Source organism: Pseudomonas sp. GM_Psu_1 (assembly GCF_026544185.1).
Classification (GTDB): Bacteria; Pseudomonadota; Gammaproteobacteria; order Pseudomonadales; family Pseudomonadaceae; genus Chryseomonas; species Chryseomonas oryzihabitans.
The window spans coordinates 391,884-567,362 of the sequence record NZ_JALNUX010000001.1 but is presented as its reverse complement, the minus strand read 5'-3'; the positions used below and the strand labels follow the sequence as shown (position 1 = coordinate 567,362).

Genomic DNA, 175,479 nt, shown 5'->3' with positions numbered 1-175,479 from the left:
ACTTCATTTCGTCATCACCCGAGGGTGAGACCCAATGGCAAAGAATCCGTGGACCCCTCGCCCGACTCAGACCTAAGTGCCTGATTTTCAAGCCGCTTCAGCGTCTGCGCCGGAAGTGGGGCGCATTATAGGGGAGATTCAGAGCAGGTCAACAGGTTATTTTCAGAAAGGCCAAAAAAAGAAAGGGGCTGCTCGCGCAGCCCCTTTCTTATAGCCCTCTCGGTGCCGCTAGGCACGGCCGATACGGCGATTGCGCCAGAGGGTGGTGAAGGGTCCGGAGACCGCATAGGCCAGGAAGCCCAGTAGCAGGACGCGCGGCGGGTCGGTAAAGACCACGGCGAAGACCAGCACGGCGATCAGGATGACCACGAAGGGGACGCGTCCTTTCAGGCCCAGGGTCTTGAAGCTCCAGTACTTGAAGTTGCTGACCATGAGCATGCCGGCTGCAGCGACCATCAGGGCGACCAGCAGCGACAGCTTGGAGCCCTGGATGCCGAAGTCACTGAAGCACCAGACGGTACCGGCCACCAGGGCCGCCGCGGAAGGACTGGCCAGGCCGATGAAGTAGCGCTTGTCCACCGAGCCGATCTGGGTGTTGAAGCGGGCCAGACGCAAGGCGGCGCCGGCTACATAGATGAAGGCGACGGCCCAGCCGACATTACCCAGACCACTCAGGGCCCACTGGAAGGCCAGGATCGCCGGTGCGACACCGAAGGCGACCATGTCGGAGAGCGAGTCGTACTGCTCGCCGAAGGCGCTCTGGGTATTGGTCATGCGGGCGACGCGACCATCCAGGCCATCGAGCACCATGGCGATGAAGATGGCGGCGGCCGCGGCCGAGAAGCCGGCGGAGGCGATGTCGTATTGCCCCTGGATGAAGGCGGTCTGAGCCGCGACACCCTTGATGATCGAATAGAGGCCGGCAAAGAGCGCCGCGGTGGTGAAGAGGTTGGGTAGCAGGTACACGCCACGGCGTCTGATCTTGCGCCCCTGGGCGTCCTGCGTCTCCTCGATGTGTTCATCCACGGGGATGAGGCCGTCGGTGGCTGTGTTGGACGGGGTTTCTTCGGGACGCTCGCTCATGGATTTTCCTTGGGCATTACCTGACGGATTGGACTGACCTCTTGAGGATAGGGTTCAGCCTAACCTCCCATGCTAAGGCATTGCCGGGGTCGTGGGCAGTGCAATAAAAAACGCGGCCGAGGCCGCGTCCTTTACCGCTCGTTACAGGGCTGGCGCCCTGTCCGATCAGTTCTTGGTCTTGTCGACGATCTTGTTCGACGCGATCCAGGGCATCATCGCCCGCAGCTTCTCGCCGACCTGCTCGATCGGGTGAGCCGCGTTGTTGCGACGGTAGGCGGTCATGGAGGCGTAGTTGGACGCGCCCTCGGCCACGAACATCTTGGCGTATTCGCCGTTCTGGATGCGCTTGAGCGCATTCTTCATGGCTGCGCGCGACTCGGCGTTGATGACCTCGGGACCGGTCACGTACTCGCCGTACTCGGCGTTGTTGGAGATCGAGTAGTTCATGTTGGCGATACCGCCTTCGTACATGAGGTCGACGATCAGCTTGAGTTCGTGCAGGCACTCGAAGTAGGCCATTTCCGGCGCGTAGCCAGCTTCGACCAGGGTTTCGAAACCGGCCTTGACCAGCTCGACCGCACCACCGCACAGCACGGCCTGCTCGCCGAACAGGTCGGTTTCGGTCTCGTCCTTGAAGGTGGTTTCGATGATGCCGGTACGGCCGCCGCCGACGCCGCAGGCGTAGGACAGGGCGACGTTCTTGGCATTGCCGGAAGCGTCCTGGTGGACGGCGACCAGATCAGGGATGCCGCCGCCCTTGACGAACTCGGAGCGCACGGTGTGACCCGGGGCCTTGGGGGCGATCATGATGACGTCCAGGTCAGCGCGGGGCACGACCTGGTTGTAGTGGATGGCAAAACCGTGGGCGAAGGCCAGGGTGGCGCCCTGCTTCAGGTTCGGCTCGATCTCGTCCTTGTACAGCTTGGACTGGAATTCGTCGGGGGTCAGGATCATGACCACGTCGGCGGAGGCGACGGCGTCCTTGACCGGCTTGACGGTCAGGCCATGGGCCTCGGCCTTGGCCACGGTGGCCGAGCCACTGCGCAGACCGACGACGACGTCGACGCCGGAGTCCTTCAGGTTGCAGGCATGGGCGTGGCCCTGGGAGCCGTAGCCGATGATGGCGACCTTCTTGCCCTGGATGATGGAAAGGTCACAGTCTTTGTCGTAGTAAACGCGCATTGCAGGTTCTCCTGGAAAAGGGGGTATCAGATGCTCAGGGCTTTGTCGCCACGGGAAATTCCGGTCACGCCGCTACGCACCACCTCGAGGATGGACGCGGCGCCGATCGCCTGGATGAAGCTGTCGATCTTCTCGCTGGTGCCCGCCAGCTGAATGGTATACACGCTGCTGCCGACATCGACGATCTGGCCGCGAAAGATATCGGTGGTGCGCTTGACCTCGGCGCGCTGGGCGCCGGTGGCCTTGACCTTGATCAGCAGGAGTTCGCGCTCGATGTGGGCGCTCTCGGACAGGTTGACCAGTTTCACCACCTCGATGAGCTTGTTGAGGTTCTTGGTGATCTGCTCGACCGTCTCTTCCTGGCCGATGGTGGTCAGGGTCAGGCGCGACAGGGTCGGGTCCTCGGTCGCGGCGACCGTGAGGCTTTCGATGTTGTAGTTGCGCTGGGAAAACAGGCCGACCACGCGGGACAGGGCGCCGGGCTCGTTTTCCAGCAGCAGGGAGATGATGTGTCTCATGTTCAGGTCCGCTCCGTCTTGCTCAGCCACATGTCGCGCATCGCGCCATCCTTGATCTGCATCGGGTAGACGTGTTCGGTGTTGTCCACGGCGATGTCGAGGAAGACCAGGCGATTCTTCATGGCGAAGGCCTCGGCCATCATCGGCTTGAGGTCTTCCAGACGCTCGATGCGCATGCCGACGTGGCCATAGGCCTCGGCCAGCTTGACGAAGTCCGGCAGGGATTCCATGTAGGAGTGGGAGTAGCGGCTGCTGTACTGCATGTCCTGCCACTGGCGGACCATGCCCAGGGCACCATTGTTGAGGCAGACGATCTTCACCGGCAGGTCGTACTGCATGCAGGTGGAGAGCTCCTGGATGTTCATCTGCACGCTGCCTTCACCGGTGACGCAGGCGACGTCAGCGTCCGGGAAGTTGAGCTTGACGCCCATGGCCGCCGGGAAGCCGAAGCCCATGGTGCCGAGGCCGCCGGAGTTGATCCAGCGATTGGGCTTGTCGTAGCGGTAGTACTGGGCAGCGAACATCTGGTGCTGACCCACGTCGGAGGTGATGTAGGCATCGCCCGCGGTGACGTCGTACAGGGTCTCGATGACGGTCTGCGGCTTGATGATGCTGCCGTCGCCCTTGTCGTAGGGGAACATCTCGCGACCGCCGCGCCATTCCTCGATCTGCTTCCACCAGGCGGCCTGGTTTTCGGCACGGGGCTTCTCGCTCAGTTCGCGGACCACGGCGACCATCTCGGCGAGGACGCTGTCGACCGGACCGACGATGGGCACGTCGGCCTTGATGGTCTTGGAGATCGAGGCCGGATCGATGTCGACGTGAATGATCTTGGCGTTCGGGCAGAAGCGCGTGGCACCGTTGATGACGCGGTCATCGAAGCGCGCACCCACGGCGAGGATGACGTCGCTGTGGTGCATGGCCAGGTTGGCCTGGTAGCTGCCGTGCATGCCGAGCATGCCGAGGAACTGGCGATCGCTGCCCGGGTAGGCGCCCAGACCCATCAGGGTATTGGTGACCGGCAGGTTGAGCAGGCGCGCCAGCTCGGTGAGGGCCGCGGAGGCACCGCCGAGGATGACGCCACCACCGGCATAGAGGATGGGGCGCTTGGCCGCCACCAGCATCTCGACGGCCTTGCGGATCTGCCCGGAATGACCGCGCTGCGCCGGATTGTAGGAGCGCAGCTTGATCTTCTTCGGATAGACGTATTCGTATTTCTTGGTCGGATCGCCCATGTCCTTGGGGATGTCGACCACCACCGGACCAGGACGCCCGGACTCGGCGAGGTAGAAGGCCTTCTTGAGGACTTCGGGGATCTCGGAGGGGTGCTTGATGATGAAGCTGTGCTTCACGATCGGCCGGGAGATGCCGACCATGTCGGTTTCCTGGAAGGCGTCGGTGCCCACCATGTTGCTCGGCACCTGGCCGGACAGGACCACCATGGGGATGGAGTCCATGTAGGCGGTGGCGATGCCGGTGATGGCATTGGTCGCGCCGGGGCCGGAGGTCACCAGGACCACGCCGGCCTTGCCGGTGGCGCGGGCATAGCCGTCGGCCATGTGGGTGGCGGCCTGCTCGTGACGAACCAGGATGTGGTTGAGCGCCGGTTCCTTGAACAGGGCGTCGTAGATGTGCAGCAGGGCACCGCCCGGGTACCCGTAGATGTGTTTCACGCCCTCGTCGCGCAAGAAGCGGACGACCATCTCAGCGCCAGTTAATAGCTCCACGTATCACCTCATTCCACGCATGGCGAGCGCCCATTGGTGGACGCTCAAGGTTCGGTTGACTGCAAGGCAGAGCATGGGCGACGGTGGTCACCGACGATTCAGCTGCCTAGAAAGCCTTGTTGGAAGATTCCGATGAATGCTGGAGCTTCCACCCGACGCGAGGTAACGCGGTGCAGGGTATTTGACTGTGGCGGCGCGGGTAGGCACCTCATGGTCTGCCGAGCAGTCAGCTTTGGGCCGACTCGCTACAGCGAACTTTGGATTGTTCGCATTCGACCCGTGCAAGTCAAGCCGAAAGGTGCAACCGGGCGCAATCGGTCGTCGGCGATCAGTCGTGATGAAAAGGTCGACGTCTCCTCTTATAGTGAAGTCCTGTCCTCTCCCCTTCCAGGATTCCCATGCGCTCGATCTTCTGGCTTTCCGCCCTGGCTTTCGCCTGCAGCCTGTCCGCCCAGGCCGCGCAGGTCTACAAGTGGACCGATGACAAGGGTGTCACCCACTTCAGTGCCCAGCCGCCCGAGGGCCAGAAGGCCAACGAGGTGGACGTGAAGACGGCGCCGCAGATCAATGGCAGTGGCACTGCACCCACCTACAAGATGCCCAACGGCGCCCAGCAGCCATCGGTGTCCAACGACGCCCAGCAGCAGGAACTGGATCGCCGGGTGAAGGCGCAGGTGCGCGAGGAGCAGAACAAGCTCAAGGAGCAGTGCGATCAGGCGCGCCAGAATCTGGCACAGCTGCGCAACAATCCGCGCATCCTGGTGCAGTCCGGGCGGGGCGAGACGCGGCGGCTGAGTGAAGAGGAACGTCAGCAGCGGCTGGCCGAGACCCAGCTGTCCATCGAGCAGAACTGCGGCAAGTAACTCAGGCGCTTTCGATGATGCGGTCGAATTCGGCCAGGGACGCAAGCAGGGGCAGGACGGGGTCGAGATTGCCCTGGTAGACCATCTCGGCCATCGGCCGGATGCCCGAGCGCGCCGGCAGGGCCGCATCGCTCTCGATGATCAGCTTCATCCGCGGCACGAAGATCCACTGCAGCCACTGGGCGAAACTCAGGGTATCAACGCAGAAGGGCTCCTGGCTGGCCAGGGCTTCGGCGCTGGGCGCCTGCGCCGACCACCAGCCGAGCAGGCGCAATTCACGCTCGATCTGCAGCAGCTGATCGGCCAGGGCGGGCAGGCGCTCGTCCATCAGGTACCCACCTGCGCCTTCTGCCGGGCCAGGGCGGCGCCGGAGGCATCACCCTGGGCCTCGCGGGCCTGGGCGATCAGTTGCCAGAGACTGGCCTGCAAGGCCGGACGGCCATTGGCGTAGGTCAGGGCGCGCCGGGCCAGTTGCTCGCCCTGGGCCGGATCGTTCTGCGCCAGGCGCACCTGGGCCAGGCGATAGAGCACCTGGGGCTCGCGCGGGGCGATGCGCTGGGCGCGTTCCAGGCTCGAAGAGGCACCGTTGAGATCGCCGCCGCTCTGCTGTTGCTGGGCGGTGGTCAACAGGGCCAGCACCGGACCGTCGAGTTGCTCGTCGGCAGCCAGGCCGCCGCCACTGGAATTGCTGGTGGCGGGAATGCCGGTCGGAGCCGTACTGGCGGCCGCGGAGCCGCCCGGGGTGGCGGGCGGATAGACCGGCTGCGAATAGCTCGGCTGCACCGGCGCCTGGGCAGGCGGTGCGCTGGGGCTGGACGAGGTGATCAGCGGCGCCGAGGCCGCCGGTGCGGCATAGGTTTCCAGGGGCGCGGAGCTACCACCCGGCACCATGACGGTCACCCCGGAATCGGCCGGCGCGCTGGGCGCGGCGGCCACGGGGGCCTGACGTTGCGCTGGCAGGGGCCGGTTGTTGCCCTGGCGATAGAGTTCGCCGTTGGACACCGGACCGCCGGAATCGACCACGGGGATGGCGCCACGCTGCGGCGCGGCGCAACCGGCGAGGAGAACACCGGCGATCATCACCGGCCAGACTGCTTTCGTCACCTTGGGACCTCTCAATTCAACCAACCCTTGACCCAATCCATGACCGGATTGCCGCCGTTGCCGTTGCCGCCGGCGGCGGGTGCGGCCGGCGCGCCACAGGAGGCGCCCGGTGGCGGCTCACTGCCGCGAATATAAGGCATCTGCACGGCGTTGGGACACGAGGGATCCGTGCCGCGCCCGGTGGTGGCATCGACCCAGGCCTGGGTGATGTTGTCCGGCACCGGCATGTCCAGGGAGACCGGATCGGCGCGACGCATGAAGTTGCTCCAGACCTGCAGGGCGCCGGTGGCACCGGTCAGGGGCGTCTTGCCGTTGTCGTCGCGACCCAGCCAGACCACCGCCAGCAGATCCTGGCTGAAGCCGGAGAACCAGCTGTCGCGGGAATCGTTGGTGGTGCCGGTCTTGCCCGCCAGGTTCACGCTGGTGGGGATCTGGTTGTAGACCGAGCGCCCGGTGCCTTCGCGCATGACGCGCTGCATGGCGTACTGCACCAGGTAGATGGCGCCGGTATCGAAGCGCTGCTCGATCTGGAAGGGATAGCGCTTGAGCGGCTCGCCATTGGCGTCGAGCACGCTGCGGATGCTGCGCAGCGGCGTGTTGAAGCCACCGTTGGCCAGCGTCTGGTACATGGTCGCCACTTCCATGGGCGTCAGGGCACCGGCGCCGAGCAGGGTCGCCGGATAGGGCGGCAGGGCGCGACTCACGCCCAGGCGCGCGACGGTCTTGAGCACCTCGGGGACCCCGAGGTCCAGGCCCAGGCGCGCGGTGGACAGGTTGTAGGAATGCGCCAGCCCCTGATAGAGGAAGATGGTGCCGTGCGCCTTGTGCTCGTAGTTCTGCGGCCGCCAGACCTGGCCATCGGCGCCTTTCACCGAGAAGGGCTCGTCCTGGATCAGGGTGGTCAGGGTGTACTTGCTGGGGCGCTCGAGGGCGGTGAGATAGACCGCCGGCTTGATCAGCGAGCCGACCTGGCGCACCGCGTCGAGGGCGCGGTTGTAGCCGGCGAAGCGCGGATCGCGGCCACCCAGCAGCGCCTGGACCTCACCGGTTTCCGGATTGGTCACCACCATGGCCGACTCGACGTTTTCCGCACCCTTGCGGCCGTCGATGCGCTTCATGGTCTCGCCCATGGCGGCTTCGGCCTTGGTCTGCAGGATGGGGTCGAAGCTGGTGAAGATGCGCAGCCCTTCTTCGGTGAGGTCTTCGTCGCGGTAGTCCTGCTTGAGCTGGCGCTTGACCAGGTCGACGAAGGCCGGGAAGGAACTGTTGGTCAGGCTGCCGGCCTTGGTGATGCCCAGCGGCCGAGCCTTGGCCGCTTCCGCCTCGGTGGCACTGACCACGCCCTGCTCGGCCATGAGGTCGAGCACCAGGTTGCGGCGGGTCATGGCGCGCTCGGGGTAGCGGCGCGGGTTGTAGTAGGACGGGCCCTTCACCAGACCGACCAGCAGGGCGACCTGATGCAGTTTCAGCTCGCTGAAGGGCTGGCCGAAGAAGTACTGGGCGGCCAGACCGAAGCCGTGGATGGCGCGCGAGCCGTCCTGACCGAGGAACACCTCGTTGAGGTAGGCCTCGAGGATCTCCTGCTTGCTGTAGTGCAGCTCCAGCAGCAGCGCCATCAGGGCTTCGGTGCCCTTGCGGGTGATGCTGCGCTCGTTGGTGAGGTAGAAGTTCTTGACCAGCTGCTGGGTCAGGGTACTGCCGCCCTGGCGCACCTGGCCGCTGGTGGCGTTGACCCAGACCGCCCGGGCGATGGACTTGGGCGAGACACCGTGGTGATGCCAGAACTCGCGGTCCTCGACGGCCACCAGGCCATCGACCAGGTGCGGCGGCGCCTGGTCGAGCTTGATGAGGATGCGATCCTCGTTATGCGCCGGATAGATGCCGCCGATCATCAGCGGCTCCAGGCGGGCCACGGCAAGATTGCTGCCATCCAGGGCGCTGACGCCGGAGACGGTGCCGCCGGCGAAGCGCACGCGGATCGCCCGGGCCGGCTCGACGCCTTCGTAGAACTGGAAGCCGCGGGTGTTCAGCTCGACCGTGGAGGCCCCCACGGAGACGCTGCCGGGGCCGTCCACGGTTTTCTCGCGGCGATAGCCGAGGGCGTCGAGTTCGGTGAGGAAGTCGTCACGGCTGAGCTTGACGCCGTTGAACAATTCCAGCGGCCGGGCATAGACCTTGGCCGGAATGGTCCAGCGCTTGCCGGAGAATTTTTCCTGGACCACGGCATCCAGATAGATGCATAGGCCAGCCAGGGCTACCAGCGCGACCAGACCAAGCTTGACTGCCCAGCCGGACAGGCGGCGCCAGTCAAAGGTCTTGCGCTTGCGGGAACGAGAGGATCGGGGTCGCTTCATGGCGGCGCATTATACGCACTTGCCCGGTGGCCGACAGCGGCCTGCCAGCGCTTCGTCAGCTGGGGTTCAAGGACTCCCCTTCCCGGTGTCGCGGCTTGCGTGGACCGCCCTGGCAGCGATAATGCCGCCATCCATTCCCTACAAGGACCGCCCGTGAGCCAGCTCCTGATTTCCGCCCTGCAGAACCCGGCGCTCTATCCCCATCCCACCTCGGCGTTCCGGGTCATCGAAACCCATATTTCCTGGGTCGTGCTGACTGGCGAGGTCGCCTACAAGATCAAGAAGCCGGTGAATTTCGGTTTCCTCGACTTCACCGACCTGGAAGCCCGTGGCCACTTCTGCCGCGAGGAGCTGCGCCTCAACCAGCGCCTGACCCGCGATCTCTACCAGGACGTGGTGGCCATCACCGGCAGCGAAAGCGCTCCCGAGCTGGGCGGCAGCGGTCCGGTGATCGAATACGCCCTGCGCATGCGCGAATTCCCCCAGAGCCAACTGCTCAGCGAGGTGCAGCAGCGCGGCGAGCTGACCGAGGCGCACATCGACGCCCTGGCTGCACAGATCGCCCGCTTCCACCTGGCCGCACCCCAGGTAGGGACCGAGCATCCGCTGTGCACCCCGGACGCCGCCATGGCGCCGGTGCGGCAGAATTTCGAGCAGATCCGCGCCATGCTCGGCGAAGCGGCCGATCTCCGGCAGCTCGACCAGCTGGAAGCCTGGGCCGAAGCCAGCTACGCGCGCCTGCTGCCGCTGTTCGAGGCGCGTTGCCGTGACGGCTTCATCCGCGAATGCCATGGTGATATCCACCTGGCCAACGCCACCCTGCTCGACGGCGAGGTGGTGCTGTTCGACTGCATCGAATTCAACGAGCCCTTCCGCCTGACCGACACCATGGGCGATGCCGGCTTCCTGGCCATGGACCTGGAAGACCGCGGCCTCAAGGCCCTGAGCAACAGATTCGTCAATGCCTACTTCGAGGCGACCGGCGACTACAGCGGCCTCGCCCTGCTCGACTTCTACAAGGCCTATCGCGCCATGGTGCGCGCCAAGATCGCCCTCTTCCGCCTCGGCCAGGCCGAGGAGCCGGCGCTGCGGGCCGAGATCCTTGCCAGCTATCGCAGCTACACCGCGCTGGCCGAAGGCTATACCCAGGTGCCCCAGCCCTTCGCGGCGGTGATGCACGGGGTGTCGGGGATCGGCAAGAGCACCGTGGCCCTGGCCCTGGTCGAGGCGCTCGGCGCCATTCGCCTGAGATCCGATGTCGAGCGCCAGCGCCTCTATGCCGACAGCGACGAGGCCACCCGCTACAGCGCCGCAGCCGGCGAAGCCACCTATGCGCGCCTGCACGAGATCGGCGCCCAGGTACTGGCGGCCGGTTATCCGCTGGTGCTCGACGCCACCTACCTCAAGCAGGCCCAGCGCGCCGCGGCCCAGGCCCTGGCCGAAGCCCAGGCCGCGCCCCTGCTGATCATCGACTGCCAGGCGGACGACGAACTCATCGCCCGCTGGCTGCAGGAGCGCCAGGCCGAGGGGACCGATCCTTCCGAGGCCACCCTCGCGGTGGTGGCAGCCCAGCGCCAGGCCCAGGATCCGCTCGAACCCGCCGAGCAGGATCGGGCGCTGGTGGTGGAGCTGGGTCGCGCCGGACAGCTGGAGGCCCTGCCGGCTCGCCTGCTGCGCCGCCTGGGTCGCGCCCCGGCCTGACCACGACCTCCTGGGGGGCAGAACAAGCGTTCCGTCACAGCTCGTGGAGTTGTGGATTTACGGTCGCCGACGAGCGGCTTATCGTGCGACCCACGTCACAACCTCTGCGTAACAAGAAGGAATTGGCACCATGTACCTCATCGGCGATCAGCCTCCCTATGTCGATCAGTTGCGTCAGGCGCTGCAGGCCATTCCGGCGCGACTGGTCAGTGGTGTGGCGCCGAGTCGGCAGCCCCTGCAGCTGAGTCCCGCCGCCCTGCTGCAGGACTGGATGCGCAATGACGAGGTCTATCTGATCCAGCGTGGCCCGCTGCGGGTGGTCCTGGATCAGCGGGCGCTGTTCCAGCTCGGCGAGGGCGACCTGATCGGCCTGGGGCGCACTCTGGATCTGCCGACCCTCAACTACGAGAGCGAGGCCGACGTGCGGGTGCTGCCCTACGACCGCGAGACCTTTCTCGCGGCGGCCACCGCCACGCCGGTCCAGCGCGATGCCCTGCTGAGGTACATGCTGGGTCAACAATCGCTGCTGGCCCAGGCGCTGATCCGGCTCAAGCCGCCGGTCACCCAGCCGGCCACCGGCTTTCGTCGCTATGCCGCCGGCGAGGTCATCATCCGTCAGGGCGATTCCGCCGAGCATGTCTTCGTCATCACCGAAGGCCATGCCGAGGCCTGGGTCGATGGCTGCAAGGTCGGCGAGGTCTGCCAGGACGAGATCGTCGGCGCCCTGGCGGTGTTCACCCATACGCCTCGTACCGCCAGCGTCATCGCCAAGACCGTCTGCACCGTGCTGGTGATCCCCCAGGATCAGTTCGTTTCCCTGATGGAGACCACCCCGCGCATCGCCCACAGCCTGATCGAGAACATGGCGCGCCATATCGACACCCTGAACAAGGAGGTCACCCGCCTGCGCGGTGCCCAAGAGCGACCTTCCAGCGGTAATTAAGAAATATTCTCGAATACGCTTGACGATGGAATGAGAATTGTTATTATTCAACTCAGCCGGTCGCGAGACCGGTCGATAACTGAAGGTCCAGCAGTTGGTCTTTCGGGTTATCTCCTCATCAGGCTAATCACGGTTTTGGACCCGGCTCTGCCGGGTCTTTTTTTGTCTGGAATCCGGCGCTAGCGCCGATCCAGCACGACGGGCACGGCATCGGCCGGCCGCTCCTCCCCCAGGCCATAGGCCAGCTGCAGGTGTTGGGCAGCCCGCGCGGCGCTCTGGGCGTCGCCGGCATGGATCACCCCCAGGGGCCGGTGCTCGTCGACCCACTCGCCGGGCAGTGCCAGGCCGGCCAGACCCACCGCCGGATCCACTTCATCCTCCGGACGTTGCCGCCCGCCGCCCAGTTCAACCACCAGCAGACCGAGGGCGCGGGTATCCACCTGCCGCACCCAGCCCGGGCGGGCCGGATGGACGGCGCGCACCACCGGAGCCCGGGGCAGATGCTGCCAGGGCCGCTCGGTCAGGTCGGACGGGCCGCCCAGAGCCAGGCTCATCGCCGCGAAACGCGCCAGGGCGGCGCCGCTCTGCCAGGCCTCCAGCACCAGGCGCTCGGCGGTGGCGGCGTCCCTGGCCAGTCCGGCCAGTTGCAGCGTTTCCTCGGCCAGCGCCCGGATCACCTGCCAGAGGCGCTCGCTGCGTACCTCGCCCGCCAGCAGGGCGATGGCCTCCTCCACCTCCAGGGCGTTGCCGGCGCTGCGCGCCAGGGGCTGGCCCATGTCGGTGACCAGGGCGCGGGTCCGGACCCCGGCGGCTTCGGCGACCTCGACGATACTGTCGGCCAGGCGCAGAGCCGCGTCGCGCTCGGCCATGAAGGCGCCGCCGCCGGTCTTGACGTCCATGACCAGCACGTCCAGGCCGGCGGCCAGTTTCTTGGCCAGGATGGAGGCGGTGATCAGGTCCACCGATTCCACCGTGGCGGTGACATCGCGGATGGCATAGAGGCGGCGATCGGCCGGGGCCAGATCGGCGTCCGGACCGACGATGGCGCACCCCACCTCGGCCACCACCTGGCGAAAGCGCGCCAGGCCAGGCCGGATGCGATAGCCGGGGATGCTCTCCAGCTTGTCGAGTGTGCCGCCGGTATGGCCCAGGCCGCGCCCGGAGATCATCGGCACATGGCAGCCGCAGGCGGCGAGCAGCGGTGCCAGCACCAAGCTGGTGAGATCGCCCACGCCGCCGGTGGAATGCTTGTCCACCACCGGCCCCGGCAGGTCCCAGCGCAGCACCTGGCCGCTGTCGCGCATGGCCAGGGTCAGGGCGGTGCGCTCGGCGGCGGTCATGCCGCGCAGCAGGGTGGCCATGGCGAAGGCGGCGATCTGGCCTTCGCTGAGGCTGTCGTCGACGATGCCGCGGACCAGCCGCTGGAGATCCTCAGCCGAGAGTTCCAGGCCATCGCGCTTCTGGCGGATAACCTCCTGGGCAAGCCACATGGGCGGACTCCTTAGAAGTCGTCGAAGGCGCCGGGCAGCAGCTCGGCCAGGGTCCAGGTGCGGGTACGGCCGGGTTCGCTGCCGCTGCAGACGATGGTCGCGTCGGGCGCCATCAACTCCAGCAGCACCTGGCGACAGGCACCGCAGGGACTGATCAGGGGAACGCCCGGCGCATGGATGGCCATGGCGGTGAAACTGCGCGGCGGCAGGCCCCGGCTGATGGCGGCGAACAGGGCGCTGCGCTCGGCGCAGTTGGTCAGGCCATAGGAGATGTTTTCCACGTTGCAGCCATGGATGACTTCGCCCTCGGCGGTCAGCAGGGCGGCGCCCACGGGAAATTCCGAATGCGGACAGTAGGCGCGCTCGGCCGCAGCGACCGCTTGCGGAAGCAGTGCGGCCAGGTGCGCAGGCAGGTTGGTGCTCATGACAGTCTCCAGATCAGAATTGATAACCCACCCCCGCATAGTAGCCCCAGCCGTTGGAGCGGCCCTCGAAATCGCCCTCGCCAAAGTTCAGCTCGGTGCCGTCGCGCCAGTTGCCGCCATTGTGGAAATGCCGCGCAGCGAACATGAAGCGCAGGTGGGTGAAGGCATAGAGCAGCACATTGGTGGATACGGTGGCATTGGCCGTACGACCTGGCTCGTCGCCCAGCTTCGAGCCGAAATCGAAGTTGGTGAAGCCGACATAGGTCAGGGAGGCACCGTTGTCGAACTTGGCCAGCGGCCAGATGTACTTGAGCTGGGCCCGATAGCCGTCCCAGGAATTCTCGTTGGCGGCGCCATAGTTTTCCCACTGGCGGCGGCCGTAGAGGTTGGCGGACAGCAGCACCGGGGTATGGGTCTCGATATCGGTACCGAAGCCTGCGTAGAGGGTGTTCTGTCGACTGGCCTGGCTGCTGCCGTGGTCGTAGATCCAGTCGAAGGCCAGGTACCACTCCTTGAACGGCCCGAAGGCCAGCGAGCGACCACTGAGCTGATCGATGGAGATACGCGGTTCGTGCTCCATGAACAGGGGCGAGCCGCGGTCCCAGACGCCGGAGTCATGGCTGTTGCCGATACCCAGTACCCTGGGCACGTCGATGTAGCCATAGAGTTCGAAGGGCCCCTTGCGGCCGAAGTACTCGTACTCCAGATAGACGTCGTCCACGGGCTGCGGGCCGAAGCTGATGTCCTTGCTGCCGATCAGAGTCAGATCCTGGTTGTACCAGGACGATAGATAGGGCGAGCGACTGTCCGTCTGTTGCGCGGCGGGACTGGCGGTCTCGCCCTGGGCGCTGTCGGTGGCGACGGCGGGAGCGGCCAACAGCTGGGCGCTGCAGCAGAACAGGAGCGGTAGCGCGCCGAAGCGCACGCGACGGAGGCGGGAAAACGTCATGAGGAGGGTTCCTGAGCGAAAGCCTTGAGAAGCCGCGGACAACCCGTGGCGGCGAAGCAGGCGCACGCCACGGTCATCCGCTGTTACGTTTTGGCGCACCCAGGCCAGCGGTGCACCATAAAGTGGACCGGATGGTCCAATCGACATCGACCTAGAGGCCGATGAAGAAGCCGGCCAGGGCCGCGCTCATCAGGTTGGCCAGGGTGCCGCCGAGCATGGCGCGCAGGCCCAGCTGAGCCAGTTCGTGACGCCGCTGGGGCGCGATGCCGCCCAGGCCGCCGAGCTGGATGGCGATGGAAGAGAGATTGGCGAAGCCGCAGAGGGCGAAGGTGACGATGACCTGGGTATGCGCCGAGAGCGGCTGGACGCCCGCCGCCGCCGACTTGACCGGATCCAGGTAGGTCGAGAGGTCGGCATAGGCGACGAATTCGTTGAGCACCAGCTTCTGGCCGATGAAGCCACCGGCCTGCACCGCCTCGTTCCAGGGCACCCCGATGAGGAAGGCCACCGGCGCCAGCAGATAGCCCAGCACCAGCTGCATGCTCAGTTGCGGCACGCCGAACCAGGCGCCGCACCAGCCGAGGATGCCGTTGAGCAGGGCGATCAGGGCGATGAAGGCCAGCAGCATGGCACCGACCGCCAGGGCGATGCGCAGCCCGACCTGGGCGCCTTCGGCGGCTGCGTCTATGACGTTGGCTGGGCGCTCCTCCCCTTCCCCCAGGGTCTTCATGGCCTGGTCGCGCGGCTGTTCGGTCTCCGGCTCCATCAGCTTGGCCATCAGCAGGCCGCCCGGAGCGGCCATGAAGCTGGCGGCGATCAGGTACTTGAGTTCCACGCCCATGCCGGCGTAGCCCAGCAGCACCGAACCGGCCACCGCGGCGAAACCGCCAACCATGATGGCGAACAGCTCCGAGCGGGTGAGATCGGCGATGAAGGGCCGCACCACCAGCGGCATTTCCGACTGGCCGAGAAACAGGGTCGCGGTAACCGTGGTGGATTCCACCCGACTGGTGCCGAGCAGGGCGTGCAGCGCGCCGCCCACCAGGCGGATGATCCAGCCCATGATGCCCAGGTAGTAGAGCACCGCGATCAGGCTGCCGAAGAAGACGATCAGGGGCAGCACCCGCACGGCGAAGACGAAGCCACCGTTACCGAAGTACTCGAACATCTTCGGTCCGGCGAGACCGCCGAAGAGAAACTCGATGCCCTTGTCGGCATAGAGCTGCAGCGAAGAGACGGCGCCGGAGACGCTGCCAAGCACCTGCTGGCCCCAGGGAATGTAGAGGACGAACAGGCCGAGCCCCGCCTGCAACAGAAAGGCCGCGAGCACGGTACGCACGCGAATGGCGCGCCGCTGGCGGGAAAAGAGGATGGCGATGGCCACCAGCAACAGCATGCCCAACACAGAGATCATCAAAGGACTCCTGACAGGATCGCCCGATAGCGGCGATCGATGGGCGATATCCGTAAGCAAGGCGCCTGCCAGATCCTGTCCGGGCGATCAGCTTTTTGTGACTGCCTGGTCAGCGAGGCGCAACGGTCGGTCCAACTCCAGGCCCGCAGGCGAGAGCCGTGCCCCATAAGCCAGCACCTGCACACCCTGGCGACGGGCTTCGCCCAGGGCCAGGGCATAGGCGGCATCGATTTCCGCGGCCGGGCGTACCGCCTCGATGCCGTCGAGCAATACGCAATAGAGCAGCACGGCCCGCTCACCGGCCGCGGCCAGGGCCGCCAGCTCGCGCAGATGGCGGGCCCCACGGGTGGTCACGGCGTCGGGAAAGGCGGCGATCGCGGTGTCGGCAAAGCCCAGGGTGACGCTCTTGACCTCCAGGTACAGCGGCCCCGCGGGATACTCCAGGCGAAAATCAGCGCGACTGTTCTCCAGCCCGTAGGCCACCTCCCGGCGCAGGGCGGTGAAGCCGGCCAGTTCGGGAATGCCACCGGCCAGCAAGGCCTCCTCCACCAGGCGATTGGCACGGGCGGTATTGATGCAGGCCAGGCGGCCATGGTCCGTCTCGACCAGCTCCCAGGTGCCGGGCAGCTTGCGCTTGGGACCACTGGCGCGGCTGAACCAGACGCGGGCGCCCGCCGGCTGGCAGTGGAGCATGGAGCCGGTATTGGGGCAGTGCAGGGTCAGCACCTCGCCGCTGGCGGTCTCGATGTCGGCGAGAAAACGCTTGTAGCGGCGCAGCAGGCGACCCTCTTCCAGGGGTGGCTCGAATCTCACCGGGCGCTCCAGCGCTGCAATCCCTGGGCGATGCGGGCGACGGCCTCTTCCAGGCGCGGCAGCGACTGGGTGTAGGCGAAGCGCACATGGGTGTCGGCACGGTGGCGACCGAAATCCAGGCCGGGGGTGATGGCCACGTGCTCGGTCTCCAGCAGGAATTGGCAGAAGGCATAGGCGTCGCCGCCAAAGGCGGCGATGTCGGCATAGAGATAGAAGGCGCCCTGGGGCTCGACGGCGATCTCAAAGCCCAGGTTGCGCAACGCCGGCAGCAGGTAGTCGCGACGGCGGGCAAATTCGGCGCGACGCTCCTCGAAGATGGCCATGGCCTCGGGGGTGAAACAGGCCAGGGCCGCCTGCTGGGCCACGGTGGAGGCGCTGATGTAGAGATTCTGCGCCAGCTTTTCCAGCTCCGGCACCGCGGCGCGCGGCGCCACCAGCCAGCCGAGGCGCCAGCCGGTCATGCCGAAATACTTGGAGAAGCTGTTGAGCACGAAGGCCGAGTCGTCCACCTCCAGCACGCTGGGGGCGTCCAGGCCGTAGGTCAGGCCGTGGTAGATCTCGTCCACCACCAGGTGACCACCACGTGCCCTGAGGGCGGCCGACAGCCCGGCGAGTTCGTCGCGATCCAGCAGGGTGCCGGTCGGATTGGCCGGCGAGGCCACCAGGGCGCCGACGCTGTCCGCCTGCCAGTGCCGCGCGACCAGTTCGGGGGTGAGCTGGTAGCGGGTCTCGGCGCCGACCGGAATCAGCTGGGCCGCGCCTTCCACCAGGCGCAGGAAGTGTCGATTGCAGGGATAGCCGGGATCGGCCAGCAGCCAGTGACGCCCGGGATCGACCAGCAGGGCGCTGGCCAGCAGCAGGGCACCCGAACCGCCGGGGGTGATCAGCACCCGTTCCGGATCCAGGTCGACGCCGTAGCGCTCGCCATAGAAGGCGGCGATGGCGCGGCGCAACTCCGGCAGGCCGCGGGCCGCGGTGTAGCGGGTCTGACCGGCCGCCAGCGCGGCCTGGCCGGCCGCGACCACCGGGGCGGCGGTGGTGAAATCGGGCTCGCCGATTTCCAGGTGGATGACGTCATGCCCGGCGGCCTGGAGCTGGTTGGCGCGCTCCAGCAGGGCCATCACATGGAAGGGCTCGATGGCCTGGCTGCGCGCGCTGTAGGAATTGGACATGGAGGGGGTCCGAACTTGTGGCGAAGGCGGGATTCTAACCAAGGCTTCGCAGACCGGCATCCGCCGCGTCGGCAAGGAGCGGGAGGCCAGTAGTAGCGCCCCCTGGAAGCTTCTGGTAAGTTCGCCGGCTTGCATCCGCAGGGCGACTGGCCAGTCGAGAACATATTCAGCCTGGCGTCGGCATTGCGCGGGACGCCATCGGCAGCCACAGACCCCGGGCGTTCCAACATGGAGAGGCCTGGAAACGCATCCAGCCTGTGGACAGGATCAGCGAAAGTGAGAGGGTCAATCATGCCCAGCGAAGCAAATCAGCAGAACAATCATCTGGCCCGTGGCTACGAACCCTACCAGCCTGCCAAGGGTGAGGAATACATGAGTGAGCGCATGCGCGCCCACTTCACCGGCATCCTGAACAAGTGGAAGCAGGAACTGCGCGAAGAAGTCGATCGCACCGTGCACCACATGAAGGAAGAAGCGGCCAACTTCGCCGACCCGGCCGACCGCGCGACCCAGGAAGAGGAATTCAGCCTGGAACTGCGTGCCCGCGACCGCGAGCGCAAGCTGATCAAGAAGATCGACGAGACGCTGCAGCTGATCGAAGACAACGAATACGGCTGGTGCGACTCCTGCGGCGTGGAAATCGGTATCCGTCGCCTGGAAGCCCGTCCGACCGCCAGCCTGTGCATCGACTGCAAGACCCTGGCCGAGATCCGCGAGAAGCAGACCGGGACCTGAGTCCTGCTGCCTCACCGACGAGGGCGCTACGGCGCCCTTTGTTCTTTCCAGACTTCGGTTTTTCCGGCATTCACAGGATGAGCTATGTCCAGGCGCCCCTATGTCGGCCGTTTCGCCCCCACGCCCAGCGGCTATCTGCACTTCGGCTCGCTGGTTGCCGCCCTCGCCTCCTACCTGGATGCCCGCGCCGCGGGCGGGCAGTGGCTGGTGCGCATGGAAGACCTGGACCCCCCGCGCGAGGTCCCCGGCGCCCAGGCGGCCATCCTCACCACTCTGGAGGCCTACGGCTTCGAATGGGACGGCCCGGTGCTGCGCCAGAGCGAGCGCCTGGACGCCTATCGCGCGGTCATCGCGCAGTGGCTGGCCAGCGGCCTGGCCTATGCCTGCGACTGCTCGCGCAAGCAGCTCGAAGGCAGTGGCGGCCTCTACCCCGGATACTGCCGCAATCGCGGCCTGCCGGCGACGGACGCCGCCATCCGCATCCGTGTCCCTGAGCTGGACTACCGCTTCGTCGACCGGGTGCAGGGCGAATTCCGCCAGCACCTGGGCCGCGAGGTGGGCGACTTCGTCATCCAGCGCCGCGACGGCCTGATCGCCTATCAACTGGCGGTGGTGATGGACGATGCCCTGCAGGGCATGACCGACGTGGTGCGGGGCGCCGACCTGCTGGACTCGACGCCCCGCCAGCTCTATCTGCAGGAATTGCTCGGTCATCCGGCGCCGCGCTATCTGCACGTGCCGCTGCTGATCCAGCCCGATGGCCACAAGCTGGGCAAGAGCTACCGCTCGCCGCCGTTGCCACCCGAGCAGGCCGGCGCCCTGCTGGTGCGCGCCCTGCGCACCCTGGGCCAGCCGACGCATGCGGAGCTGGCCCGGGAAACCCCGGCCGGGGTGCTGGCCTGGGGTGTCGCCCACTGGGATGCCGCGCTGATCCCGCGGGTGCCGCACCTGGCCGAAGCCCGATTGCCGGACTAGTAGTTGGGCCAGAGGCCAGGCGTGGCCAGTTCCAGCAGATGGCCATCCGGATCGCGGAAATACAGGCTGATCGCGCCACGCGGCCAGCGGGTGCGTTCTTCGATGGCGACCCCGGCAGCCACCAGCTGTGCGGCCCAGGCTTCCAGTTCATCCGCTGCGACGGCCAGGGCCAGGTGCTGAAAGCCCTGGGCGCCATGGGGCGGAATGCAGCCGCCCGGCAGCCTGACGGGCTGTTCGGTAGTGCCCCGCTGGAACAGCAACAGGACGCTGGCGCCCACCGCATAGGCGGCCAGGCGCTCGTCGGCGAACATCGGCGTGAGCCCCAGCAGCTCTTCATAGAAGCGCCGGGCCCGGGGCAGATCGGCGACATAGAGCGCGGTTTCCAGCACGGCGGCGAGACGGGGCCTGGTCATCGACGAACTCCGGCGGGGAAAGAAGCCTTCACGGTAGAGGCCTCCCTCTCCGGGGTACAGCGCTTTTGCATTACCATGGCGCCATCGCCGTTCGGGAACCGCGCATGTACATCTACCGGCTGGTCCTGCTCCTCGTGGTAGGCATCTATCTGTTCTCCCCCGCCATCATGGATTGGTGGATCGCTCCCAGCGGCGCCTGGTATCGCCCCTACCTGCTGTGGCTCATCCTCATCGTGGTGACCTTTATCCTGCAGAGCCAGCGCGATGCCGACGAGCTTTAGTCTGTCCCAACTGGTGCTGATCAGCGCCGGTTACCTGCTGATCTTCTTTGGCGTCGCCTGGATGACCGAGAAGGGCTGGGTGCCGCGCCGGCTGGTGCGCCATCCGCTGATCTACACCCTGTCGCTGGGCGTCTACGCCAGCGCCTGGGCCTTCTATGGCACCGTGGGCCTGGCCTACGACTACGGCTACGGGTTTCTCGCCTACTACCTGGGCCTGTGCGGCGCCTTCCTGCTGGCGCCGGTGCTGCTCTATCCCATCCTGCGCCTGACCCGTGCCTACCAGCTGGCGTCCCTGGCCGATCTTTTCGCCTTCCGTTTCCGCAGCACCTGGGCCGGCGCCCTCACCAGCCTGGGCATGCTGATCGCCGTGCTGCCGCTGCTGGCGCTGCAGATCCAGGCGGTGGCCACCAGCACCGGCATCCTGGTGCAGGCCCGCGCCCAGGACGCCCCGGCGCTGGGCTTCTGCCTGCTGATCACCCTGTTCGCCATGCTCTTCGGCGCACGCCAGATCAATTCCAAGGAGCGCCATGAAGGCCTGGTGGTGGCCATCGCTTTCGAGTCCCTGGTCAAGTTGCTGGCCCTGGGCATCGTCGGCGGCGTCACCCTCTATACCGTGTTCGGCGGACCCAACGGCCTGGAGACCTGGCTGCAGCAGAACCAGAGCGCCCTCTCCACCCTGCACACCCCGCTGCAGGAAGGTCCCTGGCGGATCCTGCTGCTGGTGTTCTTTGCCGCGGCCATCGTCACCCCGCACATGTACCACATGGCCTTCACCGAGAATCTCAGTCCCCAGGCGCTGGTCAGTGCCAGCTGGGGCCTGCCGCTGTTCCTACTGCTGATCAGCCTGGCGGTGCCGCCGATTCTCTGGGGTGGCCTGGCGCTGGGTTCGCCGACGCCGCCGGAGTACTTCACCCTGGGCGTGGGCCTGGCGCTGGACAATCCGCTGCTGGCGCTGGTGGCCTTCGTCGGCGGGCTGTCGGCGGCCAGCGGCCTGATCATCGTGGTGACCATGGCGCTGTCGGGCATGCTGCTCAACCACATCGTGCTGCCGCTCTACCAGCCGCCCACCGACGGCAACATCTATCGCTGGCTGCGCATGACCCGGCGCATGCTGATCGCCGCCATCATCCTCGGCAGCTATGGCTTCTATCGCCTGCTGCAGGGCCATGGCGATCTCTCCAGCCTGGGCATCGTCTCCTTTGTCGCCACCGTGCAATTCCTGCCCGGCGCGCTGTCGGTGCTCTACTGGCAGACGGCCAATCGCAAGGGGTTCATCGCCGGCCTGCTGTGCGGCCTGGGCCTGTGGTTCCTGAGCATGCTCATGCCGCTGGTGGCCGACATCAATCCGCTGCACATCGGCGTCTTCAGCTATCGCATCAGCGCCAGCAACTGGCACCTCGCCGCCGTGGCCTCGCTGACCGTCAACGTGCTGGTGTTCGCCCTGGTCTCGCTCTTCACCGAGGCCAGCGAAGAAGAGAAGAGCGCCGCCGAGGCCTGCGCGGTGGACAACGTCCGCCGTCCGCAGCGCCGCGAACTGGCGGCCAGCTCGCCCCAGGACTTCGCCGCCCAGCTGGCCAAGCCCCTGGGCGCCAAGACCGCGCAGAAGGAAGTCGAGCGCGCCCTGGCCGATCTGCTGCTGCCCTATGACGAGCGCCGCCCCTATGCCCTGCGCCGGTTGCGCGATCGCATCGAGGCCAATCTCTCCGGCCTGATGGGCCCGCGGGTCGCCCAGGACATCGTCGAGACCTTTCTGCCGTTCAAGGCGGAAAGCGAGGCCTATGCCACCGAAGACATCCACTTCATCGAGAATCGCCTGGAAGACTACCAGTCGCGCCTGACCGGCCTGGCCGCCGAGCTGGACGCCCTGCGCCGCTATCACCGCCAGACCCTGCAGGAGTTGCCCATGGGCGTCTGCTCCCTGGCGCGTGACCGCGAGATCCTCATGTGGAACCGCGCCATGGAAGAACTCACCGGCATCGACGGCGCCCGGGTGGTGGGTTCGCGCCTGAGCGCCCTGCCCGATCCCTGGCAGGACCTGTTCGAGCGCTTTCTCGCCGAACCGGCGCAGCAGCACCTCTACAAGCAGCGGCTGCCCCAGGAACACGAGCAGCGCTGGCTCAACCTGCACAAGGCGACCATCGACGAACCCCTGGCGGTGGGCAGCAACGGCACGGTGCTGGTGGTGGAAGACATCAGCGAGACCCAGCTGCTGGAAGACCGCCTGATCCACTCCGAGCGCCTGGCCTCCATCGGCCGGCTGGCCGCGGGCGTCGCCCACGAGATCGGCAATCCGGTCACCGGCATCGCCTGCCTGGCGCAGAACCTGCGCGAGGAGCGCGAGGCGGACGAAGAGATCGACGAGATCAGCAGCCAGATCATCGAGCAGACCCGGCGCATCACCCGCATCGTCCAGTCGCTGATGAGTTTCGCCCATGCCGGCGGTCGCCAGCAGGCCCACGAACCGGTGTGCGTGGCCGAGGCGGCCCAGGAGGCCATCGCCCTGCTCTCCCTCAACCGCCAGAGCGTGGACGTCGACTTCTTCAATCTCTGCGATCCCGAACACCTGGTGCAGGGCGATCCCCAGCGGCTGGTGCAGGTGATGATCAACCTGCTGTCCAACGCCCGGGACGCCTCGCCGCCCGGTGCGCCGATCCGGGTGCGCAGCGAGGCCCAGGGCCAGACCGTGACCCTGAGCGTCGAGGACGAGGGCAGCGGCATTCCCAAGGCCATCGTCAGCCGGCTGTTCGAACCCTTCTTCACCACCAAGGATCCGGGCAAGGGGACGGGGCTTGGCTTGGCGCTGGTCTATTCCATCGTAGAAGAGCATTATGGTCAGATAATGATCGATAGTCCTACCGACCCCGTGACCGGCCAGGGCACCCGCATCCGGGTACTGCTGCCGCGCTATCTCGGGTTGCCGGAGGCGCCGTGACGGACCCATCCGCCTGCTGGATGGATCTGCTAAAGCATTCGGAAGTCCAGACGACCGCGACAAGACACGCTGCCTGGCGTGGGTCGTCTTGCCTTCCCGTAAGAGAGCGCACTTGATGGCCCATATCCTGATTGTCGAAGACGAGAAGATCATCCGTTCGGCGCTGCGCCGTCTGCTGGAGCGCAACCAGTTCCGCGTCAGCGAAGCCGGCTCCGTGCAGGAAGCCCAGGATCTCTACGATGTCTCGAGCTTCGATCTCGTCATCAGCGATCTGCGTCTGCCCGGCGCCCCCGGTACCGAGATGATCGATCTCGCCAAGGGCAAGCCGGTGCTGATCATGACCAGCTACGCCAGCCTGAGATCGGCTGTCGACTCCATGAAGCAGGGCGCGGTGGACTACATCGCCAAGCCCTTCGATCACGACGAGATGCTGCAGGCCGTGGCACGCATCCTGGTCGAGCGTGAACAGCGCCAGCCGGCTGCCGCCGTCGAGGAAAGCGTCGCGCCGCCGCCGGCCACCGGCGAGATCGGCATCATCGGCAACTGCGCGCCGATGCAGGACCTCTTCGGCAAGATCCGCAAGGTCGCCCCCACCGATTCCACTGTGCTCATCCAGGGCGAGTCGGGCACCGGCAAGGAACTGGTGGCGCGGGCGCTGCACAACCTGTCGCGCCGGGCCAAGGCACCGCTGATCTCGGTCAACTGCGCGGCCATTCCCGAAACCCTGATCGAATCCGAACTCTTCGGCCACGAGAAGGGCGCCTTCACCGGCGCCAGCGCCAGCCGTACCGGCCTGGTGGAAGCGGCCGACGGCGGCACCCTGTTTCTCGACGAGATCGGCGAATTGCCGCTGGAAGCCCAGGCGCGCCTCTTGCGCGTGCTGCAGGAGGGCGAGATCCGCCGGGTCGGCTCGGTGCAGTCGCAAAAGGTCGATGTGCGCCTGATCGCCGCGACCCACCGGGATCTCAAGGGCCTGGCCAAGATCGGTCAGTTCCGCGAAGACCTCTTCTATCGCCTCAACGTCATCTCCCTGCGCCTGCCGGCCCTGCGCGAGCGCGGTGGCGACGTCATGGAGATCGCCCGGGTATTTCTCGCCCGTCAGTCCGCGCGCATGAGTCGCCCGGGGCTCAAGTTCGGCGCCGAAGCCGAGGCCGCCATCCGCCACTACAGCTGGCCGGGTAACGTGCGCGAGCTGGAGAACGCCATCGAGCGCTCGGTGATCCTCAGCGAAGGCCAGGAGATCAATGCCGACCAGCTGGGCATCGACGTCGAGCTCGGCGAGCTGGAGCTGGCCGACAGCTACCTGGATCCGCTGCCCAGCGCGGGCCTGGGGAACGGCAACGGCGCCCACGAGCCCACCGAGGACCTCTCGCTGGAGGACTACTTCCAGCACTTCGTGCTCGAGCACCAGGATCACATGACCGAGACCGAACTGGCCCGCAAGCTCGGCGTCAGCCGCAAGTGCCTGTGGGAACGTCGCCAGCGCCTGGGCATTCCACGGCGCAAGGCCAGCGCCAGCAGCGACGCCAGCTGATCCACGCCGGGACGTGGCAGCCCTGCACGTCCCGCGGTAACACCCTCCCGCCTCGCCTCCCCATCCTTTGCAATGTGTTACCGCCGTAACAGGAGGCGGGTTCAGCGGTAACGAAAATCCCCCTGTAGCCACCAGGCAAAAAGGCTACATTTTTCGTAAGCCCCTGAAATAAAAGGATTTTCTAAAACTGGCACGGCATCTGCTTTATGTTCTGGCACAAGAACAATAAAAACGTACCCCCTCCATAACAAAAACAAGACGTAGCGACTCCAGCACAACAAGAACAAGCAGGCGGAGGCGTAGCTAACTGATCATTTTGGAGAAGAGTCGTCTTGCGGGATGGTCCCGCGATGTCAGGCCAGAGAACAATAAAACTGCCCCGAGGCAGCACCCGTACCAGGCAGAGCAGGAATGATCCTGACGACATCAGCTTCCAAAGTAATCCGTTTGCTCTTGGCTCTAGACTTCAGAGCCTTTCCGGCGGCCGGTATCCGCACGGGACAGACCACACAAGAAAAACAAGAGGTCTGGATAGACAATAAAAACAAAGCACGTACCACTTTGGGGGGGAGCTTCGGCTCCCCCAGTGCCTTTGACAGCCTCCCCTCCCTCGTTCAAGATCCCCTCCTTATCTATTGCGCAACGGCTCCCGCTGTGGTCCAGATTGCGTATAGCCGTCTCTCCGAACAGAAACTCGCATGCTGAAGAAGCTGATCCAGACTCTGCGCTCGCCCCTGCGGCGTACTCCGCCCGCGCCTGCCTTGCCCATCGAACTGCCCCGCAGTCAGCATGCTCTGGAACGAGAGCGCATCAGTCGCTACGCCCTGAGTGTCGTCGACCGGCTGGAAAAGGCGGGTTATCAGGCCTACCTGGTGGGCGGTTGCGTCCGGGACCTGCTGCTGGGCTTCGAGCCCAAGGACTTCGACGTCGCCACCAGCGCCACGCCCGAGCAGGTGCGGGCCGAATTCCGCAATGCGCGGGTCATCGGGCGGCGCTTCAAGCTGGTCCACGTGCATTTCGGCCGCGAGATCATCGAGGTCGCGACCTTCCGCGCCAATCACCCCACCGGGGATGCCGAGGACGAGACCCAGGGCTCGCGCCATGAAAGCGGCCGGATCCTGCGCGACAACATCTATGGCAACCAGGAACAGGATGCCCAGCGGCGCGACTTCACCATCAACGCGCTCTACTACGACGCCAGCGGCGAACGCATCCTCGACTACGCCAACGGCACCCAGGACATCCGCCTGCGGCAGATCCGGCTGATCGGCGATCCGGAGCAGCGCTACCTGGAAGATCCGGTGCGGATGCTGCGCGCCGTGCGCTTCGCCGCCAAGCTGGATTTCGAGATCGAGGCCGCCACCGCCGAACCCATCAGCCGCCTGGCGCCGCTGCTGCGGGACATTCCGGCACCGCGGCTGTTCGACGAGGTCATCAAGCTGCTGCTGGGTGGCAAGGCCGAGCGCACCTTCGAGCTGCTCTGCCAGTACGGGCTGTTCGCCCCGCTGTTTCCGGCCAGTGGCGAAGCCCTGGAGCGTGACCCGGAATACGCCGGCAGCCTGATCCGCCAGGCCCTGGCCAATACCGACGCCCGCATCCGCGAAGGCAAGCCGGTCACCCCGGCCTTCCTCTTCGCGGCCCTGCTCTGGCCGGCCTTGCCCGAGCGCGTCCGTCATCATCAGGACCTCGGCCTGCCGCCGATTCCGGCCATGCAGGAAGCCGCCCACGACCTCACCCAGCAGCAGTGCCAGCGCACCGCCGTCCCCAAGCGTTTCACCATGCCCATGCGCGAGATCTGGGACATGCAGGAACGCCTGCCGCGCCGCCAGGGCAAGCGCGCCGATCAGTTGCTGGAGAATCCGCGCTTTCGCGCCGGCTACGACTTCCTGCTGCTGCGCGAGAGCGCCGGCGAGGAAACCGGTGGCCTGGGCGACTGGTGGACCCGCTACCAAGAGGTCGGCGACAGCCAGCGGCGCGAGATGATCAAGAACCTCAGCCGCGACGAAGGCGCACCGGCCAAGCGGCGCCGCCGTGGCGGCAGCAATCGCAAGCGGCGCACTTCGGATGCGCCCACCGCCGGCGACGAATGATGGAAAGGGTCTATCTCGGTCTGGGCAGCAACCTGGCCGAGCCGCAGCGCCAGCTGGAGGCGGCCCTCGAGGCCCTGGCCCGATTGCCTCACAGTGAGCTGGTGGCGGTCTCCGCCTTCTATGCCAGCGATCCCCTGGGACCACCCGATCAGCCGCGCTACGTCAACGCCGTCGCCGCCCTGGAAACCGGGCTCGAGCCCCTGGCGCTGCTCGACGCCACCCAGGCCATCGAGCAGCAGCAGGGCCGCGTGCGTAAGGATGAACGCTGGGGTCCGCGGACCCTGGACATCGACATCCTGCTATTCGGCGAGCGACTGATCGACGAGCCACGCCTGCAGGTGCCGCACTACCACCTCCAGGCCCGTGCCTTCGTCCTCTATCCGCTGGCCGATCTCGCCCCCGCGCTGCACCTGCCCGATGGCCGCCGCTTGCCGGACCTGCTGTCCGCCTGCCCTTTCGAAGGCCTGGAGCGGCTGCTACCGTCGTCATCCACGCGGTAACACAGCCGTAACACCGAGCATTGACTTGCGCCGGATGCGCCGGGACTATAGCAGCCGTTTGCGCGCGGCCACCCGCGCCCGCGGCGCCCAGACAATAACCATAGCGCCGTCCCACGAGGACCCCTTGCATGCCTGATATCAGCCTCACGACCCTTCAGGGGCTCAAGCAGCGCGGCGAAAAGATCGCCATGCTGACCGCCTACGATGCCACCTTCGCCCAGGCCGCCAGTCAGGCCGGCGTCGAGATGCTGCTCATCGGCGATTCCCTCGGCATGGTGCTGCAGGGTCACGACAGCACCCTGCCGGTGACCCTCGACGACATGGTCTACCACACCGCCTGCGTCAAGCGCGGCCACGCGGGTGCCTTCATCGTCGCCGACCTGTCGTTCATGACCTATGCCACCCTGGAGCAGACCCTGACCAGCGCCGGTCGCCTGATGCAGGCGGGCGCGCAGATGGTCAAGCTTGAGGGCGATGCCTGGCTGGCCGAACCCATTCGCCGCCTGGCCGCCAATGGCGTGCCGGTCTGCGCCCACCTGGGCCTGACGCCCCAGTCGGTCAACGTCTTCGGCGGCTTCAAGGTACAGGGGCGCGATCCGGCCCGGGCGCAGCAGTTGCGCGAGGCGGCGCGTGAGCTGGAGGAAGCCGGCGCGGCCATGCTGCTGCTGGAATGCGTGCCTTCGGCGCTGGCCGAGGAAATCACCCGGGCCGCCCGGGTGCCGGTGATCGGCATCGGCGCCGGGGCGGCCACCGATGGCCAGGTACTGGTGCTGCACGACATGCTCGGCCTGGCCCTGCGCGGGCGCACGCCTAAATTCGTGCGCAACTTCATGGCCGGTCAGGACAGCATCCAGGCTGCCCTGGCGGCCTATGTCGCTGCCGTCAAGGACGGCAGCTTTCCCGCTCCCGAACACGGATTCTCCGCATGAAAACGGTCCATAGCGTCCGCGAACTGCGCGCCGCCGTCGCCGCCGCGCGCCGCCAGGGCCTGCGCATCGGCCTGGTGCCCACCATGGGCAATCTGCACGCCGGGCATATCGCCCTGGTCGACACCGCGCGGCGTCACGCCGACTTCGTGGTGGCGAGCATCTTCGTCAATCCGCTGCAATTCGGTCCCACCGAGGATCTGGACACCTATCCGCGCACCCTGGCGGAAGACAGTCGCCAGCTGAACGAGGCCCACTGCGACCTGCTGTTCGCGCCGGCGGTGGCCGAGATGTATCCCAATGGCATGGACGGCCTGACCCGGGTGAATGTCCCCGTGGTGTCCGAAGGCCTGTGCGGTGCGCGCCGGCCCGGGCATTTCGAAGGCGTGGCGACGGTGGTCACCAAGCTGTTCCAGATGGCGCAACCGGACGTGGCGGTGTTTGGCGAAAAGGACTATCAGCAGCTGGCGGTGATCCGCAAGCTGGTCCAGGACCTGGACATGCCCATCGAGATCGTCGCCCAGCCCACGGTACGGGCCACCGACGGCCTGGCGCTGTCGTCGCGCAATGGCTATCTCGATGACCACCAGCGGGCCAGTGCGCCCTGCCTGTACAGCCTGCTCAGGCGCCTCGCCGATCAGCTCGCCGCCGGCGCCGCGGTCGAGCCGACCCTCGCCGCCGGTGTCGCCGAATTGCACGCTCAGGGGCTCAAGGTCGACTATCTGGAATTGCGCGAGCAGCTGAGTCTGCAACCGGCCGGGCCGGACACCACCGCGCTGGTCCTGCTGGTGGCGGCCTACCTCGGCCAGACCCGCCTGATCGACAATCTGAGCTTTCGCCGCAGGGCCCGAGTGTGACGCAACCGAAGGTTAGCTCACCCGACCCTGCCTGAACCCTGGAAGCCCGGAACATACCGGGCTTTTTCATGCTCGAAGCGCGGCGCCACGACCGGCGTCTCGCGGTCACCGACTTTCTCTTGCAAGCCAGCGGCTTGTGGGGCACAACAGCAAACAAGAGCCACCAAGGAAAAGCCTAGCCATGGAGTACTATCAACACCCCCTCGACGTGACCCAGCTCGCCTCCTGGAAAGCCCTGCAGGAACACCGCAAGGCCATGCAGAACTTCCGCATGCGCGATGCCTTCGCCGCCGATCCGCAGCGCTTCTCGCAGTTCTCCCTGAGCAGCAGTGGTCTGTTCCTCGACTACTCCAAGAACCTCATCACCGAGCAGACCCGTGACCTGCTGGTGAATCTGGCCCGGGAAGCGGGCCTGGAAGGGGCCATCCGCACCCTGTTCGATGGCGCCTACGTCAACTCCTCCGAACACCGCCCCGCCCTGCACACCGCGCTGCGCCGCCCGGTGGGCGACAGCGTCCGGATCGACGGCCAGGACATCATGCCCGAGGTGCACCGGGTCCTGAACCAGATGACCCAGCTGGTCACCCGCATCCACAACGGCCTCTGGCGCGGCTACACCGAGAAGCCGATCACCGACGTGGTCAACATCGGCATCGGTGGCTCCTTCCTCGGCCCGCAGCTGGTCTCAGAGGCGCTGGTGCCCTTCACCCAGCGCGGCGTGCGCTGCCACTACCTGGCCAACATCGACGGCAGCGAATTCCGCGAGGTGACCTCCAAGCTCGCCGCCGACACCACCCTGTTCATCGTCTCCTCAAAGTCCTTCGGCACCCTGGAGACCTTGAAGAACGCCCAGGCCGCCCGCGCCTGGTGCCTGGCCCAGGGCTGCCCGGAGCCGGAGCTGCACAAGCACTTCATCGCCGTCTCCAGCAACGTCAAGGTGGCGGTGGAATTCGGCATCGCCGAAGAGAACATCTTCCCGATGTGGGACTGGGTCGGCGGTCGCTATTCGCTGTGGTCGGCCATCGGCCTGCCCATCGCCCTGGCCATCGGCATGTCCAACTTCAAGGACCTGCTGGCCGGCGCCTATGCCATGGACCAGCACTTCACCAGCGCTCCCTTCGAAGAGAACATGCCGGTGCTGCTGGGCCTGCTCGGGGTCTGGTACGGCAACTTCTGGGGCGCGACCAGTCACGCCATCCTGCCCTACGACCACCACCTGCGAAACTTCGTGAAGCACCTGCAGCAGCTGGACATGGAGTCCAACGGCAAGAGCGTGCGCCAGGACGGCTCGCCGGTGAGCCTGGAGACCGGTCCGGTGATCTGGGGCGGCGTCGGCTGCAACGGTCAGCACGCCTACCACCAGCTGCTGCACCAGGGCACCCAGCTGATCCCCGGCGACTTCATCGTGCCGGTGGTGAGCCACAACCCGGTGGCCGATCACCAGCAGTGGCTGTATGCCAACTGCCTGTCGCAGAGCCAGGCACTGATGCTGGGCAAGACCCGCGAGGAAGCCGAGGCCGAGCTGCGCGAGAAGGGCCTGGGCGAAGCCGAGATCGCCAAGCTGGCGCCGCACAAGGTGATCCCGGGCAACCGCCCGAGCAACACCCTGGTGCTGGAGCGCATCTCGCCGCGGCGCCTGGGTGCGCTGGTGGCCCTGTACGAGCACAAGGTGTTCGTGCAGAGCGTCATCTGGGGCATCAACTGCTTCGACCAGTGGGGCGTCGAGCTGGGCAAGGAGCTGGGCAAGGACGTCTACCAGCACATCATCGGCCGCAGCGAAGGCAAGGCCGACGACGGTTCCACCCAGGGCCTGATCGACTACTTCCGCGGTCGTCATCGCGGCTGATCGTCTCCGGTCCGTTCCGAAAGGCGCCGCTCTGCGGCGCTTTTTCGTTTTGTCGCCTCGCTGAACCCCGGCAGGGCATCCGCGGCCTAAACTAGGAGCACAACAACACCAAGAAGGAGCCGGCCATGAGCCAACGCTACCCCGTGCCCGAGAGCCTGAGTGCCCGTACCCACCTCGACGAAGCCCGCTATCGCGAGCTCTACCAGCGCTCGGTGGAGCAGCCGGAACGCTTCTGGAGCGAACAGGCCAGCGCCCTGCTCGACTGGTCGCGCACCTGGGACGAAGTCCATAGCGGCGATATGCGCCAGGGCCAGACCCGCTGGTTCAGCGGCGGCCAGCTCAACGTCGCCTACAACTGCATCGATCGCCACCTGGGTGCCCGGGCCGAGCAGACCGCCATCCTCTGGGAGGGCGACGATCCCGCCGACAGCCAGGCCATCAGCTATCGCCAGTTGCACGAGCACGTCAGCCGCCTGGCCAACGTGCTCAAGGAGCGTGGGGTCAATAAGGGCGACCGTGTCTGCCTCTATATGCCGATGATCCCCGAGGCGGCCTACGCCATGCTCGCCTGCGCTCGCATCGGCGCGGTGCATTCGGTGGTGTTCGGCGGCTTCTCGCCCGAGGCGCTGCGCGACCGCATCCTCGATTCCGACTGCCGGGTGGTGATCACCGCCGACGAAGGCGTGCGCGGTGGCAAGCGCGTCCCGCTCAAGGCCAATGTCGACAAGGCCCTGGCCAAGTGCCCGGAGGTCCATACCGTGGTCATGGTCGAGCGCACCGGCGCCGCCGTGGCCCGCCAGGAGGGGCGCGACCTGCCCTATGCCCAGGCGGTGGCCGCGGCTTCGCCCGACTGCCCGCCGGAGCCCATGGACGCCGAGGATCCGCTGTTCATCCTCTACACCTCCGGCTCCACCGGCAAGCCCAAGGGCGTGCTGCACACCACCGGCGGCTACCTGCTGGGCGCCACCCTGAGCTTCAAGTATCTGTTCGACTATCACGAGGGCCAGGTCTTCTGGTGCACCGCCGATGTCGGCTGGGTCACCGGCCACAGCTACATCGTCTACGGCCCCCTGGCCAATGGCGCCACCACCCTGATGTTCGAAGGGGTACCGAGCTATCCCGATGCCAGTCGCTTCTGGCAGGTGGTGGACAAGCACCAGGTCAACATCTTCTATACCGCCCCCACCGCCCTGCGCGCCCTGATGCGCGAAGGCGACGGCCCGGTACAGCGCACCTCGCGCAAGAGTCTGCAACTGCTGGGCAGCGTCGGCGAGCCGATCAATCCCGAGGCCTGGGAGTGGTATCACCGGGTGGTGGGCGAAGGGCGCTGCCCCATCGTCGACACCTGGTGGCAGACCGAGACCGGCAGCATCCTCATCGCCCCGCCACCCGGCGCCCTGGCGCTGAAGCCGGGTTCGGCCACCCTGCCCTTCTTTGGCGTGCAGCCGGTGCTGCTGGACGAGCAGGGCCAGGAAATCGACGGGCCCGGCAGCGGCGTGCTGGCGATCAAATCCAGCTGGCCAAGCCAGATCCGCACCGTCTATGGCGATCACCAGCGCCTGATCGACACCTATTTCAGCGCCTACCCGGGTTACTACTTCACCGGTGACGGGGCGCGCCGGGACGAAGACGGCTACTACTGGATCACCGGGCGGGTGGATGACGTGCTCAACGTCTCCGGTCACCGCATCGGTACCGCCGAGGTGGAAAGCGTGCTCACCGAGCATGCGGACGTGGCCGAGGCGGCGGTGGTGGGCTGCCCCCACGAGGTCAAGGGCCAGGCGGTCTATGCCTTCGTCACCACCAAGGGCGGGGTGACGCCGAGCGACGAACTCAAGGCGCAACTGCGCCAGCAGGTGGCCGACCAGATCGGCAGCTTCGCCAAGCCGGAATTCCTGCAATGGGCGCCGGCGCTGCCCAAGACCCGCTCCGGCAAGATCATGAGACGGATCCTGCGCAAGATCGCCTGCGACGAGCTGGACAGCCTGGGCGATACCTCGACCCTGGCCGATCCGTCGGTGGTCGACAGCCTGATCGACGCCCGCCTCAATCGCGCCCCGCAAGGCTAGCCGGAGACCCAAAGAAAAGCCCCGCCTAGGCGGGGCTTTTTGCTGCTGCCGACCTTAGTGGGCGGCTTGCATGCGGTGCTTCAGGTCACGCATGCGATCGTGGGTCGCACGGGCCTTTTCCAGCTGGCTGCGCAGGTTGGCCTGGGCATCCGGGGTGGCGTGTTCGTTGACGGCACGCTCCAGCGCGTGCAGCAGGCGGTCTTCCTGCTCTTCCAGTTCGCTGACGTAGGTGACCTCTTCCTTTTCCTTGCTGGCAAAGGAGGTTTTGACGTCGGTGTAGTACTTGCGGAAGCTGCCGGCAAAGGTGCCTTGCTCGGCGGGCTTCTCACCGGCAGCCGACACCTGGCTGCTCAGGGCGCTGATGATCTCGGCCTTGCTCTGGGCGATCTCGGTGAACAGGGCCTTCAATTCGGGGTTCTTCACTTCGGTGAGGGCGTGCTCGTAGAAATTCTTGCCGTCACGGGCGATCTCGATCAGATCGTTGAGGGTTTCGGTCGTGCTGGTCATGGCAGTTCTCCGGGGCGAAGGGCAAGGGGTGATGGCGGCGTCGGGCGCCGCCATCGTGCCGGGTATTAGCGGGCGTCGTTACTGAGCCGCTTTCAGGGCGTCAGCCGATACGGCCTTCACGCCCTTGATGGCCTTGGCTTCTTTGATCGCCAGGTCGCGCTGGGCTTCGGTCGCCACGGTGCCGGACAGGGACACGACGCCCTTGTTGGTCTCGACCTTGATGGCGGTGCCCTTGATGTGTTCGTCGGCCAGGAACGACGCCTTCACCTTGCTGGTGATCCAGGTGTCGGACGCGGCTTCTTCGGTCTTGTCCACGGTGTTGTTGGCGGCCAGGGTCATGTTCTGGCTGGTGGCAGCAAAGGCACCGCCGGCCAGCGGCAGGCTCAGTACGGAAGCGGTGACGGCAGCGAGGGCAAAGGTACCGAAAGTCTTTTTCATGAGATGACTCCTGTTTTCCTTGGTTGTACTGCGCCCAGGTCCTGGCAGCAGCGACCTAGATGTAGAGCGCAACGGCTGCGCCGAATTCCAAGACTTGTTAAAGACGTTAAAAATCAATGACTTATTTCAATTAGACGTGGATGACAGGCGGGCAAAATGCAACTTCCTGGCGAATAGGCCTGGTAATTTGCACGAGGTCAGACGACTCTTGAGCCCGAGCCTGGACGCGTTGTCGTCGAAGGTGACAAAGCCGATAAAGGCGGACGAAAGAAGTAGGTTTCCAGGTGACCCGACCCGAACTGCCGTACCTTTATCCGGTCAATGCTGAATTGAACCCGACACCTGCGATCGGGCCTTGAGGATCCGGGATGCGGCCTCTTTCTCCCGCGCGCATTGCCCTGGTTTATCTGTTGCTGAGCGCCCTCTGGGTGATCGGCAGCGATGGGCTGCTGTATCTGCTGCTCAGCGATCGGGACAATGCCTATCTGTGGCACACCCTGAAGGGCCTGGCCTTCATGAGCCTGCTGTCGCTGGTGCTCTATGGCCTGCTGCGGCGCGAGGCCAGCTATCGCGAAGGCTTCATCGGCGAGCTGCAGAACCAGCGCGCCACTCAGGATTTCGTCCAGCGGCTGACCAATACCGGTGACTGGCAGTTGTTGGACGATGGCCGTCTGCTCTGCTCCGAACGCACCCTGGTGATGCTGCACCAGCCCAAGGGCAGCGATCCGCTGGATTTCGCCACCATCGCCGCCTGCGCTCGCGTCGACGACCGTGACCATGTGCGCAGCATGCTGGAGCGTCTGCAGCACATGCAGGGCCCGCTGAATTTCTCCGCGCACTTCGACGACGGCCAGGGCAACTGGCGCTGGCTCAACTGGCAGAGCGACTTCGACGAAGCCGGCATCACTCGCGGCGCCCTGGTCGACATCACCAGCTACAAGCTGGCCGAACAGGCACTGCAGGACAGCCAGCGACGCTATCGCGAGCTGGTCCAGCACCTGCCACTGGTGGTGTTCGCCAGCGACCACCGTGGTCGCTGGCAATTTCTCAATCCGGCCTGGGAAGCCCTGACCGGCCAACCCGCCACCCAACCCCTAAACCATCCCCTGGATCAGGCTTTCCATCCCCAGGACGGCGCCCGACTGCGCCAGCTGGTGGCGGAATTCGCCGCGGGTCAGCGCCTGCACTGGAACGGCGTGGTGCGGTTGCGGCTGTCGGTGGAGAGTCATCGCTGGATGCAGATGGAGCTGCGCGCCGGCCTCGATGGCGAGATCCAGGGTACCCTGACCGACATCCACCACGACTACCAGGCGCAGCAACTGCAGCAGGCCCGCAGCGATGTCCTCGACGACCTGCTCACCGGCCTGCCGCTGGCGGAAATCCAGCAGGGCATCGCCCTGCGGCTGGAGCGTATCTACCCGGAGATGCGCGTCGCCCTGCTGCTGGACGACCAGGGCGAGCATCTGCGGGTCGCCGCGGCGCCCAGTCTGCCACCCGCCTTCCAGGCAGCACTGGAAAGCGTGCCGCGCAGTCGCCACGACCAGGGCTGCTGCAGCGCCGTCGCCGCCAATGCCCCGGTGTTCACCATCGATGTCGAACTGGATCCGGCCTGGCAGCCGCTGTTGCCGGTCGCCCAGGCAGCCGGCATTCGCGGCGCCTGGGCCCTGCCGCTGCAGGACGAGCAGCAGCGCGCCGTGGGCGCCCTGGGCATCTACTACGGCGAGGCGCGACTGCCCGAAGCGGAGACCCAGGCGCTGATCACCGAATTCACCCGCCTGGCGGTGCTGGCCATCCGGCAACAGCGCGTGGTCCAGGCGCAACGCGCCAGCGAGGCGCGCTACCGCGGCATCTTCGAGCAGGCCTATACCGGCATCATGCTCAGCGATCTGGAGGGCCGCTGGCTGAGCGTCAACCACCACTTCTGCCAGATGCTCGGCTACTCGCAACCGGAGTTGCTGCAGAAGGACACCGCCTCGGTGACGCATCCGGAAGAGCGGGCCCTGGGCGCCGCCCTGCGCAAGCAGCTGGTCGACACCGGCCAGGACCGCTACACCCTGGAAAAACGCTATCTGCACCGCAACGGCACGCCGGTGTGGACCAACGTCACCACCCGCCTGATCCGCGACGATCAAGGCATGCCCCAGTACTTCATCAGCACCGCCCAGGACATCACCCTGCGCAAGCAGCAGGAGGCAAGCCTGCGCCAGGCCGCGGCCATGTTCCAGAACAGTCGCGACGGCCTGCTGCTGCTCGACGAGCGCCGCTGGATCCTGGCGGTGAATCCGGCCTTCGCCCGCCTGCTGGGCACCCAGGAAGGCATCCTGCTCGGCCAGCGCCTGGGACTGCCCGGTGGCGGTCGCCAGGACCAGCGCTTTTATCGCGATCTCTGGCGCACCGTGCGCCGCGAGGGCCGCTGGGAAGGCGAATTGCTCTGGCCGCGCCTCGACGGCAGCACCTTTCCGGCCTGGACCGCCATCGACACCCTCTACCCCCGGGAGACCCGGCAGTACACGGTCACCGTCAGCGACACCACCCGCCTGCGCGAGAGCGAGGCGCGCCTGAGTCATCTGGCGCATCATGATCCGCTGACCGACCTGCCCAATCGCCTGCTGGCGCGCACCCATCTGGAACACGCCCTGGCCCTGGCCGAGCCCCAGGAATACCTGGTCGCCGTGCTGATCCTCGACTTCGATTACTTCCGCACGGTCAACGAAAGCCATGGCCACGCCCTGGGCGATGAACTGCTGGTGGAATTCGCCGCCCGGCTGCGCGCCCTGCTCAGCGAGGACATCACCCTGGCGCGCATCGGTGGCGACGAGTACCTGGTCATCATCGAGCGGCTGGATCGACCCGAATTCGCCGCCCAGATCGCCCAGGCCATGCTCGGCAAGCTGGAACAGCCCTTCCACCTCGGCGAACACGACATCTATCTCAACGCCAGCATCGGCATCAGTCTCTTTCCCGACGATGGCGCCACCGCCGATGACCTCATTCGCAATGCCGACACGGCCATGCACCAGGCCAAGGATCAGGGCCGCGACACCTTCCGCTTCTATACCCAGGCCCTTACCGAGCAGTCGCGCCGGCGGCTGAATCTGGAGTCGCGGCTGCGTACTGCGCTCAAGCGCGGCGACTTCGTCCTCTACTACCAGCCGCTGATGAGCGTCAGCACCGCCCAGACCATTGGCGTGGAAGCCCTGGTGCGCTGGCAGGATCCGGAGCTGGGTCTCATCCCGCCCACCGAATTCATTCCGCTGGCCGAGGAAACCGGGCTCATCGTGCCCCTGGGCGACTGGATCATCGAGAGCGCCTGCCAGCAGATGCACAGCTGGCTGGCCCAGGGACTGGAACTGGAAACCCTGGCGATCAACATCTCGCCCCGGCAATTCGCCAAGCGCGACCTGGCCAGCACCATTTCCCGCGCCCTGGCGCGCAGTCGCCTGCCGGCCGAGCACCTGGAACTGGAGATCACCGAAGGCACCCTGATGGGCAATGTCGAGGAGGCGCTGCTGTCCCTGGCGACCCTCAAGACCCTGGGGGTGCGCATCGCCGTGGACGACTTCGGCACCGGCTATTCCTCGCTGGCCTATCTGCGCCGCTTTCCGCTGGACAAGCTCAAGATCGACCAGAGCTTCATGCACGAATTGCGCAGTGACAGCGGTACCCACAGCAGCCAGGCCATCGCCGCGGCCATAGTCGCCCTGGGCCAGGGTCTGGACCTGGACGTCCTGGCCGAAGGGGTGGAGACCACCGAACAGTGGGACATCCTGCGCAAGCTGGGCTGTCAGCAATGCCAGGGCTTCCTGTTCAGCCCACCGCTGCCGCCGGAGGAGTTCGAGGTCTGGTACGCCGAACGGCAGAAGGCGCGCGCCTAGCGCCCTGACCGACGAATGTCACTGTACTGTAATCAAAACCGCTCTAGACTCGGGCTTCCACTTTTCGTCTGTCCCCGAGGGTATCAGCATGAAGATCGTGGTTCGTCCCCTGCGCAAGTCCACCACCAGTGCCTGGCAGGTCTGCATCGACAAGCAGGCCATCACCTTTCTCAGCGAAGCCGATGCCCGCAGCTATGTCGCGACGCTGGAGGCGCGCATCGCCGCACCCCATCCATTGCCCCTGCGCGAAGCTGCAACAGGCCTGGCCGCGCCGCTCTAGGCCTCACGCCGCCCTGACCGCTGGTCTTGCGGATCGCCCTGGCACCGCCCGTTCAGCGGTGGGCCAGGGCGATTCACGGCGCTGCTTGCGCGAACAATTGGCTAGGCAGCTATCGAACATGTAACTTTTGCGGCGTCCGCCCCATCCTACCTCTAGGCCCTGCGTTCGCAGGGACTCGCTGTCTGATGGATCTGGAACGCCCATGCTTGAACTCGCTGCTGCCTTTATCTGCTTCACCTCCCTGCTCACCTACCTCAATTACCGCTTCGTCGGCCTGCCGCCGACCATCGGCGTCATGGTCATCGCCCTGATCTTTTCGGTCGGTCTGCAGAGTCTGTCCTGGCTGGGCTTTCCCGGTCTGGAACACCGCATCGGCGAACTCCTCGGGCAGATCGACTTCAACGATCTGCTGATGAACTGGATGCTCGGCTTCCTGCTGTTCGCCGGCGCCCTGCACGTCAATCTCAAGGACCTGCGCGACTACAAGTGGGCCATCGGCGGTCTGGCCACCCTCGGGGTGATCATCTCGACGGTGCTGATCGGCTATCTCAGCCACTGGATCTTCGGCTGGCTGGGCTGGCACGTCGACCTCCTCTACTGCCTGATCTTCGGCGCCCTGATCTCCCCGACCGACCCCATCGCCGTGCTCGGCATCCTGCGCTCGGCCGGGGCGCCCAAGTCGCTGGAGACCACCATCGTCGGCGAGGCGCTGTTCAATGACGGCGTGGCCGTGGTGGTCTATTCGGTGCTGCTGGGGGTGATCCAGCTGGGCGAGACGCCTACGGTCAACGCGGCGCTCTGGCTGTTTGTTGAGGAAGCCGGCGGCGGCATCCTGTTCGGCCTGCTGATCGGCTTCGTCTGCTACTGGCTGATGCTGAGCATCGAGCAGCACCAGATCGAGGTGATGCTATCCCTGGCCCTGGTGATCGGCGGCTCGACCCTGGCCAGCCACCTGCACGTCTCGGGTCCCATCGCCATGGTGGTGGCCGGTCTGATCATCGGCAACCTGGGCCGGACCAAGGCCATGAACGACTTCACCCGGCGCTACCTGGACGGCTTCTGGGAGTTGATCGACGAGATCCTCAACGCTCTGCTGTTCGCCCTGATCGGCATGGAGCTGCTGGTGTTGCCCTTCAGCTGGACCCACCTGGGCGCGGCGCTGCTGGTGACCCTGGCGATCCTCTTCGCCCGCTGGATCAGCGTGGCGCCGGTGGTGCTGCTCAGCCCGCACTGGCGCAACATGACCCGGGGCACGGCGCGCATCCTCACCTGGGGCGCGCTGCGCGGCGGTGTCTCGGTCGCCCTGGCGCTGAGTCTGCCGGCCGGTCCGGAGCGGGATCTGATCCTGGCTCTCACCTACATCGTGGTGCTGGTCTCCATCCTCGGCCAGGGCCTGACCATCGGCCGGGTGGTCAAGAGCGTCACCGGTGGCGCCCCGGTCGCGCGCGACGACCACCACTGACTCCAAAACGAGAGAACCCCGCCGTGGCGGGGTTCTCTGGGCAACAGCCGAGCGATCAGCGCGGCAGGTTGCGGCCGGAGAAGATCTCGCGCATCTCGTGCTTGAGACGCTGGGTGATCTGCTGACGCTGCTCGGACGAGAGGCTGCGGGAGGCGTCGCCGAACAGGTAGTTGTCCAGTTCGAATTCCTTGAGCAGCATCTTGGTGTGGAACAGGTTGTCCTGGTACACGTTCACGTCGGTCATCTGGTAGGCCGCGCGGGTGTCTTCGGACAGGTAGTTCTGGATCGAATTGATCTCGTGGTCGATGAAGTGCTTGCGCCCTTCGATGTCGCGGGTGAAGCCGCGCACCCGGTAGTCCACGGTGACGATGTCCGAGTCGAACTGGTGGATCAGGTAGTTCAGGGCCTTGAGCGGAGAGATCACGCCACAGGTGGAGACGTCGATATCGACGCGGAAGGTGGCGATGCCGTCGTCCGGATGGATCTCCGGATAGGTATGCACCGTGATATGGCTCTTGTCCAGGTGGCCGAGAATGGTCTCGCGCAGCGGACCGGGCGACTCCTCGATCTGGCTCTCGGTCGGCTCGACCGGTTGCTCGGAGATCAGGATGGTCACGCTGGCACCCTGGGGATCGTAATCCTGGCGGGCGATGTTGAGGATGTTGGCCCCGATGATGTCGACCACGTCGGTCAGGATCTGGGTCAGACGCTCGGCGTCGTATTCCTCGTCGATGTACTGGACATAGGCCTGTTGATCTTCCGACGTCTCGGCGTAGCAGATGTCGTAGATGTTGAAGCTCAAGGTCTTGGTCAGGTTATTGAAACCATGGAGCCTGAGTTTGCTTTTCACGGTGGTAAAGCTCCCGTCGTGCGGTCTCTGACCGCGGTCCTGAATGCCCGTCAGTTGCGGATTGCGCAAGCTGCGTAGGGCGGCGAACACCTCTTCGCGATGGCGATTGGCTGTGCTTTCGGGGCCCTTGCCCCTTAAGAGCGGCGCATTATGCAGATCGGCAGCGGTTGGGGCCAGAGTCTGCCGGGCCCAGGTGATGAATTGATGTCGGCAGGAGGGAGACGAGGCGGACAGCGACGCCCGGGCGGGCGTCGCGGGCGGGGGTCAGGCGAGGTCGACGAGTTCGTAGCTGTGGCTGATCTCGACGCCGGCGCGGCCGAGCATGATGGAGGCCGAGCAGTACTTTTCCGCCGACAGCTCGATGGCGCGCTTGACCTGGGCTTCCTTGAGGCCGCGGCCCTTGACCACGAACTTCAGGTGGATGCGGGTGAACACCTTGGGCTCGGTGTCGGCGCGGTCGGCCTCGAGGAAGGCCTCGCAGCTTTCCACCGGCTGCCGCGCCTTGCGCAGGATGCTGACCACGTCGTAGCTGGCGCAACCGCCCAGGCCGATCAGCACGGTTTCCATCGGCCGTACGCCGAGGTTGCGCCCGCCGCTTTCCGGCGGGCCATCCATGACCACCACATGGCCGCTGCCGGATTCACCGAGGAACATGGCCTCGCCTGCCCACTGGATGCGCGCTTTCATCGCTTTCGTCCTACTTATATATACAAATGGTGATCAGCTTAACATGCTGGATGGCGTAAACTGGTAAGCAGTGAAGGGTTATTCAGCTCGCATTTAAGCTGCGCATGTTCTTATCCGGTCTTTGAATTGGAACCGGCGCAGCCTGTGCATGCACCGGTTCGGACATCGGTGCCCCCGACTCAGGTTAGCTTTCAACCTCAGGAATCAGCATGGCCGCTATCATCCCACCCGCGAAGTTACAGCACATCGACAAGCTGCTAGCGCATTGCTCGCGTCGCCGTTACACGGCAAAAACCACCATCATCTACGCTGGCGACAACAGCGAAAGCCTGTTCTTCATCCTCAAGGGTTCGGTGACCATCCTCATCGAAGACGATGAAGGCCGCGAAATGATCATCGCCTATCTCAACGCCGGAGACTTCTTCGGCGAGATGGGGCTGTTCTCCAAGGAAGGCAGCGAGCCCGAGCGCAGCGCCTGGGTCCGCGCACGCACCGAGTGCGAAGTCGCCGAGATCAGCTACAGTCAGTTCCGCGAACTGAGTCAGCAGGATCCGGACATGCTGTTCTCCCTGGGTCGCCAGATGGCCGAGCGCCTGCGCCAGACCACCCGCAAGGTCGGCGACCTGGCCTTCCTCGACGTCACCGGTCGCGTGGCCCGCACCCTGCTCGACCTGTGCAAGCAGCCCGACGCCATGACCCACCCGGACGGCATGCAGATCAAGATCACCCGCCAGGAGATCGGCCGCATCGTCGGTTGCTCCCGCGAGATGGTCGGTCGGGTCCTGAAGTCCCTCGAAGAACAGGGTCTGGTCCACGTCAAGGGCAAGACCATGGTGGTGTTCGGCACCCGCTGAGCCCGTCCGCTAGCCCCTGCCTGCAGGCGGGGGCCACGCCCCCGCCCGTCCAGGGCTTCAGCTCTCGACCTTGCGCGACACCTTTTCCACCCGCACCGTGGCCTTCCCGTCGACGGTCTTCTCTTCGCTCCCCTTGGCCTTGGGCTCACCCACGACGAAGTGGAATTCTTCGCCGTGCTTGACCGCGCCATAGAGCACCGCCTTCTCGATCAGCTCGGTACCGCGCAGATGCCGCAGCATCAGCGGATCGCTGCGCAGATCGCGATAGAGCGCCAGGCACAGCAGCGCCATCACCACCACGAAGGGCAGCGAGACCACAATAGTCAGATTCTGCAGGCCGTTGAGCGCCGCGCCCGGATTGCCCGGGTCGCCGATGGCCAGCATGATCGCCGCCACCGCGCCGGTGAGGGCGCCCCAGAAGATCACCGTGCGCCGCGAGGGCTCGGTGGTACCGCGCTCGGACAGGGTCCCCATCACCAGGGAGGCGGCGTCGGCGCCGGAGACGAAGAAGATCGCCACCAGCACCATGACCAGCACCGAGGTCACCGAGACCCAGGGATAGCTGGCCAGCAGGTCGTAGAGGGCGAAGTTGCTGTTCACCGCGCCGTCGACCAGGGTGAAGGCGCCCTGGCGCATGGCATCGATGGCCGCGCCGCCAAAGATGACGAACCAGACCACGCTGACCAGACTCGGCACCAGCAGGACCCCGGTGACGAACTGGCGGATGGTGCGGCCGCGACTGATGCGGGCGATGAACATGCCGACGAAGGGTGTCCAGGAGATCCACCAGGCCCAGTAGAACACCGTCCAGCTGGACAGCCAGTTGCCCATGGCCTCGCCTCCACTGGCGCTGGTGCGCGCCATCATCTCCGGCAGCAGGTCGATGTAGTCGCCGATGGCGGTGGGCAGCAGGTTGAGCATCAGCAGGGTCGGACCGACGACGAAGACGAACACCGCCAGGGCCACCGCCAGCACCATGTTGGTGTTGGACAGCCACTGGATGCCCTTCTCGACCCCGGACACGGCGGAGATGACGAAGGCCACCGTCAGCACCGTGATGATGCTGATGTAGAGCATCTTTCCCGGTTGCTCGATCCAGCCGTTGTGCTCCAGGCCGCCGGCGATCTGCAGGGCGCCCAGGCCCAGGGAAGCGGCCGAGCCGAACAGGGTGGCGAAGATCGCCATCATGTCGATGACGCGGCCGAGGGGGCCGTTGGCGTGCTCGCCGATCAGCGGGCGGAAGGCCACCGAGATCAGCTGGCAGCGGCCGCGGCGATAGGTGCCATAGGCGATGGCCAGGCCGACCACGGCGTAGATGGCCCAGGGGTGCAGGGTCCAGTGGAACAGCGTGGTCGCCATGGCCACCTGCAGGGCGGCGCTGCTCTGTCCCGCGGCGCCGCCGGGTGGCGGATTGAGATAGTGCGACAGCGGCTCGGCGACGCCAAAGAACATCAGACCGATGCCCATGCCGGCGCTGAACATCATCGCCACCCAGGAGAGGGTGCGGAATTCCGGTTGCTCGTCGTCGCGCCCCAGGGGGATCCGCCCATAGCGACTGGCGGCCAGCCAGATGACGAAGACCACGAAGCCGGTGGAGGTAAGCACGAACAGCCAGCCGAAATGGGTGATCACCCAGCCCTGGGCGGTCGAGGCGCTGCTGGCCAGACTGGCCTGGCTGACGAAGCCCCAGATCACGAAGGCCAGCGCGGCGATGCTGGTGACGCCGAAGACCACCCAGTCGGTGGTGCCGGCGAGTCGCCGATCCCGTCGCGCCTCCTCGGTCCGGGAAGGATCGGTGACGCTGATATCAAGTGTTTCGCTTTTTTCTTCCGTTGCCATGGTTCTCGCATGCCCTGGTTATGGATGGCCTGGTGCGGCGGAGTCCTGGCTCGTCCTGCGACGGCCAGCCGCCTCCGCGACTCGCCACGGTGCAACGAGTCGGAGGCCATTAACCGGGTTTATCCCTACAGAAACAAAGCCCTGCGTCGGCAGCGGGCACACGGAGGTCGTTCCCGCCGCCCGGGGTGGGCGCGAGTCGACCTGGATCACCCTGTGGAAAGAAAAAGGCCCCGGGGTGGTCCCCGGGGCCTCGTGCGGACGACCTTGGTCTCAGGCGTCTCTGAGCGGGAAGCGGCGATCCGGGAAGAACAGACGCTGCAGCTCCTGGCCTGGTTCGTCGGCGCGCATGAAGGCTTCGCCGACCAGGAAGGCGCGCACCTCGTTGGTTTCCATCAGCTCCACGTCGGCGCGATTGAGAATGCCGCTCTCGGTGATCACCAGGCGATCCTGGGGGATGCGCGGCAAGAGATCGAGGGTGGCTTCCAGGCTGACCTCGAAGGTGTGCAGGTTGCGGTTGTTGACCCCCACAAGCGGGGTATCCAGCACCGTCAGGGCGCGTTCCAGCTCGGTGCCGTCATGCACCTCGACCAGCACGTCCAGACCGACGTCCTTGGCCGTGGCGGCCAGTTCGCCCATCAGGCCGTCGTCCAGCGCCGCGACGATCAGCAGGATGCAGTCGGCGCCGATGGCCCGGGCTTCCACCACCTGGATGGGATCGACGAGGAAGTCCTTGCGGATCACCGGCAGCTGGCAGGCGGCACGCGCCTGTTGCAGATAGGCGTTGCCACCCTGGAAGAAGTCCACGTCGGTGAGCACGCTCAGGCAGGTGGCCCCGCCCAGGGCGTAGCTGTGGGCGATCTCGGCCGGCACGAAGTGTTCACGGATCACGCCCTTGCTCGGCGAGGCCTTCTTCACCTCGGCGATGATCGCCGCTTCCTTGCGCGCCACCTGGGCCTGCAGGGCGCGGGCGAAGCCGCGCGGGGCGTCGGCGGCACGGGCCTGGGCCTCGAGTTCGGCCAGGCTGGTCCGGGCCTTGAGCTGGGCGATTTCCTCGGCCTTGCGGGCCAGGATCTTCTGCAACACGGTTGGCACACTCACGGGCGACCCTCCTCGCGATAGACGGATGTGAAATGGGCGAGCTCGTCCAGCTTTTCCCGGGCCAGGCCGCTGTAGAGCGCGTCGTGGGCCAAGAGTACCCCTTCATGCAGGCTGTGGGCGAGATCCGCGGCGTAGAGCGCCGCGCCGGCGTTGAGCACGATCATGTCGGCGGCCTTTTGCCCGGCTTCGGTCTTGCGCCGGCCGAGGGCATCGCGGATCAGCGCCAGGGAGGCCTCGGGGCCGTCCACGGTGAGGCCGACCAGGGTCTGGCTCTTGATGCCCAGATCCTCCGGCAGCACCTGGTATTCGCTGATGCTGCCGTCCTTGAGTTCGGCCACCTGGGTCGCCGCGGCCAGGCTGAATTCGTCCAGGCCGTCGCGGGAGTGCACCACCAGCACGTGGTGGCTGCCCAGGCGCTGCAGCACCTCGGCCAGCGGCCGGCACAGCGCGGCGCTGAACACCCCGACCACCTGGTGGCGCACGCCGGCCGGGTTGGTCAGAGGGCCGAGCATGTTGAACAGGGTGCGCAGCCCCAGGGAGCGACGCGGCCCGGCGGCGTGACGCATGGCGCTGTGGTGTGACTGGGCGAACATGAAGCCGACGCCCACCTGCTCGACGCAGCGAGCGATCTGCTCGGGCGTCAGCTCCAGGTAGATGCCCGCGGCCTCCAGCAGATCGGCGCTGCCGCTCTTGCCGGACACCGCGCGATTGCCGTGCTTGGCCACCTTGCCGCCGGCCGCCGCGACCACGAACACCGAGGCCGAGGAGACGTTGAAAATGTTGGCGCCATCGCCACCGGTGCCCACCACGTCGACCACGTGATCGAGGCTCGGCAGCACCACCGGGGTGGCCAGTTCGCGCATCACGCTGACCGCGCCACAGATCTCGTCGATGGTCTCGCTCTTGATGCGCATGCCCATGAGGAAGGCACCGATCTGCGCCTCGTCGGCGCCACCGGTCATGATCTGGCGCATCACCGCCTGCATCTCGGCCACATTGAGGTCGAGTTGTCCGCTGATGCGATTCAGGGCCTGCTTGATGTCCATCTAGCGCCGTCCTCCCTGCTGCTGGAGAAAGTTGGCCAGCAGGTCGTGCCCATGCTCGGTGAGGATGGACTCGGGGTGGAACTGCACCCCCTCGATCATGAACTCGCGGTGCCGCAGGCCCATGATCTCGTCCATGCTGCCGTCCGGATGCTGGGTCCAGGCGGTGATCTCCAGGCACTCGGGCAGGGTCTCGCGCTTGACCACCAGCGAGTGGTAGCGGGTCACGGTGAAGGGATTGGGCAGGCCGGCGAAGACGCCTTCGCCGTTGTGGTAGACCGGGCTGGTCTTGCCGTGCATCGGCTCGCGCGCCCGCACCACCTCGCCGCCAAAGGCCTGGCCCAGGCTCTGATGGCCCAGGCAGACGCCCAGCACCGGCAGCTTGCCGGCGAAGCGCTCCAGGGTGGCCAGGGAGATGCCCGCCTCGTTGGGCGTGCAGGGACCGGGGGAGACGACGATGCGCTCCGGCGCCAGGTCGTCCAGCGCCTCGACCGGCACCTCGTCGTTGCGCACCACCTTGACCTCGGCGCCCAGCTCGCCCAGGTACTGCACCAGGTTGTAGGTAAAGGAATCGTAGTTATCGAGCATCAGCAGCATGGTGGATTCCTCAGACGGACTGTTCGGCAAGGGTGACGGCGCGGAACATCGCGCGACGCTTGTTGAGGGTCTCTTCCCACTCCGCCGCCGGCTGGGAGTCGGCGACGATGCCGCCGCCCGCCTGCACGTGCAGTTCGCCGTCCTTGATCACCGCGGTGCGGATGGCGATGGCGGTGTCCATGTTGCCGTTCCAGGCCAGGTAACCCACGGCGCCGCCGTAGATGCCGCGCTTGACCGGTTCCAGTTCGTCGATGATCTCCATGGCGCGGATCTTCGGCGCCCCGGACAGGGTGCCGGCCGGCAGGATGGCGCGCAGGGCGTCCATGGCGGAGAGCTCGGGCTTGAGCCGGCCGGTGACGTTGCTGACGATGTGCATCACGTTGGAATAACGCTCGATGACCATCTTCTCGGTCAGGGTCACGCTGCCGGTGGTGGAGACCCGGCCCACGTCGTTGCGGCCCAGGTCGATCAGCATCAGGTGCTCAGCCAGCTCCTTGGCATCGGCCAGCAGGTCGCGCTCGAGCGCCAGATCGGCTTCTTCGGTGGCACCACGTGGACGGGTCCCGGCGATGGGGCGCACGGTGATCTCGCCGTCTTCCACCCGCACCAGAACCTCGGGCGAACTGCCCACCACATGGAAGTCGCCGAAGTTGAAGAAATACATGTAGGGCGTGGGGTTGAAGCAGCGCAGCGCCCGATAGAGGTCGATGGGCGCAGCCTGGAAATCGATGGTCATGCGCTGCGAGGGCACCACCTGCATGCAGTCGCCGGCCAGGATGTAGTCCTTGATCCGCTCCACGGCGTTTTCATAGTCGGCACGGCTGTAGCTGGAGCGGAAGGCCGGTTCGCTGCCGCTGCCTACCGCGGCGAAGTCCAGGCCCAGGCGCGGGGCGATGGGCTGGCGAATGCGCTCGCGCAGCGCCGCGAGTCGGGCCTGGCCCTGCTCATAGGCGTTCGGCTGGCTCGGATCGACGAGCACGATGCAGTGCAGCTTGCCGGCCAGGTTGTCGAAGACCACAACTTCGTCCGAGACCATCAGCAGGATGTCCGGGGTGCCCAGCGGATCGGGATTGGGACTGGCGCCCAGGCGCTTCTCGACATAGCGCACGCAGTCATAGCCGAAGTAGCCCACCAAGCCGCCATCGAACTTGGGCAGATTGGGCACCACCGGCACGCGATAGCGGGCCTTGAAGGCCTCGACGAAGGCCAGCGGATCCTCGACGGTGGCCGCCTCGAGCTCTCGCTCGCCCTCGTGCACCGTGACCTCGTACCCGCGGGCACGCAGCAGGGTCCGGCAGGGCAAGCCGATGATCGAATAGCGGCCCCATTTCTCACCGCCCTGCACCGACTCCAGCAGATAGGAGTTGGGCGCATCGGCCAGCTTGAGATAGAGGGACAGCGGGGTGTCGAAGTCGGCCAGGGTTTCGAAGGCCAGGGGAATGCGGTTATAGCCTTGAGCGGCCAGGCGCAGGAAGTCGTCGCGGGTCATGATCAGCCTCGTGGCGAGGAAAACGAAAGGTCGGGTGCACAGCGTGCCGGTCTGATACCGGCAGGGACGAAATCAGGCGCGCCAGCGCCAACGGGCCAGGGCCTTGATGACTTTCATCCATGCTCGCGAGGAGCCTGTGCGGGTGACCACCACGATGCGATCTCTTGCTCTTGGGGCGGGGGTTGAAGGGCCACGTTAGCCTAGCCGGCGCGGCATGGCAACCGGCCGGCCACCTCGGCGTGCTAGATGAACAGTTCGCGCAGATCGTCGACGACCAGATCCGGCTGCTCGCTGGCGATGGGCTCGCCATGGTTGTAGCCGTAGCTCAGGGCCACGCAGCGCACCCCGGCGGCCCGGGCGGCGCGGATGTCGTTGCGCGAATCGCCGATGAACAGGGCCTGGCCGGCCGCCACCCCCGCCTGCTGCATGACCCACAGCAAGCCCGCCGGATCGGGCTTCTGCTGCGGCAGGGTATCGCCGCCGACGATCCAGTCGAAGTCGCCCAGGCCCATGTCGGCCAAGAGCGGCGCGACGAAGCGCTCCGGCTTGTTGGTGATCACCGCCAGGCGCACGCCCAGGGTGCGCAGCAGCGCCAGGCTGTCCAGCACGCCGGGATAGACGCGGGTCAGGGCGTGACTGCCGCCATAGAGCGCCATGAACAGCGCCAGGGCCTCGTCGGCGGCGGCATCGTCCACCGCGTCATGCCGCATGTCATCCGCCAGTGCCCGGCGTACCAGTACCCGGGCGCCATTGCCGATCCACAGCCGCACCTTGTCCAGCCCCGCCGGCGCGCGGCCCAGGCGTTCGAGCATGGCATCCACCGCGGCGGCCAGGTCCGGCGCCGAATCCAGCAGGGTGCCGTCGAGGTCGAACATCACCAGGGCGGGCGGATGCCCGCCACCGAGGCGTACCAGGGCGCTCATACCGAGCGGGCCTTGGCCAGTTCGGCACGCATCGCCTGGATCACCGCGGCATAGTCGGGCTGGCCGAAGATGGCCGAGCCGGCGACGAAGGTGTCGGCCCCGGCGCGGGCGATCTCGCCGATGTTCTTGACGTTGACCCCGCCATCGATCTCCAGGCGGATCGGCCGACCCGAGGCGTCGATCAGGGCGCGCGCCTCGCGCAGCTTGTCGAGGGTGCCGGGAATGAATTTCTGGCCGCCGAAGCCGGGGTTGACGCTCATCATCAGCACCATGTCGATCTTGTCCATGACGTACTTCAGGGCATCCAGCGAGGTGGCCGGATTGAACACCAGGCCGGCCCGGCAACCGCCGTCCTTAATCAGCTGCAGCGAGCGATCGATGTGCTCGGAGGCCTCGGGGTGGAAGGTGATGTCGGTGGCGCCGGCCTCGATGAAATCGCCGATGATGCGATCCACCGGCTTGACCATCAGGTGCACGTCGATGGGCGCGGTCACCCCGTAGTTGCGCAGCGCCTTGCAGACCATCGGGCCGATGGTGAGATTGGGCACATAGTGGTTGTCCATCACGTCGAAATGGACCATGTCGGCACCGGCGGCGAGGACCTTGTCGACCTCCTCGCCCAGGCGGGCGAAATCGGCGGACAGGATCGAGGGGGCGATGGCGAAGGGTTGCATGGGATAGCCTCGGCGAAGGTTAAGTGGCGGCATTGTAACGGAGATCCGTCTGCGACTCGGGCGTTCCCGCTGCCCCGACGGGGCGAACGGCGGTAGGCTCGCCAGGGTCAACCGTCCCCCTGTCGAGGATTCCCGTCGATGTCGTCGCCCGCCCTGCTGCCGCTCTGCCTCCTCCTGCTCGGCCTTGCCGCCCCGGTGCTTGCCGAAGAAGCGCCCACCCCGGCACCGGAAACGCCGGCGGCGCCGGCCGCCGTGACCCCGGCGCTGGAGCGCAGCCAGGAGCAGCAGCAGGCGCTGATGCGGCAACTGCCCGCCGAGCAGCAGAAGACCCTGCAGGCCGGCGACGAATCCTTTCTCGCCCTGCTAGTGCCCGCCGCCCGGGCCAAGGCCGCCGGAACGGTAGTGCTGGTGCCGGGCGATGGCGAATCGGCCGACTGGCCCAATGTGGTGGCGCCCGTGCGCCAGCAGTTGCCCACCTTCGGCTGGCAGACCATCAGCCTGAGCCTGCCCGATCCCTATGACCCCGTGGTGGCGATCGAGCGGGACACCGCGCCGGCGGACACCGACGCCCAGGCCAACAGCGAGCAGGCGGCACCGCCGGTGACCGGCGGCAGCGGTACGGCGCCCGCCGCCCCGACCCAGGCCGAAGCCGGCAGCGGCGAACCGGCCCAGGCGGCGGTCGCACCGGTGGATCCCGAAGCCGCGGCCAATGCCCAGGCCACCCGGGTACTGGCGCGCATCGCCGCCGGCATCGACCTGGCGCTGCAACAGGGCGCCAGCCCCATCGTGCTGGTCGGTCACGGCACCGGCGCCTACTGGGCGGCGCGCTATCTGGCGGAAAAGGAACCGGCCGAGGTCAAGCAACTGGTGCTCATCGACGCCCGCGAACCCCAGGGCATGCCGCCGCGGCTGGACGCCACCATGGGCAAGACCGACCTGCAGATCGCCGACCTGGTGCACGCCCCCGGAGCGGCCGCCCAGCGGCGCAAGGAACGCGCGGCGCAAAAGGCCAACAAGGGCTATCGGCAGATCGATCTGCCGGTGATTCCCGGCGACCGGGCCGCCGAGCAGGAACAGACCGTCCGTCGCCTGCGCGCCTGGCTGGATCGGCTGCCACCGGCCGCTAGCGGAAGCCCCGCCGCGTCTTGATCACCTGGTAGGCGGCATGCAGCTCGGCGGTGCGCTGGGCAGCGGCATAGACCGCCGACTGGCCGGCCCCGGCGCCGGCCTTCTTGTCGGGGTGATGGCGCGAGAGCAGCCGCCGATAGGCCTGCTTGACCGTGGCGGCGTCGGCGTCATCGGTGACGCCGAGCAACTGCAGCGCCTTGCGATACTTCTCTTCGTTGCTGGGCTGGCGTGGCGCCGTCTGTACCGGCGGCTGCAAGGCAAGCACCTGGGCTTCGGCCAGGCCCATCGCCTGGCCCCAGCCGAGGATCTCGTCGCGATCGCCGGGGCGCACGCTGCCGCTGATCCAGACCATGCGCCAGCAGGCGCGCAGGATGCCTTCGCTGCGCTCGCTGAGGCGCTGCAGATCGGCCGTCGACGGCAGGGTGCCGCCCTTGCCCTGCTCGAAGGCGGCGATGGCCTTCTTGCGGTCGTCGGCGCCCAGGCCCAGACGCTCGATCTCGCCTTCGGCCTGGCGGATGTGGGCGGTCAGCACCCGCCCGCCGCGCTTGGCCAGCCGGCCGAGCATCTGGAATTGCGCCTGGTGCTCGAAGCGCCCGGGACGCCCCTGCCAGCGCGCCTTCCAGCCCGCCAGGGAGGTCAGTCCCAGTTGCCGCTCGCCGGCATGGGCGAGCAGCGCCACCAGCAGCGCACCGGGAATACTGGCCACCGCCCAGCCGGCCAGGAAGCCCAGCAGCGTCAGCGGCCAGAACCAGATCTTCAAGAAGCCGCCTCGAACAGCCGCTCCGCTTCCGCCAGCCGCTCCAGGGTGCCGACGTCCACCCAGCGACCGTCCAGTCGCTGGCCCGAGACCTGCCCGGCGGCAATGGCCGGCCGCAGCACGTCCACCAGCTTGAAGGCCCCGGCCGTGCAACCGGCGAACAGTTGCGGATGGAGCACGGCGATGCCGCTGTAGGTGAGCTTCTCCGGGGCGTCCAGGGTGATCCGCCCGTCCACCAGGCCGAAGTCGCCGCTCGGGTGATGCAGCGGATTGTCGACCAGCACCAGGTGCGCCAGGCAACCGGCCGGCAGGGCCAGAGTGCCAAAGGCGAAGTCGGTACGGATGTCGCCGTTGACCAGCACGAAAGGCGCGCTGCCCAGCAGCGGCAGCGCGCGAAAGATGCCGCCCCCGGTTTCCAGCGGCTCACCCTCGGGGGAGAAGCGGATGGCGACCCCCAGCGGACTGCCATCGCCCAGGGCGGCTTCCAGCTGGGCGCCCAGCCAGGCGTGATTGATCACCAGCTCGGTGATGCCCGCCGCCGCCAGGGCCCGGATGTGGTGCTCGATCAGCGGCCGGCCGTTCACCTCGATCAGCGGCTTGGGCAGGCTCAGCGTCAGGGGTCGCATCCGCTCGCCCTTGCCCGCCGCCAGGATCATGGCCTTCATGCCTCGGCCCGCTCGGCATGCAGCTCGTCGAGCAAGGCGCCGAGGTCGGCCAGCTCGGGGCGGCGTGCCACCACGGTACGGATATAGGCGAGAAAGCGCGGGGTGTCGGCGACATAGCGCGGCTTGCCGTCGCGGTGCCAGATGCGGGCGAAGATGCCCATCACCTTGAGATGGCGCTGCACGCCCATCAGATCCGAGGCCCGCTGGAAATCGGCGAACTCGGCCTGCACCGGAATGCCGGCGGCGCGGGCCTGCTCCCAGTAGCCCAGCAGCCAGCGCTGCACCAGCGGCTCCGGCCAGCTGAGGAAGGCGTCCTTGAACAGGCTGGTGATGTCATAGGTCACCGGGCCGATGACCGCATCCTGGAAGTCCAGCACCCCCGGATTGGGCGTGCTGAGCATCAGGTTGCGCGGCATGAAGTCCCGATGGACCTGCACCTGGGGTTGCGCCAGGGCGCTGTCGATCAGCACCTCGCAGATGGCATGCCAGCGCTCGAGCTGGCTGGCGCTCAAGGTCGTGTCCAGCTCGCGGCCCACGTACCACTCCGGAAACAGACTCAACTCGCGGGCGAGCAGAGCCCTGTCGTAGAGCGGCAGGCTGCCGTTCGTCGGCTGCTTGCCCTGAAAAGCCAGCAAGGCGTTGATGGCCGCCTGGAAATAATCGTCGGCATTGGCCGCATTGATCACCTCCAGGTAGGTCAGGGTGCCGAGGTCGCTCAGCAGCAGGAATCCCCGCTCCAGATCCTGGGCCAGGATGCGCGGCACATGGACCCCGGCGGCGGCCAGCAGCGCGGCCACCTGGACGAACGGACGGCAGTCCTCCTGCGGTGGCGGCGCATCCATCACGATCAGGCTGCGGCCCTCGCCCGCCCAGCGGAAATAACGGCGAAAGCTGGCATCGCTGCTGGCCGCGGTCAGGCTGCCCACGGGCACCTCACCCCAGGCCTGCTCCCGGAAAATTTCCGGTAGAACGGTGGTCAGCCAGTCTTCTATCTGGTTTAAGCGAACATCTTCAGTCATTTACAGCGGATCCCCCGGCCCTAGCCGATGCGCAGGTCATGTTTTATTATCCGCTATCTTTTTGAGCCCATCGAGAGGCCGCGGCCCCTTAATGGCCGGCGTGCAGGACGACTTTAAGGATGGCCGTGAAAACCCCCGCGTTTCGCAGAAAATTCCCCCTCTTGGTAACCGGCAGCCTGCTCGCCATGCAGCCCGTCACCGCCCTTATCGCCGCACCCGCCGAGCAGTTCAGCTGCAGTGCCGGCGCCGGTGGTGGCTGGTCGTGCAACACCCAGGCACCGACCGCGGCCATCCCGCCCCGTCCCAGCAAGGGCGAGACCCAGGGCGTCGCCGCCGAGCCGGCCGCCCGCAAGGGCGACAATGCCGTGCTGGTGACCGAGAGCAAGGGTCGTGCCCTCAAGTCCCGCAGCGCCGACTACAGTCACCTGGACTGGGTCCCGCGCGATCAGCTGACCCCGGCCCAGCTGGCCGAGACCGGCCCCTACTGCAGTGGCGCCTATGTCGAGCCGCAGCGCCCGGGCATGTACGACGACACCCCGACGTCCAAGGCCCCGACCTACGTCTCGGCCAAGGCCTCGCGCTACGAGCAGGAGCAGCAGGTCGCCACCCTGGCCGGCGACGTGGTACTGCGGCAGGGCGGCATGCAGGTGGAATCCCAGGAAGCCAACCTGCACCAGCTGGAGAATCGCGGCGAGCTCAAGGGCAACGTCAAATTCCGCGACAATGGCCTGCTGATGGTCGGCGACAAGGCCGATCTGCAGCTGGACAACGGCCAGGTCCAGGTCGACAACGCCGAATTCGTCATGCACCAGAGCCGCGCCCGCGGCAGCGCGCTCTATGCCAAGCGTGGCGACGACGCCATCATCCGCCTCAAGGATGGCACCTACACCACCTGCGAACCGGGCAGCAACGCCTGGCAGGTCAAGGGCAACACCGTGACCCTGAACCCGGCCACCGGCCTGGGTTATGCGACCAACGCGACGCTACGGGTCAAGGACATTCCGGTCCTCTATACGCCCTTCATCTACTTCCCGATCGACGACCGTCGGCAGTCCGGCTTCCTGGCGCCCTCGATCAGCACCTCCAGCGACACCGGCTTCGCGATCACCACGCCCTACTACTTCAACCTGGCGCCCAACTATGACGCCACCCTCTATCCGCGCTACATGGCCAAGCATGGCCTGCAGACCGAGGGTGACTTCCGCTACCTGACCCGCAGCAGCGAAGGCGAGGTCTACGGTTCCTACCTCAAGGACACCGATCCGGAGCACGAGGGCGAACCGGAAGCCACCGACAACCGCTGGCTGTACGGCTGGAAGAACCGCAGCGGCCTGGATTCGCGCCTGATGGCCGAGGTCGACTACACCCGCATCAGCGATCCCTACTACTTCCAGGACCTGGACACCGACCTCGGCATCAACAAGCCGACCTACGTCAACCAGCAGGGCCGCCTGACCTACCGTGGCGACACCTTTGTCGCCGGCCTCAACGCCCAGGCCTACCAGTTGGCCACGGTCTCCGACGTGACGCCCTACAACCGCCTGCCGCAGCTGACCCTGACCGGCGCCCTGCCCTACAACCCGGGCGGCCTGGACTTCACCTACGACACCGAGGCGGTGCGCTTCACCCGCAGCTTCGACGACAACACCTACTTCGACCTGGACGACAACGGCAATCGCACCAACGTGCGCAACCGCCCGGACGTCAATCTCTTCGGCCTGACCCGCGCCGAAGGCAATCGCTACCATGTCGAGCCGGGCATCGCCCGCCCGATGACCGCGTCCTGGGGCTTCCTGACGCCGTCGGTGCGCTATGCCTACACGCGCTACGACCTCGACCTGGACAGCACCGGTCAGAACGACCTGAATTCGCCGCTGGTCGGCGGTGGTCGTCGCGCCTCGGCCGGTTCCAGCGTGACCAGCTTCAACGACAGCCCGACCCGTTCGGTGCCGATCTTCAGTCTCGACAGCGGCCTCTACTTCGACCGCACCTCGAATCTGTTCGGCGAAGGCGGCAAGCAGACCCTGGAACCCCGCGCCAAGTACCTCTATGTACCCTATCGCGACCAGGACGATCTGCCAGTGTTCGATACCGGCGAATACACCTTCAGCTACAGCTCGCTGTGGCGCGACAACCGCTTCACCGGTCGCGACCGCATCGGCGACGCCAACCAGCTGGCCCTGGGTGCCACCAGCCGCTTCATCGAGCCCAACGGCTTCGAGCGCGCCAACGTCAGCTTCGGCCAGCTGTTCTACTTCCGCGACCGCGATGTCCAGCTGCCCGGCCTGACCAAGGACGACCTGGCCTATGCCCGCAGCCTGGGTCAGAACATCGACAATCCCCAGGCCACCACCTCGCGTTCGCCCTATGCCCTGGCTGGCATGTATCGCTTCAACCGCGACTGGCGCGTGAACGGCGAATTCAACTGGGATCCGACCCTGCACCAGACCGACTCCGGCAGCGTCATGTTCCACTACCAGCCGGAAGCCGAGCCGGGCAAGATCCTCAACGTCGGCTATCGCTATCGTGACAACGTCCGGGTGTTCGATCCGAACTTCGGCCGCTTCACCTACAACAGCGACGACTACAAGGTCGACCAGCACGACATCTCCTTCATCTGGCCGATCGTGCCCCAGTGGTCCGCCATCGCCCGCTGGCAGTTCGACTACAACAAGAGCCGTACCCTAGAAGCCTTCGGTGGCTTCGAGTACGACAACTGCTGCTGGAAGCTGCGCCTGATCAGCCGCTACTGGCTCAAGAGCGAAGACGACGTCTTCTACACCGCCCAGAGCTCCGAAGCCGATCGCGGGATCTTCCTGCAGATCGTGCTCAAGGGACTCGGCAACGTCTTCGGCGGCAAGACCGAAGGCTTCCTGGACAGAGGCATTCAAGGCTATCGTGAACGTGAAGACCAAGCTATGTAACGCCCTGCGCCCGCTCGCCCTGGGCGCGGCGCTCGCCCTCACCCCCCTGGCTCAGGCTGCCGTGGTACCGCTGGACAAGGTCGTGGCCATCGTCGACAACGACGTGGTCATGCAGAGCCAGCTCGATCAGCGACTCAACGAGGTCAAGCAGAACATCACCCGCCGCGGCGCCGCGGCGCCGCCGGAAAGCGAATTGCGCCAGCAGGTGCTCGAGCGGCTGATCCTGGAAGACATCCAGATGCAGCTGGCCGGCCGCATGGGCGTGAAGATCTCCGACGAGGAACTCAATCAGGCCGTCGCCACCATCGCCCAGCGCAATGGCCTGAGCGTGGCCGAATTCCGTCAGGCCCTGGCCCGCGACGGTCTCTCCTACGATGCCGCGCGCGAGCAGGTCCGTCGCGAGATGATGATCAGCCGGGTGCGCCAGCGCCAGGTCGGTCAGCGCGTGCAGGTCACCCAGCAGGAGGTGCAGAACTTCCTCGCCTCGGACCTGGGCAAGCTGCAGCTGTCCGAAGAATACCGGCTGGCCAACATCCTGATCCCGGTGGCCGACAACGCCGGCAATGCCGGTCTCGACGCCGCCGCGCGCCAGGCCCAGGACACCTACAACCAGCTGCGTCAGGGCGCCGACTTCAACCAGCTGGCCATCGCCCGCTCGGCCGGGGACAACGCCCTCGACGGCGGCGAGATCGGCTGGCGCAAGGCTGCCCAGCTGCCCCCGCCCTTCGACCGCCTGATCGGCAGTGTCGGCGTCGGTGGCATCACCCAGCCCGTGCGCGTACCTGGCGGCTTCGTGATCCTCAAGGTGGAAGAGAAGCGCGGAGGCGAGGCCAGCATCGTCGACGAGGTGCACGTCCGGCACATCCTGCTCAAGCCCAATGCCGTGCGCAGCGATGCCGAGACCCAGCGTCTGGCCGCGCGCCTGCGCGAGCGCATCCAGAACGGCGAGAGCTTCGCCACCCTGGCCAAGAGCTTCTCGGAAGATCCGGGCTCGGCGCTCAATGGCGGCGACCTGGGCTGGATCAATCCGGAATCCCTGGTCCCGGAATTCCGCGAGGTCATGAACAACTCGCCGGTCAACCAGCTGTCGCAGCCGTTCCGCACCGCCTTCGGCTGGCACATCCTGGAAGTCCTGGGTCGTCGGGCCACCGACAATACCCAGCAGGCCCGCGAGCAGCAGGCGTTGAATCTCCTGCGTAGCCGCAAGTACGACCAGGAGCTGCAGACCTGGTTGCGGCAGATCCGCGACGAAGCCTACGTCGAGATCAAGCAGTAACCCCGAGGCCGCAGGCACCCCTGCGGCCTTCTTGTTTCCGGAGCCCGCCATGGCCCTGCGCTTCGCCCTGACCCCCGGTGAGCCCGCCGGTATCGGTCCCGACCTTTGTCTGCTGCTGGCCCGCGTGGCCCAGCCCCACGTCCTGATCGCCATCGCCAGCCGCGACCTCCTGGCCGCCCGCGCGCTCGAACTGGGACTCGCCATCGAGCTCATCAAGGTCGCCCCCGCGGCCTGGCCCGACCGCCCGGCACCCGCCGGTGCCCTCTATGTCTGGGACACCCCGCTGGGTGCGCCGGTGGTGACCGGCCAGCTCGACACCGCCAACGCCGCCTATGTCCTGGACACCCTGACGCGCGCCGGCCAGGGCTGCCTCGACGGCACCTTCGCCGGCATGATCACCGCGCCCGTGCACAAGGGCGTGATCAACGACGGGGGCGTGGCCTTTTCCGGCCATACCGAATTCCTCGCCGAACTGACCCACACCCCGCAGGTGGTGATGCTGCTGGCGACCGCCGGCCTGAGAGTGGCCCTGGTCACCACCCACCTGCCGCTGCGCGAAGTGGCCGATGCCATCGACCACCAGACGCTGCTGGACGTGACCCGCATCCTGCATGGCGATCTGCAGCGCTATTTCGGCGTGGCCCGGCCGCGCATCCTGGTCTGCGGTCTCAATCCCCATGCCGGCGAGGGCGGTCATCTGGGCCGGGAAGAGATCGAGATCATCGAGCCGGCGCTGGACAGCCTGCGCGCCGAAGGCCTTGATCTCGTCGGACCGCTGCCCGCCGACACCCTCTTCACCCCCAAGCACCTCGAGCACTGCGATGCCGTCCTGGCCATGTACCACGACCAGGGCCTGCCGGTGCTCAAGCACAAGGGTTTCGGCGCGGCGGTCAACGTGACCCTGGGCCTGCCGATCATCCGCACCTCGGTCGACCATGGCACCGCCCTCGATCTGGCCGGCAGCGGACGCATCGACACCGGCAGTCTGAAGGTGGCCCTGGAGACCGCCTACAGCATGGCGGCCCATCGCCGTTCGGTGACCTGAGCGCTCCGGTGACGGCCAAGGGTCTGCTAAACTGGTGGGTCTTTGCCGTCTTGAAATCGCAGGCCCGCTGCCTGCGCCGGAGCACCTGATGACCGAGCTCTACCAACACCGCGCCCGCAAGAGGTTCGGCCAGAATTTCCTGCACGACGCCGGGGTGATCCATCGCATCCTGCGCGCCATCCACGGGCGACCCGGCGAGCGCCTGCTGGAAATCGGCCCGGGGCAGGGCGCCCTGACCGAGGGCCTGCTCGGCAGCGGTGCCCGGCTCGACGTCATCGAGCTGGACCAGGACCTGATTCCCCTGCTCCGACTCAAGTTCGGCCTCAATCCGCTGTTCACCCTGCACCAGGGTGACGCCATGAAATACGACCTCTCCAGCATCGCCGCCGGCGATCGACTGCGGGTGGTGGGCAATCTGCCCTACAACACCTCCACGCCGCTGATCTTCCACCTGCTCAGCTTCGCCGACATCATCGCCGACATGCACTTCATGCTGCAGAAGGAAGTGGTGGAACGCCTGGCCGCGGTGCCGGGCAATGGCGACTGGGGCCGGTTGTCGATCATGGTGCAATACCACTGCCGCGTGGAGCACCTGTTCAATGTCGGCCCGGGCGCCTTCAATCCGCCGCCCAAGGTGGATTCGGCCATCGTGCGCCTGGTGCCCCATACCGAGCGGCCCCACGTGGCCCGCGATCCGGTCCTGCTCGAGCGCGTCGTCCGCGAGGCCTTCGGCCAGCGCCGCAAGACCCTCAGGAACACCCTCAAGGGCACCCTGGACAGCGCCGCCATCGAGGCCGCCGACGTCGATCCGGGGCTGCGCCCCGAGCAGCTGGACCTGGCCGCCTATGTGCGCCTGGCCAACCAGCTGGCGTCCAGCTGAAGCCTTTCCACCCGCCTCCGCAGAGAATTCTCCCGTGACCGAGCCCGATCCGCGCTATCTCATCACCGTGCAGGTCACCACCCGCTACCTGCCCGAGCAATCCAGTGCCAGCCAGGAGCGCTACGCCTTCGCCTACGACGTGAGCATCCGCAACGACGGCCAGCTGCCGGCGCAGCTGCTCAGCCGCCACTGGATCATCACCGATGGCAATGGCGAGGCGCAGGAAGTGCGCGGGTCGGGCGTGGTGGGCGAGCAGCCGCTGATCGCCCCGGGCGCAACCCACAGCTACTCCAGCGGCACCCTGATGCCGACCCAGGTCGGCAGCATGAGGGGCAGCTACCAGATGGTCGCCAGCGATGGCCATCTCTTCGAAGCCGCCATCCCCACCTTCCGCCTGGCCGTACCCGGCTCGCTGCACTAGGAGTCCCGATGACGCTGTACGCCGTTGGCGATCTGCAAGGTTGCCTCGACCCGCTCAAATGCCTCCTCGACGAGGTCCGCTTCGATCCTGCGCAGGACCGTCTCTGGCTGGTAGGGGATCTGGTCAACCGCGGACCTCAGTCCCTGGAAACCCTGAGATACCTGTACGCGATGCGCGATTCGCTGGTCAGCGTCCTGGGCAACCACGACCTGCACCTGCTGGCGGTGGCCCTGGGCGGCGCCCGGCTGAAGAAACAGGACACCCTGAGCGACATCCTCGCCGCCCCCGATCGCGACGAATTGCTGCACTGGCTGCGCCACCTGCCGCTGATCCAGCACGATGCCGCGCGCAATTGCGTGCTGGTCCATGCCGGCCTGCCGCCGCAGTGGACCCTGGACCAGGCCATCAGCCTGGCCGGCGAAGTGGAAGCCGTGCTGCGCGATGACCAGGCCCACGTGCCCTTTCTCGAGCAGATGTATGGCAACGAGCCGGCGCTCTGGCAAGATGATCTCCAAGGCCAGGAACGCCTGCGCCTGATCACCAACTACCTGACGCGCATGAGATTCTGCAGCCCCGAAGGTCGTCTGGAATTCAAGAGCAAGGAAGGCCTGGACAGCGCACCGGCCGGCTTCGCCCCCTGGTTCAGCCATGAGCACCGGCTGACCCGCGACGTGCGCATCCTGTTCGGCCACTGGGCCGCGCTCAAGGGTCGCTGCGCGGCGCCCAATGTCGAGGCCCTCGACAGCGGCTGCGTCTGGGGCGGCGACATGACCCTGCTCGACGTCGACGGCAATCGCCGTCATCTCTGCAGTTGCAAGGAGAAGAAATGAGCGAATTCACCTGTATCTCCCCCGAGCGGGCCCTGGAGCTGCGCAGCCAGGGCGCCCAGATCGTCGACATCCGCGATCCGCACAGCTACGCCTCCCTGCACGTCGCCGGGGCGCAGCGGCTCGACAACCAGAACATCCACGACTTCATCGCCGCCGCCGATCTGGACGCGCCGCTGCTGGTGTTCTGCTACCACGGCCACTCCAGCCAGAGTGCGGCCGCCTTCCTCGCCGGCCAGGGCTTCAGCCAGGTCTACAGCGTCGACGGCGGCTTCGAAGACTGGCGCTCCCGCTATCCCGACGAGACCGCCAGCGGCCAGGCCTGAGCGGGCCTCTAGCACAGCCGATTGACGCTGTCGTTACAAGAATAAACCGAATTGGCTCTTCCACATCTCGCAGATAGGACTATTCTGGAATCAGGCCCTCCGGAAACGGCGGGCTCGATAACCGGCTTTGGACCATCGGTGTAACCACTGGAGATTCGGGGGAATTCCAGGGGGACCGTTTCCATCGGTCTCCTTCGTGCGTCTCTCGAAACCCGACCCTAATTCTGCAGGCGTGTAAGGATCGATTAGGCAAGACGACCGCGAAGGTATTAGAGACGTTATCTTTCGTCGCCCGGCATGACCGCTCCCCACCGGCAGCAAGGCAAGGCTCCAGGCATCGATTCCAAGCTGGTCCAGGGTATCCAGCGAGGAGACGTCATGAGCATTTTCAGTCACTTCCAGGGGCGTTTTGAAGCGACTCGCCAGGAAGAGTATTCCCTTCAGGAATACCTTGAGATCTGCAAGAAGGATCGTACCGCCTTTGCCAGTGCCGCCGAGCGTATGCTCATGGCCATCGGCGAACCCGAACTGGTGGACACCACCAGTGATTCACGCCTGTCGCGCATCTTTTCCAACAAGGTCATCCGCCGCTATCCGGCCTTTGCCGACTTCCATGGCATGGAAGACTGCATCGAACAGATCGTGTCCTACTTCCGCCATGCGGCGCAGGGGTTGGAAGAGAAGAAGCAGATCCTCTATCTGCTCGGCCCGGTGGGCGGCGGCAAGTCGTCCCTCGCGGAGAAACTCAAGCACCTGATCGAGAAGATCCCCTTCTACGCCATCAAGGGCTCGCCGGTATTCGAATCGCCCCTCGGGCTGTTCAATCCCGACGAAGACGGCCAGATCCTCGAAGAGGACTACGGCATCCCCCGTCACTACCTGCGCAGCATCATGTCGCCCTGGGCGGCCAAGCGCCTGCAGGAATTCGGCGGCGACATCAGCAAGTTCCGGGTGGTCAAGCTCTACCCCTCCATCCTCAACCAGATCGCCATCGCCAAGACCGAACCGGGCGACGAGAACAACCAGGACATCTCCGCGCTGGTGGGCAAGGTGGACATCCGCAAGCTGGAGGAATACCCGCAGAACGATGCGGACGCCTACAGCTATTCCGGCGCCCTATGCCGGGCCAACCAGGGCCTGATGGAATTCGTGGAGATGTTCAAGGCCCCGATCAAGGTCCTGCACCCTCTGCTGACCGCGACCCAGGAAGGCAACTACAACAGCACCGAAGGCCTCGGCGCCCTGCCCTACAGCGGCATCATCCTGGCCCACTCCAACGAATCCGAGTGGCACACCTTCCGCAACAACAAGAACAACGAGGCCTTCATCGACCGGATCTACATCGTCAAGGTGCCCTACTGCCTGCGCGTCTCCGACGAGATCCACATCTACGACAAGCTCTTGGTCAACAGCTCCCTGGCCAGCGCCCATTGCGCGCCGGATACCCTGAAGATGCTGGCCCAGTTCTCGGTGCTCTCGCGCCTCAAGGAACCGGAAAACTCCAACATCTATTCGAAGATGCGCGTCTATGACGGCGAGAATCTCAAGGACACCGATCCCAAGGCCAAGTCGATCCAGGAATACCGCGACAGCGCCGGGGTCGACGAGGGCATGAACGGCCTCTCGACCCGCTTCGCCTTCAAGATCCTCTCGCGGGTGTTCAACTTCGACGCCAACGAGATCGCGGCCAACCCGGTGCACCTGCTCTATGTGCTGGAGCAGCAGATCGAAGCCGAGCAATTCCCGGCCGAGACCCGCGAGCGCTACATGAGATTCATCAAGGAATACCTGGCGCCGCGCTACGTGGAATTCATCGGCAAGGAGATCCAGACCGCCTACCTCGAGTCCTACAGCGAATACGGCCAGAACATCTTCGACCGCTATGTGCTCTATGCCGACTTCTGGATCCAGGACCAGGAATACCGCGATCCGGAAACCGGCGAGATCCTCAATCGCGCCTCCCTCAACGAGGAACTGGAAAAGATCGAAAAACCGGCCGGCATCAGCAATCCGAAGGATTTCCGCAACGAGATCGTCAACTTCGTGTTGCGCGCCCGTGCCAACAATAACGGCAAGAATCCGAGCTGGCTGTCCTACGAGAAGCTGCGTGCGGTGATCGAGAAGAAGATGTTCTCCAACACCGAGGAGTTGCTGCCGGTCATCAGCTTCAATGCCAAGGCCAGCAAGGAAGACCAGCAGAAGCACAGCGACTTCGTGACCCGCATGGTCCAGCGCGGGTACACCGAGAAGCAGGTGCGACTGCTGTCCGAGTGGTATTCACGGGTGCGCAAGTCGCAGTAAGGCAGCCTGAGGCTGAACCCGCGACGACGCGCCTGCCGCGTCGTCGTGGCGTCCTGCAATAGCCCGGAGGGCCTGTATGAGTTATGTCATCGACCGGCGTCTAAACGGCAAGAACAAGAGCACGGTGAACCGCACGCGTTTCCTGCGGCGTTATCGTGAGCACATCAAGAAGGCGGTCGAGGAAGCCGTGAGTCGGCGCTCCATCACCGACATGGAGCACGGCGAGCAGATCAGCATTCCTGCCCGCGACATCGACGAACCCGCGCTGTACCAGGGCAAGGGCGGACGCCAGACCATCGTCCACCCCGGCAACAAGGAATTCGTCAGCGGCGAACGCATCCCGCGCCCCCAGGGCGGCGGCGGTGGTCAGGGCCAGGGCAAGGCCAGCAACAGCGGCGAAGGCATGGACGAATTCGCCTTCCAGATCACCCAGGACGAATTCCTCGACTTCATGTTCGAGGATCTGGAGCTGCCCAACCTGGTCAAGAAGCAGCTGACCGGCACCGACACCTTCAAGACGGTCCGCGCCGGCATCAGCAACGAGGGCAACCCTGCCCGCATCAACATCATCCGCACCCTGCGTGCCTCCCATGCCCGGCGCATCGCCCTCTCCGGCGGCAGCCGCAACAAGCTGCGCGAAGCCAAGGCCGAACTGGCGCGGCTGCGGGTGGAAGAGCCCGACAACCTCGGTGACATCCAGGCGCTGGAAGCCGAGATCGAACGGCTGCGCGCGCGTATCGACAAGGTGCCCTTCCTCGACACCTTCGACCTCAAGTACAACCTGCTCTCCAAGCAGCCCAGCCCCAGCTCCAAGGCGGTGATGTTCTGCCTGATGGACGTCTCCGGCTCCATGACCCAGGCGACCAAGGACATCGCCAAGCGCTTCTACATCCTGCTCTACCTCTTTCTCAAGAGAAACTACGAGCGTATCGAGGTGGTGTTCATCCGCCACCACACCAGTGCCAAGGAAGTGGACGAGGAAGAGTTCTTCTACTCCCGCGAAACCGGCGGCACCATCGTCTCCAGCGCCCTCAAGCTGATGCAGGAAGTCATGGCCGCGCGCTATCCGGTCAACGAATGGAATCTCTATGCCGCCCAGGCCTCCGACGGCGACAACTGGAACGACGACTCGCCCATCTGCCGGGAGATCCTGACCAAGCAGATCCTGCCGTTCATGCAGTACTACACCTATGTGGAAATCACCCCGCGCGAGCACCAGGCGCTGTGGTACGAATACGAGAACGTCCGGGGCAGCTTCCCGGATTCCTTCTCGCAGCAGCAGATCGTCTCGGCGGGGGATATCTATCCCGTGTTCCGCGAACTGTTCCAGCGGAGACTCGTGTCATGAAACGTGAGCCCATTTCCACTGGCTCGGAATGGACCTTCGAGCTGATCCAGACCTATGACCGGGAGATCGCCCGGATCGCCAAGCGCTATGCGCTGGACACCTATCCCAACCAGATCGAGGTGATCACCGCCGAGCAGATGATGGACGCCTACGCTTCCGTCGGCATGCCCATCGGCTACAACCACTGGTCCTATGGCAAGCACTTCCTCCATACCGAGAAGCACTACAGCCGCGGCCAGATGGGGCTGGCCTACGAGATCGTGATCAATTCCGATCCCTGCATCGCCTACCTCATGGAAGAGAACACCATGACCATGCAGGCACTGGTGATCGCCCACGCCTGCTACGGCCACAACAGCTTCTTCAAGGGCAACTACCTGTTCCGCACCTGGACCGATGCCAGCTCAATCATCGACTACCTGGTGTTCGCCAAGCAGTACATCACCCAGTGCGAGGAACGCCATGGCATCGATGCCGTGGAAGAACTGCTCGATTCCTGCCATGCGCTGATGAACTACGGGGTGGACCGCTACAAGCGGCCCTATCCCATTTCCGCCGCCGAGGAACGCCAGCGGCAGAAGGAGCGCGAGGAGCAGCTGCAGCGTCAGGTCAACGACCTCTGGCGGACCATTCCCAAGATGGCCGGCAAGGAAGCCCACGACGAAGGGGCGCGCTTCCCCAGCGAACCCCAGGAAAACATCCTCTATTTCGTGGAAAAGCACGCGCCACTGCTGGAGCCCTGGCAGCGCGAGGTGATCCGCATCGTGCGCAAGATCGCCCAGTACTTCTATCCCCAGCGCCAGACCCAGGTGATGAACGAGGGCTGGGCCACCTTCTGGCACTACACCCTGCTCAACGATCTCTACGACGAGGGCCTGGTCACCGAAGGCTTCATGTTCGAATTCCTGCAATCCCACGCCGGGGTGATCTACCAGCCGGGCTTCGACAGCCCCTACTACAGCGGCATCAACCCCTACACCCTGGGCTTCGCCATGTTCCGCGACATCCGCCGCATCTGCGAGGACCCCACGGACGAAGATCGCCGCTGGTTCCCCGAGATCGCCGGCAGCGACTGGCTGGCCACCGTCACCTTCGCCATGAAGAGCTTCAAGGACGAGAGCTTCATCCTGCAGTATCTCTCGCCCAAGGTGATCCGCGACCTCAAGCTGTTCAGCATCCTCGATGACGACCAGCGCGACGAACTGGAAGTGGCGGCCATCCACGACGACGGCGGTTATCGGCTGATCCGCGAGCAACTCGCCGCCCAGTACAACCTGGGCAATCGCGAGCCCAATGTGCAGATCTGGAATGTCGATCGGCGTGGCGATCGTTCGCTCACCCTTCGCCACTTCCAGCATGACCGCAAGCCGCTGGGCAACTCCACGGACGAGGTGCTCAAGCACCTGCACCGACTCTGGGGTTTCGATATCCGCCTGGAAAGCATGAGGGGCGACGACGTGGCCCAGAGCTTCCAGGTTCCACCCCGCCACGAGAGCCGCGATCACGACCGGCGTCTGGATCTGGCTTCGCCGATCTGAGCCGAGCCGGTCTTTCGGGCTATCCTAGACCTCCGCAAGGAGGTCTCTTTCTATGCAAATCTACAAGGTGGGCGGTGCCGTACGGGATCGCCTGCTCGGTCGCCCGGTAACGGAGGTCGACTGGGTCGTGGTGGGTGCCACCGCCGAAGCCCTCGCTGCCCAGGGCTATCGCCCGGTGGGCGCCGACTTCCCGGTTTTTCTGCATCCCCAGACCGGCGAGGAATACGCCCTGGCCCGCACCGAACGCAAGAGCGGGCGTGGCTATGGCGGTTTCACCTTTCACGCCGCGCCCGATGTCACCCTGGAGCAGGATCTGATCCGCCGTGACCTGACCGTTAACGCCATGGCCGAAGACGACCACGGCCAGGTCATAGATCCCTATGGCGGGCGCGCGGATCTCCAGGCGCGCCTGTTGCGCCACGTCTCTCCCGCCTTCGCCGAGGATCCGCTGCGCGTGCTACGGGTCGCCCGCTTCGCCGCCCGTTATTGCAGCCTGGGTTTCCAGGTGGCGCCCGAGACGCTGCTGCTGATGCAGGACATGGTCGCCAGTGGCGAGCTGGATGCCCTGACCGCCGAGCGACTGTGGAAGGAAATCTCCCGCGCCCTGCTCGAAGAGCGACCCGATGTCTTCATTCGGGTGCTGCACGACTGCGGCGCCCTGGCCGCGCTGCTGCCGGAGGTGGCTGCCGGCTTCGCCGGCGAGCAGCCCGAGCCGGGTGCCCGGGTCTATGCCATCCTGCGCCAGAGCGCCGAGGTCCAGGCCTCGCTGAACGTGCGCTGGGCCTGCCTGCTGCTGGACGTACCGGAAGAGCAGCACGCCGCCCTCAACGCCCGCCTCAAGGTACCGCGCGATCCCGCCGAGCTGGCCTTGCTGCTGGCGCGCCATTGGCCCACGGCGCTGCAGGCCCGACAGCTGACCCCGGAGGCCTGGTTCGAGCTGCTGCAGGGCTTCGACGTGCTGCGCCGCCCGGCGCGCTTCGAGGAGCTCCTCCAGGCCTGCGCCTGTGCCGCAGCGGTCAGGCCCGCCGAGGGCGAGCCACCGCTGGCGCTGCTGCGTCAGGCGGCCGAGGTAGTGCGCGGGGTCGCGGTCCAGCCGCTGGTCGCCCAGGGCTTCAAGGGTGCCGCCCTGGGCGAGGCCCTCAAGCAAGCCCGCATCGAGGCCCTGGCGCAGCTTTCGTAGGTTGGCGCTGAGCACAGCGCAGCTCTTCCCCAGCGACCCTCACCCCAACCCTCTCCCTGAGGGAGAGGGGGTTGTTCGAGCGAAGCGAAGCCTGTGCTAGAGCCGTAGCGTGGAAAACGGCGCAGCCTTTTCCACTGGGGAGCCTTCGCGAGGCGTGCCCTCACCCCAGCCCTCTCCCAAAGGGAGAGGGAGAAGAGTTCCCACAGGTTGGGTTGAGCGCAGCGAAGCCCAACGACCGTCGCGCTACACTCGATCGGCGCCCAGCAACGCGTCTGGCGTCAGTTCCATACCCTTCCAGCGGAACGCCACCGGCCGCAGCACCTGGGTGGTCTGGCCACGCATCTCCTGCCACAGCTCGTCAAAGCGCCTACCGTTGTCCGGATGCCGTCGTTCGCCGGCCAGCAGGGCCAGTGGCCAGAGCACGAAGGCGTTGCGCAGGATCTCGACGCGCGGCAGGGTCAGGCCGGCGAACTCGCCGGTCAGGTCGCCGTGCAGCAGGATGTCGATGTCCAGTGGCAGACCCTGGCGATCCGGTGCATAGCGCCCGCTGCGGGTTTCGATGGCCTTGAGTCTCTGACTCAAGGTGGCGGGATCGAGGTCGGTGTCGCCGGCTACGACGAGATTGAAGAAGGGCGCACTGCGGATGCCTACTGCCTCGCTTTCGAACACTGGCGAGCAGTGCAGATCGGTCAGCAGCTCGGCGAGTTCGTCCAGGGCCATGCCCAGGTGCTGCTCGCGCTGGATGTTGCTGCCCAGCCCCAGATAGACCCGGGTCACGCCTGCCCCCGCTCGATCTCCACGCCCACGCCACGAGCGGTCGGCACCGCGCCGGGCTTGGTGATGCGCAGGCGCAGCCAGGGCAGCTTGAATTCCGCCTGCAGCAGGGCGGCCAGGCGCTCGGCGAAGGTCTCGACCAATTCGAAGGTGGTCTCGTGGGCGAAGGCGGTGATGCGCTCGGCCACTGCCGCGTAGTTCAGGGTGTGCTCGAGTTCGTCGTTCGCCGCCGCCGCGCGGATGTCCCAGCCCATGGTGAGATCGATGCGCAGGCACTGGCGGATGTCACGCTCCCAGTCGTACACCCCTATCACGGTGTCGACCTCGAGTCCCTCGATGAAAACCTTGTCCACTGCCTTTGCCTCGCACCTTTGTCGTGCTCTGTGTGATCGTCACCGCCGGCCTATCGTCGGGCGGCGGGCTGTCGGTAGAATCGAGCCTTCTCCTGGCGCGGAACCCTACCATGTTCTGGCTGCTGCTCCTGCTGGCCTATCTGCTGGGCTCGCTGTCCTTCGCCGTGCTGCTCAGTCGCCTGTTCGGCACCCGCGACCCGCGTCACGACGGCTCCGGCAATCCCGGCGCCAGCAACATGCTGCGTCTGGCCGGACGCAAGCTGGCCCTGCTGACCCTCGCCGGCGACCTGAGCAAGAGCCTGATCCCCGTACTGATCGCCCAGCAACTGGGGCTTGCGCCCTTGCAGCAGGCCTGGATCGGGCTGGCCGCCGTGGTCGGCCATCTCTATCCGCTGTACTTCCATTTCCGCGGTGGCAAGGGCGTCGCCACGGCGGCCGGGCTGCTGCTCGGCCTTTATCCGCCAGCGGCGCTACTGGGGCTGGTGCTCTGGGCCGCGGTGTTCGCCAGCCTGCGGATCGCTTCCCTGGCGTCCCTGGTCGCAGTGCTCGGCATCCTGCCGCTGTTCGCCTGGCAACGTCCGGACCTGCTGGCGCCGATGCTGCTGCTCGCCCTGCTCATCCTGATCCGCCACCGCCACAATCTGCGCGCCCTGCGCCAGGGGACCGAGCGTCATTTTTGACCCTGGCGCCGTCCGGGGATTGCCCGCTGGCGCCCTCCGCCCGTCTCAGAGCGCCGCCAGCTGCTCCATGGGCCAGCGCGCCTTGACGGCGATTGCCGGGCCTTCCTGCTGGCCGGCCAGCAGCCGCTGGCAACCGGCATAGGCGATCATGGCGCCGTTGTCGGTGCAGAAGCGCGGCCGCGCATAGAAGACCTGGCCGCCCAGTTCGCCGAGCATCTGCTCCAGGTTCTCGCGCAGCGCGCGGTTGGCGCTGACGCCACCGGCGATCACCAGCGACTTGAGCCCGGTCTGCTTCAGCGCGCGCTTGCACTTGATCGCCAGGGTCTCGACCACCGCCGTCTGGAAGGCCAGGGCGATGTCGCAGCGGGTCTGCTCGCTGTCGTCACCGACCGCCCGGCAGCGCTGCCAGGTGGTGAGGGTAAAGGTCTTGAGGCCGCTGAAGCTGAATTCCAGGCCGGGCCGATCGGTCATGGGGCGCGGAAAGACGAAGCGCCCCGCCACGCCGCGCTCCGCCAGGCGGGCGATCTCCGGTCCACCGGGATAGCTCAGGCCTAGTAGCTTGGCGGTCTTGTCGAAGGCTTCGCCGGCGGCATCGTCCAGGGACTCGCCCAGCACGCTGTAGCGGCCGATGCCATCGACCTGCACCAGCTGGGTGTGGCCACCAGAGACCAGCAGGGCGACGAAGGGAAATTGCGGGGGCTGCTCTTCGAGCATGGGCGCCAGCAGATGACCTTCCATATGGTGGACGCCCAGGGCGGGCACGCCCCAGGCCAGCGCCAGCGCCTGGGCACAGGCCGCGCCCACCAGCAGGGCGCCGACCAGGCCGGGGCCGGCAGTGTAGGCGATGGCATCCACGTCTTCAGGACGGCTGCCCGCCGCGTCCAGCACTTCGCGGATCAGCGGCAGCATGCGCTTGACGTGATCGCGCGAGGCCAGCTCCGGTACCACGCCACCGTAGACGCGGTGCAGATCGATCTGGCTGAACAGCGCATCGGCCAGCAGGCCGCGCTCGCTGTCGTAGAGGGCGACGCCGGTTTCATCGCAGGACGTTTCCAGTCCCAGAACACGCATGGAGATAAGCCTTCGAGGGTATAGAATGTCAGGCTGCGCATGATAAGCGCCGCTTCCAGCACCGGCCAGCGCTTTTCGTCCGCCGGGGCTTGGCAGCGGGGCAGTTGAAGCGTTACTATCCGCAACCCTTAAAAACCGACGCTTCCCGTGCCCTTTTGCCGCTAGCGTTGGATTAAACCTCGGTAAATTTGAAGGTACGACCTGGATGCCCAACGTCAAAGTCAAAGAAAACGAACCCTTCGACGTAGCGCTGCGTCGTTTCAAGCGTTCCTGCGAGAAGGCCGGTGTACTGGCCGAAGTGCGTAGCCGCGAGTTCTACGAAAAGCCCACCGCCGAGCGCAAGCGTAAAGCTGCCGCTGCGGTCAAGCGCCACGCCAAGAAAGTACAGCGCGAGCAGCGCCGTCGCGAGCGTCTGTACTGAGTTACAGCGCTCCTCTGGCGTCATCAAACAACCCGACCTCTGGTCGGGTTGTCTGTTTCTGGCCTTCCCGCTTCGCCCTGGCGCACTCGGGCGCTAGACTGCCCTCCTCGCTTCATCCTCCGCTCTTCGCCCCTCTATCCAGACGCTGACCATGGCCGGACTCATCCCGCAAGGCTTCATCGACGACCTGCTCAATCGCACCGACATCGTCGAGGTGGTGGGCGCACGGGTGAAGCTCAAGAAGGCCGGCAAGAACTGGATGGCCTGCTGCCCCTTCCATAACGAGAAGACGCCCTCCTTCAGCGTCAGCCCCGACAAGCAGTTCTACTACTGCTTCGGCTGCGGTGCCGGCGGCAACGCCCTGGGCTTCATCATGGACCACGACAACCTCGAATTCCCCGAGGCGGTCGAGGAACTGGCCAAAAAGGCCGGCGTGGACGTGCCGCGCGAAGAGAGCGGCGGTCGACGCAAGCCGCGGCAACCCACGGATTCCCCGCTCTACCCGCTATTGGCCGCTGCCGCCGAATACTATCGCCTGGCGCTGCGCAACCACCCCAAGCGCCAGGCAGCGGTCGACTACCTGAAGAAGCGCGGCCTCACTGGCGAGATCGCCCGGGACTTCGGCCTGGGCTTCGCCCCGCCGGGCTGGGACAACCTGAGCAAGCACCTGGGCGGCGACGACCTGCAGCAGAAGGCCATGCTCGACGCTGGCCTGCTGGTGGAGAACGCCGAGAGCGGCAAGCGTTACGATCGCTTTCGCGACCGGGTGATCTTTCCGATCCGCGACAGCCGGGGCCGGGTCATCGCCTTTGGCGGCCGGGTACTGGGCGACGACAAGCCCAAGTACCTCAACTCGCCGGAGACCCCGGTGTTCCACAAGGGCCAGGAACTCTACGGCCTGTTCGAGGCGCGCAAGCACAACCGCGACCTGGACGAGATCCTTGTCGTGGAAGGCTACATGGACGTCATCGCCCTGGCCCAGCAAGGCATCCGCAATGCCGTGGCCACCCTGGGCACCGCCACCAGCGAAGAGCACATCAAGCGGCTGTTCCGCATCGTGCCGAGCATCCTGTTCTGCTTCGACGGCGACCAGGCCGGTCGCAGCGCCGCCTGGCGCGCCCTGGAATCGGCCCTGCCGGTGCTCAAGGACGGCTTCCGGGTGCGCTTCCTGTTCCTGCCCGAGGGCGAGGACCCGGATACCCTGGTGCGCGCCGAGGGCGCCGACGCCTTCCAGGCGCGCTTCGTCCAGCAGGCCCAGCCGTTAGCCGAGTATTTCTTCCAGCAACTGATGATCGAAGCCGATCCGGCGACCCTGGAAGGCAAGGCGCACCTGGCCACCCTGGCGGCGCCGCTAATCGAGAAGATTCCTGGCAACAACCTGCGCCTGCTGATGCGCCAGCGCCTGAGCGAACTCACCGGCCTCGGCAACGATGCGCTGAGCCAGCTGGCGCCGTCCGCCCCGCCGCAGGATGCCCCGCCCCCGGACTATGGCGACTACACCTATGCCCAGGCCGAGGAAGCCCCGGCACAGCAGCAGTGGACGCCCCGCCGCGAAGGCAAGGGCGGGCGCGACGGCAAGGGCTGGAAAAAGGATTTCAACGGCAAGGGTGGCGGCGAGCGCCCTCCCCGTCAGCCACCGGTCAAGGTGGAGACCCCGGTGCTGGCCGCGCTGCGCAGTCTGCTGCACCACCCGACCCTGGCCCAGGCGGTGCAGGACGCCCGCAACCTGGCCGAGGAAAGCGATCAGTACGCCCAGTTGCTGGTTGCCCTGGTCGAGGCGCTGCAGAAGAAGCCTGGGCAGAGCACCCTGGCGCTCATCGCCCGCTGGCACGGCACCGAACAGGGTCGACTGCTGCGCGCTCTGGCGGAAAAAGAATGGCTGATTGCCGGGGACAACCTTGAACAACAGTTTTTCGACACCATAACGAGGTTAGCCGCCAGCCAGCGTGATCGCCTGCTGGAGCAACTCCTACGCAAGGCGCGACAGAGCGAACTGAGCTCCGAAGACAAGGACCGCCTACGTGAACTCCTCAGCCGTCCGGCGGGGTCCGTGACCTAACTGGCACGACAACCGTCTAACCGGCTATAATGTTCAGCTATTTTTGCCCGCCTAAGCCTTCAGTGGAAGGGTACCTATGTCCGGAAAAGCGCAACAGCAATCCCGTCTGAAAGAATTGATCGCCCGCGGTCGTGAGCAGGGTTACCTGACTTACGCGGAGGTCAATGACCACCTGCCGGAGGATATTTCAGATCCGGAACAGGTGGAAGACATCATCCGCATGATCAATGACATGGGGATCAACGTATTCGAGACCGCGCCGGACGCCGATGCCCTGCTGCTGGCCGAGACGGATACCGACGAAGCCGCCGCCGAAGAAGCCGCTGCCGCCCTGGCCGCAGTGGAGAGCGATGTCGGCCGCACCACCGACCCGGTGCGCATGTACATGCGTGAAATGGGTACCGTGGAACTGCTGACCCGCGAAGGCGAGATCGAGATCGCCAAGCGCATCGAGGAAGGCATCCGCGAAGTCATGGGCGCCATCGCCCAGTTCCCGGGCACCGTCGACTACATCCTCAGCGAATACACCCGCGTCACCACCGAAGGTGGTCGCCTGTCCGACGTCCTCGCCGGCTACATCGATCCCGACGACGGCAGCCTGCCGAACGAGAGCGATGAGCTGCCCGTCCCGAACAAGGCCGCCGATGCCAAGGCCGTGGACGACGAGAAGGACGACGAGGAAGAGAGCGACGACGACGCCGAGGAAGAAGGCGACGGCGGTCCGGATCCGGAAGAGGCTCGCCTGCGTTTCGGCGCGGTCGCCGAGCAGCTGGAAAAGACCCAGAAGGTGCTGAAGAAGCACGGCCGCGACGACGATCGCGCCGTGGAGGAATTCGTCGCCCTGGCGCTGCTGTTCTCGCCGATCAAGCTGGTACCCAAGCAGTACGAAGCCCTGGTGACCCGCGTGCGCGAGTCCCTGGAGCGCGTGCGTGGCCTCGAGCGCGCCATCATGCAGCTGGCCGTGCGCGATGCGCGCATGCCGCGTGCCGACTTCCTGCGCCACTTCCCCGGCAACGAGACCAACACCGAGTGGACCGCCGGCCTGCTCAAGGGCAAGCCCAAGTACGCCGAAGGTCTCGAGCGCTTCCAGGCCGACATCCAGGCCAAGCAGGCCCAGCTGGCCGAGCTGGAGCGCGACTACGAGCTGAAGGTCTCGCAGATCAAGGACATCAACCGCGCCATGTCCATCGGCGAGGCCAAGGCCCGCCGTGCCAAGAAGGAAATGGTCGAGGCGAACCTGCGTCTGGTGATCTCCATCGCCAAGAAGTACACCAACCGCGGTCTGCAATTCCTCGACCTGATCCAGGAAGGCAACATCGGCCTGATGAAGGCGGTGGACAAGTTCGAATACCGCCGTGGCTACAAGTTCTCCACCTATGCCACCTGGTGGATTCGCCAGGCCATCACCCGCTCCATCGCCGACCAGGCGCGCACCATCCGGATTCCGGTGCACATGATCGAGACGATCAACAAGCTGAACCGGATCTCCCGCCAGATGTTGCAGGAGATGGGCCGCGAGCCGACCCCGGAAGAGCTGGGCGAGCGCATGGAGATGCCCGAGGACAAGATTCGCAAGGTGCTCAAGATCGCCAAGGAACCGATCTCCATGGAGACGCCCATCGGCGACGACGAGGATTCGCACCTGGGCGATTTCATCGAGGACAGCACCATGCAGTCCCCGATCGAAGTGGCCACCAGCGAAAGCCTCAAGGAAGCCACCCGCGACGTGCTCTCCGGCCTCACCGCCCGTGAAGCCAAGGTCCTGCGCATGCGTTTCGGCATCGACATGAACACCGACCACACCCTCGAGGAAGTGGGCAAGCAGTTCGACGTCACCCGCGAGCGTATCCGCCAGATCGAAGCCAAGGCCCTGCGCAAGCTGCGCCACCCGTCCCGCAGCGAACACCTGCGCTCCTTCCTCGACGAGTAAGGCGCCAGCGCAGTACAGAAAACCGGAGCCCAGGCTCCGGTTTTTTTATGCCCGACAAGGGTTTGGCGATCCCTGCCACCCCCGGTATACTCCACCGCGCTATAGGGCCTATAGCTCAGTCGGTTAGAGCAGAGGACTCATAATCCTTTGGTCCACGGTTCGAGTCCGTGTGGGCCCACCACCTTCAAAGCCGCGCGCTGCGAGGCTTTAAGCCTTCCAAGGTTGTGGCATCTGGATCAGTCCTATGGTCCAAAGGTACAAAATCGGTACAGTGCTGGTACGCCAGCCTGCCTTTGGAGTCCCTTTCAGATGGCCACAATCGTCAAAACCCCTGCCGGCACATGGAAGGCAGTAGTCCGAAAAACGGGCTGGCCGACCAACACCAAAACCTTCCGAACCAAGCGCGACGCCGAAGACTGGGCACGCCGCACCGAAGATGAGATGGTGCGCGGCGTGTATATCCAGCGAAGCGGCTCCGAACGCCTAACGCTGGAGAAGGCCCTTGAGCGCTATCTGGCCGAGGTGACGCCAAGCAAAAAGCCAGCTACACGCAAGGCGGAGGCCACCAAGGCCAAGCAGCTCTTCCAGCACCTGGGCAAATATTCCTTGGCCGCTCTCTCCGCCGAGATCATCGCCAACTACCGCGACACCCGGCTCGGCACCCTGAGCAAGCGCGGCGCGCCCACCAGCAACAATACCGTGCGGCTTGAGCTGGCCCTGCTCAGCCACCTCTACACCGTGGCAATCCAGGAATGGGGCCTGGGACTGACCTTCAATCCAGTGCTGAATATCCGCAAACCAAGCCCTGGTGATGGCCGCGACCGCAGACTGAGCGCCGATGAGGAAAGACGCCTGCTCGCTGCCGTGAACAACCACAGCAACCCAATGCTTGGCTGGATCGTCCGCATCGCCCTGGAAACAGGCATGCGCTCGTCAGAGATCACCGGACTACGCTGCCACCAGGTCGACCTGAAAAAGCGCGTGGTGCGCCTTGCTGACACCAAGAACGACAGCGCACGAACAGTACCCCTCACCAAGCTGGCCACCGAGACCTTCAAGGCCGCCTTGGAAAACCCTGTTCGACCCAAAGATTGCAACCTGGTGTTCTTTGGCGAACCGGGAAAGGACGATAAACGTCGCCCCTATGCCTTCACGAAGACCTGGGGACTGCTGAAGAAAAAACTCGGCATGCCCGACCTGCGCTTTCACGATCTGCGCCATGAGGCTGTCAGCCGGCTGGTCGAGGGCGGCCTATCCGACCAGGAGGTCTCGACCATCAGCGGACACAAGTCCATGCAGATGCTCAAGCGCTACACTCACCTGCGGGCCGAGGACCTCGTCGGCAAGCTAGACAAGCTGAAACGCCAGCGCAAGGCGCCTTGATCATAAAGCAGCACAGCACACAACTTAGTTAGTGCCGGACCAATAGAAATCAGTTACATCAGATTCGTTCAAGTGCGAGGCTAACCTATGGCTCTCTCAGTCCCGGTAATTGTGAAATGCCAAGATCCCGGCGATAGCAGCGGTGACGTCATAATCGACCTTCCTACGGAAATGCTTGCGGCAATGAACGTTGGCATCGGAGATCTAATGAGTATTGAATTGATTGATGGTTCAATAGTGCTGAAACCGATACGCGAAGCTGACACGAAACCGCAAAGGCTTCTCAGCTAGAAACCATACCTTGGGGGTGGCTGTTGTTGGCCTGTCGCCTAGTTGGCTTCTGGCCGCTCGTGAGAGGCCGCTTCCGATTCTTTGAAATTTCATTATCTCTGTCGAGAGCTTCATTTTTCAACGGAAAGGAAAGCCTGCACAGGTCGAATGCTAGCGATGGTCGCGACCAATGCAGCTGACCGATCAGGTGGACATAACTGATAGCGAATACAAAGCACATAATTAGAGGCGCGCGATACTAAGATTCGCTAAAAAGGGGGCTTTTCACTTGCGACTAACCACGGAGCCTCGAGAAATCCAATCTGCCCCAATTGCGCCGCCAAGCCATAGCCCAAAAATTTAGCGGCTAAAAAATCCCTAAAGCCTAACCTCCTACGAAAACATCGAGCGTATCGATGCCTTGACGAAAAATCTGCGCGCTTGGGCGCATACCCAGAGAAAATTAGGACATTATGTCCTAATTTCTCGAGAAACACCCTAAACAAACTACCAACCCCAAATATAGTTTAGATAAACAATTGAAAATAAACGCAATTTTTTGATGATGTATTGACCAAAAAACAATTGCAAACAAAATAGTCTCGCATACGCAAACAGTCGCGAGACATATCATGACAACCGAAGAATTAATATTAACTCGCTACAACGGCGCCCCACTTCTTTCACTTGACCAGCTTGCCGAGCTGCTACATCGCAGCAAGCAAGGCCTGCGAATTAGCCTCTGCAGCAATAACGATTTCTCGCGCAAGATTCTTCCGTGCCGAGTGAAAATTGGACGCCGCGTTTATTTCAAGACAGCAGAAGTGGCTCGGCTCATTGATACCATTGGGAAGGACCAATGAGTATCAGGGCCATGAACTGGGCATGGGAGCAACAGCTTCCGCCAGTACCAAAGCTGACGCTTCTAGCACTGGCGGATAATGCCGACGATCACGGGTATTGCTGGCCCAAGATGCGCACAATTGCGGCCAAATGCTGCACGTCTGAACGCACAATCCAGAGGACGATCAAGTCCCTGTTGAATAACGGCTTGCTGAACAAGGAAGCCCGATTCGACGGAGCTGGCAGGCAAGTATCTAACAGCTACACGCTCGCACTCGCCTACCCCGACAAATTGTCACCCCCCATCAAAAAGCGCGGAAACCATGATGGGGAGGGTGGCCCTGGTGGCACCCATGGGATGACAAAGTTGTGTCAGGGGGGGAGTGACGAAGCTATGTCACCCCTAGAACCACCATATGAACCATCAAAAGAACCATCAGGGCCCAGCCGAGAAAAATTTCCTCAGCTAAATGCACTCGAGAGCCAAAAAGTCTCTCGCCTGCTCGGCGAGTTGCCGACTGATGAACAAGGGACAGTGACCGCTCTGCTTTTCGATGCACTGACGAAGGGATCAATCCAAACCTCTCCCTCACGCTGGCTGCGCGCTGTGATTCGCCGTCAAGGTCATCAGCAGCATCCACAGGCAGCACTGCCACTCTCGGAGACGGCCTACGTCGAGCGCCTGGTTCAGGGCGGTATTGCCGCTGAGGATGCCTGTCGCATTGCCAAGCAGACATTCCGCAATCGCGAAGCCAGCAGCATTGGTTCATGTCGTGTCACCGCCATCCCTCAACGAGCAATGAAATCTGGAGGAAGCAAGCACACAGCAACGGAGTCAAGCAAATCCCGCGAAAAAAACCTTGTTCGTTGAAACTTGAGGGACAACGCATGGACGACATCGACACTCATCAGCGGAAAACAGCAAAGCCGGCCCCTACATCGCTCTCGCAACGCATTGCTGCCCGAGTTCAGCAGAAGCCTAACGCAAGCGTCGCCGCCCGCAACCGGAGCGTGTTCCTCGCCCTCCGCGAGGAGATTCAGCAAGCCTACTGTGACGGCTGGTCACTGCTATCCATTTGGAAACAGCTGCACGAAGAGCAGCGGATTCCATTCACCTATCAGGCGTTTCGTCGGTACGCACGGCAACTAATCGGCACATCGGTGCCATCAAATGGCCCCTATCAGCAGAACAAGGAACGCCCTGAGTTCAGACCGCAGCCTAAAGCTGCCGCAGACGCCTTTGTGTTCAAGACAAAACCCGCCAAGCAGCCTCTGCAATGAACAATAACCCTCACTCAGTCGTTCAAGTATCAACGGAACCGTTCAATTTCCATTCACTTGGCGTTCACCCGTCGCTGAACGCCAGAGGGGCGATCCATTGGCGACTAAAGGCGGCCTTTGATCGGCATGAAATGCCGGGCAAGACAGGTGAAGTAGGCCCACCCGCAAGCGGATCGGCCCTCTTCGCTCCCCTACATTCGCGCTACGCGCTCAAGGGGTGTCTTACTCTGCGAGGCGCCAGCTACCGCCAGCAGAAGCGAGAAGCTAAGAGTATGAAAAGAGTTCAAAGCGAAGCGACGAGAAAAAGCAGTCCATCCATCAAGGTTTACTGCATTCCAGATAAGAAAGCGCACGTAGGGGCCGTCGCCAGAAACGCAGGAAAAACGGCGTCTTCCTACTTGCCCTTACTAGGGATGGGATACGAGGTCGGAAGCGTTATTGACGCCTATTTGGCGGGGGAGCTAGTGAAAATCAACGCCGACCGGGCGCTTGGGCGGACTGCTGAAAATGTGGCTAACCAATGACGAGCGCTTCGCTGGCTTCGCAGCAGTGCGCTACAGCAAGCCGCCAAACTGGCCGTAGGCACCACTGCTGAGCTTGCCAAAGGTGCAGGTGCGGTTAGCGGGAAGAAAGCTGCCAAGCTCAGCAGCAACTTTATGGAGCAAGCCCAGCAGACCCTCGGCGGCCAGGTGGCAGCAGCCATTCGGGGCCAAGAAGATGATCAGCCCAGCAGCATCGGGCCAGGAAGCGAAAGCGGTGACTCGCCAGAAGACGAAATTACCGATTTCGTTAATCACAGCCGCAGAGACTAGAAACTTTAGCGACCAAAACTCAGGTAGCCCCGCAGGGGGCTACCGCTATGCCATAGGAATAAATTTCCAACGAGAGAAGTCCAGCGCAGCAATCTCTGCCGCAGTCGGCGGTTCTGCCTCACCCAGACCAAGCCGCTTGTTCTCGCGAGGCGCGCGAGCCACTACAGTTTTCCCTAGGACATAACGCTCACGACACCATCCAGCTCATCTTGACTCGGCATAGCGGCACCTCTCAGGTCATAGCCAGAATTTTAGCAGCTAAAGTGCCCGGTCCTTTTTAGCCGCTAAAATTCGTACAAGCGCAGTACCACGACTGACCATCCGCCAAAGGAACAGGCATGAACGACACCCCACGTATTGATGAGCCCATGTTCATCACCGACGAAATCGAAGCCGAGCTGCTCAAACATATGTCTACTGGGCGCCTTTACGAGCTCCTAGGCTTTGAATATCTGCGCCATCGCGATGGAAAGCTGGAGGCCATGACAGGGTCAACGAGCAATTACGCTCGGCAATCTCACATTGGTAAAGGTATTCGAGCCAAACAGCTACTGCGTGGCCAAATCACATTATTCTTGAGTAAACTCCCCGTAATCCTGCGTACTAAGAAGCAATTTGGCGCAGTTATAGGATAAAAGCCAAAAGGATCGATCATGGCAGCCAGCAGTAACTTCGCCTTTCTCCAGGAACACGACCCGGTTTTCCTGCAGCTTGCCATCACAGCCGAGCAGGTCTTCGCCAGCGATCCCAACACCACACTGATCAAGCTACGCCAACTCGGCGAGGCACTGGCTCAGGACTTGGCCAGCCGTGCCGGTATCGAGTTTGATGCCACCACCACGCAGTCAGACCTGCTCTACAAGCTCAGCCGCGAGATCCAGCTGGATCAGAACATCCGCTGCCTGTTCCATACCCTGCGCGTCGAAGGCAACCGTGCCACTCACGAGTTCCGCACTCAGCACCGCGAGGCCATGGATGGACTGAGGGTCGCCCGCGCACTGGCCATCTGGTATCACCAGTCGTTCGCCAAGAATGCTCATGCGTTCAAACCCGGCCCCTTCGTCACTCCCGCAGACCCCAGCGCCCCGCTGCGCGATCTGCAAAGCCAGATCGAACAGCTCAAGACGCAGCTCAGCGAGTCCAGTCAGCAACTGGAGAGCAACCAGAAGTTGACTGACCTGCTCAAGCAGGAAGCCGAAGAATACGCCGTGCTTGCCGAGCAGATGGATGCCGAGTCACGCAGCCATAAGCAGCTAGCCGCCGAACACGAAGCCGCATTGCAAAAGCTGCGCAGTGAGCACGAACAAAGCCTCAAAGCCCTGCAGCAGCAACTGGCAGTACAGCCACAAGCCAGCCAACAGGTCGCCAAGCGGACTCAGCAGGCCAGCAGCAACTTCGATCTATCCGAAGACCTGACTCGCATCATCATCGACCAACAGTTGATCGACGCTGGCTGGGAAGCCGACTCCCTCGACCTCACCTACGGCAAGGGGGCACGCCCGGAGAAGGGCAAGAACAAGGCCATCGCCGAGTGGCCCACCAGCAGCCTCAAAGCCTGCGCTGACTACGTGCTGTTCGCCGGCCTCACACCCATTGCCATCGTTGAAGCCAAGCGTAAGCGCATCAATATCGCCGACCGCATCCCGCAAGCCGAGCGCTACGCCCGCGAGTTCAACTTGGCGGTTGAGCATCAGCAGCCCTGGCTACTGGCCGGCCAAGCTCAGCCCTGGAACGATGGCCAGGGTGGTCACTTCCGCGTGCCCTTTGCCTTTGCCTGCAACGGCCGGCCCTTTATCAAGCAACTCGCCGAACAGTCCGGCACCTGGTTCCGTGACCTGCGCAGCCCGGCTAACACACGCCGTCCGCTGCAAGACTTCCATAAACCCGATGATCTGCTCGATCTGCTCAAGCGCAGCCAGGCAGACGCCGAGGCCAAGCTCAAAGCCGAAGGTTTCACTTACCTCAAGCTGCGCGACTACCAGGAGAAAGCCATCCAAGCTGTCGAGCAGGCCCTGGCCAATAATCAGCGTGACTGCCTACTAGCCATGGCCACCGGCACCGGTAAAACCCGCACCATCATTGGCCTGATGTACAGATTCCTGAAAACTGAGCGCTTCAAGCGCATTCTGTTTCTGGTTGACCGCAGCGCCCTCGGCCAGCAAGCCATCGACTCGTTCAACGACACCACGCTTGAGCAGAATCACACCCTGGCGCAGATCTACGACATCAAAGAGCTGGGCGACATGGCCGCTGAAGCGGAGACCCGCGTCCAGGTCGCTACCGTGCAGGCGATGGTCAGCCGCATTTTCCGCTCGGATAACCCTCCGCCCGTGGGTGAGTTCGATTGCATCATCGTCGACGAAGCTCACCGGGGTTATACCCTAGACCAGGAAATGACCGAAGGTGAGTTGGCCGTGCGCGATCACAGCCAGTACCTCTCACAATACCGCCGCGTGCTCGACCACTTTGACGCCTGCCGCATCGGCCTCACCGCTACCCCAGCCAAGCACACCAGTGAAATCTTCGGCAAACCGGTATTCACCTACAGCTACCGCGAAGCCGTGGCCGACGACTGGCTGGTGGATCACGAACCACCGATCCGCTACGAAACCCAGCTCAGCAAGCACGGTATCCGCTTCGATAAAGGCGAGTCGGTTAGCGTCATCAACACTCAGACCGGCGAAGTCGACGTGGCCGAACTGGAAGATGAACTCACCTTCAACATCGAGGCGTTCAACCGCCGCGTGATCACTCCGGCCTTCGACAAAGTCATCTGTAAAGAACTGGCCAAGGAGCTAGACCCGTTTGGCGAAGAGAAGACCATGATCTTCTGCGTCAACCAGGCCCATGCCGAGCGGGTCAAAAACCTACTCGATGAAGCGTTCAAAGAAGCCTACGGCGAGCAGTACAACCAGGCCGCCGTGGAAATCATCACCGGCCAGAGCGACAAGGTTGAAACGCTGATTCGTCGCTACAAGAACGAGCCCACCCCCAATATCGCCATCACCGTCGACCTACTCACCACCGGTATCGACGTGCCGAGAATCTGCAATCTGGTATTCATGCGCCGGGTGCGCTCGCGCATCCTCTACGAGCAGATGAAAGGCCGCGCTACCCGCCGCTGCGACGACATAGGCAAAACCGTATTCCGCATCTATGACCCCGTCGATCTCTACGCCAGCCTGGAAGCGGTCGACACCATGAAGCCCCTGGTGAAGAACCCTAACATCAGCCTGGAGCAACTGGTCAGCGAACTCACCAGCGGCGCCAGCCATGACGCACCCGGCAGCCAAAGCGACAGCAGCCACGCCCATGACGTGCTCGACCAACTGAGCCAGCGCGTCATGCGTATTCTGCGTAAGGCCCAGCACAAGGCCGAGGACAAACCCACGCTGAAGAAAAAGCTCGATGAGCTGCAAGACGTGTGGGGCGTTGAGCCGGCCCAACTGCACAAACATCTGCACGACCTTGGCCCGCAGCAAGCGGCCAACTTCGTCCGCCAACACAGCCAGTTGCTCAACCAGCTCGCCGCCGTTAGCACCCTGGTCGGCTCGGAGAACTACCCGGTTATTTCCACCCACAGCGATGAACTGCTGGTGCGTGAGCAGAACTACGGGCAAAACCAGAAACCAGCCGACTACCTTGAAAGCTTCAACGACTTTATTCGCAACCAACTCAACCAGTCCGCCGCCCTTGGCGTGGTGGTCAACCGCCCCAAGGATCTGACCCGCGAGCAACTGCGCGAAGTCCGCCTGCTGCTCGACCAGCACGGTTTCAGCGAAGCCAGCCTGAAAAGCGCTTGGCGCAACCAGGCCAACCAGGAAATCGCCGCCAGCATCATTGGCTACATTCGCCAGGCTGCCATCGGCGAAGCCCTACTGCCCTTCGACCAACGCGTGGCCAAGGCCATGCAAACCATCTACGCCCAGCAACCCTGGACGCCCGTGCAACGCAAATGGCTGGATCGCCTGGCCAAGCAACTGGTGCATGAAGTGGTCATCGACCCGCAGCAGGTCAACGATGCCTTCCGTAACGATGGCGGCCTCAAAGCGCTGGATCGCAACCTGGGCGGTAACCTGGATAGGGTATTGGAAGCCTTGAACGAGAACCTGTGGCAAGCGGCTAGCTGAGTGATTGACAGCTACTATAGATGGACGCTTAAACTGTCCTCAGTCCTAGGACAAAGGACAGTCTTTAGCTGAGGCCGCCATGAAGAGTCAAGACGTTCTGTTGCTGATCAAATTGATCTGCCTTGAGCAGCGCGAGCGCCTGCAGCAAAGGCTCGACAGCGAAACTGCAGAGCTGATTAAACTCGGCGACATCTACGCAGCCGACCAATGGCAAGGTTGGGAAGATCATTCAGAGCAAGATCCACCCGTCCACCACGACAGCTACTCCGTTCGCGCACTGCAAGCATCACTCGGTATCAGCAAAACCGAAATTGCCTCAGCGCTAAAGCGCTGCCAGCAGATCGGGCTATTGCGGGTAGACCCAAACACCCAGCTGCCTCGGGTCAACAGCAAGGCACTACTGGGCTTTATCGAGTACGGCTTGCGCTATGTATTTCCAGTCAAACCAGCAGAAATTGTCCGAGGTATTCCCACCAGCTTTTCCGCGCCCGTGCTGCAGGACAAGCTAATGAGCGGCGGCGACCTTATCCATGTTTGGCCAGACGCTTACGGCAATCGCAAGGGGCAATCCATTACCCCCTTATTCAAAACAGTGCCCGGAGCGGTCAAGAAAGACCCTCGCCTGTATGAATATCTGGCCCTGATAGATGCAATTCGCCTGGGTAATGCCAGGGAGGCCAATCTCGCCAACGAAATCCTGCGTGAGAAGGTTCTGCAAGCATGAGCCACACACACAACATTCAAATGCTCGAAGTGGTCGCCCAGGCGCTCGGCCCAAACCTTTGCCAAGAGGTTGCATTCGTCGGCGGCTGCACCACAGCCCTACTGTTGACTGATGAATTCAGCCGTGAAGAAGTGCGTTACACCGACGATGTCGATTTGGTTGTTCATCTCACCGGCTACACCCAATGGCAAAAGCTGGTCGAGCAACTGCAACAAAAAGGCTTCAAACAATCACCGCAGGATGACGTCATCTGTCGCCTGCGCCTCGGTGAGTTGAAGGTTGACTTCATGCCCGAAGATACCGAAACCGCCGATCTACTGGGCTGTAATAACCGCTGGTTCAAGGACGGCCTGGCCAACGCACAGTGGCACGCGTTACCCAGCGGTTGTCGTATTCGCCTATTCACCCCGCCCTACTTTCTTGGCAGCAAACTGGAAGCCTATGCCGGGCGCGGAATGCAGAACCCATTGGCTAGCCAGGATCTTGAGGACATTCTCAACCTGGTCAACGGTCGCGAAGAACTGCTGCAGGAAGTCGACGCTGCAGCCCCCGAACTACGCGCCTACCTGGCAGAAAAGCTCACCGCACTGCTAGGCACTAACGACTTCGGCTACCTGGTGCAGGACGCCGCTCGTGGCGATAACGAGCGTGAGCAAATTATCTGGCAGCGCTTGCACCATATCGCCCAGGTAGCGACCTGAATGCGCGCAACCCTGCAATGGCACACCCAGGCCGGCACCATCACAGCCGACAACCGGGATACCTGCGCCCATATCGAGCCGGCCCATGCCAGCCTCTACCTGATCGCTGATGGCAGTAGCAGCCACCCTGGCAGCGGCGAACTGGCCGAAGCCCTGCTTGCAAACCTCACCCATGACTTCAGCCTCTTGCCTGCAGCTGAGCGGAACCCAGAGCAACTGGCCGAAGCGCTACTGCAGATAATCGCCAGCAGCCATCAGACACTGCGTGATGAGCACCCACAGGCAGCCTGCAGCTACTTGGTGCTGTGCCTGCTCGCCGATGCCGCGTTCAGCATTCACGAAGGCGACTGCTGCCTTGGGCTGATCGAACAAAGCGGCACGATCAACTGGCTGAGCAACGCGCACTGCGCCCTCAACTGGCAAGGCAACCTCACTCACGCAGAAATTGCGCAAGAGCCATCACGCCACAGCCTGACTCGCTGCTTTAGCCCCAGGCGTGCAAGCGATCCTGAGATAAACCACTGGCCTCTTGAGCCAAACCAGCATTGGCTGCTGGCCACTGACGGTTTCTGGGCAGGCCTTAGCTCCCAGGAACAACAGAATTTTTTACGCAACGGCAACCTGCCCGCGCCGCCCACCGATGACGACATCAGCTGCCTGAGCATCATCACACCGCCTACTTGATGAGCCGAATAACACCCCCTATTCGGCTCACGACCCTATAAATCAGTTTGAGACCCCACCATGACCAACTCCGACATCGTCCAGAAGCTCTGGAACCTCTGCGACGTGCTGCGCGACGACGGCATCAACTACAGCGACTACGTCACCGAACTGGTGCTCCTGTTGTTTATCAAGATGGAATACGAACAGGCCCAAAGCGGCAACCAGTTCGAGCACAAGCTGCCCGCAGGCGCACGCTGGCCGGATCTCACCGAAAAATCCGGTCTCAACCTGCTCAACCATTACCGGCAGATGCTGCTCGACCTGGGCAAGAACGAAGATCCGCTGATTGCAGCCATCTACGCCGACGCCCAGACCCGCCTGAAAGAACCGCGCCACCTGGAACAACTGATCAAGAGCCTGGATGGCATCGACTGGTTCAGCGCCCGCCAGGACGGCCTCGGTGATTTGTATGAAGGCCTGCTGGAGAAGAACGCCAGCGAAACCAAATCCGGCGCCGGCCAGTACTTCACCCCCCGCCCGCTGATCGACAGCATTATCCGCTGCATCAAGCCGCAGCCCGGCGAAGTAATTCAGGACCCGGCCGCTGGCACCGCAGGCTTTCTGATTGCCGCCGACGCCTATATCAAGCAACACACCGACGACCTCTACGACCTCGACGAAAAAGCCCGCAGCTTCCAGCGCAACAGGGCCTTCATCGGCATCGAACTGGTGCCCGGCACGCGCCGCCTGGCCCTGATGAACACCCTGCTGCATGGCATGGAAGGCGATGAGGAAGGCGTAGTGCACCTGGGCAACGCCTTGGGCCAGGTTGGCGCCAGCCTGCCCAAGGTCGAGGTGATTCTCTCCAACCCTCCGTTCGGCACCGCCAAGGGAGGCGGCGGCCCCACCCGCGACGACCTCACCTACAAGACCAGCAACAAGCAGCTGGCCTTCTTGCAGCACATCTATCGAGGCCTGAAACCCGGTGGCCGCGCCGCCGTGGTACTGCCGGACAACGTCCTGTTCGAGGCCGGCGTCGGCACCGACGTGCGCCGCGACCTGATGGACAAGTGCAACCTGCACACCCTCCTGCGCCTGCCCACCGGCATTTTTTATGCGCAAGGCGTCAAGACCAATGTGTTGTTCTTCCAGAAAGGCACCCAGGCCAACCCGCGTCAGGAACAAGGCTGCACCCAGCGCGTATGGGTCTATGACCTGCGCAGCAATATGCCCAGCTTTGGCAAGCGCACGCCCTTTGGTGCGCAGCACCTCAAGCCCTTCGAGGACGCCTATGGCGATGATCCCAACGGCAATAGCCCACGCGCCGAAAATGTTGAGGGTATCGGCGAGCTCAGCCGCTTCCGTGTATTCACCCGCGAGCAGATCCGCGAGCGTGGCGACTCCCTGGATATCAGCTGGCTAAAGGATGCCGATAGCCTGGACGCCGCCGACCTCCCCGCCCCGGAAGTGCTGGCCGGCGAAGCCATGGCCGAACTGACCGAAGCCCTGCATGAGCTGGAAGAGTTGATGAAGGCGCTTGGGGCAGGCGATGAAGTGGCGGCGCAGAAGCAGCTGATGGCGGAGGTGATGGGGTTGGCGGTGACTGAAGAGGCTGACGCGGAGTTCAAGTCGTGAGCTGGAATATTCCGGAAACTTGGCAGATGGCAACGCTTGCAGATGTTTGCTATCGAATCGTCGATGGCTCTCATAACCCGCCTTCTGGCCAAGCAAGTGGCAAACCGATGCTAAGTGCCAAGAATATTCAGAACGGCAAAATACATTTTGATGAGTCACGTCTACTCAGCGACGAAGACTTTGAAGTCGAGAACAAGAGAACCAGCATCTCTGCTGGAGATGTGCTGCTAACAATTGTTGGAGCCTTAGGCCGTACCGCTGTCGTTCCTGAGGTACACAAAGAGTTCACGTTGCAGCGAAGCGTTGCCGTTCTCAAGCCAGAAACCATTAACTCAAGCTATCTCCGCTACTTATTAGATTCACCCGTAGCGCAAAATTTCTTCTTGGAAAATGCCAAAGGGACTGCGCAGAAAGGGATTTATCTAAAGGCACTTGGGACAATGCCGGCCCCGATTGCACCACTTGCCGAACAAACCCGCATCGCCCAAAAACTCGATGAACTGCTGGCCCAGGTCGACACCCTCAAAGCCCGCATCGACGCCATCCCCGCGCTACTCAAACGCTTCCGCCAATCCGTCCTCGCCGCAGCGGTTTCCGGGCGGTTAACAGAGGAGTGGCGTGCGCGCTCAATGCGCGCAGAGGCAAAAAATGGCTTGCACAGTCCGGAACAGACCGCTGTGTCAGCATCATGGTTTAGCTTTATTCATGATGAAATTGCAGACGTAATTGATCCACACCCGAGCCATAGGACGCCAAGCGAAGATCTTAATGGAGTTCCTTATATCGGGATTGGTGATATCAACAAACTTGGTTTAATTGACTTCGAGAATTCCCGCAAAGTCTCAAGATCAGTTTTGGATGAGCACAGAGATAGGTACTCCATCAATGATGGCGATTTCATTTTTGGGAAAATTGGCACAATTGGCTCTGCCACTAAAGTTCCAGCAGGCGGTGAATACACCATTTCTGCAAATGTAATTTTGGTAAAGCCTATTCGCGAGAAAGTCGTTCCAAGCTATCACTTTTTGTTTTGGTGCTCGCCGTTAGCTCTTGAGATTTCGGCCAAGGGAAGTAAAGCGACCTCGCAAGCGGCATTTGGCATTAAGAAGATGCGAAAGACCGAGTTGCTGTACCCCCCACTGGACGAGCAAACCGAAATAGTCCACCGCGTAGAACAACTCTTCGCCTTCGCCGACCAGCTGGAAGCCAAAGTCGCCTCAGCCAAAAGCCGTATCGACCATCTGACCCAAAGCATCTTGGCCAAGGCCTTCCGTGGCGAACTGGTGCCCCAAGACCCGAACGACGAACCCGCCAGCCTGCTGCTCGAACGCATCCAAGCCCAACGCGCCGCCGCGCCCAAGGCCAAGGCCAAGCGCACCAGAAAGGCTTCGGCCTGAGCAGACCATCAACTCGCTGAAGGAGCAGCCCCATGAACCCCAAGGATTGGATTGACCTGCTGCAACGCCTGCTCGGCTGGATCAGTGATCGACGCAATCCGGTTCGGCGACAGGCCGCGCGCGTCCTGGCAACCTTCGAGGCCCACGGCGTGGCCTGCACCGAGATCAACGCACTGCTGCCGGCCTCGCTGCAGCTGACGGCGTACCAGTGGTCCAACCCCGATCAGCTCAAGCTGGTATTGCAGCAAGCGCATCTCGATTGGATCAACCAGCATTTTGCCCTGGAGCCGGGCTGGCTGAGTGGCCTGAGCAATGCCGCTCACCAGCAGATTTTCAGTTACAAGACTCCGGCTGAACTGCATCAGTGGTTTATGCAGCACAGCCATGTCGCCGAAGGCATCGAGTTTCGCCTCTATCTGATCACCCCGGACACTCGTGTAATCAGCCCTGACAGTGAGGGCTACTACGCCTTGGTATTGGAGCAGTTGGGCGATGATCTTTCTGCCTGCAGCCGTTTCTTCCACCTGACCGAAAGTGGTCATTTCGAGCACCCTCCCAGTCTGGTGCACCTACTGCAGGTTCTGGCCATTGCCTACCACCATGGCACCATCTTCCAACGCTCACAGCTGGACACTGCCTCCCTGTATCAACTGAGCCATCATCGGGGCTTGATCCCGTCTTGGCTGGATCGCTGCAGGCCTCACCCGCTGGAGGCCGACCACGAGCTATGGCCGCACCTCTCCGGACACTCGCCCTGGCTTGATGCATTACGCGCTGAGGCCGAGGAGGGCCTGCTTCGCGCCGGGCTGACCGAAGTGGTCGCACGGCTGCACACCGATAACCAACGCTTTTCCCGCCAGCTGAGCAGCGCCCCATCGCCGACTGCTCTATCCCGCTGACAGCAAGGAGACCTATGCCCATTCCAGATTTCCAGAGCGTCATGCGCCCGGTGCTCAACGCAGTCGCCGACGGCACGCCGCTAGGCCTGAGTACACTGCGTGCACGCATTGCCGACGAATTCTTGCTCAGCGAAGAAGAACGCCATGAACGCTTGCCCTCTGGGCGCCAGACCGTGATCAACAACCGTGTGGGCTGGGCGCGCACCTACCTGAACAAGGCCGGACTGCTGAGCATTCCGGCCAAAGGCCTGGTGCAGATCACCCCGCGCGGGCTAGAAGCACTGGCCGCAGGCCCAGAGCGAATCACCGTCGGCTGGCTCAAACGCTACCCGGAGTTCGCCGAGTTCCACTCGGCCCGGCCCAGCAGGGCCGACAGTGAAGCTCTGCAAGCCGCTGTCGATGAAGACATTACTCCCGACGAGCAATTGAGCCAGGCGCACCAGGCCCTGATGAAGTCGCTGGCGGATGACTTGTTGGCCCAAGTGCGCGCCGCAACGCCCAATTTCTTCGAGCAATTAGTGGTCGACCTGATGATTGCCATGGGCTACGGCGGCTCGCGCAAGGAAGCCGGACGCGCCACCCAGCAAACCAACGATGACGGCATCGACGGCATTATCAAGGAAGACAAGCTCGGGCTGGACGTGATCTACCTGCAGGCCAAGCGCTGGACCAACACCGTGCACCGCCCAGAAATCGACAAATTTATCGGCGCCCTCACCCGTCAACGCGCGCGCAAAGGTGTGTTCATCACCACCTCGGAGTTCTCCGCCGGCGCACGAGAAGCAGCCATGGGCCTGGATATCAAAGTGGTGCTGATCGACGGCGTGGAACTGGCCCGACTGATGGTTGAAAACAGCTTGGGCTGCAGCGTTAAGCAGATATACGAAGTGAAGGAGCTGGACAACGACTATTTCATTGAGGACTGACTCATTGACCCGGTATCACTTCCCATAGCCTAGCGATGGGAATCTCTAGAAAGCCAGAGGCCGATCTGCAGTACAAAAAGCGGTACGCTGGCAGTACAGTGCCCAGCTTTTACAGATTTCGCCAAATTACGCTTGACCCGCTCTACGACGATACTTTCAGCTAACTGTACCTACGCCAGGCTACGCCCGATTTTACTGGGCTTGCAGCGTTTCTAGGCAACTCATAATCCTTTGGTCCACGGTTCGAGTCCGTGTGGGCCCACCAGCTTTCAGGAGCCGCGCGTTGCGCGGCTTTTTTGTGCCTGGATTTTGGGCTTGTGCCCTGCCTTTTCCGAGTCCTCGTGCTTTAGCCGAACGTCTGCACGAAGGGCGCAGCGCTGTGCTGGATGGCAGCGACGATCTGTGGCGCCTGCTCGCCAAGGTCAGTTGCACGCATTAGGACCAGCTCCAGCGCCTCCAACTGGGAGCGAATCACCTCGGTTGGTCGCTCCACATCGCAGACTTCCGCAAAATCCAGCAAACCCTGGCGCGAGGCAAACAGCGACTTGTTGCCCATCAACTCCAGCGCCAGAACATCCTCGGGAAGGTAGGCGGTGGTGTTGACGATGTCGTAGGCGGGCGCCAGCCGCGCATCACGCTGGGTAGGGTCGGCATAGAGCAAGCCGAAGTTCTTCAGATGCGCATCGCCATTGCCGAGGATGCAGCTCAGGCTCACCGTGGCGAAGAGTTGCGCCAGCGAAGAGCGGACATGTTCGGGCGCACAGAACAGGCGGATGGCCTTGGCGATCGCCGAGTAGCTCCTGCTGTACTTCTGCTCCGCTGCCAGCCCCATCAGGGCAGCCATATCTTCGAAGCCGAGAGGTTCAAGATGTTCGTCGCGGTCGAACCGGCGCATGACGAATAGCTTGGCGTTGCTGGAAAGGTGAAATTCCGGCACCGGAATGCCTGACTCGTGGGCCACGGACATGCAGAGGTATTCGTTGATCGCCAGGCCCGGAAATTCGTCTCGACCGCTCTTGATGATCAACTCGGCGGTTTTCGAGGTGAAGCGGGCATCCTCCCGTTCGGGCACCAGGACCTTGGGCTGTACGCCGGAGATACCGGCGCGCAGGATGTAGCGATCCACCAACTCGACGAACAGGTCTTCCGTGCCATCCCAGGCGAGAATCTCGCTGAGCCGTTCGCCTGGAAAGCGCTGGCGCTCCAGCAGTGTATCGATCTCAGGCGATGTCACCGTCACGCGACCGATGGGCGAACTACTGCCTGTCAGGGCCAGCAGAGCCATGGGATCCAGAGGTACCAGCTTGGCCAACCTGTTGCGTAGCTGCTCCAGTACATAGCCTTCTGGCAAATTCATCTGGAAGATCGGATGCAGTTCGCGGCGGCGATAGTCATCCAGGCGCACCGGCATCAGCAGACTGATGGCAGCCCTTGCCGAAGCATCGTCCTGGTAGCGGAACAGGTAGTCACCATCCTGAGCCATGAGCGCTCCGCTCCCGCCTGCCGGGGTTGCGACGCGCAGTCGGGTCTTCATCAGTCGAATACCCCCTGAATCTCGTCCAGGGTCGGCAAGGCGGCAGGGATTATCGCCAGCTCGCAATCCAAGGCTGCGAGCGCTCGTGCGTAGGCTGCCATACCGACACGGGAGTCTCCTCGCTCCACGGCGATGATCTTTTGCCGAGTAAGGCCTGCCAGCTCGGCGAGGCTCGCTTGCGTAAGGCCTCGATTAAGACGCCGCTGGCGGAGTTGGCTGCCGAGACGTTGACTGATCAGCTCGCTATCCATGTTCTGCATACGTAACAAAGTCGGTGATTTGTAACGTATACGGAACCTGAAGCTTCCAGTAAAGCCAATTCTATCGTTGTGGCAAGACGTGCCTTTTGCGTGCCTGGTGGTCGCTCTCTGGCATCACCTAAATGGCTAGACGTGCAGCAACGCCAACACCCCAACCGCCACTCCTCCCCCCGCCACCCCATACACCGCCGCCTGCAACCAGCGCCGCCGGGTCAGCAGGGTGATGGCGGCCAGGGAGATGGCGACCTGCATCAGCATGGTGGCCTGCGCCCAGCGGTGGTGGCGGTGGAGCTGGGTTTCGCTCAGGGCTTCGTTGGCATTGACCTTGGCTTCCAGGGCTTCGGCCTTGGTACGGATCTCGGCCTTTTGCTGGGCGTAGCGTTGGCTGTCCTGGGTGAAACGCTGGGCGGTGTCGGGGTTGGTCGCGAGGGCAGCGCCCAAATCGGCAAGGTTCTGTTTTTCGCCCTTGGCCTGGTAGTAGCCCCACTGGTTGGCGGCTTCGGTCTTGGCGATGGCTTCTTCGTTCTTGTAGTAGAGCGCCAGGCTCTCGGCGTTGCCGCCCTGGTAGGCGCAGAGCGCGCCGAGGGTCGCCAGGATGGCGGTGGTGACGGCGATGCGGCCGGTGAGGCTGTCACGGCGATGGGCGCCGTGGGCGGCGTGTTCCACCTCGTGGTCGTGGGGGCCGTGGACTTCGTATTCGCTGGACAAGGCTCAGCTCCGCTGCGGATTCCTGCGGCGAGGCTAGCCGGGTCTACTTAACGCCTCCTTAAGACCGGGGCAAGCGCGCCTGCAGCCAGCGGCGCAGTGGACCGGCCACCCAGCGCTGCATGGCCAGGCCGAGCAGGACGATGAGCACCAGGTGCAGCGGCAGCATCCAGCCGGGAATGGGGATGGGCAGCGCCAGTGCCTCGCCGACGTCTTCGGCCAGGTCTTCGAGGCTGTCGCCGGCCAGGTGCATCCAGCCCAGCAGGGTGCGGGTCCAGGGTTCGAGCACGCCGATCAGCGGGGTGTGGACGGCGAAGATGCACAGCGAGGCCTCGCCAAGACGCTGGGCCAGGCGGCGCACGCCGGCGCGACCGGGTTCGCCGAAGGTGGCGCAGGCCAGCAGCACCGCGGCCTGGAAGGGTGTCAGCAGGCCGTTGTGGACCAGGTAGAACCAGCGGCGGCCATCGCCTTCCAGCAGCAGGGCGCCCAGCCACAGGCCGGTCAGGCCGAACAGCAGCAGCGGCAGGCGCAGGCGCTGGGTCGTCTCGGCCACCCAGGGCTCTTGAACGGCGCGATAGAGCAGGATGCCGAGCAGGAATTCCGGCAGGCGGATCAGCGGATTGCGGTGGATGACGCCCACCGTCACGGTATCGAAGGCCTGGGCCCAGGTGGCCACCAGCGGACCGAGCAGATAGAGCCCCCAGAGCGCGGCGGCGGCCAGGGCCCAGCGGCGCAGGCGCATCAGCCGCGGACCGAGCAGCGGAAACAGCAGGTAGAAGAACAGCAGCGCCGAGATCGACCAGGCGGCGCCGTTGAGCCAGAGGAAGCGTGGCTCCCAGGATTGCAACAGCAGCAGTTGCAGGAGCACGTGGGTGGTGGCGGCCAGCCAGGACAGCGGCAGCATCTCGTCCAGCTCGCTGCCCTCTTCCAGCTGCAGATAGGGGTGCTGGTTGTAGTAGACCGGCACCCCGTGTTCCAGCCAGGAATCCTGGGACAGCCAGTAGGACAGCCCCAGCGCGACCAGCAGGGTCAGCAGGTGGATGGGATAGAGATTGCACAGCCGCCGCAGGACGAAGCCACGGGAGCTGCCCTTGAGCGCGCCCTGGCGATCCAGGCTGACATGGGCCAGCAGGAAGCCCGACAGCAGGAAGAAGGTGCTGGTGGCGAAGAAGCCCATGCCGGCCAGCCGGCGAAAGGCGTCCGGCAGATCGCTGTAGAGCCCGCCCAGGTGGTAGACGACCATGTACAGCGCCATGAGGAATCTCAGCCATTCCAGGCCGTAGTAACGGGCGGTGGGGCGGCTTGCGGTTGAAGAGGTCATGGCGGCGAATTACGGCGGATAGAATCTGATTATAAGCCGCCCGGGCAGGACCCCTGCCGATCTTCATGACAAAAGCATGACAACTGGTTTCCCAAGGTTGCCATGCACCGCTCAGGACTCCGCAGCCTGGAAGCCCTGCGGTCCCTGAACCGGGATTGATTCACCCGGCGAACGCAGGCTCCGGCAACCCCTGAACCCCGGGATCCAGGGCGAAGAGTCCACCCGCCAGCGGTTGATCGCTGAGATCGCCCCCCGGACGGATGGAGGTCACGAACAGGGTATCCAGATTGCGCCCGCCAAAGGCGCACATGGCCGGCTTCTTGACCGGTACGCTCAGGGAGCGATCCAGGCGGCCATCGGGGGTGAAGCGGTGGATCAGGCCGGCATCGTTGCCGCAGATCCAGTAGCAGCCGTCGACATCCACCGCGGCGCCATCGGGTCGGCCGGGATGGGCGTTCATGTCGACGAACAGCCGCCGGTTGCTGGGTGTGCCGGTATCCGGATCGTAGTCGAAGGCCCAGATCAGCTGACGGCTGGGATGGGAGTCGGACAGATAGAGGGTGCGGCCATCGGGGCTCAGGGCCAGGCCATTGGGCACGATGAGGTCGTCCAGCAGCAGCCGAGCGCCCTCGCCCGCCGCATGACTGTAGAGGCGTCCAGCCGGCGCGCCCTGGGCCATGTCCTGCACCATGGTGCCCACCAGGAAGCGGCCCTGGCGATCGCAGCGACCGTCGTTGCATCGCATGGCCGGCTGGGCATGGTCGAGAGCGACCAGGCGTTCGCCGCTCAGCTGGCCGGAAGCCTCGGCCTGCAGGGCGAAGAGGCCGCTTTCCAGACCGGCGAGCCAGCCGCCACCCTCGCGGGCAGCGATGCAGGCGAGCATTTCCAGTGCACTCCAGCTGTCCAGGGCACCAGCCGCGGTCCAGCGGTGCAGCCGTTTGGCCGGGATATCGACCCAGTAGAGCGCCTGTTCGGCGACCTGCCAGACCGGGCACTCACCGGTGGCGTTGCGGGCATCGACGAGCAATTCGGCAGTCATGGCGGCCCTCCTCAGTCGTCGAAGGGACCGGTGGCGACGAAGGCACCACCCTGGTAGACCATCGACGGATCGTCCGCTGCCGGCATGGGCTGGGCTTCGACCTTGGCGCGGAATGGCTCGGAGCTGTCCTTGGGCTGGAAGCCCAGGTGCGCGGCCAGGCGGTTGTCCCACCAGCTGTCGCGGTTGGCGGAGGCGCCGTAGACGATGGTATGGCCGACGTCCGGGGTGGTCAGGCTGCGCAGGATGAGATCGGTCAGGTCCTCGTAGCTCAGCCAGGTGGCGAGCATGCGGCGATTCTGCGCCTCGGGGAAGGAGGAGCCAATGCGGATGCTCACCGTCTCGATGCCATAGCGATCGAAATAGAAGCTGGCCAGGTCCTCGCCAAAGGCCTTGGACAGGCCGTAGTAGCTGTCCGGACGCTGGGGCACGCTGGCGTCGATGCGCTGATCCTGGCGATAGAAGCCGATCACATGGTTGGAGCTGGCGAAGACGATGCGCTTCACCCCGTGGCGCCGCGCGGCCTCATAGAGGTTGAAGGTGCCACGGATGTTGGCTTCGAGGATGGGCTCGAAGGCGTGCTCGGTGGAAATCCCGCCGAAGTGCAGGATGGCGTCGACGCCTTCCACCAGCGCATGAACGCCGGCCTTGTCCGCCAGGTCGCAGGTCACCACCTCTTCCGCCGGGCCTTCGGCCGCAGCCATCGGCGCGATGTCGGACAGCCGCAGGATCTCGGCATGGGGCTTGAGCCGCTGGCGCAGCTCCTTGCCCAGGCCACCGGCAGCACCGGTGAGCAGGAGTCGATGGAAGGGTGACGAGGAGACTTCGGACATGAGCGGGCGCCTTCTTATGGAGTTATTTGGCAAGAGGTACGACATCTCACCTCTTTTTGCGATTCTCGCGGGCGCCCGGGGTCCTGTCAATGCTACCTAGGCCGGCAGACAGGGTAGCCGCAGGCGGAAGGTCGCACCCTGCCCGGCGATGCTTTCCACGTGCAGGCTGCCGTGGTGTGCCTTGACGATCTGGTCGGCGATATAGAGGCCCAGGCCCAGGCCGGCGATGTTCTCGGTGCCACTGGCGCGCTCGAACTGGCGGAAAATCAGGGCCTGGTGCTCCACCGGGATGCCGATACCGTGGTCCTTGACGCTCAGCTCCACGTCGGCGCCGTCGCTGCGCAGGGAGATCTCCACCGGACGTCCGGCGCCGTATCTCATGGCATTGGTCAGCAGGTTGGTGATCACCTGCTCGATGCGGAATTCGTCCCAGTAGCCGGGCGCCGGGCCTTCGGCGTGCAACTCCACCGGGCAGCCGGCCGCGGCGAATTGCGAGGCGAAGCTGTCGACCACGGTGTTGACCAGGGCCGCGAGATCGCACTGCGAGGGGCGGATCGACAGCTTGCCGGTGCGGATGCGCGAGATGTCGAGCATGTCGTCGATCAGGTGCACCAGGCGCTGGATCTGCCGTTCGTCGCGCTCGGCCATGCCAGCCAGCTTGTCGGGGGTGAAGGCTTCCAGCTTGCCCTTGTCCAGGTACATGCGGCGCAACTGGGCCTCGAGCATCAGGGTGTTGAGCGGCGTCTTGAGTTCGTGGGAGACCATGGACATGAAGTCGTCGCGGGTACGCACCGCCTGCTGCAGCTCGACCTGCGTCTGGCGCAGTTCCGCCAGCAGGATCTCCTGCTCCTGGCGACTCTGCTCCAGGGCCACCAGCTGCTCGGCCAGGCGCTTGCGGTGCCAGTAAAGGTCGACGAACACCCGGGTCTTGCTCTTCACCGCATGGACATCGAGGGGCTTGTGCAGGAAATCCACCGCACCGCTCTCGTAGCCCTTGAAGGCATAGTTGAGGTCGCGGCCGGCGGCGCTGACGAAGACGATGGGGATGTGCCGGGTCTTTTCCAGGCCGCGCATCATCTCCGCCAGTTCGAAGCCGTTCATGCCCGGCATCTGCACATCGAGGATCGCCAGGGCGAATTCGTGCATCAGCAGCAGCTCCAGCGCGGCCTCGGCGGAGCTGGCCTGGAAGATCTCCAGCGCCTCGCTGCGCAGCAGGGCTTCCAGCGCCAGGAGATTTTCCGGCAGGTCGTCTACGAGCAGGAGCTTCGCCTGTTCGACGGGTACTTCAGCCATGGTCGCGTTCCAGCTCGATGAGCAATAGATGGATGCCCGGCACATCCAGCACGAAATCCGGGTGGAATCTCTTCAAGGCCGCCTCGGGCATGGTCGGCACCTCGGCCGATTGCGGCGACTGGACGACGGTGACCCCGCCGTTCTGCGCCAGGGCGTGCAGGCCGCTGGCCCCGTCATGGTTGGCACCGGTCAGCAGGATGCCGCAGACCTGCTCGCCCAGGGCGTCGGTCGCGCTTTCGAACAGCACATCGATGGACGGCCGGGAGAACTGCACCGGCTCGTCGCGGGACAGCGACAGGGTGAAGTCGTCCTCCACCAGCAGGTGATAACCCGGCGGCGCGAAATACAGGGTGCCCGGCAGTATAGCGTCCTTGTCCTCGGCCTCGCGCACCCGCAGGGCCAGCCGCTGCTGAAACAGCTCGGCCAGGCGCGAGGTGCGATCGTCCGGCAGGTGCAGCACCACGGCCAGCGGCAGGCGGTAACTGGCCGGCAGGGTCGAGAGCAGGCGCAGCAGGACCTGCAGCCCGCCGGCAGAGGCTCCGATGACAATGAGGCGCAACGGCTTGCGGGGCGGGAACATGCTAGAGCCTGCGGAACAGCCGTTCCTGCTTCACCACCGGCTCGAAGTGGTTGGCATAGGCGGAGAAGTCCAGCGACTCCTTGCTGCCCAGGCCGAGAAAGCCGCGGTGGCTCAGGGACTCGTGGAACAGCCCGAGCGCCCGATTCTGCAGATTCTTGTTGAAGTAGATGAGCACGTTGCGGCAGGACACCAGCTGGGTCTCGGAAAAGACGCTGTCGGTGGCCAGGCTGTGATCGGCGAAGGTCACGTTGGCGATCAGCGACTTGTCGAACAGCGCGCCGTCGTAGGCTGCGGTGTAGTAGTCGGAAAACGCGCGGGTGCCGCCGGCCTTCTGGTAACTGGCGGTGTAGGCGCGCATCCGCTCCAGCGGAAAGATGCCCTGGCGGGCCTTTTCCATGGAGCGCGGATTGATGTCGGTGGCATAGAACAAGGTGCGGTCGAGCAGCCCTTCCTCCTGGAACAGGATGGCCATCGAGAAGACCTCCTCGCCGGTGCTGCAGCCGGCGATCCACACCTTGAGCGAGGGATAGGTGCGCAGGACCGGTACCACCTGCTGGCGCAGGGCAAGGAAGTAGCCCGGATCGCGAAACATCTCGCTGACCGGGATGGTGATGAATTGCAGCAACTCGGCGAACAGCGCCGGATCGCGCAATACCCGCTCCTGCAGCGCCGAGATGCTCGGACAGTCGAAGCGCGTCAGCGCCTGCAGCACCCGGCGCTTGAGCGAGGCCTTGGAGTAGTTGCGGAAGTCGTGGCTGTACCTCAGGAAGATGCCTTCCAGCAGCAACCTTAGCTCGATGTCCTGCAGCCGTTCGCTCATGACCTACAGCCGCTCCAGCGACGGCATCCAGACGCGGATCAGCGAGAACAGCCGGTCCAGGTCGATGGGCTTGGCCAGGTAGTCGCTGGCGCCGGCGGCGAGGCAGCGCTCTTGGTCGTCCTTCATGGCCTTGGCGGTGATGGCGATGATCGGCAGCTTCTTCATGTGCGGTCGCTTGCGGATCTCGCGCATGGCTTCGTAGCCATCCATCATCGGCATCATGATGTCCATCAGCACCAGGTCGATGGTGTCGCTGTTGTCGAGCTTTTCCAGCGCCTCCAGGCCGTTGCGGGCGATCTCCACCTTGGCGCCCTTCTGCTCCAGGGCGCTGGTGAGGGCGAAGATGTTGCGCACGTCGTCGTCCACCAGCAGCAGGGTGCGGCCGTCGAAGGCCTTCTCGCGGCTGCGGGCGCTTTCCAGCATGCGCTGGCGATCGAGCGGCATGTCGGCCTCGATCTTGTGCAGGAACAGGGTCACCTCGTCGAGCAGCCGCTCGGGCGAGCGCGCGCCCTTGATGATGATGGAGCGCGAATACTTGAGCAGCGCCGCCTCTTCGTCGCGGGTCAGGCTGCGCCCGGTGTAGACGATCACCGGCGGGAAGGAGCAGATGTCTTCGCTGGCCATGCGCTGGAGCAGTTCGCCGCCTTCCATGTCGGGCAGCTTGAGGTCGATGACCATGCAGTCGTAGACCTCGTCGCGCAGCAGTTCCAGGGCCTGGCTGCCCATCTCCACCGCGGTGATCTCCACGTCCACGTCGCCGATCAGCTTGGCGATGCTGTCGCGCTGCAGGGCGTCGTCTTCCACCAGCAGCACCCGCTTGATGCCGGCGGCGAACTTGGCTTCCAGGCGAGTGAAGGCCTCGCGGAGTTCGTCGCGGGTGGTGGGCTTGATGGCGTAGCCGACCGCGCCCATGTGCATGGCCGTCTCGATGCGATCCGAGGCCGAGACCACGTGCACCGGGATGTGGCGGGTCAGCGGATTTTCCTTGAGCCGTTCCAGCACCGTGAGACCGGAATGATCGGGCAGGCCCATGTCCAGCAGGATGGCATCCGGACGGTATTCCAGGGCCGCGGCGAAGCCTTCCTCGGCGCGATGGGCCACCAGGCAGCTGTATTTCAGCTCGTGGGCCAGATCAAAGAGGATCTGCGCGAAGGGCACCTCGTCTTCGATCACCAGCACCCGGCGATCCGGATAGGGCCAGTCGTCCCGGTCGTCGGCGAAGGCCGCTCCCACGGGAGCCGCCGCCTCGGTGATCGGCGGTGCAGCCGGCGGACGCGGGGTGGCGGCCAGGGCCGGCAGGGGCGCGGATGCCGCAGCCGGCGCGGTGTTCGCGGCAGGGGCGGTAACCGGGGTGATGGGTAGAGCAGGCGCAGCGGCTTCCTGATACTCCAGCGGCAGGCGCAGGGTGAAGGTGCTGCCCTCCCCCGGCTGGCTGGTGACGCTCAGGGTGCCGCCTAGCAGCAGTGCCAGGTCACGGGAGATCGACAGCCCCAGGCCGGTGCCGCCATAGCGCCGGGTGATGGCGCCATCCGCCTGGCGGAAGGCCTCGAAGATCAGCTCCTGCTGCTCGGCGGCGATGCCGATACCGGTATCGCTCACCGCGAAGCTGGGCTGGCCGTCTTCCAGCGAAAGGCGCAGGGTCACCTGGCCGTGCTCGGTGAACTTGAAGGCGTTGGACAGCAGATTCTTGAGGATCTGCTCGACCCGCTGGCGATCGCTGAAGAAGGCCGGCGGCATCCGCGCGTCCAGCTCCACCACGAAGGCGACACCCTTGTTCTGGGCCACCGGCTCGAAGGCGGTCTTCAGGGCTTCCACCAGGCGGCGCACGGACAGCTGCTCCGGGCGGATCTCCAGCATGCCGGCCTCGACCTTAGAGATGTCGAGGATGTCGTTGATCAGGGTCAGCAGGTCATTGCCCGCCGAATAGATGGATTCGGCGTAGCGCACCTGCTCGCCGCTCAGGTTACCGGCCGGGTTGTCGGCCAGCAGCTTGGACAGGATCAGCGAGCTGTTCAGCGGTGTGCGCAATTCGTGGGACATGTTCGCCAGGAATTCGGACTTGTACTGACTGGCCCGTTCCAGCTCGCGCGCCCGGTCTTCCAGCATCTGCTGGGCTTCGTTGAGGCGATTGTTGCGGTCGTCCAGCACATCGCGCTGCTGCAGCAGTTCCTGGGCCTGTTCGGAGAGCTGCTCGTTGGTCTGCTCCAGCTCCGCCTGCTGCTGCTCCAGATGGACCTGGGACTCCTTGAGCGCCTGGGACTGCTCTTCCAGCTCTTCGTTGGCGGTGCGCAGTGCTTCCTGCTGAACCTGGAGTTCTTCGTTGAGTTGCTGGGTTTCCGCCAGGACCTGCTGCAGGCGCTGGCGATAGCGCGCAGCTTCCACCGAGGAGCCGATGGAATCGGCGATCAGGGTCAGCAGCTCCTCATCCTGCGGGCGCAGGGCACGCAGGAAGCCCAGCTCGACCACGCCATTCACCCGGCCGTCGTTCTCGATGGGCACGATGAGCGCTGCGCTGGCCTGGCGTTCACCCAGGGCCGAGTTGACCTTGAGGTAGTCGGCGGGCAACTGCTCCAGCGCCATGACGCGACCGTCCAGCACCGCCTGACCGGCCAGACCCTCGCCCGGCGCCAGGCGCTGGCGCCGACGACGGCCCTCGTCGTCCAGGGCGTAGTCGGCGACGCGCTCCAGACTGCCGTCGTCGAGTCGCACATAGAGGGCGCCGGCCGCAGCGCCGAGATAGCGCGCCAGGAATTGCAGGATGCTCTGGCCCAGCGGCGCCAGTGACGCCTGGCCGATGACGGCTTCCGACAGCTGATTCTGGCCCGAACGGAACCAGCTCTGCCGTTCCAGATTGTCGGTGTGCTCGGCCTGCTGATCGAGCAGCCGGGTATAGGTCGCGGAGAGTCGCATGAGCTCGCGGCGCCCGAAGAAGGCCATGATGCCCGACAGCAGCAGGCTGACGATCAGGAAGGCGGCGACGAAGATCACCGTCATGCGACTGGCCGTCTCGGTGCGCTCGGCGCGCATCTGCTCTTCGTAGGCGATGAAATCGGTGTAGTCGCGGCGGATGCTGTCGATGCGGTTCTTGCCCTGGCCATCGTTCAGCGGCGTCTGGAAATCGCCACCCAACCGCCGCGCATCGATCACCCGGCTCGCATAGTCGCGCCACTCGCGATGCACCGCTTCGATCCGTTCCAGGCGCCGGATCTGCACGGCACTGTCGCTGACCAGATTCTTCAATTCATCGAGCTGCGGCTCGACATTGGGCAGCGCGCGTTCATAGGGCTGCAGGAAGGCAGTATTGCCGCTCAGCAGATAGCCGCGCATCCCGGTTTCCAGGTCGACCACCAGGCGGAAGTTGGCATTGGCCTCGCTGATGACGCGGTCGGTATGCTCGACCCACTGGGTGACCTTCAGCAGGTAATAGATGATGGCGATAAAGAAGATCGCGCTGAAGACACCGATGCTCAGAGGCAGGGAGAGATTGCGCTTGAGGATCTGGCTGAAATGCTTCTGATCGAGGGGCGACTCGCGATTCATGGGGTCTGAAAGCCTTGTACGGGACAAAACGGTCGGCGACGGCAAAGCCTCGGCCTGCGGAGGGGTGTCGTCACTGACCGTGGCACCACCGGCGGTCGATCAAGGATACCGGTGTGGTGGGCCGGCAGGCCTCGAACAGGGCTGCAGGAAGCGCCCTCGCCTAGCGCGGACCTCTTGCCCTCAAGCCCCTGCCGCTTCGGTTGCGCTGACCCCTAGGTCAGCCAGTCGATTGCGGCACCGGGGCCGCGATCCGGCCGTGGGTTCAGCGACGAGCAATCACCCAGACGGCATGGATGATACCCGGAATGTAACCCAGCAGCGTCAGCAGGATGTTCAGCCAGAAGGCGCCGCCGAAGCCGACCTGGAGAAAGACGCCCACGGGCGGCAGGATGATGGCGAAGATGAGGCGGATGAGGTCCATTTCAGGCTCCAGTAGCAGGCAGGCAAGAAGATGCCTCTAAGACTGGCAGGGCCTGAATCAGGTTCCGGCAGGCAATAAAAAACCCCGCCGAAGCGGGGTTTCGCAGACCTAACCCAACATCCTTGTCGGGCCGCCAATCCTTGGCCATCTATCCCTGTAAGTCTCTGCCCGACATCCTTGCCGGGGGGCCATCCTGGCCACATTTCCTTGAAGTCATCTGGAGCGCTGGGCACATCCTGTACCGCGATCCGATGGGTGTAGATTACGCAGCTACCCGGGTGTAGGCGATGGCTTATCGCGGCGACGTCATGTAAGCCAAAGCTTACACGACATGGCTTTTCACCTTTTCCGTCAACAGCTTAGAAGGCCTCCTCGGCCAGGGCGTAGAGCGGCTGGGCGCCGCTGCGCACGGCGGCCGCCAGGCTCAGGGTGCGCGGCAGCAGGCGGGCGAAATAGAAGCGTGCGGTGGCCAGCTTGGCTTCGGCGAAGGCCGCGTCCTGCTCCGCCGCGGCAGCCGCGGCCCGTGCCCAGAGATAGGCATAGGCGACATAGCCGAACAGGTGCAGGTAGTCCACCGAGGCGGCGCCGAGCTCATGGGGGTCGCTGGCGCCGGCCTGCAGCAGCCACTCGGTCGCGCCGTCCAGCTGATCCAGGGCCTGGCGCAGGGGCGCGGCGAATTCGTTGTCCGCCGGCAGGCTGGCGAGATAGCCATGGACCTCTTCGCTGAAGGGCCGGTAGAGGGCGCCGCGACTGCCGGCCAGCTTGCGGCCGACCAGGTCGAGGGCCTGGATGCCGTTGGTGCCTTCGTAGATCTGGGTGATGCGCACGTCGCGCACCAGCTGTTCCTGACCCCATTCGCGGATGTAGCCATGGCCGCCGAACACCTGCTGGCCGGCGACGCAGAGTTCCAGGCCGAGATCGGTGAGGAATCCCTTGGCCACCGGGGTGAGCAGCGCCACCAGGGCTTCGGCGCGTTCGCGCTCGGCCGGCTCGGGGCTGTACTTGGCGGTGTCGAGTTGCAGGGCCACATAGCTGGAGAACAGCCGGCCGCCTTCGTTCAGCGCCTTCATGGTCAGCAGCATGCGCCGCACATCGGGGTGGACGATGATGGGATCGGCGTTCTTGGCGGCCTGCTGGATACCGGCCGGGGAGCGGCTCTGCAGGCGTTCGCGGGCATAGGCCAGGGCGTTCTGGTAGGAGCGTTCGCTCGAGCCCAGGCCCTGGATGCCGACGCCCAGGCGCTCGTAGTTCATCATGGTGAACATAGCGGCCAGGCCCTTGTTGACCTCGCCCACCAGGTAGCCGACCGCGCCATCGAAGTTCATCACGCAGGTGGCGGCGCCCTTGATGCCCATCTTGTGTTCCAGGGAGCCACAGGCCACGGCGTTACGCGCGCCCAGAGCGCCCGCCTCGTCCACCAGGATCTTGGGCACCAGGAACAGCGAGATGCCCCGGGAACCGGCCGGCGCATCGGGCAGCTTGGCCAGCACCAGGTGGATGATGTTCTCGGTGAGGTCGTGCTCCCCGGCGGTGATGAAGATCTTGGTACCGGTGACCCGGTAGCTGCCGTCGGCCTGGGGCTCGGCGCGGGTGCGGATCAGGCCCAGGTCGGTACCGGCATGGGGCTCGGTCAGGCACATGGAGCCGGCCCACTGGCCACTGTAGAGATTGGGCAGGTAGGCCTGCTTCAGGGCTTCGCTGCCATGGGCGTGCAGGGCCAGGCAGGCGCCGGCGCTAAGCATCGGATAGAGACCGAAGGCCAGGCAGCTGGCGTGCATCATTTCCTCGACCTGGGCGGTGAGCACCTTGGGCATGCCCATGCCGCCGTATTCGGGATCCCCACCAACCCCCACCCAGCCGCCTTCGGCAAAGGCCTGGTAGGCCTGGCGGAAGCCCTGGGGCGTGGTCACTTCACCGGCTTGCCAGTGGCAGCCTTCTTCATCGGAATTGCGATTGAGCGGCGCCAGTTCCTGGGCGCACAGCTTGCCGGCTTCTTCGAGGATGGCATCGGCGGTCTCGCCGTCCACCACCTCGGCCAGGGCGGGCCACTGACTCCAGCGGTCCTTGACCTTGAGGACGGCATCCAGCACGAAACGGATATCGCGAAGCGGCGGGGTGTAGTCGGCCATGTCGAGTCTCCTCGGAAGGTGTTCTTGTCGGTATGACCCGAGTGTAAGACCGAACCGGAAGGGAGACATAGGTTCATGATCTGACCTGATGGTCAGCCGATCGGAGGTCTGCAGTAGGTGTTTTTTTCGCGGACGCGAAAAGACGAAAACCCCGCCGGAGCGGGGTTTTCAGTGGAGCGACGACGCCTCAGTAGCCGAGGGCGAAGTCTTCCTCGGCCAGGGCCATCAGGCTGCCGGCGCCGGCCAGCAGCGCCTCGGCATGGGCGCGGGTACGGGGCAGCAGGCGCTCATAGTAGAAGCGCGCGGTGGCCAGCTTGGCCTGGTAGAAGGCGGCCTCCTCGGTACCGGCGGCCAGCTTCTCGGCGGCGACCCGGGCCATGTCGGCCCAGAAGTACGCCAGGCAGCAGTAGCCGGAGTACATCAGGTAGTCGACGGCGGCGGCGCCCACCTCTTCGCGATCCTTCATGGCGGCCATGCCGACCTTGAGGGTGATCTCGCCCCACTCCTTGTTCAGCTTGGCCAGCGGCTCGACGAAGGCCTTGAGCTGGGCATTCTCGGCGTTGGCCTGGCAGAACTTGTGCACCACCTTGGTGAAGGCCTTGAGGGATTCACCCTGGGTCATCAGCACCTTGCGACCCAGCAGGTCGATGGCCTGGATGCCAGTGGTGCCCTCGTAGAGCATGGCGATGCGGGCATCGCGCAGATTCTGCTCCATGCCCCACTCGGCGATGTAGCCGTGGCCGCCGTAGATCTGCACGCCGTGGCTCGCCGCCTCGAAACCCACCTCGGTCATGAAGGCCTTGGCGATGGGGGTGAGGAAGGCCAGCTGGGTCTCGACCTGCTGCTTCTGCTCTTCGTCCTGGCTGTACTTGAGGATGTCCACCAGCTTGGCGGTGTAGTAGATCATCGCCCGGCTGCCTTCGGCGAAGGCCTTCATGGTCAGCAGCATGCGGCGCACGTCGGGGTGCACGATGATGGGATCGGCGGGCTTCTCGGGCGCCTTGGGACCGGTCAGGGACCTCATCTGCAGCCGCTCGCGGGCGTACTTCAGACCGCCCTGGAAGGCCACCTCGGCATGGGCCAGGCCCTGCAGGGCGGTGCCGATGCGGGCGAAGTTCATGAAGGTGAACATGCAGTTCAGACCGCGATTCGGCGGACCGATCAGGAAGCCGGTGGCGCCGTCGAAGTTCATCACGCAGGTGGCGTTGCCGTGGATACCCATCTTGTGTTCCAGGGAACCGCAGTGCACGGCGTTGCGCTCGCCGGCCGCGCCGCTGGCGTCGGGCAGGCGCTTGGGCACGATGAACAGCGAGATGCCCTTGGTGCCGGCGGGGGCGTCGGGCAGGCGGGCCAGCACGATGTGGACGATGTTCTCGGCCATGTCGTGTTCACCGGCGGAGATGAAGATCTTGGTGCCGGTGATGGCGTAGCTGCCGTCAGCACGCGGCTCGGCCTTGGTGCGCAGCATGCCCAGGTCGGAACCGCAGTGGGGTTCGGTCAGGCACATGGTGCCGGTCCACTCGCCGGTCACCAGCTTTTCCAGGTAGGTGTGCTTCTGCTCGTCGGTGCCGTGCTGCTCCAGGGTGTTCATGGCGCCGTGGGACAGGCCGGGGTACATGCCCCAGGACCAGTTGGCCTGGCCGACCATTTCCGACAGGGAGATGCCGAGGGATTCGGGCAGGCCCTGGCCACCGTGGGCCGGGTTGTGCGCCAGGCTCGGCCAGCCGCCTTCGACGAACTGGGCATAGGCTTCCTTGAAGCCATCGGGGGTCTTCACCCCGTCTTCGCTCCAGGTGCAGCCCTGCTGATCGCCGATGCGATTGAGCGGCGCCAGGACCTGTTCGCAGAACTTGGCGCCTTCTTCGAGGATGGCGGAGACCATGTCGGGAGTGGCGTCGCCGCACCCGGGCAGGCTCTGGTAGTGCGCGTCATAGCCCAGGAGTTCGTCGCGGACGAAGCGGATGTCCCGCAGGGGGGCTTTGTAATCGGGCATGACTGTTACCTCTTTGCGAATGCTTGTTGTCGAGGGTGGCGGCAGCGTCGCTGCAGACCTGCCGCCAGGGCGTTTAAACAGTCGTTTGAAACTAATGTTCCAGGCCTGGCCTTGTCAAGCGTGGCGAGGACGAGCGGAACGACCGGTCAGTCCGCCAGGGCCAGGGCTTCGTCCAGGGCCGCCGCCGTCGCCGGACGTACCAGCCGCGCCAGTTCCTGGCCGTCCTTGAAGACGATCAGCGTGGGCCAGAGCTTGACGCGAAAGGAGCGTCCCAGGCGGCGGCCGGGGCCATCCTCGATCTTGAGATGGCGCACGCCGGGGTAGTCCGCGAGCGCCGTGGCCAGCAGCGGCTGGGCGGCGCGGCAGTGTCCGCACCAGGGTGCGCCGAACTCCAGCAGGGTGACACCCGGCAGGGCGTCGACATCAGCGCGGGCGGGCTCCTTTTCCGCATAGGTGGTCGTCATGGTCATGGCGGGGGCTCCTGAAGTCGGTTCCAACGGTGGACAAGTCGCTGGCGGGACTGCTCGGTCACGGGAAAAGGACTAGGGTCGATCCTGCGGTACGCCCCGATGTCATGACAATAAAACAAGGCGCTCCATTTCTGCCTCCGTCTCCGCCCTTTCCCGAGGCCCGCCATGAGCCAGACAGCGACTTCCGTTTCACCCGCCACCCTGCGCAAGGTCATCTCCGCCGCGTCCATCGGCAACTTCGTCGAATGGTTCGATTTCGCCCTCTATGGCTTTCTCGCCACCCTGCTCGCGGCGCACTTCTTTCCCAGTGGCGACGCCACCGCCGGCCTGCTCAAGACCTTTGCCGTCTTTGCGGTGGCCTTCGCCTTCCGGCCACTGGGCGGCATCGTCTTCGGCCTGCTGGGCGACCGCATCGGCCGCAAGCGCACCCTGGCGCTTACCATCCTGATCATGGCCGGCGCCACCGCCCTGATCGGCATCCTGCCCAGCTACGCCACCATCGGCATCTGGGCGCCGATCCTGCTGACACTGATCCGCTGCGCCCAGGGCTTTTCCGCCGGCGGCGAATACGCCGGGGCCTGCGCCTATGTGATGGAGCATTCACCGCGCGATCGCCGCGGGCGCTACGGCAGCTTCGTACCGGTCTCGACCTTTCTCGCCTTTGCCAGCGCGGCCCTGACCGCCTGGGGCCTGGAGCGACTGCTGGGCGCCGCCGCCATGGCCGACTGGGGCTGGCGCGTCCCCTTCCTGGCCGCCGCGCCGCTGGGTCTGATCGGTCTCTATCTGCGGCTGAAGCTGGACGAGACTCCGGCCTTCCAGGCGTTGGAAGCGGACCATGAGGTCAGCCATTCGCCGCTGGGCGAGACGCTCAGGCTGCAGGGTCGCTCGATCCTGCGCCTGGGCGCCTTCATCTCGCTGACGGCGCTGTCCTTCTATATGTTCACCACCTACTTCTCCACCTACCTGCAACTGGCCGGCGGCTTCGACCGGGCCGCGGCCCTGGCCATCAGCCTGATCACCCTGTTCGCGGCGGCGGCGGCCTGTCCGGTGCTGGGACGCGTCACCGACCGCATCGGCCGGCGCATGACCACGGTGCTGGCCAGTCTGGTGCTGGCGGTGGGCGTCTATCCGGCGCTGCTGCTGGCCAGCAGCGGCCAGTTCGGCAGCGCCCTGTTGGGCTCGCTGCTGCTGGGCGCCGGGGCGGTGCTGTGCAACGTGGTGACCGCACCGCTGCTCAGCGAGGTCTTCCCCACCCGCACGCGCTACACCGCCGGGGCCATCACCTACAACCTGGCCTACACCATCTTCGGCGGCACCGCGCCGCTGATGGCGACCTGGCTGATCGGCGCCACCGGCAGCAATCTCTCGCCGGCGCTCTACCTGATCCTGATCGCCCTGCTCGGCCTGATCGGCGGCCTGAGTCTGCCCGAGACTTCGCGCATCGATCTGGACGAGGTCAGCGAAGGCGGTGAAACGACCTATCGCGCGGTGCGCGGCTAGACCGCTCGTCCCTTGACCGGCACTTCCTCCGGGTCCATCTGCCGATAGGCAAAAGGCCCGGAGTTTCGACATGCCCGCCGCTCACGATCTGCAACGCTTCCTCGACGCCCAGGCCGACACCTATGCCACCGCCCTGGCGGAGATTCGCGCCGGGCGCAAGCGCAGCCACTGGATGTGGTTCATCTTTCCGCAGATCCAGGGGCTGGGCCGCAGCGAGACGGCGCAGCGCTACGCCATCGCCTCCCGCGACGAGGCCAGTGCCTACTTGGCGCATCCGCTGCTGGGACCCCGCCTGCGGGAGATCACCGCCGCCGCGCTGGAGCATCCGCAGCTGTCGGCCACGGCGCTGTTCGGCCAGCCGGACGATCTCAAATTCCATTCCTGCCTGACCCTCTTCGCCGCCGTGGCCGAAGACCCCGAACCCTTTCGCCAGGCGCTGAAGACCTTTTTCGCCGGCCAGCCGGACGAAGCCACCCTGACGCGACTCTGCTAGCGCCAGAGCTCGGGTAGCGCCCCTTCCCGTCCGGTCACCGGATCAGTCAGTGGCACAGGCACTTGGGCGATCAATTCGACTGAACGGGCATGGGCGGCCGGATCGGCGCGCTGGGTGATGAAGTCCTGCCGATCGGGCGGATAGGCGCCCACCACCAGGAAATCCGCGCTGGATTCCAGGTTGCGGTGCCCGGTCCCTGCCGGCAGCACCACCACGTCGCCCGCGGTCACCTCCACATCCCGCCCCTGCTCGCCACCCAGCCGCAGCCGCGCCTGGCCGCGCGCCACGCCAAGGACTTCATGGGCATTGGGGTGATAGTGATGATAATCGTAGACGCCATAGCGCCATTGCGGCGGCCAGGCGTTGTCGGCGAACAGCCGCTCCAGGGCGGCGGCGCGGTCTGAGCCGGCCAGGGGAACCTGGCGATAGAGCAATACGGGCAGGCGACTGTTGGGGATGACGCCATCGTCGGCGAAATGCAGTTGTTCGGGCTGACCGGCACCCACCGGCGCGGCCAGGGCCAGGGCGGCGGGCGCCAGGCCCAGCATCAGGGAAAGGACGGACAGAGACGGACGATGCGGCATGCGGGACTCCCTCGGGGCTTTGCCAATGGAGGCCGGCCTGGTGCCCGGGTTCAGCGCCCGCGACGAGGGGTCAGGCCAGCCATTCCCGCAGCAGCGCCGAGGTGCGCTCCGGCAGTTCCAGCGGCGGCAGGTGACCGCAGTCGTCCAGCACCACCAGGTGCGAATCCTGGATGCCGGCGTGCATCAGCTCGGCTTCGGCCGGCGGGGTCAGCTGGTCCTGGGCGCCCACCACGATCAGGGTCGGGATGCGGATCCCTGCCAGGGTCGGGCGTGAGTCGGGGCGGTCGATGATCGACTGCTGTTGGCGCAGGAAGGCCTCCTTGCCCACCGCCTTGCCCATGGCCAGCACGGTATCGGCCACCGGCGTGCCCAGGCGCGAGGGGTGGATCAGCCGCGGCAAGAGTTGCGGACTGATACCGAGGAAACGCCCGCGCTCGGCCAGTTCGAGCATGGCGCGGCGCTGGGCGGCGCGCTCCGGGGCGTCCGGGCTGGCCATGGTGTCGAACAGTGCCAGCCGCGCTACCCGTTCCGGCGCCTGGCGCAAGATCTCGAAGGCCACGTAGCCACCCATGGACAGGGCGCCCAGGGCGAAGCGCGGCGGCGCCTCGGCCAGCACCCGGCGCGCCAGGGCAGGGATGCCCAGGTCGCGGGTGAGGTCGGGAATGAGCACCGGACAGACGTCGGCCAGGTCGGCGGCCTGAGCGGCCCAGAGACGGCTGTCGCAGAGCAGGCCGGGAAGCAGGATCAGCGGAAGGGTATCGGTAGCGGTCATCACTAAGGACTTGAGAGACACTGCGGAAAACGCGCAGTGTAGCGCGGATCACCAGCGAACCCCGTGGGCTTCGCGGGTTCCAAGGGACATTGCCAAGGATCCGGAAACATCCATGCGTACTGAAGGCTTCTTCGACTGGCTCGGCGCCGCGCTCGGCCAGGTCATCCGTTTCATCATCGATCTGTTCGGCTCGGTGCTCGGCGGCCTCGCCGACGCCGTGCACGACTTTCTCCATGGCATGGCCCGCTCCATCGGCATGGACGACTCCTATATCAGCTTCGTCGTCCTGGCCATCGGCCTGCTGCTGCTCTACGCCGCGGTACGCGCCTTCATGGCGCGCTCGGTGGTGGGCGGCGTCATCTGGCTGATTCTCGGCCTGATGGTGATGAGCTGGCTGATCCGCGGCTGACTGGTCGCCAGGCGCTCCGCCTGGCACAGTAGGGCTCTCGCTCGGCACGGACGCCGTCATGACCCCACCCCTTTCCCAGGCCTTGAAGCGCCACTGGCAACGCCTGCGGCCCGGGACCAGCTGCGCCCTCTGCGCCGCCTGGCTGCCGGCCGGACTGCCCCTGTGCGAAGGCTGCGACAGCGAATTGCCCTGGCTCGGCCCCCATTGCCAGGGCTGCGCCCTGCCGCTGCCGGTGGACGGCCTGTTCTGCGGCGGCTGCCTGGCCAAGCCGCCGGCCTTCGACCAGGTGCTGGCGCCCTGGCGCTATGCCTTTCCGGTCGACACCCTGATCAACAGATTCAAGCACCGCGATCACGGGAGTCTCGGCCGTCTGGCCGGGGCGCTGCTGGCGCGGCATCTGCAGCACCTGTTCGACGAAGGTCAGCTGCGCCCGGAGTGCCTGCTGCCCGTTCCTCTCTCGCCCCTGCGCCTGCGCCAGCGCGGCTTCAACCAGGCCGCACTGCTGGCCGGCTGGCTCGGCAAGTCCTTGAAGCTACCGGTGGATGGCGGACTATTGCAGCGAGTGGAGGAGCAGCACAGCCAGCAGGGCCTGAGCGCCAGCGAGCGGCGGCGCAATCTCCGGCAGGCCTTCGCCCTGGTGCAGGACGCCGGGTTGGAGGGTCGCCATCTGGCCTTGGTGGACGACGTCCTCACCACCGGCGCCACCGCCGACAGCCTGGCGCGCCTGCTCAAGCGCGCGGGCGCCCGGCGGGTGGATGTCTATTGCCTGGCGCGGACGCCGCCACCCGGCGAGTAGCGCTGTCACCAAACCGTCATTTAGTCTGACTAGCCTCGCCTGCACACCGTGAGGGAGCCATCAGCATGCATAACGAGCAGACCGATCTCGAACGCCTCGTCCAACTGAGCCGCCGGCGCTTCATCGGTGCCGGCGCCCTGGCCGGTGCCGCCCTGTTCCTGGGCGGCGGCCTGCTCGGTCGCAGCGCCCTGGCCGACGCCGTCGGCGAAGCCGCGGGCAATCCGCTGATCGGCTTCGCCAACATCCCCGCCTCCACCGCCGACACCCTGGTGGTGCCGCCCGGCTATCGCGCCAGCGTGCTCATCAGCTGGGGTCAGCCGCTGCACGCCGACGGTCCGGCCTTCCGCCCCGATGGCAGCCCGAGCGCCGCCGACCAGGCCGTGCAATTCGGCGACAACAACGACGGCATGGCCTTCTATCCCTTTCCGGACGATCCGGATCGGGCGCTGATGGCGATCAACAACGAATACACCAACTACCGCTATCTGCTCAGCCACGGCACGCCGCCCAAGTCCCTGGAAGACACCCGCAAGGCCCAGGCCGCCGAGGGCGTCTCGGTGATCGAGGTGAAGCGCGTGGACGGCCAGTGGCATTTCGTCCAGGGCTCGCCCTACAACCGCCGCGTGCATGGCAACACGCCCATCGCCGTCAGCGGTCCGGCTGCCGGCCATGACCTGCTCAAGACCGCCGCCGACCCAGCCGGACGCGAGGTGCTGGGTACCTTCCAGAACTGCTCCAGCGGCGCCACCCCCTGGCACACCTACCTGACCTGCGAAGAGAACTTCACCGACGTCTTCGGCAGTCGCGATGCCAACCTGAAGTTCGACGCCGCCCAGAAGCGCTACAGCGTCAAGCACGCCAGCGTGGAGAACGACTGGCACCTGCACGACGATCGCTTCGACCTGGCGCAGAATCCCAACGAACTCAATCGCCACGGCTGGATCACCGAAATCGATCCCTTCGATCCCCAGGCCAAGCCGGTCAAGCGCACCGCCCTAGGGCGCTTCAAGCACGAGAACGCCGCCCTCGCCCGCACCCGCGATGGCCGCGTGGTGGTCTACATGGGCGACGACGAGCGCGGCGAGTTCATCTACAAGTTCGTCAGCCGCGAGCCCCTGCAGGACGATCCCAAGGCCAATCGCGACCTGCTCGACCACGGCACCCTCTATGTCGCTCGCTTCGACGAGGGCGATCATGATCCGAACCGCCCCAAGGGCCGCGGTCAGTGGCTGCCGCTGGTGCATGGCGAGAACGGCCTGACCGCCGCCAACGGCTTCGCCAGCCAGGCCGAGGTGCTCATCCACGCCCGCCAGGCCGGCACCCAGGTCGGCGCCACGCGCATGGACAGACCCGAGTGGATCGCCGTCAGCCCCAAGGACGGCCAGGTCTATTGCACCCTGACCAACAACACCAAGCGCGGCGAGGACGGCATGCCGGTGGGCGGCCCCAATCCCCGCGCCAACAACCTCTACGGCCAGATCGTGCGCTGGCGCGAGAGCGGTGACGATGCCGCGGCCCTGAGCTTCGACTGGGACCTCTTCGTCATCGCCGGCAATCCCAAGGTGCACCCGGGCAAGCCGGAAGCGGGCTCTCAGCAGATCAATGCCGAGAACATGTTCAACAGTCCCGATGGCCTGGGCTTCGACGCCGCCGGCCGGCTGTGGGTGCTCACCGACGGCAAGTACAGCAACAAGGGTGACTACGAGGGCATGGGCAACAACCAGATGCTCTGCGCCGATCCGCGCAGCGGCGAGATGCGCCGCTTCCTGGTCGGTCCGGTCGGCTGCGAGGTCACCGGCCTGGCCTTTTCGCCGGACTACAAGACGATGTTCGTCGGCATCCAGCACCCGGGCGAGGAAGGCGGTTCGAGCTTTCCCGAGGCCCAGCCGAACGGCCAGCCACGCTCTTCGGTAATGGTCATCAGCCGCGAAGACGGTGGTGTGATCGGCGCCTGACCGGCGAGCGGATAGCGCTCGAGCCTTCGCCATGGGGCTCGGGCATGCGCTAGCATCTCCCGGATGCAGGGTGGCAATCGCCATCGTCCCCCGTGACCGAGGAGCGCGCCATGTCTCATCCGTTCGAAAATCTGAGTCCCGACCTCGTCATCGACGCCATCGAAAGCCTGGGCTATCTCAGCGATGCCCGGGTACTGGCCCTCAACAGCTACGAGAACCGCGTCTACCAGATCGGCATCGAAGGCGAGACCCCGCTGATCGCCAAGTTCTATCGCCCGGATCGCTGGACCGACGCGGCCATCCTGGAAGAGCACGCCTTTTCCGCCGAGCTGGAAGAGCGCGAGGTGCCGGTGGTCGCGCCCCTGCAGCGCGACGGCCAGACGCTGTTCAATCATGCCGGCTTTCGCTTCGCGCTCTTTCCCCGCCGCGGCGGCCGGGCGCCGGAGCCGGGTGATCTCAATCAGCTGCATCGCCTCGGCCAACTGCTGGGTCGCCTGCACGCGGTGGGCGCCAGCCGCCCCTTCCAGCACCGCGAGACGCTGGACGTCCAGGGCTATGGGCATGCCTCGCTGGACACGCTGCTGACCGGCAACTTCATTCCCCAGAGCCTGCTGCCAGCCTATGAATCGGTGGCGCGCGACCTGCTGCAGCGTCTCGACGAACGCTTCGAAAGCGTCAGCTACGACGTCATCCGCCTGCACGGCGACTGCCATCCGGGCAACCTGCTCTGCCGCGATGACGCCTACCATATCGTCGACCTCGACGACTGCCGCCACGGTCCGGCCATGCAGGATCTCTGGATGCTGCTGGCTGGCGATCGCCAGGAGCGGCTGACGCAGCTGTCCGAGCTGATGGACGGCTACGAGGAATTCCACGACTTCCAGCCGCGCGAGCTGGCGCTTATCGAGGGGCTGCGCACCCTGCGGCTGATGCACTACAGCGCCTGGCTGGCACGTCGCTGGGACGATCCGGCCTTTCCCAAGAGCTTTCCCTGGTTCGGCAGCGAACGCTACTGGGGCGACCAGATCCTCACCCTGCGCGAACAACGCGCCGCCTTGGACGAGGCGCCGCTGCGGCTGTTCTAGGCTTGCTGCGACGCAGTGGAAAAGGCTGCGCCGTTTTCCACGCTACAGGCCCGGATACCCCCCTCTCCCTCCGGGAGAGGGCTGGGGTGAGGGTAAGCCGTGCGATGAACTCTTCAGTGGAAAAGGCTGCGCCGTTTTCCACGCTATGGCCTCGGATACCCCCTCTCCCTCCGGGAGAGGGCTGGGGTGAGGGTAAGCCGTGCGACAAACTCTTCAGTTGAAAAGGCTGCGCCGTTTTCCACGCTACGGGCTCGGATACCCCCTCTCCCTCCGGGAGAGGGCTGGGGTGAGGGTAAGCCGTGCGATGAACTCTTCAGTGGAAAAGGCTGCGCCGTTTTCCACGCTACGGGCTCGGATACCCCCTCTCCCTCCGGGAGAGGGCTGGGGTGAGGGTAGGACCCGCGATGAACTCTTCAGTGGAAAAGGCTGCGTCGTTTTTCACGCTACAGCACTGATCGCGGCCATGGGCCGCTCCTACAGAGGCGCGATGTATCGGGAGGAGCGGCCGCATCGGCGGGCCGCCATGGCCGCGATAGCGCAGTGGCGCAGCAGGCAAACGCTTGCTGTCGTCACTCCCACATCACACCGCCCCTTAGGCTATCCTGCCCGGACAAGAACGTTGCCTGCCTAAGGACCTCTCATGTCTGCCTTGCGCCAGGGTTATGCCCTGGGCCTCACCGCCTATGGGCTGTGGGGCTTGTTTCCGCTGTTCTTCAAGCTGCTGGCGGCCCTGCCGGCGACCGAAATCCTGTTCCAGCGCATCCTCTGGTCCGCCCTGTTCAGCGCCTTGCTGCTGCTGGTCTGGCGCCATCGCGGCTGGTGGGCGGAGTTGCGCGCCCACCCGCGACGGCTGCTCTGGCTGGCGCTGTCCGGCGCCCTGGTGGCCTGCAACTGGCTGGTCTACATCTGGGCGGTCAACAACGCCCATGTGGTCGAGGCCAGCCTGGGCTACTACATTAATCCGCTGGTCAACATCCTGCTCGCCCTGGTGATCCTCGGTGAACGCCTGCGGCCGCTGCAGTGGATCGCCGTGGGCCTGGCGGTGCTGGGCGTCGCCCAGCAATTGTGGACCCTGGGGCAACTGCCTTGGGTCTCCCTGGCGCTGGCGCTGACTTTCGCCTTCTATGGCCTGGTGCGGCGGCAGACGCCGGTAGCCGCGCTGCCGGGCATGGTGGTGGAGAGCTGGATGCTGGTGCCGATCGCCCTGGTCGCGCTGCCGCTGCTGACCCCGGGGGTGAGTCTGCAGGCGGAGACCTGGCAATCCTCGCTGGGCCTGCTGATCGTGCTGGCCGGGCCGGTCACCCTGATCCCGTTGCTGTGCTTCAACGCCGCGGCGCGCAAGCTGCCCTATTCGACCCTGGGCTTCCTGCAGTACCTGGCGCCGACCCTGGTGCTGATCCAGGCGGTCTGGCTCTACGACGAACCCTTCCCCCGCGAGCGGCTGTTCGCCTTCATCTGCATCTGGACGGGCCTTGCCGTGTTCAGCTTCGATCTCTGGCGCGCCAGTCGCAAGCTGAAGGCCGGATAGCAGAACGCCCCTCGCAAGGGGCGTTCGTCACCGCTGCGGCGCCGATCAGGCTTCGCCGGCGGTCTGCATGCGCGCCAGTTCCTGGGCGTAGAGGGCGTCGAAGTTCACCGGCTGCAGCATCAGCGCGGGGAAGGAGCCACGCACCACCATGTTGTCCAGCGCTTCACGGGCGTAGGGGAACAGGATGTTGGGGCAGAAGGCGCCCAGGGCATGGGCCATGGAGGCGGCGTCCAGGCCCTTGATCAGGAAGATGCCACCCTGCTGCACTTCGGCGATGAAGGCGGTCTCTTCGTTGTTCTTGACGGTCACGGTCAGGGTCAGCACCACTTCGTGGAAGTCGTCGCCCAGGGTCTTCTGGCGGGTGGCCAGGTCCAGGTTGACGTTGGGCTGCCAGTCCTGACGGAAGATCTCGGGGCTCTTGGGCGCTTCGAAGGACAGGTCGCGGATGTAGATGCGTTGCAGGGAGAACTGAGCGCCGTCTTCCTGGGCGCCATTGGCTTGGTCGGTCATGGTAGGGCCTTGAGTGATGAGTGTTGGTCAGGCGGACAGCAGCGGATCGAGACGTCCGCTTCGGTCTAGGGCATAGAGATCGTCGCAACCGCCGACGTGGGTGCTGCCGACCCAGATCTGCGGCACGCTGGTGCGACCGGCCTTGCGGGCCATCTCGCTGCGCAGCGCCGGCTGGCCGTCGACGGAGACTTCCCGGTAGGCCACGTTCTTGCGATCGAGCAGGTGCTTGGCACGATGGCAATAGGGACACCAGGCACTGGTATAGATGACGACGTCAGACATGCGCGGTCTCCAGTGGCCGATGAGGCGGCCACGCTAGGGGTTCACTTCACCAGGGGCAGATTCTCTGCACGCCAGGTGGCGATGCCGCCGTTCAGCCGAGCGGCGGTGAAGCCGGCCTTCTGCAGATCGCCGCACACGGCGCCGGCCTGCTGGCCGGCGCTGTCCACCACGATCAGGGTCTTGGCCTTGTGCTTCTCCAGTAGAGACAGGCTGCTGGCGACTTTCTCCTGGGCGATGTTCAACGCGCCGACGATATGCCCGGCGGCGAAGTCCTTGCTCGGGCGGATGTCGAGCACCACGCCCTCTTCGCGATTGACCAGGTTGGTGAGTTCGCCGGTGGACAGGCTGCGCCCGCCCCGACGGGTCTCGTTGAACAGCATCAGGGCGACGATGGCGAGGAAGGCGGCGACGAGCAGCGGATGATGGGTGGCGAATTCGACCACCCGACCGAGAAATTCCATAATGAAAGAACTATCCAAGGAGGGCTAAAAATGCTGGCCAGTATACACAGCCCCCCGATGGCGCCATACCCTCGCCGCCCCCGGGTTATCCGCAGGTAACCAGCTCATCCCGAACTGCCTCCTTGGCGGCTTCCGTCGCTCTGCCTAGGCTTGGCTTCCCTTCATTTCCGAGGAATCCAGCCATGACTTCCATCGCCCTGCTCGGCGCCACCGGCAACGTCGGCAGCCGTCTGCTCGACGAAGCCCTCTCCCGCGGCCACCGGGTCACCGCCCTGGTGCGGGAACCCGCGCGCCTGGCGTCCCGTGCCGACCTGAACGTGGTTGCCGGCGACGCCAAGGATCCGCAGGCGGCCAAGGTGCTGTCCGGCCATGACGTGCTGGTCAGCAGCCTGAGATTCGCCGACATCGCACCGGATACGCTGATCGACTTCGCCAGAGCCACTGGCATCCCGCGCCTGCTGATCGTTGGCGGCGCCGCCAGCCTGAAGCTGCCGGACGGCTCGCGACTGTTCGATGCGCCGGCCTTTCCCGCGGAATACCGCAGCGAAGCCGGGGCCGGGATCGCTACCCTGGACGCCCTGCGCGGGGTCAGCGACCTCGACTGGGTCTTCGTCAGTCCGCAGATGGTCTTCGCCCCGGGCACCCGCACGGGCCGCTTCCGCCTGGGCGACGATACCCTGCTGTTCGATGCGGCCGGGGACAGCCACATCTCCTACGAAGACTTTGCCGTGGCCCTGCTCGACGAGGTCGAACGTCCCGTTCATCACCGTACCCGTTTCACCGTCGGCTACTGAAACGGAAATGCCCCCTCGTTCGCAGCCTGGCCGCCTGGTCGGGCCGTGAACGCTGAACGGCGTGCCTTGCCGTTTTTTTTGCCGGATGTGACGGGCATACTAGGCGCTTCGCCCTAGAAACGTACGACCTCGCATGCGCCGTGTTCTCGCCCTTCTCCTGCTTGCCAGCGTTCTCGCTCCCGCCCTGGCCGACGATCGCGCCGATACCCAGCGGCAGATCGAGCAGACCCGCCGGGAAATCCAGGAGATGCAGAAGGTCCTCAAGCAGGTGCAGGCCGAGAAGTCCGGCGTGCAGAAGCAGCTGCAGGGCACCGAGACCCAGATGGGCGAGCTGGAAAAGCAGGTGGACTCGCTGCAGAAGCAGCTGGAGAACGGCGAAAAAAAGCTGCAAGAGCTGGACGGGCGCAAGAAGAAGCTCGACCAGTCTCGCGCTGAGCAACAACAGCTGATCGCCGTGCAGGTGCGCGCCGCCTACCAGAGCGGCCGTCAGGAATACCTCAAGCTGCTGCTCAATCAGGAGCATCCGGAAAAGGTCAGCCGCACCCTCACCTACTACAACTACCTGAATCGCACCCGGCTGGATCAGCTCGCCACCTTCAACGACACCCTGCGCGAGTTGCGCGAGGTGGAACAGGGCATCCAGCAGGAACAGGGCGCACTGGTCGCCCGCCGCGAAGACCTGGAGAAGCGTCAGGCGGAGCTGGCCGAGGTGCGCAAGGAGCGCCAGGCGGCGCTGGCCAAGATCAACGCGGACTACCGCGACAAGAGTCGCGAGATCGAGAACCGCGAGCAGGATCAGGCCGCGCTGAACAAGGTGCTCAAGACCATCGAGGAAACCCTCGCGCGCCAGGCCCGCGAAGCGGAGGAAGCCCGTCAGCGGCAACTGGCCGAAGCCCGCGCCGCCGAGGCACGGGAAGCGGCACGGCGCCAGGCGCAAAGCGAGCCGAAAGCCCCGCGCCCCTCGAACGCCCCGGAACTGGCGGTGTCTAGTGCAGCACCTGCCTATGGCGGCGCCTTCGCCAATGCCCGCGGCAAGCTGCCCTGGCCGGTCGATGGCCGTCTGGTGGCGCGTTTCGGCAGTGCCCGCGGCGACGACCCCCGCGCGAAATGGGACGGCGTCCTGATCGCAGCCGGGGCCGGTACCCGGGTCAAGGCGGTGCACGACGGCCGGGTGGTCTTCGCCGACTGGCTAAGAGGCGCTGGCCAACTGGTTATCATCGATCATGGGAATGGCTATCTCAGCCTGTACGGACATAATCAGAGCCTGCTCAAGTCTGCGGGTGACGTGGTCAAGGCCGGGGATGCCATCGCGACCGTCGGCGCCAGCGGCGGTCAGGAAGCCTCCGCCTTGTACTTCGCCATCCGCCAACAGGGCCGCCCGACGGACCCGGTCATCTGGTGCCGTGCTCAGGGATAGTGCGACACACCTCGGTTTAGGAGCTGCACATGCCGCATCGCTTTCGTCCCACCGTCCTGGTCCTCGCCCTGCTGTTCAGCGGCGTCGGAGTCGTCCAGGCGCAATCGTCGCAGAGCACGCCGGCTGCGGTGACGCCGGTCGCACCGGGCGCCGCGCCCGCGGCACCGGCCAGTGCTCCGCTGCCGCTGGACGAGCTGCGCACCTTCGCCGAGGTGTTCGACCGCATCAAGGCCGCCTATGTGGAGCCGGTGTCGGACAAGGTCCTGCTGGAGAACGCCATCAAGGGCATGCTCAGCAACCTGGATCCGCATTCCGCCTATCTGGAACCCAAGGACTTCGCCGAACTGCAGGAAACCACCAGCGGTGAATTCGGCGGCCTGGGCCTGGAAGTCGGCCAGGAGAACGGCTTCATCAAGGTGGTCTCGCCCATCGACGACACCCCGGCGGCCAAGGCGCGCCTGCAACCGGGCGACCTGATCGTCAAGATCGACGGCCAGCCCACCAAGGGCCAGGCCATCAACGAAGCCGTCGACAAGATGCGCGGCAAGCCGGGCAGCCCCATCGTGCTGACCATCGTCCGCGGTGGCGGCCAGCCGTTCGACGTCAAGCTGGCGCGGGCGGTGATCAAGGTCAACAGCGTCAAGAGTCAGCTGCTCGAATCCGGCTACGGCCTGCTGCGCATCTCGCAGTTCCAGGTCAATACCGGCGAAGAGACGGTAAAGGCGCTCGGCAAGCTGCGTCAGGAGAACAAGGGCAAGCTCAAGGGCCTGATCCTCGACCTGAGAAACAACCCGGGCGGGGTCCTGCAGTCGGCGGTCGAGGTGGCGGATGCCTTCATGACCCACGGTCTGATCGTCTACACCAAGGGCCGCCTGCCCAACTCCGAGCTGCGCTTCTCGGCCGATGCCGCCGATCCCAGCGAGAAGGTGCCCCTGGTGGTGCTGATCAATGGCGGCAGCGCCTCGGCCGCGGAAATCGTCGCCGGCGCCCTGCAGGATTCCAAGCGCGGCATCCTCATGGGCACCGACAGCTTCGGCAAGGGTTCGGTGCAGACGGTGCTGCCGCTCAACAACGACCGCGCGCTCAAGCTCACCACGGCGCTTTACTACACGCCGAGCAAGCGCTCCATCCAGGCCCAGGGCATCACCCCGGACATCGCCGTGGCGCCGGCCAAGGTCACCCCGCAGAGCGGCGGCGACGAATACTTCCGCGAAGCGGACCTGGCCGGTCACCTGGGCAATGGCAATGGCGGCGCCGATCGGCCCACCGGCAGCAAGGCGCCCAACCAGAGTCCGCGGCCGCAGGATGACGACTTCCAGCTCTCCCAGGCGCTGTCGCTGCTCAAGGGACTCAACGTCACCCATACTCCGTGAGGGCGGGACGCTGGCTACTGGCCGGGGCGCTCGCCCTGGTCGGCACCCTCGCCCAGGCCGCCACCGCGCAGCTGACCATCGTCATCGACGACCTCGGGCAGAATCCGGCGCGGGATCGGCAGGTCCTGGCCCTGCCCGCGCCGGTGGTCCTGGCGATCATCCCCGAGACCCGCTACGCCGCCGAACTGGCCACCGTGGCCCACCGCGCCGGACGCACCGTGCTGCTGCACCTGCCCATGGACCCGGCCGGCGGTCCCTATGCCTGGCATCCGGAGATGTCCTCGGCCGAGCGCCTGCAACGCCTGGACCGGGCGCTGGAACGGGTACCCGAGGCGGATGGGGTGAACAATCATGAAGGTAGTCGCATGACCGCGGACCGCCCCGCCATGGCCGAGTTGATGCAGGTCCTGCAGGAGCGTCACCTGCTGTTTCTCGACAGCCGCACCAGCGCGGCCACCGTGGCCGCGGCGGAAGCCCAGAAGATCGGCCTGGCCAGCGTCTCGCGCGATGTCTTTCTCGACAACGATGCCACCCCGGCGGCGGTGGCGGCCCAGCTGGCCGAAGGCGTGCGCTTGGCCCAGCGCCAGGGCAGCGCGGTGCTGATCGGCCATCCGCACCCGGCGACCCTGGCGGTGCTGGCCCAGCAGTTGCCGCTGCTCAAGGCCCAGGGCGTGGAGGTCATCGACCTGCCGCAGATGATCGCCCTGCGGGCCAACCAGGCCATGCCAGGGCACGGCCGCGCCGGTCGCTATCGCTAGCGAGCGGCCTCCAGGCGTCAGAGGTAATTGTTGGTGATGCTGTCGATCACTCCTTCCTTGCGCATCTGCTCCAGCGCCGCCCTGAGGCGTATCACCACCTCGTCAGGGGTGTCCTTGTTCAACGCCAGATACTGATCCACCTCGTTGAAGCGCAGCAGCGTCTGCAAGCCGGTCACCCCCTGCTGCTTGGCGAGATAGCGGCCGACAGGATCGGCGGTAGCCCAGATGTCGATCTGGCCTTTCACCAGTTTGTCGACGTTCTCCTGATCGCGCAGGGCGTCGATGACCGGAATGCCCTGGGCGGTCAGCGTCTTGCTGATCACATCGTTGCGATAGGTACCGATGCGATAGCGGGCGGCGTCCTTGAGTGTCTTGACGTCCAGCTTGCTGCCAGGCAGCGCCTGCAGGGTCCAGCTCGAGCGGCCGAAAGGGCCCACCCATTTGAACTGATCCTTGCGCGCCTCGGTGTAGGCCACGGAGAAGAGGCCGTAGTTGGGCGTCTCCTGGGTCAGCCGATAGATGCGGTCCCAGGGGAAGCGCAGCGAAAGGCTGTACTTGATGCCGGCCCGCTTGAACATCTCGCGGACGATATCGGTGGCGATACCATCGATGGCGTCATCGCGGGCGAAGTTCTTGTCATCGACCGACATGTTGAAGGGAGGATAATTCTCGGTCAGGAGCACGACCTGGTAGTAATCCGGCAACTCGGCACGGGCCTGGGTCAAACCCAGGGTGCAACCCAAGACTACACCTGCAAGACGCAACCACAGCTTTTGCATTGCAACTCCCTGGCGACGCACGGCCGCATTTTCGAGGTTTCGTCGAATTTCCCTTTACAACATTCAGCGCTCACTGCCGCTGGCTGCGCCGCGGTCGTCAGTCCTGCGTCGATCCCGGTCTAGCCGCCTGGCCGATCCGGAATTCCTGGCCTCTCGCGTCCACGCCACCGCCGGGCGACGCACTAGAGATAGTTGTTGGTGATGCTGTCGACCAGACCTTCCTGGCGCATGGCATCCAGCGCCTGCTGCAGGCGGGTCACCACCTCGTCGGGGGTGTCCTTGTTCAAGGCCAGGTAGAGGTCGGATTCCTGGAAGCTGAGCAGGGTCTGCAGATTGCTGACGCCCTGCTGCTTGGCCAGGTAGCGGGCGACCACGTCGGTGGTGGCCCAGACGTCGATCTCGCCCTTCTGCAACTTGGCGATGTTCTCCTGATCACGCAGGGCATCGATGGGAACGATGCCCTTCTCCTGGATCATCAGGCTCACCGCGGAATTCTTGTAGGCACCGACGCGCAGCCGGGCCGCCGTGGCCAGGTCCGGCACCTTGAGGGTGCTGCCGGACAGCGCCATGAACACCTTGCGGGTCTTGCCCAGCGGCCCGACCCACTTGAACAGCGGCAGCCTCGATTCGGTGCGCGACACGGAGAACAGCGCGTAGTTGGGGCTCTCCAGGGTCAGGTTGTAGATGCGATCCCAGGGAAAGCGCAGCGAGAGGTTGTAGTCGATCCCGGCGCGCTTGAACATTTCGCGCACCAGATCGGCGCTGATGCCGTCGATGGCATCGTCACGCGCGAAATTCTTGTCGTCCACCGCCATGTTGAAGGGCGGGAAGTTCTCGGTCAGCAGCACCACGCGATAGCCCGCTGGCAATTCCGCCCGGGCCGTCCCCAGGCCCAGGGTGCAACTCAACAGTACGGCGGCGATGGCCAACCAGGACTTGCGCATAGCTCTCTCCTCAGGCGACCGTCCGCGCCGATCGCTCGGCCCGCCGGGATCACAGATAACGATTGAAAATGGTCTGAACCGCGCCGCTCTGGCGCATCTCGTCGAGGGCCTTTTGCAGCTTCTGTACCACCTCGTCGGGGGTCTGCTTGTTCAGCGCCAGGAACAGCTCGCCGCTGTTGAAGCGCAGCAGCATCTTGAGTCCGGTCACGTCTTCCTGGCGGGCCAGGTAGCGGCCGGCGGGGTCACCGGTGGCCCAGACATCGATCTGTCCCTTGACCAGGCGCTGTACGTTTTCCTGATCGCGCAGCGCGAGATCCGGCTGGAAGCCCTGCTGGGCGAGACTCTCGGCGATGGCGTCGCCCTTGTAGGCGCCGATCTTGAGCTGCTGCTTGCGGACGTCGTCCAGGCTGCGCAGCTGCAGGTGGCTGTCGGCGCGCCCGAGCAGCACCCAGTCGTCCGGGCCGATGGGACCGACCCACTTGAACAGCCCCTCGCGCTCGGGCAGCCGCGCGGTGACGAAGACCCCGTGGTCGGGCTGATCCAGGGCCATGCCGTAGATCCGCTCCCAGGGAAATCTCAGGGTGAGGTTGTAGGAGATGCCGGCGCGCTGGCACATCTCGCGGACCATGTCGACGGCGATGCCCTTGAGCTCGCCCTCGCGAGCGAAGTTCTTGCCATCCACGGAGAAGTTGTAGGGCGGGAAGTTTTCCGTCAGCAGCGTCAGCTGATAACCCGCCGGTAGCTCCGCCCTGACCGCAGTCGTCGATACCAGCAGCAAACCGGCCAAGCAGGCCCAGATTCCCTTGCGCACGCCCCTCTCCCTGCCGGCACCGCCGGTGCTTAAGATTTTGTGGAGCGTATCACAATCCCTTTTTCGGCCAGGTACCGTTTAGCCTCGGGAATGGTGCATTCGCCGAAATGGAAGATGCTCGCCGCCAGCACCGCAGAGGCCTTGCCTTCGAGGATGCCGTCGGCCAGGTGCTGCAGATTGCCGACGCCGCCGGAGGCGATCACCGGGATGCCCACCGCCTCGCTGACGGCGCGGGTCACGCCCAGGTCGAAGCCGTTCTTCATGCCGTCCTGATCCATGCTGGTGAGCAGGATCTCGCCGGCGCCCAGGCCTTCCATCTTCTGCGCCCAGGCCACGGCATCCAGCCCGGTGGGCTTGCGTCCGCCATGGGTGAAGATCTCCCAGCGCGGCGTCTCGCCCGGGCCGCTGACGCGCTTGGCATCGATGGCGACCACGATGCACTGGGAGCCGAAGCGCGCCGCGGCTTCACCGACGAATTCCGGGGTGAAGACCGCCGCGGTGTTGATGGAGACCTTGTCGGCCCCGGCATTGAGCAGGTTGCGGATGTCCTGCACGGTGCGCACGCCGCCGCCCACGGTCAGCGGGATGAACACCTGACTGGCCATGCGCTCCACGGTGTGCAGGGTGGTATCACGACCCTGGTGGCTGGCGGTGATGTCGAGAAAGGTGATCTCGTCGGCGCCCTGCTCGTTGTAGCGGCGGGCGATCTCCACCGGATCACCGGCATCGCGGATGTTCTCGAACTTGACGCCCTTGACCACGCGGCCATTGTCCACGTCCAGGCAGGGGATGATGCGTTTCGCCAGCGCCATGACTGAGTCCTCAGACCTTGAAGTTGTCGCACAGCGCCTGGGCCTCGGCGACGTCGAGGGTGCCCTCGTAGATCGCACGGCCGGTGATGGCGCCGATGATGCCCGGGCTACGGGCGTCGAGCAGGTTCTGGATGTCACCCAGGTTGTGGATGCCGCCGGAGGCGATCACCGGGATGCTGGTGGCTTCGGCCAGGGCGCGGGTGGCCGGCACGTTGCAGCCCTGCATCATGCCGTCGCGGGCGATGTCGGTGTAGACGATGGCGCTGACGCCGTCGGCTTCGAAGCGGCGGGCCAGGTCGGTGACCTGCAATTCGCTGACCTCGGCCCAGCCGTCGGTGGCGACGAAGCCGTCCTTGGCGTCCAGGCCGACGATGACCTTGCCGGGGAAGGCGCGGCAGGCTTCAGCGACGAATTCCGGCTGCTTGACCGCCTTGGTGCCGATGATCACGTAGCTGACGCCGGCGCGGACATAGTGCTCGATGGTCTCCAGCGAGCGGATGCCGCCGCCGATCTGGATCGGCAGGCCGGGATAGCGCCTGGCGATGGCGGTCACCACCTCGCCGTTGACCGGCTGGCCTTCGAAGGCGCCGTTGAGATCCACCAGGTGCAGCCGGCGGCAGCCACCGTCGACCCACTGGGCGGCCATGGCCACGGGATCGTCGGAGAACACGGTGGAATCTTCCATGCGCCCCTGGCGCAGGCGGACGCAGGCACCGTCCTTGAGGTCGATGGCGGGGATGATCAGCATGGCAATACCTTGGCTCGGGGGTGAGGGCGATCTAGGGCTTTTCCAGCGCCCAGATGTCGCTTTCCAGGCTGTCGACACGCTCCCTGAGCAGGGTCTGCACGTCGGCAACCGCCTTGTTGTAGTACAGCGGCCCGCACTCGCGGGCGAAGAAATCCAGCAGTTCCTCGACTTCGAACCGCCCCAGGCGGACCTCGAAGCGGTCGTCCAGCAGGGTCTGCAAGGCCGTGACCAGGCGCTGGCTCTGCTCGGGATCGAGCGTCACCAGCGGCGCGGGCGGCTTGCGCGCCATTACCAGCGGCCGTCCCAGGCGAGGAAGTTGGCATAGAGCTGCAGGCCGCAGTCGGCGCTCTTCTCGGGGTGGAACTGGGTGGCGAAGCGCGAGCCGTCGGCCAGCGCCGCGGCGAAGTCCAGGCCATAGTGGCCGCGCCCGACCACCTGGCGCGGATTGCCGGCCTCGACATAGAAGCTGTGCACGAAATAGAAGCGGGCGCGATCGGGGATGCCGTGCCAGAGCGGATGGTCGAGCACATGGCTGACCTCGTTCCAGCCCATGTGCGGTACCTTGAGGGTCTCGCCCTCTTCCTGCATGCCGCCCGGGAAACGCCGTACGGCGCCGGGGAACAGGCCGATGCAATCCACGCCGCCGTTCTCTTCGCTGCGCTGCATCAGCGCCTGCATGCCGACGCAGACGCCGAGGAAGGGGCGGTCCTGGCTGACTTCACGGACCAGCTCATCGATGCCCTGGCGGCGGATCTCGGCCATGCAGTCGCGGATGGCGCCGACGCCGGGCAGGACGATGCGGTCCGCCTCGCGGATCACCGCGGGATCGCCGGTCACCAGCACCTGGTGGCTACCGGCATGCTCCAGGGCCTTGGCCACGGAGTGCAGGTTGCCCATGCCATAGTCGATGACGGCTACCGTCTGCATCACAGGCACCCCTTGGTGGAGGGCATGACGCCGGCCATGCGCGGGTCTTCGGCAAGGGCCATGCGCAGGGCGCGGCCAAAGGCCTTGAACACCGTCTCGATCTGGTGGTGGCTGTTGACGCCGCGCAGGTTGTCGACGTGCAGGGTCACCTGGGCGTGATTGGTGAAGCCCTGGAAGAATTCGAGGAACAGGTCGACGTCCATGCGGCCCACGGTGGCGCGGGTGAAGGGCACGTTCCAGTGCAGCCCGGGCCGGCCGGAGAAGTCGATGACCACCCGCGACAGGGCTTCGTCCAGGGGCACATAGGCATGGCCATAGCGCTGAATGCCCTTCTTGTCGCCGACCGCCTTGGCGAAGGCCTGGCCGAGGGTGATGCCGATGTCTTCCACCGTGTGGTGGTCGTCGATGTGCAGGTCGCCGCGGCAGTGGATATCGAGGTCGATCAGCCCGTGGCGGGCGATCTGGTCGAGCATGTGCTCGAGGAAGGGGACCCCGGTGTCGAAGCGCGCTGCGCCCGTGCCGTCCAGATCCAGGGATACCTTGACCTGGGTCTCCAGGGTGTTGCGCTCGACGGTTGCCTTGCGTTCGGCCATAGCCTGCTCCGCGAAAATCGGTGGGCGAAAGGGCCGATATTATAGGGGCGCGGGGGCTGGATCGAAAGCGCGGCGGGACGAGGCGTCCCACCGCGAGAGGCGCCCGCGTGGGGACGCCCCGTTACCGTCCGGTTCGGCTGTGACTCAGCTGAACAGGGCGGCGGTCTTTTGCAGGGTGATCCAGATGCCCCAGGCCAGCGGGATGCCCACGGCCAGCCAGGCGGCGATGGCCAGCGGCTTGGTCTTGGGATCGGCGCTCCACTCCAGCACCTGGGCGCTGCCGGCGTTGCTGTCGTGGCCATTGGCGCGCTCGACGGCGAGTTCGGCCTCGGTCATGAAGTGCTTGTCGGCCACCGGACGCACCATCAGGTTGCAGATGAAGCCCAGCACCAGCAGACCGGCCAGGATGTACAGGGTGATGTCGTACACCTGGGCGCGGGGGATGCCCATGCCGAGCTGATACTCGCGCAGGTAGTTGACCAGCACCGGACCGAAGACGCCGGCGGCGGCCCAGGCGGTAAGCAGGCGACCGTGGATGGCGCCGACCATCTGAGTACCGAACAGGTCGGCGAGGTAGGCCGGCACGGTGGCGAAACCACCGCCGTACATGGACAGGATCAGGCAGAAGGCGAAGACGAACAGCGCCACGCTGCCCAGGTGACCGGTCCAGGGCACGATGGCATAGAGCACGAAACCCAGGGTGAAGAAGACGAAGTAGGTCATCTTGCGGCCGATGTAATCGGAGAAGGATGCCCAGAAGAAGCGACCGCCGATGTTGAACAGGCTCAGCAGACCGGTGAAGCCGGCGGCGATGGCGGCGATCTGCTTGAGCTGATCGGCGCTGAGTTCACCGTAGGCCAGGCCGTTGCCCAGCAGACGACCACCGAAGACTTCCTGCAGCAGCGGCGACGCCATGCCGAGGATGCCGATGCCGGCGGTCACGTTCAGGCAGAGCACGGCCCAGACCAGCCAGAACTGCGGGATGCCCCAGATCTTGCTCACGTGGACGTGGCGATTGGTGATCATGGCGTTCTGCGCCTTCTTGGTCGAAGGCGTCCAGCCGGCGGGTTTCCAGCCGGTCGGCGGTACGCGATAGCCCAGGGCACCGCTCATCATGAACACGAAGTAGACCACCGCCATGACCAGGAAGGCCTGCCAGACGCCGACCTCGGTCGCCGAGGCGAAGTGGCGCATCAGGAGGTCGGCCAGGGGGGCACCCACCATGGCGCCGCCACCGAAGCCCATGATGGCCATGCCGGTGGCCATGCCGCGCTTGTCCGGGAACCACTTGATCAGGGTCGACACCGGCGAGATGTAGCCCAGGCCCAGACCGATACCGCCGATCACGCCCGAACCCAGCCACAGCATCCAGATCTGGTGGGTATAGATGCCCAGGGCGGAGATCAGCAGACCACCGCACCAGCACAGGGCCGAGACGACCCCGGCCTTGCGCGGACCGGCGTGTTCCAGCCAGCCACCGAACAGGGCGGCGGAGCAGCCGAGGAAGATGAAGAACAGGGTGTAGATCCAGCCGAGCTGCGAGATCTTCCAGTCACAGGTGGCACTGAAGATCTGCTCGAAGAAGCCCATCTCGACCGGGCAGGCCACGGCGGCGGTGATGCCGATCGCCTTGGACAGCGGCAGCCAGAAGACCGAGAAGCCGTAGGCCATGCCGATGCACAGGTGGATGGCCAGGGCGGCCGGCGGGACCAGCCAGCGGTTGAAACCGGGCCGGGCGACGATGCGCTCCTTGGAAAGGAAAGCCGGACGTGCCGAAGCGACACCGCCAGCAGTGAGAGTAGTGCTCATGGGTTCAGCCCTTTTCTAGTGTATAGCGTCCAGGCCGGTGGACATTCCCTGCACGCTTCCCCTTAAACGAGTCAAAGAAACGGCGCCAACCGACCAGAGGTGCGCGACATTAAAGCGCACCCTGGCCAACTGCCAGCCCTGCTGATTTACCAGGGTACGGGCGGCATCAGTCATCCGACGAAACGGGCGAGTACCACTGCTGTCACAGCGCCGACACCTCGATGTCATCGGGGCCGGCCGAGCCCCTATACTGGCCAGTCGCGCCATCGCCCGCCGGAACAGGAATTTCCTCGTCATGAAAGCTTTCGCCAAAGTGCTGGGTATCGTCCTCGTCGGCCTGCTGCTCCTGCTGGTCGCCGTAGGCTTCGCCCTCACCCACCTGGTCGATCCCAACGACTACAAGGACGAGATCCGCCAACTGGCGCGCGACAAGGCCAACGTCGACCTGCAACTCAAGGGCGACATCGGCTGGAGTCTGTTTCCCTGGCTGGGCGTCGAACTGCACGACGCCACCCTGGCCAGCGCCGCCACCCCGGATCGCCAGTTGGCCCAGGTGCAGCGGCTGATCCTCTCGGTCCGCCTGCTGCCGCTGCTGCTGCGGCGCGACCTGGAGATGAGCGACATCAAGATCGACGGCCTGGACCTCACCGCCAGTCGCGATGAGCAGGGCCGCACCAACTGGGCCGAGATCGGCCGCCCGGCACCCAAGGCGGACACGGGCGCCGCGCCTACCGATACCTCCGGCGGCGCCTCCGCGCCAGGCGAGCCGAGCGCGGGTCGCCAGCCGCTCAAGCTCAATGTCGAGAGCCTGACCGTGCGCAATTCGCGGGTCGAATACAGCGACGCCCGCAGCGGCGCGCGCTATGCCTTCGACGGCATCGACCTGGAGACCGGTGCCATCTACGCCGGCACGTCCATTCCCATCAAGCTCGCAGGCACCGCCAGCACCACCCAGCCGCCGGTCAACGCCACCGTGCTGCTCAACGGCAAATTCCGCTTCGATCCCGCCAGCCAGCAGTACGCCCTGGACGACCTCCAGCTGACCGGCGACGCCAGCGGCGAGCCCTTCAACGGCAAGCTGGTCAACTATTCCGCCAGCGGCCAACTGGCCGTCGACCGCCGCGCCCAGACCGCCGAGTGGACCAGCCTCAAGCTCACCGCCAACGACCTCAAGGCCCTGGGCGATCTCAAGCTCACCGGCCTGGAAAGCGATCCGCAGCTGGCCGGGCGCGTCTCCATCGCTCGCCTCGACCTGCGCGCCTTCCTCGACAGTATCGGCGTCGAATTGCCAGCCATGGCCGATGCCAAGACCCTGCAGCGCTTCGAGATGAATGCCCAGGTGCAGGCCAGCCGCAACGCCCTGGCGCTGGACGATTTCAATTTCCAGCTGGACGACAGCACCCTCAAGGGCCGGGTCGCGGTAGCCGACATCGCCCGCCGCGCCCTGCGCGTCCAGCTCAGCGGCGACCGCCTGGACCTGGATCGCTACCTGCCGGCCAAGGCCGCCGCGGCGCGCCAGGCCAATGGCGCACGCCAGGAAGAGGTCGCCCAGGTCGATGCCATCGCCACCCAGGGCAATTCGCCGCTGCCGGAGGCCCCGACCCAGCACGCCTGGAGCCAGGAGACCCTGCTGCCGGTGGAGCGCCTGCGCAGCCTGGACGCCGAGGTCGATCTCGGCCTGCAGCACCTGACCCTCAATCGCCTGCCCTTCGAAGGCGCCAGCCTCAAGGCCAGGGCCGCCGATGGCCAGTTGCAGCTCAGCGCCCTGGAAGGCGAGTTGTTCGGCGGCCGCTTCGCAGCCGAGGGCGCCCTCGACGTGCGGGGCGTCCAGCCGCAACTGACCGCCCGCGAGCGCATCAAGGGCGTACCGGTGGAGCGCATCCTCCAGGCCCAGGGCCAGAAGCCGCCGGTGGAAGGGCTGCTCGACCTGGACGCCGATCTGCGCAGTTCGGGCGCCAGCCAGCGCAGCCTGATCGACAACCTGGGCGGTACCGCGCGCTTCGCCCTGCGCAACGGCCAGCTGATCGACGCCAATGTCGAAAGCCAGCTGTGCCAGGGCATCGCCCTGCTCAATCGCAAGCCGCTGGAGCTGCCCCATGGCGGCCAGAACACCCCCTTCCGCCAGTTGAGCGGCAGCCTCAGCATCGTCAACGGCGTGGCCCGCAACCAGGACCTCAGCGTCAGCGTGCCCGGCCTGGCGGTAAAGGGCGCGGGCGACATCGACCTGCGCACCCTCGGTCTCGACTACCGCCTGGGCATCACCGTGCAGGGCGACACCAATGCCGCCGCCGACCCCGGTTGCCAGGTCGGCGAGCGCTATGCCGACATCGAGTGGCCCCTGCAGTGCCGCGGCCCCCTGGAACTGGGCGCCAAGGCCTGTCGCCTGGATCGCGAAGCGATGGGCCAGATCGTCGCCCGCGCCGCCGGCAATCGTCTGAACGAAAAAATCGAAGAGAAGCTCGGTGATAAGATCAGTCCCGACATCCAGAACGCCATCCGAGGGCTGTTGCAACGTCGATGACTGATGACGACTTTGGTACCGCCGTGCTGGCCTGGTACGACCTGCACGGTCGCAAGGATCTGCCCTGGCAACAGGCCGTGACGCCCTATCGGGTCTGGGTCTCGGAGATCATGCTCCAGCAGACCCAGGTCGCCACCGTGCTGGGCTATTTCGATCGCTTCATGCAGGCGCTGCCCACCGTCGAGGCGCTGGCCGCCGCCCCGGAAGACGAGGTCCTGCACCTCTGGACCGGTCTTGGCTACTACAGCCGCGCGCGCAACCTGCACAAGGCCGCCAAGACCGTGGTCGAGCGCCATGGCGGCGAATTTCCCCGTAGCGTCGAGGCCCTGGCCGAGCTGCCCGGCATCGGTCGCTCCACCGCCGGCGCCATCGCCAGCCTGAGCATGGGCATCCGCGCGCCGATTCTCGACGGCAACGTCAAGCGCGTCCTGGCCCGCTACACCGCCACCGTCGGCTATCCCGGCGAACCCGCCGTGGCCCGCCGCCTCTGGGACGTGGCCGACCGGCTGATGCCCCGCGAGCGGGTCGGCCCCTACACCCAGGCGATGATGGACCTGGGCGCCACCCTCTGCACCCGCAGCAAGCCCAGTTGCCTGCTGTGTCCGGTCAAGCTGGGCTGCCGCGCCCACCTGCTGGGCCAGGAAACCGAGTTTCCCACGCCCAAGCCGCGCAAGACGCTGCCCCAGCGGCAGACGCTGATGCCGCTGTTCGTCAACGACGCCAACGCCGTGCTGCTGCAGCGCCGCCCCTCGACCGGTCTCTGGGGCGGTCTCTGGGGCCCGCCGGAGGTGGCCGACGTGGCCGAGCTCGAAGCCCTCGCCGAACGCCAGGGCCTGGTCATCGACGAACGCCAGGCGCTGCCCGGCCTGGTGCACACCTTCAGTCACTTCCAGCTGGCCATCGAACCCTGGCTGGTCCAGGTGGACCACCGCCAGCACCGCGTGGCCGAGGGCGACTGGCTTTGGTATAACCTCGCCTCCCCGCCGCGCCTGGGCCTTGCCGCCCCGGTGCAGAAACTGCTCAAGCGCGCCGAGCAGGCGCTCAAAGGAGAACCCGCATGACCCGCACCGTGATGTGCCGCAAGCACAAGCAGGAGCTGCCTGGCCTCGATCGTCCGCCCTATCCTGGCGCCAAGGGCGAAGACATCTATCAGCACGTCTCCAAGCAGGCCTGGGAAGAGTGGCAGAAGCACCAGACCATGCTCATCAACGAGCGTCGGCTGAACATGATGAACACCGAGGATCGCAAGTTCCTGCAGGCCGAGATGGACAAGTTCCTGTCCGGTGAAGACTACGCCCAGGCCGAGGGCTACGTACCCCCCAGCGCCTGAGTCGACGGCTAAGCGCCCGAAAAATCTAAATTTTTTTGGGCTCACTGTTGACACAAGGTCGAGAAACGCTTTTAATGCGCCCCGTTGCCCAGGTAGCTCAGTTGGTAGAGCAGGGGATTGAAAATCCCCGTGTCGGCGGTTCGATTCCGTCCCTGGGCACCAAGACAAGCTTCCGGATCCTGCGGGATCTGGAAATCAGAGAAACCGGCCTAGCGCCGGTTTTTTTGTGCCTGCGATTCCTACCCGCTCGCGTCCAAACCCCGGGCGCGTCCCTTCCCTGCCGCCCAGAACGTCTTTGCAACGACCCGCGCTGCGGGCGCCTGGCCTGAAGAGTTCGGTGCCGCCCTGCTCACGCGGGTGCTGGAGCCCCGTCCACCGCACCGAGATGGATCGCCAGCCACACCGTGGCGACCGCGGGATCGGTGTAGGTCACCCAGTGCTCGACATCAGCCGGGATGAACAGCGTATCGCCCGGTTCGAGTGCCACCTCCCGCCCCTCCAGGGCGATCCGCGCGGCGCCCTTCAGCAGCAGCACCCATTCCTCATGGGCCTGCCGCCAGGGCGCCGCTGCCGGCGTCGTCTGGCCCTGGGAGACGATCCGCTCTATACGACAGCCAGGCCGCTCCAGCAGGGCCGTGAACACCTCGGCCGCGGAGGCATCGGGCAGGTCGCGAAACAGATTGCTCATGACGTTTTCCCTACGGGGCTGGCGCCAGGGCGCCGAGGTCATCCAGCCTGCACCGGTCCGCACGGGCGCTCAAGCCGCGCAGGGCTCCTCCGCACTCGGAGCCCGCGGCCAGGCCACCGGGTCCGCGGCTATTTGCGGTCAGGAGTGCGATCCGCCCGACGGTTTCAGGAGGTCGTTTCCCGGCTGTAGGTGATTTCGGCGATGATCGATCGCAGCAGTGGCAGCCTGTCCAGGGCGCCGCTCGACCTTGGCTGACCGCTGTGGTCAGCTGGACTCCGCACCAGGCGCACGGAGGCGCTCGCTGCATGCCCATTCCCTCGCTTCCCCTCGTCGCTCCCGCTCTGCCCGGCGCTCTCCCCCAGGACGCCGTCGCTCAACCCGGCCCGCTCGCCGTCGAGCCCGCCGCACCCTTCTGGCTCAGACTCCTGAGTGGCGTCAGCCTCTGGTTGAACCGGTTGTTTCTCAGCCTGGTCATGGCGCTGATCGGCTTTACCCTATGGCACTGGTGGCAGGGATGAAGCGGCGCCTGGATCAACTGGAGTTGACCATCCTGATGTGCGGCATCGGCCTGCTGGCCATGGCGCTCATCGTCGCCGTGGGCATGCAGGGCCTGGACTGGGCCTGAGCCCACGGGCGGCCTTACCAGACCTTTACCTGGCCTGACGTCCGCTGACCGCCAAAGGTGTTTCATGGTGACGCGGCCCATCGAGCGCCGCGAGGAGAGCACCATGGCATCGCGAGCGTCGTTGATTCTGTTGTTGACCGCCACCCTGACCGCCAGCGGCCTGGCCGCCGCCTACGAGGGCCCCGAGCGTGGGCAACCCTGGGCAGGCGGCCCCGCAGCCGTCGCCGAGGGCGGCGAATTCCTGCCGGCGGGCGAATTTCGACGGCATCACCGGCACCACCCCTATTACCGCAGGGATCGCTATCCCTATAGCTATTACCAGCCCTATCCGCAGCCCGGCTATGCCGCGCCCCATTGGCGGCCGGCGCCACCGGGCTACTACCCCTACCAGCCGGCCTATGAACCCCGTCCCTATTACGGCCCCCCGCGCCATTGGTGAACTGCTTGGCATCACGACGGCGAGATGATGGCCTTTTGCGATGAGCCACACAGGGAGATGTTTGCCAGAGGAGCAGAATGCCATCACCCATTAGGCTTTAGGGCGCTGCCAACATGTATGAGAGAGATGATGTAATCTGCATGGCTTGCCTTGCGACCATGGCTGCAGCCTTCACCGGCTTCATCATGGTGATGGCGCTGTTGTGATCGCCAGATAGACGAAACCCCGCCGAGGCGGGGTTTCGAAGGCGGTATGGCACGGTCCTAGATGGGACGACTGCCATATTTGCTGTCGGGCTTCTTCGGCGGATCGGCGACCACATTGGCGTCGATTTCCTGCACCTTGCCACCGCGGGCCAGAAAGTCCTGCATGGCCTTTTCCAATGCATCCCGCTCGCGCTGCTTGGCTTCCACCGAAGGCAATTCCTCGGGCTCGGCTTCACGCTTCTTCTTGGCCTTGCTCCCGGACGCGGGCGCTTCGCTGTCCCCGCTTTCCTCTTGCTCGGCGTCGTCGGTTGCGGCAGCGAAGTCTTCGTTATCGCCCTCTTCTTCCGCGCCTGTCTCCAGGTCGTCCTGCTCCAGATCTTCGTCGCTCATAAACCGCCTCCACACACTTTGGCAAAATCGGACCGCGCGTTTTGACGCGGCCTCCTAAAAAAAATTCCTGGCTATTCGCCCTGCAGCGTCGCGATCAGTCGCCGTGCGCCACCCTGGTCGCGATGCTCGCCCAGGTAGATGCCCTGCCAGGTTCCCAGGGCCAGGCGACCCGCCTGGACCGGCAAACTCAGGCTGCAGCCGAGCAGACTGCTCTTGAAATGCGCAGGCAGGTCGTCCGGCCCTTCGTAGTCATGCTCGTAACCGGCCTGCCCCTGGGGCACCAACTGGTTGAAGAACCGCTCGAAGTCGCGGCGTACCGCCCCATCGGCATTCTCGTTGATGGTCAGCGAGGCCGAGGTGTGCTGCAGCCAGAGGTGCAGCAGGCCGATCCGGCACTCGCCAAGCTCGGGCAGCTGCTCCAGCACCTCAGCGGTGACGAGATGGAAACCACGCGCCCGCGCGCGCAGGGAAAAGCTCCGCTGCAGCCACATGAACAACCCCCGCCGACTGACTGGGCGCGCATTCTAGCGCGACGATCGGAAAAGCAAAGCGGTGATTGCACACCGCTTGCGTGCAGTCTAGACACAGCAGGATGGCGGTTGTTCCAGCCGTATGGCGGACATGAAAAAGGCGCCTCGCGGCGCCTTTTTCCAGAGTGGTGGCTTACAGGTTGTAGCCACGCTCGTTGTGCAGGGTGAGGTCCAGACCTACGGTTTCCTCTTCTTCGTTGACTCTCAGACCCATGACCACGTCCAGTACCTTGAGGATCACGAAGGTGACGATGCCGGTGTAGACGATGGTGAAGGCCACGCCCTTGAACTGGATGAACAGCTGGGCGCCGATGTCGGTGACGGTGCCGAAGCCACCCAGGGACGGAGCGGCGAAGACACCGGTCAGCAGGGCGCCGACGATGCCGCCGATGCCGTGCACGCCAAAGGCGTCCAGGGAGTCGTCGTAGCCGAGCTTGCGCTTGAGGCTGGTGGCGGTGAAGAAGCAGATCACGCCAGCGGCCAGGCCGATGATCAGGGCGCCCATGGGGCCGGCGGTACCGGCGGCCGGGGTGATGGCGACCAGACCGGCGACCACGCCGGAAGCGATGCCCAGGGCGCTCGGCTTACCGTGGGTGATCCACTCGGCGAACATCCAGCCCAGGGCGGCAGCGGCGGTGGCGATCTGGGTGGTCAGCATGGCCATGCCGGCGGTGCCGTTGGCGGCGGCGGCGGAACCGGCGTTAAAGCCGAACCAGCCGACCCACAGCATGGCGGCACCGACCAGGGTGTAGCCCAGGTTGTGCGGCGCCATGGGAGTGGTGGGATAGCCCTTGCGCTTGCCCAGGACCAGGGCCGCGACCAGACCGGCCACACCGGCGTTGATGTGCACGACGGTGCCGCCGGCGAAGTCCAGCACGCCCCAGTCCCACATCAGGCCGCCGTCGCCGCTCCAGACCATGTGGGCGATGGGGGCGTAGACGAAGGTGAACCACAGGCCGGTGAAGACCAGCATGGCGGAGAACTTCATGCGCTCGGCGAAGGCACCGACGATCAGCGCCGGGGTGATGATGGCGAAGGTCATCTGGAAGGTGACGAAGACGCTTTCTGGGAACAGGGCGGTGGCCGAGGTCACGGCATCATGCTGCAGGCTGGACAGGAAGGCCTTGCCCAGACCGCCGATGAAGGAATTGAAGTTGGTGACGCCCTTCTCCATGCCGGTGGTGTCGAAGGCCAGGCTGTAGCCGTAGACCATCCACAGGATGCTGACGAGACCGGTGATGGCGAAGCACTGCATCATCACCGAGAGGACGTTCTTGGCACGCACCATGCCGCCGTAGAACAGCGCGAGACCCGGGATGGTCATGAACAGCACCAGGGCCGTCGAGACCAGCATCCAGGCCGTATCCCCGCTGTTGATGGCTGGTGCCGCAGCCGCTTCCTGGGCCATGGCCAGGCCCGGCAGCGCTACGAAAGACATGAGGGCTCCTAGCCCTGCGTAGGTGCGCAGAGTCATCGTTGTTTCTCCTGGGGCTCGTGTGGGGTTGGGCGGTCGGTTAAGGCGTCAGATGGCGTCTGTGTCGGTTTCGCCGGTGCGGATGCGGATGGCCTGCTCGAGATTCACCACGAAGATCTTGCCGTCACCGATCTTGCCGGTGTTGGCGGCCTTGGTGATGGCCTCGATGACGCGGTCGAGCTGATCGTCGGCGATGGCGACGTCGATCTTGACCTTGGGCAGGAAGTCGACGACGTATTCGGCGCCGCGATAGAGCTCGGTATGGCCCTTCTGACGGCCGAAGCCCTTGACCTCGGTAACGGTGATGCCTTGCACACCGATCTCGGACAGCGACTCACGCACGTCGTCGAGCTTGAACGGCTTGATGATGGCGGTGACTAGTTTCATGAACTTCTCCCGATTGAGTTGACTGGCCCCAGGAAAACAAACCCCGGTCCAAGTCTAGCGCAGTGACCGTCTGTTTAACCGTTGGCGTGGTAATCGCCGCGGTCACGGCAGAAGCGGCCAGAGCGCGCCTCCACCCCAGGCGCCCTCTGACGCCCGTCTCTGCATCGGCAGTAGCAGAAAGCTTGCCAGGTTTGTGAAGGCGTACGGATTTCGAGCGCCAGCCCGGCTGGCGCGCCTCCTGAAGGGGCAGGACTTGGCCCTGCGGGCAGGACTTTGCACCAACAGCGAACAGCTCTGGGCCGGGGTTGGCACCAAAGCGGTGCAAGGCCGCTGCCGGAGGGCCGGAAGCCCGCTGTGCTACACTCGAGCTTTGATCCATTGCAGGGGATAACCATGTCCACGACCCGTTCGCTGTTCGATTCCCTGACTCAGCAGGCCAGCCGGCTGTTCGGTCAGGACTCGCCGCTGCCCAAGGCCGAGATCGAAAGCCAGTTCAAGGCACTGCTGCAAGGCGCCCTGAGCAAGCTCGATGTGGTCAGCCGCGACGAATTCGATGCCCAGATGGCCGTGCTGGCCCGCACCCGTGCGCGCCTGGAAGCCCTCGAAGCGCGCCTCACCGAGCTGGAAAAGCCGCAAACCGCCGAGGTCAAGCCGCCGGTTACCCCGGCCACGGACGTCGCGCCCGCCGACTGATCCCCAAGGGCGCGCCAGGATGGTGCAGCCCTGAGTCTGGCGAATCACGATCAAGGAGAGATCATGTCGCTTGCCCTCGTTCATACCCGCGCCCAGGTGGGCGTGGAAGCGCCGCCGGTGGTCGTCGAGGCGCACCTGGCCAACGGCCTGCCCGCCCTCACCCTGGTCGGGCTGCCGGAAACCGCCGTTCGCGAAGCCAAGGATCGGGTGCGCAGCGCCATCCTTAATGCCGGCTTCGAATTCCCCAGTCGCCGCATCACCCTCAATCTCGCGCCCGCCGACCTGCCCAAGGACGGCGGGCGTTTCGATCTGGCCCTGGCCATCGGCATTCTCGCCGCCAGCGGGCAGTTGCCGGCACAGGGCCTCGACGGCTACGAGTGCCTGGGTGAACTGGCCCTGTCGGGCGCGGTGCGGGCGGTGCGCGGCGTGCTGCCCGCAGCGCTGGCGGCCCGGGCCGCCGGGCGGATCCTGGTGGTGCCCCGCGCCAATGCCGAGGAAGCCTGCCTGGCCAGTGGCCTCAGGGTGCTGGCGGTCGATCACCTGCTGGAATTCGCCGGTCACCTGAGTGGCCAGGCCGTACTGGCCCCCTATCAGCCCAGCGGCCTGCTGCGCACCCCGCTGCCCTATCCCGATCTCGCCGAGGTCCAGGGCCAGCAGGCGGCCAAGCGCGCCCTGGTGGTGGCCGCGGCCGGTGCCCACAACCTGCTGCTGGCCGGCCCACCGGGAACCGGCAAGACGCTGCTCGCCAGTCGCCTGCCGGGACTGCTGCCGCCCCTGGACGAAGAAGAGGCGCTGCAGGTGGCCGCCATCCATTCGGTGGCCGGCCCCGAGCCGCTTGAACACTGGCCGCAGCGACCCTTTCGCCAGCCGCATCATTCGGCGTCCGGTCCGGCGCTGGTGGGCGGTGGCAGCCGTCCCGGTCCCGGCGAGATCACCCTGGCCCACCGCGGGGTGCTGTTTCTCGACGAGTTGCCGGAATTCGATCGCAAGGTGCTGGAGGTGCTGCGCGAGCCCCTGGAGAGTGGCGAGATCGTCATCGCCCGGGCGCGGGAGCGGGTGCGCTTTCCGGCGCGCTTCCAGCTGGTGGCGGCGATGAATCCCTGCCCCTGCGGCTATCTGGGCGATCCCAGCGGCCGCTGCCGCTGCAGCCCGGAGCAGATCCAGCGCTATCGCGGCAAGCTCTCCGGTCCGTTGCTGGACCGTATCGACCTGCACCTGACCGTGGCCCGCGAGCACCTGCGCCTGGGCGCTTCAATGGTCAGCGAACTCACCACGGCGGAGGCCGCACGCCAGGTGGCCGACGCCCGCGCCCTCCAGCTGGCGCGCCAGGGTCGCCCCAACGCCCTGCTCGGTCTCGATCAGCTGCACCAGGTCTGTGCCCTTGGCGAGGCCGATCAGCGCTGGCTGGAAGGTGCGGGGGAACGCCTGAATCTGTCCCTGCGCGCCCTGCACCGGGTGGTCAAGGTGGCCCGTACCCTGGCCGATCTCGCCGGCGAGGACGAGATCCAGCGACCGCAGCTGGCGGAAGCCCTGCAGTATCGGGCGAGTCACTAGGCGCCGGCAGGCGGGCCGTAGTGGCGTGGCGGCTCCTGCAGGCGATCGCGCAACGCCTGGTTTTCCTGCGCCAGCTCGAAGCACATGGCCCGCCACTGGTGGGCCAGCTCGCGATAGTCGTCCCGCTCCGCCCGCAGCGTGGTCAGCATGCGTTCGACGGCCTGCACCGCCTCGTTGGATACGCCCATGACACCCCTCCTCTTATACTGTATTTGCATACAGTAGTCAGAGTATTGCGGCCAGGCAAGGGCCAAGGTGCGCAGGAATGAAAAAGGGAGGCCTGAGCCTCCCTTTCGCTGCTGCCGGAAAGGTCCGGTCAGCTGAAGCGCCCAACTTCGGCGCTCAGGTCTTCCGCCAGATGACGCAGCTCGCCCGCGGTACCGGCCAGCACCTCGGCGGCATCGCGCTGAGCGGCGTTGTCCACGGCGATCGCCTGGATGTTGCGGCTCAGGGCGGTGGCGGTGGTGCTCTGCTCGGCGGTGGCCTGGGCGATGCCGGAGAATTGCTCCACCGCCTCGGCGACCTGCTGGTCGATGCTGCGCAGCGCCTGGGCCACGTCGGCGTTGCGCGCCAGGCCCTGCTCCATGAGGCGATTGCCTTCATCGATGGCGCCCATGGCGCGCTGGGTCTCGCCCTGCACCGCGCCGATCATCTGCGAGATCTCGCGGGTGGCTTCGCTGGTGCGACCGGCCAACTGCCGGACTTCGTCGGCGACCACGGCAAAGCCGCGGCCCTGCTCACCGGCCCGCGCGGCTTCGATGGCGGCGTTGAGCGCCAGCAGGTTGGTCTGCTCGGCGATCCCGCTGATAACGCCGATGATGCCGCCAATCTGCTGGGAGCGGCCGTCCAGGCCCTTGATGAGTTCGGCGGTGCTGGCCAGGGAATCGGCGATCTGCTCCAGGGCGCCCGAGGCGCCCTGCATGGCCTGGGTACCGGTGCGGGTCTGCTGGGCGTTTTCCTGCACCAGACGCTCGGTGCGCTGCATGCCGTCGGCGATGTTCTGGGCGGTGGCGCTGAATTCCTCCACGGCGCTGGCCATGCTGTCGATCTGGCTGGACTGCTCGGCGGAGCGTCTCAGGGTCTGGTCGGACAGCTGGCTCAGTTGCTGGGAGCGCTCGGTGACCGCGCGCGAAGAGCCACGGACCTGCTCGACGGTGGAGGCCAGGGCATCGGCCATCTGGTTGAAGCTCCGGGCGAGTTCGCCGATCTCGTCGTGGCTGCGCGCCTCGACCCGCACGCTGAGTTGACCGCGACCCAGTGCCTGGGCCCGCTCCACCAACTGGCCCAGCGGCTTCAGCTTGTGGCGCAACAGGACGACCGAGGCGAGTACCGCCAGCACCAGGGCGATCAGGCTGCCGATGGCCAGGCGCAGGCCCACGGCGTGCACCGGCGCGTCCAGCTCGGCCTTGGGCAGGGTGGCGACCACGGTCCAGCCTTCGCCGGCGACCGGCGCGCTGACGCTGAGGAAGTCCTCGTTGCCGTCCTGCCAGGTGTGTTCGTGCTGCTTGGGATCGTTCTTGAGGGCGGCGAGGAGCTCGTTGGCCTGCTTGGCATTGGCCGGCGGCACCAGCCAGTTGCCCTGCTCGTCGAGCAGGGCCAAGGAGCCGGTCTCGCCGATGCGCAGCTGGGTCAGCTGGGCCATTTGCTGGGCCTGGGCGTCGGTGTAGTCGAAGCCGACGAAGAGCACGGCGATGACCTTGCCGGCGCCGTCGCGGACCGGGGTGTACTGGGTCATGTAGGAGCGCCCGAACAACTGGGCGCGCCCGACGTAGTTCTGGCCCTGCAGCAGACCGGCATAGGCCGGGTGCTTGCGATCGAGCTGGGTACCGATGGCGCGGCTGCCGTCCTGCTTCTTCAGCGAGGTGGTGATACGGGTGAAGTCGTCGCCATCGCGCACGAAGATGGTAGCGACGCCACCGGTCAGCCGGGTGAAGTCGTCGACCTGGCTGAAGTCGCTGTTCAGCGCCTGACCGGCGAACAGCAGCGCGGGGGCCGTGGCGCTGCCCAGGGGCAGTCGCTCGCCGGCCAGGCTCAGGCCGCCATCGAAGCGGCGCTCGAACAGGTTGGCCAGGCGCTGGGTGCTGATCTTCAGGGTGCTGAGAAAGGTCTGCTGCTGATCGGAGAGCAGTCGGGCCTCGCTGCCCAGGTGCTTGCGCTGGGTGCCTTCGATGGACACGCTCAGGGCATGGAGGGCGAACAGACAGCTGCCGGCGATCACGACAATCAGTACCAGACTGAGGGCCAAGGCAAGTTGTCGGGCGATACTACGACGCGGGGAAATGACCATAGGGGGCTCCAAAGCGCCTACATCCCTGTAGGGCAGTACGAATTTGAGGGCAAGGGCTATATCAGGCGACCGACCGCTCTAGGGCGGTCTTCTTAGGGGTTAACTGTTATCTTATCGGCAGAGGTACGATGAACTAAAGCCAATGACAGCAGTCTGGCGCCTTATTTATGGCGAATGACCTCCGGAAGGCTCTGGGACGCCACTTCGCGCTGCAAGAAGTCAGCCAGCTGGCGAAAGCGCGCCTGCCCCCGGCGATTGCGCGGCCAGACCAGGTAATAGGCATCGCCGCTGGCCACCGCCTCGGGACAGGGCAAGGCGATGAGTCCGGCCGCCACGTCTTCGGCCAGCATCACCAGATCGCCGATGGACACCCCGTAGCCCCGCGCGGCAGCGGCCATGCCCAGCTCCAGGGTGTCGAACACCTGGCCACCCGTCAGGGGCACCGCCTGGGTCAGGCCCATGGCCTGCAGCCAGCGGCGCCAGTCGCGGCGGTCGAAGGTGGGATGCAGCAGCTCTTCGCGCTGCAGGCGCGCCGGGTCCCAGACGCCTTCACGCGCGGCGGCCGGCGAGCAGACCGGCACCAGCCACTCCTCGAACAGCGGCACCACCTCCCAGTCCGCCGGGAAGCGGCCATCACCGAGCAGCACCGCGCAATCGAAGGGCTCGTGGACGAAGTCGACCCGGTCGCTGGCCATCCAGACGCTGGTGAGCTGGATGTCCAGTTGCGGACTGAGCTGGCGAAAGCGCGCCAGCCGCGCCAGCAGCCAGCGCAGCGACAGGGTGGTGGGCGCCTTGAGTCTCAGGGTGCCCTCGGCCACGGCGAGATTGCCGCAGGCCCGCGCCAGCGCCTCGAAGCCCTCGCTCAGGCCCGGCAGGAGCAGCTTGCCGGGCTCGGTCAGCGCCAGCTGACGGCCGGCGCGCTCGAACAGGCGGCAGCCAAAGGTCTCTTCCAGCGTCCGCACATGGCGACTGACCGCACTCTGGGTCAGCGACAACTCCTGAGCCGCGCGGGTAAAGGAGCCATGGCGAGCGGCGGCCTCGAAGGCGCGCAGGGCATACAGCGGCGGCAGCCGCGAGGGGACGTCGGGCATGACTCTGACTCATGGATGGCATGGCTATTTTCCGATTGTGGAAGGCGCGACCGCATCCAACAATGAGTTCTTGTCAAAGTCGGCCCTGCTCAGCGAGATCCACCCATGTCTCTGCCGCGTCACGAGTTGCTCGCGCTGTTGCGCCTCGCCCTGCCCCTGATCGGTGCGCAGCTGGCCTATGTGGCCATGGTCTTCACCGACACCCTGATGATGGGACGCCTGGGCCCGGCCGCCCTGGCCGGTGGCGGCCTGGGGGCGGCGGTCTATTCCTTCGTCTCGGTGATCTGCGTGGGGGTGATCACCGCAGTGGCCAACCTGGCGGCCTTGCGCCGGGGCGCGGGCGATACCGAGGGCGTGGCGGCGGTGACGGCGGCCGGGATCTGGATCGCCGCGGTGCTGGCACTGCTGGCCGGCACCCTGCTGTGGCATATCGAGCCATTGCTGGCCCTGGCCGGCCAGCCGGAAGAGAGTCGCCAGGCGGCCGGGGTATTCCTGCGCTGCCTGGCCTTCGCCCTGCCCGGCCATCTGCTGTTCATGACCCTGCGGGGTTTCACCAGCGCCCTGGAGCGCCCCGGACCGGTACTGACCATCGTGCTCGGCGCGGCGGTGCTCAATGCCCTGTTCAACCTGGCGCTGCTGCACGGCTGGGGCGGCCTGCCGCAACCCGGGCTGCCGGGCATCGGCGCGGTGACCGCGGTGGTGATGAATGGCGCGGCCCTGGGCCTGGCGCTGTATATCTCCCGCCATCCGGCCTATGCCGCCTATCCCCTGCGCCGCTATCTGCGCCGCCCGGATCGTCGTGCCCTCGCCGACACCCTCGGCCAGGGCCTGGCGATCAGCGGTACCTATGCGGTGGAAGCCTGCCTGTTCCTCTCCGCGGCGCTGTGCATGGGCGCCCTCGGCGCCACCGCCCTGGCGGCCCACCAGATCGCCAATCAGCTGGTGTATCTGGTGTTCATGTTGCCAGCCGGCCTCTCCTACGCCACCAGCATCCGTATCGGCCAGCACCAGGGCGCCGGGCGGCCGCGCGAAGCCCTGCTGGTGGGGCGGCTGGCCATCGGCGGCGGCGCGCTGGTGATGCTGGGCATCGCCCTGCTGTTCTGGAGCTTTCCCACCTGGCTGGTGGGGTTGTTTCTGCCGGATGGCCACAGCCCGGTCAGTGAGCTGGCGCGGCAGCTGGTGCTGATCGCGGCGGTGTTCGTCATCTTCGATGGCACCCAGAGCATCGCCCAAGGGGCACTGCGCGGCATCCGCCAGGCGCGCCTGGGTTTCTACGGCGGCTTGCTCTGCTACTGCCTGATCGGCGCCAGTGGCGCCTGGCTGCTGGGCGTCCGGTTGGGTATCGGCCCCCATGGCGTCTGGTGGGGCCTGGCATTCGGCCTGGCCTGTGCGGCGCTGCTGCTGACCGGCGCCTTCGAGTGGCTGATGCGGCGGCAGCTGGGCGCAGGTGCCGTGCAGGACCTGTCGGAGCCGCTGGCCGCGCCGCGTGGCCTGGCGCAAGACGGCTGAGCGCTGCGGCAGCCCAAGCGTTTTACCAAGTGGTCCACCCTTGGGGCCTGCGCTAGACTAGCCATTTTGGGCCACCCCGGCGTAACGCCCGGTGTCCAGGGCCCCCAGGATAGCCAGAGATGCAACGTTTCATCGTCGCCGACGACCATCCGCTGTTTCGTGAAGGCCTGGTGCGCATCCTGCGCCAGCTGCAGCCGCAGGCGCAGGTGGAGCAGGCCGATAGTCTGCAACAGGTCCTGGAACTGGCACGCCAGGGCGAGCCGCCCAGTGGGCTGCTGCTGGACCTGCTCTATCCTGGCCAGGACCTGAGCTTTTCGCTGCGCGCCCTGCGCCAGGAATTCAGGCGCAGCACCCTGATCGTGGTCTCGATGCTGGAAGACGCCACGGTGATCGAGCATATCCTGGCGGCGGGTGTGGATGGCTTCATCGGCAAGGCGCTGCCGCCAGCGGCCATGGCCGAGGCGATCGCCGACTGCCTCGCCGGGCAACCGGTGGTGCGCTATGCCATGCCGAATCTGGCTCCGGCCAGTCTGGCGCCCGACCACCGGCTGCAGGCGCTGACGCCGCGGCAGCTGGAGGTGCTCGGCCTGATCACCCAGGGCCTGAGCAACAAGGAGATCGCCCGGATCCTGGCCATCTCGCCCTTTACCGTGCGCATCCATGTTTCCGCGCTGCTGCGCACCCTGGGCGTCGGCACCCGCGCGGCGGCGGCCGCCTTTGGCGCCAAGGCCGGGCTCGGCGCCCAGCGCTCGCTCAGCTAGCCGCGACGCGAAAGGCCAGCAGCAGGGCGCGCAATTCCGCCGGTCGCACCGGCTTGGCCAGCACCGGGATCTCGGCGTCGCCCAGCGCCTGCTGGACCTGGGGAATGTCGTGCCCGGTCACCACGATGGCCGGGATGCGCCGGCCCTGCAGCCGATTGAGATAGGCGATGCAGTCGGCGCCCGAGGCACTGCGATCCAGATCGAAATCGGTGATCACCAGGTCGCAACTCACGGCGCCGGCGGGGATGCTGGTGGCGGTGGTGACCTCGCAACCCCAGCTGCGCAGCAGGGTCGCGGTGGCCAGCAACACGTTGGCATCGTCCTCGATGAGCAGCACCCGCCAACCGGCGAGCAGGTGCTGGGGACCGTTCACCGGCCGTGGCCGCGCTTCCAGCGGCAAGGTGGCCAGCGGCAGGCCCTGGAGCCTGACCGCGGTACCGCGGCCGGGGCGCGAACGGATGGTCAGCTGCAGATCGAGCAGGGTGGCGATGCGCTGCACGATGGACAGCCCCAGGCCGACGCCCTCGATGTCGCGATCGCGCGTCTCCCGCACCCGGTAGAACTCCTCGCACAGGTGCGGCAGGTGCTCGGCGGCGATGCCCGGTCCCTGGTCGTAGACAACCAGGGCGAGCTGGCCCTGGCGCCGGCGCACCGCCAGCAGCAGAGGTTTGCCCGGGGCGTACTTGAGGGCGTTGGACAGCAGATTCTGCAGCGAGGTGAGCAGCAGCGCCGGGTCGCTGTAGACCTGCAGCCCACAGGCGCGCCAGCGGATCTCCACCCCGGCCCAGCGCGCCGCCTCGGCATTCTGCCGCACCAGGTCGCCGAACAGGGTATCCAGGTCGACCACCGTGCGCCGCGGACTGACCTGCTGCTGATCGAGGGTGTAGATGTCCAGCAGCGAGCGGAACAGCTGCTCGACGCCGAGCAGGGAGCGGTCGATGTTGTCGACCAGCCGGCCCTGATCGGCGCTCAGCTGGCCGTCGCGCAGGCAGGCGGTGAACAGGCCGATGGAATGGATCGGCTGGCGCAGGTCATGGCTGGCCTGCGCCAGGAAGCGCGCCTTGGCCAGGTTGGCCGCCTGGGTTTCGCGCAGCGAATCCTGGATGCGGGTCAGCAGGAAATGCACGTAGCCGGGCACCAGCAGCGCGGTCACCAGCATCATCAGGGCCACCGTGGGATAGCGCTGCAGGAAGGGCATCCCGGCAATGATGGCGGCGAGGGCGGTCAGCGACAGTCCGGTGGCCAGCAGCAGGTAGCCACGTCCATAGCGCAGGCCATTGCCCACCGTGACCCAGAGCAGCACGCCGAAAAGCGGCAGCAGAGCCTCGCCGCTGGTGATGGAGGAAAAGGTGATGGCGCTGAAGTCCAGGCTCATGGCCAGCAGCCGTCGCCAGGGCTTGACCCCCGGCCGCCGCCGGACCTCGACGAACAGGCCGACGGCCGCCACGGCGAACAGGGCGTAACAGAGCAGGTTGGCCAGCAGGATGGACGTGTCGAACAGCCCCCAGGCCCAGGCGCCGATGATGTAGGTCGAGGCCGGCAGGATGAAGGCCAACCGAACCTTGGCCTGGCCCAGTTCGGGATCGCGGGCGCTGACCCCCAGGGTCTGGGTCGCGGCGCTCATGACGCCAGATAGCCCAGTTGCCAGGCCCGCGGGATCAGGCGAAAGATCACCGCCAGGATCGCGGCCAGGGCTGCGCTGGCGTACCAGGCCGCCAGGCCCAGTCCCGCTTCCAGCGCAGCGCCGAGCACCCCGCCGAGCAGCATGCCCAGCCAGGGCACCAGCTGGATGCGCCAGCCGCGTCGCCGCTCGCCCAGCAGCCAGTGACCCAGACCGCGCCCGAAGCGCGACAGGGCGCCGGTGACGTAGGTGAGGCCGATGGGCAGGCCATAGACCTGCTCCACCACCGCATTGACCATGCCCATGGCGAACACTCCGATCAGCAGCGCCAGCGGGCCCAGGGGCAGACTGGCCGCCAGCGCCAACAGCAGGGCCAGCAGGCCGAGCAGCAGGCAGGCGCGCTGGCGGGTCAGCCGTTGCAGCAGTACGCCGCCGGCATTGCCCAGCACGAAGGTGCCGATGGCCAGCGCCAGGTGCCCCGCCGCAGCCCAGCGGCCTGCCGCCACCTCGGCTGCTAGACGGGTGGTATTACCGCTCATGAAGGAGACGAAATCGCCGGTGGCGAGAAAGCCGATGGCATCGGTCATGCCGGCCAGCAGCGACAGGCCGGCGACCAGCGCCAGGCCGACCGCGCCGTGGCGCGGCGCGACCGGCAGAGCGGCGGGTGGAAGGGGGGAAGAGGTGTGCATGGCAGCCATCCTGGCTGAGCGAAAAAAGACGGCCATCAGTGTGCGACGTGACGCGCCCGGACGCCATGGGCGACGCTCCGGAAGGCGCCCTGGGCTAGACTGATGGACCCGCCTGGCCGGAGGCCTCGTGACCACGCCCCTGTTCGCCCTGGTACTGCTCGCCGCCCTGCTGCACGCCGGCTGGAACGCCCTGCTCAAGATCGGCCTCGATCGCTTTCTCACCGCCAGCCTGATCCAAATCGGCGCCGGCGTCGCCGCCCTGCTGGCCCTGCCCTTCGTGGCCCTGCCCGCGGCCGCGGCCTGGCCCTGGATCGCCCTCTCCGCCCTGCTGCACATCGGCTACAACGCCTTTCTCGCCCGCGCCTATCGCTATGGCGACCTGGGCCAGGTCTATCCGCTCTCCCGCGGCAGCGCCCCGCTGCTGGTCAGCGGGGTGGCCTTTCTCGCCCTCGGCGAAGTGCTGTCGCCGCCCGCCCTGCTCGGCCTCGGCCTGCTGGTGACCGGTCTCGCCCTGATGGCGCTGCTCGGGGCCCGGCGCGGCACGCCGCCCAGCCTGGCGTTGCTGGTCTGCGCCTTCACCACCGGCAGCTTCATCGCCGCCTACACCCTGGCCGATGCCCTGGGCGCGCGCGCCAGCGGTGATGCGGTGGCCTATGCCCTCTGGCTGTTCGCGGTGAACGGCGTGGTGGCCGCGCTGGTGCTGCGCCTGAGTCGTGGCGGCTCGGCCTTTGCCGGCCTCGGTCCGCACTGGCGCGCCGGGCTGGCTGGCGGGGTCATGTCGATGCTGGCCTACAGCCTGGTGATCGTTGCCACCACCCAGGCGCCCATCGGCCTGGTCTCGGCGCTGCGCGAGACCAGCGTGCTGTTCGCCCTGCTGATCGGGGTCTTCTGGCTGCACGAGAGTCTGCCGCTGGGGCGCGTCTGCGCCGGCCTGGCCATCGTCGCCGGGGTGGTGGCGATCAAGCTGGCCTGAGCGGGGCGCCCGGGGAGCGGCTAAGCTGTGCCTTCTTTCGACCTGGAGGGACCCATGGGCAAATCGCTGCGACTCTCGGAAAAGTGGTTCAATCGCGGCCTCTGGCTGCTGGCGCTGGTGTTCGCCGGCTTTCTCATCGGCCTGGGCGGCACCCTGGTCGGCGATCTGCCCCAGGTGGAGCGCCAGCAGGGTCTGGAAGACTTCATGGATCCGGCGGCCACCGCCACGGCGCGAGCGGACCAGCGCCAGGCGAACCAGGCCCGGCGCGCGGCCCAGGACGCCCTTGAGCAGGCCCAGCTGCAGCAGGCCGCCGCCGCGCGTAGCTACACGGCCAATCGCGAGACCTTCGACAACTGGCTGGCGACCCGCCAGACCACCCAGCGCCCCGAGCAGGACGCCGAGCTGATCGCTCGCAGCCGCGCCCTGGACGCGCTCAAGGCCGGCGAGCGCGCCGCCGAGCAGGAGGTCGAACGCCAGGAGCAGGCGCTACTGGATGCCGAGCAGCACGCAGCCGCCGCCGCGCGCAGCCTGGCCGAGCTGAGCGACGCGGCCCAGCAGGCCTGGCTCGACGCCCGCCAACAGGCCGAACTGCGGGTCTTCCTCTATCGCCTGGCGCTGACGCTTCCCCTGCTCGCCGTTGCCGCCTGGCTATTCGTCCGCCAGCGCAAGAGCACCTGGTGGCCTTTCGTCTGGGGCTTCATCTTCTTCGCGCTGTTCGCCTTCTTTGTCGAACTGGTGCCCTATCTGCCCAGCTATGGCGGCTATGTGCGCTATCTGGTGGGCATCCTGCTGACGGTCCTGGGCGGGCGCTACGCCATCCGCGCCCTGCAGGACTATCGCGCCCGCCTGGCGCTCAAGGAAGCCCAGCCGGACACCGTCCGACGCGAAGAACTGCACTACGACACCGCCCTGGCGCGGCTGGCCAAGGGCGTCTGCCCGGGCTGCGAGCGGCCGGTGGACCTCAAGGACCCGGGGATCGACTTCTGCCCCCATTGCGGCATCGGCCTGCACGACCACTGCGGCGCCTGCCAGACGCGCAAGAGCGCCTTCGCGCACTTCTGCCACGCCTGTGGGACAGCGGCACGTGGGTCCGGGACTATCCCTGCTGCGCCAACCACTGCGTCCGGGTGAGCGCCCAGCACTCCGCCGGTAGCCGTCCGCTCACGCTGTCCATCTCCAGGCAGGAGACAGGCTGCATGCCTTCGCGCTGCGACAGCCGGCGGGAGCCTTCATTGGCAATCACCTTGGTCACCCTCAAACTCGGCCGTCCAAGTGCCTGGAACCAGTAGCGATTGAGTTCGACGCAGGCTTCGCTCATGAGCCCTTGGCGCCAGTACCCGGGATCGAGCCAGAAGCCTCGCTGGTTATCTGGCTCCTCCTGCAGACTGGCCAGGCCGATCAGCTCGTCAGGTTGCGCCTGCAGCCGCAGCGTCCAACACCAATGGGTACCGGCAGCCATGCCGGGCAGAACCAGATCACGGACGAAACTCAGGGCACCGTCCGCAGGATAGGGCCAGGGCACCCTGGCCGAGAGGTAGCGTACGATCTCCCACTGCGGAAAGATTCGCTGGATCGCCTGGGCATCCTCCAGTTGAAGAGGCCGCAGCACCAGCCGAGGCGTATATAGCGTGGGCAAGGACATGGGTCGACTCCAGACGGCTACCTGCCTGGAGCCTAACCCAACTCTCAGGGCTTGTTCGAACTGGTATTGACGCCCTTTTCGGTGTGCTCGCCGTCGTGCTTGTGCAACTGGCCGGTGGGGTCCTGCAGCTGGATGACCTGGCCCTGCTGCCAGGCGTTGGCGCCGGGGGCGACCGCGGGGGTCGGCAGGTCGGCACGGGCGGCCTTGGTCTCGCTGGACGAGATACCCAGGCGGCGATCACGCTCGGCGAGCAGCTTGGGATCGAGCTGGCCGTCGGCGGTGAAGCCCATCATCAGCTGGGGCACGCCCAGGGGCAGCTCCAGGTCCTGATCGGTATGCCAGGTGTGCCAGGTCTTGCCGTAGGTGTGCACCAGCTTGTCCATCAGCCGGTGCTCGGCCACCTGGGGTACGCCGGGCGCGACCAGCTGGCCCGACTTCACCTCGTGCACATGGCTGTGCCAGAGCGCCTTCTCGGCCTCGGGCAGAGTCTTGAACAGCCGTTCGCTAATGATGTACTCGACGCCCATCAGCTTGGCATCGGCGACATTGCCGTCGTAGATCACGCACTGGAACATCTCTTCGCCCAGGACGCTGCAATAGTGATGGGCCTCCATCTGGCTGTGGGGATGGCCGTTGTAGAAGTGGAAGCCGTCCAGGTAGGTGTTGAGGGCGGCGATGGGCGGTTTGCGCTGCAGGACATCGGCCCCGGCTTCGAGGACGCGGGTATCGGTCTGGGCGGGGGCACCCGGCACCGGGACCGGCGATTGGGTGTCGTTGGCGGCCTGGGCCAGCGGAGCGCAGGCGAGCAGCAGCAAGGCGGGGAATCGGCGGAGGGTCATGGCGCATTCTCGACGGGAGCTTGCCGAGTTCGAAGCCCGGGCGGACGCCTAGGTTCCACCGCTGCGCTAGGCTCGTCATACGAATGTCATGCAACGGCCATAAATTCGTCATCGTCCGCGCCTGGCCTTTCGGTATAAGCGAAACGCCACAGCCACACCTTTGCACCCAGGCTCCTCTCACTGTCGGGACGACTCAATGAACGCACACAGCTCTCCCTCCGGTCATGCCCTGCGCCGCGTGGTCTTCAACAAGAAGGGCGGTGTCGGCAAGTCCAGCATCGCCTGCAACCTGGCGGCCATCAGCGCCCACGAGGGCTATCGCACCCTGCTGGTGGACCTCGATCCCCAGGCCAACTCCAGCCAGTACCTCACCGGCGAGGTGGGCGACGACCTGCCCCACGGCATCGCCGATTTCTTCAAGCAGACCCTGAGCGGCGGCAAGAAGGCCCAGGCCAACATCCACGCCACCGCCTGGCCGAATCTGGATCTGATCGCCGCCTCGGGCGAGCTGACCGAGCTGCAGTTCAAGCTCGAATCCAAGTACAAGATCCAGAAGCTCGCCAAGTACCTCGACAAGCTTGGCGAAGACTATGACCGCATCTACCTGGACACCCCGCCGGCGCTGAATTTCTACAGCATCTCGGCGCTGATCGCCGCCGATCGTTGCCTGATCCCCTTCGACTGCGATGTCTTCGCCCAGCAGGCGCTCTACGACCTGATCGAGGAGCTGGAGGAGATCCGCGAGGACTACAACGAAAAGCTCGCCGTCGAGGGCATCGTCATCAACCAGTACCACGCCCAGGCCAGCACCCCGCGGCAGCTGATCGAGGAACTCCAGGCGCGCGACCTGCCGGTGCTGGCGGCGCCGCTGATGGCCTCGGTGAAGATGCGCGAATCGCACCAGCAGCATCGTCCGCTGATCCACCTGGACCCGAGCCACAAGTTGACCAAGCAGTATCTGGAGCTGTTCGCGCTGCTGGAAGGCTGAGGGCGCAAGAACGTTCAAGACGAGCCAGGGATAGGCGCGGCATCCTGGGCATCCCTTGCCCGCAGGAGCCCTGCCGATGCCCCCTTCCCGCCGCCGCGCTTTTGCCCAGGGCGCCTGGCAGATCCTGCCGCTGTCGCTGGCCTGCGCGCCCTGGGGCCTGCTGGTCGGCGCCCTGGCCATCGAGACCGGACTCAGTGTCCTGGAAGGCCAGGCCTTTTCCCTGCTGGTGTTCGCCGGCGCGGCGCAACTGGTGGCCCTGGGCATGCTCAAGGCCGGTGCGGGCCTCGCCGCCATCCTGCTGACCACCCTGCTGCTGACCTCCCAGCACCTGCTCTATGGCCTGCACATGAGACGGGTGCTGGCGCCTCAGTCACTTCCCTGGCGGCTGGGCTTCGGCTTCCTGCTCACCGATGAATTCTTCGCCCTGAACCATGCCGAGCAACCGGCCAGCTTCGATCGCTGGCGCGCCCTGGGCATGGGCCTGAGCTTCTATCTGTTGTGGAATCTGTTCACCCTCGCCGGCCTGCTGCTGGGACGGGTGCTGCCGAACCTCGGTGCCCTGGGCCTGGACTTTTCCATCGCCGCCACCTTCATCGCCCTGGTGGTACCGCTGGTACGCGACCTGGCCACCGTCGCCTGCGTGCTCACCGCCTTGCTGGTCTCGGTCTGGCTGCATCAGCTGCAGTGGCAGGGCGCCCTGGTACTGGGCGGGCTGGCCGGGATGAGCGTGGGCTTCGTCGTGCGCCGGCTGCGGGAATCCTGGGCATGATCATTGCCACCCTGCTCGGCATGGCCGCCCTGGTGCTCTTCAATCGCTATGTCTTCCTCGAACCGCGCCTGCCGTTGCGCCTGGGACGTAACCTGCGCACCTTCCTGGAATTCGCCGTGCCGGGGATGCTCACCGCCATCTGCGGGCCCATCCTGATCTCGGGCGACGCCTCCCTGACCGCCACCCTGCTCAATCCCTACCTGCTGGCCGGCCTGGCGGCCGTGGGGCTGATGCTCTGGACGCGGCGGGTGCTGACCACGGTGGTCCTGAGCATGGGGGTGTTCTATCTGCTGCGCTGGCTGTTGTAGCGCGCTAAGGTGGAGTCAGGCCCGCGCGAGAACGTGATGAAAGAACGACAAGAAAACGCCCGCCTCTGGTCCGCCCACGGACTGGGCGGGGTCGAATTGCTGCACGCCCAGTATCGGCGGCAGCGCTTCGCGCCCCATGTGCACGAGGGCTACGTCTTCACCGTGATCGAGCGCGGCGCCCAGCGCTTTCGCCACCGCGGCGCCGAGCACCTGGCCGCGGCCGGCAGCATGGTGCTGATCAATCCGGACGAGTTGCACACCGGGGCCACGGCGGTCGAGGAAGGCTGGCAGTACCGCGGCTTCTATCCGACGCTGGCGCAGCTGGGCCCCGTGTTCGCCGAGCTGGGACGCCCGCCGGACGCCACCCCGGCCTTCGCCACCAGCGTGCTGCACGACCCTCAGGTGAGCGCGGCCTTCGGCCAGCTGCATCGGCTGGCCGATGGCGGCGCCGAGGCGCTGGAGCAGCAGACCGCCTGGCGCGAGGCGCTGCTCCTGCTGTTCGGCCGCCATGCCCGCCTGGGCGCCCTGGCGGAACCGGGCCGCGAACCCCTGGCGGTGCAGCGCGCCCGCGAACTGCTCGGCCAGCAGTTGCAGCAACCGCCCAGCCTCGAAGAACTGGCCCAGGCGGTAGGGCTGTCGCCCTTTCATTTCCTGCGGGTGTTCCGCCGGGCGACGGGCCTGCCGCCCCACGCCTGGCTCAAGCAGCAGCGCCTGACCCGCGCCCAGGGCCTGCTGCGCGCCGGCTGGGCGCCCCTGGAGGTAGCCCTGCAGCTGGGCTTTGCCGACCAGAGCCATCTCACTCGCCAGTTCAAGCAGGCCTACGGCGTGGCGCCAGGCGCCTATCGCCGCGCCTGGCAGGGCTAGCCAGGGCCCGACGAACGGTCCTGGCCGCAAAAGCGGCCTGCCAGAGCCCGGCAAGCGGCAACGGCGCCTGACTCACCGCAAGCCTCGGAGAAACTTTTCCCGGTCGCCTCGGGCCTAGTCAGGAAGAGCGCCGGCGCTGCCGGCCGCTCTCCCCTGCCCCTTTGGAGTTACCGGTATGACCCTCGAAGAACGCATCCGCCAGCGCGCCTATGAAATCTGGGAACGCGAAGGTCGTCCCCATGGCCAGGATTTCGAGCACTGGTTCCAGGCCAATCGCGAACTGGAAGACCAGCCCGACGACAACCTGACCCAGGTCGGCGGCATCCAGAGCAGCGTCGCTCCGCCGGCACCCAAGCCGCGCAGCCGCTCGCGCAAGAAGAATCCTGAAGACAGCACCCAGGCCTAGCGCCAGTCGTCCAGCAGCCAGACCTCGGGGTGATCGTAATGGGCGTCGCCCCGGTGCAGGGTGATGCCCAGGATCTCGCTGCGAAAGCCTTGAGCCAGCAGCCATTGGTAGGCGCCCCGGCGAGCGGTATTGACGCCGGCCAGCAGTCGCTGCTGACCGTGGTCCCGGGCCAGGCCGTCGCAGGCGGCGATCAGCCGGGCGAAGCGCGCCTCCGCGCCCGCGCCGGGCAGCACCGCCGCGCACTTCACATAGCAGACCCCGGTACCCGCCTCGCTGTGGGGCCCGAAGTGGCAGACGGCGAAGCCCTCCGCCCGGCCCTGCGCATCCTGCAGCAGCAGACTCTCGCCGAGCCCCTGCGCGCGCACCGCGGCCATCTCGGCGGAGACATCCAGCCCCGGCGCATTGGCCCGACCCACGTCGGCGCAGGCCGCCAGCAGCCGGTCGGGTTCGGCCGCCAGGGAAAAGCGCAGCGCCGGCGGCGCGGCCTGCGCCTGCACCGGCCGCGCCATCACCGCGGTCAGGGTCTGCGGCCAGAAGCCGAAGCCCTGGTAGAGCCCCAGGTGACGCGGACTGTCGGGAAAGGTGAAGAGTCCGGCATGGACCAGCTGCCAGGCATCGAGCTGCGCGACCGCGGCGCCCATGAGCGCCTTGGCCACCTTGGCGTCCCAGTAGTCCGGATGCACCGCCAGCGGGCCGAGGATGCCGTGGCGCCCCCAGCGGGTGACGCAGATGGCGCCGACCAGCCGCGCGCCGTCGAGGGCCTTGAACCAGGCGGTGTGGGGTGCGGCGAAGCGACTGCGCACATAGTCGCGGTCGTTCCAGAATTCGCCCGGTTCGGCGGCGCCCATCCAGGTGGCGAAGGCCAGGCGCACCACCTCGGTGGTGGCCGGCAGGTCGGCGGCGGTCAGGGGTTCGACACTGAAGGCGGGGGTGGACATGGGGCGACTCCTTGGCTGTAGGCCTTGGACCCGCCCGGCCGGGGCTTTGCGCCCGGGCGGCAATCGCCGGTTACAGCAGCAGCACCGCGGCCCAGCCGAACAGCAGCATCGGCAGGCTGAAGTGCAGGAAGGACGGCACCACGGTATCCCAGATATGGCTGTGCTGGCCGTCCACGTTGAGGCCGGAAGTGGGGCCCAGGGTGGAATCCGAAGCCGGCGAACCCGAGTCACCGAGGGCTCCGGCGGTGCCGATCAGGCAGACGATGGCCAGCGGCGAAAAGCCGAGGTGCAGACATAGCGGGCCGAGGATAGCGGCGAGGATGGGCACGCTGGAAAAGGATGAGCCGATGCCCAGGGTCACCAGCATGCCCAGCAGCAGGAGCAGCAGCGCGCCCAGGGCGCGATTGTCGCCGATCAGGCCGGCGGCGGTGGCGGCCAGGTCCTTGATCTGGCCGGTGGCGGTCAGCACCTCGGCGAAGCCGCCGGCGGTGAGCATGATGAAGCCGATCACCGCCATCATCTTCGCCCCCTCGCTGAACAGGTCGTCCGCCTCGCGCCAGCGCACCACGCCGGTGGCGGTAAAGACCACGAAGCCGACCAGAGCGCCGAGGATCATGGAGTCCAGCCAGAGCTGCACGCCAAAGGCGGCGATCACCGCGATCAGCGCCACCAGCAGGGTGCGGCCGTTATAGGGACGGTCGGCCCGCTCGGTGCGCGCCACCAGGTTGAGATCGTACTGTCGCGGCCGGCGATAGCTGACGAAGACCGCCAGCAGCAGGCCGACCACCATGCCCAGGGCCGGCAGCAGCATGGCGCGACTGGGATCCACGCCGCTGACGTCCACCCCGGCACGGGACACGCTGGCCAGCAGGATGTCGTGCAGATAGAGACTGCCGAAGCCCACCGGCAGGAACATGTAGGGGGCGATCACGCCGAAGGTCATGACGCAGGACAGCCGCCGGCGATCCAGCTCCAGGCGCGTCAGCACATAGAGCAGCGGCGGCACCAGCAGCGGGATGAAGGCGATGTGGATGGGCAGGATGTTCTGCGAGGCGATGGACACCGCCAGCAGCAGGCCGAGCAGCGCCCAGCGCAGCGAGCGTCCGCCCTGGGCCGCCTGGCGTTCCATCAGCGCCAGGGCGCGATCGGCCAGCATGTGCGCCAGCCCCGACTGGCTGATGGCCACGGCGAAGGCGCCCAGCAGCGCATAGGAGAGCGCCACCTTGGCGCCATTGCCCAGGCCGGCGTTGAAGGCCAGCAGGGTGCCTTCCAGCCCGAGGCCGCCCACCAGACCACCGGCCACGGCGCCAGCGATCATCGCCACCACCACGTGCACCCGCGCCAGACTCAGGACCAGCATCAGTCCTACCGCCACCACCACCGCATTCATCGCCGACTCCGCACCACCAAAGGGGCGCGCACTCTGCCGCAGCCCGGCGCGGGCGTCAAAGGCCGGGGATGGATGGCGGGGCGTGCGACTTATCCACCATGGCCGCTGCCGCGGGCGGGTGGAAAAGCCCTGGCGGCGCCTGGCGCGAGTCGCTTGCAGCCGGGCGAGCCGACGTGCCGTACGCCTTGGCATGACCCCACCTTAATGCAGGCGCTCTGGAATGAACCTTTCATGGACGGAAGGCGTCTGACGCGGACGCTTTCACGGTCACGCCAAGGACGAACTGCCCATGCAAGACGCCATCGACATGCTGATCACCGCCTTCAGTCCGCACTCCTGCCTGGCGGTCCCCCGTCGCGCCGATCGTACTCTGCTGTTCACCGTCACCGACACCGCCCGCGCGGTCACGGTCACCAAGGCCATTCCCCTGTGCAGCCTGGAATGCACCGCCACCCTGGCCACCGTAATCAAGGACCTGCAGCGCGACCTCGATCGGGCGATCGGCACCCTGAGCCCGGAAAGCCTCGCCGACCTGCGCCAGCGCGGCCCGCGGGTGCAGCGGTTCGAGAGTTGAGCGGGGTGGTTGGGGGAAGTGAGGGTTGGCTGAGTCTTCCCTCACCCCGGCCCTCTCCCTGAGGGAGAGGGGGTCGTTCGGAGTGAGATGGGGGCTTTGTCTTAGGGTGGATGACGGCGCCGCCTCATCCACCCTTGGCCATCCCGCTCAGCGCCGGCTGGTGCGGGTGCTGACGTCGACCCAGACGGCCAGGACCAGGATGCCGCCCTTGACGATCATCTGCCAGTAGCTGTCCACGTCGAGCATGGACATGCCGTTGTCCAGGCTGGCGATCACCAGGGCGCCGAGCAGGGCGCCGTAGACGGTGCCCGAGCCACCGCGCATCGAGGTGCCGCCGATGAAGCAGGCGGCGATGGCGTCCAGTTCGCCCATGGTGCCGGCCGACGGCGAGCCGGCGGCCAGGCGGGCGGTGTTGACCAGACCGGCCAGGGCGCACATCACGCCCATCAGACCAAAGATGCCGAGCTTGATCGCCTGGACGTTGATGCCCGACAGCCGCGTGGCTTCCAGGTTGCTGCCCACCGCATAGATGCGCCGGCCAAATACCGTCTGGCTGGTGATGTAGCTGAACACCCCGAGCAGCACCAGCAGGATCAGCACCGGCACCGGGATGCCGTCGTAGCGGTTGAGGGTCTGGATGAAGGCCGCCAGCACCACGCCGATCACCACCACCCGCAAGACGTCGCGCCACAGCGGCGCGAGGGTCAGGCCGAGGGTCTTGCGCTTGCTGCGCTGGCGCCAGGTGAGCACCACGGCCACGGCGAACAGCAGCACGCCCAGGGCGCTACCCACGGCCGGCGGCAGATAGCCCTGGCCGAGGTAGACCAGTTCCGGCGACACCGGGGCGACGGTGACGCCGCCGGTAAGACCGAGCAGCACGCCGCGAAAGGCCAGCATGCCGCCGAGGCCGACGATGAAGGACGGTATCCCGCGATAGGCACTCAGGTAGCCGTTGATCAGGCCGATCAGCAGGCCACCGGCGGCCACCGCCAGCAGGGTGATCGGCAGGGGCACGTGGTAGGTGACGTCGAGTATCGCCGCCACCCCGCCGAGCAGGCCGAGTTGCGAACCCACCGAGAGGTCGATCTCGCCGGCGATGATCACCAGCACCATGCCGCAGGCGAGGATGCCGGTGATGGACATCTGCCGCAGCAGGTTGGAGAGGTTGCGCGGGGTGACGAAGCCGCCTTCGGTCTGCCAGCTGAAGAACAGCCAGATCAGGGCCACGGCGATCAGCAGGGCGAGCATCTTGTAACGGGTGAACAGCTGTTTCACGGCGTGCATCAGAAGTGCTCCCGGGCTTGGGCGACCGCCCGTTCGGTGGTGCCCAGGGCCGCGGCCAGTACCCGCTCCTGGGTCAGATTCTCATTGGGGAAATCGCCGCGCAGCCGGCCTTCGCCGAGCACCAGCACCCGGTCGGAGACGCCGAGGACCTCGGCCAGCTCCGAGGAGACCATGACGATGGCCACGCCCTCCGCCGCGAGCAGGCCGATCAGCCGGTAGATCTCGAACTTGGCGCCGACGTCGACGCCGCGGGTGGGCTCGTCGAGGATCAGCACCTTGGGCCGCGCCAGCAGCATCTTGGAGAGCACCGCCTTCTGCTGGTTGCCGCCGGAGAGGCCGGTGATGGGCAGGAAGGGGCTGCTGGTCTTGAGTTGCAGCCGGGCGATCTCGGTGTCGATGCAGGACAGTTCCGCTTCGCTGTCGATGCGACTCAGGTGGGCGAATCGGTCCAGCACCGTGAGGGTGATGTTCGAGCCCACGCCCAGGTCGGGAATGATGCCCTGGCGCTTGCGATCCTCCGGTACCAGGCAGAGGCCGGCGCGAATGGATTTCAGCGGGGTGCGGGTGTCGATGCGCTGGCCATTGAGCCAGACCTCGCCTTCGTAGCGGCCGTCGTAGGCGCCGAAGATGGCCGAGACCAGTTCGGTGCGCCCGGCGCCCACCAGCCCGGCGATGCCGAGGATCTCGCCGGCGCGCACGGCGAAGGAGACGTCGTCGACGCGCTTGCGCTGGGGATTGTCGACGTCCAGACAGGTGAAGTGACGCGCCTCGAAGATCACCTCGCCGATCTCATGGGGGATCTGCGGATAGAGGTTGGTCATGGCGCGGCCGACCATCTGGGTGATGATGCGGTCGATGTCCATCTCGGCCATGGGCGTGGTGGCGATGTGCTTGCCGTCGCGGATCACCGTGATGGTGTCGCAGATGGCCGCCACCTCGTCGAGCTTGTGCGAGATGTAGACGCAGGCGACGCCCTGCGCCTTGAGGTCGCGGATGATGTCCAGCAGCACGGCGATCTCGGAGGTGGTGAGCGCCGAGGTCGGTTCGTCGAGGATCAGCAGCCGGGCGTTCTTGTTCAGCGCCTTGGCGATTTCCACCAGTTGCTGCAGGCCGCCGCCGTACTGGGACACCGGCAGGGCCACGTTCATGTCCGGCACCTTGAGCTGGCGCATCAGCTCGGCCGAGCGCTGCAGCATGGTCGGATAGTCCAGCCGCCCGCCGAAGCGGCGCGGTTCGTGGCCCATGAAGATGTTCTCGGCCACGGACAGATCGGGCACCAGGGTCAGTTCCTGGTGGATGATGACGATGCCGGCCGCCTCGGATTCGGCGATGGACTGGGCCTCCAGGGGTCGCCCGTCCCAGCGGATCTCGCCTTCCCAGGTGCCGTGGGGATAGACCGCCGAGAGGACCTTCATCAGGGTGGACTTGCCGGCGCCGTTCTCGCCGCACAGCCCTACGCATTCGCCCGGACGCACCTTGAGATCGATGCCGTCCAGCGCCCGCACCCCGCCAAAGCTCTTGGCGATGCCGTGCATTTCCAGCAGATAGTCGGCCATGGCCGCTCCTTGCCCAGGGGCCGCCCGACGCCAGGCGTCAGACGGCCAGCCGGTGGCCAGTGGTTATTTGCCGTCGATCTGGGCTTGGGTGTAGAAGCCGTCCTTGACCAGCAGGTCGACGTTGGCCTTGGTCAGCTCGGTGGGGGTGAGCAGCAGGGTGTCGACCTTCTTGGTGCCGTTGTCGTAGCTGGAGTTGAAGCCCGGCTTCTCGTTGCGCACCAGTTGCACCGACAGCTTGGCCGCCTCGGAGGCGATCAGCTTGAGCGGCTTGTAGACGGTCATGGTCTGGGTGCCGGCGATCACCCGCTTGATGGCGGCGAGGTCGGCGTCCTGACCGGACACGGCGACCTTGCCGGCCAGCTTCTGCGCGGCCAGGGCCTGGATGGCGCCGCCGGCGGTGGCGTCGTTGGAGGCGACGATGCCGTCGATCTTGTTGTCGTTGGCGGTCAGGGCGTTCTCGACGATGGCCAGGGCCTCGGTCGGGTTCCACTCCTTCACCCACTGCTGGCCGACGATCTTGACGTCGCCCTTGTCGATGGCCGGCTGCAGGACCTTCATCTGGCCCTGGCGGAGGATCTTGGCGTTGTTGTCGGTGGGTGCGCCGCCGAGCAGGAAGAAGTTGCCCTTGGGCTGGGCCTTGAGCACGCCACCGGCCTGCATCTCGCCGACCTTCTCGTTATCGAAGGAGATGTAGGCGTCGATGTCGGCGTTGAGGATCAGGCGGTCATAGGAGATCACCTTGACCCCGGCCTTCTTGGCCTCGGCCACCACGTTGTTCAGCACCGTGGCGTTGAAGGGCACGATGACGATGGCGTCCACGCCGCGGGAAATCAGGTTCTCGATCTGCGACAGCTGGCGCTGCTCGTTGGCGTCGGCGGATTGCACATAGACCTTGGCGCCGAGTTGCTCGGCGGCGGCGACGAAGTAGTCGCGGTCACGGGCCCAGCGCTCCAGGCGCAGGTCGTCGATGGAGAAACCGATCTTGGGATGCTGGGCGTCGGCCTGGGCGAAACCGGTGGTGCACAGGGCGAGCAGACCGGCGAGCAGGGTCGTCTTGAAAGTCATGGTGGCGTCCTTGGTTATTGTTGTTGTGGAGCGAGAGAACGAATTTGAGTGTAACGATTCAGCGCGCTTGCACAAGCGGGTCAGCCAGGCTTTTCTGCCGACCCGCTCGCGGTCGCTAGCGATACAGGTAACGGTTGACCACGCCTTCGAGCAGCTCCTGGCGACCACTCACCGGCTGGGGCGCCAGGCCCTGGCTGAAGGTGTGCTCGGCCAGTTGTTCCAGACTCAGCTGGCCCCCGAGGATGCGCTGACCTAGGGACTGATCCCAGCCGGCATAGCGCTCGGCCTTGAACTTGCCCAGGGGGTCGTCCTGCAACAGCGCCGCGGCGCGCTCCAGCGACAGCGCCAGGGTGTCCATGGCCGCCACGTGGCCGTGGAACAGGTCGACGTCGTCCAGGCTCTGGCGGCGCACCTTGGCGTCGAAGTTGAAGCCGCCGCGGGTGAAGCCGCCGCCCTTGAGGATCTCGTAGATCGCCAGGGTCATTTCCTCGACGCTGTTGGGGAACTGGTCGGTGTCCCAGCCGTTCTGCGGATCGCCGCGGTTGGCGTCGATGCTGCCGAACACGCCGAGGGCCACGGCGCTGGCGATCTCGTGCTGGAAGCTGTGCCCGGCCAGGGTCGCGTGGTTGGCCTCGATGTTGACCTTGATCTCCTTCTCCAGCCCGAATTGCTGCAGGAAGCCGAAGACGGTGGCCACGTCATAGTCGTACTGGTGCTTGGTCGGCTCCTGGGGCTTGGGCTCGATCAGCAGATCGCCCTGGAAGCCGATGCGGTGCTTGTGCTCCACCACCATCTGCATGAAGCGGCCGAGTTGCTCGCGCTCGCGCGCAAGGTCGGTGTTGAGCAGGGTCTCGTAGCCTTCGCGGCCGCCCCAGAGCACATAGTTCTCGCCGCCCAGGCGGTGAGTGGCGTTCATCGCCGTGCAGACCTGGGTGGCGGCGCAGGCGAAGACTTCCGGATCGGGATTGCTGGCGGCGCCGGCGGCATAGCGCGGGTGGCTGAAGCAGTTGGCGGTGCCCCACAGCAGCTTGAGGCCGGTGTCGCTCTGGTGGCGCTCCAGCTCGTCCACCAGACGGGCGAAGTTCTCGCGGTACTCGGCGAAACTGGCGCCTTCCGGGGAGACGTCGGTGTCGTGGAAGCAGTAGTAGTCCACGCCCAGCTTGCTGAAGAATTCGAAGGCGGCGGCGGCCTTGGCGCGGGCCTGCTCCAGGGGCGAACCCGCTGCCTGCCAGGGCCGCTGGAAGGTGCCCTGACCAAAGACATCGCTACCTGGCCAAACGAAGGTGTGCCAGTAGCAGACGGCCATGCGCAGGTGCTCGCGCATGGGCTTGCCCATGACCAGGCGGTCGGCTTCGTAGTGGCGGAAGGCAAGCGGGGAATCGCTGTCGGGACCGGCGTAGCGGACCTTTTCGACATTGGGGAAATAAGCCATGGCGTTGTCCTTGTTCTTATCTGTCGCACCCGATACGGCGTACCGGTTTGCGTCGATGGTAGCGCCGCTGCCCGGGCTGCCTATTGTGAAAATCACCAGAGCCAGGTGCGATTTTGCCGCTTGAGGCGCGCAGGCGGCGGTCGTAGTCTGGAGCCCCGCCCGCGCCTCCTGCCGGAAACGCCGCCATGCCCAGCCAGCCGCCCGTCCACCGCGTCGCCCTGCTGTTCAACGGCAGCAAGATCTACGACAGAGGCATCCTCGCCGGCATCGGCAACTACCTGAGCGGCACCCGGGCGCGCTGGGATCTGTTCCTGGAAGAGGATTTCCTCTGTCGGCTCAAGGGCATCGAGCGCTGGCAGGGCGACGGCATCATCGCCGACTTCGACGACCCGGCGGTGAGCGCCGCCCTGGCTCACAGCGCGCTGCCGGTGGTTGCCGTCGGCGGCTCCTACGCGACCCCTGGCGACTACCCGCCCGGCATTCCCTATGTGGCCACCGACAACGCCGCCCTGGTACGCCTGGCCTACGACCACCTGATCGAATCCGGGCTGACCCGCTTCGCCTGCTTCAGCCTACCCGCCGCCGACACCAATCGCTGGGCCGGCGAGCGCGAGGCGGCCTTTGCCGCCCTGCTCCGCCGCGACGGCCTGCCGGTGGAGATCTATCGCGGCCTGGAGACCAGCGCACCGCTGTGGGACACGGCGGTGGAACAGCTGATCGCCTGGCTGGAGGCCCTGCCCAAGCCGGTGGGCATCCTCGCCGTGACCGACGCCCGGGCGCGGCAACTCCTGCAGGCCTGCCTCACCGCCGGCATCCCGGTGCCGGAACAGGTGGCGCTGGTGGGCATCGACAACGATCCCCTGGCGCGCACCCTGACCCGGGTGCCCCTGACCTCGGTGATCCAGGGCACCGAGGCCATCGGCCGCGAGGCGGCGCGCCTGCTGCACCAGCGGCTGCACGGCGTCGAACTGAGGGCGCCACGGGTGCTGATTCCGCCGGAGGGGATCAATGTCCAGGCTTCCAGTCGTCACCAGCCGGTGCGCCATCCCCAGGTAATGCGCGCCCTGCACTTCATCCGCCAGTACGCCTGCCAGGGCATCAAGACCGAGCAGGTGGCCAGCTATGTCGGCATCTCCCGCTCCGCGCTGGAAACGTCCTTTCGCCGCGAGCTGGGGCGCAGCGTCCACGACGAGATCCTCGGCTTCAAGCTGGCCGCCGCGGCCGTGGCGCTGCAGGAAGAGGCGCCGAGCCTGGCCGAGGTCGCCCGGCGCTGCGGCTTCACCTCGGCCCAGTACCTGCACGCGGTGTTTCGCCGGGAATTCGGCTGCACCCCGCGGCAGTACCAGTCGAATCCCAGACCCCTGGCGAGCGCCCATGAAAAAGCCCGTCCGGAGACGGGCTTTCAGGTCGCTACCGCGGCTTATTTGCCGACGGTCTGACCCAGGAACCAGGCACGCTCTTCGGCCTGGTCGATCCACTCTTCCAGCAGGCTGGTGGTGGAGACGTCGTTGGCGTCGTCGGTCAGGGTGTGGGTGGTGCGCATGTAGGCCGCCAGCGACTGGTTGTCGTCATGCAGCTCGGTCAGCATCTGATCCGCCGACAGATCGGTGGCATCGCTGCTGGCCAGGCGCTTGAGTTGCACCATCTGCTCCAGGGAGCGCACGGTCGGCTGGCCGATCTTGCGCGCCCGCTCGGCGATCAGGTCGGTGATGCCGTACAGCTGGGTAGCCTGCTCTTCCAGCAGCAGGTGGTAGTCGCGGAAGTGCGAGCCCTTCATGTGCCAGTGGTAGTTCTTGGTCTTGATGTACAGCGCGAAGACATCGGAGAGCAGCACGGCCAGGGCTTCGCCGACGGCCTGCTGGTTCTGCAGGGTGGCGTCTTCGCCCTGATGGGCCTTCTGCTTGACGCTGGAAACGGTCTTGAGTTCTTGCTTGGCATTGGCAACGGCCATGAGAGATCTCCTGTCAGGACGTGAAGAGGAAAAGGGGTTCGCTTGCATTGGCGCGAACATCAACGTCTGGAGAAATCGACCGCACCGGACGAAAAATCGTTCATCGAATTTGCATATCGCCACCATGGGCATGACGAATGGTTGCCTATGTTGCGACTGCGTTTCATTGCCCGTCCCAGAGGCCCTCTTTCGCCACGGCCGCTGCGCTTGTAGCTAGATGTGTAGGTAAAACCGTTTGTCAGCTTTGCCAGCAAACCGACGCCGCGTAAGAACCCCTGCTCGTTCCGCCCGGTCACCTAAAAGGCAAGGCACACGAACGGTCGCCGAGAGCTCTCTGCCGGCCACGACAAGGTTCTGCACACAGGTAACAGCGTATGACGACGCCCCTCAATCCCGCCCAGGGACAACCCTCGCAGACCAAGGACGGTTCTACGGCAGAGGCCCATCTGCATGACCTGAAAGAGGTCGCCAAGGACACGGTGCAAGACGCCAAGCAGGAAGGTGCCGCGCACTTCGAGCACTACCGCGACACCGCGGCCGACCAGCTGGGTGCCATTGCCCAGAGCGCCCAGGCGGCGGCCGACGAACTGGAAGACAAGGACACCCTGGGCCTGGCGCACTATGTCAGCGACATGGCCCGGAGCCTGACCGGTCTGGCCGAGGATCTGCGCGGCAAGAACGCCGAGCAGCTGCTGCAGCAGGCCGGCACCCTGGCCCGCGACAACCCGGCGCTGTTCCTGACCGGCAGCATCGCCATCGGCTTCGGCCTGTCGCGCTTTCTCAAGGCCTCCAGCCAGCCGGATACCGGCAGCAGCTCGCGCGTCGGCGGCGCGGACGCGGTGCCCTCGCTGACCACCCCCTCGGTCGCGGCGGAAAACGAATTGGTGGAGCCGGCGGCGGGTGCCGACGTCATCCACACCAACAACATTCCCAAGGGTCCCGACCTCCATACCCCGACCACCACCCGTGGTGGCGATCCCATCGGTGGCGCGGCGATCAACCCGGCCCGCAGCGACAGCAACCTGAACACCGGCACCTCATCCAGCCCGCTGGATCGACCCACCCTGAGCGGAGGCAAGCAGCCATGATCAACGACAACCCCACTCCGCGCCCCACCGAGGGCGACACCTCGGTCGTTGGCCTGGTCAAGCAGCTGGTCCAGGAAGTGCCGGCGCTGTTCACCAAGGAACTGGCCTTGGCCAAGGCCGAACTGGGCGAATCCCTGCGCACCACCAAGGCCGGCGTAGCCGGCGTCGCCGCAGGCGCCATCGTACTGCTGGCCGGCTTCATCGTGCTGCTGATGGGCGTCGTCTATTTCCTCTCCCAGTACCTCACGCCCTGGGCCGCCGCCCTGCTGGTGGGCGCCGTGGTCATGGTGATCGGTTTCATCATGGTGCAGTCGGGCAAGAAGCAGTTCGAGCCGTCCCACTTCACCCCTGATCGCACCGTCAACAGCCTGCAGAAGGACAAGGACGCCGTACGGAGGGCCGCACAATGAGCATCACCGATCAGATCGATCAGGAATCCCGCAAGAATCCCGACGAGCTCGAGCGCGAGATCGACCAGAAGCGCGAGCGTATCGAAGACCTGGTGGGCGCCCTGGAAAGCCGCCTGTCGCCCGGCCAGCTGTTCGATCAGGCACTGTCCTACACCAAGGGCCACAGCGGCGAATTCGCCCACAACCTGGGCAATACCCTCAAGGCCAATCCGGTGCCGGCGGTGCTGACTTCGGTGGGCCTGCTGTGGCTGGCGCTGGGACAGAATCGCACGCCGGCTCCGGCCACCACGGGCACTCCGCTCAAGGACAAGCTGTCCGGTGCGCTGGACTCGGTCGCCAACAGCGCCGGCCATACCCGCGATTCCCTGAACCGTGGCAGTCACGATGTGCGCGACAAGGTGACCGGCCTGGGCGAGAGCGTTTCGGCCAAGGCCTCCCAGACCGGGGAGCGGCTGAGCGATACCGCGGCGCAGGCCAAGGACACCCTGGCTGACCAGGCGCAACAGCTCAAGGGCACCTTCGAGACCCTGCTGCGTGAACAGCCGCTGGTGGTGGGTGCGCTGGGCATCGCCCTCGGCGCCCTGCTGGGCGCTGCCCTGCCACGCACCGAGACCGAGGACCGCGCCCTGGGCAAGCACAGCGACAAGCTGACCGCCAAGGCCAAGCAGGCCGCCAGCAGTGGCTACGAACAGGTCAAGGCGGCAGGCCAGGACGTGGCGAAAGAGGCGCGCCAGGCCAGCCAGGACCACCGCAGCCAGCCGGCGGACGCAGGTACTCCTGCGCCGAAAAATCTGGGCAACGATCCCGACGCCGGGGTCGAGTCCATGGCGGGCTCGCCGAGGGCAGGCACCGGCAGCACCCTCGGCGCCACCCAGGCGACCGCGGGCATGAATGTCGGCCGTACCGCGGCCAACGGCAATACCCCGGGCGCGGTCGGCGACGAGAGCGGCATGGCCACCCCGCCACGCAGCTTCTGACCGGCAGGATGGCCGGGGTCAGCCGCTGACCTCGGCCTGAAAAACGAAGGCGCCCGGGTCTGCACCCGGGCGCCTTCGTTTTCCGTGCCCCTATCAGTAACCCGGATCCGGATTCTCCTTGGGCTGCTCGGGTCGCTTGCTGTCCTGTGGGCGCTGTTCTTCACCGCCCTGGTTGAGTTCCTTGTGGGTCTCGCCGACCTTGCCGGCGTTTTCCGGCTTGTGATCGAGATCGTCGCGCTTGGCCATGATCCTCACCTCTTGTGGCTGAGTAGCTTAGGCAACGCGGCGGGGCCAGGGTGCCCTGGCCGCGCCGATCAACGCAGGGGCGGCGCCATGAACTCCGGCCCCACCGGATCCTTGACGTGTTCGGCGAGGATGGCGTCGATGGCCGCCAGGTCCTCGGCGGACAGCCGCCAGCCGAAGGCCTCGTCCAGGCCCTGCAACTGCTCGGGCTTGCGCGCGCCCCAGAGGGCGATGGTCGGCCCCTGGTCGAGGATCCAGCGCACCGCCAGGGCCAGCACCGACTTGCCATGTCGCTCGCGGGCAAAGGCGCTCAGGGCCTCCACCGCGGCCAGGTACTGGGCGAAGCGTGGCGCCTGGAACTTGGGATCGCCCTGCCGCAGGTCATCGCCGTCGAATTGCGTCTGCGCATTCATACGCCCGGACAGCAGGCCGCGGCAGAGCGCGCCATAGGCGAGCACCACCAGACCGTGACGCTGGGCATAGGGCAGCACATCGGCCTCGATGGCGCGCTCGAAGAGGTTGTAGGGCGGCTGCACGGTGGACAGATTGGCGAACTGGCGGAAGGCCTCCAGTTGCTCGGGCGAGTAGTTGCTCACGCCGATGGCGAGGATCTTGCCCTCCTGCCGCAAGCGCTCCAGCTCACCCGCGGTTTCTTCGTGGGCCACCTGGGGATCGGGCCAGTGCACCTGATAGAGATCGATGCGATCGGTGCGCAGGCGCCGCAGGGAATCCTCCACCTCCTGGCGAATGCGGGCCGCGCTGGCGTTGCGGCGCACCTCTTCGTTGGGCCACTCCAGGGCTACCTTGGTGGCGATCACCGCCTGGTCGCGGATGCCTTCCAGGGCCTTGCCGACGATCTCCTCGGACCGACCGAAGCCGTACACCGGCGCGGTATCGATCAGGTTGATGCCGCCGTGCACGGCGCCGCGGATGGTCTCGATGGAACGGGCTTCGTCGGTACCGCCCCACATCCAGCCACCGATGGCCCAGGTACCGAGGCCGATGCGGGAAACGGGGGTATCGATACCCGGGATACGCAGGGTTTCACTCATAGGATCTCCAGGCGAAGACGCCAGTCGGAAGGGTTAGCCTTGTGAGGCTAATTCAAAAGGCGTTGAATAGGGCTCAACGAACGCTTGACCTTTAGAGCCTGTTCAAAGGCTCGCGAGTTAGAGACAAACAAGGCGAAAATGCCTGAGGAAGCGGAGTTTACGAATGGTAAATGAGCATTCCGACGGGGCTGGCCTTCCAGGGCATTTTCAACGCCGTTTGGCCGACGCGCAGCAGACTTTGGACAGGCTCTTATCGCGCGAGGACTGTACATGCCGACCCTCAACCGCGGCGAACTGGCCGATCTCAACGTCTTCGTCGCCCTGGTCCGGCGGCGCAGCTTTCGCCAGGCCGCCATCGAACTGGGCGTCACCACCTCGGCGCTGAGCCACGCCCTGCGCCAGCTGGAGACGCGCCTGGGGGTCAAGCTGCTCAATCGCACCAGTCGCTCGGTGGTACCGACCCTGGCCGGCGCGGCGCTGGCGGAAAAACTTGAACAGGGCTTTGCCTTGATTGGCGAGGCGCTGGGCGAACTGGACCAGCACCGCGACGCCCCGGTCGGCCGCCTGCGCCTGAGCGTGCCGCGGGATGCGGCGCGGCTGCTGGTGACCCCGACCCTACCCCGGCTGCTGGCGGCCTATCCGCAGTTGCAACTGGACATCAGCGTCGAGGATCGCCCGGTGGACATCGTCGCCGACGGCCTCGATGCCGGCATCCGCTATGGCGATACCGTGCCCCAGGATATGGTCGCCCTGCCGCTGACCGACGAATTGCGCTGGATCGTGGTGGGCGCCCCCGCCTATCTGGCGCGCCACGGCCGGCCGCAGCAGCCGGAGGAGCTTGCCGACCACCAGTGCGTACGCCTGCGGCTGGGCAGCGGCGCCCTCTATCGCTGGGAGCTGGGCAGTGGCGCCAGCACCCGGACGATCGACGTGCCGGGTCCGCTCACGGTCAACGAGACCGAGACCTCGATCCAGGCCGCCCTCGACGGCCTGGCCCTGGCCTATTGCCTGGAATGGCGGGTGGCCGACGAACTGCGCGACGGTCGCCTGGAGCAGGTGCTGCCGGACTGGGCCTCGCCCGGCGCGCCGCTGTGCATCTACTACCCGAGTCGGCGCCAGCCACCACCCGGCCTGCGCCAGCTGATCGAGGCCCTGCGCCAGACCTGGACCGGTCGCCACCCCGAGGGCGCGAACCAACCGCCGCGCCCGGGGGTCCCCTGACCACGCCATGATCGCCTGACCGAGGAGGCCCTCTTGCCCGCAGCCAACGCCGCCGCATCCGACCTGCCGCTGCCCGTGGAGCGCGAACTCAGCCCCCGGGCGCTGCTCACCGGGGCGCTGCTGGGCATCCTGCTGACCCCGGCCAATGTCTATGCCGGCCTCAAGATCGGCTGGTCGTTCAACATGTCGATCATCGCCCTGCTGGTGAGCTACGGTCTCTGGCACCGCCTGGGGCGCCGCCTGCAGCAACCGGGCTGGACGCTGCACGAGAGCAACATCAACCAGACCGTGGCCTCGGCGGCGGCCAGCATCGTCTCCGGCGGCCTGGTCGCGCCCATCCCGGCCTACACCCTGCTGACCGGCCAGGAATTGCCGACTCTGCCGCTGATGGGCTGGGTGTTCGCGGTGAGCTTTCTCGGCATCTGGGTGGCCTGGTACCTCCGGCCCCTGCTGCTGGCCGATGCCAGCCTGAAATTCCCCGAGGGCCTGGCCACCCTGGAAGCCCTGCGTCAGGTCTATGCCAGTGGCGCCGAAGCCCTGGCCCGCCTGCGGGTGCTGCTGGGCGCCCTGGCGCTGTCGGCGGCGGTCAAGCTGGTGGACACCTTCGCCTGGACGCTGCCGCGAGTCGCGCCCTCGCCAGCCCTGGAACGCCTGACCTTCAGCTTCGATCCCTCGCTGCTGCTGCTCGGCTTTGGCGGCATCATCGGCCTGAGGGTCGGGTTGTCACTGCTGCTCGGCACCCTGCTGGCCTGGGGCGGTGTCGCGCCCTGGCTGCTGGCCGGTGGTGTCGCCGCACTGCCGGCGGAGGCCAGCGGTCCGCAATACGCCTTCCTGGTGCAATGGCTACTCTGGCCCGGGGTGAGTCTGATGGTCAGCGCCACCCTGGCTGCGCTGGCCGTGCGGCTGATCACCCTGCCCCGCGCCGAACGCCGTCGCCAGGGCTGGCAGCGGCCGCGCGCCTGGCCGCTGGCGCTGCTGCTGGCGGCGGCTCTGCTGGTGGTGCTGCTGCAGGTGCGGCTGTTCGGCATAGATCCCTGGCTGGCCCTGCTGGCCCTGCCCCTGGCGCTGTTTCTCGCCGCCATGGCCGCGCGGGTGGTCGGCGCCACCGGCATTCCCCCCATCGGCGCCATCGGCCAGCTGTCGCAGCTGACCTTTGGCCTGGCCGCCCCCGGGCAGGTCAACATCAACCTCATGGGCGCCAACACCGCCGGTGGCGCGGCGGGCCAGAGCACCGACCTGATGAACGACTTCAAGGTCGGCCAGGCCATTGGCGCCACCCCCGCCAAGCAGGTGGTCGCCCAGTGCCTGGGCATCGCCCTCGGTGCGGTAACCGGGGTGCTTACCTATCGGCTACTGATTCCCGATCCCCAGGCACTGCTGCTCAGCGCCGCCTGGCCGGCGCCGGCGGTGGCCCAGTGGAAGGCGGTGGCGGAAACCCTGACCCAGGGCCTGGGTGCCCTCGACGGGGCCATGCGCCTGGGCATCGTCCTGGGCGCCCTGGCCGGCTTGCTGCTGGGCCTGGCCGAAGCCTTGCTGCCGACCCGCCGCGCGCACTGGCTGCCCAGCTCGGCGGCACTGGGTCTGGCCTTCATCCTGCCGGCCTCGGTGTCGCTGATGATGACCCTGGGCGCACTGCTCACCGCCCTGGTGCGCTGGCGGGCACCGGGGCTGGCCGAACGCTTCGCCCTGGCCGCCGCGGCCGGCCTCATCGCCGGGGAAAGTCTGGCCGGGGTGGGAGCGGCTTTCTGGCAAATGCTCTCGACGTGAGCTGCGACATCTTGTCAACTGGACAATAATTTCCAGACGTAATGTCGCGAAGCTTTCAATAACCTTTCAAACCCATGAAATTCGGGGGTTCTGGTCCGATTCAGCTTGCCAGCGCGCTTTTGCAACACATAAGGTTACAAATAGCGCGACCCACCCGCGAGAGGTCTGGGCGCCCTGCGCGAGCTGTCTCCATAACAAACCCAATCCGAGCTAGCAGTCATGGCCACCACCTCGAAAGCCAAATCCATCTTCCGCGTCGTCAGCGGAAACTTCCTCGAAATGTACGACTTCATGGTCTATGGCTTCTATGCCACGGCCATCGCCAAGACGTTCTTTCCCGGCGATAACGAACTCGCCTCCCTGATGCTGTCGCTGGCCACCTTCGGCGCCGGCTTCCTGATGCGCCCCCTGGGGGCGATCTTCCTCGGCGCCTACATCGACAAGCACGGCCGTCGCCACGGCCTGATCGTCACCCTGGCGCTGATGGCCCTGGGTACCCTGCTGATCGCCGTGGTGCCGGGCTATGCCACCCTGGGTGTCGCCGCACCGCTGCTGGTGCTGCTCGGCCGCCTGCTGCAGGGCTTCTCCGCCGGTGTCGAACTGGGCGGCGTGTCCGTCTACCTGTCGGAGATCGCCACCCCCGGCCGCAAGGGCTTCTTCGTTTCCTGGCAGTCCGCCAGCCAGCAGGTGGCGGTGGTCTTCGCCGGCGTGCTGGGCGCGCTGCTCAACCACTGGTTGTCGCCCGCCGAAATGGGTGAATGGGGCTGGCGCATCCCCTTCCTGATCGGCTGCCTGATCGTGCCCTTCCTGTTCATCATCCGTCGTTCCCTGGAAGAGAGCCCGGAATTCGAGGCGCGCAAGCATCGCCCGACCTTCGGCGAAACCATGACCTCCATCCGCCAGAACTTCGGCGTGGTGCTGGCGGGCGTAGCCATGGTCTCCATGACCACCGCCTCCTTCTACCTGATCACCGCCTACACCCCGACCTTCGGCAAGCACGAGCTGAACCTGACCGCGCTGGACAGCCTGATCGTCACCGCCTGCGTGGGTGTTTCCAACTTCATCTGGCTGCCGGTGATGGGCGCCCTGAGCGATCGCATCGGCCGCCGTCCGCTGCTGATCTTCGCCACCGTACTGGCCATCCTCACCGCCTACCCGGCGATGATCTGGCTGACCCACGCCCCGGGCTTCTCGCGCCTGCTGATGGTCGAGCTGTGGCTGTCCTTCCTCTATGGCACCTATAACGGTGGCATGGTGGTAGCCCTGACCGAGGTGATGCCGGCCCATGTGCGCACCACCGGCTTCTCCCTGGCCTACAGCCTGGCCACCGCGACCTTTGGCGGCTTCACCCCGATGGTCTGCACCTGGCTGATCCAGGAGACCGGCAACAAGGCCGCCCCGGGCATGTGGCTGACCGTAGCGGCCGTCCTCGGCCTGGTCGCGACCCTGACCCTGTTCAAGGGCAACACCGAGCCGCGCTTCAAGACCGTCACGGCCTGACAGCCCTGTCGCAGAGCGGCAGGTGCTGCCGCTCTCGCGTCCACCCAGGTCGCTCCGCGCATCGAACTGTCATGACCTTTTGTTATGGTCTAGACCAGATGACCGCATACCGCGGTCGCCGTGCCGGAGTCCGCCGATGTCCACCCTTCCCCGCCTTCTCGCCGGCCTGACCGGCGGTCTGCTCAGCCTCACCGCTGCCGCCACCGAGCTGACCCACTGGCCGGCCGATGCCGCCCGCCAGCTCGACGCCCTGATCGCCGCCAATGCCAACCAGGGCAACTACGCGGTGTTCGACATGGACAACACCAGCTATCGCTACGACCTGGAAGAGGCCCTGCTGCCCTTCCTGGAGATGAAGGGCGTGCTGACCCGCGACACTCTGGATCCTTCGCTCAAGCTGATTCCCTTCAAGGATGTCGGTGGCCACAAGGAAAGTCTCAACAGCTACTACTACCGGCTGTGCGAGGTCGACGACCTGGTCTGCTACCCCTGGGTCGCCCAGGTGTTTTCCGGCTTCACCCTGCAGCAGCTCAAGGGCTACGTCGACGAGCTGATGGCCTACGGCAAGCCGATCCCCGCCACCTACTACGGCAAGGACGACAAGGTGGAGACGGTGGAGATCAATCCGCCCAAGCCCTTCACCGGCCAGCAGGAGCTCTATCACAAGCTGATGGAGAACGGCATCGAGGTCTATGTGATCAGTGCCGCCCATGAGGAGCTGGTGCGCATGGTGGCGTCCGATCCGCGCTACGGCTACGGCGTGAAACCGGAAAACGTCATTGGCGTCACCACCCTGCTCAAGGACCCGGCCACCGGCGCCCTGACCACCGCCCGCAAGCAGATCGCCGAAGGCAAGTACGATCCCCAGGCCAACCTCAAGCTGCAGGTCACGTCCTACCTCTGGACCCCGGCCACCTGGTTCGCCGGCAAGTACGCGGCCATCCTCACCTACATAGATCCCTGGAAGAAGCCCATCCTGGTCGGCGGCGACACCCCGGTCAGCGACGGCCCCATGCTGTTCCAGGGCGTGGACGCCGCCAAGAACGGCATCCACCTGTGGATCGACCGCAAGTCCAAGTACCGCACCCAGATCGAGGCGATGATGAAGAGCAACGCCGAGGGTCAGGCCAAGGCCGGGGTGGCGGTGAACGCGGACAAGCACTGGGTGATCGTCAAGCCCGAAGACATCCAGTAGGCCGCCGGCGATCGGGCGGGCTAGACTGGGACTCCCTCAGCCCGCCCTGGAGCCCGCCATGGAACACCTGGTCCTGACCGTCATCGCCCCCGATCGCCCCGGTCTGGTGGAAGCCCTGGCCGACTGCGTGGCCGCCCAGGGCGGCAACTGGCTGGAAAGCCGCATGGCCCACCTGGCCGGCCAGTTCGCCGGCATCCTTTCGGTGGAAGTGGAACCGGAATTGCGCAACGGCCTGGTGGAGACGCTGCAGCAGCTGGCCATTCCCGGCCTGCGCATCCTGGTCGGCGAACCTGGCCAGCCGGCGCCGGTGGGTGCGCCTCTGGTGCAGCTGGACCTCCTGGGCAACGACCGGGTCGGCATCGTCCGCGACATCACCCGGGCGCTGCATCAGGTCGGGGTCAACGTCGAACGCCTGTCCACCGAGACCCGCCCGGCGCCCATGAGCAGCGAGGTGCTGTTCCACGCCACCGCCCTGCTGGCGCTCCCGGCCGATCTCGAACTCGAGGCGCTGCAGGCCCACCTGGAAACCCTCACCGACGACCTGATGGTGGAGCTCAAGCTCTATCGGCACGGGCACGATTAGCGCTGCGCCGGCGCCGGCGCCGGCGCCGGGGCGATGATCTATAAAGATCTTTAATCGACTGTAAGAGCGCGTTTCGGTGATCTCGCACCGGGGGTGCGGCTCAGTGCCCCTGCCCCTTCTCCAGCCGTCGCCGGATGCCCTCAGGGACATCGTCCGGCAGCGGCATCCGCCCGTCCGCCGGCAGGGCTTCCAGGCCGGCTTCGTCCAGCAGCACCAGCACCTCCTCCTTGAGGCGACTCAGGGCGAAGGCCTGCCAGGCCTCGCGCACCGAGGGGAAGAGCTCCAGTTCGTAGTCGAAGGTGCGGATCGGTCGCCGACTCTCCAGGGCCGCGCGCAGCAAGGGCTGGGCGTGGGGATGGCGCAACTGGTGCAGAAAGGCTTCGCGCAGTTCCAGGCGATCGTCCTGGGTCAGGCGCGGCAGCGGCAGGTAGCGTTCGGGATCTTCCAGCTCCTCGCGTTCTTCCAGACTGAGATCGTCCGGATCGAGCAGGC

The 175,479-nt window shown here is 65.7% G+C and carries 168 protein-coding genes and 2 tRNA genes (1 of these 170 cut by a window edge); 88 read left to right on the top strand and 82 right to left on the bottom strand.

The features are described from left to right. Positions 1-228 precede the first annotated feature (228 nt). The 4 genes from pssA to OXS31_RS02650 form a co-directional block, all read right to left on the bottom strand. The gene (gene pssA, locus OXS31_RS02665) at positions 229-1,083 is read right to left on the bottom strand and encodes a CDP-diacylglycerol--serine O-phosphatidyltransferase (protein WP_007159688.1); all 855 of its coding nucleotides are present in this window, start codon (positions 1,081-1,083) and stop codon (positions 229-231) included. Positions 1,084-1,248: 165 nt separating this feature from the next. Then, the gene (gene ilvC / locus OXS31_RS02660) at positions 1,249-2,265 is read right to left on the bottom strand and encodes a ketol-acid reductoisomerase (protein WP_007159689.1); all 1,017 of its coding nucleotides are present in this window, start codon (positions 2,263-2,265) and stop codon (positions 1,249-1,251) included. 26 nt (positions 2,266-2,291) lie between these two features. Then, on the bottom strand, positions 2,292-2,783 hold the full coding sequence (gene ilvN, locus OXS31_RS02655) for an acetolactate synthase small subunit (RefSeq protein ID WP_007159690.1): 492 nt from the start codon (positions 2,781-2,783) through the stop codon (positions 2,292-2,294). 2 nt (positions 2,784-2,785) lie between these two features. Beyond that, positions 2,786-4,510 carry an acetolactate synthase 3 large subunit gene (locus OXS31_RS02650; RefSeq protein ID WP_027597553.1) on the bottom strand — a complete coding sequence of 575 codons (1,725 nt, stop codon included), beginning with the start codon at positions 4,508-4,510 and terminating at the stop codon, positions 2,786-2,788. 398 nt (positions 4,511-4,908) lie between these two features. Here OXS31_RS02650 and OXS31_RS02645 point away from each other — a divergent pair, with 398 nt between their 5' ends. Then, positions 4,909-5,373, top strand: a complete 465-nt coding sequence (locus OXS31_RS02645; protein ID WP_007159692.1) for a DUF4124 domain-containing protein — start codon at positions 4,909-4,911, stop codon at positions 5,371-5,373. A gap of 1 nt (position 5,374) precedes the next feature. On the opposite strand, the gene OXS31_RS02640 is transcribed toward OXS31_RS02645, so the two are convergent. The 3 genes from OXS31_RS02640 to mrcB are packed head-to-tail and all read right to left on the bottom strand — an operon-like array spanning position 5,375 to position 8,831. Next, a complete protein-coding gene (locus OXS31_RS02640) occupies positions 5,375-5,701 on the bottom strand; it encodes a YqcC family protein (RefSeq protein ID WP_027597552.1) in 327 nt (108 codons plus the stop codon). Next, entirely contained in the window at positions 5,701-6,453 is a 753-nt protein-coding gene (locus OXS31_RS02635) for a hypothetical protein (protein ID WP_037007511.1), read from the bottom strand. Before OXS31_RS02635 ends, OXS31_RS02640 begins: the two co-directional genes overlap by 1 nt. Positions 6,454-6,488: 35 nt before the next feature. After that, positions 6,489-8,831, bottom strand: a complete 2,343-nt coding sequence (mrcB, locus tag OXS31_RS02630) for a penicillin-binding protein 1B (RefSeq protein WP_027600755.1) — start codon at positions 8,829-8,831, stop codon at positions 6,489-6,491. 153 nt (positions 8,832-8,984) lie between these two features. Between mrcB and OXS31_RS02625 the strand changes: the two genes are divergently transcribed. Next, a complete protein-coding gene (locus OXS31_RS02625; RefSeq protein ID WP_027600754.1) occupies positions 8,985-10,532 on the top strand; it encodes a bifunctional aminoglycoside phosphotransferase/ATP-binding protein in 1,548 nt (515 codons plus the stop codon). 130 nt (positions 10,533-10,662) lie between these two features. Beyond that, complete coding sequence (locus OXS31_RS02620; protein ID WP_058792011.1) at positions 10,663-11,475, top strand: cyclic nucleotide-binding domain-containing protein; 813 nt, start codon at positions 10,663-10,665, stop codon at positions 11,473-11,475. Between the two features lie 179 nt (positions 11,476-11,654). On the opposite strand, the gene deoA is transcribed toward OXS31_RS02620, so the two are convergent. The 6 genes from deoA to OXS31_RS02590 form a co-directional block, all read right to left on the bottom strand. Further along, on the bottom strand, positions 11,655-12,965 hold the full coding sequence (deoA, locus tag OXS31_RS02615; protein WP_144960759.1) for a thymidine phosphorylase: 1,311 nt from the start codon (positions 12,963-12,965) through the stop codon (positions 11,655-11,657). Between the two features lie 11 nt (positions 12,966-12,976). Then, the gene (locus tag OXS31_RS02610) at positions 12,977-13,390 is read right to left on the bottom strand and encodes a cytidine deaminase (RefSeq protein ID WP_007159699.1); all 414 of its coding nucleotides are present in this window, start codon (positions 13,388-13,390) and stop codon (positions 12,977-12,979) included. 13 nt (positions 13,391-13,403) lie between these two features. Continuing rightward, complete coding sequence (locus OXS31_RS02605; protein ID WP_081398790.1) at positions 13,404-14,339, bottom strand: nucleoside-specific channel-forming protein Tsx; 936 nt, start codon at positions 14,337-14,339, stop codon at positions 13,404-13,406. Positions 14,340-14,490: 151 nt separating this feature from the next. Further along, complete coding sequence (locus OXS31_RS02600) at positions 14,491-15,753, bottom strand: NupC/NupG family nucleoside CNT transporter (RefSeq protein WP_007159701.1); 1,263 nt, start codon at positions 15,751-15,753, stop codon at positions 14,491-14,493. Between the two features lie 87 nt (positions 15,754-15,840). After that, complete coding sequence (gene sfsA / locus OXS31_RS02595) at positions 15,841-16,566, bottom strand: DNA/RNA nuclease SfsA (RefSeq protein WP_027597544.1); 726 nt, start codon at positions 16,564-16,566, stop codon at positions 15,841-15,843. Next, positions 16,563-17,738, bottom strand: a complete 1,176-nt coding sequence (locus OXS31_RS02590; protein WP_042138296.1) for a pyridoxal phosphate-dependent aminotransferase — start codon at positions 17,736-17,738, stop codon at positions 16,563-16,565. The genes sfsA and OXS31_RS02590 overlap by 4 nt, the downstream gene beginning before the upstream one ends. Positions 17,739-18,029: 291 nt before the next feature. On the opposite strand from OXS31_RS02590, the gene dksA reads away from it, so the two are divergent. Next, complete coding sequence (gene dksA, locus OXS31_RS02585) at positions 18,030-18,473, top strand: RNA polymerase-binding protein DksA (protein WP_007159704.1); 444 nt, start codon at positions 18,030-18,032, stop codon at positions 18,471-18,473. An 84-nt stretch (positions 18,474-18,557) separates the two neighbouring features. Continuing rightward, a complete protein-coding gene (gene gluQRS, locus OXS31_RS02580; RefSeq protein ID WP_027597542.1) occupies positions 18,558-19,448 on the top strand; it encodes a tRNA glutamyl-Q(34) synthetase GluQRS in 891 nt (296 codons plus the stop codon). On the opposite strand, the gene OXS31_RS02575 is transcribed toward gluQRS, so the two are convergent. Then, positions 19,445-19,861: a VOC family protein gene (locus OXS31_RS02575; RefSeq protein ID WP_058792016.1), complete on the bottom strand. Its 417-nt coding sequence runs from the start codon at positions 19,859-19,861 to the stop codon at positions 19,445-19,447. The two genes, gluQRS and OXS31_RS02575, sit on opposite strands and share 4 nt — an antisense overlap. Before the next feature lie 104 nt (positions 19,862-19,965). On the opposite strand from OXS31_RS02575, the gene OXS31_RS02570 reads away from it, so the two are divergent. The 9 genes from OXS31_RS02570 (at position 19,966) to acs (ending at position 32,896) form a co-directional block, all read left to right on the top strand. Beyond that, a complete protein-coding gene (locus OXS31_RS02570; RefSeq protein WP_007159707.1) occupies positions 19,966-20,142 on the top strand; it encodes a hypothetical protein in 177 nt (58 codons plus the stop codon). Continuing rightward, positions 20,126-23,074: a sensor histidine kinase gene (locus OXS31_RS02565; protein ID WP_027597540.1), complete on the top strand. Its 2,949-nt coding sequence runs from the start codon at positions 20,126-20,128 to the stop codon at positions 23,072-23,074. The genes OXS31_RS02570 and OXS31_RS02565 overlap by 17 nt, the downstream gene beginning before the upstream one ends. 115 nt (positions 23,075-23,189) lie before the next feature. Continuing rightward, on the top strand, positions 23,190-24,608 hold the full coding sequence (locus tag OXS31_RS02560; RefSeq protein ID WP_007159709.1) for a sigma-54 dependent transcriptional regulator: 1,419 nt from the start codon (positions 23,190-23,192) through the stop codon (positions 24,606-24,608). A gap of 698 nt (positions 24,609-25,306) precedes the next feature. Next, a complete protein-coding gene (locus OXS31_RS02555) occupies positions 25,307-26,698 on the top strand; it encodes a polynucleotide adenylyltransferase PcnB (RefSeq protein WP_007159710.1) in 1,392 nt (463 codons plus the stop codon). Next, entirely contained in the window at positions 26,698-27,198 is a 501-nt protein-coding gene (gene folK, locus OXS31_RS02550; protein WP_267397841.1) for a 2-amino-4-hydroxy-6-hydroxymethyldihydropteridine diphosphokinase, read from the top strand. Before OXS31_RS02555 ends, folK (OXS31_RS02550) begins: the two co-directional genes overlap by 1 nt. A gap of 128 nt (positions 27,199-27,326) precedes the next feature. Next, positions 27,327-28,127 (top strand): 3-methyl-2-oxobutanoate hydroxymethyltransferase, encoded by an 801-nt coding sequence (panB, locus tag OXS31_RS02545; RefSeq protein WP_007159712.1) that lies wholly within the window; start codon positions 27,327-27,329, stop codon positions 28,125-28,127. After that, positions 28,124-28,981: a pantoate--beta-alanine ligase gene (gene panC / locus OXS31_RS02540; protein ID WP_042138306.1), complete on the top strand. Its 858-nt coding sequence runs from the start codon at positions 28,124-28,126 to the stop codon at positions 28,979-28,981. Before panB ends, panC begins: the two co-directional genes overlap by 4 nt. 181 nt (positions 28,982-29,162) lie before the next feature. After that, positions 29,163-30,827: a glucose-6-phosphate isomerase gene (pgi, locus tag OXS31_RS02535; protein WP_042138308.1), complete on the top strand. Its 1,665-nt coding sequence runs from the start codon at positions 29,163-29,165 to the stop codon at positions 30,825-30,827. 125 nt (positions 30,828-30,952) lie between these two features. Beyond that, positions 30,953-32,896: an acetate--CoA ligase gene (gene acs / locus OXS31_RS02530; RefSeq protein ID WP_267397840.1), complete on the top strand. Its 1,944-nt coding sequence runs from the start codon at positions 30,953-30,955 to the stop codon at positions 32,894-32,896. Positions 32,897-32,950: 54 nt separating this feature from the next. Here acs and OXS31_RS02525 read toward each other — a convergent pair whose 3' ends face one another. Continuing rightward, the gene (locus tag OXS31_RS02525; protein WP_007159716.1) at positions 32,951-33,403 is read right to left on the bottom strand and encodes a PA2169 family four-helix-bundle protein; all 453 of its coding nucleotides are present in this window, start codon (positions 33,401-33,403) and stop codon (positions 32,951-32,953) included. Between the two features lie 78 nt (positions 33,404-33,481). Beyond that, positions 33,482-33,841 (bottom strand): BON domain-containing protein, encoded by a 360-nt coding sequence (locus OXS31_RS02520; RefSeq protein WP_007159717.1) that lies wholly within the window; start codon positions 33,839-33,841, stop codon positions 33,482-33,484. 368 nt (positions 33,842-34,209) lie between these two features. On the opposite strand from OXS31_RS02520, the gene OXS31_RS02515 reads away from it, so the two are divergent. The 3 genes from OXS31_RS02515 (at position 34,210) to OXS31_RS02505 (ending at position 39,458) form a co-directional block, all read left to right on the top strand. Beyond that, entirely contained in the window at positions 34,210-37,716 is a 3,507-nt protein-coding gene (locus OXS31_RS02515) for an EAL domain-containing protein (protein ID WP_267397839.1), read from the top strand. A gap of 88 nt (positions 37,717-37,804) precedes the next feature. After that, positions 37,805-37,996, top strand: coding sequence for a hypothetical protein (locus tag OXS31_RS02510; RefSeq protein ID WP_027597532.1), 192 nt, complete (start codon positions 37,805-37,807; stop codon positions 37,994-37,996). A 202-nt stretch (positions 37,997-38,198) separates the two neighbouring features. Next, on the top strand, positions 38,199-39,458 hold the full coding sequence (locus OXS31_RS02505) for a sodium:proton antiporter (RefSeq protein WP_027597531.1): 1,260 nt from the start codon (positions 38,199-38,201) through the stop codon (positions 39,456-39,458). Positions 39,459-39,513: 55 nt separating this feature from the next. Here OXS31_RS02505 and speD read toward each other — a convergent pair whose 3' ends face one another. Then, positions 39,514-40,308 carry an adenosylmethionine decarboxylase gene (speD, locus tag OXS31_RS02500; protein WP_007159721.1) on the bottom strand — a complete coding sequence of 265 codons (795 nt, stop codon included), beginning with the start codon at positions 40,306-40,308 and terminating at the stop codon, positions 39,514-39,516. Positions 40,309-40,572: 264 nt separating this feature from the next. Then, positions 40,573-40,995, bottom strand: a complete 423-nt coding sequence (locus OXS31_RS02495; RefSeq protein WP_007159722.1) for an OsmC family protein — start codon at positions 40,993-40,995, stop codon at positions 40,573-40,575. A gap of 209 nt (positions 40,996-41,204) precedes the next feature. Between OXS31_RS02495 and crp the strand changes: the two genes are divergently transcribed. Continuing rightward, positions 41,205-41,849 (top strand): cAMP-activated global transcriptional regulator CRP, encoded by a 645-nt coding sequence (gene crp, locus OXS31_RS02490; RefSeq protein ID WP_027597530.1) that lies wholly within the window; start codon positions 41,205-41,207, stop codon positions 41,847-41,849. A 57-nt stretch (positions 41,850-41,906) separates the two neighbouring features. On the opposite strand, the gene OXS31_RS02485 is transcribed toward crp, so the two are convergent. The 7 genes from OXS31_RS02485 to rpe all read right to left on the bottom strand — a co-directional run bounded on the left by OXS31_RS02485 (position 41,907) and on the right by rpe (position 49,512). Then, the gene (locus tag OXS31_RS02485; protein ID WP_042138315.1) at positions 41,907-43,688 is read right to left on the bottom strand and encodes a BCCT family transporter; all 1,782 of its coding nucleotides are present in this window, start codon (positions 43,686-43,688) and stop codon (positions 41,907-41,909) included. 270 nt (positions 43,689-43,958) lie between these two features. Further along, entirely contained in the window at positions 43,959-44,786 is an 828-nt protein-coding gene (gene trpC / locus OXS31_RS02480) for an indole-3-glycerol phosphate synthase TrpC (RefSeq protein ID WP_267397838.1), read from the bottom strand. After that, positions 44,783-45,832 (bottom strand): anthranilate phosphoribosyltransferase, encoded by a 1,050-nt coding sequence (gene trpD, locus OXS31_RS02475; protein ID WP_027600737.1) that lies wholly within the window; start codon positions 45,830-45,832, stop codon positions 44,783-44,785. Before trpD ends, trpC begins: the two co-directional genes overlap by 4 nt. Next, a complete protein-coding gene (locus tag OXS31_RS02470; protein WP_027597527.1) occupies positions 45,833-46,426 on the bottom strand; it encodes an aminodeoxychorismate/anthranilate synthase component II in 594 nt (197 codons plus the stop codon). Between the two features lie 10 nt (positions 46,427-46,436). Next, entirely contained in the window at positions 46,437-47,915 is a 1,479-nt protein-coding gene (gene trpE, locus OXS31_RS02465) for an anthranilate synthase component I (protein ID WP_027600736.1), read from the bottom strand. 242 nt (positions 47,916-48,157) lie between these two features. Further along, positions 48,158-48,838 carry a phosphoglycolate phosphatase gene (locus tag OXS31_RS02460; RefSeq protein WP_027597525.1) on the bottom strand — a complete coding sequence of 227 codons (681 nt, stop codon included), beginning with the start codon at positions 48,836-48,838 and terminating at the stop codon, positions 48,158-48,160. Continuing rightward, positions 48,835-49,512, bottom strand: a complete 678-nt coding sequence (gene rpe, locus OXS31_RS02455; protein ID WP_267397837.1) for a ribulose-phosphate 3-epimerase — start codon at positions 49,510-49,512, stop codon at positions 48,835-48,837. The genes OXS31_RS02460 and rpe overlap by 4 nt, the downstream gene beginning before the upstream one ends. A 138-nt stretch (positions 49,513-49,650) precedes the next feature. Between rpe and OXS31_RS02450 the strand changes: the two genes are divergently transcribed. Further along, positions 49,651-50,661, top strand: coding sequence for a DUF3530 family protein (locus OXS31_RS02450; protein ID WP_144954299.1), 1,011 nt, complete (start codon positions 49,651-49,653; stop codon positions 50,659-50,661). Here OXS31_RS02450 and OXS31_RS02445 read toward each other — a convergent pair. The 3 genes from OXS31_RS02445 to OXS31_RS02435 are packed head-to-tail and all read right to left on the bottom strand — an operon-like array spanning position 50,636 to position 53,081. Further along, positions 50,636-51,400 (bottom strand): DnaJ domain-containing protein, encoded by a 765-nt coding sequence (locus OXS31_RS02445; RefSeq protein WP_027600733.1) that lies wholly within the window; start codon positions 51,398-51,400, stop codon positions 50,636-50,638. The two genes, OXS31_RS02450 and OXS31_RS02445, sit on opposite strands and share 26 nt — an antisense overlap. Continuing rightward, the gene (gene murU / locus OXS31_RS02440) at positions 51,397-52,062 is read right to left on the bottom strand and encodes an N-acetylmuramate alpha-1-phosphate uridylyltransferase MurU (protein WP_144954303.1); all 666 of its coding nucleotides are present in this window, start codon (positions 52,060-52,062) and stop codon (positions 51,397-51,399) included. The genes OXS31_RS02445 and murU overlap by 4 nt, the downstream gene beginning before the upstream one ends. Next, positions 52,059-53,081: a phosphotransferase gene (locus OXS31_RS02435; protein ID WP_144954306.1), complete on the bottom strand. Its 1,023-nt coding sequence runs from the start codon at positions 53,079-53,081 to the stop codon at positions 52,059-52,061. Before OXS31_RS02435 ends, murU begins: the two co-directional genes overlap by 4 nt. A 119-nt stretch (positions 53,082-53,200) precedes the next feature. On the opposite strand from OXS31_RS02435, the gene OXS31_RS02430 reads away from it, so the two are divergent. The 11 genes from OXS31_RS02430 to OXS31_RS02380 all read left to right on the top strand — a co-directional run bounded on the left by OXS31_RS02430 (position 53,201) and on the right by OXS31_RS02380 (position 67,147). Next, complete coding sequence (locus OXS31_RS02430; protein WP_144954309.1) at positions 53,201-56,005, top strand: LPS-assembly protein LptD; 2,805 nt, start codon at positions 53,201-53,203, stop codon at positions 56,003-56,005. Further along, entirely contained in the window at positions 55,986-57,281 is a 1,296-nt protein-coding gene (locus tag OXS31_RS02425) for a peptidylprolyl isomerase (protein ID WP_027597518.1), read from the top strand. Before OXS31_RS02430 ends, OXS31_RS02425 begins: the two co-directional genes overlap by 20 nt. Positions 57,282-57,330: 49 nt before the next feature. Further along, positions 57,331-58,326 (top strand): 4-hydroxythreonine-4-phosphate dehydrogenase PdxA, encoded by a 996-nt coding sequence (pdxA, locus tag OXS31_RS02420; protein WP_144954312.1) that lies wholly within the window; start codon positions 57,331-57,333, stop codon positions 58,324-58,326. 88 nt (positions 58,327-58,414) lie between these two features. Continuing rightward, the gene (rsmA, locus tag OXS31_RS02415) at positions 58,415-59,206 is read left to right on the top strand and encodes a 16S rRNA (adenine(1518)-N(6)/adenine(1519)-N(6))-dimethyltransferase RsmA (protein ID WP_267397836.1); all 792 of its coding nucleotides are present in this window, start codon (positions 58,415-58,417) and stop codon (positions 59,204-59,206) included. A gap of 34 nt (positions 59,207-59,240) precedes the next feature. Beyond that, positions 59,241-59,627 (top strand): Co2+/Mg2+ efflux protein ApaG, encoded by a 387-nt coding sequence (apaG, locus tag OXS31_RS02410; protein WP_267397835.1) that lies wholly within the window; start codon positions 59,241-59,243, stop codon positions 59,625-59,627. A gap of 8 nt (positions 59,628-59,635) precedes the next feature. Next, a complete protein-coding gene (locus tag OXS31_RS02405) occupies positions 59,636-60,457 on the top strand; it encodes a symmetrical bis(5'-nucleosyl)-tetraphosphatase (RefSeq protein ID WP_144954315.1) in 822 nt (273 codons plus the stop codon). Beyond that, complete coding sequence (gene glpE / locus OXS31_RS02400; RefSeq protein WP_144954318.1) at positions 60,454-60,780, top strand: thiosulfate sulfurtransferase GlpE; 327 nt, start codon at positions 60,454-60,456, stop codon at positions 60,778-60,780. Before OXS31_RS02405 ends, glpE begins: the two co-directional genes overlap by 4 nt. A gap of 378 nt (positions 60,781-61,158) precedes the next feature. After that, positions 61,159-63,081 carry a PrkA family serine protein kinase gene (locus tag OXS31_RS02395; protein WP_007159742.1) on the top strand — a complete coding sequence of 641 codons (1,923 nt, stop codon included), beginning with the start codon at positions 61,159-61,161 and terminating at the stop codon, positions 63,079-63,081. 76 nt (positions 63,082-63,157) lie between these two features. Next, a complete protein-coding gene (locus tag OXS31_RS02390; protein ID WP_007159743.1) occupies positions 63,158-64,429 on the top strand; it encodes a YeaH/YhbH family protein in 1,272 nt (423 codons plus the stop codon). Continuing rightward, on the top strand, positions 64,426-65,967 hold the full coding sequence (locus tag OXS31_RS02385) for a SpoVR family protein (protein WP_027597513.1): 1,542 nt from the start codon (positions 64,426-64,428) through the stop codon (positions 65,965-65,967). The genes OXS31_RS02390 and OXS31_RS02385 overlap by 4 nt, the downstream gene beginning before the upstream one ends. A gap of 52 nt (positions 65,968-66,019) precedes the next feature. Continuing rightward, on the top strand, positions 66,020-67,147 hold the full coding sequence (locus OXS31_RS02380) for a multifunctional CCA addition/repair protein (protein WP_267397834.1): 1,128 nt from the start codon (positions 66,020-66,022) through the stop codon (positions 67,145-67,147). A gap of 243 nt (positions 67,148-67,390) precedes the next feature. On the opposite strand, the gene folK (OXS31_RS02375) is transcribed toward OXS31_RS02380, so the two are convergent. Together folK (OXS31_RS02375) and folB are read right to left on the bottom strand one after the other, a co-directional pair. Next, a complete protein-coding gene (gene folK / locus OXS31_RS02375; protein WP_144954324.1) occupies positions 67,391-67,924 on the bottom strand; it encodes a 2-amino-4-hydroxy-6-hydroxymethyldihydropteridine diphosphokinase in 534 nt (177 codons plus the stop codon). Then, the gene (folB, locus tag OXS31_RS02370; protein ID WP_027600726.1) at positions 67,921-68,274 is read right to left on the bottom strand and encodes a dihydroneopterin aldolase; all 354 of its coding nucleotides are present in this window, start codon (positions 68,272-68,274) and stop codon (positions 67,921-67,923) included. The genes folK (OXS31_RS02375) and folB overlap by 4 nt, the downstream gene beginning before the upstream one ends. 110 nt (positions 68,275-68,384) lie before the next feature. On the opposite strand from folB, the gene plsY reads away from it, so the two are divergent. Continuing rightward, the gene (plsY, locus tag OXS31_RS02365; protein ID WP_007159748.1) at positions 68,385-68,954 is read left to right on the top strand and encodes a glycerol-3-phosphate 1-O-acyltransferase PlsY; all 570 of its coding nucleotides are present in this window, start codon (positions 68,385-68,387) and stop codon (positions 68,952-68,954) included. A 45-nt stretch (positions 68,955-68,999) separates the two neighbouring features. Here plsY and tsaD read toward each other — a convergent pair whose 3' ends face one another. Continuing rightward, the gene (tsaD, locus tag OXS31_RS02360) at positions 69,000-70,025 is read right to left on the bottom strand and encodes a tRNA (adenosine(37)-N6)-threonylcarbamoyltransferase complex transferase subunit TsaD (RefSeq protein WP_027600725.1); all 1,026 of its coding nucleotides are present in this window, start codon (positions 70,023-70,025) and stop codon (positions 69,000-69,002) included. A 205-nt stretch (positions 70,026-70,230) separates the two neighbouring features. On the opposite strand from tsaD, the gene rpsU reads away from it, so the two are divergent. From rpsU to OXS31_RS02310, 10 genes are all read left to right on the top strand, one after another. Further along, positions 70,231-70,446: a 30S ribosomal protein S21 gene (gene rpsU, locus OXS31_RS02355; RefSeq protein WP_007159750.1), complete on the top strand. Its 216-nt coding sequence runs from the start codon at positions 70,231-70,233 to the stop codon at positions 70,444-70,446. Positions 70,447-70,597: 151 nt separating this feature from the next. Continuing rightward, positions 70,598-72,505 carry a DNA primase gene (dnaG, locus tag OXS31_RS02350; RefSeq protein ID WP_108581593.1) on the top strand — a complete coding sequence of 636 codons (1,908 nt, stop codon included), beginning with the start codon at positions 70,598-70,600 and terminating at the stop codon, positions 72,503-72,505. A 76-nt stretch (positions 72,506-72,581) separates the two neighbouring features. Continuing rightward, positions 72,582-74,435, top strand: coding sequence for an RNA polymerase sigma factor RpoD (gene rpoD, locus OXS31_RS02345; protein WP_027597508.1), 1,854 nt, complete (start codon positions 72,582-72,584; stop codon positions 74,433-74,435). Between the two features lie 104 nt (positions 74,436-74,539). Beyond that, positions 74,540-74,616 (top strand) — tRNA-Ile (locus tag OXS31_RS02340). Between the two features lie 128 nt (positions 74,617-74,744). Beyond that, positions 74,745-75,818 (top strand): site-specific integrase, encoded by a 1,074-nt coding sequence (locus tag OXS31_RS02335; protein WP_267397833.1) that lies wholly within the window; start codon positions 74,745-74,747, stop codon positions 75,816-75,818. Between the two features lie 87 nt (positions 75,819-75,905). Beyond that, the gene (locus OXS31_RS02330; protein ID WP_241807792.1) at positions 75,906-76,109 is read left to right on the top strand and encodes an AbrB/MazE/SpoVT family DNA-binding domain-containing protein; all 204 of its coding nucleotides are present in this window, start codon (positions 75,906-75,908) and stop codon (positions 76,107-76,109) included. 611 nt (positions 76,110-76,720) lie between these two features. Next, entirely contained in the window at positions 76,721-76,951 is a 231-nt protein-coding gene (locus tag OXS31_RS02325; protein WP_267397830.1) for a helix-turn-helix domain-containing protein, read from the top strand. Next, positions 76,948-77,802 carry a helix-turn-helix domain-containing protein gene (locus OXS31_RS02320; RefSeq protein WP_267397829.1) on the top strand — a complete coding sequence of 285 codons (855 nt, stop codon included), beginning with the start codon at positions 76,948-76,950 and terminating at the stop codon, positions 77,800-77,802. The genes OXS31_RS02325 and OXS31_RS02320 overlap by 4 nt, the downstream gene beginning before the upstream one ends. A gap of 17 nt (positions 77,803-77,819) precedes the next feature. Then, the gene (locus OXS31_RS02315; RefSeq protein ID WP_267397828.1) at positions 77,820-78,212 is read left to right on the top strand and encodes a TraK family protein; all 393 of its coding nucleotides are present in this window, start codon (positions 77,820-77,822) and stop codon (positions 78,210-78,212) included. Beyond that, the gene (locus OXS31_RS02310) at positions 78,209-78,736 is read left to right on the top strand and encodes a hypothetical protein (protein ID WP_267397827.1); all 528 of its coding nucleotides are present in this window, start codon (positions 78,209-78,211) and stop codon (positions 78,734-78,736) included. Before OXS31_RS02315 ends, OXS31_RS02310 begins: the two co-directional genes overlap by 4 nt. Before the next feature lie 30 nt (positions 78,737-78,766). Here the strand turns inward: OXS31_RS02310 and OXS31_RS02305 are convergent, their stop codons facing one another. Continuing rightward, positions 78,767-79,009, bottom strand: a complete 243-nt coding sequence (locus OXS31_RS02305) for a hypothetical protein (protein ID WP_267397826.1) — start codon at positions 79,007-79,009, stop codon at positions 78,767-78,769. Between the two features lie 353 nt (positions 79,010-79,362). On the opposite strand from OXS31_RS02305, the gene OXS31_RS02300 reads away from it, so the two are divergent. The 9 genes from OXS31_RS02300 to OXS31_RS02260 all read left to right on the top strand — a co-directional run bounded on the left by OXS31_RS02300 (position 79,363) and on the right by OXS31_RS02260 (position 90,102). Then, complete coding sequence (locus tag OXS31_RS02300) at positions 79,363-79,659, top strand: hypothetical protein (RefSeq protein WP_267397825.1); 297 nt, start codon at positions 79,363-79,365, stop codon at positions 79,657-79,659. Positions 79,660-79,677: 18 nt separating this feature from the next. Beyond that, positions 79,678-83,154, top strand: a complete 3,477-nt coding sequence (gene hsdR / locus OXS31_RS02295; RefSeq protein ID WP_267397824.1) for a type I restriction-modification system endonuclease — start codon at positions 79,678-79,680, stop codon at positions 83,152-83,154. Positions 83,155-83,233: 79 nt separating this feature from the next. Continuing rightward, complete coding sequence (locus OXS31_RS02290; protein ID WP_058073991.1) at positions 83,234-83,878, top strand: hypothetical protein; 645 nt, start codon at positions 83,234-83,236, stop codon at positions 83,876-83,878. Further along, positions 83,875-84,579 carry a hypothetical protein gene (locus OXS31_RS02285; protein ID WP_267397821.1) on the top strand — a complete coding sequence of 235 codons (705 nt, stop codon included), beginning with the start codon at positions 83,875-83,877 and terminating at the stop codon, positions 84,577-84,579. The genes OXS31_RS02290 and OXS31_RS02285 overlap by 4 nt, the downstream gene beginning before the upstream one ends. Then, a complete protein-coding gene (locus OXS31_RS02280) occupies positions 84,580-85,263 on the top strand; it encodes a protein phosphatase 2C domain-containing protein (protein WP_267397820.1) in 684 nt (227 codons plus the stop codon). It begins immediately after the preceding gene. 60 nt (positions 85,264-85,323) lie between these two features. Then, the gene (locus OXS31_RS02275) at positions 85,324-86,880 is read left to right on the top strand and encodes an N-6 DNA methylase (protein WP_267397819.1); all 1,557 of its coding nucleotides are present in this window, start codon (positions 85,324-85,326) and stop codon (positions 86,878-86,880) included. Then, positions 86,877-88,277 carry a restriction endonuclease subunit S gene (locus OXS31_RS23425; RefSeq protein ID WP_267397818.1) on the top strand — a complete coding sequence of 467 codons (1,401 nt, stop codon included), beginning with the start codon at positions 86,877-86,879 and terminating at the stop codon, positions 88,275-88,277. The genes OXS31_RS02275 and OXS31_RS23425 overlap by 4 nt, the downstream gene beginning before the upstream one ends. Positions 88,278-88,309: 32 nt before the next feature. Continuing rightward, entirely contained in the window at positions 88,310-89,176 is an 867-nt protein-coding gene (locus OXS31_RS02265) for a hypothetical protein (protein WP_267397817.1), read from the top strand. Positions 89,177-89,190: 14 nt separating this feature from the next. Continuing rightward, complete coding sequence (locus OXS31_RS02260; protein ID WP_267397816.1) at positions 89,191-90,102, top strand: restriction endonuclease; 912 nt, start codon at positions 89,191-89,193, stop codon at positions 90,100-90,102. 346 nt (positions 90,103-90,448) lie between these two features. On the opposite strand, the gene OXS31_RS02255 is transcribed toward OXS31_RS02260, so the two are convergent. From OXS31_RS02255 to OXS31_RS02190, 14 genes are all read right to left on the bottom strand, one after another. After that, complete coding sequence (locus OXS31_RS02255; RefSeq protein ID WP_144954328.1) at positions 90,449-91,636, bottom strand: type II toxin-antitoxin system HipA family toxin; 1,188 nt, start codon at positions 91,634-91,636, stop codon at positions 90,449-90,451. Further along, a complete protein-coding gene (locus tag OXS31_RS02250) occupies positions 91,636-91,887 on the bottom strand; it encodes a helix-turn-helix domain-containing protein (protein ID WP_026083668.1) in 252 nt (83 codons plus the stop codon). The genes OXS31_RS02255 and OXS31_RS02250 overlap by 1 nt, the downstream gene beginning before the upstream one ends. 135 nt (positions 91,888-92,022) lie before the next feature. Next, a complete protein-coding gene (locus OXS31_RS02245; protein WP_027597506.1) occupies positions 92,023-92,604 on the bottom strand; it encodes a DUF4337 domain-containing protein in 582 nt (193 codons plus the stop codon). A gap of 58 nt (positions 92,605-92,662) precedes the next feature. Then, positions 92,663-93,922, bottom strand: coding sequence for an acyltransferase family protein (locus OXS31_RS02240; RefSeq protein WP_186381119.1), 1,260 nt, complete (start codon positions 93,920-93,922; stop codon positions 92,663-92,665). Positions 93,923-94,082: 160 nt separating this feature from the next. Further along, positions 94,083-94,961: an SMP-30/gluconolactonase/LRE family protein gene (locus OXS31_RS02235; protein WP_077171065.1), complete on the bottom strand. Its 879-nt coding sequence runs from the start codon at positions 94,959-94,961 to the stop codon at positions 94,083-94,085. 11 nt (positions 94,962-94,972) lie between these two features. Beyond that, entirely contained in the window at positions 94,973-95,791 is an 819-nt protein-coding gene (locus OXS31_RS02230) for an NAD(P)-dependent oxidoreductase (protein ID WP_027597503.1), read from the bottom strand. A 96-nt stretch (positions 95,792-95,887) separates the two neighbouring features. After that, entirely contained in the window at positions 95,888-97,084 is a 1,197-nt protein-coding gene (locus OXS31_RS02225; protein WP_027600709.1) for a hybrid sensor histidine kinase/response regulator, read from the bottom strand. Then, a complete protein-coding gene (locus tag OXS31_RS02220) occupies positions 97,077-97,664 on the bottom strand; it encodes a chemotaxis protein CheB (RefSeq protein WP_044342245.1) in 588 nt (195 codons plus the stop codon). Before OXS31_RS02220 ends, OXS31_RS02225 begins: the two co-directional genes overlap by 8 nt. Before the next feature lies 1 nt (position 97,665). After that, positions 97,666-98,484 carry a protein-glutamate O-methyltransferase CheR gene (locus OXS31_RS02215; RefSeq protein WP_027597501.1) on the bottom strand — a complete coding sequence of 273 codons (819 nt, stop codon included), beginning with the start codon at positions 98,482-98,484 and terminating at the stop codon, positions 97,666-97,668. Positions 98,485-98,487: 3 nt separating this feature from the next. After that, the gene (locus OXS31_RS02210; RefSeq protein ID WP_267397810.1) at positions 98,488-102,024 is read right to left on the bottom strand and encodes a response regulator; all 3,537 of its coding nucleotides are present in this window, start codon (positions 102,022-102,024) and stop codon (positions 98,488-98,490) included. Between the two features lie 262 nt (positions 102,025-102,286). After that, positions 102,287-102,445: a YqaE/Pmp3 family membrane protein gene (locus tag OXS31_RS02205; protein WP_007159763.1), complete on the bottom strand. Its 159-nt coding sequence runs from the start codon at positions 102,443-102,445 to the stop codon at positions 102,287-102,289. Between the two features lie 359 nt (positions 102,446-102,804). Beyond that, positions 102,805-104,574, bottom strand: coding sequence for an acyl-CoA dehydrogenase C-terminal domain-containing protein (locus tag OXS31_RS02200; RefSeq protein ID WP_267397808.1), 1,770 nt, complete (start codon positions 104,572-104,574; stop codon positions 102,805-102,807). Positions 104,575-104,761: 187 nt separating this feature from the next. After that, positions 104,762-106,567 (bottom strand): phenylacyl-CoA dehydrogenase, encoded by a 1,806-nt coding sequence (locus tag OXS31_RS02195; protein ID WP_027600706.1) that lies wholly within the window; start codon positions 106,565-106,567, stop codon positions 104,762-104,764. Positions 106,568-106,713: 146 nt separating this feature from the next. Next, the gene (locus OXS31_RS02190) at positions 106,714-107,037 is read right to left on the bottom strand and encodes a thioredoxin family protein (RefSeq protein WP_027600705.1); all 324 of its coding nucleotides are present in this window, start codon (positions 107,035-107,037) and stop codon (positions 106,714-106,716) included. Between the two features lie 165 nt (positions 107,038-107,202). On the opposite strand from OXS31_RS02190, the gene OXS31_RS02185 reads away from it, so the two are divergent. After that, the gene (locus tag OXS31_RS02185) at positions 107,203-108,537 is read left to right on the top strand and encodes an MFS transporter (protein ID WP_267397804.1); all 1,335 of its coding nucleotides are present in this window, start codon (positions 107,203-107,205) and stop codon (positions 108,535-108,537) included. Between the two features lie 70 nt (positions 108,538-108,607). Beyond that, entirely contained in the window at positions 108,608-109,030 is a 423-nt protein-coding gene (locus tag OXS31_RS02180) for a DUF1810 domain-containing protein (protein ID WP_027600703.1), read from the top strand. On the opposite strand, the gene OXS31_RS02175 is transcribed toward OXS31_RS02180, so the two are convergent. Further along, on the bottom strand, positions 109,027-109,614 hold the full coding sequence (locus OXS31_RS02175; protein WP_267397803.1) for a cupin domain-containing protein: 588 nt from the start codon (positions 109,612-109,614) through the stop codon (positions 109,027-109,029). The genes OXS31_RS02180 and OXS31_RS02175 overlap by 4 nt on opposite strands. A gap of 70 nt (positions 109,615-109,684) precedes the next feature. Then, entirely contained in the window at positions 109,685-110,386 is a 702-nt protein-coding gene (locus OXS31_RS02170; protein ID WP_267397802.1) for an alpha/beta fold hydrolase, read from the bottom strand. A gap of 112 nt (positions 110,387-110,498) precedes the next feature. Between OXS31_RS02170 and OXS31_RS02165 the strand changes: the two genes are divergently transcribed. The 5 genes from OXS31_RS02165 (at position 110,499) to rarD (ending at position 116,159) form a co-directional block, all read left to right on the top strand. Next, positions 110,499-110,795, top strand: a complete 297-nt coding sequence (locus OXS31_RS02165; protein WP_007159771.1) for a hypothetical protein — start codon at positions 110,499-110,501, stop codon at positions 110,793-110,795. A 58-nt stretch (positions 110,796-110,853) separates the two neighbouring features. After that, complete coding sequence (locus OXS31_RS02160) at positions 110,854-111,591, top strand: ComF family protein (RefSeq protein WP_260984933.1); 738 nt, start codon at positions 110,854-110,856, stop codon at positions 111,589-111,591. 65 nt (positions 111,592-111,656) lie between these two features. Next, positions 111,657-113,546 carry a PhoX family phosphatase gene (locus OXS31_RS02155; RefSeq protein WP_267397801.1) on the top strand — a complete coding sequence of 630 codons (1,890 nt, stop codon included), beginning with the start codon at positions 111,657-111,659 and terminating at the stop codon, positions 113,544-113,546. A 110-nt stretch (positions 113,547-113,656) separates the two neighbouring features. Beyond that, complete coding sequence (locus tag OXS31_RS02150) at positions 113,657-114,631, top strand: serine/threonine protein kinase (protein ID WP_267397800.1); 975 nt, start codon at positions 113,657-113,659, stop codon at positions 114,629-114,631. Between the two features lie 640 nt (positions 114,632-115,271). Next, a complete protein-coding gene (gene rarD / locus OXS31_RS02145) occupies positions 115,272-116,159 on the top strand; it encodes an EamA family transporter RarD (RefSeq protein ID WP_042134534.1) in 888 nt (295 codons plus the stop codon). A 45-nt stretch (positions 116,160-116,204) separates the two neighbouring features. Here rarD and secB read toward each other — a convergent pair whose 3' ends face one another. The 3 genes from secB to OXS31_RS02130 are packed head-to-tail and all read right to left on the bottom strand — an operon-like array spanning position 116,205 to position 117,412. Beyond that, entirely contained in the window at positions 116,205-116,669 is a 465-nt protein-coding gene (secB, locus tag OXS31_RS02140) for a protein-export chaperone SecB (RefSeq protein WP_007159775.1), read from the bottom strand. A 27-nt stretch (positions 116,670-116,696) separates the two neighbouring features. Further along, positions 116,697-116,951, bottom strand: coding sequence for a glutaredoxin 3 (gene grxC / locus OXS31_RS02135; RefSeq protein ID WP_007159776.1), 255 nt, complete (start codon positions 116,949-116,951; stop codon positions 116,697-116,699). Positions 116,952-116,992: 41 nt separating this feature from the next. Further along, a complete protein-coding gene (locus tag OXS31_RS02130) occupies positions 116,993-117,412 on the bottom strand; it encodes a rhodanese-like domain-containing protein (RefSeq protein ID WP_007159777.1) in 420 nt (139 codons plus the stop codon). A 182-nt stretch (positions 117,413-117,594) separates the two neighbouring features. On the opposite strand from OXS31_RS02130, the gene OXS31_RS02125 reads away from it, so the two are divergent. From OXS31_RS02125 to OXS31_RS02110, 4 genes are all read left to right on the top strand, one after another. Next, the gene (locus OXS31_RS02125; RefSeq protein ID WP_267397799.1) at positions 117,595-118,206 is read left to right on the top strand and encodes an NAD(P)-dependent oxidoreductase; all 612 of its coding nucleotides are present in this window, start codon (positions 117,595-117,597) and stop codon (positions 118,204-118,206) included. A gap of 133 nt (positions 118,207-118,339) precedes the next feature. Continuing rightward, positions 118,340-119,623 (top strand): peptidoglycan DD-metalloendopeptidase family protein, encoded by a 1,284-nt coding sequence (locus OXS31_RS02120; RefSeq protein WP_267397798.1) that lies wholly within the window; start codon positions 118,340-118,342, stop codon positions 119,621-119,623. Between the two features lie 29 nt (positions 119,624-119,652). Next, complete coding sequence (locus OXS31_RS02115; RefSeq protein ID WP_267397797.1) at positions 119,653-120,996, top strand: S41 family peptidase; 1,344 nt, start codon at positions 119,653-119,655, stop codon at positions 120,994-120,996. Continuing rightward, a complete protein-coding gene (locus OXS31_RS02110) occupies positions 120,993-121,754 on the top strand; it encodes a divergent polysaccharide deacetylase family protein (RefSeq protein WP_027597485.1) in 762 nt (253 codons plus the stop codon). The genes OXS31_RS02115 and OXS31_RS02110 overlap by 4 nt, the downstream gene beginning before the upstream one ends. Before the next feature lie 17 nt (positions 121,755-121,771). On the opposite strand, the gene OXS31_RS02105 is transcribed toward OXS31_RS02110, so the two are convergent. From OXS31_RS02105 to OXS31_RS02065, 9 genes are all read right to left on the bottom strand, one after another. Continuing rightward, positions 121,772-122,533: an ABC transporter substrate-binding protein gene (locus OXS31_RS02105; RefSeq protein ID WP_027597484.1), complete on the bottom strand. Its 762-nt coding sequence runs from the start codon at positions 122,531-122,533 to the stop codon at positions 121,772-121,774. A 182-nt stretch (positions 122,534-122,715) separates the two neighbouring features. Further along, positions 122,716-123,477: a transporter substrate-binding domain-containing protein gene (locus OXS31_RS02100; RefSeq protein ID WP_027597483.1), complete on the bottom strand. Its 762-nt coding sequence runs from the start codon at positions 123,475-123,477 to the stop codon at positions 122,716-122,718. 49 nt (positions 123,478-123,526) lie between these two features. Next, the gene (locus OXS31_RS02095; RefSeq protein WP_027600694.1) at positions 123,527-124,288 is read right to left on the bottom strand and encodes an ABC transporter substrate-binding protein; all 762 of its coding nucleotides are present in this window, start codon (positions 124,286-124,288) and stop codon (positions 123,527-123,529) included. A gap of 29 nt (positions 124,289-124,317) precedes the next feature. Then, complete coding sequence (gene hisF / locus OXS31_RS02090; RefSeq protein ID WP_007159785.1) at positions 124,318-125,100, bottom strand: imidazole glycerol phosphate synthase subunit HisF; 783 nt, start codon at positions 125,098-125,100, stop codon at positions 124,318-124,320. 10 nt (positions 125,101-125,110) lie between these two features. Next, complete coding sequence (hisA, locus tag OXS31_RS02085; RefSeq protein WP_007159787.1) at positions 125,111-125,848, bottom strand: 1-(5-phosphoribosyl)-5-[(5-phosphoribosylamino)methylideneamino]imidazole-4-carboxamide isomerase; 738 nt, start codon at positions 125,846-125,848, stop codon at positions 125,111-125,113. 31 nt (positions 125,849-125,879) lie between these two features. Next, positions 125,880-126,137 (bottom strand): DUF2164 domain-containing protein, encoded by a 258-nt coding sequence (locus OXS31_RS02080; protein ID WP_027600693.1) that lies wholly within the window; start codon positions 126,135-126,137, stop codon positions 125,880-125,882. Next, positions 126,137-126,775: an imidazole glycerol phosphate synthase subunit HisH gene (gene hisH / locus OXS31_RS02075; RefSeq protein ID WP_007159789.1), complete on the bottom strand. Its 639-nt coding sequence runs from the start codon at positions 126,773-126,775 to the stop codon at positions 126,137-126,139. The genes OXS31_RS02080 and hisH overlap by 1 nt, the downstream gene beginning before the upstream one ends. Continuing rightward, entirely contained in the window at positions 126,775-127,368 is a 594-nt protein-coding gene (gene hisB / locus OXS31_RS02070) for an imidazoleglycerol-phosphate dehydratase HisB (protein WP_007159790.1), read from the bottom strand. The genes hisH and hisB overlap by 1 nt, the downstream gene beginning before the upstream one ends. Positions 127,369-127,512: 144 nt before the next feature. Then, positions 127,513-129,177 carry an OFA family MFS transporter gene (locus tag OXS31_RS02065; protein WP_144949090.1) on the bottom strand — a complete coding sequence of 555 codons (1,665 nt, stop codon included), beginning with the start codon at positions 129,175-129,177 and terminating at the stop codon, positions 127,513-127,515. A 295-nt stretch (positions 129,178-129,472) separates the two neighbouring features. Between OXS31_RS02065 and OXS31_RS02060 the strand changes: the two genes are divergently transcribed. From OXS31_RS02060 to OXS31_RS02045, 4 genes are all read left to right on the top strand, one after another. After that, positions 129,473-131,698, top strand: coding sequence for an AsmA family protein (locus OXS31_RS02060; RefSeq protein ID WP_027600690.1), 2,226 nt, complete (start codon positions 129,473-129,475; stop codon positions 131,696-131,698). After that, positions 131,695-132,759, top strand: coding sequence for an A/G-specific adenine glycosylase (mutY, locus tag OXS31_RS02055; protein ID WP_267397790.1), 1,065 nt, complete (start codon positions 131,695-131,697; stop codon positions 132,757-132,759). The genes OXS31_RS02060 and mutY overlap by 4 nt, the downstream gene beginning before the upstream one ends. After that, positions 132,756-133,028 carry an oxidative damage protection protein gene (locus OXS31_RS02050; protein WP_027597475.1) on the top strand — a complete coding sequence of 91 codons (273 nt, stop codon included), beginning with the start codon at positions 132,756-132,758 and terminating at the stop codon, positions 133,026-133,028. Before mutY ends, OXS31_RS02050 begins: the two co-directional genes overlap by 4 nt. Positions 133,029-133,114: 86 nt before the next feature. Next, positions 133,115-133,190: transfer RNA gene (locus tag OXS31_RS02045), tRNA-Phe, on the top strand. Between the two features lie 187 nt (positions 133,191-133,377). Here the strand turns inward: OXS31_RS02045 and OXS31_RS02040 are convergent. Next, entirely contained in the window at positions 133,378-133,716 is a 339-nt protein-coding gene (locus OXS31_RS02040; protein WP_108581609.1) for a cupin domain-containing protein, read from the bottom strand. A gap of 305 nt (positions 133,717-134,021) precedes the next feature. On the opposite strand from OXS31_RS02040, the gene OXS31_RS02035 reads away from it, so the two are divergent. Further along, positions 134,022-134,234, top strand: a complete 213-nt coding sequence (locus OXS31_RS02035; protein WP_267397789.1) for a hypothetical protein — start codon at positions 134,022-134,024, stop codon at positions 134,232-134,234. A 210-nt stretch (positions 134,235-134,444) separates the two neighbouring features. After that, entirely contained in the window at positions 134,445-134,780 is a 336-nt protein-coding gene (locus OXS31_RS02030; protein WP_007159803.1) for a hypothetical protein, read from the top strand. Positions 134,781-135,043: 263 nt separating this feature from the next. Here OXS31_RS02030 and sutA read toward each other — a convergent pair whose 3' ends face one another. The 4 genes from sutA to glnK form a co-directional block, all read right to left on the bottom strand. Beyond that, positions 135,044-135,376, bottom strand: coding sequence for a transcriptional regulator SutA (sutA, locus tag OXS31_RS02025; RefSeq protein WP_007159805.1), 333 nt, complete (start codon positions 135,374-135,376; stop codon positions 135,044-135,046). 71 nt (positions 135,377-135,447) lie between these two features. Further along, positions 135,448-135,867, bottom strand: coding sequence for a secondary thiamine-phosphate synthase enzyme YjbQ (locus OXS31_RS02020; RefSeq protein WP_007159806.1), 420 nt, complete (start codon positions 135,865-135,867; stop codon positions 135,448-135,450). Positions 135,868-136,039: 172 nt separating this feature from the next. Beyond that, complete coding sequence (locus OXS31_RS02015; RefSeq protein ID WP_027597471.1) at positions 136,040-137,380, bottom strand: ammonium transporter; 1,341 nt, start codon at positions 137,378-137,380, stop codon at positions 136,040-136,042. 48 nt (positions 137,381-137,428) lie between these two features. After that, entirely contained in the window at positions 137,429-137,767 is a 339-nt protein-coding gene (glnK, locus tag OXS31_RS02010) for a P-II family nitrogen regulator (protein ID WP_003096476.1), read from the bottom strand. A gap of 393 nt (positions 137,768-138,160) precedes the next feature. Between glnK and OXS31_RS02005 the strand changes: the two genes are divergently transcribed. Next, the gene (locus OXS31_RS02005) at positions 138,161-138,460 is read left to right on the top strand and encodes an accessory factor UbiK family protein (protein ID WP_027597470.1); all 300 of its coding nucleotides are present in this window, start codon (positions 138,161-138,163) and stop codon (positions 138,458-138,460) included. Positions 138,461-138,523: 63 nt separating this feature from the next. Continuing rightward, entirely contained in the window at positions 138,524-140,014 is a 1,491-nt protein-coding gene (locus OXS31_RS02000; protein ID WP_267397683.1) for a YifB family Mg chelatase-like AAA ATPase, read from the top strand. Here the strand turns inward: OXS31_RS02000 and OXS31_RS01995 are convergent. The 3 genes from OXS31_RS01995 to OXS31_RS01985 all read right to left on the bottom strand — a co-directional run bounded on the left by OXS31_RS01995 (position 140,011) and on the right by OXS31_RS01985 (position 143,392). Then, complete coding sequence (locus OXS31_RS01995; RefSeq protein ID WP_027597468.1) at positions 140,011-140,202, bottom strand: hypothetical protein; 192 nt, start codon at positions 140,200-140,202, stop codon at positions 140,011-140,013. The genes OXS31_RS02000 and OXS31_RS01995 overlap by 4 nt on opposite strands. A gap of 128 nt (positions 140,203-140,330) precedes the next feature. Continuing rightward, complete coding sequence (locus tag OXS31_RS01990; RefSeq protein ID WP_037006627.1) at positions 140,331-142,301, bottom strand: methyl-accepting chemotaxis protein; 1,971 nt, start codon at positions 142,299-142,301, stop codon at positions 140,331-140,333. A gap of 161 nt (positions 142,302-142,462) precedes the next feature. Then, on the bottom strand, positions 142,463-143,392 hold the full coding sequence (locus OXS31_RS01985) for a LysR substrate-binding domain-containing protein (RefSeq protein WP_267397678.1): 930 nt from the start codon (positions 143,390-143,392) through the stop codon (positions 142,463-142,465). Positions 143,393-143,497: 105 nt separating this feature from the next. Between OXS31_RS01985 and OXS31_RS01980 the strand changes: the two genes are divergently transcribed. Together OXS31_RS01980 and OXS31_RS01975 are read left to right on the top strand one after the other, a co-directional pair. Next, positions 143,498-144,901 (top strand): NorM family multidrug efflux MATE transporter, encoded by a 1,404-nt coding sequence (locus tag OXS31_RS01980; protein WP_267397676.1) that lies wholly within the window; start codon positions 143,498-143,500, stop codon positions 144,899-144,901. Positions 144,902-145,020: 119 nt separating this feature from the next. Continuing rightward, positions 145,021-145,662 (top strand): response regulator transcription factor, encoded by a 642-nt coding sequence (locus tag OXS31_RS01975; RefSeq protein WP_042134554.1) that lies wholly within the window; start codon positions 145,021-145,023, stop codon positions 145,660-145,662. Here the strand turns inward: OXS31_RS01975 and OXS31_RS01970 are convergent. Together OXS31_RS01970 and OXS31_RS01965 are read right to left on the bottom strand one after the other, a co-directional pair. Continuing rightward, a complete protein-coding gene (locus OXS31_RS01970; RefSeq protein ID WP_267397670.1) occupies positions 145,655-147,286 on the bottom strand; it encodes a hybrid sensor histidine kinase/response regulator in 1,632 nt (543 codons plus the stop codon). The genes OXS31_RS01975 and OXS31_RS01970 overlap by 8 nt on opposite strands. Then, positions 147,283-147,972 carry a YoaK family protein gene (locus OXS31_RS01965; protein ID WP_267397668.1) on the bottom strand — a complete coding sequence of 230 codons (690 nt, stop codon included), beginning with the start codon at positions 147,970-147,972 and terminating at the stop codon, positions 147,283-147,285. Before OXS31_RS01965 ends, OXS31_RS01970 begins: the two co-directional genes overlap by 4 nt. A gap of 127 nt (positions 147,973-148,099) precedes the next feature. On the opposite strand from OXS31_RS01965, the gene OXS31_RS01960 reads away from it, so the two are divergent. Together OXS31_RS01960 and OXS31_RS01955 are read left to right on the top strand one after the other, a co-directional pair. Continuing rightward, a complete protein-coding gene (locus OXS31_RS01960; RefSeq protein ID WP_027597462.1) occupies positions 148,100-148,945 on the top strand; it encodes a membrane protein in 846 nt (281 codons plus the stop codon). 54 nt (positions 148,946-148,999) lie between these two features. Next, positions 149,000-150,076, top strand: a complete 1,077-nt coding sequence (locus OXS31_RS01955; protein ID WP_267397666.1) for a zinc ribbon domain-containing protein — start codon at positions 149,000-149,002, stop codon at positions 150,074-150,076. On the opposite strand, the gene OXS31_RS01950 is transcribed toward OXS31_RS01955, so the two are convergent. Together OXS31_RS01950 and OXS31_RS01945 are read right to left on the bottom strand one after the other, a co-directional pair. Then, complete coding sequence (locus tag OXS31_RS01950) at positions 150,042-150,587, bottom strand: GNAT family N-acetyltransferase (protein ID WP_267397664.1); 546 nt, start codon at positions 150,585-150,587, stop codon at positions 150,042-150,044. The two genes, OXS31_RS01955 and OXS31_RS01950, sit on opposite strands and share 35 nt — an antisense overlap. Before the next feature lie 44 nt (positions 150,588-150,631). Next, positions 150,632-151,426 (bottom strand): OBAP family protein, encoded by a 795-nt coding sequence (locus tag OXS31_RS01945; RefSeq protein ID WP_169854910.1) that lies wholly within the window; start codon positions 151,424-151,426, stop codon positions 150,632-150,634. Positions 151,427-151,655: 229 nt separating this feature from the next. Here OXS31_RS01945 and OXS31_RS01940 point away from each other — a divergent pair, with 229 nt between their 5' ends. From OXS31_RS01940 to OXS31_RS01920, 5 genes are all read left to right on the top strand, one after another. Then, a complete protein-coding gene (locus OXS31_RS01940) occupies positions 151,656-152,414 on the top strand; it encodes a ParA family protein (protein ID WP_267397849.1) in 759 nt (252 codons plus the stop codon). 76 nt (positions 152,415-152,490) lie between these two features. Beyond that, positions 152,491-153,183, top strand: a complete 693-nt coding sequence (locus OXS31_RS01935; RefSeq protein WP_267397661.1) for an AzlC family ABC transporter permease — start codon at positions 152,491-152,493, stop codon at positions 153,181-153,183. Then, positions 153,180-153,491 (top strand): AzlD domain-containing protein, encoded by a 312-nt coding sequence (locus OXS31_RS01930; RefSeq protein ID WP_267397659.1) that lies wholly within the window; start codon positions 153,180-153,182, stop codon positions 153,489-153,491. The genes OXS31_RS01935 and OXS31_RS01930 overlap by 4 nt, the downstream gene beginning before the upstream one ends. A 36-nt stretch (positions 153,492-153,527) precedes the next feature. Then, positions 153,528-154,355, top strand: coding sequence for an AraC family transcriptional regulator (locus OXS31_RS01925; protein WP_267397656.1), 828 nt, complete (start codon positions 153,528-153,530; stop codon positions 154,353-154,355). 175 nt (positions 154,356-154,530) lie between these two features. Continuing rightward, on the top strand, positions 154,531-154,761 hold the full coding sequence (locus OXS31_RS01920) for a DUF2934 domain-containing protein (protein ID WP_150340491.1): 231 nt from the start codon (positions 154,531-154,533) through the stop codon (positions 154,759-154,761). Here OXS31_RS01920 and OXS31_RS01915 read toward each other — a convergent pair. Together OXS31_RS01915 and OXS31_RS01910 are read right to left on the bottom strand one after the other, a co-directional pair. Further along, positions 154,758-155,699 carry a GNAT family N-acetyltransferase gene (locus tag OXS31_RS01915; protein WP_181085571.1) on the bottom strand — a complete coding sequence of 314 codons (942 nt, stop codon included), beginning with the start codon at positions 155,697-155,699 and terminating at the stop codon, positions 154,758-154,760. The genes OXS31_RS01920 and OXS31_RS01915 overlap by 4 nt on opposite strands. Before the next feature lie 70 nt (positions 155,700-155,769). Next, positions 155,770-157,089 carry a Na+/H+ antiporter NhaC family protein gene (locus OXS31_RS01910; RefSeq protein ID WP_267397645.1) on the bottom strand — a complete coding sequence of 440 codons (1,320 nt, stop codon included), beginning with the start codon at positions 157,087-157,089 and terminating at the stop codon, positions 155,770-155,772. Positions 157,090-157,378: 289 nt separating this feature from the next. Here OXS31_RS01910 and OXS31_RS01905 point away from each other — a divergent pair, with 289 nt between their 5' ends. Then, a complete protein-coding gene (locus tag OXS31_RS01905) occupies positions 157,379-157,663 on the top strand; it encodes a hypothetical protein (RefSeq protein WP_017639596.1) in 285 nt (94 codons plus the stop codon). Positions 157,664-157,810: 147 nt separating this feature from the next. Here the strand turns inward: OXS31_RS01905 and OXS31_RS01900 are convergent, their stop codons facing one another. The 4 genes from OXS31_RS01900 to xylA form a co-directional block, all read right to left on the bottom strand. Then, positions 157,811-158,947 (bottom strand): sugar ABC transporter permease, encoded by a 1,137-nt coding sequence (locus OXS31_RS01900; RefSeq protein WP_007159830.1) that lies wholly within the window; start codon positions 158,945-158,947, stop codon positions 157,811-157,813. Then, positions 158,947-160,503, bottom strand: a complete 1,557-nt coding sequence (gene xylG / locus OXS31_RS01895; RefSeq protein ID WP_144949130.1) for a D-xylose ABC transporter ATP-binding protein — start codon at positions 160,501-160,503, stop codon at positions 158,947-158,949. Before xylG ends, OXS31_RS01900 begins: the two co-directional genes overlap by 1 nt. 63 nt (positions 160,504-160,566) lie before the next feature. Further along, positions 160,567-161,568, bottom strand: coding sequence for a D-xylose ABC transporter substrate-binding protein (xylF, locus tag OXS31_RS01890; RefSeq protein ID WP_007159832.1), 1,002 nt, complete (start codon positions 161,566-161,568; stop codon positions 160,567-160,569). A 115-nt stretch (positions 161,569-161,683) separates the two neighbouring features. Continuing rightward, on the bottom strand, positions 161,684-163,000 hold the full coding sequence (gene xylA / locus OXS31_RS01885) for a xylose isomerase (RefSeq protein WP_267397621.1): 1,317 nt from the start codon (positions 162,998-163,000) through the stop codon (positions 161,684-161,686). Positions 163,001-163,185: 185 nt separating this feature from the next. Between xylA and OXS31_RS01880 the strand changes: the two genes are divergently transcribed. Further along, complete coding sequence (locus OXS31_RS01880) at positions 163,186-164,439, top strand: DNA-binding transcriptional regulator (RefSeq protein ID WP_267397619.1); 1,254 nt, start codon at positions 163,186-163,188, stop codon at positions 164,437-164,439. On the opposite strand, the gene OXS31_RS01875 is transcribed toward OXS31_RS01880, so the two are convergent. Beyond that, positions 164,421-164,951 (bottom strand): DNA starvation/stationary phase protection protein, encoded by a 531-nt coding sequence (locus OXS31_RS01875; RefSeq protein ID WP_017639603.1) that lies wholly within the window; start codon positions 164,949-164,951, stop codon positions 164,421-164,423. The two genes, OXS31_RS01880 and OXS31_RS01875, sit on opposite strands and share 19 nt — an antisense overlap. A gap of 374 nt (positions 164,952-165,325) precedes the next feature. On the opposite strand from OXS31_RS01875, the gene OXS31_RS01870 reads away from it, so the two are divergent. Genes OXS31_RS01870 through OXS31_RS01860 form a run of 3 tightly spaced genes read left to right on the top strand, consistent with a single transcriptional unit; the run spans position 165,326 to position 167,426 of the window. Beyond that, the gene (locus OXS31_RS01870) at positions 165,326-166,039 is read left to right on the top strand and encodes a hypothetical protein (protein WP_267397596.1); all 714 of its coding nucleotides are present in this window, start codon (positions 165,326-165,328) and stop codon (positions 166,037-166,039) included. Beyond that, positions 166,036-166,449, top strand: coding sequence for a phage holin family protein (locus tag OXS31_RS01865; RefSeq protein ID WP_027597449.1), 414 nt, complete (start codon positions 166,036-166,038; stop codon positions 166,447-166,449). The genes OXS31_RS01870 and OXS31_RS01865 overlap by 4 nt, the downstream gene beginning before the upstream one ends. Beyond that, positions 166,446-167,426: a DUF3618 domain-containing protein gene (locus tag OXS31_RS01860; RefSeq protein ID WP_115946359.1), complete on the top strand. Its 981-nt coding sequence runs from the start codon at positions 166,446-166,448 to the stop codon at positions 167,424-167,426. Before OXS31_RS01865 ends, OXS31_RS01860 begins: the two co-directional genes overlap by 4 nt. A gap of 93 nt (positions 167,427-167,519) precedes the next feature. On the opposite strand, the gene OXS31_RS01855 is transcribed toward OXS31_RS01860, so the two are convergent. Together OXS31_RS01855 and OXS31_RS01850 are read right to left on the bottom strand one after the other, a co-directional pair. After that, entirely contained in the window at positions 167,520-167,672 is a 153-nt protein-coding gene (locus OXS31_RS01855) for a hypothetical protein (protein WP_169742412.1), read from the bottom strand. 68 nt (positions 167,673-167,740) lie between these two features. Then, a complete protein-coding gene (locus tag OXS31_RS01850) occupies positions 167,741-168,721 on the bottom strand; it encodes an aldo/keto reductase (protein ID WP_042134579.1) in 981 nt (326 codons plus the stop codon). Positions 168,722-168,991: 270 nt separating this feature from the next. Here OXS31_RS01850 and OXS31_RS01845 point away from each other — a divergent pair, with 270 nt between their 5' ends. The 5 genes from OXS31_RS01845 (at position 168,992) to OXS31_RS01825 (ending at position 174,987) form a co-directional block, all read left to right on the top strand. Then, positions 168,992-169,942: a LysR family transcriptional regulator gene (locus OXS31_RS01845; protein WP_267397589.1), complete on the top strand. Its 951-nt coding sequence runs from the start codon at positions 168,992-168,994 to the stop codon at positions 169,940-169,942. Positions 169,943-169,975: 33 nt separating this feature from the next. After that, positions 169,976-171,709 carry an OPT family oligopeptide transporter gene (locus tag OXS31_RS01840; RefSeq protein WP_267397583.1) on the top strand — a complete coding sequence of 578 codons (1,734 nt, stop codon included), beginning with the start codon at positions 169,976-169,978 and terminating at the stop codon, positions 171,707-171,709. A 219-nt stretch (positions 171,710-171,928) separates the two neighbouring features. Further along, entirely contained in the window at positions 171,929-173,209 is a 1,281-nt protein-coding gene (locus tag OXS31_RS01835; protein ID WP_027597444.1) for an MFS transporter, read from the top strand. A 136-nt stretch (positions 173,210-173,345) separates the two neighbouring features. Next, the gene (locus OXS31_RS01830; RefSeq protein ID WP_267397576.1) at positions 173,346-174,404 is read left to right on the top strand and encodes a haloacid dehalogenase-like hydrolase; all 1,059 of its coding nucleotides are present in this window, start codon (positions 173,346-173,348) and stop codon (positions 174,402-174,404) included. 58 nt (positions 174,405-174,462) lie between these two features. Beyond that, positions 174,463-174,987, top strand: coding sequence for an ACT domain-containing protein (locus tag OXS31_RS01825; RefSeq protein ID WP_027597442.1), 525 nt, complete (start codon positions 174,463-174,465; stop codon positions 174,985-174,987). Positions 174,988-175,087: 100 nt separating this feature from the next. On the opposite strand, the gene OXS31_RS01820 is transcribed toward OXS31_RS01825, so the two are convergent. Then, positions 175,088-175,479, bottom strand: partial view of a UPF0158 family protein gene (locus OXS31_RS01820; RefSeq protein WP_115946355.1) — the 3' portion only. 97 nt of this gene lie beyond the right edge of the window; only the last 392 of its 489 coding nucleotides appear in the window; the start codon falls outside the window, past its right edge; its stop codon occupies positions 175,088-175,090.

Bases quoted from the DNA above. Each gene is read 5' to 3' on its own strand.
- OXS31_RS01865 (WP_027597449.1), top strand. From the start codon at position 166,036: ATGATCAACGACAACCCCACTCCGCGCCCCACCGAGGGCGACACCTCG.
- OXS31_RS01925 (WP_267397656.1), top strand. From the start codon at position 153,528: ATGAAAGAACGACAAGAAAACGCCCGCCTCTGGTCCGCCCACGGACTG.
- OXS31_RS02575 (WP_058792016.1), bottom strand. From the start codon at position 19,861: ATGACCAGGCCCCGTCTCGCCGCCGTGCTGGAAACCGCGCTCTATGTC.
- OXS31_RS02330 (WP_241807792.1), top strand. From the start codon at position 75,906: ATGGCTCTCTCAGTCCCGGTAATTGTGAAATGCCAAGATCCCGGCGAT.
- OXS31_RS02230 (WP_027597503.1), bottom strand. From the start codon at position 95,791: ATGTCCGAAGTCTCCTCGTCACCCTTCCATCGACTCCTGCTCACCGGT.
- OXS31_RS02130 (WP_007159777.1), bottom strand. From the start codon at position 117,412: ATGGAATTTCTCGGTCGGGTGGTCGAATTCGCCACCCATCATCCGCTG.
- rsmA (WP_267397836.1), top strand. From the start codon at position 58,415: ATGACCGAGCTCTACCAACACCGCGCCCGCAAGAGGTTCGGCCAGAAT.
- hsdR (WP_267397824.1), top strand. From the start codon at position 79,678: ATGGCAGCCAGCAGTAACTTCGCCTTTCTCCAGGAACACGACCCGGTT.
- rarD (WP_042134534.1), top strand. From the start codon at position 115,272: ATGTCTGCCTTGCGCCAGGGTTATGCCCTGGGCCTCACCGCCTATGGG.
- OXS31_RS01845 (WP_267397589.1), top strand. From the start codon at position 168,992: ATGCCGACCCTCAACCGCGGCGAACTGGCCGATCTCAACGTCTTCGTC.
- OXS31_RS02405 (WP_144954315.1), top strand. From the start codon at position 59,636: ATGACGCTGTACGCCGTTGGCGATCTGCAAGGTTGCCTCGACCCGCTC.
- OXS31_RS02280 (WP_267397820.1), top strand. From the start codon at position 84,580: ATGCGCGCAACCCTGCAATGGCACACCCAGGCCGGCACCATCACAGCC.
- OXS31_RS02250 (WP_026083668.1), bottom strand. From the start codon at position 91,887: ATGGATAGCGAGCTGATCAGTCAACGTCTCGGCAGCCAACTCCGCCAG.
- pdxA (WP_144954312.1), top strand. From the start codon at position 57,331: ATGGCCCTGCGCTTCGCCCTGACCCCCGGTGAGCCCGCCGGTATCGGT.
- OXS31_RS02020 (WP_007159806.1), bottom strand. From the start codon at position 135,867: ATGTGGCTGCAGCGGAGCTTTTCCCTGCGCGCGCGGGCGCGTGGTTTC.
- OXS31_RS02620 (WP_058792011.1), top strand. From the start codon at position 10,663: ATGTACCTCATCGGCGATCAGCCTCCCTATGTCGATCAGTTGCGTCAG.
- OXS31_RS02060 (WP_027600690.1), top strand. From the start codon at position 129,473: ATGAAAGCTTTCGCCAAAGTGCTGGGTATCGTCCTCGTCGGCCTGCTG.
- OXS31_RS02310 (WP_267397827.1), top strand. From the start codon at position 78,209: ATGAACAATAACCCTCACTCAGTCGTTCAAGTATCAACGGAACCGTTC.
- ilvC (WP_007159689.1), bottom strand. From the start codon at position 2,265: ATGCGCGTTTACTACGACAAAGACTGTGACCTTTCCATCATCCAGGGC.
- murU (WP_144954303.1), bottom strand. From the start codon at position 52,062: ATGAAGGCCATGATCCTGGCGGCGGGCAAGGGCGAGCGGATGCGACCC.
- OXS31_RS02300 (WP_267397825.1), top strand. From the start codon at position 79,363: ATGAACGACACCCCACGTATTGATGAGCCCATGTTCATCACCGACGAA.
- OXS31_RS02215 (WP_027597501.1), bottom strand. From the start codon at position 98,484: ATGAGCGAACGGCTGCAGGACATCGAGCTAAGGTTGCTGCTGGAAGGC.
- OXS31_RS02485 (WP_042138315.1), bottom strand. From the start codon at position 43,688: ATGGCAACGGAAGAAAAAAGCGAAACACTTGATATCAGCGTCACCGAT.
- hisB (WP_007159790.1), bottom strand. From the start codon at position 127,368: ATGGCCGAACGCAAGGCAACCGTCGAGCGCAACACCCTGGAGACCCAG.
- OXS31_RS02100 (WP_027597483.1), bottom strand. From the start codon at position 123,477: ATGCGCAAGTCCTGGTTGGCCATCGCCGCCGTACTGTTGAGTTGCACC.
- xylA (WP_267397621.1), bottom strand. From the start codon at position 163,000: ATGGCTTATTTCCCCAATGTCGAAAAGGTCCGCTACGCCGGTCCCGAC.
- OXS31_RS02610 (WP_007159699.1), bottom strand. From the start codon at position 13,390: ATGAGCACCAACCTGCCTGCGCACCTGGCCGCACTGCTTCCGCAAGCG.
- OXS31_RS01870 (WP_267397596.1), top strand. From the start codon at position 165,326: ATGACGACGCCCCTCAATCCCGCCCAGGGACAACCCTCGCAGACCAAG.
- OXS31_RS02190 (WP_027600705.1), bottom strand. From the start codon at position 107,037: ATGACCATGACGACCACCTATGCGGAAAAGGAGCCCGCCCGCGCTGAT.
- OXS31_RS02275 (WP_267397819.1), top strand. From the start codon at position 85,324: ATGACCAACTCCGACATCGTCCAGAAGCTCTGGAACCTCTGCGACGTG.
- hisH (WP_007159789.1), bottom strand. From the start codon at position 126,775: ATGCAGACGGTAGCCGTCATCGACTATGGCATGGGCAACCTGCACTCC.
- OXS31_RS01995 (WP_027597468.1), bottom strand. From the start codon at position 140,202: ATGGGCGTATCCAACGAGGCGGTGCAGGCCGTCGAACGCATGCTGACC.
- mutY (WP_267397790.1), top strand. From the start codon at position 131,695: ATGACTGATGACGACTTTGGTACCGCCGTGCTGGCCTGGTACGACCTG.
- OXS31_RS01830 (WP_267397576.1), top strand. From the start codon at position 173,346: ATGTCCACCCTTCCCCGCCTTCTCGCCGGCCTGACCGGCGGTCTGCTC.
- OXS31_RS02185 (WP_267397804.1), top strand. From the start codon at position 107,203: ATGAGCCAGACAGCGACTTCCGTTTCACCCGCCACCCTGCGCAAGGTC.
- OXS31_RS02315 (WP_267397828.1), top strand. From the start codon at position 77,820: ATGGACGACATCGACACTCATCAGCGGAAAACAGCAAAGCCGGCCCCT.
- trpE (WP_027600736.1), bottom strand. From the start codon at position 47,915: ATGACCCGCGACGACTTCCTGCGCCTGGCCGCTCAAGGCTATAACCGC.
- OXS31_RS01945 (WP_169854910.1), bottom strand. From the start codon at position 151,426: ATGACCCTCCGCCGATTCCCCGCCTTGCTGCTGCTCGCCTGCGCTCCG.
- hisF (WP_007159785.1), bottom strand. From the start codon at position 125,100: ATGGCGCTGGCGAAACGCATCATCCCCTGCCTGGACGTGGACAATGGC.
- hisA (WP_007159787.1), bottom strand. From the start codon at position 125,848: ATGCTGATCATCCCCGCCATCGACCTCAAGGACGGTGCCTGCGTCCGC.
- OXS31_RS02210 (WP_267397810.1), bottom strand. From the start codon at position 102,024: ATGAATCGCGAGTCGCCCCTCGATCAGAAGCATTTCAGCCAGATCCTC.
- OXS31_RS01855 (WP_169742412.1), bottom strand. From the start codon at position 167,672: ATGGCCAAGCGCGACGATCTCGATCACAAGCCGGAAAACGCCGGCAAG.
- OXS31_RS01985 (WP_267397678.1), bottom strand. From the start codon at position 143,392: ATGCCCGACGTCCCCTCGCGGCTGCCGCCGCTGTATGCCCTGCGCGCC.
- grxC (WP_007159776.1), bottom strand. From the start codon at position 116,951: ATGTCTGACGTCGTCATCTATACCAGTGCCTGGTGTCCCTATTGCCAT.
- OXS31_RS02525 (WP_007159716.1), bottom strand. From the start codon at position 33,403: ATGACCAGCACGACCGAAACCCTCAACGATCTGATCGAGATCGCCCGT.
- OXS31_RS02290 (WP_058073991.1), top strand. From the start codon at position 83,234: ATGAAGAGTCAAGACGTTCTGTTGCTGATCAAATTGATCTGCCTTGAG.
- OXS31_RS02050 (WP_027597475.1), top strand. From the start codon at position 132,756: ATGACCCGCACCGTGATGTGCCGCAAGCACAAGCAGGAGCTGCCTGGC.
- OXS31_RS02005 (WP_027597470.1), top strand. From the start codon at position 138,161: ATGTCCACGACCCGTTCGCTGTTCGATTCCCTGACTCAGCAGGCCAGC.
- OXS31_RS02240 (WP_186381119.1), bottom strand. From the start codon at position 93,922: ATGACCTCTTCAACCGCAAGCCGCCCCACCGCCCGTTACTACGGCCTG.
- OXS31_RS02635 (WP_037007511.1), bottom strand. From the start codon at position 6,453: ATGATCGCCGGTGTTCTCCTCGCCGGTTGCGCCGCGCCGCAGCGTGGC.
- OXS31_RS02000 (WP_267397683.1), top strand. From the start codon at position 138,524: ATGTCGCTTGCCCTCGTTCATACCCGCGCCCAGGTGGGCGTGGAAGCG.
- OXS31_RS02225 (WP_027600709.1), bottom strand. From the start codon at position 97,084: ATGGCTGAAGTACCCGTCGAACAGGCGAAGCTCCTGCTCGTAGACGAC.
- crp (WP_027597530.1), top strand. From the start codon at position 41,205: ATGGCCGCTATCATCCCACCCGCGAAGTTACAGCACATCGACAAGCTG.
- OXS31_RS01825 (WP_027597442.1), top strand. From the start codon at position 174,463: ATGGAACACCTGGTCCTGACCGTCATCGCCCCCGATCGCCCCGGTCTG.
- OXS31_RS02120 (WP_267397798.1), top strand. From the start codon at position 118,340: ATGCGCCGTGTTCTCGCCCTTCTCCTGCTTGCCAGCGTTCTCGCTCCC.
- OXS31_RS01875 (WP_017639603.1), bottom strand. From the start codon at position 164,951: ATGGCCGTTGCCAATGCCAAGCAAGAACTCAAGACCGTTTCCAGCGTC.
- OXS31_RS02515 (WP_267397839.1), top strand. From the start codon at position 34,210: ATGCGGCCTCTTTCTCCCGCGCGCATTGCCCTGGTTTATCTGTTGCTG.
- OXS31_RS01910 (WP_267397645.1), bottom strand. From the start codon at position 157,089: ATGAATGCGGTGGTGGTGGCGGTAGGACTGATGCTGGTCCTGAGTCTG.
- gluQRS (WP_027597542.1), top strand. From the start codon at position 18,558: ATGTCCAGGCGCCCCTATGTCGGCCGTTTCGCCCCCACGCCCAGCGGC.
- OXS31_RS02105 (WP_027597484.1), bottom strand. From the start codon at position 122,533: ATGCAAAAGCTGTGGTTGCGTCTTGCAGGTGTAGTCTTGGGTTGCACC.
- OXS31_RS01965 (WP_267397668.1), bottom strand. From the start codon at position 147,972: ATGCACACCTCTTCCCCCCTTCCACCCGCCGCTCTGCCGGTCGCGCCG.
- OXS31_RS02510 (WP_027597532.1), top strand. From the start codon at position 37,805: ATGAAGATCGTGGTTCGTCCCCTGCGCAAGTCCACCACCAGTGCCTGG.
- OXS31_RS02195 (WP_027600706.1), bottom strand. From the start codon at position 106,567: ATGCCCGATTACAAAGCCCCCCTGCGGGACATCCGCTTCGTCCGCGAC.
- OXS31_RS01950 (WP_267397664.1), bottom strand. From the start codon at position 150,587: ATGTCCTTGCCCACGCTATATACGCCTCGGCTGGTGCTGCGGCCTCTT.
- OXS31_RS02605 (WP_081398790.1), bottom strand. From the start codon at position 14,339: ATGACGTTTTCCCGCCTCCGTCGCGTGCGCTTCGGCGCGCTACCGCTC.
- deoA (WP_144960759.1), bottom strand. From the start codon at position 12,965: ATGTGGCTTGCCCAGGAGGTTATCCGCCAGAAGCGCGATGGCCTGGAA.
- OXS31_RS02450 (WP_144954299.1), top strand. From the start codon at position 49,651: ATGTCGTCGCCCGCCCTGCTGCCGCTCTGCCTCCTCCTGCTCGGCCTT.
- OXS31_RS02430 (WP_144954309.1), top strand. From the start codon at position 53,201: ATGGCCGTGAAAACCCCCGCGTTTCGCAGAAAATTCCCCCTCTTGGTA.
- OXS31_RS02115 (WP_267397797.1), top strand. From the start codon at position 119,653: ATGCCGCATCGCTTTCGTCCCACCGTCCTGGTCCTCGCCCTGCTGTTC.
- OXS31_RS01955 (WP_267397666.1), top strand. From the start codon at position 149,000: ATGGGCAAATCGCTGCGACTCTCGGAAAAGTGGTTCAATCGCGGCCTC.
- OXS31_RS02170 (WP_267397802.1), bottom strand. From the start codon at position 110,386: ATGACCGCTACCGATACCCTTCCGCTGATCCTGCTTCCCGGCCTGCTC.
- OXS31_RS02390 (WP_007159743.1), top strand. From the start codon at position 63,158: ATGAGTTATGTCATCGACCGGCGTCTAAACGGCAAGAACAAGAGCACG.
- folK (WP_267397841.1), top strand. From the start codon at position 26,698: ATGGAAAGGGTCTATCTCGGTCTGGGCAGCAACCTGGCCGAGCCGCAG.
- OXS31_RS01915 (WP_181085571.1), bottom strand. From the start codon at position 155,699: ATGTCCACCCCCGCCTTCAGTGTCGAACCCCTGACCGCCGCCGACCTG.
- OXS31_RS02200 (WP_267397808.1), bottom strand. From the start codon at position 104,574: ATGGCCGACTACACCCCGCCGCTTCGCGATATCCGTTTCGTGCTGGAT.
- OXS31_RS01975 (WP_042134554.1), top strand. From the start codon at position 145,021: ATGCAACGTTTCATCGTCGCCGACGACCATCCGCTGTTTCGTGAAGGC.
- ilvN (WP_007159690.1), bottom strand. From the start codon at position 2,783: ATGAGACACATCATCTCCCTGCTGCTGGAAAACGAGCCCGGCGCCCTG.
- OXS31_RS02065 (WP_144949090.1), bottom strand. From the start codon at position 129,177: ATGAGCACTACTCTCACTGCTGGCGGTGTCGCTTCGGCACGTCCGGCT.
- OXS31_RS01935 (WP_267397661.1), top strand. From the start codon at position 152,491: ATGCCCCCTTCCCGCCGCCGCGCTTTTGCCCAGGGCGCCTGGCAGATC.
- pgi (WP_042138308.1), top strand. From the start codon at position 29,163: ATGGAGTACTATCAACACCCCCTCGACGTGACCCAGCTCGCCTCCTGG.
- OXS31_RS02040 (WP_108581609.1), bottom strand. From the start codon at position 133,716: ATGAGCAATCTGTTTCGCGACCTGCCCGATGCCTCCGCGGCCGAGGTG.
- panC (WP_042138306.1), top strand. From the start codon at position 28,124: ATGAAAACGGTCCATAGCGTCCGCGAACTGCGCGCCGCCGTCGCCGCC.
- OXS31_RS02460 (WP_027597525.1), bottom strand. From the start codon at position 48,838: ATGAGCGCCCTGGTACGCCTCGGTGGCGGGCATCCGCCCGCCCTGGTG.
- OXS31_RS02030 (WP_007159803.1), top strand. From the start codon at position 134,445: ATGGCATCGCGAGCGTCGTTGATTCTGTTGTTGACCGCCACCCTGACC.
- xylF (WP_007159832.1), bottom strand. From the start codon at position 161,568: ATGACTTTCAAGACGACCCTGCTCGCCGGTCTGCTCGCCCTGTGCACC.
- OXS31_RS02150 (WP_267397800.1), top strand. From the start codon at position 113,657: ATGTCTCATCCGTTCGAAAATCTGAGTCCCGACCTCGTCATCGACGCC.
- OXS31_RS02555 (WP_007159710.1), top strand. From the start codon at position 25,307: ATGCTGAAGAAGCTGATCCAGACTCTGCGCTCGCCCCTGCGGCGTACT.
- OXS31_RS01850 (WP_042134579.1), bottom strand. From the start codon at position 168,721: ATGAGTGAAACCCTGCGTATCCCGGGTATCGATACCCCCGTTTCCCGC.
- OXS31_RS01980 (WP_267397676.1), top strand. From the start codon at position 143,498: ATGTCTCTGCCGCGTCACGAGTTGCTCGCGCTGTTGCGCCTCGCCCTG.
- panB (WP_007159712.1), top strand. From the start codon at position 27,327: ATGCCTGATATCAGCCTCACGACCCTTCAGGGGCTCAAGCAGCGCGGC.
- OXS31_RS01860 (WP_115946359.1), top strand. From the start codon at position 166,446: ATGAGCATCACCGATCAGATCGATCAGGAATCCCGCAAGAATCCCGAC.
- OXS31_RS01900 (WP_007159830.1), bottom strand. From the start codon at position 158,947: ATGCACGCCGTGAAACAGCTGTTCACCCGTTACAAGATGCTCGCCCTG.
- OXS31_RS02380 (WP_267397834.1), top strand. From the start codon at position 66,020: ATGCAAATCTACAAGGTGGGCGGTGCCGTACGGGATCGCCTGCTCGGT.
- OXS31_RS01880 (WP_267397619.1), top strand. From the start codon at position 163,186: ATGCCCAGCCAGCCGCCCGTCCACCGCGTCGCCCTGCTGTTCAACGGC.
- OXS31_RS02080 (WP_027600693.1), bottom strand. From the start codon at position 126,137: ATGGCGCGCAAGCCGCCCGCGCCGCTGGTGACGCTCGATCCCGAGCAG.
- OXS31_RS02320 (WP_267397829.1), top strand. From the start codon at position 76,948: ATGAGTATCAGGGCCATGAACTGGGCATGGGAGCAACAGCTTCCGCCA.
- OXS31_RS02160 (WP_260984933.1), top strand. From the start codon at position 110,854: ATGACCCCACCCCTTTCCCAGGCCTTGAAGCGCCACTGGCAACGCCTG.
- pssA (WP_007159688.1), bottom strand. From the start codon at position 1,083: ATGAGCGAGCGTCCCGAAGAAACCCCGTCCAACACAGCCACCGACGGC.
- OXS31_RS02495 (WP_007159722.1), bottom strand. From the start codon at position 40,995: ATGAAAGCGCGCATCCAGTGGGCAGGCGAGGCCATGTTCCTCGGTGAA.
- OXS31_RS02285 (WP_267397821.1), top strand. From the start codon at position 83,875: ATGAGCCACACACACAACATTCAAATGCTCGAAGTGGTCGCCCAGGCG.
- acs (WP_267397840.1), top strand. From the start codon at position 30,953: ATGAGCCAACGCTACCCCGTGCCCGAGAGCCTGAGTGCCCGTACCCAC.
- OXS31_RS02560 (WP_007159709.1), top strand. From the start codon at position 23,190: ATGGCCCATATCCTGATTGTCGAAGACGAGAAGATCATCCGTTCGGCG.
- OXS31_RS02335 (WP_267397833.1), top strand. From the start codon at position 74,745: ATGGCCACAATCGTCAAAACCCCTGCCGGCACATGGAAGGCAGTAGTC.
- OXS31_RS02165 (WP_007159771.1), top strand. From the start codon at position 110,499: ATGCGTACTGAAGGCTTCTTCGACTGGCTCGGCGCCGCGCTCGGCCAG.
- OXS31_RS01920 (WP_150340491.1), top strand. From the start codon at position 154,531: ATGACCCTCGAAGAACGCATCCGCCAGCGCGCCTATGAAATCTGGGAA.
- OXS31_RS02155 (WP_267397801.1), top strand. From the start codon at position 111,657: ATGCATAACGAGCAGACCGATCTCGAACGCCTCGTCCAACTGAGCCGC.
- OXS31_RS02180 (WP_027600703.1), top strand. From the start codon at position 108,608: ATGCCCGCCGCTCACGATCTGCAACGCTTCCTCGACGCCCAGGCCGAC.
- dksA (WP_007159704.1), top strand. From the start codon at position 18,030: ATGCCCAGCGAAGCAAATCAGCAGAACAATCATCTGGCCCGTGGCTAC.
- OXS31_RS02385 (WP_027597513.1), top strand. From the start codon at position 64,426: ATGAAACGTGAGCCCATTTCCACTGGCTCGGAATGGACCTTCGAGCTG.
- OXS31_RS01990 (WP_037006627.1), bottom strand. From the start codon at position 142,301: ATGGTCATTTCCCCGCGTCGTAGTATCGCCCGACAACTTGCCTTGGCC.
- glpE (WP_144954318.1), top strand. From the start codon at position 60,454: ATGAGCGAATTCACCTGTATCTCCCCCGAGCGGGCCCTGGAGCTGCGC.
- OXS31_RS02260 (WP_267397816.1), top strand. From the start codon at position 89,191: ATGCCCATTCCAGATTTCCAGAGCGTCATGCGCCCGGTGCTCAACGCA.
- glnK (WP_003096476.1), bottom strand. From the start codon at position 137,767: ATGAAACTAGTCACCGCCATCATCAAGCCGTTCAAGCTCGACGACGTG.
- OXS31_RS02035 (WP_267397789.1), top strand. From the start codon at position 134,022: ATGCCCATTCCCTCGCTTCCCCTCGTCGCTCCCGCTCTGCCCGGCGCT.
- OXS31_RS02015 (WP_027597471.1), bottom strand. From the start codon at position 137,380: ATGACTCTGCGCACCTACGCAGGGCTAGGAGCCCTCATGTCTTTCGTA.
- OXS31_RS02570 (WP_007159707.1), top strand. From the start codon at position 19,966: ATGTACATCTACCGGCTGGTCCTGCTCCTCGTGGTAGGCATCTATCTG.
- OXS31_RS01970 (WP_267397670.1), bottom strand. From the start codon at position 147,286: ATGAGCGCCGCGACCCAGACCCTGGGGGTCAGCGCCCGCGATCCCGAA.
- secB (WP_007159775.1), bottom strand. From the start codon at position 116,669: ATGACCGACCAAGCCAATGGCGCCCAGGAAGACGGCGCTCAGTTCTCC.
- trpD (WP_027600737.1), bottom strand. From the start codon at position 45,832: ATGGACATCAAGCAGGCCCTGAATCGCATCAGCGGACAACTCGACCTC.
- OXS31_RS02435 (WP_144954306.1), bottom strand. From the start codon at position 53,081: ATGACTGAAGATGTTCGCTTAAACCAGATAGAAGACTGGCTGACCACC.
- OXS31_RS02255 (WP_144954328.1), bottom strand. From the start codon at position 91,636: ATGAAGACCCGACTGCGCGTCGCAACCCCGGCAGGCGGGAGCGGAGCG.
- OXS31_RS02470 (WP_027597527.1), bottom strand. From the start codon at position 46,426: ATGCTGCTGATGCTCGATAACTACGATTCCTTTACCTACAACCTGGTG.
- OXS31_RS02325 (WP_267397830.1), top strand. From the start codon at position 76,721: ATGACAACCGAAGAATTAATATTAACTCGCTACAACGGCGCCCCACTT.
- rpoD (WP_027597508.1), top strand. From the start codon at position 72,582: ATGTCCGGAAAAGCGCAACAGCAATCCCGTCTGAAAGAATTGATCGCC.
- OXS31_RS01930 (WP_267397659.1), top strand. From the start codon at position 153,180: ATGATCATTGCCACCCTGCTCGGCATGGCCGCCCTGGTGCTCTTCAAT.
- OXS31_RS02505 (WP_027597531.1), top strand. From the start codon at position 38,199: ATGCTTGAACTCGCTGCTGCCTTTATCTGCTTCACCTCCCTGCTCACC.
- OXS31_RS02645 (WP_007159692.1), top strand. From the start codon at position 4,909: ATGCGCTCGATCTTCTGGCTTTCCGCCCTGGCTTTCGCCTGCAGCCTG.
- OXS31_RS02600 (WP_007159701.1), bottom strand. From the start codon at position 15,753: ATGATCTCTGTGTTGGGCATGCTGTTGCTGGTGGCCATCGCCATCCTC.
- OXS31_RS02125 (WP_267397799.1), top strand. From the start codon at position 117,595: ATGACTTCCATCGCCCTGCTCGGCGCCACCGGCAACGTCGGCAGCCGT.
- OXS31_RS02205 (WP_007159763.1), bottom strand. From the start codon at position 102,445: ATGGACCTCATCCGCCTCATCTTCGCCATCATCCTGCCGCCCGTGGGC.
- OXS31_RS02175 (WP_267397803.1), bottom strand. From the start codon at position 109,614: ATGCCGCATCGTCCGTCTCTGTCCGTCCTTTCCCTGATGCTGGGCCTG.
- OXS31_RS02590 (WP_042138296.1), bottom strand. From the start codon at position 17,738: ATGTCCAATTCCTACAGCGCGCGCAGCCAGGCCATCGAGCCCTTCCAT.
- OXS31_RS01905 (WP_017639596.1), top strand. From the start codon at position 157,379: ATGCAAGACGCCATCGACATGCTGATCACCGCCTTCAGTCCGCACTCC.
- dnaG (WP_108581593.1), top strand. From the start codon at position 70,598: ATGGCCGGACTCATCCCGCAAGGCTTCATCGACGACCTGCTCAATCGC.
- xylG (WP_144949130.1), bottom strand. From the start codon at position 160,503: ATGGCCGACTATCTGCTGGAAATGCACGGCATCGCCAAGAGCTTTGGC.
- plsY (WP_007159748.1), top strand. From the start codon at position 68,385: ATGTTCTGGCTGCTGCTCCTGCTGGCCTATCTGCTGGGCTCGCTGTCC.
- mrcB (WP_027600755.1), bottom strand. From the start codon at position 8,831: ATGAAGCGACCCCGATCCTCTCGTTCCCGCAAGCGCAAGACCTTTGAC.
- OXS31_RS01835 (WP_027597444.1), top strand. From the start codon at position 171,929: ATGGCCACCACCTCGAAAGCCAAATCCATCTTCCGCGTCGTCAGCGGA.
- OXS31_RS02220 (WP_044342245.1), bottom strand. From the start codon at position 97,664: ATGTTCCCGCCCCGCAAGCCGTTGCGCCTCATTGTCATCGGAGCCTCT.
- OXS31_RS02565 (WP_027597540.1), top strand. From the start codon at position 20,126: ATGCCGACGAGCTTTAGTCTGTCCCAACTGGTGCTGATCAGCGCCGGT.
- rpsU (WP_007159750.1), top strand. From the start codon at position 70,231: ATGCCCAACGTCAAAGTCAAAGAAAACGAACCCTTCGACGTAGCGCTG.
- OXS31_RS02235 (WP_077171065.1), bottom strand. From the start codon at position 94,961: ATGACTGCCGAATTGCTCGTCGATGCCCGCAACGCCACCGGTGAGTGC.
- rpe (WP_267397837.1), bottom strand. From the start codon at position 49,512: ATGCAACCCTTCGCCATCGCCCCCTCGATCCTGTCCGCCGATTTCGCC.
- OXS31_RS02265 (WP_267397817.1), top strand. From the start codon at position 88,310: ATGAACCCCAAGGATTGGATTGACCTGCTGCAACGCCTGCTCGGCTGG.
- OXS31_RS02520 (WP_007159717.1), bottom strand. From the start codon at position 33,841: ATGAAAAAGACTTTCGGTACCTTTGCCCTCGCTGCCGTCACCGCTTCC.
- OXS31_RS02395 (WP_007159742.1), top strand. From the start codon at position 61,159: ATGAGCATTTTCAGTCACTTCCAGGGGCGTTTTGAAGCGACTCGCCAG.
- sutA (WP_007159805.1), bottom strand. From the start codon at position 135,376: ATGAGCGACGAAGATCTGGAGCAGGACGACCTGGAGACAGGCGCGGAA.
- OXS31_RS02640 (WP_027597552.1), bottom strand. From the start codon at position 5,701: ATGGACGAGCGCCTGCCCGCCCTGGCCGATCAGCTGCTGCAGATCGAG.
- tsaD (WP_027600725.1), bottom strand. From the start codon at position 70,025: ATGCGTGTTCTGGGACTGGAAACGTCCTGCGATGAAACCGGCGTCGCC.